The following is a 228,663-nucleotide window of genomic DNA, read 5'->3' as shown; positions in this document are numbered from 1 at the left end:
CTTACCCACCAGTAGCGAGTTGGCGAGACATGACTACTCAACAACCTTTCCGTGAAAGGCTGTTGACAAGTCTTGAATCTGTGCGCCGGGGTGCTCCGATGAGCGATTTTCGCGCCCCGGCGCCCCGTGTCTCAGAGTGCGGGCGGTCGCATCGTGAAGCGCGCCACGACCTCGGCGGTCACCGTCTGGCGCTGGGGTTCGAGGTCGAGCGGCGGGGCCTCCCCGGCGCTCTCCGCCGAGTACGCCACCTGCGCCGCGCCGAAGGCCGCGCGCCTCGGCATCAGGGGCTCCGCGACCCCCGCGTCCGACAGTTCGAGGAGTGAGGAGAGCGTGGTGCCGAGTGCCTCCGCGTAGGCCCGTGCCCGCTGCACCGCCTCGGTCACCGCGAGCCTGCGGGCCTCCGCGTACGCCGGGGAGGCCGGGCGCAGGAACCACCAGGGGCCGTCGACGCTGGTCAGTTCCAGGTCGGCGAGTCGGGTCACCAGCTCTCCGAGGACGGTGAAGTCGGTCAGTTCGGCCGTGACCCGTACCCTTCCGTGGAAGGCGTGCACCCGTTCTCCCCGGCCTTTGCGGGTGAGCTCGGGGGAGATGGAGAAGCTGCCCGTCTCCAGTTTCTCCACGGCGGAGCCCTGTGCCTTGACCAGGTCGAGTACCAGGGTGTTGCGTCGGGTGAGGTCCGCGAGGGTGGTCGACCGGTCGGGGCCTCGGGCGGAGACGGCCACCCAGATCCGGGCGAGTTCCGGGTCGACCTCCAGCCGTCCCTCCCCACGGACCGTCACCTGGGGCGTGTCCGGGGTCGCGTGTTCCTGCGTCACGTCCTGACTCCTCCGTGTTCGACGGCGATCGACGGCGATCGTTCTCCGAACACTTTCCCACTCCGTAACCCGAAAGCTCTGTTGCCGACGTGACTGTCCGGGCGAGAATCTACGCGCGTTGTGCGCCATGGTCGGCGCCGACGGCACGGAACCACTAGGGGAGAGATCACATGCCGCTGAACCGCAGGACGTTCCTGGAGCGCTCGGCCGCCGCCGGGGCCGGGGTGGCCGTCGCCGGAGCCGTCGCCGTTCCCGCCGAGGCCCACGGCGGCCCCGGCCGTCCGCGTCCGCGGAAGCGGTACTCGTTCACGGTGATGGGCACCACCGACCTGCACGGCAACGTCTTCAACTGGGACTACTTCACGGACAAGGAGTTCGACGACAAGGCGCACAACGACGTCGGCCTCGCAAAGATCTCCACCCTGGTGGACCAGGTCCGGAAGGAGAAGGGCCGCCGCAACACCCTTCTCATCGACGCGGGCGACACCATTCAGGGCACCCAGCTGTCGTACTACTACGCCAAGGTCGACCCGATCACCGCCCGCAGCGGCCCGGTCCACCCGATGGCCCAGGCCATGAACGCCATCGGCTACGACGCCGCCGCGCTCGGCAACCACGAGTTCAACTACGGCATCCCGGTGCTCCGCAAGTTCGAGGAGCAGTGCGACTTCCCGCTGCTCGGCGCCAATGCGCTGGACGCGAAGACGCTGCGGCCGGCCTTCGCCCCGTACAGCATGCACCGCCTGCGTACCCCGCACGGCAAGGACGTCAAGGTCGCGATACTCGGCCTGACCAACCCGGGTATCGCCATCTGGGACAAGGCGAACGTCAGCGGCAGGATGGTGTTCCCGGGGCTTGAGGAGCAGGCGGCGAAGTGGGTGCCGAAGCTGCGTTCGATGGGTGCGGACGTGGTGGTCGTCTCGGCGCACTCCGGCTCCAGCGGTACCTCCTCGTACGGTGACCAGCTTCCCCACATCGAGAACGCGGCCGGGCTCGTCGCCGAGCAGGTGCCGGGCATCGACGCGATCCTCGTGGGTCACGCGCACACCGAGATTCCGGAGTACCGGGTGAAGAACAAGGAGACCGGCAAGGACGTCGTCCTGTCCGAGCCCTTGAAGTGGGGCCAGCGCCTGACCCTCTTCGACTTCGACCTGGTGTGGGAGAAGGGCTGCTGGACCGTGGAGAAGGTGGCCGCGCAGGTCCTCAACTCCAACACGGTGGCGGAGGACCCGGAGATCACCGGGCTGCTGGGGGACGAGCACGAGAAGGTCGTCGCGTACGTCAACCAGATCATCGGCACGTCCACGGCGGCCATGACCACGGCCGACGCGCCGTGGAAGGACGAGCCGATCATCGACCTGATCAACGTGGTCCAGGCCGAGACCGTGAAGGCGGCGCTGGCGGGTGGCGCTCACGGGGCCCTGCCGGTGCTCTCGCAGGCCTCCTGTTTCTCCCGTACGGCCCGGATTCCGGCCGGGCAGGTGTCCATCAAGGACGCGGCCGGTCTGTATCCCTTCGAGAACACCCTGGAGGCCCGTCTGATGACGGGCGCCCAGCTGAAGGACTATCTGGAGTTCTCGGCGCGGTACTACGTCCAGACCCCGGCGGGTGCTCCGGTGGACACCGCGAAGCTGACGAACGCCGACGGCATCCCGGACTACAACTACGACGCCGTCTCCGGGCTCACGTACGACATCGACGTCGCCAGGCCGGCCGGTTCGCGGATCGTGAACCTGTCCTTCGAGGGCAGGCCCCTCGACCCGGCGGCGAAGTTCGTCCTCGCGGTGAACAACTACCGGGCGAGTGGTGGCGGCGCGTTCCCGCACGTCGCGGGCGCCCAGCAGCTGTGGGCCAACTCGGACGAGATCCGTAACACCATCATCCAGTGGGTGAAGGCGAAGGGGACGGTCGACCCGTCCCTGTTCGCCTCGGTGGGCTGGAAGCTGACGCGGGACGGCGTGCCGGTGTTCTAGGAGTCAGCTCTCCACGAGAGGCGTCAGCTTCTGGCCCTGGGCCGGGATGCTCGGCGCCTCTCGTGGTTCCAGGCCGAAGCTGGTGAAGGCGGTGCGGCGGGGCAGCGGGTACGGCTCCTTGCCGGTGATCGAGTTGAGGATGGTCGCGCTCCGCCAGGCCGCCAGGCCGAGGTCGGGGGCGCCGACGCCGTGGGTGTGTTTCTCGGCGTTCTGTACGTGGACGGCGCCGGTCACCGAGGGGTCGAGGACCAGTCGGTACCGCTCGTCGACGCGGGCGCGGCCGGCGGAGTCGTGGCGGAGGTAGGGGTCGAGGCCGGCGAGCATCCGGTCCACCGGGCGTTCCCGGTAGCCGGTCGCGAGGACGACGGCGTCGGTGGTGAGCCGGGAGCGGGTGCCTTGCTGGAGGTGTTCCAGGTGCAGTTCGACCTGGGTGGTGGCGACCCGGCCGGCGGTGCGGACGCGGACGCCGGGGGTGAGGACGGCGTCGGGCCAGCCGCCGTGCAGGGTGCGGCGGTAGAGCTCGTCGTGGATGGCGGTGATGGTGTCGGTGTCGATGCCCTTGTGCAGTTGCCATTGCCGGGGCACGAGGTCGCCGCGTACGGGTTCGGGCAGGGAGTGGAAGTAGCGGGTGTAGTCCGGGGTGAAGTGTTCGAGCCCGAGCTTGGAGTACTCCATGGGGGCGAAGGCCTCGGTGCGGGCCAGCCAGTGGATCTTCTCGGCGCCGGTGGGGCGGGCGCGGAGCAGGTCGAGGAAGACCTCGGCGCCGGACTGGCCGGAGCCGATGACGGTGACGTGCCCGGCGGCGAGGAGCGTCTCGCGGTGTGCGAGGTAGTCGGCGGCGTGGAGGACGGGGACTCCGGGGGCGTCGGCGAGCGGCTTGAGCGGCTCGGGGACGTACGGTTCGGTGCCGACGCCGAGGACGACGTTCCGGGTGTAGGCGCGGCCGAGGGCCTCGGCTTCGCCGTCCGGGTCGATCTGGGTGAAGTCGACTTCGAACAGGCGTCGTTCGGGGTTCCAGCGGACCGAGTCGACCTGGTGGCCGAAGTGCAGTCCGGGGAGTCGCTCGCTGACCCAGCGGCAGTAGGCGTCGTATTCGGCGCGCTGGATGTGGAACTTCTCGGCGAAGTAGAAGGGGAAGAGGCGTTCGCGGGTCTTCAGGTAGTTGAGGAAGGTCCAGGGGCTGGCGGGGTCGGCGAGGGTCACCAGGTCGGCGAGGAAGGGGACCTGGAGGGTGGCGCCCTCGATGAGGAGGCCGGGGTGCCAGTGGAAGGCCGGCTTCTGTTCGAAGAAGGCGGTGGCGAGGCCGCCGGGGACACCGTGCGCGAGGGCGGCGAGCGAGAGGTTGAAGGGGCCGATGCCGACGCCCACGAGATCGTGGGGGCGGTCGAGGTCGTCCTTGGGGGTGCTGCCGGTCATCGCTGCGTGCTGCCTTCCACGAGGGTGATGAGCTGAGCCAGGTCGCCGGGGGTGGCGTGGGGGTTGAGCAGGGTGGCCTTGAGCCAGAGGCGGCCGTCGGCCTCGGCGCGGCCGAGGACGGCGCGGCCCTCGGCGAGGAGGGTGCGGCGGATTGCGGCGACGGTCTCGTCGGTGACGCCGGGGTCGTTGGGGCGGAAGAGGACGGTGGTGAGGGTGGGGCGGGCTCGCAGGTCGAGTCCCGGTGTCTTCTCCACGAGGTCGGCCAGCTGCTGCGCCAGGTCCATGCAGGTGTCGACGAGTTCGCCGAGACCGGTGCGGCCGAGGGCGCGGAGGGTGACGGCGGTCTTGAGGACGTCGGGGCGGCGGGTGGTGCGCAGGGAGCGGCCGAGGAGGTCGGGGAGGCCGGCTTCGGTGTCGTCGTCGGCGTTGAGGTAGGCGGCGGTGTGCCCGAGGGCGGCGAGGTCGGCCGCGTCGTGTACGGCGAGGAGTCCGGCGGCGGCCGGCTGCCAGCCCAGTTTGTGCAGGTCGATGGTGACGGTACGGGCGCGGGTGAGGCCGTCGAGGAGGGGGCGGTGGGTGCGGCTGAGGAGGAGCGGGCCTCCGTAGGCGGCGTCGACGTGGAGTTCGGCGTGTCGTTCCTCGCAGAGGTCTGCCAGGGCCGGGAGCGGGTCGATGAGGCCTTCGTCGGTGGTTCCTGCGGTGGCCGCGACGAGGATCGGTCCGGTGAGGGAGGTCAGTGCCTCGTGCAGGGCGGCCGGGTCGATGGTCCCTCGGGGTGTGGGCACCACGACCGGCTCCGGGAGGCCGAGGAGCCAGGCGGCTCGGTGGAAGGAGTGGTGGGCGTTGGCGCCGACGACGGTGCGGACCGCCGGTCCGTGGCGTTCCCTCGCGAGCAGCAGGGCGAGCTGGTTGGACTCGGTGCCGCCGGTCGTGACCAGCGCGTCGGGGTGGGTGGCGTCCGGGTAGACCTCGGCGGCGAGGGCGGCCGTGACGAGGGCCTCGATCGTGGAGGCGGCGGGGGCCTGGTCCCAGGAGTCCATGGAGGGGTTGAGCGCGGAGGCCGCGAGGTCGGCGGCGGCGGCGAGGGCGAGGGGTGGGGTGTGGAGGTGGGCGGCGCAGAGGGGGTGGGCGGGGTCGGCCGCGCCTTCCGCGAGGACGCGGACGAGGGTGCGGAGTGCCTCGTGGGGGCCGTGGCCGGTTTCGGGGAGCGGGTCGCCGAGGGCTTCGCGTACCCGGTGCGCCACGGTGTCCGGGCCGCCGGCGGGGAGGGGGCCGCCTCGGATCTCCGCGCCTTCGCGCAGGGCGTCGAGGGTGGTGCCGAGGAGGCGGCTCAGGGTGGTGGGATCGGCGGCCAGGGGTGGGGGCGGGGCACACATGGACGACAGAGTGCCGGGGGTTGTCGGGGTATGTCCGGGGAGTCGGTGCTTGTGACCCGAACGAGGGACGGCGCCCTGGGTTCAGGGCGCCGTCCGGTGGGGCGGGGGGGGCGGGGGTGTCAGGCTTCGCGGGTCTTCAGGGCTCGGCGGAGGTCGTCGAGCTGGTCGACCAGTTTGCGGCGGAGGGCCGGGATCATGTCGTCCGTCGTGAGGTGGTGGTCGCCCAGGGTCAGAGATTCCTGGTCGATCGCGTACGACGGGAAGGCGTACCGGCCCGCCGCCTCGGCCATCGCGGCGCCCCGGCGGGCGCCCATGGCGATGGCCGCCGGGTAGAAGCGGGGGACGTACGCGCGGAGGAGTTCCGCCTGCTCCGGCTGCCAGAAGCCCTGGGCCGTGGCGGTGAACAGGTAGTTGGAGAGGTCGTCGGTGTCGAAGAGCGCCGACCAGGCCGCCTCCTTCGCCTCCGGGGTCGGGAGGGAGGCCCGGCAGCGGGCCGCGCCTTCCTGGCCGGTGGCGCTGGGGTCCCGCTCCAGTTCGGCGGCGATGGTGGGCTCGTCGGTGGCGCCGAGGACGGCGAGTCGGGCCAGGATGCGCCAGCGCAGCTCGGGGTCGAGCTCGGGGCCGCCGTGGACGGTGCCTTCGTCGAGCCAGGAGGTGATCTGGTCGGGGGTGGTGGCGCTGTCGATGAGGGCGCGGACGGCGGTGAGGCGCAGGCCGGGGGCTTCGCCGTCCTCGGTGCGGCGCAGCAGGGCGCGGGCGATCTGCCGGATGGTGGAGAGGGCTGCGGGGCGCGCTTCCTCGGTGAGGTACCGGTCGGCGATCTGGGTGCGGGCGAAGCCGAGGACGCCTTGCACGAGGGCGAGTTCGGTCTCCTCGGTGAGGTGGGCCAGGGCGAATTCCAGGTAGTCGGCGGGGAGGAGGTCGCCGTCGCGGACCATGTCGCGCATCGCGTTCCAGATCACGGCGCGGGTCAGTGCGTCGGGGATGCGTGAGATGCCGCTCAGGGCGGACTGCTCGGAGACCTCGTCGAAGCGGAGTTTGGCGTAGGTGAGGTCCTGGTCGTTGAGGACGACGAGGGCGGGGCGCGGGCCGGTGAGCTCGGCGGGCTCGGTCTGGGGTACGTCGAGTTCGCGGCGCTCGCGGAGGACGAGCTCGCCGGAGGGGTCGCGGTCGTAGAGGCCGACGGCGATGCGGTGGGGGCGGCTGCCGGCGCGGTCGACGGCGAGCTGCCAGCGGAGGCCTTCGCCGGTGAGGGCCGGGGTGAGGGTGTCGACGCCGGTGGTGCGGAGCCATTGGTCGGCCCAGGCGTGGACGTCGCGGTCGGTGGCGGCGGCGAGGTTGTCGATGAAGTCGGCGAGGGTGGCGTTGCCGAACTTGTGGCGCTTGAAGTGGATGTTGATGCCGGCGAGGAAGTCCTTCTCGCCGAGCCAGGCGACGAGCTGGCGGAGGGCGGAGGCGCCCTTGGCGTAGGAGATGCCGTCGAAGTTGAGGAGGGCGGAGGCGGTGTCGGGGACGGCCTCGGGGTCGGGGGCGACGGGGTGGGTGGAGGGCCGCTGGTCGGCCTCGTAGCCCCAGGCCTTGCGGGTGACGCCGAAGTCGACCCAGGTGTCGGGGAAGAGGTCGGAGCAGGCTTCGTTGACGGTCTGGTAGCCCATGTACTCGGCGAAGGACTCGTTCAGCCAGATGTCGTCCCACCAGCGCAGGGTGACGAGGTCGCCGAACCACATGTGGGCCATCTCGTGGGCGATGACCATGGCGCGGGTCTGCCGCTCGGTGACGGTGACGGCGGAGCGGAAGACGAATTCGTCGCGGAAGGTGACGAGGCCGGGGTTCTCCATGGCGCCGGCGTTGAACTCGGGGACGAAGGCCTGGTCGTACGAGTCGAAGGGGTACGGCTCGTCGAACTTCTCGTGGAAGCGGTCGTAGCAGGCCTTGGTGACGGCGAGGATCTCGTCGGCGTCGGCGTCGAGGTGGGCGGCGAGGGAGCGGCGGCAGTGGATGCCGAAGGGGAGTCCGGCGTGCTCGGTGCGGACCGAGTGCCAGGGGCCCGCCGCGACGCACACGAAGTAGGTGGAGAGCGGCGGGGTGGCGGCGGAGTGCCAGCGTCCGTCGGGTCGCTGCTCGGTGATGCCGTTGGCGAGGACGGTCCAGCCGTCGGGGGCGGTGACGGTCAGTTCGAAGACGGCCTTCAGGTCGGGCTGGTCGAAGGCGGCGAAGACGCGCTGGACGTCTTCCATGAAGAGCTGGGTGTAGACGTACGCTTCGCCGTCGCTGGGGTCGGCGAAGCGGTGCATGCCCTCGCCGGTGCGGGAGTACCGCATGGTCGTACTGATCCGCAGGGTGTGCTCGCCCTCGCTCAGGTGCAGCGGGAGGCGGTTGCCGTCCAGGGTGGTGACGTCGAGGGGCTCGTCGTCGAGGAGGGCGGAGTGCAGGGTTTCGGGCTTCAGCTCGACGAAGGTGTCCCCGGCGGTACGGGCGGTGAACCGGACGAGGCTGGTGGACTCGAAGGTCTCGTCGCCGGTGGTGAGGTCGAGGTCCACGCTGTAGTGCTGGACGTCGAGGAGCTGGGCACGGGTCTGCGCTTCGTCGCGCGTCAGTACGGACATGGCCCTATGCTGCCCGATGCCTTCGGCGTGGGGCAGGGGTGGTGGGGTGCGGGCCTTCTCCGGGCAGGTCCTCCGGGGCGTTTCCCGGTGTTCTCAGGCGAGTCCTGAGCCGTTCAGGTGGGCGAAGGCGGCGGTGATCCGGGGCCGGTCGTATCCGGCCGGGCCGGCCGCTCCGCTGGACAGCAGGGTGTGGAGCAGGATCCGGGCCTTGGCGGGGTCGAGGGGGCCGGCCGGGATCAGTCCGTGGTGCAGCAGGTCGTATTCGGATCCGGGGCTGCGGTAGGTGTCCGAGAGGGTCGCGCCGCTTCCTGTGCGGGAGGCGAGGACGACGGGGATGCGGCGGGCGAGCTCGGCGAGCGGCTCGACGAGCCAGGCGGGGGCGTGGCCGGCGCCGAAGGCGGCGACGACGAGGCCCTGGAAGCGGTCGTCGACGGCGTCGAGGAGTTCGCCGCGGTCGCCGAGGGAGAGGGTCACCAGGGCGACCCGTACCTCGGGGTCGAGCTCCAGCGGGCAGAACGCGGCCTGTACGGCGGGGCGGAGCAGGATGCGGGGCTCGCCCTCGACGACGGTGCCGAGGGGCCCGGCGCCGGCCGAGGTGAAGGTGGCGACGGAGGTGGTGTGGGTCTTGCGGGCGAGGCGGGCGGCGTGGATCTCGTCGGCGAGGACGACGAGGACGCCGAGGTTCCGGCAGGCCGGGTGGGCGGCGACGGCGAGCGCGGCGGCCAGGTTGGCGGGGCCGTCGGCGCCGGGCAGGTCGGGGCGGCGCATGGCGCCGGTGACGACGACGGGCTGCTCGGTGGTGCAGAGCAGGTCGAGGAGGAAGGCGGTCTCCTCCAGGGTGTCGGTGCCCTGGACGACGACCACGCCGGAGCCCGCGGCGACGGTGGCGCGGACCTCGGTGGCGAGGTCGGCGAGGTCGGCGTGGGTGAGGGTGGAGCTGGGGACGCGGCGGAAGTCGTTCAGGACGATGTCGTGGTCGCCGCCGAGTTCGGCGAGGACTTCCCGGCCGCTCATCCGGGCCGCGTCACCGCCTCGTGCGGAGATGGTCCCTCCGAGGGTGAAGACCGTGACGCGGGCCATCAGCGTGCTCCGTCCGCAATCGTCTCGTGGTGGCGGATGACCTCCGCGATGATGAAGTTCAGGAGTTTCTCCGCGAAGGCCGGGTCCAGTTTCGCGCTGCCGGCGAGTTCCCGCAGCCGGGCGATCTGCCGGGCCTCGCGGGCGGGGTCGGCGGGCGGCAGCCGGTGCTCGGCCTTGAGGACGCCGACCTGCTGGGTGCACTTGAAGCGCTCGGCGAGCATGTGGACGACCGCCGCGTCGATGTTGTCGATGCTTTCGCGCAGCCGGGTCAGCTCGGCCCGTACGGACTCGTCGGGCTGGGAGGGGGCCGGGGGCGGGGTGGGCTGGTGGGGTCGGGGGGACTCGCTCATGATCTGCGAGCTTAGACGGATCTCGGGAGGATCGTGGGCGGGTGTTCGGGATCCGGAACGGTGTTGCTCCAGCCGCCGTGCACGGACCGTCCCTGCTGGTCGCGGAAGCGGATGGGGGCGGTGCCGACCCGGCGGGTGAAGAGCCGGGAGAAGTAGGCCGGGTCGTCGTAGCCGACGCGGCGGGCGACGGCGGCGACGGGCAGTTCGGTGGCGGCGAGGAGTTCCTTGGCGCGGCCGAGGCGCACGGTGAGCAGGTAGTCCTTGGGGCTGCATCCGGCGGCCCGGCGGACGGTCGTGCGGAGTTCGGCGGCGGTCATGCCGTGCCGGGCGGCGTGTTCGGCGACGGAGAGCGGCTGGAAGGCGTCGCGGGCGAGGGCGGCGAGGACGGGGTCGCCGTCGGCGTTGGTGTCGGCGCGGGCCCGGCGGAGCGCGACGAGCAGTTCGTGGACGGCGGCGCCGGTCTCGACCTCCAGGAGGGGGTTGCCGGGGCGGGCGGCGCGGGCGATCCGGCCGATGGCGGCGCGGGCGGGCGCGGCGTCGGAGAGGGGGACGACGGGCCGGTCGGGTTCGATGTAGCCGAGTTCGGTGTAGGTGGTGGTGGCGGGTCCGGTGAAGTCGACGAAGGCCTCGTCCCAGCCGGTGCCGGGGTCGGCGCCGTAGTGGTGGGGGGTGCCCGGGGTCAGCCAGAGGAGGGCGGGCGCGGTGACGGTGGTGCGGCGTCCGTCGGGGCCGCGGTACCAGCCGCTGCCGGCGGAGACGACGACGGCCACGTGGTGGTCGAGGGTGCGGGGTCCGACGGTGGGCAGGGTGCCGTGCTGGAGTCCGACGCCGAGGCAGACGAGGCCGAGGCGGTGGTGGACGGGGCTGGGTGTGAAGTAGCGCATCCAGGTGTGGTACATGCGGTGGTGCCCCTCCCCAGCCGTCCGGCGGAGGGGGGCCGGGCGGGCTCTAACGTCCAAACTGCGACGATCTTTGTCCATGGACCGGTTCGCCGCCAGAGGGCGAGGGTGAGGCCATGAGCACGTTCGCTGTGGGTGACGAGGACTTTCTGCTCGACGGTCGGCCGGTGCGGCTGCTGTCGGGGGCTCTGCACTACTTCCGGGTGCACGAGGAGCAGTGGGAGCACCGGCTCGGGATGCTGCGGGCGATGGGCCTCAACTGCGTCGAGACGTACGTTCCGTGGAATCTGCACGAGCCGGAGCCGGGGCGGTACGTGGACGCGGACGCCCTCGGCCGGTTCCTGGACGCGGTGGAGCGGGCCGGCATGTGGGCGATCGTGCGCCCGGGGCCGTACATCTGCGCCGAGTGGGAGAACGGTGGTCTGCCGCACTGGCTGACGGGCCCGCTGGGGCGGCGGGTGCGGACCCTGGACCCGGGGTTCCTGGCGCCGGTGGAGGAGTGGTTCCGGCGGCTGCTTCCGCAGGTGGTGGAGCGGCAGGTCGACCGGGGCGGCCCGGTGGTGCTGGTGCAGGTGGAGAACGAGTACGGCAGTTACGGCAGCGACCGGGGCTATCTGGAATGGGTGGCGGAGTTGTTGCGCGGCTGCGGGGTGGGTGTTCCGCTGTTCACCTCGGACGGTCCGGAGGACCACATGCTGACGGGTGGTTCGGTGCCGGGGGTGCTCGCGACGGCGAACTTCGGCTCGGGCGCGCGGGAGGGTTTCGCGACGCTGCGGCGTCATCGGCCGACGGGGCCGCTGATGTGCATGGAGTTCTGGTGCGGCTGGTTCGACCACTGGGGCACGGAGCACGCGGTGCGGGAGGCGGGGGAGGCGGCGGAGGCGCTGCGGGAGATCCTGGAGTGCGGGGCCTCGGTCAACGTCTACATGGCGCACGGGGGCACGAACTTCGGGGGCTGGGCCGGGGCGAACCGGGCCGGTGATCTGCATGACGGGCCGCTGCGGGCGACGGTGACCTCGTACGACTACGACGCGCCGGTGGACGAGGCGGGGCGTCCGACGGAGAAGTTCTGGCGCTTCCGCGAGGTGCTCGCGGGGTACGCGGAGGGGCCGCTGCCGGAGGTTCCGGAGCCGCCGGTCCGGCTCGCGGGCCCGGTGCGGGGCGGTTTCGACGGCTGGGCTCCGCTGGGCGGGGTGCTGGAGGTGCTCGGTGGGGAGGAACGGGTGACACCGGTGCCGCCGACCTTCGAGGAGCTGGGGGTGGACCGGGGCCTGGTCCGCCACCGGGTGACCGTGCCGGGTCCCCGGCAGCCGTATCCGCTGGGGGTGACGGGGTTGCGGGACCGGGCGGTGGTGTACGTCGACGGGGTCCTGGCGGGGGTCCTGGACACGACGGACGGTGAGGACGTGGCACTGGCCGAACCGGTGGCGGGTCCCGCGCTGGTGGACCTGTGGGTGGAGTCGCTCGGGCGGGTCAACTACGGGCCGCGGCTCGCGGAGCCGAAGGGGATCACCGGGGGCGTACGGCACGAGCGGCAGTATCTGCACGGGTTCCGGTCGCGGGGGCTGCGCCTCGACGCCTTCGAGGCGGCGGCCGTGGACAAGGTGCGGTTCGAGCCGGCGGCGGGCCGGAGCGGGCCGGGTCTCTACCGGGGGACGCTGGAGGTCGTCGGCGCCGGAGACGCGGTGCTGCGGCTGCCGGGCGCGACGCGGGGGTTTGTGTGGGTGAACGGTTTCTGCCTGGGCCGGTACTGGTCGGCCGGACCGCAGGACGTGCTGTTCGTGCCGGGCCCGGTGCTGCGGGAGGGCGCGAACGAGGTGTGGGTGCTTGAGCTGGAGGGGGACGCGGGGGCGGGGCCGGCGCTGGATCCGCTCTGAGCCTTCACGACCGGCAAGGGCGTCGAGTGCGCGACGGTGCCCCGGAGCCGAGGCCGCTCCGGGGCACCTGTTCGTGCGGTCGGCTACAGCGTGGCCGCCGCGGACTTGATCGCGGAGGCGAAGGTCGAGACCTCCGTGTAGACGCCCGGGTAGCCGGCGCGGGCGCAGCCCTCGCCCCAGCTCACGATGCCGACCTGGATCCACGCTCCGGCGTTGTCCTTGCGGAACATGGGGCCGCCGGAGTCGCCCTGGCAGGTGTCGACGCCGCCCTGGGTGTAGCCGGCGCAGATCTCCTCGGCGGGGACGAGGTCGCTGCCGTACGAGTTCTGGCAGGAGGCGTCCGAGACGAACGGGACGTTCGCCTTGAGCATGTAGCGCTGCTGCGCCCCGCCCTCACGGGCGGCGCCCCAGCCGGCCACGGTGAAGGTGCCGCTGTTGTACGCCGTGGTCTCGGCGATCTTCAGGGTGGGCAGCGAGGTGATCGGGCTGGCGAGCTTGATCAGCGCCCAGTCCTTGCCCTTGCCGTTGTAGCCGGGGGCCTGGAGGACCTTGGTGGACCTGACCTTGATCGCGCTGCTGCTCTGCAGGTCCACGACACCGGCGGTGGCGGTGATGCTGGTGTTGTTGCCGGAGCCGCTCACGCAGTGGGCCGCGGTGAGGACGACCTGCGGGGTGATCAGCGAGCCGCCGCAGCCCATGGAGAGGCGGACCATCCAGGGGAACTCGCCCTGGACGGCGCGGGTGCCTCCGACGACGGGGGCGGGGGCGGCGGAGGCGGTGGTGGGCTGGAGGCTGACGGCCGCCAGGACGACGGCGCCGGCCGCGGCCAGCTTCTGGAGCGCACGGACCATTCGGTTCTGATTCACGTGTCTGCCTTCTCTCATGGGGGGTTGCCTCGACGGCCAGTGACATGTGCCCGTCAAGTCATGTCCGGATTATGGGCAACTCCCAACTGCCCCCACAAGGAAGCCTTTTCGGCCACGCGGCACCGGAACCGTAAAATGGACCGGAGGGGGTCCCGTATGCCGAACCGTCAGGAGGGCGACCGCGTCGCCCACGGATTTCCGCACCGCGCCGGCGTCGCGGCCTCGCTCACCGCGCTCTACCGGCGCCTCTCCCCCGACGGCGTGCACCGCTACCCGGCGAGCGTGCCGGCCTCCGACGTGGCCCTCGGCGACGACGAGGACCTGCATCTCGGCACCCAGCGGGTGGCCCACGCCCTGGTCCGGCACCTGCGGCTGCCCGAGGCGCGGATGGTGGTGAGCTTCCGTCCGATGGAGCACGCGGCGGCCGTCGAACTCGCCGCGGGACCCGAGTACTTCGTGGAGCTCAACGACCGCTTCCGGACCCGTCGCCGGGACATCGGCGCGGCCCTCGCCCACGAGACCACCCATGTCCTGCTGCACCGGCTCGGCCTCGGCTTCCCCGGCACCGCCGAGAACGAGATCCTCACCGATGTCGTCACCACGTACCTGGGTGCGGGCTGGCTGCTGCTCGACGCGTACCGCCGGGACGGCGTGGAGAGCCAGAAGCTCGGCTATCTGACCCCGGAGGAGTTCGGCTACGTCCTCGCCAAGCGGGCCGAGGTGTTCGGCGAGGACCCGTCACCGTGGTTCACCAGCGCGGTGGCGTACGAGGCCTGGGTACGCGGCCGGGCCGAGGCCGACCGGGAGCGGATCACGCCACCGCTCGCCGGGGCGGGCTGGGCCGAGCGGCGCCGGTACGGCTGGGAGCGACGCCGGGGCCGGGCCGGCGAGGGCGCTCCGTACGCCTTCCAGGGCGGCGCGCCCGCGACCGGCGTCTCGTTCCTCTGCCCGGTCTGCCGGCAGCGCCTGCGGATCCCGGCGGGCCGGGCGCTGAAGGCCCGGTGCGGGGTGTGCCGGACGGTGCTGGAGTGCGCGGGCTAGTCTCCAGAAGGGGCTTGGACCGCCAGACTCTTGTGGAAGTGGACGTCCTCGGCGCCGCCGGGGATGCCGAGCACCCGTCCGGTCTCGACGTAGCCGTGCCGCCGGTAGAAGTCCGGGGCCTGGAAGGTGAACGACGAGACGTTGGCGCGGTCGCAGCCGCGCCGCCGCGCCTCGTCCTCGGCGGCGCGCAGGAGCCTGCTCCCCCAGCCGTCCTTGCGGCTGTCCTCGCGGACCCACAGCATGTCGATGCCGAAGAGGCCGCTCCAGGTCCAGCCGGTGAGACCGCCGATGAGCTCGCCGTTCTCGTCGACGGCCTTCACGGACAGCTCGCCCTGGTCCTCGGGGGTGGTGTTCGTGGCCGCGAAGTTGAAGGCGTCGAGCCCCTGGTCCAGGAGCTTCGCGAGGGCGGCGTCACCTTCGCCGACATGGAGCGTCGCATGGTCGTGATCGTGCGTCATGCGGCCCGATTCTGGCACGGGCGTACGAACGGGCCACGACCCGGGCGGCGGGGGTGGGAATCGATTTGCGCCAGGGCCGGACGGCGGGTCAGGGTCGGTGCATGAGCACGCTGTTCGACGCCATCCGTGACGGGGACGAGGACGGGGCCGTACAGGCCCTGCGGGACGGGGCCGACCCCGAGGGCCGGGAGGACGGGGAGACCGCGCTGTACCGGGCGGCCGTCGGCAACGAGGCCGGAATCGTACGGGTGTTGCTGGCCGCCGGGGCGGATCCCGGCCGCGGCAGCGGTGAGGAGGGCGACGATCTGCCGCTGTGCGGGGCGGCCGTCGGCGGGCACACCGAGGTGGTACGCGCCCTGCTCGCGGCGGGCGCCGCGCCCGATCAGGAGGAGGCGTACGGCTTCACGGCCCTCGCCTGGGCCCTGCGGCTCGGGCACGCCGACACGGCCCGGCTGCTCCTTGAGCACGGGGCCGACCCCGACCGGCGCGGACCCGACGGGGTCCTGCCGCTGGTGGCCGCCGCCCGGCGCGGCTCCACCGGCTGCGTACGGGCGCTCCTCGACCACGGGGCGAACTCCCGGGAGGCCGCGCTGCGGGAGGCCCGGCGCTGGATCGGGGTCGACATGGCGGCCGAGCTGCGGCGCGGACTCGTCGCGGGGAACGAGGGCGGCCAGACGTTCGAGGCGGTGGTCCGCCGGGTCCGCGAGGACGGCGGGGTGACGGTGGTCGTCGAGCTGCTGCGGGAGGACGGCGCGCCCGGCCGCGGCGACGACCGCCAGACCGGGCACGCGGCGATCTCCACCCTCATCGAGGCGGCGATCGGGCTGCACACCCCGCACGAGGAGCTGGCGGCGCGGGCGCTGCGCTGCGGAGATCCGGAGCTCGACGACTGGACGACGGCGGTGGCCGAACTCGCCGGCCGGGCCGACGAGGAGACGTTCGTGGCGGCGGCCGCGTGGTGCGCGTACCGCGACCCGCTGCGCCGGGCGCTCGGCGCGCGGGTGCTCGGCGCGCTGCCGGGCTTCGCGCCGAGCGCGGTCCCGGTGCTGCGCCGGCTCGCGGCGGAGGTGACGGTTCCGGAGTGGGATCCGCTCTCACCGGCGCGTTCCGCGCGCCGGCAGGTCCCGTCCGCGCGGGAGCCGGGTTCCTCGACGGTGTCGGCGCGGGAGCCGGGGCTTTCGGCGGTGTCGGCGCGGGAGCCGGGTTTCTCGGTGGTGTCGGCTCGGGAGCCGGGTTTCTCGACAGTGCCGGCTCGGGAGCCGGTGCTTTCGGCGGTGTCGGCTCGGGAGCCGGTCCTGTCGGTGGTGTCGGCGCTCGGGGAGTGCGCCGACCAGGCCGCCGTACCCGAACTCCTGGCGGCGGCCGGGCATCCCGACCCGGCCGTCCGGCGGGCGGTCGCGGGAGCCCTGGCCGGGATCGTGCCCGCCGGGCATGTGGAGGCGCTCGGGGTGCTGCTCGCGCTGAGCCGGGACGGGGACGCGCGGGTACGGGACTGGGCGACGCTCGCGCTCGCCGAGCTGCCCGACGACACCCCCCTCGTACGGGAGGGGCTCGCCGAGCGGCTCGGCGACACCGATCCGGAGACGGCGGCGGAGGCCGCGCGCGGGCTGGCGATCCGTCAGGACCCGCGCGCCGTCGACGCGCTGGCCTCGGCCCTGGCGGACGGCGATCCGGAGGGCGCGGCGCGGGAGACGGCGCTCGCCGCCCTGGAGTACGTCCACGATCCCCGGGTCAGGACCCGCCTGGAGTGGACGTCCCCGCGCCGCGCCTGACCTGTGCGGTCGGGCTCAGCAGCCGTAGTCGATCAGGTCGAAGGACGCGTAGTGGTCGGCGGTGTAGTAGTCCTCCTGCGCCGAGTCGCCGGTCACGATCCGGCGGGCGCCGCGGGTGGAGGACCCCGGGGTCTTGACCGTGTACTCGTGGTAGTAGCCCAGCGAGTGGGACGGCAGGATCCCCTCCCGGTTCTGGAAGACGGAGCCGTCCTGGCGGTACGGGAAGGGGCCGCCCGCGTCGATCAGCCGCAGGGTCGTGTACGCCTGGTCGGGGAGGTCGGAGTAGCAGATGTCCCCGACGGCCGCGGTGGCCGCGACCGAGGTCACGACGGTGGCGGGCGCGGGGGCCGGGGAGGCGGCGGTGGCGGGGGCGCCGAGGAGGAGGGAGGTGACGAGGGCGGCGGTCACACCGCCGGCGAGGGTGAATCGAGGGGGGATTCGCATGGCTGAGATTTTGACGCGCGTAGATCTGGTCGGGAAGTCCAACTCCCTTCAATTCGCCGGACGTTAACTCCTTGCCCGCGAACGTGCGGATCCCGTGTACGCGGGAGTGACCCGGCGGGTCATGGGGAACGCGGGGTCCGAGCAAGACTCTGGTTCAGGCCCCGTACACCGGGTGCGGCGGCTCCGCGTCCGCCAGGAGGCGCCGGGCCGTCTCCCCCGCCTCCGCGGGGGTCCGGCGGGTGCCCTTGTCGGCCGTCGGGCCCGGCCGCCAGCCCTCCATGACGGTGAGGCGGCCGCCCTCGGCCTCGAAGACCCTGCCGGTCACGCCGTCCGACGCGGCCGAGCCCAGCCACACCACGAGCGGCGAGACGTCCTCGGGCAGCGCGTCGAGGCCGTCGAAGACCTGCTCGGTCATCCGGGTCCTGGCCGCCGGGGCGATCGCGTTGACCTGGACCCCGTACCGGGCGAGCTCCTCCGCCGCGACGAGGGTGAGGCCGACGATCGCGGCCTTGGCCGCCGCGTAGTTGCCCTGCCCGACGCTGCCGAGGAGCCCGGCGCCCGAGGTGGTGTGGACGACCCGGGCCACCGGAGTGCGCCCGGCCTTCGCCTCGGCCCGCCAGTACGCGCCCGCGTGCCGCAGCGGCAGGAAGTGGCCCTTGCCGTGGACCCGCATGACCGCGTCCCAGTCCTCCTCGTCGAGGTTCACGAGCATCCGGTCGCGCAGGAAGCCCGCGTTGCTGACGAGGGTGTCGAGCCGGCCGTACGCGTCGAGGGCGGTCGCGATCAGCGAGGCGGCGCCCTCGGTGGTCGCGATGTCGCCGCCGTGGGCGACGGCCTCGCCGCCGGCCGCGCGGATCTCCTCGACGACCGCGGCCGCCGGGCTGTCCGGCCCGGGGCGGCCGTCCAGGCCGACCCCGAGGTCGTTGACGACGACCCGGGCGCCCTCGGCGGCGAAGGCGAGCGCGTGCGCCCGGCCGAGTCCGCGGCCCGCTCCGGTCACGATCACCACTCGCTCGTCACACAGACCCATCTCGACTCTCCTTGTTGGCGGTTGTGGCGTCGGCGGTTGCGACGCCGGCGGTCGCGGCGTTGACCGTCGTGGCGTTGACCGTCGCGGCGTTGACCGTCGCGGCGTCCAGGAAAGCGGGGCGCTCCCCGCCGCCGTGCACGAGCAGCGAGGCCCCCGACACGTAGGCCGCCCGGTCGGAGGCGAGGAAGACGGCGGCCTCCCCGATCTCGTCCGGCGCGGCGAGCCGGCCCAGGGGTACGGTCCGGCCGACGGCGGCGATCCCGACCTCGTCGCCGTAGTGGAGGTGGGACAGTTCGGTCTCCACCATGCCGAGGACCAGGGTGTTGACCCGCACCTCGGGGGCCCATTCGACGGCCATCGAGCGGGCGAGGTTCTCCAGGCCCGCCTTGGCCGCGCCGTAGGCGGCCGTGCCTGGGGAGGGCCGGGTGCCACTGACGCTGCCGATCATGACGACGGCGCCGCGTGAGGCCCGGAGGAGCGGATGGGCGGCGAGGCTGACGGTGAGCGGGGCGGTGAGGTTCAGCTCGACCACGCGCGCGTGACGTTCGGCGGCGCCCTCCCCCAGGAGGCGGTACGGCGTGCCGCCCGCGTTGTTGACGAGGGCGTCGAGCCGTCCGTACCGCTCGGCGAACCCGGTGAGGAACTCCCGTATGGCGGCGGGTTCCCGCAGGTCGACGGGGTGGAACTCGGCAGCTCGACCCGCCGCCTCGACCGGTGCCTCCGGGGGTCTGCGGGCGCAGACGGCGACCCGGGCGCCGGCCCGCAGAAAGGCGCGTGCGATGCCCGCGCCGACACCGCGGGTTCCGCCGGTGACGAGCACGACCCTCCCGTCCAGCTCCATCGGCTGCTACCTTCCTCCCGAGAGGGTACCTAACAAACGTTTGGTGGAAAGGTAGCTGATCCACTCATGGGTGTCTGCACCTCGCGCCCCGCTCCGGGCGTGGCCCTGGTCACCGTCGACTTCCCGCCCGTCAACGCCCTGCCCGTCAAGGGCTGGTACGCGCTCGCCGACGCCGTCCGCACGGCGGGCCGCGACCCCGAGGTCCGCTGCGTCGTGCTCACCGCCGAGGGCCGCGGTTTCAACGCGGGCGTCGACATCAAGGAGTTGCAGCGCGACCCCGGGCACACCTCCCTGATCGGCGCCAACAGCGGCTGCGCCGAGGCCTTCGCCGCCGTGTACGAGTGCGAGGTGCCGGTCGTCGCAGCGGTCGCCGGGCACTGTCTCGGCGGTGGCATCGGGCTCGTCGGCAACGCCGACGCGATCGTCGCCGCCGAGGACGCCGTCTTCGGACTGCCCGAGCTGGACCGGGGCGCGCTCGGCGCCGCCACCCATCTGGCGCGGCTCGTGCCCCAGCATCTGATGCGGGCGCTCTACTACACCTCGCGGACCGCGACCGCCGCCGAACTGCACGCCCACGGCTCGGTGTGGCAGGTGGTCCCGCGCGCCGGACTGCTCGCCGCGGCCCTCGGTCTGGCCGGGGAGATCGCCGCGAAGGACGGCAGTCTCCTGCGGCTCGCCAAGGCCGCACTCAACGGCATCGACCCCGTGGACGTCCGGCGCAGCTACCGCTTCGAGCAGGGCTTCACCTTCGAGGCCAATCTCAGCGGGGTCGCCGACCGGGTCCGCGACAGCTTCGGGAAGGAGGGCTCCCGGTGACCGACAAGACGATGACCTGCGAGGACGTCGTGGGCCGGCTCCGCTCCGGCATGACGATCGGGATCGGTGGCTGGGGCTCGCGGCGCAAGCCGATGGCCCTGATCAGAGCGCTGCTCCGGTCCGAGATCAGCGATCTCACGGTGATCTCGTACGGGGGCCCGGACATCGGCCTGCTCGCGGCCGCCGGCCGGATCCGGCGGCTCGTCGCACCGTTCGTGACCCTGGACTCCATCCCCCTCGAACCGCACTTCAGGGCCGCCCGCGAGCGCGGCGCCTTCGAGCTCACCGAGCTCGACGAGGCGATGTTCATGTGGGGGCTGCACGCCGCCGCCAACCGGCTGCCCTTCCTGCCGGTGCGGGCCGGCCTCGGCTCCGACGTGATGCGGGTCAACCCGGGCCTGCGGACCGTCACCTCCCCCTACGAGGACGGCGAGGAGTTCGTCGCCGTGCCCGCGCTGCGCATGGACGCCGCCCTGGTCCACCTCAACCGCGCCGACCGGCTCGGCAACGCCCAGTACCTCGGGCCCGACCCCTACTTCGACGACCTGTTCTGCGAGGCCGCCGACACGGCGTACCTCTCCTGCGAGCGGGTGGTGGAGTCCTTCGGGCCGGACACCGTGCCCCAGACCCTCCTCGTCAGCCGCCACAGCGTCACCGGCGTCGTCGAGACCCCGAACGGGGCCCACTTCACCTCCTGCGTCCCCGACCACGACCGCGACGAGCCGTTCCAGAAGCTCTACGCGACCACCCCCTGGCCCGAGTTCGCCGAGCGCTTCCTCTCGGGCAAGGGCGAGGACGACTACCAGGCGGCCGTCCAGGCCTGGCACAAGGAGCAGCCGAAGTGACGACGGAAGCGACGACGGACGCGGCGACGGACGCGGCGACGGAAGCGACCAGCCGGGCCGAGTACTGCGTGATCGCCTGCGCCGAGGCCTGGCGCGACAACGGCGAGGTGCTCGCCAGCCCGATGGGTCTGATCCCCTCCTTCGGCGCCCGACTCGCCAAACGCACCTTCTCCCCCGACCTCCTCCTCACCGACGGCGAGGCCCTGCTCGTCGGACTCGACGGGGCGCCCGAGGGCTGGCTGCCCTACCGCAGGCACCTCACCATGGTCACCGGCGGCAAGCGGCACGTGATGATGGGCGCAAGCCAGATCGACCGGTACGGCAACCAGAACATCTCCTGCATCGGCGACTGGGAGCGGCCCACCCGGCAGCTCCTCGGCGTCCGCGGCGCGCCCGTCAACACCCTCAACAACCCGGTGAGTTACTGGATCCCCAAGCACTCGCCCCGGGTCTTCGTCGAGCGTGTCGACATGATCAGCGGCGTCGGTCACGACCACGCCGTCGGGCCGTACCACCGCCTCCCCCGGGTGGTGACGGACCTCGCCGTCCTCGACTTCGAGACGCCCGACCACGCGATGCGGCTCGTGTCCGTGCACCCGGGCGTCACCGTCGACGAGGTCCGGGCGGCCACCGGCTTCGAGCTGGTGACCGGCGAGGACGTGCCGTACACCCGCGAGCCGAGCGCCGAGGAGCTCCGGCTGATCCGCGAGGTCATCGACCCGCACGGGCTGCGGAACCGCGAGGTCAGGGCCTGATGGAGACCGCTCTGACCGAGCTGGTCGGCGTCCGCCACCCCCTCGTGCAGACCGGCATGGGCTGGGTCGCCGGGCCCCGGCTGGTCTCCGCCACCGCGAACGCGGGCGCGCTCGGTGTCCTCGCCTCCGCCACGATGACCGTGGCGGAGCTGCGCGCCGCCGTCCGCGAGGTGAAGTCCCGCACCGACCGTCCCTTCGGGGTGAACCTGCGGGCCGACGCCGGGGACGCCCGCGAACGGGTCCGGATCATCGTCGACGAGGGCGTACGGGTCGCCTCCTTCGCGCTCGCGCCGTCCCGGGACCTGATCGCCGAGCTCAAGGACGCGGGGGTCGTGGTGATCCCGTCCGTCGGCGCCCGGCGGCACGCCGAGAAGGTCGCGGGCTGGGGCGCGGACGCGGTGCTCGTCCAGGGCGGCGAGGGCGGCGGTCACACCGGCGAGGTCGCGACGACCGTCCTGCTGCCGCAGGTGGTGGACGCCGTCGACATCCCGGTGATCGCCGCGGGCGGCTTCCGCGACGGGCGGGGCCTGGTCGCCGCCCTCGCCCACGGGGCGGCGGGCATCGCCATGGGCACCCGTTTCCTGCTGACCTCCGACTCGACCGTGCCGGAGGCGGTGAAGGCCCGCTATCTGGCGGCCACGGTCAAGGACGTCACCGTGACGACGGCGGTCGACGGGCTGCCGCACCGGATGCTCCGTACGGACCTCGTCGCCTCCCTGGAGCACGCGGGGCGGGTACGGTCCCTGGCCCGGGCGCTGCGCCGGGCGGCCGGCTTCCGCCGGATCTCCGGGCTCTCCTGGCCCGCGATGATCCGCGACGGCCTGGCCATGCGCCACGGCAAGGACCTCTCCTGGAGCCAGGTCCTGCTCGCCGCGAACACCCCGATGCTGCTGCGGGCGTCCATGGTCGAGGGCCGCACCGACCTCGGCATCATGGCCGCCGGTCAGGTCGCGGGAGTCATCGACGACCTGCCCAGCTGCGAGGAACTGGTCACCCGGATCATGACGGAGGCCGCGGAGGTCCTGCGGGCGCTTCCGCGTCCCGAGGAGTGATCCGGAGAAGAGACCCACACTCCGCACCCCATGCCGCACCCCACTCCGCACCCCATGCCGCACACCCACCCTCAACCCCCTTGAGCCGCAAAGGAGTCCGGCCGTGCACCTGTCTCGACGCGCGCTGCTCACCGCCACCGGCGCCACCGCCCTGCTCGGCGCCCTGCCCACGGAGGCGCTCGCCCTCCCCCGGTTCCCCCAGCCGCCCCCGATCCGGCAGGTCCCCCTCCAGGGCGCCGTCAACGTCCGTGACCTCGGCGGCTACCCCACGTACGACGGGAGCCGGGTCCGGTACGGCCTCGCCTACCGGGGCGACCACCTCGCCAAGCTGACCGACGCCGACGTGGCCACGCTCGCCGGGCTCGGCCTCGGCACCGTCGTCGACCTGCGGATCCCCCTGGAGGTCGGGTACGACGGCGCCGACCGGCTCCCGGCCGGTGCCGTCCCGGTCCCCCGGCCCGTCACCGACAACGGCCTGTTCGGGCAGCTGCTCACCGCGATCGGCTCGCGCGACCCGGTGCGGCAGGAGGAGATGCTGGGCGGCGGACGGGCCGCCGCGTTCATGCGCGAGGTGTACCGCACGTTCGTCACCGACCCCGCGAACCGGGCCGCCTTCGCGGCGACCCTGCGGGACCTGGCCGACCCCCGCCGGGGGCCGCTGCTCCTGCACTGCACGTCGGGCAAGGACCGCACCGGCTGGACCGGATGGCTCCTGCTCACCCTCCTCGGCGTGCCCGACACCCTCGCCCGCGCGGACTACCTGGCCTCCAACACCTTCCGCGCCACGTACGACGCGCGGCTGCGGGAGGGATTGAAACAGGCCGGGCTCATGCAGAACCCGGCCCTGATCATTCCGCTCCAGGAGGTGCGGGCGGAGTACCTCGACACCGCCCTGGAGCAGCTGCGCTCCTCGTACGGGAGCGTGTTCCGTTACGTGTCGGACGGCCTCGGCCTGGAGTTCCGCGAGCTGCTGGCGCTGCGCGAACGGCTGGTGCCCGCGGCCTGACGACCGGCGCGACCGGCACCGGCGCCCGCGGCGGCAGCGCGTCCGCCGCCCGTGCCGGAGCCGGCGCCCCGGCCACCGCCGGACGTGCGGCCCGAGCCACCGGCGGAACCGGCGGTGCGGCCCGCGGAGCCCGACGTACGGCCCGAGGAGCCCGCGGCGCGGCCCGAGGCCGTGCCGGTGGCTCCGGAGCGGCCCGAGCCCGTGCCCGTACCGGCCGTGCCTCCGGCCGGGGCGGGACGGCGGCGCCGGCCCGCGGAACGGCCACCGCCGGCACCGGAGCCGGAGCCGGCCGGCTTGCGCGGCTGGGTCGGCTGCGGGGTCTCGACGACGACCGGGACGCCCGAGGGCTCCCGCGCGCCGGTCAGCTCGGCGAGCTGCTCGTCGCTGGACTTGATCTGCGCCGTGCGGGGGCTGATGCCCGCGTTCGACATCAGACGGCCCATGTCGCGCTTCTGCTCGGGGAGGACCAGGGTGAACACGCTGCCGGACTCACCGGCGCGGGCGGTGCGGCCGCCGCGGTGCAGGTAGTCCTTGTGGTCCATCGGCGGGTCGACGTTGACGACCATGTCGAGGTCGTCGACGTGGATGCCGCGCGCGGCCACGTTCGTGGCGACGAGCGTGGTGACCTGACCGCTCTTGAACTGGTCCAGGGTCCGGTTCCGCTGCGGCTGCGAGCGGCCGCCGTGCAGGCCGGAGGCCCGTACGCCGTTGGCGAGGAGCCGCTTGACCAGCCGGTCCACGGACCGCTTGGTGTCCAGGAAAAGGATCGTCCGGCCGTCGCGGGCCGCGATCTTCAGCGTGACGGCCTTCTTGTCGGTCTCGTCCATCACGTACAGGACATGGTGCTCCATGGTGGTGACCGCGCCGGCCGACGGGTCGACCGAGTGCACGACCGGGTCGTCGAGGAACATCTTGACCAGACGGTCGATGTTCCGGTCGAGGGTGGCCGAGAACAGCAGGCGCTGCCCGTCCGGCTCGACCTGCTTCAGCAGCTTCGTGACCTGGGGCAGGAAGCCCATGTCGGCCATCTGGTCGGCCTCGTCGAGGACGGTCACGGCGACCTGGTCGAGGCGGCAGTCGCCGCGGTCGATGAGGTCGTGGAGCCGGCCGGGCGTGGCGATGAGGATCTCGGCGCCGCGCCGCAGCGCGGACGACTGCCGGCTGATCGACATGCCGCCGACGACGGTGGTGATGCGGAGCCGCAGCGCGGAGGCGTACGGGGTGAGCGCGTCGGTCACCTGCTGCGCGAGCTCGCGGGTGGGCACCAGGACGAGCGCGAGCGGCGCGCCGGGCTCGGCGCGGCGGCCGGCCGAACGGGCCAGGATCGCGAGTCCGAACGCGAGGGTCTTGCCGGAGCCGGTCCGCCCGCGGCCGAGCACGTCACGGCCGGCCAGCGAGTTCGGGAGGGTCGCGGCCTGGATCGGGAACGGCTCCGTGACGCCCTGCTCGCCCAGGGTCCGCAGCAGGCCCTCGGGCATGTCGAGGTCGGCGAAGGCGGCCACCGCGGGCAGGGCGGGCGTCACCGTCTCCGGCGGCGTGAACTCGCTCGGCGGCGGGGGCGCGGTGGGACGGCGCCCTCCGCGGGAGGCCTTCGGCTGTGACGTGGACTTCGCCTGGGCGGTGCGGGGGCTGCGCTTGTGAGGGCGTTCGGAGCGGGTCATGCGTGCCTTTCTGGCCGGTGCTCGCGGCGCAGCCGGGGCCCGCACCTGCACGGTGCGGGCCCCGGCTGCTCTACCCGGAACACGCGATACGGGCCCCGGCTGTTTTCCCGGAACGCGCGGTACGAGCCCCGGATGTCTCTACCGGAACAATAGTGCGCCCCGGAACCTTCCCGCCCCTCCCGACCGATGCCCGGACGGATCAGACCTGCCCAGCGGGGTGTGACGTGGGCGACCTCACAGTGGAACGGCACTGATCACCGAGCCGGTCACAGCCTTTCGACGCTCGTGACGTTCGCCTGGCTCAGAGCCTTTCGATGATCGTCACGTTCGCCTGGCCGCCGCCCTCGCACATGGTCTGGAGGCCGTAGCGGCCTCCGGTGCGTTCCAGTTCGTGGAGGAGTGTCGTCATCAGTTTCGCGCCGGTCGCGCCGAGCGGGTGGCCCAGGGCGATCGCGCCGCCGTTGACGTTGACCCGGGCCGGGTCGGCGCCGGTCTCCTTGAGCCAGGCGAGGACGACCGGCGCGAAGGCCTCGTTGATCTCGACGAGGTCGATGTCGTCGATGGTCAGACCGGTCTTCTTGAGCGCGTGGGCGGTCGCCGGTATCGGCGCGGACAGCATCCGGATGGGGTCCTCGCCGCGCGCCGAGAGGTGGTGGATCCGGGCCCGGGGGGTGAGCCCGTGCTCCCGTACGGCCCGCTCGCTCGCCAGGAGCAGCGCCGCCGCCCCGTCGGAGACCTGGGAGGAGCAGGCGGCGGTGATGGTGCCGCCCTCGACGACCGGCCGGAGCCCGGCCATCTTCTCCGCGCTGGTGTCGCGGCGCGGCCCCTCGTCGACGGTGACGTCGCCGTACGCCACGGTCTCCCGTGCGAAGCGGCCCGCGTCGATCGCGCGGAGCGCCCGCTGGTGCGAGCGGAGGGCGAACTCCTCCTGGTCGCGGCGGGTGATCCGCCACTTCTCGGCGATCAGCTCGGCGCCGTGGAACTGGTTGACGGGCGCGTCGCCGTACCGGGCGCGCCAGCCCTCGCTGCCGTGGAAGGGGCCGCCGGTGAGGCCGAGGGGTTCGGCGGCCTGCCGGGAGGCGAAGGCGATGGGGATCATCGACATGTTCTGCACGCCGCCGGCGACGACGAGGTCCTGGGTGCCGGACATCACGGCCTGGGCGGCGAAGTGCACGGCCTGCTGGGACGAGCCGCACTGGCGGTCGACGGTCACCCCGGGGACCTCCTCGGGGAGGCCCGCGGCGAGCCATGCCGTGCGGGCGATGTCGCCGGCCTGCGGCCCGACGGTGTCGAGGCAGCCGAGGACGACGTCGTCGACGGCGGCCGGGTCGATCCCCGCCCGGATGACGAGGGCCTTCAGGGCGTGGGCGCCGAGGTCGGCCGGGTGGACGGGCGAGAGTCCGCCCCCTCGGCGCCCCACGGGCGTGCGGACCGCTTCGACGATGTAGGCCTCGGGCATGGCGACTCCTCGGGGTGTGTTCCTGGCGTCTACGTGCGTACGGCGATTCCGTCCAGGACCATGGACAGGTACTGGCGGGCGATCTCCTCGGGGCTGTGCAGGCCGCCCGGCCGGTACCAGGACGCGGCGACCCAGACGGTGTCGCGGACGAACCGGTAGGTCAGGCGGACGTCCAGGTCGGCGCGGAAGGCCCCGGCGGCGACCCCGCGCTCCAGGGTGCCGAGCCAGGCCTTCTCGAACCTGCGCTGCGAGTCGGTGAGGTAGTGGAAGCGGGGCTGGTCGGTGAGGTGCCGGGACTCCTTCTGGTAGATGGCGACGGCGGCGCGGTGCCGGTCGATCTCGCGGAAGGACTCGGTGACGAGGGCCTCGATGGTCTCGCGGGGCCCGAGTCCGGCGTCGAGGACGGCGTCGTACCCCTCCCACAGCTCGTTGAGGAAGGTGGAGAGGATCTCGTCGAGCATCGACTCCTTGGAGTCGAAGTGGTAGTACAGGCTGCCGGCGAGCATGCCGGCGGCGTCCGCGATCTTGCGGACGGTGGTGGCGTTGTACCCCTGGGCGGCGAACACCTCGGCCGCCGTGTCGAGGAGTTCACGGCGCCGCTCGGGCCCGCCGCTCACCGGGGTCTTCTTCTTGCTCGAGCTCTTGCTCGAGCTCTTGCTCGAGCTCTGGGGAGTGTTCGGCACACGTCCATTCTGGTCCTACGGATGCTGGCTGCTGACGGAGACCGTCTCGCCGGTCATGTAGGAGGAGTAGTCCCCGGCGAGGAACACGATGACGTTGGCGATCTCCCAGGGCTCGGCGTACCGGCCGAAGGCCTCGCGCGCGGTCAGCTCGTCGAGGAGTTCGGTGGTGGTGACCTTGGCCAGGTGGGGGTGCATGGCGAGGGACGGCGAGACGGCGTTGACGCGGACGCCGTACGCGGCGGCCTCCACGGCCGCGCAGCGGGTGAGGGCCATGACGCCGGCCTTGGCGGCGGCGTAGTGGGCCTGGCCGGCCTGGGCGCGCCAGCCGACGACGGAGGCGTTGTTGACGACGACGCCCCCGGTGCCGGTGCCGGTGACGTCGCCGGTGGCCGCGTCGCGGAAGTGGCGGAGGGCGGCGCGGGTGCAGCGGAAGGTGCCGCCGAGGGTGACGTCGAGGACCCGGTTCCACTGCTCGTCGGTCATGTCGGCGAGCTCCGCGGTGCCGCCTAGGCCGGCGTTGTTGACGGTGATGTCCAGGCGTCCGTGGAGCCGTACGGCCGTGTCGTAGAGGGCCTGGACCTGGGCCTCGTCGGTGACGTCGCAGGGCTGGGAGGCGACCGCGTCCGCGCCGAACTCGGCGGCGAGCGCGGTCTCGGTCTCCTTGAGGCGCCGGGTGTGGGCGTCGCTGACGAGGACGCGGGCGCCCTCCTCCAGGAAGCGGCGGGCGGTGGCGCCGCCGATGCCGGCTCCGGCGGCGGCGGTGATCACCGCGGTCCGGCCGGCGAGGAGCCCGTGGCCCCGCACGTAGGGGGGCGGAGGGGTACGGGTCATGGGCGCGGCTCCTTCGGGAGGCCGAGCACCCGCTCGGCGATGATGTTCCGCTGGATCTCGCTGGACCCGGCGTAGACGGTGTCGGCGCGGGAGAAGAGGAACAGCCGCTGCCAGTCGTCGAGTTCGTACGGGGCTCCGGCGGCCAGCGTGGCGGCGGGGCCGCGCACCTCCAGGGCGAGTTCGCCGAGGTCGCGGTGCCAGTGGGACCAGTACAGCTTGGCGGCGGAGGGGTCGGTGCCGCGCAACGCGCCGGCGCGCATGGCTTCGAGGCCGGTCCAGGCGCGGGTGAGGCGGTCGCGGATGTCGGGGTCGGCGGCGGCGCCGTTGCGGCGGGCGAGGGCGACGAGGGCGTCGAGTTCACGGCGGAAGCCGACCTGCTGGCCGAGGGTGGACACGCCGCGTTCGTAGCCGAGGGTGGCCATGGCGATCCGCCAGCCGTCGCCGGGTGCGCCGACGACGTGCGCGGCGTCGGTGACGGCCCCGTCGAAGAAGACCTCGTTGAACTCGCTGGTGCCGGTGAGCTGGACGATGGGCCGGATGTCCACTCCCGGCTGGTCCAACGGCACCAGCAGGTACGAGAGCCCGGCGTGGCGGCGGGATCCCGGCTCCGTCCTGGCCAGGACGAAGCACCACTGGGACTCGTGGGCGAGGGAGGTCCAGATCTTCTGCCCGTTCACCACCCACCGGCCGTCCTCCAGGGCGGCGCGGGTGCGGACGGCGGCGAGGTCGGAGCCGGCGCCGGGTTCGCTGTAGCCCTGGCACCAGAGTTCCCGGGCGGCGCGGATCGGGGGCAGGAAGCGGGCCTTCTGCTCCTCGGTGCCATGGTCGATGAGAGTGGGGCCGAGGAGCTGTTCGCCGATGTGGTTGACGCGGGCGGGGGCGTCGGCGAGGGCGTACTCCTCGTGGAAGGCGATCTGCTCCTCGACGCTCGCGCCGCGCCCGCCGTGCTCCTTCGGCCAGCCGACGCAGGTCCAGCCGTGGGCGGCCAGGTGCCGCTCCCAGGCGAGGCGTTCGGTGAAGGCCTCGTGCTCGCGGCCGGGTCCGCCGCGCCCCTTGAGGGCGGCGAAGGATCCGCTGAGGTGGGTCTTCAGCCAGCCCCGTATCTCCGCCCGGAACTCCTCGACGCTGCTCATGGCCGTACGTTAACCTACCAAACACTTGTTAGGGAACGGGTGAGGGCGGGGTGACCGATGGATCTCTCGTACACGCGGACCGAGGAGGCCTTCCGGGCGGAGGCCCGGGAGTGGCTGCGGGAGCACGTCCCCGCCGAGCCGCTGCCTTCCCTGGAGACGGCCGAGGGCTTCGCCGCCCACCGTGCCTGGGAGGCCGAACTGGCCGCCGCCCGCTGGTCGGTGGTCTCGTGGCCGGAGGCGTACGGGGGCCGGGGCGTCGGCCTCGCCCGGTGGCTGCTCTTCGAGGAGGAGTACTGGGCGGCGGGGGCGCCCGGCCGGGTCTCGCAGAACGGCGTCCAGCTCCTCGCGCCCACCCTCTTCGACCACGGGACGGCGGAGCAGCGGGCCCGGGTCCTGCCGTCGATGGCGACCGGGGAGACGATCTGGGCGCAGGCCTGGTCCGAGCCCGAGGCCGGCTCCGACCTGGCGTCCCTCACCTCCCGCGCGGTCCGCACGGACGGCGGCTGGCTGCTCTCCGGGCAGAAGACCTGGTCCTCCCGGGCCGCCTTCGCCGACCGGGCCTTCGGGATCTTCCGCAGCGATCCCGACGCGGACCGGCCCCACCGGGGCCTCACCTACCTCATGTTCGACCTGCGGGCGCCGGGGGTGACCGTCCGGCCCATCGGCCGGCTCGACGGGAAGCCGGCCTTCGCCGAGCTGTTCCTCGACGGGGTGTTCGTCCCGGACGAGGACGTGATCGGGGAGCCGGGCCAGGGCTGGCGCATCGCGATGTCCACGACGGGCAACGAGCGCGGCCTGATGCTCCGCTCCCCCGGCCGTTTCCTCGCCGCCGCCGACCGGCTCGTACGGCTCTGGGAGACGGAGGGCGAGCCGGCGGACTCGGCGCTGCGGGACCGGGTGGCGGACGCGGTCATCGGGGCGCGGGCGTACCAGCTGTTCACGGCGGGCGCGGCGGCCCGGCTCCCGACGGGCGCCGAGTCCAGCCTCAACAAGGTGTTCTGGTCGGAGTACGACCTGGCGCTGCACGAGACGGCGCTGGACCTCCTGGGCGCGGACGGCGAGCTGACGGACGGCGCGTGGGCGGAGGGGTACGTCTTCTCCCTCGCGGGCCCCCTCTACGCGGGCACCAACGAGATCCAGCGCGACATCATCGCCGAGCGACTGCTCGGCCTCCCGAAGGGGCGCCGCTGATGACCTTCCTGCCGACCGACGAACAGCGCGCCTTCGCCCGTTCCCTGGACGCGATGCTCACCGCCGCGGACACCCCGGCAGCCGTACGGGCCTGGGCGGGCGGGGACCCCGGCCCGGGGCGGGCGCTGTGGGGACGGCTGGCGGAGGCGGGGGTGAGCGCGCTCGCCATCCCGGAGGAGTACGAGGGACTGGGCCTGTTGCCGGTCGAACTCGCGCACGCCTTCGTGGAGTTGGGCCGTCACGCGGTGCCCGGCCCGGCGGTGGAGACGGTCGCGACGGCGGTCCTCCTGGGGGAGCTGGCGCGGCTGGGCGAGCCGGGCCCTGCGAAGCGGCTCCTGCCGGGGCTGGCGTCGGGCGAGCGGACGGCGACGCTGACGATCGCCGGGGTGGAGACCGTACGGCACACCGTCCCGTACGCCCTGGACGCCGACCGGGCGGACACGGTGCTCGTCGTCCGCGGGGAGGAACTGTGGCGGGCGCCCGGCCACGGCCCGGTCCGGGTCTCCGCCGACCCCGCGCGGCGGCTCGCCCGCCCCGCGCCCGGCGGGGAACTGCTCGCCGAGGGCCCCGCGGTGACCGTCGCGGCGGGGCAGGCCCGGCGCTGGGCGATGCTGGCGACGGCCGCGCAGTCACTGGGCGTGGGCCTGGCGCTGCTGGACCGGACGGTGGCGTACGCCCGGCAGCGCGCGCAGTTCGGCACCCCGATCGGCGCGTTCCAGGCGGTCAAGCACCGCCTGGCGGACACCCTGCTGGCCCTGGAGTTCGCGCGGCCGCTGCTGTTCGGGGCGGCGGTGACGATGACGCCCGGGGACCTGGCCGCGGCCAAGGTGGCCACGGGCGAGGCCGGGTACGCGGCAGCGCGGACCGCGCTCCAGATCCACGGCGCGGTCGGCTACACGGAGGAGCTGGACCTGTCGCTCTGGCTCCGCAAGGCCCGCCCCCTGAGGAACGCCTGGGGCGATCCGGCCACCTGCCGGGCGACGGTCATCGGCGCGTACTCCCGAACCGGGTCATGACGCCCGACGCCGGCCCGGAGTCGCTCATGACACCCGGCGGGGCGGACTGTCGTCGTTGCCGCGGCGGAAGGTGCGGGCCGGGCGGCCGGCGGACCAGGTGCGGACGACGAGTTCGTCGCCGTCCACCCAGGTCCGTACGACCTCGGTCGGGTCCACCCGGAAGAGGTGGAACGGCTGCGGCTCGCTCGCGTCGGCGACGTAGCGGGCGACGGTCTCCGGGTCGGTGATCTCGACCGCCCGCCCGGAGACACGGACGTCCCCGCCGCCCATGTCGGTGCCCGCGCCCAGATTGGCGAGGAGGGTGAGCCGGGGGTCGCGGCGCAGGTCCCGCGCCTTGCGGGAGCCGGGCATCATGCCGAGCCAGAGCTCGCCGAGGCGGAAGCCCACCTCGATGCCGCTGAGCCGGGGCGAGCCGTCCTCGCGCACGGTGGCGAGGGCGTGGTGGGTGTACCGCCCGAAGCGCTCGCGCACGGTCTGGGCGAATTCGGGTTCGGCGGCCTCGAAGGCCGACCAGGTGGTTGCGGTTCCGGTGTCTCCCATGAGTCCAGGAAACACCGGATACCCGACACCTACTGTCCGGATTACCCCGGATCACTCCGGAGTGATCCGGATGCCGTCAGGAGGAGACGGAGGCGGGGTCGGTGGTGGCGTCGGCGGCGGTGGTGGCGAGGCGCTCCGCCGCGCTGCGCTCGACGCAGAACTCGTTGCCCTCCGGGTCTCCCAACACACGGAACTAGTAGTTCTGGAGTGTTGCCGTGGGTACGTCGGTGCTGGTCAAGAGTGGTTCCGGGACATCTTTGGTCCCTACAGGGGGGATGAACACCCCAACCCGTGAACCCCGGAACCCTCTCGCGGGCACGGTCTACACCGAGACCCTTCGGGGCGTGCGGTGTGTCCGTCTGTCCGTGCTCACCGACGAGACCACCAGCCCCGACCGGCAGCGCGAGGCCGACGACATAGCGGCAGCCGCACACAACATCAGCTTCGGCGACGGTGACCAACTCCGCGAGGCCGTAGACCTTGACGTGTCGGCGTCCAAGATCAGCCCCTTTGACCGTGCCGCCCTCGGCGCGTGGCTCGCCCGACCCGATGAGTTTGACGCCCTGGTGTGGTGGCGCTTCGACCGTGCTATCCGGTCCATGGCGGACATGCACGAGCTGGCCAAGTGGGCCCGCGAGCACCGGAAGGTTCTCGTGTTCGCCGAGGGCATCGGCGGGGGTGGGCGCATTGTCTTTGACTTCCGCAACCCCATGGACCCCATGGCGGAACTGCAAATGACGATGTTCGCCTTTGCCGCGCAGGTGGAAGCGCAGTCCATTTCCGACCGTGTTACCGGGGCTATGGCTGCCATCCGGAACATGGTGCTGCGGTGGCGTGGTTCGCGTCCGCCGTACGGCTACATGCCCGCGCCCATGCCCAAGGAACACGGCGGTATCGGATGGACGCTCGTTCCCGACCCTGACGCCGTTGTGATCATTGAACGGATCGTCCGCGAACTGTTCGAGGGCAAGACCGTTTCGGCTATCGCCGTGGGACTCAATGCTGACAGCATTCCGAGCCCGCGTGATCACTGGGCGGTGAAGAAGGGACGGGAGACCGGCGGGCGGACCGGCGGTGTCAAGGGGCTTGTTAAGGACGCGTTCCTTTGGAGTCCTGCGGTCATTACGCGAATGCTGCGGAATGAAACGCTGCTCGGCTGGAAGATGCACAAGGGCAAGCCAGTGCGCGACGCCGAGGGCAACCCGATCATGCAGACCGAAACCCCGCTCATGACCCGCGAGGAGTTCGACCGCATCGGCGCGGTTCTGGACGAGCGCAGCATTGAAATCGGGGACCGGAAGGACACGGACGCGCTGCTGTTGCGGGTCATTCACTGCGACTCGTGCGGCGGACGCATGTACCTGAACAAGCAGGACACCAAGAAGAACCAGCACCCCACATACAAGTGCAACCCCTACGCGCGCGGGTTCAAGTGCGAGAAGCCCGCCAACATCAGGGGCGATTGGGCCGACGAGTACGTAACCGCCGAGTTCCTGCGGCTAATGGGGCCCGTGGAGACGACACACGTCGTGACGATCCCCGGGTACGACCCCGGGCCCGAGCTGCGCGCCACTATCGCGGAGTTCTCGGAGCACCAGGAACAGAAGGGACGCCAGAAGTCCCGGCACGCTGCCGCCGAGTGGCAGAAGCGCGCGGACGCGCTCGACAACCGGATAGCCGAGCTGGAGTCCCGGGAGAAGCGCGAGCCGCAGCGCATCGTCACGAACACGGGAAGAACGTTCGCCGACGAGTGGGCCGAGAAGGACACGGCGGGACGGCGAGCCATGCTCGTTGAAGCGGGCGTGCGGTTGAACGTGCGGCGTGGCACCCGTGGCGGGTGGCGGACGCTAGACACACGGCGCGTGGACTTCACCATGTCCGGGGAGCTCGACCCTGCCGTGGAAGCCCTCGCGGGTGAGGCGTCGGCGCTGGAGTCACTGGTGCGGGGGGACTCCCCGCTTGAGGGGGCGCAGGTGCGCCTGACCGAGCCCGCCCGTGAGCTGGCTGCCGCCTAGCGGCCCTGCAAGGCACGGCACAGCCCCGGTGGCCGCCACACGCTGCCGGGGCTCTCCGCTGTCCGCACACGGTCCTCGGGCCCACAGCGAGGCGAAAAGGTGTTGAGAGTGTCGATTTTCGACACTTTTTTGGAACACCAAGAAAAACCTAGAGAAAAGAGAAACCGGGTCTCCGTCGTCACCACGACACCGATGGACCCCCTTGGTCCCTACAAGTGGGGAACCGGGGCGGGATGCAGGACACCCTCGGTCCCTACACGGGGCACAGACAGACCACAACGCTGCCGAGGGCGCCAGACGCATCCCCGCCGGCACCGGCCAGTTATGTCCGAAACGAAAGTTGGAGTGATCAGGAATGAATAACAACCTCAACCGATCTGTGTTCATGGATGGGAAGCGAGACAAGGGGAAGATGCGCGCCAACGTCTGGCAGCGCGATGACCGCATGGAACGGCTCGCGGTGCTGCGGGACTCGCATCCCGAGATGTTCGAACGCCTGGGGGCGACTGCACGCATGAGCCTGGGCTACTACGAGAACGACAAGCAGATTGCCGCACAGTATGGGCGCGACGTGAACGAGGGCGGTAAGTGAAGATGACCACCGAGATCGAAAAGGCTGCCGAGAGGGTCGCAAGGCTGCGGGCACAGGCGGAGAAGGTGTCGGGTCCGCTGGCGGACGCCGAGGTGCAGTTGCGAGCAGCCGAGGAAGCCGAAGCCGCTCGCCGCGCTGATCGTGCGGAGGAGTACAACCGTGAATTCGCGGGGACGTGGCAGGCACGTGCCGAGGACGCGGCGAACTCCGGTGACGCGGCCCGGGAACGGTTCTTCGAGGCTCTTTCCGCTGAACCCTGGTTTGCCGCGTACGTCGAATACCGGGCCGCGCGCTACAAGCGAGGGCATGTACTGACCGAGGCGCAGCGCGCGCAGCGGGCGTTGGGCGAGGCCGTCACCGCGCCGGAACAGCGCTGGTACGGCGCTCAGATCCTCGATGAGATCGTAAGCGCGGTAGAAAGTCAGGCGGGGGAGATAGGCGCACAGTTCTCGGAAGATTTGGACGCGGCGCGAGAGCGCTACGTTTCGGCGACGGATTAGCGCGTCCGCTCACGCCGCTATCCGGTCCCGGCGGTGTGGTCAGCGATGGGCCACCCGCCGGGACACTGCCGCACGGCTCCGCCGGCGAGTGCAGGAACTGGGCTCGGCCTGGTGTGACTGGTGCCTGACCGACTTCCCCACGGCGGACGTGGACGTGGACCACGTGCGGCCCCTGTCCCTCGGTGGTGAAGACGTGGACGGCAACGTTCAGATCTTGTGCCACGGCTGCCATGCGCTCAAGACCCGTACCGAGTTCGGAAGCGCCCGTTAACCGTCTGCCCCTTCGGATTCGATTGCCTGAATGTAGGCAAGGACTGAGTCCTCTGCGATCCGCACGCTGCGGCCAACCCGAATTGCCTTGAGGACACCGTCACGTACCAGCCTATGAATCTCGTCTTGGCCGACATTCAATCGGGCGTCGGCTTCAGTGACGGTCAGGAATACCTCATCCATCAGCACTTCCCTGTCTCCGGACATAAGGGCTACCAGCTTTCCTTATCCGCAGCCGTTCCCGGTTCTCCGTGGGGTAATCGCAGTGGCACCCGAATGGGCTACCTACGCCCCGAGCGAGAGGTGATTTCCCATGCCCCGTAGACCACGCCCCCCGTGCTCGGTACCCGGGTGCCCCGAGCTGACCGCCCGTGGTGGCCGCTGCACCGAGCACCAGCGCGAGGCCGAGCGGCAGCGCGGTACGAGCGCAGAGCGGGGCTACACCACACGGTGGCAGCGCACCCGACGCGCGTTCCTGTACCGGCATCCGTGGTGTCTGCTGTGCGGTCTTACGGCCACGGTCGCGGACCACTTCCCCGAGTCACGCCGTTCCCTAGTCGCTCGGGGTGTCGCCGATCCGGACGCGTTCTCTCGTATGCGTCCGCTGTGCTCGACGTGCCACAACCGCGAGACCGCGAAGCACCAGCCCGGCGGATTCGCTGCGGAGCGCAGGTCTCACCGCGAGGCGACCGAGTATCCGCCGTTCTGACCAGGGGGGTACTCCCCTCCCTCCCGCCAAAAGATCGGCAGGGAGCGCGGAAACTCGCGCCGCAACTAGAGCCATTTGCGCGGGCTCGTAACGCTGCCCGCATATCGAAAGGAAGTGACCTTGGCCGACCCACGGCGCAAGAAACCCGCGCTGCAAGTGATCAGGGAAGGCAACCCCGGAAAGCGCCCCGTGCCGCAAAGCGCAGCCGTACCGCCCTCGGAACTGACCGAGCCCGATTGGCGCGAGACCTTCCGCAGCGTGAGCGATCCGAAACAGGAATCGGTGAACTCCCGCTGCCGTGCAGTCGCCTCGCGCGAATGGCGACGCGTCGTTCCTGTGCTGAAACTCGCGGTTGGACTCGGCGAGGTAGACACCACTGTCCTTATGGACTACTGCATTTCTGCTGCGCGGATCGACCAATGCGAGCGGGAGCTATCCGAAAACGGCTTGCTCGTTCGGGGCGAGCGAGGATGGCAGAAGAACGGCGCTACCACCATCGCAGGCCAGTACCGGGCCCAACTCGCACGGTACGTGCGGGAGTTGGGCCTTTCGCCGAGCGCCCGCACCGCCATCACAGTCCCCGAGCCCGACCATGACGACTCGGACGTCTGGGACTGACCCCGACGTGCCAGAAGAGCCCCTCGCTCGCCACACATACCAGGTGGCGGGTGCGGGGCCTTCGTGCGTTCAGGGCCCTGGGCTGCGTCCTGAACTCCGCGCCCGTACTTGTCTCGACGCGCCCTTGACGCTGATCACGCGTCAGGGTGAGGCTCGTGCACGTCTGTGCAACCGACTCGCTAGGAGAGTGCCCAATGGCCCTAAAGTTCCTGGGGATTTGGCCCAACACCCCCGATGACGGCTCGCCCACGATCTGGCTGGACGACACGACCGGTGACCTCATCATTCAGTCATGGAAGGCTGACGAGGAGACGATCCGGCAGGCGCAGGAAGTCGGCTCGGTGCCGGGTCACTCGACGGACGTTCCGGAGCACGAGACCGTGATCCGGCTCCCTGCGAACATGCTCCAGTTCATTCCCCGTCCGGACAGTGAGGACAACGGTGGCAACAGCGGTACGTGAATGTCTCGCCAAGGCGCAGCGCTCGGCGATGCATCTTGAGATGCGGGACAGTTACATGCGGGACGACCCGGAGTTCATCCGTTGGCAGGAAGGGCACCGGTACGACCCAGCCGACCGTGAGTCGTGGTGGCGGTCGTGGCTGGACGTGGTGGCCGAGACGACCGGGCGTGGTGTCGTCATGCGCCGTCTGCGGGTGGTATCGGAGCCGCTGAGCGACTACGTCCGGTACGAGTACGACGGCACCTTTACGAACGTTGCAGCCGGCGAGGAAGTCCGTTGGCTGCCTCGCTCGCGGGCGCGTGATCTGCTGCTCCCCGCGCTGGACGGGTGGGTCATGGATGAGGAAACCGTGATTCTCCACCACTTCAGCGGCGAGGGTCAGTGGACCGGTCCACGCATGGAAGTCGTGCACGATCGGGCGTTGGCGGCGCAGTACGTCAGCGCGTATGAGGCAGCGTGGGAGCGTGCGATTCCTCACGCGGAGTACCGGCCCGCCTGATCACGCACCCATGGCTGTCTCTGCATCTTCCAGCGCCCAGCAGGCCCGGCAGGCTCTTGCGAAACGTCTCGCGGATCTCTGCCGGGATGCTGGGCTGACCGGTCTTGACCTGGCTGAGCGCTGCGGGTGGAGCCGGTCCAAGTCGTCCCGGATCATGAACGCCAAGACGCCCCCGTCCGCTGACGACATTCGGGCCTGGTGTCAGGCGTGCGGTGCCGAGGACCAGACCGAGGACCTGATTGCCTCGCTGCGGAACGCAGAGGGCATGTGGGTCAACTGGCGCCGTATGGAGAGGGCCGGGCTCAAGCAGGCGCAGGAAGCGCGCTTGCCGCTCTATCAGCGGACCCGCCGTTTCCGGTCCTACTCGTCGTGGCTCGTACCCGGCATGATTCAGACGCAGCCGTACACCACGGCAGCGCTCCACGCGATTCAGCGGCGGCGCGGCCTGGTGGACGATGTGGCCGACGCCGTAGCCGCTCGCATGGAACGTCAGCGGGTGCTGTACGAAGGTGACCGGCGGTTTGCGTTCCTCGTTGAAGAGTCCGTGTTGCGGGCCGGAATCGGCGGCGCTGAGGTCATGTCCGGGCAGCTTGGTCACCTGATCTCGATTGCCTCACTTCCCAATGTCAGCTTGGGAGTTGTGCCCATGCGGCCCGATCGGGAGCGCTGGCCGGCTGAGGGGTTCTGGATCTACGACACGGCCCAAGTCAACGTCGAATTGATCTCCGGCTACCTCACGATCACGCAGCCCAGCGAGGTGGCCATGTATGCCGAGACGTTCGCGGAACTGGCGGCGCTGGCTGTCTACGGGGCCGCCGCTCGTGCGCTGATCACATCGGCGCTGGACGCTCTCGGATAACTCGCGTGCAACCTCGTGCAATCACATGGGAGTTGGGGTTTCTCTCTCCCTAGCGTGGTCGTCGTCGGACCACGTGAGGGGACACCAGCGATGGCGAGTACGACCAGAGACACGGACGCCCGCAGGGACGAGTACGCGACGTACGCGCCCGAGGGGGTGACCTGCCCCGAGTGCAGCGAGCCGATCGGGGTTCTTGAGCCCTGCCGCCGGGGATCGGTGGAACGACAGTCGGGACCTCCCGCCGTGGTCTACCGGCACAGCAAGTGCGCCAAGCAGTACCGGCGCGCCTGATGGCCCCTGCGCGGCTCCAGAGGCGTCCTGCGAGGCCACCCCCCGCCCCGGAACTGGTGAGCCTGCTCGACTCTCCTGACAGCCCGTACAGGGGCTCTCCCGAGGGCTGGTGGACGGCGTACGGCGGGGCTCAAGATCCCCGATCCGGAGTCGTGTACTTCCCGCCAGGCACCACGCCGCCGAGATTTTCCGTCGGGGCCGAATAGCCCCGAAGACTTCCCGAGCACACTTCGCGCGATGCAGACCGGTGCGCTCGGGTGCACCACACCCGTCCGGTGGGGCCCATGTGGGGACGTGAGACCACCGGGCGGGTTCCCAAGATTCGTACGTAACCAAGAGAGGGAACGCCATGGGATGGGGAACGGGTAAGGGCGGCAGCGGAGGCAACGGGCAGCACTCCGGGGGGAAGGACCCGGGTACGTCCAAGCCGTCGTCCGACACCGCCAAGCCGAAGGACCCGCCGAAGCACAAGAAGGAAGACTGACGCAGGTGACGACACCGAAACTCGTCGCGTCCGAGCGAATCGCCCTGCGCGATCTGCTCGGCGCGGTGAACGACGACATGGGCGCGCCGGTGACGCCCGAGTGGGAGCGTGCCGCATGGAATGTTCCCCGGTCCGCGTTCGTTCCCGAGCGCATCTTTCTGGGTGATGCACTGGAGCCGTGTAACCGGGCGGACGCCCCCGAAACGTGGCTCCGCGCGGTCTACGCCAATGATTCCGTCGTGACGCAAATCAACGACGGCCAGGACCCCGACGACGGCGAGCGGTGGGCGTCTTCGTCCGCGAGCGCCCCGAGCATCGTGTTCCGGATGCTGCACATGCTCGACGTGCACGAGGGACACAGGGTCCTGGAGATCGGCACCGGAACAGGGTGGCACGCGGGTCTTCTGGCCCATGTCGCCGGCCCGGGGAACGTGACGACCGTGGAAGTCGACCCCGCGTTGGCGAGGGAAGCCGGGGAACGTCTACGAAAAGAGGGCGTCACCGCTGCTGTGGTGACCAGGGACGGGGCCGAGGGGTACACGGACAACGCGCCGTATGACCGACTCGTGGCGACGTGCTCCGTGCGGTCTGTCCCGCGTCCGTGGGTCGACCAGGTGAAGCCCGGGGGCGTCATCCTCACCCCGTGGGAAAGTCCGTGGGTCTGCTACGGGCTGCTCCGCATGACCGTGGACGACAGCGGAAGCGCGTCGGGCCCGTTCTCGCCGCACTCCGCGTTCATGCTCATGAGGGGCCAGCGCACAGACCTGCGGATCTTCCGTGACGTGGTGCGTGACGACCACCAGCCCGACGAGTCGACTACCACCCTTCCACCGTGGCGGGTGGCTGGCGACGATCTCGATGCGCAGTTCGCCATGGGGCTACAGCTCCGTGACGTGTGGTGGACGTGGCACGACAATCCCGACGTGGAAGGGGTGGCGTCCCGACTGTGGGTCGCCACTACCGACGCCACGTCGTGGGCAGCCGTGGACTGGGACGGGAAGTCAGACGACCGGTTCACCGTGTGGCAGTACGGCCCGCGCAAACTGTGGAACGAAGTTGAAGCCGCGCACGCCTGGTGGCTGCGGCACGACCGCCCCGGCCCGGTGCGGTTCGGACTGACAGTGACCGCAACGGGCGAGTCCGCATGGCTGGACAGTCCCGATCAGCACGTCCTCTGACGGGACTGAACCGCAAGACTGCCCCGCTTGTGCGTCATCCCCCGAGGCGCATGGGCGGGGCTTCCCTGCCCCTCGACTACGCGTCGGCCTGGTCGTCGGTCCCGCTGCCCGAGCCGGCGGGCTCAGCAACGTACGTCCCTCGCTGCGGCACAACGAACACGAGTCCATCGTTCACCAAGGCGGCAATCGCCCGCCGAACCGTTGGACGGGACAGCTCGTACTCCTCACACAGACGGGTCTCTGACGGGATGGGGCGGCGCGGCTTCCAGTCACCCCGAGCAATACGCGCACGCAGGATGCCCGCTAGCTGGTGAAACGGGGGCTCGGGTGCGTCCCGCTCGATCTCGTCATCTGGGCCGTAATCCATGCCATGAACGGTAGCGGGGCTCACTCAACAGAGCACATCAGGCCATGTCCATTGACGTGCCTTTACAAGACTTTACGTGCCTTGACGTAAGGGCCTACTCTCGGAACTGAATCGCCCCGGCAGACCGCTTAGGACCGGTCTGCCGGGGCTCCGCCAATCAGCTTTTGGGAGCTGAAAGACATGCGCGAGTTTATCGCCCTCGCAGCCATCGGAATGGGGCTGCTGCTCATCCTGTGGTGCGCCCTCGGACTCACCCCGCGACGCCCCGGACGCCACTCCGCCGCGTACCGCACCCCCGAGACCCTGGCCACCCTGACCGGCCCCCACATGAAGCCGTGGCCCACCCCGACCCCCGCACACGTCCGGGCTCGACACACCCCGCTCCGGGGCGAGGACACCACCCTTATCCGCCCCTACGTCCTCGCCGACGACACCATGCGGCTCGGAGTGATTAGCGAACGGCGGACGGCAGCCGTCCTCGCCACGCTCGGCGTGGACTACCCCTACGGCTACGAGGGGGACCACTTCGAAACCCTCGCCGCGCTCGCCGTGGCGGTGACCGCATGACCCGCGAAGCCCTCACCGCCGAGTCCACGCCGGGTAAGTCCGGTGCGCGATGCTCCCGCTGCAAGCAATGGACATGGGCGCCCGTGGAAGTCGGCTACGTCGAGCGTCAGAGTGGCCCCGGAGTGGTCCTCTGGGGTTGCCCGAGCCACGCCGTGGCCATGATCCCCGGTCCGATGCCCGGAGAGGGTCAGCGGCGCGCGTAGCCCCTCGCAGACAGCAAAACGCCCCGTGCGGCTCAACTGCCGTGCGGGGCTTCTGTGTTCTCTGACGTGCGCGTAAGCTCAGAACTGGTAGTCAGAGGTGTTGGGGTCGCCCAGGGTCGCCCAGCCGGTGCCGTCCGGGTTCCGACGGTCGTCGAGGAGGGTCGCGCCGAGGCCGAGCAGCCGCTCGACCTCCTCGTCACGGGTGCGGTCCTGCGGCTGGAGGTCGAGGTGGACGCGGTTCTTGACCGCCTTCGCCTCGGGGACCTGGATGAAGAGGAGGGCGGCCCCGGGCGTCTCGACCAGCGCCTCCTCGTCTCCCGGCGCGTCGTCGGGGGAGACCTTGGAGTCCAGGGCCTGCGCCCAGAAGGTGGCGAGGGCGTAGGCGTCGGTGCAGTCGATGGTGACGTGTCGTACGAGAGAGGTCATGCCGGTCATGCTCCACCGGCGGCACGGGCGAGGGCCAACGGTTTCCGCAGGAGCGGCTGGACCGGGCCCGGCACCCGGCTTCACGGGCGGACGATTCCCTGCCGCCGCGCCGCCGCGAGCCACACCGGGAACTCGGCGACGAGCCTGTCGTACAGCTCCGCGTCCGCGATCCGGCTCGGGTCCTGACCCGCGTGGAAGAACCCGGAGTTGTCGACGGGTCGCTTCGTCGGCACGTCGAGCTCGTCGAGTCGGCGCAGGAAGTCGAACTGCCGGCTTCCGGGGTCGCCGAAGCCGATGAACTGCCAGAAGATCGGCAGCCGGGCCGCCTTGCACACGTACCGCTCGGCCGCGAGCTTGTTGATCGGCCCGCCGTCGGTCTGGAACACGACGAGCGCGGGCGCGGTGGAGCCGCTGTCGAGGTAGTGGTCGATGACGGCGTCCATGGCCAGGTGGTAGCTGGTCTTTCCCATGTGCCCGAGCCCGGCGACGATCCGGTCGATCCGGCCGGCGTGGTCGTCGAGCCGGATCTCGGTCTCGGCGTCGATGTCGGTGGAGAAGAAGACGACGGGCACCCGCCCGTCGTCGTCGAGCTGCGCGGAGAGCCCCAGCACCCGGTCGGCCAGGGCCTGGACGGCGCCGCCGGCGTAGTACGGCTTCATCGACCCCGAGTAGTCGACGACGAGGTAGACGGCGACGCGCTGCCCGTCGATCCCGTGCCGTCGCAGCGACTCCCCCGCCTGCTTGTAGAGACTCACCAGCGCGGGCGCGGTCTCCTCGACCTTCCGCAGGCTCAGTGCCATGGGTGTTCCCCCTCCAGCTCTTCGATGTCCGCGAGCATGGCGTCGGCCAGGTCGCGCTCGGCGGTGTAGTACCGCTCGGCCCATCTGAGGGTGAGCCGGGGGTACGTCCATGCCTCGTCCGCCGACGCGTCCGCCGCGTCGGCCTCGGCGCGCCGCCGCATGCCCTCGGCGTACGCGCGGTGCGCGGCCAGGATCTCCCGCATCCGCTCGGGTTCGAGGAGGTGGCCGAGCCAGAGCCGGAGCATCGGCCCGTGCTTGAGGACCGGCGGGTCGAGCGGGGCGGTGCGGGCCCAGAGCCGTACGGCGGCGAGGCCCTCGCCGGTGATCAGGTAGACGCGTTTGTCGCGCGAGCCGGCCTCCGGGGCGACCAGGCGCGAGTCGGCGAACCCGGCCTTCTCCAGACGCTTGAGCTCGCTGTAGATCTGGCTGAACGACGGGCTCCAGTAGAAGAGCCCCAGCGACCGGTCGGACCACTTCTTGATGTCGTAGCCGGACAACTCCCGCTCGTGGGAGAGCAGTCCGAGCACCGCCCAGCTGGTCGCCGGAAGCCCGGGCAGCTCCGGAGCCCCCTCCGTCTTCTCGTCCACGGCGGGAAGTCTACGGCCCTTCCCTCCTCCACCTGTGCCTGCTAGAAGTATTTCGATTAGGCATACCTGATGCCCCGTCACGAACAACTGCCAACGGGAGGAGCTCCCTCGTGAAGTTCTCCATGATCTTCGAAGCACAGCTCGTCGACCCAACCCCCGCACGCGAGCACCGCGTCATCCACGACTGCGTCGAACAGGCCGTCCTCGCCGAGGAGATGGGCTTCGACCGGATCTGGGCGGTCGAACACCATTCCCTCACCCAGTACGCCCACATGAGCGCGTCAGAGATCTTCCTGGCCTGGGTCGCCGCCCGCACCCACACCATCCGCGTCGGCCACGGCGTGGTCACCATGCCCTTCGGCTACCAGCACCCCGTCCGGGTCGCCGAACGCGCCGCCATGCTCGACGTGCTCTCCGGAGGCCGGGTCGACATCGGCGCCGGGCGGGGCGCCACCCGCCAGGAGATGCGGATGTTCGGGGTGCGCCCCGAGGACACCCGGCCGCAGACCGAGGAGGCCCTGCGGATCTTCGCCGCCGCGTGGCGCGAGCCGGAGTTCGAGTGGCACGGCTCGCTCGACATCGGGCCCGGAGCGGTCCTGCCCCACCCGGTCCAGCACCCGCACCCGCCGCTCTTCATGGCCTGTTCGCAGCACGCGTCGCTCCGGCAGGCGGCCGAACTCGGCATCGGCGCCCTGGTGATGGGGTTCGCGGGCGCCGACGACGTCCGCGCGATGCGCACGGTGTACGACGAGGCCCTCGCCACGCGGGACGGGTCGCGGTTCGTCTCCACCGAGGTCAACGACCACTTCTCCGCCCTCTGCCCGACCGTCGTCCTGGACGACGCCGACCGCGCGCTCCGGCTCGGCACCCGCGGCCAGCGCTTCTTCGCCGAGTCGATCGCCCACTGGTACGGGGGCGCGCCCGCGCCGACCGGCTACGCGGAGGACGAGGACCACGCCGGCGCCCTCGCCCGCGAACGGGACGAGCTGATCGCCCGGCTGCACGAGGCGAACGTCCCCGCCCGGCCGGTGGACACCGGCACCTACAACACCGACCACGCGTACGGGGACGCCGCCACGGCGATCGCGTACGTCGAACGGCTCCGGGAGATCGGCGTCGACGAGGTGATGTGCCTGATCCAGATGGGAACCGTGCCGCAGGAGGTCTGCCTGGAGACCATCCGCCAGTGGGGCACGAAGGTCATCCCGCACTTCCGCGCACCGGACGCCGCCGCGTGAGCGCCCTCTCCGGCAAGACCGTGATCGTGACGGGCGCGGCGCGCGGCCAGGGCGCCGCCGAGGCCCGGCTCCTGGTGGCGGCCGGGGCGCGGGTGGTCCTCACCGACGTCCGGGAGGAGGAGGGCCGGTCGGTGGCGGCGGACCTCGGCGGGGCGGCGGTCTTCGTCCGTCACGACGTGACGTCGGCGGACGACTGGCGGACCGTGACGGACACGGCGGTCGCCACGTACGGCGGGATCGACGGACTCGTCAACAACGCGGCCCTCTGGCGGACGGCGCCGGTGGAATCGGAGACGTACGAGAACTTCGAACTCCTGCTCCGGGTCAATCTGTTGGCGCCGTTCCTCGGCATCCAGGCCGTGCTGCCCGCGCTCCGCGCGGCGGGCGGCGGCTCGATCGTGAACGTGTCGTCCACGGCCGGCCGCGTCGGCGTCCCCGGCCACGCGGCGTACGGGGCGGGCAAGTTCGGCCTGCGCGGCCTCAGCCGTTCGGCGGCGCGCGACCTCGCCCCGTACGGCGTCCGGGTCAACTCGGTGCATCCGGGCGCCGTCGACACCCCCATGACGGCGGCGGTCGCGGACCGGGACTGGACCCACGTACCGCTCGGCCAAAGATGGGCCGCCCGGAGGAGGCCGGAGAGCTGGTCCTCTTCCTGCTGTCGGAGGCGTCGTCGTACGTGACGGGCGCGGAGTTCACGGTGGACGGAGGCCTGACGGCATGACGACGACCGACGCGCCGCGCCCCGACGCGCTGCCCCCCGACCCGCTCACCCCGGCGGCCCGCGCCCTCTGCGACGCGATGTCGGCGGGCTTCCCGCGCCCGGAGGCGGGCGCGGAGGCCCTGCGGGCGGCGGCCAGGGCGCACCTGGGCGAGCTCCCACCGGCACGGGAGACCTCGGCGAACGGCGTTCCCGTCCGCCTCTACGAAGGTCGCGAGGACCTGGTCGTCGTCTTCGCCCATGGCGGCGGCTGGGTCCTGTGCGATCTGGACACCCATGACCGTACGTGCCGCGCGCTGGCCTCCCGTACCGGCGCGACCGTCGTCTCCGTCGACTACCGGCGCGCACCCGAGCACCGCTTCCCGGCGGCCGAGGACGACGTGTGTACGGCCCTGGGGTGGGCGGCCGACCGATATCCGGGGCGCCCGCTGGTCCTGGCGGGCGACAGCAGCGGCGGGAACCTGGCCGCGGCGGCGGCCCTGCGCGCCCGTGATGGCGGTGGGCCGCCACTGACCGGCCAGCTCCTGGTCTACCCGGCGCTGGACCACAGACTGGAGGGACGGTCGGCCCACGACTTCGCGGAGGGCTACTTCCACACGACGGCCCACATGCGCTGGTACTGGCGGCAGTACGTGGGCCCGGACGGCGACCCGGCCGCGGCCTCCCCCGCCCTGGCCCCCGACCTCACCGGTCTGCCCCCGGCCCTCCTCGTCCTCGCCGACTGCGACCCCCTGCGCGACGAGGGCCTCGCCTACGCCCGCCGCCTCTCCGCCGCCGGCGTCCGGGCAGAGGTCCACCTGCACACGGGCGTGTTCCACGGCTTCCTCGGCGGCACGGGCCTCCTGCCGGAGGCGGACGCGGCGCTCGACGGGGCGGCGGCCTGGCTGAGAACCGTACCCCGGTGAGGACCGTCCCGCGGTGCGGGTCCCCAGCCGGTGACGTTCTGGAATCATGGGCGTACAGGGGTCCCGCACAAGGGAGTTGGGGGTACGGGTGAGCTCGACGACGGACGCGGCCGAAGAGGCGGGCACCGGCGGGCGGCGGGCGCTGCTCATCGGCGTGGGGAGGACCCCGCACCTGGAACGGGACGAGGTCCTCTCCCGGCGCTTCAAGCCGCTCGACTTCGTCGACCGCGACATCGAGATGGTCCGCACCGCCCTCATCGAGTCCGACTACGAGGTCGAAGCCCTGCACCCCGGTCACGCCGACCTGGAACGGCGGGATCCGAACCCCGGCGCGATCCTGGTGGCCGTGGAGGCCTTCCTCGACTCCTGCAAGGCGGGGGACACGGCCTTCCTCTACTTCTCCTGCCACGGCGTGACCGTCGGCGAGCGCGAGTACCTGCTCTCCTCCGAGGCCCGCGCCCGCGCCAACGGGTCCCTGATCTCGAACACGATCCTGGAAGTCAGTCCCGAGGCCCTCCTCGGGTCCGTGCCCGAAGGCGTCACGGTCGTGGTCTGCCTCGACACCTGCCGTACCGACGACTCGCGCTCGCCCTCCGACTTCCACGAGACGCCGTTGGCGAGTTCCGTCTACCGCGACGTCGCCTGGCTGCACGCGAGCGGACGCGGACAGCCGGCCTATGCCGACCCCCAGAAGGGCAGTTACTTCGGAATCGCCCTCGCCCAGGCACTGTCGCGCACCAGCCCCCCGAAAACCCTCAAGGAGGTCCACTCCTATATCGAGGGACAGGTGGAGCGACTCGCATCCCGCCAGGCGGACCCCTCACCGACTGTCGAGGTCGAGTGCGCGAAAGGCCTCGCAGACCGGCTGGTCCTCTGCGACGGCAGCCGGCAGACCGAGCGCTGGGCCGAAGCGATCACCAGATCCGTCCTCTGGAACCACACCTCGCACGGGGCCGAGACACACAAGCGGGTCCAGGACGAGCTCGCGGACCTGGCGCGCGAGGTCGCGAAGAGCCGCCTCGGCACGGACGCCACCCCCTGGAGCGATCCGGACTACCCGATCCGCGTCGTGAACCGCCTCGGCCGGCTCATCGACGACGCCCAACTCGGCGAGGACGACCTCCTCTCCCCCGCCGAGACCGCGGCGCTGCTCGCCGCTCCCCTGATGCACGAGGGCGTCGTCGCCATCGCGCTGAGCCAGCTGGCGGAACTGCGGCCGGACCGGCTGGACAAGCTGGAGAAGGACGGCCGGGGCAGGAAGCCCGTCGAAGGGCACGAACAGCACGTGTGCGACGAGGCGGCCGACCTCTGCCAGGCCCACTCAGGAGTGCACCGCGCGGCCGAGTCACTGCGGCAGCGGGAGATGATCGACGCCGCCACCGCCGCCGACCACTGGCTTCGCCACCGCTTCATCGCCGACTGGGACCTGCTGTGGGACCGCTCCGACGCCTACCCGTCGGTGAACGGCCTCCTCGACAGGGTGGTGCGGGCCGTCGCGGCGGGCGCCGACGTCATGTCCGACGCGCAGCGCTCCGAGGTGGACAAACACGTGCGCCGGGTTCTGCCCCACATGACGGTCCCTCCGGGCTCCAGCCCGCGCATCAACGCCTCAGCCAACCCCAAGTGGAGCCGCCGGGAACGCCCCGTCCCCGGCAACATGTGGCGTGACGGCGAGCTCGCCTACCTTCTGTGGCTGGCGGCGCTGCTCGCCGTTGATCCGCGCCGCATGTCCAGCGTGCTCGTGGACCACCTGGGCGCCCACAAGCCCCTCACCCCGGCCGCCGTGGTGTCCGCGCTCGCGGATTGCGACTGGGAGGCGGGCACGAAGAACGGGGCAACGAGCTACGCGCTCCGCCTGAACTGCCCGCATCCCGCACTGCACGCCGCGCTGGAGGAACTGGCGGCGACCGCCGACGCCTCCGTGCGGGCTCGTCACCAAGGTTGGCAATCCACCGGGCACACCGCGCCGGACCTGCTCCGGGGCGTTCCCCACAAGGTGACCACCGCGTCGCTGAACCCGGCCGATCAGAGTTACACCACGCCCCTGGAGCGCTTTCGCCTCGCCGAGGACGAGATCCGCCCCCTGCTCATGGGCACCCAGCTGTACGGCGACCGGACGCTCGCCGTGCGGGAGCTGTACCAGAACGCCCTGGACGCGTGCCGGCACCGGCAGCAGCGTGTCACGTACGGCACCAAGCGGAAGGGGTTCAACGGACCCGACCGGCAGCCCGAGATCCACTTCCTCCAGGCGTACGACGGGGACCGTCCGTACATCGAGTGCCGCGACGAGGGCTCCGGCATGAGCCGGGAGAAACTCACCTCCATGTTCGCCCGCGCGGGCAAGCGGTACGCGCAGGACCCCGACTACGTGCAGGAGCGGCGCAACTGGCGGCGGGTCGGTATGCCGCCGATCCCTCTCAACAGCCGTTTCGGCATCGGCGTGTTCAGCTACTTCATGCTCGCCGACGAGGTCACCGTCCACACCGAGGCGACCGACGAGTACGGCTACCCGTCCCGCCCGGCCTCGCCGCTCCGGGCCACCGTCCAGTCGGGCTCCGGTCTGCTCCAGATCGGCCCGACGGACGGCCCACCGGGGCAAGGGGGCACGGTGGTGCGGCTGTACCTGAACCAGGAAGAGGGCGAGGAGGGCCCGCCGTCGGTGGTGGCCACCCTGCGGCGCCTGCTGTGGGTGAGCGAATTCCGGGTGACGGCGCTGGAGCGAGGTCGGGACGGCAATCTGATCGACCAGGAGTTCTGGGAGCCGGGCGTACTGCACGCCCCCTCGGACCGCACCGCGAACTGGCACGGGAAGGCCGCCACGGCGGCGAGCGAGGACAGCTGGATCGTCCAGGGCCCCGGACAGCTGCTGCTCGACGGCATCGTCGTGGAGGACGCTCCCAAGGTCCACGGGTACGTGTTCAACCTCCGGGAGAGACACCGGCCGGAGCCGAGCGTCAACCGGAACTCACTGGTCTTCTACGACACGAAGAAGGTGATGGAGGAGCTGCTCGGCGCGGTCCCGGTCGCGGCGAGGGAACTCGACGAGGTCCTGCTGCCATGGCTGTGGGAGCTCGCGGACGACGAACCGCAGCTCGTCGTCGAGCTCTTCGACCATCTGTCGCCCCTGGTGACCGGCCTCGTGGACTCGGAAGTCGTCGATTTCCAGTTTCCCACCACCCGCCTGCCGCTGCGCCGCACGGGCGTTCTGGGGATGGACTTCAGCCAGCTGCGGCAGTGGACGGGCCACGAGGTGGTGCCACACGACGAGCGGGCCGAGGCCAAGGTCCTCAGAAGGTGGCGTATGACAGCGTTGGGGGCGTCGGCCCCCGGTGAGCCTCCGTTCGCACCCGACCGCTATCCCGTGCCGATCGGCCTGGACGCGCTCCTGACGTCCTCCCGCCTCTTCGACGGCGGGTGGTCGCTGCCCGTGAAGGTCGCTCTGCGCGCGGACATCCCACTGGCCAGGAGCGTCCAGGCCTTGCGGCGGTACGCGATCGCGGGCGCCCGGGTCCCGGCCGCGCGGAGCATCGCGGATCTGCGTGCGGCGGGCACGCCCACCGAAGAGATGGCGGATCTCTGTGAGGCCTACGAAGCCGCGGCGCGGGTGGCTGCACCCAACGAACGCCCAGCCGCTCACGTCCCTCTCCTGGCCGTGGCCGCCCACCATGGCGTGGCTCCGTCCCGCCTCCTGGACGATCTGAACGAGCTCCTGCGCCTCGGCTTCGAGATCCCGGATCCGGATGCCCTGGCCTCCGTCGATCTGACGGTCAAATTCGTGGAGGCCGAGGCCGAGTTCCTCCGCGCGTCCCCCGGTTCCTGGAACGAGGGCCGACGGCGCGACGTACATCCCATCGATCTGCTGATGTACGCGCAGCTGCCCGAACAGCGGCGACGGCTCGCCGAGCGGATCACCGCCCTGAGGCCGCTGGGCCTCCGCCACACCGAAGCCGTGCGCGAGGAGACTCTCAACCATCCCGCACTCACCGCCTTCGAGCAGAGGCTGATGTCGCGCGACATCGACGGCAGGTACCCATGGCTCCCTGCCGGACGTCTGACCATGGCGCAGCTCATGGAGCGCAGTCTCAGCCTGAGTCAGCCGCTCGGCGAGGTGGCCCGGAAGGTCGCCCACATCGCGTCGGCCACCGGTGTGTCCGCTCCGGAGGTGCCCGAGGAGTGCCAGGAATGGATCCCGGCAGGGTGGACAGTGCAGGCAGCCGACAACTCGCCTCGCACGGAGCCCGGAACCCGGGCCACGCACCCCAGTTGGCGCCTGCTCCTCCAGGCATACCAATCCCCCCGCCGCCCCTCCCTGGAGGAACTGCGCCGGGAGCTCGTCCTCCTGGACGCGTGCGGGTGCCTGGCAGATCCCGTCGACACACTGGTGGACCAGTTCAAGCAGCTGCCGCCCGCCCTCGTCAGCCTGCTGGAATTCGGGCTCAGCAGATGGTCGCAGGACGTGGACCAACGAGGGTTCGACGCCTGCGACCTCGGCGTCCCCCTCTTCCTGAAGTTCGCGGCCGCCGACCGCACCACCCTGGGTGACGCGGTTGCCGAAGTAGCGCTGGCCAGGCTGGACGGACCCCTGCTTCCGCTCCGGCTCCCGGACGTCCCGGAGGAGGCCCGCTCCCTGACACCCGTGTACGCCGAGGTGGTCCACCTGCTCCACACCACCGAGCACGTGCAGTCCTTCCGGGAGTGCCTGGAGGTCCAGGACCTCCTCTCACTCGCCATGACCCGCCGCGGCGGCACCCTGCGCCACGCCGCCGACATCCTCGGCACCTACCGCTGCCTCGGCGGTCCCCCGGTCCCCGGCACGATCACCGACGCCCTCGCGGGCTTGGAGCCGAACGACTTCGACCTCGCCGCGTTCGATGCCAGCCTGCTCGGCCCCGGAGTTCTCGGCGCACTCGAACTCGTCCTCGTGGCAGGCCGGTTCGGCTGGACGCTCGGGAAGACGTACGACCGGTACGCACCCTTCACGAGCCTCGGCCTCAAGGTCATCACGCCCGAACCGCAGGACGAAGAACGGGAGATCGTGCCCGGCTGGCGTGATGTCATCGTCCTCACCGAGCAGTTGACCGGCCGTGCACCCGCCGTGACGGGAACCGTCACCGACGAGCACGTCGTTCTCTGTGCCGAGGAGACGGAGCAGTCCGAGGACGACGTCCGTGACATCCTCCGCCGCTACGCCCGACTGTTCTCGCTCGTCGTTCCCGCCCCCGGAGGACCGCAGTCATGAGCTCCACCACCACCTGGAACCGCCGGCCCTTCCCGCTCACCCAGCCCCTCACCACCTTCCTCTGGGAGGTCCGGAGCGACGGCGACGGCGTTCAGGCCGTCGGCGAGTGCCCCCAGTGCCAGTGCGTGACCACGAGGGTCATCACGGGGGTCCAGTTCGTCGCCAAGGGCCCCTCCAAGCCCCTGAGGAACCTCGTGGCCTCCGGTGAGCCGAGGTACGCCATGTGCGAGTGCACGACCTGGCACCTGGACCGGCCCGACGGGGTCCCGGACGGCTGCGGAGCCTCGTTCTACATCGCCCTTCCCCCAGGGGGACTCTCCCTGTGAGTGACTTCACCGAGGACGAGCTGTGGAAGGCAGGCCTGCGGGTACGGGCGATGGCGGCCCCACCCGAGCAACTGCGGGCGGCGCTCCAGCAGGCCGAGGGCTACCGGAACTTCCTCACCACACTCACCGGGCTGCTCACCGTGATCTTCGTGCTCAAGGGGCAGGAGAACCTGAGCAAGATGACCACCGGCCCGAGGTGGTGGGTGATCGGCCTGCTCGCCGGAGGGTTCCTGCTCCTCCTCGCGGCCTCCTGGATGCTGGTCACGGCCGTGCACGAGCGGCCGGGCCAGAAAGTGCTCACCGACGCGAAGTACCTGCTGACGTACGAGAAGAAACGGGCCAAGTCCGTCGTCCGCACGACCGGCATCGCCCGCTGGATGGGCCTCGTCGGCGTCCTCGCCGTCTCGGCCGCCTCCCTGATCACCTGGATCTTCCCGGGCCCGGTCGGCTGAGGACCGGGGGAGCCGAGCTGACCAGCCCCGCCCACATCCGGACGCGCATCGGCGCCCTCCCAGTCGTCCGGTCGGGGACATTCGGGGGGCGCCGCGCTCAGTTCCGTACGTCGTTGTACGGGACGTTTGTGGGGTGATCCGGTCGGATCAGACCATCAGCGAACGGTCCGTCGGGCGGATCGGGGCTGGCAGGGAGCTGGCGCCGGTCAGGTAGCGGTCCACGCCACGGGCGGCCGAGCGGCCCTCGGCGATGGCCCACACGATGAGGGACTGGCCGCGACCCGCGTCGCCGGCGACGTACACGCCATCGACATTGGTGGCGAAGTCCGCGTCTCGGGCGATGTTACCCCGCTCGTCGAGGTCCAGACCAAACTGGGCGACCAGACCGTTCTCCACGTCCGTGCCGGTGAAGCCCATCGCGAGCGTGACCAGCTGGGCGGGGATCCTGCGCTCCGTGCCCGGCTTCTGGGTCAGCTTGCCCTCGACGAACTCGACCTCGACGAGGTGGAGGAACTGGACGTTGCCGTCCTCGTCGCCCTCGAAGTGGGTGGTGGAGACGGAGTAGACCCGCTCGCCGCCCTCCTCGTGCGCGGAGGTGACCTTGTACAGCATGGGGAAGGTCGGCCAGGGCTGACCCGGGTTCCGCTCCTCGCCCGGTCGGGGCATGATCTCCAGCTGCGTGACCGAGGCCGCGCCCTGGCGGTGGGCCGTACCGACGCAGTCGGCGCCGGTGTCGCCGCCGCCGATGACGACGACGTGCTTGCCCTCGGCGGTGATCGGCGGGGCGACGAAGTCACCCTCGACGACCTTGTTCGCCAGCGGCAGGTACTCCATCGCCTGGTGGATGCCTGCCAGCTCGCGGCCCGGGACGGGCAGGTCACGGGCGGTGGTGGCGCCGGCGGCGATGACGACCGCGTCGTACCGGTTGCGGAGCGCCGTCGCCGGCATGTCGCGGCCGATCTCGACGCCCGTGCGGAACTTGGTGCCTTCCGCGCGCATCTGCTCGATGCGGCGGTTGATGTGGCGCTTCTCCATCTTGAACTCGGGGATGCCGTACCGGAGGAGTCCACCGATGCGGTCCGCGCGCTCGTAGACGGCGACGGTGTGGCCGGCCCGGGTCAGCTGCTGGGCGGCGGCGAGACCCGCCGGGCCCGAGCCGATGACGGCGACGGTCTTGCCGGAGAGGCGGTCGGGCGCCTGCGGCTTGACGTCGTTGGCGTCCCACGCCTTGTCGATGATGGAGACTTCGACGTTCTTGATGGTGACGGCCGGCTGGTTGATGCCGAGCACGCACGCCGACTCGCACGGAGCCGGGCACAGGCGGCCGGTGAACTCCGGGAAGTTGTTGGTGGCGTGCAGGCGCTCCTGCGCCGCCGACCAGTCCTCGCGGTAGGCGTAGTCGTTCCACTCGGGGATCAGGTTCCCGAGGGGACAGCCGTTGTGGCAGAACGGGATGCCGCAGTCCATGCAGCGGCCGGCCTGCTTGCTGATGATCGGCAGCAGGGAGCCGGGGACGTAGACCTCGTTCCAGTCCCTGACGCGCTCGCCCACGGGGCGGGTCTTGGCGACCTCGCGACCGGTGGTCAGGAAGCCCTTGGGGTCAGCCATGGGTCGCCGCCTCCATCATCTTCTCGGTGGTCTCGGCCTCGGAGAGACCGGCGAGCTCAGCGGCGTCCTTGGCGGCGAGCACTGCCTTGTACGTGGTGGGGATGATCTTGCTGAACCGGTCCGCGTTCACGGCCCAGTCGGCAAGGAGCTTCTCGGCGACCGTGGAGCCGGTCTCCTCGTGGTGGCGGCGCACGACGTCGTGCAGCCATGCCTTGTCGGTGTCCGACAGGGCCTCGATCGCGCCCAGGTTGCCGGAGTTGACGTTGTCCCGGTCGAGGTCGACGACGTAGGCGACACCGCCCGACATGCCGGCCGCGAAGTTGCGTCCGGTCTCGCCGAGGACGACCGCCGTACCGCCGGTCATGTACTCGCAGCCGTGGTCGCCCACGCCCTCCGAGACGACCAGGGCGCCGGAGTTGCGGACGCAGAAGCGCTCGCCGGTGCAGCCGCGGAGGAACAGTTCGCCGCCGGTCGCGCCGTACCCGATCGTGTTGCCCGCGATCGTGGAGTACTCGGCGAGGTGGTCGGCGCCCCGGTCGGGGCGGACGATCACGCGGCCGCCGGAGAGGCCCTTGCCGACGTAGTCGTTGGCGTCGCCCTCCAGGCGGAGGGTGACACCGCTCGGCAGGAAGGCGCCGAACGACTGGCCGGCGGAGCCGGTGAAGGTGATGTCGATGGTGTCGGCCGGGAGGCCGGCGCCACCGAACCGCTTCGTCACCTGGTGGCCGAGCATGGTGCCGACCGTGCGGTTGATGTTGCGGATGGCGACCTGGGCGCGGACCGGCTGGGCCTCCTCGGCGGAGGCGGCGTTCAGGGCCTCGGCGGCGAGCTGGATCAGCTCGTTGTCGAGGGCCTTCTCCAGACCGTGGTCCTGCTCGATCAGGGCGTGGCGGACCGCGCCCTCGGGCAGCTCCGGCACGTAGAAGAGCGGCTCCAGGTCGAGACCCTGCGCCTTCCAGTGGGTGACGGCGCGGCTGGTGTCGAGCAGCTCGGCGTGGCCGACGGCCTCTTCGATGCTGCGGAAGCCCAGCTCGGCGAGGAGCTCGCGGACCTCCTCGGCGATGAACTCGAAGAAGTTGACGACGTACTCGGCCTTGCCGGAGAACCGGTCGCGGAGGGCCGGGTTCTGGGTGGCGATGCCGACCGGGCAGGTGTCCAGGTGGCAGACGCGCATCATGACGCAGCCGGAGACGACGAGCGGCGCGGTCGCGAAACCGAACTCCTCGGCGCCGAGCAGGGCGGCGATGACGACGTCGCGGCCGGTCTTGAGCTGGCCGTCGGTCTGGACGACGATGCGGTCGCGCAGGCCGTTGAGGAGGAGGGTCTGCTGGGTCTCGGCGAGGCCGAGCTCCCAGGGGCCGCCCGCGTGCTTCAGCGAGGTGAGCGGGGAGGCGCCCGTTCCGCCGTCGTGGCCGGAGATGAGGACGACGTCCGCGTGGGCCTTGGAGACACCGGCGGCGACCGTGCCGACGCCGACCTCGGAGACCAGCTTCACGTGGATGCGGGCGACCGGGTTGGCGTTCTTGAGGTCGTGGATCAGCTGAGCCAGGTCCTCGATGGAGTAGATGTCGTGGTGCGGCGGCGGCGAGATGAGGCCGACGCCGGGCGTCGAGTGACGCGTCTTGGCGACCCACGGGTAGACCTTGTGGCCGGGCAGCTGGCCGCCCTCGCCGGGCTTGGCGCCCTGGGCCATCTTGATCTGGATGTCGTCGGCGTTGACCAGGTACTCGCTGGTGACGCCGAAGCGGCCGGAGGCGACCTGCTTGATCGCGGAGCGGCGCGCCGGGTCGTAGAGGCGGTCCGGGTCCTCGCCGCCCTCACCGGTGTTGGACTTGGCGCCCAGCTGGTTCATGGCGATGGCGAGGGTCTCGTGCGCCTCGCGGGAGATGGAGCCGTACGACATGGCGCCGGTGGAGAAGCGCTTGACGATCTCGGAGACCGGCTCGACCTCGTCGATCGGGATCGCTTCCCGGCCCGAGGAGAAGCCGAAGAGGCCGCGGAGCGTCATGAGGCGCTCGGACTGCTCGTTCACCCGGTCCGTGTACTGCTTGAAGATGTCGTACCGCTTGTTGCGCGTGGCGTGCTGCAGGCGGAAGACGGTCTCCGGGTCGAACAGGTGCGGCTCGCCCTCGCGGCGCCACTGGTACTCGCCGCCGATGTCCAGGAGGCGGTGCGCCGAGGGGACGCCGGAGACGGGGTACGCCTTGGCGTGGCGGGCGGCGACCTCCTTGGCGACGACGTCGAGACCGGCGCCGCCGATCTTGGTGGCCGTGCCGTTGAAGTACGTGGCGACGAAGGTCTCGTCGAGGCCGACGGCCTCGAAGACCTGGGCGCCGCGGTAGGAGGCGACGGTGGAGATGCCCATCTTGGACATGACCTTGAGGACGCCCTTGCCGAGGGCGTAGATCAGGTTCCGGATGGCCTGCTCGGGCTCCAGGCCCTCGATGAAGGTGCCGGCGCGGACCAGGTCCTCGACGGACTCCATGGCGAGGTACGGGTTGACCGCCGCGGCGCCGTAGCCGATGAGCAGGGCGACGTGGTGGACCTCGCGGACGTCACCGGCCTCGACGAGCAGACCCACCTTGGTGCGCTGCTTGGTGCGGATGAGGTGGTGGTGGACGGCCGCGGTGAGCAGCAGCGAGGGGATCGGCGCGTGCTCGGCGTCGGAGTGCCGGTCGGAGAGCACGATGAGGCGGGCGCCGCCCTCGATGGCGGTGTCGGCCTCGGCACAGATGGCGTCGAGGCGCGCGGCGAGGGCCTCGCCGCCGCCGGAGACCCGGTAGAGGCCGGAGAGGGTCGCGGCCTTCATGCCGGGCATGTCGCCGTCGGCGTTGATGTGGATGAGCTTGGCCAGCTCATCGTTGTCGATCACCGGGAAGGGCAGAGTGACGCTGCGGCACGACGAGGAGGTGGGCTCCAGCAGGTTGCTGCCGGGGCCGAGCGAGGAGCGCAGCGAGGTCACGAGCTCTTCGCGGATGGCGTCCAGCGGCGGGTTGGTGACCTGCGCGAACAGCTGGGTGAAGTAGTCGAAGAGCAGCCGCGGGCGGGCGGACAGGGCCGCGATCGGCGAGTCGGTGCCCATGGAGCCGAGGGGCTCGCCGGCGGTGCGGGCCATCGGGGCGAGGATGACGCGGAGCTCTTCCTCGGTGTAGCCGAAGGTCTGCTGGCGGCGGGTGACCGAGGCGTGGGTGTGCACGATGTGCTCGCGCTCGGGGAGGTCGGAGAGCTCGATCTCGCCGGTCTCCAGCCACTCCGCGTACGGCTTCTCGGCGGCGAGGGCGGCCTTGATCTCGTCGTCCTCGACGATGCGGTGCTCGGCGGTGTCGACGAGGAACATCTTGCCGGGCTGGAGGCGGCCCTTGCGGACGACCTTGGCGGGGTCGATGTCGAGGACGCCGACCTCGGAGGAGAGGACGACGAGGCCCTCGTCGGTGACCCAGTAGCGGCCGGGGCGCAGTCCGTTGCGGTCGAGGACCGCGCCGACCTGGACGCCGTCGGTGAAGGTGACGCAGGCCGGGCCGTCCCAGGGCTCCATCATCGTGGAGTGGTACTGGTAGAAGGCGCGGCGGGCCGGGTCCATGGTCTCGTGGTTCTCCCACGCCTCCGGGACCATCATCAGGACGGCGTGCGGGAGCGAGCGGCCGCCGAGGTGGAGCAGCTCCAGGACCTCGTCGAAGGAGGCCGAGTCGGAGGCGTCCGGGGTGCAGATCGGGAAGATCCGGTCCAGCGAGCCCTCGCCGAAGACGGTGGAGTCGAGCTGGGCCTCGCGGGCGGTCATCCAGTTCCGGTTGCCCTTGACGGTGTTGATCTCACCGTTGTGGGCGACGAAGCGGTACGGGTGGGCCAGCGGCCAGCTCGGGAAGGTGTTGGTGGAGAACCGGGAGTGGACCAGGGCCACGGCGGTGGCGCAGCGGCGGTCCGACAGGTCCGGGAAGAAGGGCTCGAGCTGGCCGGTGGTCAGCATGCCCTTGTAGACGATGGTGCGGGCGGAGAGCGACGGGAAGTACGTCGCCGCCTCGCGCTCGGCGCGCTTGCGCAGGACGAAGGCCTTGCGGTCGAGTGCGATGCCGGTGGCGTCGCCGGCCACGTCCGCGACGAAGAGCTGGCGGAAGACCGGCATGGTGGAGCGGGCGGAGGCGCCGAGCAGTTCGGGGGCGACGGGGACCTCACGCCAGCCGAGGACGTTCAGGCCCTCGTCGGCGGCGATCGCCTCGATCTTCGCGGCGGTCTCGTCGGTGCCGTCCTCGGGGAGGAAGGCGATGCCGACGGCGTACGCGCCGGTCTCGGGGAGCTCGAATCCGGCGACCTCGCGGAGGAAGGCGTCCGGGACCTGGAGCAGGATGCCGGCGCCGTCACCGGAGTCGGGCTCGGAGCCGGTGGCGCCTCGGTGTTCGAGGTTGCGCAGTACGGTCAGCGCCTGCTCGACCAGCGCGTGGCTGGCTACACCGGTGAGGGTGGCCACGAACCCGACACCACAGGCGTCGTGTTCGTTACGGGGGTCGTACATCCCCTGCGGAGCAGGGCGACCGTCCATGGGCGACCAGGCGTCGGAACGCATCGGCTCTCCCGTCGTCGTCGTGGCTGGGGGCACCTCCCAGACCACGTCTGGGGGAGCTGCTGCCGAGGGACGACGTTGGCCCTCCGCGAAATTTCGTGCAGGTTACATGATGGCTGGCTTCTCGCGAAGTGGATAGCGCATTCCAGCATGCGGACACCACCGATACGGAGCGGTGGTGTGGGTTCACCTGTGGTTTGCGAGGTCAGAGGCCTGCCTCGCGGGGACGGATCGAGGTGATCCGGAGGATCTCCGGGTCGTCGGCGACCCGTCACTGTGTGGGCTTCATTGCCCAGCGACGCTCAGGCCTCATTCCCGTTGGTCACGGGTTCGAAACCGCCGAGTAACCGGCTACATATGTGGCGTCCTGCATAGTGTCTCATCGCTGTGGCGGATCGGGCCAGGGATATACGTCACAGCCGATACGGGGCTTACATCCCGAAATGCCACCCTGCCCTCACACAGATGACGGCAGTACCCGGACCAGGGCATCGCGCAGGCGGGTGTGTTCGGTGGTCATGAACAGGTGCAGGGACCGGGACCCGAGGGCGACCCGCTGCGCGGCGCGGCGGCGTTCCGCGTCGTAGACGCGCAGCGCGGAGGGCAGACCGGTGGCGGAGGGCAGACCGGCCGCGGCGTGCTCGGCCACGGCCCGGGTCAGGGCCTCCGCGTCGAGGATCGCCGTGCAGGCACCCTGGCCCAGATTGGGCGTCATCGCGTGCGCGGCGTCACCGACGAGCGCGACGTTCCCGCCGTGGACGAAGGCGGGGAGCGCGGGGAACAGATGCCGCATCTCGTAGCGGATCCAGGTGGCCGGGTCGGTCCGGTCGAGGATCCGCGGGACGGGATCGTGCCAGCCTTCGAAATGCGCGCGCAGCTCGTCGGCGGTGGTGGCCTCGGGCACCGTGGCGTACCAGTTGGTGCGGCCCGCTTCGACCGGGGTCATACCGAAGAACCGGCCCCTGCCCCAGGTCTCGCCGTAGAGACCGCTCTCGAAGTCGGCGATGCCGATCCAGGCCACCGTCCCGGCGCGGCGCGGGCCGCTGCGGTCGCCGAAGCACGCGGTACGGACGGCGCTGTGGATTCCGTCCGCGCCGACCACCAGGTCGCAGCCGCCCGTGAGGGCGCTCACGTCGGAGACGCGTTCCCCGAACGTGAGCGGTACGCCGAGGGCGGCCAGCTCGGCGAGCAGGGTGTCGATCAGAAAGGGCCGGGAGATCAGCAGTTCGGGCCGACCGGCCTTCCGCTCGATGCGTTCCAGTGGAAGGCTCGCCAGGACCTTTCCCCGCGGGGTGCGGATCCGGGCGTTCCGGTAGGGCACGGCCCGAGCGTGGAAGGCCTCGCCCACTCCGAGTCGTTCGAGGGCGCCCTGTGCGGTGGGGTGGATGCCGAAGGCCGTGCCGTACCGCTCCAGCTCGGTCCTGCGCTCCAGGACCGAGACCGCCCAACCGGCACGGCGCAGTCCGATCGCCGTGGCCAGCCCGGCCACCCCCGCCCCCACGACGACCGCCGTCCTGGTCGCGAACGGCGCGCTCATGACGCGGTCCGGCTCAGTAGCTCGCGGACCAGCGCCTGCCCCCACCACTCCTCGATGCGGGCGGGCGGCCAGCCGCGTTCGGTGGTGAGCGTGGTGTAGACGTCGATGTTGCAGATGGCCGCGTAGATGTCGACGGCGGACCGCAGATCCAGGCCGCTCCGGAGAGCGCCGGCCGGCCAGGACGAGAAGACCTGCACCCGGGTCTCGTCGCCCCGTTCCCGGCCGTCTCGGTAGGCCGCCGCGAGCTCGGGTTCGCTGCGGCCCGCCTCGCGGATCAGCAGGATGACGTCGCCCGCACGCTCGAACAACCGCCGGTCGTAGGCGGCCATGGCCATGAGCTGGCGCTCGGGGTCCGCCGCCGCGGCCTCCAGCTCCGCGAGCATCCGTGGCGCGTCGGCCGACAGGTCGGCCGAATCGGCCACGGCCCGGGTCAGCCCGGTCTTGTTCCCGTACGCCGCGTAGACCGTGGGCACGGAGACTCCCGCCTCGCGCGCCACCTCGCGCACGGTCGTGTCCGCCCAGCCCCGGGAGTCGAAGAGCCGACGGGCGGCGCGGGCGATCTCGGCCCGGGTCTCCAGCGCCTGAGTCGCCCGACGCAGCGAGTCGTACCGGCGTCGGCCCTGTTCTGCGCTCATCCCTTGCCCTCTCCAGGTTTACGGTGCCTATATTGAATATATGACACGTCAACTCACGTTGGCCAGCACCCACTTCACCCGGATCGGCGGTATCGCCGCCGTGGGCTTCGCCGTCGCGATCACCCTGAGCAACGTGATCATGGTGCCCGCGGGCCTGCCCACCACCGGCGCGGAGATCGGCGAGGTCACCGAGTTCTTCAGCACGCAAGGCGTCGCCGTGGGCATCGGATCCGCGCTCACTCCCGCCGCATGGATCCTCGCCACCCTGTTCGGCGCCGGTGCGCTCGTCGCGTCGCGGCGCGCCGAGCGTGACCTCGGCGAGGCGTGGTCACTGCTCGGACTCGTCGGCCTCGCCCTGCAGAACGTCACCTTCGCCGGGGTCGTCGCGACCCGCCTCGCTCTCACCTCCACAGCCCCGCACGACTCCTCCGCGACAGCGGGACTCTGGGCGTTGCACGACGCGGTGTTCACCCTGAACGGAACCTTTCTGGCCCTGGCCCTCGTCGGCCTGTCCGTCGGTGGCCTGCGCACCGGACTGATCCGGCCGTGGCACGGCACTTTGGGGCTGCTCGCAGCCGCCTTGCAGTTCGCTTCGGCCACCCTCGCGCACTGGGTCATCGACCACGGCGGAGCCCTCGGCCTCATCGGGCTCGCCGGCTGGCTGGTGTGGGTGGTCTGGATCGTCGCGTACGGCATCACCCTGATCCGGCAGAAGCCAGGCGCCCCGGCCCGAGGGCCCGCCCAAGGGCAAACGGCGTAGCCACCACCTCCCAAAAGGCCCCGGAAACGCCAGGAGGCCCCGTCGCGGGGGCCTCCTGATGCGCTTCCGGTGGGTACGGGGCTACAGCGCGGCCCCGAGGAGCATGCCGAGCCCGTACGTGACGGCCGCGGCGGCACCGCCGAGGACGAGCTGGCGCATCCCGCTGAAGAGCCAGCCACGGGCGGTCACCCGGGCCACGAGCGCGCCGCAGGCGAAGAGCCCGACGAGCGCGAGCAGCACGGCCGGCCAGAGCGCGGTCGCTCCGAGCAGGTACGGCAGTACGGGGAGGAGCGCGCCGAGCGCGAAGGAGCCGAAGGACGAGACCGCGGCGACCGTCGGCGACGGCAGGTCGTCCGGGTCGATGCCGAGCTCCTCGCGGGCATGGATCTCCAGGGCCTGCTCGGGGTCCTTCGACAGCTGCATCGCGACCTCACGGGCCAGCGGGGGCTCGACGCCCCGCGAGACGTAGAGGGCGGCGAGCTCCTCCATCTCGTCGATGGGGTGCTTGCGCAACTGGCGGCGCTCGACGTCCAGTTCCGCCTGGACGAGTTCGCGCTGCGAGGCGACGGAGGTGTATTCGCCGGCCGCCATGGAGAAGGCACCGGCCGCGAGTCCGGCGAGACCGGTGATGACGACGGTCTGGGTGGAGACCGCGCCGCCGGCGACACCGGTCATCAGGGCGAGGTTGGAGACGAGTCCGTCCATCGCGCCGAACACCGCCGGACGCAGCCAACCGCCGTTCACGTCACGGTGCGTGTGGTTGTCGCGGTGGGCCTCGTGCAGTGGTGCCTGAGCTTCGATGATGGACATGGCTCTCCCCTCGTTCCGGCGGGCCGGGTTGCTCCCGCCGCCCCCACACCCTCGAAAATACGCGCGATGTAAGGGGCGCGCCAGCAAGGCAGGCCGTACTTACTAAGGCGTGCCTTGCTGCGTGAACCGGGTTCTGGCGAGGTGTCAGGCGGGTGACAGAGACGTTTCTGCGGCGAGTTCGCGGCCCTTCGTGGCACAGATCCAGGCATCGGGGCGCCGTCGATGCGCCCCCACCGAGGAAGGGGCCACGGACATGGTGACCACCACGGCATGCGATACGCGCGAACGGGCGAGAGGGGCGCTTCTCGGCCTCGCCGTCGGCGACGCGCTCGGCGCGCCCGCCGAGAACATGCGCCCCTCCGAGATCCGCCGCCGCTGGGGACGGATCGAGGGCTTCGTGACGGACAGCCCGGCGGGCACGGACGACACCGAGTACGCCATCTTCTCGGCGCTGCTCCTCGCCCGGCACGGCTCGGCCCTCACCGTCCACCACGTCGAACGGGCCTGGCACCACTGGATCGCCGACCTCGACGAAGGCCCGTTCCGCGGCGCGGGCTTCTCGGAGCGCGGCACCCTGGAGAACCTCCGCCGGGGCCTCGCCGCCCCGATCTCCGCGCAGCACCGGCACGCCTGGAGCGACGGTCTCGCCATGCGGGCGGCGCCGTTCGGGGTGTTCGCGGCGGGCCGCCCGGCGGAGGCGGCCCGGCTGGTCGCGATCGACGGCAGCGTCAGCCACGACGGCGAGGGCATCTACGGAGGCCAGGCGGTCGCGGCGGGGGTCGCGGCGGCGATGACGGGAGCGGGGGTCACCTCGGTGATCGCGGCGGCCCTCTCGGCCGTCCCGATGGACTCGTGGACGGCGCGGTCGCTGCGCCGCGCGGTGGTCGCCGCCCAGCGCGTCCAGCCGGACCCGCTGACCCGCGAGCGCCAGGTCCGCTCGGCCGTCGTCATCGGCGGCTACCCATGGACGGACCTGGCGCCGGAGGCGGTGGGCCTGGCGTTCGGCGCGTTCGCGGCGGCCCGGGGGGACTTCCGTACGGCGGTCCTCACGGCCGTCAACATGGGCCGCGACGCCGACACCACGGCGGCGGTCGCGGGCGCGCTGGCGGGCGCGGCCGGCGGACTGCGGTCGATCCCCGAGGAGTGGGCCTCGGCCATCACCCCGGTCACGGGCAGCTGCCTCCCCTCGATGCGCGGCTACCACGTCCTGGACGTAGCGGACCTCCTGACCCCGGAGGAGGACTCCTGATGAGCGCAGACCTGACAGCCACGACAACTGCGTCCGACCGCCCCGCCGCTGTGGGCGACGCCCCCACCGCCGCTGTGGGCAATCGTTCCGCAGGGCGGTGGGGGCACCCCCAGACGGAGTCTGGGGGAGGGTGGGCACAGCACCCGTTGCCGGACACCGGCGCCCTGCTCGGTACCCACCTGGACCTGGCGCTGCCCCCACTGCCGGGCACCGCCACACTCGCCCCCGCCCCACCGCACGCCACAGGCTCATGGGGCGGCGCCCACCAGGCCCAACACCCCGAGGCCCCCCGCAGGCCCGACCGCGACGCAGTCGAAGGCCTCCTCCTCGGCCTCGCCGCAGGCGACGCCGCCGGATGGCCCGCCGCCCGGCACCGCGCCGCCCGCATGCCCGAGTGGACCCGCCGTCTCACCCGCGAGCTCGACACCTTCGCCGAGCAGAACGCCACGACCACCCTCCCCGTCCCCATCGCCCTCAACCAACCCCCCGAGCCCCTCCGCCTCGGCCCGTCCGACGACGCCGAATGGGCGGTCTTCACCGCGGAGGCGATCCTCACCGCCTCGGGCCCGCTCTTCACCGGCCTCTCCCAGGAGCGTCGGCTCCGCGCCGCCGTCGACCTCGCCTGGAACGCCCTCGCCGGACAGGTCGCCGCGGCAGCCGAACGCGCTCCCGAGGTCGAGTCCGCCGTACTCCCGCTCCGTGCCCGGATCTCCGTCCGCGCGGGCCTCGGCAACCTCGCGACCGGCCTCCGCCCGCCGGCCACCGGCCACGACAACCCGCACTTCTTCGACGACGCGGCCTGCGTCCGCGCCGTCGTGCTGGCTGTCGTCCACCCCGGCGACCCCCGCGCGGCCGCCGAACTCGCCGAGTTCGACGCCCGGTACACCCAGGACGGCGACGGCGTCCACGGCGCCCGTGCGATGGCGGCGGCCGTCGCGGCGGCCCTCGGCGGGGCGACGGTCGACGAGGCCGTCGAGGCGGCGCTCGCCGAACTGCCGCCCGTCACCGAGATCGGACGCAACGCCCGGTACGCGGTGAAGCTGGCCCAGACCGCCGGTTCGGCCTTCGAGCTGGTCCCGCTCCTGGAGCACCAGATCGTGGACCACGTCTACAGCTACGGCATCGCCGCCGCCGAGACCGTCCCGGTGGCGCTCGCCCTCGCCACCGCCGCACGGGGCGAGACGGCGGCCTCGGTCCCGGCCGCCGTCTGCCTCTCCCGGGTCGCCGACTCCGCGCCCGCGCTGGCCGGCGCGCTCACCGGGGCGCTGGGCGGGGGCCGTTCGGTGCCGGCGACCTGGCGCGAGGCGTGCCGGACACTGGCGGGCTGCGCGCTGCCCCGGCTCGCGGGAACGGATCTGGTCGAACTCGCCGGGCTGCTCGCAGCCACGGAACCGCCCGCCCCGGGTGGACAATCCAGACATGACACCCACAACACCCCCGGTCGTGACACCCCCACTGGATGACCGGATCACCGGCAGTCTCCTCGGGGCCGCCGTCGGCGACGCGCTCGGCGGCCCCGTCGAGGGCTACACCCCCGAGCAGATCGTGGAGCGCCACGGCGGCCGCGTCACCGGGATCGTCGGCCCGTGGAACGGCGACGCGTGGCGCACCGCCCGCCCCATCGCCCCGTACCACAAGGGCGACGGGCACGTCACCGACGACACCTTGATGACCCATGCGCTGATCCGGGTGTACGAGCAGGTCCGCGGCCACCTCGACGCGTACGCGGTCGCGGACCGTCTCGTCCCCGAGCTGATGGGCTCCCCCGTCTGGATCCCGGAGCTGGAGGCGGAGGCACTTCCGCTCCAGCGGATCTTCCTGGCGGAGAAGTGGCTGGTGACGCGTCTCCACTACGGGCATGTGGACCCGCGCGAGGCCGGCAACGGCAACATCGTCAACTGCGGCGCCGCGATGTACATGGCGCCGGTCGGACTCGTCAACGCGGCCCATCCGGAGGCCGCGTACGCCGAGGCCCTCGACATCGCGGGCGCGCACCAGTCCTCGTACGGCCGCGAGGCGGCGGGCGTGTTCGCGGCTGCGGTGGCGGCGGCGTGCGTGCCGGGCGCCACACCGGCATCGGTGGTCGACACGGCCCTGGCGCTGGCGAAGGACGGGACGCGGGCGGCGATCGAGTCGGTGGCGGAAGTGGCCGCACGGCACCGGGACTTCGAGTCGGCGCTGACCCCGCTCCGCAAGGCGGTGGCCCCCTTCGACTCGGTGGGCCCCGACTACCGCTCCCCCTCCCTCGGCGCCCGGCGCCCCTCCCGCCTCCACGCGATCGAGGAACTCCCGATCGCCCTCGGCATGCTCCTCGTCGGGGAGGGCGACTACCGCCGTACGGTCCTGGGCTCCGTCAACTACGGCCGTGACTGCGACTCGATCGCCACGATGGCGGGCGCGATCGTGGGCGCGCTGCACGGGGAGCGGGCGGTGCCGGCGGAGTGGGCGAAGCAGGTGGCGGAGGCGAGCCGCCTGGACCTCCACGCCCCGGCGAGGGCCCTCACGGAGGTGACCCACGCGATCTTCACCCAGGACAGGGACCGCCGCCGGGCCCATGAGCAGGCGTTCGCGACCCTGACGGGCGCGGCCGCCCGATGAACCTCCGCCTGACCTGGATCCAACCGGAGGACCTCCTGGGCCACGAACTCCGCCAGGCGGCGGAGGATGGCCGCGACGCGCGCGCCGTCGCGGCCCGCTGGGCGGCGGCGGGCGGCCCGCCCGCCCCGGAGACGGCCGGCGCTTCCGAGGTACCCCGCCCGGACCTCCGCCCCCTGGCGACGGAACTCCTGGACACCCTGACGACCCTCCCGACCCCCCTGTCCGCGCGGGAGCCGACCGGCCTCGCCGACATCCGAGCCCTGACGACGCCCCGCACCGTCCCTCCCCCAGACCCTGGAGGAGCAGGGGCATGCGACGCCCTCCGCGACCGCCTCCACGCCGCCTGGCTCGGCCGCGCCGCCGGCTGCCTCCTCGGCAAGCCCGTCGAGAAGCTCCCCCTGGCCGCCCTCCGCGACCTCGCCCGCGCCACCGGCAACTGGCCCCTCTCCTCCTGGTTCACCGCCCGCGGCGTCCCGCCCGAACTGCTCGCCGCCCACCCCTGGAACCGGCGCTCCGCTCCCACCTCCCTCGCCGAGAACATCGACGGGATGCCCGAGGACGACGACCTCAACTACCCCCTCCTCAACCTGCTGCTCCTCCAGCGCCACGGCCGCGGCTTCACCACCGCCGACGTCGCCCGTCTCTGGCTCGACGAACTGCCCGCCGGCCGCACCTTCACGGCCGAGCGCGTCGCCTACCGCAATCTCCTCGACGGCATCGAACCCCCGCTGACCGCCGTCCACCGCAACCCGTTCCGCGAGTGGATCGGCGCCCAGATCCGGGCCGACGTCCACGGCTGGACCCATCCGGGCGACCCGGCCGCCGCCGCCGAACAGGCGTACCGGGACGCCACCCTCACCCACACCGCGAACGGCGTCTACGGCGCCATGTTCGTCGCCGCCACCCTCGCCGCCGCCGCGACCGGCACCGCCGACGTCCACCGGTCGCTCGCCGAGGGCCTCGCCGTGATCCCTCCGCGTTCCCGCCTCGCGCAGGCGGTCCGCCGGGGTGTCGGACTCGCTCGTGACACCCCCGACTTCGACACCGTCGTCGACCGCCTGCACACCGAACTCGGCGGGTACCACTGGGTGCATGCCGTGCCCAATGCCGCCCTGCTCGCCGCCGCCCTCACCCACGCCGACGGCGACTTCACCCGTTCCATCTGCGCGGCGGTCTCCGGCGGCTGGGACACCGACTCCAACGGCGCCACCGCCGGTTCGGTCGCCGGACTGCTCGCCGGGCACCCCGACCGGCTGCCGGACCGCTGGACCTCCCCCCTCAAGAACCGTCTCGCGACCTCCGTCCCGTCCTTCGACGGCATCGGCTTCGACACCCTGGCCGAACTGACCCACCTGGAGGCAGTACGCCCATGACCAGCATCGTCGTACTCGGCAGCACCAACATGGACCTCGTCGCCTACGTCCCGAGGGCCCCGGCCCTCGGCGAAACCGTCACCGGCCGCTCCTTCCGTACGATCCCCGGCGGCAAGGGCGCCAACCAGGCCGTCGCCGCCGCCCGCGCCGGCGGCGAGGTGTCGATGATCGGCGCGGTCGGCGCCGACGACTTCGGCACCCGGCTCCGGGCCACCCTCGAACACTGCTCGGTGGACACCGATCTCCTGCGCACCGCCGAGGGCGCCTCCGGCACCGCGCACATCGTCGTCGACGACGAGGGCGGCAACGCGATCGTCGTCGTCCCCGGCGCGAACGGCACCGTCACCTCCCTCGACCATGGCGACGAGGCCCTCATCGGTACCGCCGACGCCTTGCTCCTCCAGCTCGAACTCCCCCTCTCCGTCGTCGTGGAGGGCGCCGCGACCGCCCGCCGTCTCGGCGTCCGTACCGTCCTCACGCCCGCTCCCGCCCAGCCGCTCCCTCCCGAACTGCTCGCCAGCATCGACCTGTTGGTGCCCAACGAGCACGAGGCCGCCGCGCTCACCGGCCTGACCGACCCCCGCGAGGCCGCCCTCGCCCTGCTCAAGGACGTCCCCGAGGTCGTCGTCACCCTGGGAGCGGCCGGGAGTCTGTACGCGGTCCGGGGCGCCGATCCGGTGACGGTGCCCGCGCCCCGCGTCCGGGCCGTGGACACCACCGCCGCCGGTGACACCTTCGTCGGCGCACTGGTCGTCGCCCTCGGCGAGGGCCGCCCCGCCCCCGAGGCGCTCGCCTGGGCGGGGACCGCCGCCGCGCTCTCCGTCCAGCGCGAGGGCGCGTCGACGTCGATGCCGTACCGCGCCGAGATCGAGGCCGCCTTCGGCTCCCCGGGCGAGGCCGAGGACACGGACGAGAAGGAGACCGACCCCGTATGACCCCCACGCCGCGCACTCCCACCGCACCCACCGCCGCCCCCGGACCCCGAGCGCCTCAAGCGCCCCTCCACGGCCTGCGCGTCCTGGATCTCGCGACCCTCTTCGCCGGCCCGCTCGCCGCGACGATGCTCGGCGACTTCGGCGCCGACGTCGTCAAGGTCGAGCACCCCCGCAAGCCCGACCCGTCCCGCGGCCACGGCCCCGCCAAGGACGGGATCGGTCTCTGGTGGAAGGTCCTCGGCCGCAACAAGCGGGCGATCACCCTCGATCTGTCGTCCCCCGGCGGCCGTGACACCCTGCTCGCGCTCGCCGCCGACGCCGACGTGATCGTGGAGAACTTCCGCCCCGGCACCCTGGAACGCTGGGGTCTGGGCTGGGAGGAGCTCTCCACCGTCAACCCGCGTCTGGTCCTCGCCCGGGTCACCGGCTTCGGCCAGTTCGGCCCGTACGCCCACCGTCCCGGCTTCGGCACTCTCGCCGAGGCGATGAGCGGCTTCGCCGCCATCACCGGCGAGCCCGACGGCCCGCCCACCCTGCCCCCCTTCGGCCTGGCCGACTCGATCGCCGCCCTCGCCACGGCGTACGCGGTGATGACCGCGCTCACCGCCAGGACCACGACCGGGCGCGGCCAGGTCGTCGACATGGCGATCATCGAACCGATGCTCTCCGTCATCGGGCCCCACCCCCTCTGGTACGACCAACTCGGCTACGTGCAGCCCCGCACGGGCAACCGCTCCCGCAACAACGCCCCCCGCAACACCTATCGGACCTCCGACGGTTCCTGGGTCGCCGTCTCCACCTCCGCCCAGTCGATCGCCGAACGCGTCATGGTCCTGGTCGGCCGACCCGAACTGATCGACGAGCCGTGGTTCGCCGACGGCACGGGACGGGCCGAGAACGCGGACGTCCTGGACGAGGCGGTCGGCTCGTGGATCGCCCGCCACACCCGGGACGAGGCGATGGCCGCGTTCGAGAAGGCGGAGGCGGCGATCGCCCCGGTCTACGACATCCGGGACGTCGTCACCGATCCCCAGTACCAGGCGCTCGGCACCGTCACCGAGGTGCAGGACCCCGAACTCGGCCCGATCAAGATGCAGAACGTCCTCTTCCGCCTCTCCGAGACGCCCGGAGGCATCCGCTGGTCCGGCCGCCCCCACGGCGCCGACACCACCGCCGTCCTCTCCGAGCTCGGCCTCACCCCCGCCGAGATCGACCGCCTTCGCGACCAGGGAGCGGTATGAGCAACATGAGCGAGACCCCGGCCCGCGCGAACGACACGGCGCGCCGCTCGCCCGCCGCCCCGGCTCTCACCTGGCTGTACGCCCCCGGCGACCGCCCCGAGGTGGTCCGCAAGGCGCTGACCTCGGGCGCCGACGTGGTCATCGTCGATCTGGAGGACGCGGTCGCCGCGCACCGCAAGGCGTACGCCCTCGAGGCCACGGCCGATCTGCTCGCGGACCCGCACCCCGTCCCGGTCCACGTCCGCGTCCACACCCCGCGCGACATCCCCACCCTGGCCCTCCTCCCCGGCCTTCACGGTCTTCGTGTTCCCAAGGTGACACACGCCACTGACATCCACCGGCTCGCCGAGCTCGCCCCGGGCCTCCCGCTCTACCCGCTCCTGGAGAACGCCGTCGCCGTGGAGCACGCGTACGCCATCGCCACCGCCCACCCCGCCGTCCGCGGCATCGCGCTCGGCGAGGCCGATCTCCGCGCGGACCTGGGGGTACGGGAGGACCGCGCCCTGGACTGGTCGCGCGGCCGGGTGGTGGTCGCGGCCCGCGCGGCCGCCCTCCCGCCCCCGGCCCAGTCGGTCCACCCCGACATCGGCGACCTGGACGCGCTGGCCGCCGGGTGCGCCCGGGGCCGGGCCATGGGCTTCTTCGGCCGGGCGGCCATCCACCCCCGCCAGCTCCCGGTCATCGAGCGCGCCTATCTCCCCACCCCGGAGGAGGTCGACGCGGCCCGGGAGGTGGTCGCGGCGGCCGGCCCCGAGCGGGGCGCCCTCGCCCTCCCGGACGGGCGGTTCGTGGACGCGGCGGTGGTGGCGGGCGCCCACCGGGTCCTCGCCCTCGCGGCCCGCACGGCCTGACTCCCCCTGCCCCCGGGCATGCGAAAAGGGCCGCCGGGACCTCTCGGTCCCGACGGCCCTTCGACCGGCTGGAGGGGGCTCAGCTCTTGGCGGCGGACCCGGCGCCGTTGTCGGCCCCGTGCTGGACGTCCCCGTCGGACACGTCGGAGGCATCGTCGGCCGGAGCGGCGTCCTCGGCCGCCGCGTCCTTCTCGTCCCCGGCGTCCTCGGCGTCCTCGGTCTTCTCCGCCTTCTCCCCGACGGCGTCCTTCGCGGCCTTCGGCTCCACGATCTCCTCGCGGCCCGGGCGGATCCGCGCCGAGATCACCATGTAGACCACGGCGAGCACGAAGACGATGATCGCCGTCCACACGTTCAGACGCAGACCGAGGATGTGGTGCGCCTCGTCGACGCGCATGTACTCGATCCAGGCCCGGCCCGCGCAGTACGCGGCGACGTACAGCGCGAAGGCGCGGCCGTGGCCGAGCTTGAAGCGGCGGTCGGCCCAGATCACCAGCACGGCGACGCCGATGCACCAGAGCGACTCGTACAGGAAGGTCGGGTGATAGAGCCCGGCCTCACGGTTCGCGCCCTCGGTGATCTTGACGGCCCAGGGCAGTTCGGTCTGCTTGCCGTAGAGCTCCTGGTTGAACCAGTTGCCCCAGCGGCCGATGGCCTGGGCGAAGGCGATTCCGGGGGCGATGGCGTCGGCGTACGCCGGGAGCGGGATGCCCCGTCGGCGGCAGCCGATCCAGGCACCCACCGCGCCGAGCGCGATGGCGCCCCAGATACCGAGGCCGCCCTCCCAGATCTTGAAGGCGTCGACCCAGTTCTCACCCTCGCTGAAGTACAGCTGATAGTCGGTGATCACGTGGTAGAGGCGTCCGCCGACGAGGCCGAAGGGCACCGCCCAGACGGCGATGTCGGCCACGGTGCCGGCGGTGCCGCCCCGGGCGACCCACCGCTTGTTGCCGTACCAGACGGCGACGAAGACACCGATGATGATGCAGAAGGCATAGCCGCGCAGCGGGATCGGTCCGAGGTTGATCACGCCGGTCGACGGGCTGGGAATGTAGGCAAGGTCCATGGCAGGACCGACGCTACCCTGCCGGGCGGGCGGGACGGCAGCCCACCCGGCAACGTATGGGTAACTAACCCGGGCCGGAGGCGGCGGTTCAGCCCGCCGAGGGAGAGCCGGGGGAGGCCGCCGGGGCGGTCGTCGGGGCCGCCGTGCCGGGCTTCTTGCCCTTGTTGGCCTCGGCGACCCACTTCTTCAGGTTGTCCGGGGAGATCTGCTCGTTCCCCTTCTGCGGGAAGATCGATTCTCCGTTGAGCAGGACGGACGGCGTGCCGCGGAAGCCGCCGTTCTGGAAGGCCTCGTTCGACTTGGCCACCCAGGTGTCGTGCGTGCCGTCGTTCACACAGCTGCGGAAGGCGGGCGTGTCGAGCCCCGGCACCTTCGCCGCAAGCTCGATCAGCTTGGCGTTGTTCCCGAAGGCGTCGTCCGTCTCCGGCGGCTGGTTGATGTAGAGCGTGTCGTGGTACGCGGTGAACTTCCCCGCGTCCTGGGCGCACGCGGCGGCGTTCGCCGCGCGCAGGGAGCCGCTGCCGCCCATGTTCCCGTCGATGAGGGTGGCGAGGTGGTACTCGGTCCTGATCGCGCCCGCGGCCTCCAGCTCGTGGATCGTGTCCCGGAACGCGTTCTCGAACTGGGCGCACGCCGGGCAGCGGAAGTCCTCCCAGATCGCCAGCGTCGAGGGGGCGTCCGACTTCCCGGTGGGAATGGCGGGCTTGCCGTCCTCCTCGGTCGCTCCCGTCGGCGCGACGACCGGGCCCGCCTTGTCGGATCCACTGTCCTTGTCGCCGCCCGCGGCGATCACACCGACGACCGCGGCCAGTCCGAGGACGCCGACCACCGCCGCCGACACGATCAGGATCCGCCGCTGCTTCTCGCGGGCCTTCTCGCGCTCGCGCTGCTGCTGGAGACGCTCCCGCGCACTCCGATTACCGTCACCACTGTTCTTCTGGCTCACGCCTCGGAAACGAACCGGGGAGGCACGTGCATGCCTCCCCGGTCGCAGATCCACCCAAATGGGTTACGAAACGCGCCTGACGCCCTCGGCGAGTTCGGCCGCCAGTTCCCTTACCGCGGCGAGTCCCGCGGTCTCGTCGCCGTCGGCGTCGAGGATCCGCTTGACGAACGCGGAGCCGACGATGACGCCGTCGGCGAAGGCGGCGACCTCCTTGGCCTGGGTGGCGTTGGAGACGCCGAGCCCGACGCAGACGGGGAGGTCCCGGCCGGGTTCGGCGGTGGCGCGGGTACGGCGGACGAGGTCGGCCGCCTGCTCGCCGACCGACTCTCGGGTGCCGGTGACGCCCATGAGGGAGGCCGCGTAGACGAAGCCGGAGCCGGCCGCCGTGATGGTGGCGAGGCGCTCGTCCTTGCTGCTGGGAGCGACGACGAAGACGGTCGCGAGACCGTGCTTGTCGGCGTTCTCGCGCCAGAGTGCGGACTCCTGGACGGGCAGGTCGGGCAGGATGCAGCCCGCGCCGCCGGCCGCGGCGAGCTCCTCGGTGAAGCGCTCGACGCCGTACCGGTCGATCGGGTTCCAGTACGTCATGACGAGGACCGGCTTGCCGGTGGCCTCGTGGGCCTCGCGGACCGTCCGCATGACGTCGGCGATCTTGACGCCGCCGCGCAGGGCGATGTCGTCGGCGGTCTGGATGACCGGCCCGTCGAGCACCGGGTCACTGTGCGGGAGGCCGACCTCGACCACGTCGGCGCCGCCGTCGAAGACGGCCTTGATCGCCGCGATGCCGCCGTCGACGGTCGGGAAGCCGGCCGGGAGGTACGCGATGAGCGCGGCCCGGTTCTCCGCCTTCGCCTTGGCGAGGGTGTCGCTGAGGAGCTGGATGTTGCCGGTCACTTGGCGTCCCCTTCGATCTCCGCGGTGGCGCCGGCGTCCGCCGCGACCTCGGCGTCGGTGTCGTACAGGCCGAAGTAGCGGGCGGCCGTGTCCATGTCCTTGTCGCCGCGCCCGGAGAGGTTCACGAGGAGCAGGGCGTCCTTGCCGAGCTCCTTGCCGACCTCCAGGGCCCCCGCGAGGGCGTGGGCCGACTCGATCGCCGGGATGATGCCCTCGGTACGGGAGAGCAGCCGCAGCGCCTGCATGGCGGCGTCGTCGGTGACGGCGCGGTACTCGCCGCGTCCGATGTCCTTCAGGTACGCGTGCTCCGGGCCGATGCCCGGGTAGTCGAGGCCCGCCGAGATCGAGTACGGCTCGGTGATCTGGCCCTCCTCGTCCTGGAGGACGTACGACCGCGAACCGTGCAGGATGCCGGGCTCGCCGGCGGTGAGGGTGGCCGCGTGCTCACCGGTCTCCACGCCGTGGCCGGCCGGCTCGCAGCCGATCAGCCGGACGCCCGCGTCGGGGACGAAGGCGTGGAAGAGACCGATGGCGTTGGAGCCGCCGCCGACGCAGGCGATCGCCGCGTCGGGGAGGCGGCCGGCGCGCTCCAGGATCTGACGGCGGGCCTCGACGCCGATGACCCGGTGGAAGTCGCGGACCATGGCGGGGAAGGGGTGCGGGCCCGCCACGGTGCCGAACAGGTAGTGCGTCCGGTCCACGTTGGCGACCCAGTCGCGGAACGCCTCGTTGATGGCGTCCTTGAGGGTACGGCTGCCGGACTTCACGGCCACGACCTCGGCGCCGAGCATCCGCATCCGGGCCACGTTGAGGGCCTGGCGCTGGGTGTCGACCTCACCCATGTAGATGGTGCAGTCGAGGCCGAAGAGGGCGCAGGCGGTGGCGGTGGCCACGCCGTGCTGACCGGCGCCGGTCTCGGCGATGACGCGGGTCTTGCCCATGCGCTTGGTGAGCAGGGCCTGACCGAGCACGTTGTTGATCTTGTGCGAGCCGGTGTGGTTCAGGTCCTCGCGCTTGAGGAAGATCCGGGCGCCGCCGGCGTGCTCGGCGAACCGGGGCACCTCGGTGAGGGCGCTCGGGCGGCCCGTGTAGTTGACCATCAGGTCGTTGAGCTCGCGGGCGAACTCCGGGTCGACCTTGGCCTTGTCGTACTCGACGGCGACCTCGTCGACGGCGGCGACGAGGGCCTCCGGGATGAACTTGCCGCCGTAGGCACCGAAGTAGCCCTCGGGGGTGGGGACCTGACCCTCCGGGTCGGGAATGAAGAACTCGCTGGACATGCGGATGCTCCTCGCGGGGCGGGTGCCCCGTGTGTTGTGCTGACGATGGTCACGTTATGCGCGCGACCTCCTCACGAACGGCAACGCCGTCACCCACCCGGGCTCCGCCCGAGCCGCCCCACAGCGAGCGGTCCCGCCCGTTGTGGGCCTGCGTCCCGCCCGTTGTGGGCCTGCGTCCCGCTGGCGCGGAACGGGTGGGCACAACGGACGGCGCCCCTGCCGGGCCTAGGCTCCCGCGCCCTGACCCGCACCCGGTGCACGGCGCACTGAGGGTGCGGGTCCAGGCACAAGGGGCGGGGGCGCCGCCAGAGGGCGCCGTCCCGTGTGCCCACCCGTCCCGCCCTGGGGGTCCCCCCGGACGAAGTCTGGGGGGAGGGACGAATGCCCACACGGGGGGGGTGGCGGCGGGGCGACGCCCACGCGGCGGTGGGGTGCAGTGCCGGGCAACGGCAGGGCCACGGTTCGGCGCCCGCGAGGGACGGCGGAGGCACGGGCCTCAGGCGCGAAGGCGTCTGAGGCGCAGGTCTCGGTGGCTGAGCGGCTGCGTCAGTTCGTGAGAGTGCGCGCGAGGCGCGGACGCCATCGCATGCCGTTGACCTGGCCCGGCTCGGACCCGATGACGTACCGCACCCGGCGGCCGTGGACACGGCGGGCGGGTGCGCGGCAGCCGCGCGGTCGGCAGCCCCGGGCCAGTGGGGCGTGCTTGGAGACGGGGGCAGCAGCGGTACGGAGCCGGCTGCGGCGCCCCACCGCGACGTCCGCGGGCACGACCGGGCCGCCCGGGGCGGAGCCCAGGGCGGTCGGCGTGGCGCGGCGCGCGGTCGTCAAGGTGTCAGCTCCGGCCGTGCCGGAGGGCCGGGTGGGCGCCGGCGGCGACCAGGTCGGCGACGGCGGCCTTCGGATCGCGGCCGGTGACCAGGGACTCGCCGACCAGGACCGCGTCGGCGCCGGCGTTGGCGTAGGCGATGAGGTCGTGCGGGCCGCGGACACCGGATTCGGCGATCTTGACGATGTGCGCGGGGATCTCGGGGGCGACGCGCTCGAAGGTGGAGCGGTCGACCTTGAGGGTCTTGAGGTTGCGCGCGTTGACGCCGATGATGCGGGCGCCCGCGTCGACGGCGCGCTCGACCTCGTCCTCGTCGTGCACCTCGACCAGCGGGGTCAGCCCGATGGACTCGGCACGCTCGATGAGGGAGACGAGCGCCTCCTGCTCCAGGGCGGCGACGATGAGGAGCGCGAGATCCGCTCCGTACGCGCGCGCTTCCCAGAGCTGGTACGCGGTGACGATGAAGTCCTTGCGCAGGACCGGGATGTCGACCCGCGCCCGGACGGCCTCCAGGTCCGCGAGCGAGCCGCCGAAGCGGCGCTGCTCGGTGAGGACGGAGATGACGGCCGCGCCGCCCGCCTCGTAGTCCGCGGCGAGTCCGGCCGGGTCGGCGATCGCGGCGAGCGCGCCCTTGGACGGGCTGGAGCGCTTGACCTCGCAGATCACCTTGACGCCGTCGCCGCGCAGTGCGGCGACGCCGTCCTTGGCCTGCGGCGCCTTGGCGGCGCGCTCCTTGAGCTCGTCGAGGGTGACCCGCGCCTGCCGCTCTGCGAGGTCGGCGCGTACGCCTTCGATGATCTCGTCGAGCACACTCACGCGAGGGGCCCCCTTCCGGGACGGTGATGGTGTTGATGAACCAGGTTCAGCCACATCGATCCTATCCGCAGGACGGCCCCGGACTCGCATCGACCGGAGTCGCGTCCCACCTGCTGGGACTCCCGTAGGAGTCTCCGCGACGCCGTGCGGGACCCTCAGGGGGCCAGCGCGGAGCCGAAGGGAAGGTTCCGGACCAGGGTGAAGAGGGCGAGGACGGCCCCGATCCCCCACCACAGGACCGGGGAGACCGCGAGGCGCATGGGCACCCCGCGGATGGCACGAATCAGCCAGAGGACCATGAGGACGCCGAAGAGCCCGTAGCCGATGACGGCGAGGGCGTTGGCACCGAGGGCGGCCGGGAGGTCGCCGTGGACGAAGGCGTGGGCGCTGCGGAGTCCGCCGCAGCCGGGGCAGTAGATGCCGGTGAAGCGGAGCAGGGGGCAGACGGGGTAGTGCCCGGGTTCGTTGGGGTCGACGGTCCCGACGTACGCGAAGGCGGCGGCGACCCCGGCGAGCGTGGCGACGGGCGGGAACAGTCGCCGGGCGAGCGACCGGCCCGGCGGCGGTGCCGCCACGGGCCCACCGGGCCACCCGGGCCCGGGTTCCGGTCCGGGTCCCCAGGCGTTCGGCGGCGCCCCGGGTCCCCCGCCCGGCCACGCGTGCGCGTGCGGCGGCGGCGCCACAGGACCGGCCCCCGGAGCCACAGGCGCCCCGCCCGGCGCCGCGCGAGCCTCCTGTCGGGTCTGTTCACCCGGTGGCACAGGTTCACCCGGTCGGGTGCTGGATGCGTCGGTCACGGCTCCGGCCGTCGGCTGCGGGTCCACCCGGTGATTCTCGCCCCGGACGCGCGAGAGCGCAGCCCGGCACGGCCGGGCTGCGCTCTCGGATGTGTCGTGGCGCGTCAGGAACGGGCCTGGAGCGTCGCGGCCTCGCGGGCGGCGGTGACGGCCGCCGACTCCTTCGGCATGCCGAGGCCCGCGACCTTCATCGCGCCGCCGACGATGCCGCCGAGGAAGATGACACCCACGCCGGCCCAGAAACCGGCCTGGTTGGCGGCCACCATGAAGACTCCGGCGATGCAGAAGCCGATGAAGGAGATGATGACACCGGTCCAGGCGGCCGGGGTGTGTCCGTGGGCGCTGCCCGCCATGAGTTGCTCCTCGTTGCAGTTGCTCGATGGTGAGGTCTCGCGTGCGCGGACTCTCGGCGCTCATTGTCCCGCACGCGGGCGCGCGAGGGTGAATCGGGGGTACCGGGACGATCACGCGTCGCGGCTGGCGGCGCTGTCGGGCACCGTGGTCCGGCGCCGTCGGGCCCCGTGGTCCGGCCCGTCACGCCCCGTGCGTGGGGTCCTCGCCGCGGTCCAGGGCCTTCCACAGGTCCTCGGGCCGGTCCGGGTCGGTCGTGGGTGCCTTGCGGGCGGCCCGCGGGGCCCCGGAGCGCTCGTAGCGGCCGCCCATCGCGGGCCAGCTCTTGCCGAAGCGCAGTGCGAAGAGGCCGGCGAGCAGGATGAGGACGGCGCCCGCGGCGGTCACGTACGGCCAGACGGTGTGGCTCAGGCCGGCCACGGCGGCGCCGGTGTCGCCGCTGATGCGGGCGGCCTCGGCGTCCAGGGCGGCGCTGTCGGAGGCGCCGAGGACCGCGGCGAGCGCGGCACCCGCGCCGCTGAGCGCGAGGAGCGCGGCGACGAGGGTGCGGCCGGTGCGGCGGACGGCGAAGACGGCGAAGAGCGCGGCGAGGCCGACGATCGCGAGGGCCGTCGGGACACCGGTGACGCTGCCGCCGTCGGCCTCGACGGTGACGCTGCCGCCGCCGACGGACGCCGTGCCCTCCGCCCAGATCTGACCGGCGGAGAGCAGGACGACGGTGGCACCGAGGGCACCGAGGAGGAGGGCCGCGGCCAGGCTGCGGCGGCCGCCGCCGGTGGGGACGGCCGCGCGGGCGGCCCGGGGCTGGGGTACGGGTACGGCACTCACGTACCCCACTATCCCCTACGCGGTCAGGCGCCGTTCATCCGGTTGGCGGTGTGGACGGCGCGGAGCACGGCCGCGGCCTTGTTCCGGCACTCGTTGTCCTCGGCGACGGGATCGGAGTCGGCGACGACACCCGCTCCGGCCTGCACATACGCGGTTCCGTCGCGGAGCAGGGCGGTACGGATGGCGATGGCCGTGTCCGCGTCGCCGGCGAAATCGAGATAACCGACACATCCGCCGTACAGGCCGCGCCGGGAGGGTTCGAGCTCCTCGATGATCTGCATCGCCCGGGGCTTGGGCGCGCCGGAGAGCGTGCCGGCCGGGAAGCAGGCGGTGAGGACGTCGAAGGCGGTCCTGCCCTCGGCGACCTCGCCGGTCACGGTGGAGACGATGTGCATGACGTGCGAGTAGCGCTCGACGGACATGAAGTCGACGACCTCGACGGAGCCGGGCGCGCAGACGCGGCCGAGGTCGTTGCGGCCGAGGTCGACGAGCATGAGGTGCTCGGCGCGCTCCTTGGGGTCGGCGAGCAGTTCCTCGGCGAGGTCGTGGTCCTCCTGCGGGGTGGCGCCGCGGTGCCGGGTGCCGGCGATGGGGTGGAGCAGCGCGTGCCCGTCCTCGACCTTGACGAGGGCCTCGGGGCTGGATCCGACGACGTCGAAGCCGTTCTCGAAGCGGAAGAGGTACATGTACGGGGACGGGTTGGTGGCCCGCAGGACCCGGTAGACGTCGAGCGCGGAGGCCGTGCAGGGGGTCTCGAAGCGCTGCGAGGGCACGACCTGGAAGGCCTCTCCGGCCCGGATGCGCTCCTTGATGTCCTCGACGGCGTCCTGGTAGGCGGCTCCGCCCCAGAGCGCGGAGAACTCCGGGAGTTCGGAGGCGGGGAGGGCGGTGGGGGCGGTGGCGACCGGGCGGGCCAGGTCGGCCTCCATGGCGTCGAGGCGGGCGACGGCGTGCGCGTACGCCTCCTCGATGCCGGTCTCCAGGTCGTTGTGGTTGATCGCGTTGGCGATCAGCAGGACCGAGCCGTCCCAGTGGTCGAGGACCGCGAGGTCGCTGGTGAGGAGCATGGTCAGCTCGGGGAGCTGGAGGTCGTCCCGGGTGGAGTCGCCGATCTTCTCCAGGCGGCGGACGATGTCGTAGCCCAGGTAGCCGACCATGCCGCCGGTGAACGGCGGCATGCCGGAAGCGAGGTCGCGCGGGGTGTGGAGGGTCTCGACGGTGGCGCGCAGGGCCTGGAGCGGGTCGCCGTCGGTGGGGACGCCGACGGGCGGGGTGCCCAGCCAGTGGGCCTCGCCGTCCTTCACCGTCAGGGTGGCGTCGCTGCGGACGCCGATGAAGGAGTATCGGGACCAGCTGCGGCCGTTCTCCGCGGATTCGAGGAGGAAGGTGCCGGGCCGTTCGGCGGCGAGCTTGCGGTAGAGCCCGACCGGGGTGTCGCCGTCCGCGAGCAGCCGGCGGCTGACGGGGATGACGCGGCGGTCGGCCGCCAGCTTGCGGAAGGTGTCGAGATCCATGGCGCCAGACCCTACTCGGATACGGGGTCCGCGTCGGACGCGGATACGGGCAGCACATCGGCGTCGAAGCAGGTCCGGGCGCCGGTGTGGCAGGCGGCGCCGACCTGGTCGACCTTGACGAGGACGGTGTCGGCGTCGCAGTCGAGGGCGACGGACTTGACGTGCTGGACGTGGCCGGAGGTGTCGCCCTTGACCCAGTACTCCTGGCGGCTGCGGGACCAGTAGGTGCAGCGGCCGGTGGTGAGGGTGCGGTGGAGGGCCTCGTCGTCCATCCAGCCCAGCATCAGCACCTCGCCGGTGTCGTACTGCTGGGCGATGGCGGGGACGAGCCCGTCGGGGCTGCGCTTGAGCCGGGCGGAGACGGCCGGGTCGAGATTGCTGCTCATGGCGCCATTGTGCCGCGACCCGGGGTGGTGTCCGGCGGACGTCCACTGGGCGGACCGGCACCACCCGCCGTACGCTGGCGAGCATGTCGACCCATGCCAAACGTGAACGGCTTCTGCTCGCCGACCTGTTGGAGGCGGCGGGCCCCGATGCCCCGACGCTCTGCGAGGGCTGGCGGACCCGGGATCTCGCGGCCCATGTGGTGGTGCGGGAGCGGCGCCCGGACGCGGCGGCCGGTTCGCTCGTACCGGTGCTGAAGGACCGGCAGGAGCGGGTGCAGGCGGAATTCGCCGACAAGCCGTACGAGGAGCTGATCCAGCTCATCCGGACGGGCCCGCCGAAGTTCTCGCCGTTCACCATCAAGCAGGTGGACGAGGGGGCGAACATCGTCGAGTTCTACGTCCACGCCGAGGACGTACGCCGTGCCCAGCCCGAGTGGTCGTCGCGCGAGCTCGACCCGGTCTTCGCCGACGCCCTCTGGTCCCGCCTGGAGCGCACGGCCCGCCTGCTGGGCCGGAAGGTGCCGGTGGGCCTGGTGCTGCGCCGTCCGAACGGCCAGACGGTGGTGGCGCACCGGGGCACTCCGGTGGTGACGGCCTCCGGGGAGCCGGGCGAGCTGACGATGTACCTGTTCGGCCGCCAGGCCTCGGCCAAGGTGGAGCTGGACGGGGAGCCGGAGGCGATCGAGCGGCTGCGGGAGACGAAGCAGCTGGGGCTCTGACCGGTCAGCGGGGCAGCTCGGCACGGCGGAGTGCCTTCACCGAGAGGCCGTAGATCCCGCCGAGGGCGCAGACGGCGGCGCTGGCGGTGAAGACCGGCGCGGGACCCCACAGCCCCACGGCCGCTCCGGTGAGCGGGAAGCTCAGCGGGGCGACGCCGAGGCTGAAGAACGTGGAGACCGAGGTGACCCGGCCCAGGTACACGGGGTCGCACTCGGTCTGGGTCAGTGCTCCGCACAGGGCGCCGCTGAGGCCTGCGAGCAGGCCGACCGAGACGGACACGGCGACGGCCACGGGCAGCTGCGGCACGTAGGCGAGGGCGGCGATCGACACCGCACCGAGGGCGATGGTCCAGGAGAGGACGAGCCCCGCGCGCGGGATGCGGCCCCGTACGGTCAGGAGCAGGGACGCGGCCCCCGCTCCCGCACCGAAGGCGGCGAGGATCCAGCCGATGCCGGCCGCGCCCCAGCCGCGTGCGTCGGAGAGGAGCGCGAGGCCGACGTTGAGGGGGCCGACGAAGCCGAGGTCGCTGAGGGCGATGACGATCATCAGCGGGCCGAGGACTCGGTGGCGGCGGAGGTAGCGCAGGCCGTCGGTCAGGTCGTGCAGGGCGGTGGTCTTCTCCCGTGCCGCGTCGTCCGTGGGCAGCGGGGAGAGCCGGAGTGCCAGGAGCAGCGGCAGGGAGAAGGCGAAGAGCAGTCCGGCGGCGCCGAACGCGGCGGCCGATCCGCCGAGGGAGACCGCGAGCCCACCGAGCGGGGCGCCGACCAGGACCGAGATCCGGTAGGCGAGGCCCCGCATCCCCTGGACCCTGGCGAGCTGCTCGGAAGCGGCGATCCGCGGCGGCAGGGCGCCGACGGCGGGCATGAACAGGGCGTCCACGGCTCCGAAGACGAGCGCGACGGCGGCGAGGACCCAGAGACCGGGCGAGGCGAGCGCCAGTGCCGCGGCGACGCCGAGGACGACGACGCACCGGACGGCGTCGGAGGATATGACGACCCTTCTGGGGCCGAAGCGGTCGGCGACCACTCCTCCGCCGAGCATGAGCAGGGCACGCATCACGGCGCTGAGGGCGAGGACGATCCCGGCCTGCGCGGGGGTGCCGTTCTGCACGGCGGCCCAGGAGAGGGCCAGGTGGTAGACCATGTCGCCGGTGGTGGACGCGGTGTACGCGCCGACCCAGCGCAGGATGTTGGGTTCGCGGTAGGCGGGACGCTCGGCGACGGCGAGCTCGGTGGCGGTCATGAGCGGTAGGGGAAGCCGTTGAGGTGGAGGGCGACGTTCTCGCGGCCCTCGGTGTCACCGGCGGCCTCGGCGGCGCGGGCCCGCTGGTCGTGCTTCCTGAGGACGGCGTCCAGCTCGGCCCCGAGCGCGGCGAGCTCGTCGGCGGTGAGGCGGGGCAGCCACTCGGCGCTGACGGAGGCGGAGCGCCATTCCTCGGGCCAGGTGTGCCGCTCGTCGAGGAAGCGGGCGTACATCTGTGTGCGCTGCTCGTCGACCGTACGGCCGAAGGCGGCGCTCGCGGCGGCGAGCTCGGGGGCGTCGCGGAGGTCCTCGTCGTGGATGCTGAAGCCGTACGAGCTCGGCTGCCACCAGCGCTCGCGGCCGTCCGCCGACTGGGTCTCGGCCTCCTCGATGAGGCCGTGCTCGGCGAGTTTGCGCAGGTGGTAGCTGACCAGCGAGACCGCCTCGTCGACCTGTTCGGCGAGCTGGGACGCGGTGGCGGTGCGGGCCACGAAGAGGGCGCGGTAGAGGCGCATGCGCAGCGGGTGCGAGATGGCTTTCAAGGTGCCGAGATCGGTGATCCGGCGGTGCTCCGGCGAGGTCATGACACCGACCCTAGATACAAAAGAAAACTTGCGCAATGAGAATTGCACAAATAATCCTGCACATCTGCGGAAGAAGAAGGGCCCCCGAGGGGACCCTTCTTCCTGTGCGCTCAGCGGACCGGGTGGCCCGCCTCCCGCAGCGCGTCCTTGACCTGCGAGATCCGCAGGTCGCCGAAGTGGAAGACGGAGGCCGCGAGCACCGCGTCCGCGCCCGCCGCCACCGCCGGCGGGAAGTCGGCGAGCTTGCCCGCTCCCCCGCTCGCGATCACCGGCACGGTCACGTGCTTGCGTACGGCCGCGATCATCTCCGTGTCGTAGCCGTCCTTGGTGCCGTCCGCGTCCATCGAGTTGAGCAGGATCTCGCCCGCCCCCAGCTCGGCGGCCCGGTGCGCCCACTCGACGGCGTCGATGCCGGTGCCCTTGCGGCCGCCGTGCGTCGTCACCTCGAAGGAGCCCGAGGCCGTCCGCCGGGCGTCGACCGACAGGACGAGCACCTGGCGGCCGAAGCGCTCCGCGATCTCCTGGATCAGCTCGGGGCGCGCGATCGCGGCGGTGTTGACGCCCACCTTGTCGGCGCCGGCCCGCAGCAGCTTGTCCACGTCCTCGGCCGCGCGGACGCCGCCGCCGACCGTGAGCGGGATGAAGACCTGCTCGGCGGTGCGGCGCACCACGTCGTAGGTGGTCTCGCGGTTGCCCGAGGAGGCGGTGATGTCGAGGAAGGTCAGCTCGTCGGCGCCCTCGGCGTCGTACAGCTTGGCCATCTCGACGGGGTCGCCGGCGTCCCGCAGGTTCTGGAAGTTGACGCCCTTGACGACCCGGCCGTTGTCCACGTCCAGGCAGGGGATCACGCGTACGGCGAGACTCATTCCGCACTCCCCCTCTGTCCCTCTGGGCGGAACGCCTCGACCTCGACCTCGACGACCAGGCTGGGGTCGACGAAACCGGAGACGATGATCATCGAAGCCGCCGGGCGGACGGCGTCGAACAGCTCCTTGTGGGCGCGGCCGACCTCGTCCACGTCCCGGGCGTGGGTGATGTACATCCGGGTGCGGACGACGTCCTCCGGGCCCAGGCCGAGCTGCTTCAGGGCGGCGAAGGCCACGTTGAAGGAGTTCACCGTCTGGTCGTACGGGCCTCCGCCGGCGATCTGGCCGCCGACCACCGACGTACAGCCGGCGACGAGGACCAGGCCGTTCGGCAGCTCCACCGCGCGGGAGTAGCCGAACTGCTCCTCCCAGGGGGCGCCGGTGACGACCTTCTTCACGCCGTCGGTCATACGGAAGCCACCGCCTCCAGCGCCTCTTCGAGGGTGAACGCCTTGGCGTACAGCGCCTTGCCGACGATCGCACCCTCGACGCCGAGCGGCACCAGGCCGGACAGGGCCCGCAGGTCGTCCAGGGACGACACGCCGCCGGAGGCGACGACGGGCTTGTCGGTGGCCGCGCAGACGTTCTTCAGGAGCTCCAGGTTGGGGCCCTGGAGGGTGCCGTCCTTGGCGATGTCGGTGACGACGTAGCGGGAGCAGCCCTCGGAGTCGAGACGGGCGAGCGTCTCGTAGAGGTCGCCGCCGTCGCGGGTCCAGCCGCGGCCGCGCAGGGTCGTGCCGCGGACGTCGAGGCCGACGGCGATCTTGTCGCCGTACTCGGCGATGACCTTGGCGACCCACTCGGGGGTCTCCAGGGCGGCGGTGCCGAGGTTGACGCGGGTGCAGCCGGTGGCGAGGGCCGCGGCGAGCGAGGCGTCGTCGCGGATGCCGCCGGAGAGCTCGACCTTGATGTCCATGGCCTGGGCGACCTCGGCGATCAGCTGCCGGTTGTCACCGGTGCCGAAGGCGGCGTCGAGGTCGACGAGGTGCAGCCACTCGGCGCCGGAGTCCTGCCAGGCGAGGGCCGCTTCGAGCGGGGAGCCGTAGGAGGTCTCGGTGCCGGACTCGCCGTGCACGAGACGGACGGCCTGGCCGTCGCGGACGTCGACGGCGGGGAGGAGTTCAAGCTTCTGAGCCATGATCAGAGGGTCTCGATCCAATTGGTGAGGAGCTGGGCTCCGGCGTCGCCGGACTTCTCGGGGTGGAACTGGGTGGCCCACAGGGCGCCGTTCTCGACGGCCGCGACGAAGGGCTCGCCGTGGGTGGCCCAGGTGACCTTGGGGGCGCGGATGTTCTTGTTGCCGACCTCGAGGGTCCACTCGCGCACCGCGTAGGAGTGCACGAAGTAGAACCGGGCGTCGGCGTCGAGGTCCGCGAACATCTCGGTGTCCTCGGGCGCGTCGACCGTGTTCCAGCCCATGTGGGGGACGACGGGGGCGTTCAACGGCTCGACCGTACCGGGCCACTCGTCGAGGCCCTCGCTCTCCACGCCGTGCTCGAAGCCGTGGGCGAAGAGGATCTGCATGCCGACGCAGATGCCCATGACCGGGCGGCCGCCGGAGAGCCGGCGGCCGATGATCCACTCGCCGCGCGCGTCCTTCAGCCCCTGCATGCAGGCGGAGAAGGCGCCGACGCCGGGGACGAGGAGCCCGTCGGCGTTCATCGCGGTGTCGTAGTCGCGGGTGATCTCGACGTCGGCGCCGACCCGGGCGAGGGCGCGCTCTGCGGAGCGCACGTTGCCGAAGCCGTAGTCGAAGACGACGACCTTCTTGGGGGTGCTCGCGGTCATGACCACACGTCCAGCCGCAGCACACCGGCACCGAGGGACATCGCGGCGCCGATGGCGACGAGCACGATGACACCCTTGGGCATCTGCTGCTTGACGAAGGAGTAGATGCCTCCGAGGAGGAAGAGGCCGACGACGATGAGAATGGTGGAGAGGCCGTTCACGTTTAGAGCGCGCCCTTCGTGGAGGGGAGGATTCCGGCGGCGCGCGGGTCGCGCTCGGAGGCGTAGCGGAGGGCGCGGGCGAAGGCCTTGAACTGGCACTCCACGATGTGGTGGGCGTTGCGCCCGTACGGCACGTGGATGTGCAGGGCGATCTGGGCCTGGGCGACGAAGGACTCGAAGATGTGCCGGGTCATCGTCGTGTCGTACGAGCCGATCATCGGCGCCATGTTCTCGGGCTCGGTGTGCACGAGGTACGGGCGGCCGGAGAGGTCGACGGTCACCTGGGCGAGCGACTCGTCCAGCGGGACGGTGCAGTTGCCGAAGCGGTAGATGCCGACCTTGTCGCCGAGGGCCTGCTTGAAGGCGGCGCCGAGGGCGAGGGCGGTGTCCTCGATGGTGTGGTGCGAGTCGATGTGCAGGTCGCCGTCGGTCTTCACGGTGAGGTCGAAGAGCCCGTGGCGGCCGAGCTGGTCGAGCATGTGGTCGTAGAACCCGACCCCGGTCGACACGTCGACCTTTCCGGTGCCGTCGAGGTCGATCTCGACGACGACGGAGGTCTCCTTGGTGGTGCGCTCTACGCGGCCTACGCGGCTCATCGCTGCTGCTCCTTCATCAATTCACGAACCGCGTCGAGGAACGCGTCGTTCTCTTCGGGGGTGCCGGCGGTGACCCGCAGCCATCCCGGTACGCCGTTGTCCCGGACCAGGACGCCCCGGTCGAGGATCCGCTGCCAGGCCGCGTGCGTGTCGGGGAACTTCCCGAACTGCACGAAGTTGGCGTCCGAATCGGTGACCTCGTAGCCGATCCCGCGCAGCTCGGTGACGAGCCGGTCGCGCTCGGCCTTGAGCTGCTCGACGTACCCGAGGAGGGTGTCGGTGTGCTCCAGGGCGGCGAGCGCGGTCGCCTGGGTGACGGCGGAGAGGTGGTACGGCAGCCGGACCAGCTGGACGGCGTCGACCACGGCCGGGTGGGCGGCGAGGTAGCCGAGCCGCAGCCCGGCGGCGCCGAAGGCCTTGGACATGGTCCGGGAGATCACCAGGTTCGGGCGGCCCTCGATGAGGGGCAGCAGCGAGTCCCGGTGGCTGAACTCCACGTACGCCTCGTCCACGACGACCATGGAGGGCTTGGCCGCCTGGGCCGCCTCGTACAGGGCGAGGACGGTGTCGGCCGCGACGGCGGTGCCGGTGGGGTTGTTGGGAGAGGTGATGAACACGACGTCGGGCCGGTTCTCGGCGATCGCGGCGACGGCCGCCGCCACGTCGATGGTGAAGTCCTCGTCGCGCGGGCCGGAGATCCAGCCGGTGCCGGTGCCGCGGGCGATCAGGGCGTGCATCGAGTACGAGGGCTCGAAGCCGATCGCGGTACGGCCCGGGCCGCCGAAGGTCTGCAGCAGCTGCTGGAGGACCTCGTTGGACCCGTTGGCCGCCCAGACGTTCTCGACGGCGACGGGGTGCCCGCCGGTCCGGGTGAGGTAGCGGGCGAGCTCGGTGCGGAGCTCGACCACGTCCCGGTCGGGGTAGCGGTTGAGGGTACGGGCGGCCTCGGCGACGCGCTCCGCGATGCGGGCGACGAGCGGTTCGGGCAGCGGGTACGGGTTCTCGTTGGTGTTCAGCTGGACGGGGACGTCGAGCTGGGGCGCGCCGTAGGGAGACTTGCCCCGCAGCTCGTCGCGGACGGGCAGGTCGTCGATGCGGACGGTGTCGTACGAGGTCACTTCTTCTCGGGAACCTTCCATCCGAACCTTGCCTTGATCGCCGCGCCGTGGGCGGGGAGGTCCTCCGCCTCGGCGAGGGTCACGACGTGGTGGGCGACGTCGGCGAGCGCGTCGCGCGTGTAGTCCACGATGTGCACGCCGCGCAGGAAGGACTGCACGGAGAGGCCCGAGGAGTGGCAGGCGCAGCCGCCGGTGGGCAGGACGTGGTTGGAGCCGGCGCAGTAGTCGCCGAGGGAGACGGGCGACCAGGCGCCGACGAAGATCGCGCCCGCGTTGCGGACACGGTCGGCGACGGCGGCGGCGTCGGCGGTCTGGATCTCCAGGTGCTCGGCGCCGTACGCGTCGACGACCTTGAGGCCGTCGGCCAGGTCGCGGACGAGGACGATCGCGGACTGGCGTCCGGCGAGGGCCGGGGCGATCCGGTCGTCGATGTGCTTGGAGGCGGCGACCTGGGTCTTCAGCTCGGCCTCGGTGGCGGCGGCCAGCTCGTCCGAGTCGGTGACGAGGACGGAGGCGGCCATCGGGTCGTGCTCGGCCTGGCTGATGAGGTCGGCGGCGACGTGCACGGGGTCGGCGGTGGAGTCCGCGAGGATCGCGATCTCCGTCGGGCCTGCTTCGGCGTCGATGCCGATACGGCCCTTGAGGAGACGCTTGGCGGCGGCCACGTAGATGTTGCCGGGGCCGGTCACCAGGTTGACGGGGGCGCAGCCGGGCTCGCCGTCGACGCCCGCGCTGTCGGCGGTCCCGTACGCGAACATGGCGATGGCCTGGGCGCCACCGGCCGCGTACACCTCGTCGACGCCGAGCAGGGCGCAGGCGGCGAGGATCGTCGGGTGCGGAAGCCCGCCGAACTCCTTCTGCGGGGGCGAGGCGACGGCCAGGCCCTCGACGCCGGCCTCCTGGGCCGGGACGACGTTCATCACGACGGAGGACGGGTAGACGGCGCGGCCGCCCGGCACGTACAGACCCACGCGCTCGACCGGGATCCACTTCTCGGTGACCGTGCCGCCGGGGACGACCTGGGTGGTGTGGGTGGTGCGGCGCTGCTCGCGGTGGACGAGGCGGGTGCGCCGGATGGACTCCTCGAGGGCGGCGCGGACGGCCGGGTCGAGCTCGTCGAGGGCGCGGTCGATCGCCTCGGCGGGGACGCGCAGGCTGGGGACGCGGACGCCGTCGAATTTCTCCCCGTAGTCGATCACCGCGGCCGCGCCATGATGCCTGACGTCCTCGCAGATCGGCCGCACCGTCTCCAGGGCGGCTTCCACGTCGAACTCGGCACGGGGCAGCAGGTCGCGCAGGGCGGAACCCTCGGGGAGGGCCTCGCCGCGCAGATCGATTCGAGAGATCACGGGTCAATTCTCGCAGACGGCCCACGGCGCCGGACGCCCGTATCAATGGCTGATACGGGCCACACTGGCGTCTTGTCGCCACTCCTGACCGTTAGCGTTCAGCCCGTCACTCAGCGGGAAGAACGGCTGTACGAATCCACGGGACCCCGGAAAGAGATCGAAACCGGAATCGCGGAAGCGTGCGAGCGGATCGTGGAAAGCGAGGGGGCGGCGGTGACCGAGCCGCACGAGGACGGGATGCCGGACGGTCTCACAGGCCCGGAGCGGGCCGTGTGGCGGGCGTTCGTCGTCGGCAGGACGTGTGACCTGACGGAGGGGATCGCGGAGCGGGACGACCCCTTCGGGGGATGGGAGTGGGGGGAGGAGCGGCGCGTCCGCGCCGATGTGGTGGCGCTGCTGCTGCTCGCCGGGCCGCCGGCCCGGTCGGGACGGGTGGCCGCGCTGAAGCTGCGCGGTGTGCGGATCACCGGCGTGCTGAACCTGGCGGGCGGGACGATAGGGCCGTACGTGGAGCTGCACGGCTGCCGGTTCGACGGCGAGGTGGTGCTGCCGGAGGCCCGGTTCGGCACGCTGCGGATGGTCGAGTGCGCGCTGCCGCGCCTGGAGGCGGCCCGGCTGCACACCGAGGGGGACCTGCATCTGCCGCGCTGCCGGGTGCGGTGGGGCATCCGGCTCACCGATGCGCAGATCGGCACGGACCTGCTCGTCAACCAGATCCAGGTGTGGCCGGACCGGCGCGGCCGGGCCATCGCCGCGGACGGGTTGGTGGTCGCCCAGGACCTCCAGGCCGAGCTGATCGAGACGCACGGGGAGCTGAGCCTGCGCGGGGCGAAGGTCGGCGTCTCCCTCAGCCTGCGGGGCAGCGTGCTGCGCGGCGCGCAGGGCCGCCGCGCGCTCAACGCACCGCAGCTGACGGTGGAGCGCTCGCTCTATCTGAACGCGGCCTGGGTGTACGAGGAGTCGGGCACCGCGGGACAGGCGGGGCAGAGCACGGCCACCCCGCCGTACGGGGTGACGCCCGCCCAGGGCGCCCGGCGCAAGCCGGTCGAGTTCCACGGCGGGGTGCGGCTCGACGACGGCCGCTTCGGCGACGCGGTGGACCTGCACCACGCCCGGTTCCTGCTGAGCGGGGCGCGCCGGGAGGAGGTCTCGTTCCGCCGGATCGTCACCCCGGAGCTCCGGTTCAACGGCGAGCGGCCGGAGGAGGGCCGCGTCGTGCTCAACGGCGCGAAGGTCGTCACCCTGATCGACCTGTCGACCAGCTGGCCGGGGCCCGGCGGGCTCGCGATGGGCGGCTTCGCCTACGAGAACCTCGTGCCGTACGGGCACTTCCCCCTGGCCCGGCGCCTGGAGTGGGTGGCGGCGGCGACACCGGAGTACGCGCCGGAGCCGTACGAACGCCTGGCGACGGTGCTGCGCAACAGCGGGGAGGACGCCGACGCCCGCGAGGTACTGCTGGCCAAGCAGCGGCGCAGACGGGAGACCCTGCCGGTGGCGGGGAAGCTGTGGGGCTACCTCCAGGACTGGACCGTGGCCTACGGCTACCGGCCGGGCCGGGCGGCACTGTGGATGGCGGTCCTGTGGGCGGCGGGCACTGTGGCCTTCTCCCACTACCGCCCGATACCGCTGAAGGCGGAGGAGGCGCCCGCGTGGAACGGGCCGCTGTACGCGCTCGATCTGCTGCTGCCGGTGATCAATCTCGGCCAGGACGGCTACTGGCGCCTGGAGGGGATCTGGCAGTGGACGGCGGCGGTCCTGATCCTGCTGGGCTGGATCCTGGCGACGACGGTGGCGGCGGGAGCGACCCGGCTGCTGAGCAGGGGGTGAGGCGGCTGCTCGGGGAGGGGTGAGGCGGCTGCTCGGCAGGGGGTGAGGCGGCGCGGCGGAGGATTGGTGTACGCGGCGGGCCGCGGCGAAGGTTTGGTGAGCGGGCCGTGAGACCGGCTGCCGAGGAGGCGGGTGTCGGGAGAGAATACGTCGCACCATGTCCTTGCTCCGTGCCCTGATCGGCGCCGTTCGTTCGGCCCGGCACGCCCCGCGGCTCGCCGCCGGGTTCGTGCCGGACGACGACGTGCTGCTCGACGCCCCGGACGAGCGGCTCGCCCCCGCCCTGGTCGCCGCCGCCCTGGCCGATCCGGAGCCCGCGGCGAAGCTGCTCGCCACCACCCGGGACGCCGGCGAGTGGGAGGACCGCGACCGGTACGTCACCCGGCTCGCCACCTTCGCGTACAGCAGGGGCGACTGGCTGACCCACTGGCTCTCCGCCGCGCCCCGCGATCCCGACGCCCTGCTCGTCACCGCGCAGCTCGCCGTCCGCCGGGCGTGGGAGTCGCCCGCGCGGGCCGAGCGGCTGCGCGAACTCGGGCCGCTGGTCCAGGCGCTGGCGGAAGAGGCGCCGCACGACCCGGTGCCGTGGCGTCTCGCCCTGGACCACGCGCGCGGGGCGCACGCCGGGCCCGCCGTCTTCGAGTCGCTCTGGGAGCAGGCGGTGCGCCGCTCCCCGCACCACTACGGCTGCCATGTCGCGGCGCTCAAGTACCTGTCCGCGCAGTGGTACGGCTCGCACCGGGCCGCCTTCGACTTCGCCGAGCAGGCGGCCGACGACGCCGCCCCGGACTCGCTCGTCCGGGCCCTGCCGGTCCGCGCCGCCTACGACCGGCTCCGGGTGCCGCCGGACCTGGACCCGACGGTGCCGGAGGCGCGGATCGACCGGGCGGCGGACCGGGCCCTGGCCCTTTCGGCGGTCTTCCCTACGGGCGACCCGTGGCCCGCCGAGGTCCGCAACCTGCTGGCGTACGTGCTGATGGAGCGGGAGCGGTGGGAGGAGGCCCGGGCGGAGTTCGGCCGGATCGGGGTCCACGCGACCTCGTTCCCGTGGGGCGCCGTGCGGAGTGCCGGGCGGGAAGCCGTACGGGAGGATCCTCCCCCGAGCTCTCGGCTTCGCTCCGGCAGGGGGGACCCCCTGCGCCGGTTCCTCGCCGCGCGGGACATGGTCAGGGCCGAGCTGGCCCGTCGTACGCCTCTCTGGGACACCGGAGGGGGACGGGCCGGACGGGGCGGGCCCGGCGGCCATTAGGCTGACCGCTGTGACCACCGCTCGCCTGCCTCTCTTCCCGCTCAACGCGGTGCTGTTCCCGGGCCTCGTGCTGCCGCTGAACGTCTTCGAGGAGCGTTATCGCGCCATGATGCGCGAGCTGCTCACGATCGACGACTCGGAGCCGCGCCGCTTCGCCGTCGTCGCCATCCGCGACGGCCGCGAGGTCGCCCCGACGGCCCCCGGCATGCCGGACCAGACGGCGCTGCCGGAGAAGGGCCCGGCCGCGGGCTTCGGCCCCGACCCCATCCAGTCCTTCCACCGGGTCGGCTGCATCGCCGACGCGGTGCAGATCCGGGAGCGTGCCGACGGCAGCTTCGAGGTGACGGCCACCGGCACGACCCGGGTGAAGCTGCTGTCCGTCGACGCGAGCGGGCCGTTCCTGGTCGCCGAGGTCGAGGAGATCCCGGAGGAGCAGGGCGACGAGGCCGAGAGCCTCTCCGAAGGGGTGCTGCGGGCCTTCCGCAGCTACCAGAAGCGGCTGGCCGGGGCGCGCGAGCGTTCGCTGACGACGAGCGAGCTGCCGGACGACCCGTCGGTGGTGTCGTACCTGGTCGCGGCGGCGGCGGTGCTCGACACGCCGTCGAAGCAGCGGCTGCTCCAGGCCCCGGACACGGCGACCCGGCTGCGCGAGGAGCTGACGCTGCTGCGTGCGGAGACGGCGGTCATCCGGCATCTGCCGTCGCTGCCGGTGGTGGACCTGACGCAGGCCCCGACGTATCCGAACTGAGGAAGAGCGCGCGTGGCGAAGAAGCAGAAGAAGAACAGTGGCGGCACCCCGGCGACGGTGGCCCTGACGGCGGCCGGCACTCCGTTCACCCTGCATGCCTACGAGCACGACCCGGCCTCCCCCTCGTACGGCGAGGAGGCGGCCGAGGCCCTCGGCGTCTCCCCCGACCGGGTCTTCAAGACCCTGGTGGCGGACGTCGACGGCGAACTGACGGTCGCGGTGGTCCCGGTCGCGGGCCAGCTCGACCTGAAGGCCCTGGCCTCGGCGGTCGGCGGCAAGCGCGCGGCGATGGCGGATCCTGCGGCGGCCGAGCGCACCACGGGCTATGTGCGGGGCGGCATCTCCCCGCTGGGCCAGCGCAAGCGGCTCCGCACGGTGCTCGACGCCTCGGCCTCGGGCCACGCGTCCATCTGCATCTCGGCGGGCCGGCGCGGCCTTGAGGTGGAGCTCTCCCCCGCCGACCTGGCCGCCCTCACGTCGGCGGTCGTGGCCCCGATCGGCCGCGCCTGACGGTCGGCGGCGCCCGACGAGCATCAGGCGCGGCCGTGGTGACCGGGAGGGGCCGTCAGCTCGTGCCGGGCCCCTGGCTGTACGCCTTCGGCTGGTCCCACGGCTCGGGCTCCGGGTCGCGCGGGCCGAAGAGGGCCGTGAGTGCCAGGTGCACGATCATCGCGGCGAGCGGCCAGGCCAGCATCGCGGCGGCCGCCAGGTTCAGTTCGAGCGGTGCCTCGAAGGCGACGTTGGGGCCGACCGCCTTCGCGTGGGCGACGACGTCGCTCGTCGGGCCGAAGTACGACCCGAGGCCCCAGGCGAGCAGCGAGCCCAGGACGCCGCCGAGCGCGAGGCCGAGCACGAGCGGGACACCGCCCTTGCGGCGTGCGAGGAAGACGACGAGCGCGGCGACCGCGCCGAAGGCCAGCGCCAGGAGGACAAACGTTCCGTCCGAGCCGATCGCCGCCTCCCCCTCCGAGTTGCGGAGGTAGACGCCCTTGCCGTCCGAGATGAGCAGGACCCGCGGGGCCAGGTTCAGCCACAGCACTCCGAGCACCGCCCCGGCGATCGCCGAGACGAGCGTCACCAGGACACCCTGCAGGACCTCGGCCCCCGTGATCGGATCCCCGGCCGGGCCGAGCATCGGCGGGGGCGGCGGGGGCCAGTCGGGGTCGTGCGGCGATGGCTGGTGAGGCGGAGTCAGGGGTGCGGTCACCCCGCCATCGTGCCAGGTGTGTCCGTGGCCCGCCTCAGCGGACGGCGGCCCGCCGGTACGCCCAGGTGGCGACGGCCAGGGAGACCACGCCGACCACCCCGCACACGGCGAGGTCGAGGGCGACGGCCGCCCAGTCGGGACGGCGGTCGAAGGTGCGGGCCAGGGCCTCCACGCCGTACGTCGACGGGAGCAGGTCCCGGGCCCAGCCGATGGGCTCCGGCAGCCGCTCCGCCGGGAGCACGCCGAGGAGCAGCGCCGCGGACATGCCGAGCTGGCCGAGGAGGGTGGCCAGTTCCTGCCGGGGCGCGAGGAGCCCGAGGGCCGCGCCGAGGCCGGCGAGCGCGGCTCCGGCGAGCGGGACGACGGCGGCGAGGATCCAGAGGTGGTCGAGCGGCAGTCCGAAGAGCACGGAGCCGGCGACGGCGGTGACGGCGGTGCCGGGCACGGTGAAGGAGGCGTACGCGCCCGCGGCGCCGAGCACGACGGCGGCGGGCGGCACGGGCAGGGTGGCGTAGTGGTCGAGGCCGCCGGTGGCCCGCAGCTGCCCGAAGTACTGGGCGAGCAGGTTGAGCGCGACGAAGGCGACGACGAGGACGGTGGAGCCGGCCACGACGGCGCGCGCCTCGGAGCCCCCGTCGACGACCCCGCGCATCAGGACCATGATCCCGATGGACTGGAAGGTGGCCACGAAGAGCAGCGGGATGCGGGCGACCCGGGCGCGGGAGAGCTGCGCGCGGTAGACGGCGGCCAGGGCCGGCAGCAGCCGGGCGCGCGGGGCGAGGGGTGCGGCGGCCTCGCCGTCGTCGGCTCGTGGCCGGACGGACGGCGCGCCGGTCCGCAGGACCTCGGTGGGCACGGTGCTCACTGCGTACAGCTCCTGGGGGTGATATGCGGTACGGGCGGTACGGGCACGGGCGGTACGGGGAGGGTCATGCCTTCACCAGTCCCTCGGTCGCGCCGCCCAGCGCCAGATACACGTCCTCCAGGCTGGGCGTGGCCAGGGTGAAGTCGTCGAGCGCGGCGAACGCGGCTCCGCCGGTGACGGTGGCGACGGCCGCGCGGGCCGCGTCGGGGGCGAGGCGGAGGATCCAGCGCCGGCCCGTCTCCTGGGCGAGCCCGCGCAGCTCGGCGACCTCGGGCAGGTGGAGCGGGGCGGAGTCGCGCCAGACCAGCTCGACGCGGACCTCGCCCGCGACGCGTTCCTTGAGTCCGGCGGGCGTGTCACAGGCGATGACCCGGCCGTGTTCGAGGACGGCGACCCGGTCGAGGACGGTCTCGGCCTCGATCACGTTGTGGGTGACGAGCAGCACGGTGGCGCCGTGTTCGGCACGCCGCCGGTCGACGGCCGCCCAGACGGCGCGGCGGGCGACGGGGTCCATGCCCGTGGTGGGCTCGTCGAGGACGAGGACGGGGCGCTCGCCGACGAGCGCGGCGGCGAAGCAGGCGAGCCGACGCTGGCCGCCGGAGAGCTTCCTGAGCGGCCGGGAGGCGAGCGTACCGAGGCCGAGCTCGTCCAGGACGGCGTCGCGCTCGGCGCGCGCGTCGCGGGCGGTGAGGCCGCGCAGCCGCCCGGTGGTCTCGGCGGCGAGGGCGACGGTCAGCTCGTCGAGGGCGGTGGACTCCTGGCCGAGGTACGCGAGGAGCCGGGACGCCCGCTCGGGGTGGCGCACGAGGTCGTGGCCGAGGAGTTGGACGCTGCCTGAGTCGGGGCGCATGAGCCCGGTGAGCTGGCGGACGAGGGTCGACTTGCCCGCGCCGTTGGGGCCGAGCAGCCCGAAGATCTCGCCGCCGCGCACGTCGAGGCTGATCCCGTCGGTGGCTCGCACCTCGGGTGTCGCGGGCGTCCCGCGCCTGCCGCGCGTGGCGGGGTACGTCTTGACCAGATCCCGCACCACGCACACCGTACTCACGGGGGGAGAGCCTACGGGGTCGCCGGGCCCGCTCCGGGCGCGGGGGCGTGTTCGGCGGCGGCCCGGACGTCGATCTCGCGCCAGAATCCCGCCCGGATCGCATAACGGTCGTGCTCGTCGATCTGGTCGTCCTTGTGGGCGAGCAGCCCGAATCGGGCGGCGTAGCGGAGGAGTTCGCCGTCGATGCGGTGCGGGATGCGGGGGTAGAGGGTGGACAGCTTCTGGACGTGGCTCTGCTCGGGGAGCCGTTCCATCCATCGCCGGGCGAACACCTGGCCGACCTCGAACGGGTCTCCGCCGACGGTGGTGATGTCCTCCTCGCGGTCCGCCCAGCGCTGCTCCGCGCTGGTGAGGGCGGCGAGGGTGGGCAGGGAGGCGGTCTCGGCCGGTTCGCCGAGGGGGGCGGCGGGGCGCTCGACCCAGCCCCGGTCGGAGGACCAGCGGAGCGCGCTGGTGCCCTGGGGCGCGGGCGCGCCCGGGGAGGCGGGGGTGGCGCCGGGGGCGCGCAGTCCCGCCAGGTCCTTGGGGGTGGGGACGCCCTTGCCGGGGGCCGGGGCGGGGACACCGGTCGTGTGGCCGCGGTCGTGGTCGTCCTCGCGGAGGTGACCGTTGGCGCCCGCGTGACCGTTGCCGTGGTGGACGTGACCGTCGGCGCCGTGGACGTGCCCGTTGCCGCCGTGGCCGTTGCCGTCGGCGGTGGGGATCTCCCCGGCCGCGGACGCCGCCGCCTCCGCGGCCCGTTCGGCGGAGGCGGCGAGGGCCGCCTCGGGCAGCGGCGCGGAGAGGATGGCGGCGATCTCGGGGCGCGGGGCGGGCGGTGGCGAGCAGATCCCGGTGAGGTCCTTGGCGCGGACGGCCCGGGTGATCCAGGCCCGGTCGAGGACCCGCCGTTCGTCGGCCTCGGCGACGAGGTCCTCGGACTGGTTGTAGTCGCCGTCGGCGGCCTGGACGGCCCAGAGGTGGACGGCGACGCCGTGTTCCTTGGCCGACATCAGTCCGGGCAGCAGGTCTCCGTCACCGGTGACGAGCACGATGTCCGAGCAGGCCCGGTTCCTGGCGAGCTCGGTCAGCTCGGTGTGCATCGCCGCGTCGACGCCCTTCTGGGCCCAGCGTCCGTCGCTCCGCGTCAAGGCGCCCAGCCGGACCGTGACGCGGGGCATCACCCGCAGTCTGCGGTGCTCCGGCTGGGGCACCCGGTCGGGCGCGCCGTCGAACCAGTAGATCCGCAGGAGGGGCAGCGCGGTCTCGGCCTCGGCGCGCTGGCGCAGCTGCTGGATGAGCCCGGCGTGATCGACGGTGATCCTGGAGCGGGCCGGTTCCCCGGCGAGAAGACTGGCGGCAGCTCCCAGCAGGTAGCCGGCATCCACCAGGACGACGCAGCGGTCCACGTGTTCCACCCTCTTTCGGGAACCTCGGGATCGGAAGTTGCTTCGGATTTCCTTCGAGTCTGCCCGAAGGGCGGGGGCTCGACGGTCGGAACTGGATCATCGGCGTGGCGGATGTCACGTTCCCGGGGGCCTAACGCTCCGTAATGATCCAACATGCGGCGGTTCATGCCGTATGTGAGTCTGACAGCGGCCCTGGCCCCTAGGTCCCTTTGAGGAGGCATCCCCATGGCCAAGAACCGCAACCAGAACCGCGGTCAGAAGCAGCAGTCCCCGGCCGAGCGCGGCGCCCAGCAGGCGCAGCAGTCGGCGATGGAGTCCGAGGCGTCGCAGCGCGCGTCTCAGGTGCTGCCGAGCGACGTCGCCCGCAAGGGCCGCCAGAAGCGCTTCGGCCACAACTGACGGCCTCCGCGTACGGCAAAGGGGCGCGCCCGTGACGACGGGCGCGCCCCTTGCGCGTGTTCGGGAGGTCCGCCCGGCCTGCCGGCCGGGCGGGACGAAGGATCAGCCGGCCAGGCAGGACGGGCCGAGCAGCACCTTCAGGTCGCCGAAGAGGGCCGGATCGGCCTGCACCCGGTGCCGGTCGAGCCGGAGCACGGTCGTGGTGCGGGGGCCCTGGAGCTTGATCCGTACCTCGGTGTTGCCCTTGTGGTGGCCCAGGATCTCGCCGAGGCGGGTGACCATCGGCGGGGTCACCTTGACGGTGGGGATGGTGAGGATCACCGGCGCGTTGGTCCCGGCGTTCGACACGTCGGGGACCATCAGCTCCATGGCGACGAGCCGGGGCACGTCCTCGCGCTTGTCGAGGCGTCCCTTGACGAACACGACCGTGTCCTCGACCAGCTGGGTGGAGACCAGCTGGTACGTGGCCGGGAAGAACATGCACTCGATGGAGCCGGCCAGGTCCTCGACGGTGGCGATGGCCCAGGCGTTGCCCTGCTTGGTCATCTTCCGCTGGAGGCCGGAGATGATGCCGCCGATGGTGACGACCGCGCCGTCGGAGTGCTCGCCGCCGGTGAGCTGGGAGATCGCTGCGTCCGTCTTGTCGGACAGGATGTGCTCGATACCGAAGAGCGGGTGGTCGGAGACGTACAGGCCGAGCATCTCGCGCTCCTGGGCGAGCAGGTAGGACTTCTCCCACTCGACGTCGGAGAACTCGACGTCCAGACCGAAGCCGGGTTCGTCGCTGGTCTCCTCGCCCATGCCGCCGAAGAGGTCGAACTGTCCCTCGGCCTCCTTGCGCTTGACCGCGACCACGTTGTCGATCATCGGTTCGTGGTGGGCGACCATGCCCTTGCGGGTGTGGCCCATCTCGTCGAAGGCGCCGGCCTTGATCAGCGACTCGATGGTCCGCTTGTTGCAGACGACGGCCTCGACCTTGTCGAGGAAGTCGGGGAAGGAGGAGTACTTCCCCTTGGCCTTGCGCGACCTGATGATCGACTCGACGACGTTGGTGCCGACGTTCCGCACGGCGGAGAGACCGAAGAGGATCACGTCGTCGCCCTGGGCGGCGAAGTTCGACTCGGACTCGTTCACGTTCGGCGGGAGCACCTTGATGCCCATGCGGCGGCACTCGTTGAGGTAGACGGCGGACTTGTCCTTGTCGTCCTTGACCGAGGTGAGCAGACCGGCCATGTACTCGGCGGGGTAGTTCGCCTTGAGGTAGGCGGTCCAGTAGGAGACCAGGCCGTACGCGGCGGAGTGCGCCTTGTTGAAGGCGTAGCCGGCGAAGGGGACCAGCACGTCCCAGAGGGCCTGGATCGCCTCGTCGCTGAAGCCGTTCTTGCGGGCGCCCGCCTGGAAGATCGTGAAGTTCTTCGCCAGCTCGTCGGGCTTCTTCTTGCCCATCACGCGGCGGAGGATGTCGGCCTCGCCGAGCGAGTAGCCGGCGATGATCTGGGCGGCCTTCTGCACCTGCTCCTGGTAGACGATCAGGCCGTAGGTGACCGCGAGCACCTCTTCGAGCGGCTTCTCCAGCTCGGGGTGGATCGGGGTGATCTCCTGCTGCTTGTTCTTGCGCAGGGCGTAGTTCGTGTGCGAGTTCATGCCCATCGGGCCCGGCCGGTACAGGGCGGACACGGCGGAGATGTCTTCGAAGTTGTCGGGCTTCATCAGCCGCAGCAGCGAGCGCATGGGGCCGCCGTCGAACTGGAAGACGCCGAGGGTGTCACCGCGCTGGAGCAGTTCGAAGGTCTTCGGGTCGTCCAGCGGCAGGGCGAGCAGGTCGAGGTCGACGCCCTTGTTGGCCTTCACCATCTTGACGGCGTCGTCCATGATCGTGAGGTTCCTGAGGCCCAGGAAGTCCATCTTGATCAGGCCGAGCGACTCGCACTGGGGGTAGTCCCACTGTGTGATGGTCACGCCGTCCGTGTGCCGCACCCAGATCGGGGCGTGGTCGACGATGGGCTCGCTGGACATGATCACGCCGGCCGCGTGCACGCCCATCTGCCGGACCAGGCCCTCGACGCCCCGGGCGGTGTCGATGACCTTCTTGACGTCCGGCTCGTTCTCGTACATCGCACGGATCTCGCCGGCCTCGCTGTAGCGCGGGTGCGAGGGGTCGGTGATGCCGTTGAGGTCGATGCCCTTGCCGAGGACGTCGGCGGGCATGGCCTTGGTGAGCCGGTCGCCCATGGCGTAGGGGTAGCCGAGGACGCGCGCGGAGTCCTTGATGGCGTTCTTCGCCTTGATCTTGCCGTAGGTGCCGATCATGGCGACCTTGTCGGAGCCGTACTTCTCCGTCACGTACCGGATCACCTCGACGCGCCGACGCTCGTCGAAGTCGATGTCGACGTCGGGCATGGAGATGCGCTCGGGGTTGAGGAAGCGCTCGAAGATCAGTCCGTGCGGGATGGGGTCGAGGTCGGTGATGCCCATGGCGTACGCGACGATCGAACCGGCCGCGGAGCCTCGGCCGGGGCCCACGGCGATGCCCTGCTTCTTCGCCCACATGATGAAGTCGGCGACGACGAGGAAGTAGCCGGGGAAGCCCATCGAGATGATCGTGTCCATCTCGTACTCGACCTGCTTCATGCGGTCGTCGGGGATGCCGCCCGGGAAGCGGCGGTGCATCCCGCGCATGGTCTCCTCGCGGAACCAGCTGACCTCGGTGAAGCCCTCCGGGATCTCGAACTTCGGCATGAGGTTCTTCTCGACGAACATGCCGTCGGTGTTGATCTGCTCCGCGACCAGGAGGGTGTTGCGGCAGCCCTCCTGCCAGGCGTCCGAGGAGTCGATGGCGTACATCTCGTCCGTGGACTTGAGGTAGTAGCCGGTGCCGTCGAAGCGGAAGCGGTCCGGGTCGGAGAGGTTCTTGCCGGTCTGGATGCAGAGCAGGGCGTCGTGCGCGGTCGACTCGTGCGCGTAGGTGTAGTGCGAGTCGTTGGTGACGAGCGGCGGGATGCCGAGCTTCTTGCCGATCTCCAGGAGTCCGTCGCGGACCCGGCGCTCGATCTCGATGCCGTGGTCCATGAGCTCCAGGAAGTACCGGTCCTTGCCGAAGATGTCCTGGTACTCGGAGGCGGACTTCAGCGCCTCGTCGAACTGGCCGAGGCGGAGCCGGGTCTGGAGCTCTCCGGAGGGGCAGCCGGTGGAGGCGATCAGCCCCTCGGACCACTGGGAGATGGTCTCCTTGTCCATCCGGGGCCACTTCTGCAGCCAGCCCTCGGCGTACGCGTCGGAGGAGAGCTTGAAGAGGTTGTGCAGTCCTGTCGCGTTCGCCGCCCAGATCGTCTTGTGGGTGTAACCACCCGAACCGGAGACGTCGTCCCGCTTCTGGTGCGGCTGTCCCCACTGGATCTTCCGCTTGTTCCGCCGGGACTCGGGGGCGACGTACGCCTCGATGCCGATGATCGGCGTCACCCCGGCCTTCTTCGCCGAGTGGAAGAAGTCGTACGCCCCGTGCAGGTTGCCGTGGTCGGACATCGCGATATGGGTCATGCCCATCTCGTTGCACGCGTTGAACATGTCCTTCAGCCGCGCGGCACCGTCCAGCAGCGAGTACTGGGTGTGGACGTGGAGGTGCGTGAAGGGCGGCTTGGTCACGGGGGAGGCCTCCGGCGGGATGAACTTCTGGGGGGACAGCGTCGAAGTCTACGTCGCCGGACCGACAGCGGCCGGGCACTCGCGGGTACCGTCGCGCGTTGGGAGACAGGAACACCTGTCCCATTTGTCTACGCATGGCTTCGTACCAGGAGGCACCTCGATGTCGGTCCCCCAGCACACCGCCACGGAGCGCGGTGAGCACATCCTCGCCGTCTTCGACACCGCCTTCGGTGAGCTCCTCGCCGCCGACCCCGCGGCCTTCCGCGTCAAGTTCCGGAAGATGGCCGGCTCGGCCTTCGCCTTCTACCGGGGCACGGCCTGCCTGTTCTACGCGGACCTGGAGCGCGAGGCGCACACCGGCCCCTACCTGGACGAGCGCACCGGCCGGGTCTGGATCCACGGCGATCTGCACGCCGAGAACTTCGGCACGTACATGGACGCCAACGGACGGCTGATCTTCAACGTCAACGACTTCGACGAGGCGTACGTCGGCCCCTTCACCTGGGACCTCAAGCGGCTCGCGGGCTCGCTCGCCCTCATCGGCTACGCGAAGGCGCTGAGCGACGAGCAGATCAGCCATCTGGTCCGGATCTACGCCGCGTCCTACCGGGAGCGGATCCACGCCCTCGCGACCGGCGCGAAGAACGACGAGCTGCCCCCGTTCACGCTGGACACGGCCGAGGGCGCGCTGCTCGACGCGCTGCGCGACGCCCGTTCCATGACCCGCTTCGGACTCCTCGAGTCGATGACGGAGATCCGGGACTTCGAGCGTCGCTTCGCCGCTGGCGGCGGCGCGATCGAGCTGGACGCGGCCGCCCGGTACAAGGTCCTGGCGGCCTTCGACGGCTACCTGGAGACCCTGCCGGAGTCCAGCCTGTCCCGCCCCGACTCGTACCGGGTCAAGGACGTGGTCGGGCGGCGCGGGATCGGCATCGGCTCGGCGGGCCTCCCCTCGTACAACATCCTCCTGGAGGGCAACAGCGACGCCCTGGAGAACGACGTCGTGATCTACCTCAAGCAGGCGCAGACCCCGGCGGTCTCCCGCCATGTGACGGACGCGGCGGTACGGGAGTACTTCCAGCACGAGGGCCACCGCACCGTGATCTCGCAGCGGGCGCTCCAGGCGCACGCCGACCCCTGGCTCGGCTGGACGGAGCTCGACGGAGCCGGGCAGCTCGTCGCGGAGGTCTCGCCGTACGCGGTGGACCTCGACTGGTCGGACATCGACGACCCCCAGGACATCGCGCTCACGGTCGCCGACCTGGGCCGGGCGACGGCGACCATGCACGCGGCGGCGGACGACTCCAGCGGGCACTCGCTGGTGCCGTTCTCGACGGAGCGGGCCATCGACGCGGCGATCGCCGCCGACGAGGAGGGCTTCGCGGAGCTCCTGGTGGACTTCGCGCACGCGTACGGGGCGCGCGCCCGTGCCGACCACCAGATCTTCGTGGACCTCTTCCGCAACGGCCGGATCCCGGGGCTGTAGAGGCTTCGCGGGGCCGTAGGGGTTTCCCCGGGTGGCTGTAGGGGTTTCCGGGGCCGCCGGGGCCGTTCACAGACTGCCTTTAGGGGCGTTTTACGGACCGGCATGGCACACTCCACGACGATGGACATGGCAGGGACGCAGCTGAGGGCGCTGCGGGCGGCGTTCTTCACGGCACTGGTCGTGACGCTGTCCGTGGCGTCCCACGTGCTGCTCTCACGCGTGCCGCTGCCGCTCGGGACGGTCGTCCCGGTCGCCGTCGGCGTCTTCGCCGTGGCGTACGCCCTGGCCGGCCGCGAGCGGGGCCTCGGCCCGATCGCCGGGCTCCTCGTCCCGCTGGAACTGGCGGCCGACACGCTCTTCACCAGCGGCCAGGCGGTCTGTTACGGCGCCGCCGGCGGCCCGGTCGCCGGATCGCTGCGCGCGGTGGGCGTGGAGGTGTTCTGCGGCGGCGCCGTCGGTGCCCCGCTGCCCGGCGTGGCGGCCCCCGAGAGCGGCACGGCCGCCGCGCTCCTCGACTCCCCCGATCCGGCGCTGCCCTGGCTGCTGCTCCTGGCCCATATGGGCGTCGGGCTCTTCGCGGCGGCCTGGCTGCGTGGCGGGGAGCGGGCGCTCGCCCGGCTGCTCGGCGCGGTGGCGGCCGTCGCGTTCCGGCCGCTGCTGCTGGTGGCGGCCCTCTTCCGCACCGGTGGTCCGGCGCCGCGGCGCGCCGGACGGCCCGCGGGACGGCCCCGGCTCTCCCGTACCCGGCTCCTCACCCACTCCGTGGGACGGCGGGGACCGCCGTGCCCGCGCGTCGCTCTCGTCTGAGCGAAGCGCACCCAGGCACGCCGTACCCCCTCTTTTCCTCACCTTCACGGAGATCACGATCATGAGTGCACGCAACAAGCAGGCCAACAAGGCTGCCGCCCGCGAGCGTCTGCGCGTCGAGCGCGAGCGCCAGGCGAAGAAGGACCGGGCCCGTCGGCAGGTCGTCGTCGGCGTCTCGGCGGTGGCCGTGCTGGCCGCCGCCGGCGGCATCGGCTACGCGGTGGTCCAGTCGAACCAGCCCTCCGCGTGGGAGTCGGCGGCGAAGGCGACCAGCGTGACCGCCCCGAAGAACACCTCGGGCACGAACGGCACGACCGTCGTCATCGGCAAGCCGTCCGCGAAGAAGACCCTGGAGCTGTACGAGGACTCGCGCTGCCCGGTCTGCGCGACCTTCGAGCAGTCCGTGGGCTCCACGGTCGAGAAGGACGTCGAGGCCGGCAAGTACAAGATCAAGTACGTCGGTGCGACGTTCATCGACGACGCCGCCACGGGCGAGGGCTCGAAGAACGCCCTCTCGGCGCTCGGCGCGGCCCTCGACGTGAGCCCCGAGGCCTTCCTGACGTACAAGTCGGCGCTCTACTCGGCGAAGTTCCACCCGGAGGAGAACGACGACAAGTTCGCCAAGGACTCCTACCTCCTGGAGGTGGCCGACTCGGTGCCGGCCCTCAAGGGCAACGCCGCGTTCAAGAAGAACGTCGAGGACGGCACGTTCGACGCCTGGGCGATGAAGATGTCGAAGGCCTTCGACGACAGCGGGGTGACGGGCACCCCGACGCTGAAGATGGACGGCAAGGTGGTGACCGTGGCGGGCTCCGACAACCCGCCGATGACCGTGCCCGAGTTCGACACGGCGATCGACGCGGCCCTCAAGGGCTGACCGGAAACCGACGCAACGGCTTCCTTCGCCCCCTGGTCCGCGCCCGCCCGGCGGATCAGGGGGCGAAGGAGAGCATGCGGGGCTCGCGCCGGGCGTCGTCGCCGCTCAGACCGGCGGGCGTGATCACGAGCCGGTCGCCCACGTAGGCGTTCTCCCCGACGACCCCCATCCCGAACTCGGCCTCCGCGGTGGAGGCGGGGAGCCGCAGCACCTCCTTGATCGTGTCCGCGCCGCCGGGACCGACCCGGAACACGCGGCCGGGGGACCGGAGCGTGCCCAGCTGGTAGACCGTCCCGGTCCTGCCCGGTCCGACGCGCAGGGGGTAGTAGCCGTACGAGGTCTCCTCGGCCTTCACGCCCCAGACCAGTCTCCCGGTGCCGAGGTCGTAGGCGCCGACGCGGTCGGTGCCGCCGAGCAGTACGAGGCCACCGCCGACGACGGCCTCGCGGCACGCCTGGGCGTCGTCGCTGGTGTTCACGGAGTCCCCGCAGTGGGTGAACCCCTTCCCCCGGGCGTCGATCGTCCTGCGGACCTTCCCGCCGGGACCGAGGGCGACGACCCGCCAGTCCTTCGCGATCGCCTCCTTCCGCACGCTGGTGATCACGACCGGGTCGACGGAGAGCACCTGGCCGACCTGCCACCCCGGCGCGGACCTGTAGCGCCAGCGGACCTTGCCCGTCGCCGGGTCGATCTCCCTCAGCCGGCTGTACGCCTTCTCCATCGAGGTGATCGCGCAGTCGTCGACCACCAGCAGCCGGCTGCCGCCGGCCACCCTGCCGGGGTAGCACTTCCCGGGGTCCTCCATGGGGATGTCGTACAGCTTCCTTCCGTCGGCGACCTTGTACGCGGCGGCCTTCAGGCTCTGGACGATCGCGACGGTGCCACCGCTGACGGCGCTGTCCACCATGATCGTGCCGTCCCCCGAGCCCGTCTCGGCCAGCTGCTTGTGCCAGCCCGCCCGGCCGGTGCGCAGGTCGATCATCTGGAGCTGGTTGCACCGGGTGCCGGTCCAGGCCTCGACGTTCTTGAGGACGATGACGACCTTCCCGTCGGGGGTCGCGTTGACCGGGGTCTCGCAGACGGGGGTCGGGAGGTCGACGCTCCACAGCTGGGCGCCGTCGCTGAGCCGGTGGGCGACGACCCGTTTGTAGACGGCCTGGACGGCGGTGTCGCCGATGATCCAGAGGTCCTCGGTCGGGATGTTCCGGTGGGGCAGGTCGGTGCGGTCGTCGACGATCCAGGCGGCAGCCTCTCCGGAGCGGCGCTGCCGCGCGATCTCCGCGCTGGTGGGGACGCGGGAGGGTGACGGGGTGGGGCGCGCGGTCGTCTTCGGCGGTGCCGTGGTCCCCGGCGGCGTGGCCGTCGGGGCGTCGCTCGCCGTTCGGTCGCGGTCCGCTCCGGAGCGCTCGACGAGAACGTAGGCGCCCGTGCCGACGAGCATGAGCAGCGCGAGGACCGCGGCGACCAGCGGCCAACGGCGGCAGCGCGGACGAGGCGGTGGCGGGCCGTACCCCTCGGGGGCGTACGGATTGTCCGGTACGGGCCAGGACGGCGGGCGGTGCCTGTACCAGGGCTCGTGCGACTGCGACATCCGGTTCCCCCCGTGACGTTGCGAGCGGCCTCCCGCCCGAACCACCTCGCGGAAAGCCGTTCTGATCCCGAGTCAGGTTAGCGAGCCGGAGGAGCGCCACCGCCGCGGGGGCGGATGCGGCCTGCGGACGACGATCCGGCGAATTTTCATACAAGTCCCTCCCCACCCACCGTACCCGCCAGTAATCTGACTGCCCGTGACCAGTCGTTTCATATCCTCCGCCCCCACGCGGCGCACGGTCGTCAAGGCCGCCGCCGTCACCGCCGTCACCGCGCCCGCCCTCCTCGGCGCGGCCACCACGGCCCACGCGGCCCCCGGGGCACCCGCGTTCCTCCACGGCGTCGCCTCCGGCGACCCGCTGCCCGACGGCGTCCTGCTCTGGACGCGCGTCACCCCCACCCCCGAAGCCGTGCCCGGCTCCGGCCTCGGACCCGACGTCCAGGTCGGCTGGGAGCTCGCCGAGGACCGCGGCTTCGCGCGGGTCGTGGCCTCCGGCACGACCACGGCGAGCGCCGGCTCCGACCACACGGTCAAGGCGGACGTCCGCGGCCTGCGTCCGGCCACCTCCTACTGGTTCCGCTTCACCGCGGGCTCCACCGTCTCTCCCGCCGCCCGCACCCGCACCACGCCGGCCGTCGACGCCGCCGCGCCCGGCGTCCGGTTCGGTGTGGTCTCCTGCTCCAACTGGGAGGCGGGCCACTTCTCCGCGTACCGCCATCTCGCCGCCCGCGCCGACCTGGACGCGGTCCTCCACCTCGGCGACTACCTGTACGAGTACGGCAGCGGCACCTACCCGGAAGCGAAGTACACCGTCCGGCAGCACGAGCCGCGCCACGAGATCGTCTCGCTGGCCGACTACCGCACCCGGCACGGCCACTACAAGACGGACACCGACCTCCAGGCGCTGCACGCGGCCCACCCGGTCGTCGCCATCTGGGACGACCACGAGTTCGCCAACGACGCCTGGACGGGCGGGGCCGAGAACCACACCCCCGGCGCCGAGGGCGACTGGGCGGCCCGGGTCGCCGCGGCCAAGCAGGCCTACTTCGAGTGGATGCCGGTCCGTACGTCCACCGAGGGCACGGTCTTCCGGCGGCTGCGTTTCGGCAAGCTGGCCGATCTGCACCTCCTCGACCTGCGTTCCTTCCGTTCCGCCCCGGCGAAGGCCGGCAGCGGTTCGGTCGACGACCCGGCGCGCAGCATCACCGGCCGCGCGCAGCTCGACTGGCTGAAGTCCGGGCTCGCGGGCTCGGACGCGACCTGGCAGCTGGTCGGCACCTCGGTGATGATCTCGCCGGTCGCCTTCGGCGCGCTGCCCGCCCACCTGCTGGAGCCGATCGCCGAGTTGATGGGCCTGCCGAAGGAGGGGCTCGCGGTCAACGTCGACCAGTGGGACGGGTACACGGACGACCGGAAGGAGCTCCTCGCGCATCTGACCTCGCGGGCCATCCGCAACACCGTCTTCCTGACCGGCGACATCCACATGGCCTGGGCCAACGACGTACCGGTGAAGGCGGCGACGTACCCCTTCTCGGCGTCCGCCGCGACCGAGTTCGTGGTCACCTCGGTGACCTCGGACAACCTGGACGACCTGCTGCACGTGGCCCCGGGGACGCTCTCGGCGGTGGCCGCCGGCGCCATCAAGGCCGCCAACCGGCACGTGAAGTGGGTGGACATGGACCACCACGGCTACGGCGTGCTCGACGTGACCGCCGAGCGCTCGCAGATGGACTACTACACGGTCTCCGACAAGACGGATCCGGCCGCGTCGACGGCCTGGGCGCGCTCGTACCGGACGCTCAGTGGAACGCAGCGCGTGGAGCGGGTGTACCAACCTGTCCGCTGACGTTTCCCTGTTGTTCCCCTGGCGGACCATCATGGGTGATTTTCAGCCATGATCGCTTCTGTTAACAGAAGCTCACATCGCTACGGCGGGTGGCCGGTTTTCGAGATCGAATCCGGACACACCACCCGCCTCCGCCACCTTGACTGTTACGTCGACGTCTCAAACTCCGGAAGCCGCCCAAGTTTTTCTTCCCGATGCCCCGAATTGCTCCATGAATGATTGGGCCTGATCGCTTCTCAACGACGCCTGACATGGACGCGTAATCTCCCCGCAGTGGCGAGGAAGTTCCTCACCACCACCCCCCGCGAGGAGTCACCGTGCGTGCTCTTGTCCGTATATCGCCGCGTATGTCACGTCGTATGCTCGGCACTGCCGTGATGGCCGGAACCCTGGCCCTGGCACCCCTGTCCGCCCCGGTGGCCACCGGCGCCGCCGCCACCACCCTGGCCGGCGCCTCGGCCGAGGAGTGCGTGGACGGCCACGACGACCACGAGGCCCTCTCCGGCGCCCGCAAGGCGCGCGGCGCCGAGAGCCACGCCCACGAGCCCAACGAGGTCACGGCCACCCAGGCCAAGGCCATGGACGCGGACTTCAAGAAGAAGCTGGACGCCGCCCGCACCGAGGGCCGCCTCAGCGCCTCCGCCGAAACCGGCGCCGCCGCGGTGGTGAACATCCCGGTCTACTTCCACGTCATCCACTCCGGTACGACGGGCAAGCTCACCGCCACCCAGATCAACAACCAGATGGCGGTCCTGAACTCGGCGTACGCCGGCCAGGGCACCGGCAACGTGAACTCCAACTTCCAGTTCACCCTTGCCGGAACCGACTACACGGACAACGCCTCCTGGTACAACCTGGCCTCCGGCTCCACCGCCGAGAAGCAGATGAAGCAGACCCTCCGCCAGGGCGGCGCCGGCGCGCTGAACTTCTACACGGCGAACCTGAGCGGCGGCCTCCTCGGCTGGGCGACCTTCCCGTCCTCGTACCAGTCCAACCCGTCCATGGACGGTGTCGTCGTCCTCGACACCTCGCTCCCGGGCGGCTCCGCGGCCAACTACAACGAGGGTGACACCGCCACCCACGAGGTCGGCCACTGGATGGGCCTCTACCACACCTTCCAGGGCGGCTGCACCGGAAACGGCGACTACGTCACCGACACCCCGGCCGAGAAGAGCCCGGCGTACCAGTGCCCGACCGGCCGTGACTCCTGCGCCTCCAAGACCGGCGTGGACCCGATCCACAACTTCATGGACTACACGTACGACGCGTGCATGTACCAGTTCACTTCCGGCCAGGTGACCCGGATGAACGAGTACTGGACCGCCTACCGCGCCTGATCCTGATCCGGCCGGACAGAGGTGTGGCCCCCGGGGAACTCCCCCGGGGGCCACGCCCGTTCGACAGGTCCTGCAGTCCTGCAGGTCCTACAGATCCTCGACGAAGGCCAGCGCCACCGACCAGGCCTGCGCGGCCGCCTCCTCGTCGTAGTCGGGCAGCTCCGGGTCCGTGAACACGTGCCCCGCGCCCGGGTAGCGGTAGATCTCCACGTCCGCCCCCGCCTTGCGCATCTGCAGGTACCAGGACGACAGCCAGTCGTGCGTCTCGAACGGGTCGGGATCGGCCACGTGCAGCTGGACGGGCAGCTCGTCCACCGCGGCCGACTCCGCGAGGTCCGAGGTGCCGTGGAACAGGAGCAGCCCGCGCGCCTTCTCGTCCCCGAGCGCCAGGGTCTGCGCGATCGAGGCCCCGAGGGAGAGGCCCATGTAGACCAGCCCTCGCTCGGAGTACGGGGCCGCGGCGAGGACCGCCCGCTTCAGCAGCTCGTCCTTGCCGATCTCGTCCCGGAGTTCCACACCCTCCTCCACGGTCCCGACCGTCCGGCCTCCGTAGAGGTCCGGGGTCCAGACCTGGTGCCCGGCGGCGCGGAGCCGCTCGGCAGCGGCCTCGACGGAGGGGGTCAGCCCGTAGGCCGAGTGGAAGAGCATGATGTCCATGCGTCCCATCCTGCCACCCGCCCCACGGGACACCGGCCGCACCACCTGCGGCGTCACCTGCCCGCCGCACGACCGCCTCACCGCATGCTGCGCACGTCCAGCTGGCGCAGCACCCGGTCCACCACCTCCGGGTCGGCGCCCGGCTCGCTGCGGGCCGAGAGCACCTCGTGCCGCGCGGCCGACATCAGCTCCCGCTGGATCCGCTGCACCGCCTTGAAGCGCTTCGTCCGCTCGACGAACGCGGCCCGCCGCTCCTCGTCGACCATGTCCGGACTGATCCGCGCCCCGATGTCGTACGCCCCGCGCAACAGCCGCTCCTGGAGGTCCTCGGGCAGCTCCTCGACCTCCTCGATCTCCTTGAGCCTGCGCTTGGCGGCCTTCGCGGCCCGGATGGCCAGATCCCGCTCAAGGGCCCGCTCGGCGTCCGCGTCGGCCCGCACCCCGAGCCGCCTGACCAGCCAGGGCAGGGTGAGCCCCTGGAAGACGAGCGTGGCGATGATCACACAGAAGGCGATGAAGACGATCTCGTCGCGGCCGGGGAAGGGCGAGCCGTCGTCGGTACGGAGCGGGATGGCGAGCGCGAGCGCCACCGAGGCCACCCCGCGCATCCCCGCCCACCACATGACGATGGTCTCCCGCCAGCTGGTCGGGATCTCCTCGTCGACGTCCCGGCGGGTGTGCAGCCGCTTCGCGAGCCAGGTGGCGGGCAGCAGCCAGAGGAGCCGGACCCCGACGACCACCGCGACGACGGCGGCGCCCCAGCCGAGCATCTCCAGGCCGTGCCCGTCCGCCACCCCGAAGACATGCACGAGCTCCAGTCCGATGAGGCCGAAGGCGATGCCGGTGACGAGGGTGTCGACGATCTGCCAGAAGGTCTGCCCGGCGAGCCGGCCCATCACGTCGTCGGCGTCGGCCGCGTGTTCGGCGAGGAAGAGGGCGGTGACCAGGACGGCGAGGACGCCGGAGCCGTGCAGTTCCTCGGCGAGCACGTAACTCACGAAGGGCACGAGAAGGGTGAGTCCGGTCTGGAGGGTGGCGTCGCCCAGGAGCCCGATGAGCTTGTTGGAGAGCCAGCCGAGCCCCAGACCGACGACCATGGCGACCACGGCGGAGAGCACCAGCGCGCCGACCGCCTCGGGCCAGGAGAAGGAGCCGCTGACGACGGCGGCGATGGCCACGTGGTAGAGCACGATCGCGGTGACGTCGTTGAAGAGGCCCTCGCCCTCCAGGATCGACACCAGACGGCGGGGCAGTCCGAGCGAGCCTGCCACGGCGGTCGCCGCGACCGGGTCGGGCGGCGCGACGAGGGCGCCGAGCGCGATGGCGGCGGCCAGCGGAAGGCCGGGCACGAGCGAGTGCGCGACCGCGCCGACGGCGGCCGTGGTGACGAAGACCAGGGCGACCGCGAGCAGGAAGATGGGCCGCTTGTTGGCAGCGAACTGGCGCCAGGAGGTGCGCTGCACGGAGGCGTACAGCAGAGGGGGCAGGACCAGCGGGAGGATGAGCTCCGGCGGGATCTCGACGTTCGGCACGAAGGGCAGGAAGGCCAGCACGATCCCGATGAGGGTCATCAGGACGGGTGCGGGCAGTCCGAGCCGCTCACCGAGGGGCACGGTGAGCAGGGCGCCGAGCAGCAGCAAGAACAACAGGGCCAGCTGGTCCACGGTCTCCCCTCCAGCGGTCCGGCGAGTCGGTCATGACTCTTCTCGCCCTGCCGCGCCACACGAAGAGGCATAGCATGAAATGGACATTTCGACCACTCGACGGGAGGGCGGCATGATCAAGCAGCGACTGGGACGTCGCGCGGCAGCCCTGATGCTGGCCATCGCCGGCGTGCTCGGAGCGGGGTCCGCCGCGCTGGCGACGCCGCATCCACCGACCAACGGCGGAAACGGTGCGGGCCAGAGCGGCCAGTGCACCGGACCCGCGGACGAACGTCCACGCGGTTGCCACACCAGCAAGTGACCACCGCAGCCCGGAACGAAACCAACCAAGGGCCTGTTCTTCGGACCAGGCCCGCCGTCGTGCCGCCGCTACAGCGTCCGGCGCATCGCCCGGTGCGGCATGCCCGCGTCGGGGAACTCCGGGCCGTACGCCTCGTAGCCGAGGCGCTCGTAGAAGCCCAGCGCGTGCGTCTGCGCGTGCAGGTCGACGGCGGTCAGACCACGCTCGCGCGCCACGTCCTCGACGGCCCGGACGAGCGCGGCGCCGACACCGAGGCCCCGGGCCGCCTTGGCGACCGCGAGCCGGCCGAGCGAGCCCACCGAGGCGTCGCCGCCGGTCTTCCCGACCGCGTCCGCCCCGAGGAGAAGGCGCCCGGTGCCCAGCGGCAGCCCGTCCTCGCGCACGGCCAGCACATGCGCCGCGGTGGCGTCGTACGCGTCGTACTCCAGCTCCTGCGGAACGCCCTGCTCCACCACGAAGACCTCACGGCGGACCGCGAAGCAGGCCTCCCGGTCACCGTCGCCGAGCGCCTCACGGACGCTGTACGCGCTGCTCACTGGCTCTCCGCCGCGATCCGGTCCAGGGCCTTCTGGAGGTCCTCGGGGTACGTGCTGGCGAACTCGACCCACGAGCCGTCGCCCGGGTGCTCGAAGCCCAGCCGGACGGCGTGCAGCCACTGCCGGGTCAGGCCGAGGCGCTTGGCGATCGTCGGGTCGGCGCCGTAGGTCAGGTCACCCACGCAGGGGTGGCGGTGGGCGGACATGTGCACCCGGATCTGGTGGGTGCGGCCCGTCTCCAGCTTGATGTCGAGGAGCGACGCCGAGCGGTACGCCTCGATGAGGTCGTAGTGCGTGACGGACGCCTTGCCGTCGGCGGTGACCGCCCACTTGTAGTCGTGGTTCGGGTGCCGGCCGATGGGGGCGTCGATGGTGCCGCTCATCGGGTCGGGGTGGCCCTGCACCAGCGCGTGGTAGCGCTTGTCGACCGTGCGCTCCTTGAACTGGCGCTTGAGCGAGGTGTACGCGTACTCCGACTTGGCGACCACCATCAGACCGGAGGTGCCGACGTCGAGGCGGTGCACGATGCCCTGGCGCTCGGCGGCGCCGGAGGTGGAGATGCGGTACCCGGCGGCGGCGAGGCCGCCGATGACCGTGGTGCCGGTCCAGCCGGGGCTGGGGTGCGCGGCCACACCGATCGGCTTCATGATCACGACGATGTCGTCGTCGTCGTGGACGATCTCCATGCCCTCGACGGGCTCGGCGACGATCTGCACGGGCGCGGCCGCGCCCGGCATCTCGACCTCGAGCCACGCGCCGCCGCTCACCCGCTCGGACTTGCCGACGACGGAGCCGTCGACCTGGACCTTCCCTGCGGCGGCCAGCTCGGCCGCCTTCGTACGGGAGAACCCGAACATACGGGCGATGGCGGCGTCGACGCGCTCGCCCTCCAGGCCATCGGGAACGGGCAGCGTGCGGATCTCGGGACTCGTACTCACTCGTCGAGTATGCCTTGCCCCGAGGTGCTCGGGTCTCGCGGCAAGGTTCGGCTCAGTCCTTGTGGATGGTGCCGTCGGGGTCCAGACCCCGGAACGACAGGATCACGATGAGGATGCCGCCGCAGACGATCGCCGAGTCGGCGAGGTTGAAGACGGCGAAGTGCGCGGGGGCGATGAAGTCGACGACCGCGCCCTCGAAGACGCCCGGGGAGCGGAAGATCCGGTCCGTGAGGTTGCCCAGCGCGCCGCCGAGCAGCAGACCGAGCGCGATCGCCCAGGGCAGGCTGTAGAGCTTCCGCGCCAGCCGGATGATCACGACGATCACGGCGGCCGCGATGCAGGTGAAGATGATCGTGAAGGCCTCGCCCATGCCGAACGCGGCACCCGGGTTCCGGATGGCGTCGAAGCGCAGCCAGTCGCCGATCACCGGGATCGGCTCACGGCCCTCCAGCTTGGCGACCACGAGCATCTTGCTGCCCAGGTCGAGCAGGTAGGCGAGAACGGCCACGACGAACAGGGCGAGGATCCTGCGCCTGCCCCTCGGCCGCTCCTGGGGAGCGGCCGACGCGTCGTCGGGCGTGGCCGTACCGTCGTCGGGCGTGGCCGCCGTCTCGTCGGAGGCGGCCGGCTCCTCGGCCCCTGATGAATCCGGCGTACCGATGATGCGCTCCGCCTCTGCCACGTGAGTGAGTCCCTCGACCTCGATGCCTGACCGTGCACCGAGGGTACGGCACAGGCGTACGAGACCGGCAGCCGAGATCACCGGCCGCGCCGCACCGCTTCGGCGCACGTACGGCACCGGTGGCCGGCCGCGGCCCTTGATCGTCCGATCGTCGGCCGCAGATCGTCCGATCGTCGGCCGCGCCCTCCGCGGCCGTCAGCCGCGCCGCTCCTGCCGCTGCTTGTCCTCGACGCAGAGCGTGGCCCGGGGGAAGGCCTGCATCCGCGCCTTGCCGATCGGCTTCCCGCACACCTCGCAGAGGCCGTACGTGCCCGCGTCGAGCCGTTCCAGGGCGTGCTCGCTCTGCTCCAGCATCTCCCGGGCGTTGGCGGCCAGGGCGAGCTCGTGCTCGCGCGTGATGTTCTTGGTGCCGGTGTCGGCCTGGTCGTCCCCCGCGCCGTCGCCCGAGTCCCGCATGAGGCCGGTGAGCTCCTCCTGGGAGTGCGCGAGCTCGCTGCGGAGCCGCAGCACCTCGGACTGGAGCTCGTTGCGGGCCTCGGCGACCTCGGCCGGGGTCCAGGGGTCCTCCCCCGGACGTACCGCGAGCTCGCCGGTCCGGGCGGGAGGCACGGCGGCCTCGTCCCCGGCGGTCGTGACGCCACCCGCCGTCTTCTTCGCTGCCACCGTCCTGGCTCCTGTCTGCTTCTTCGCGGCGGGCGCCTCGGCGGCCGCCTTCTTCGCCGCGGCCTTCTTGGCGGGCGTCTTCTTGGCGGCGGCCTTGGGGGCAACCGTTTCCTCGGCGACCGCCTCCCCCGCGCTGTCCGTCACGGCGGTCTTCTTCACGGCGGCCTTCTTCGCGGTGGTGGTCTTCTTCGCGGTGGTCTTCTTCGCGGTGATCTTCTTCGCGTCGGACTTCTTCGTGATGGTCCTCTTCGCGACCGTCGGCGGCTCCGCGACCGTCGTCCTCTTCCCGGCCACGTCCTTGGCGCCCTCCGCCGAACCGGTGGAACCGGCGGCCGAGGGCTTCTTCGCGGCGGTCTTCTTCGCCACCATGTCGCGGCCCCTTCACATTTTGTGATCTTGCTCGCGAATCGTGCTGGGACGATAAATCGGCCCAAGGCCCGCAGCAACGGGGCACGCCGCCGTTCCCACCCGCCCCCGCGCCCCACGGGGCGAGCCTGCCTCGGTTGTGCCCAGCTCCCCGCCGGGTAATCCGTCCAACCCCTCCCCCACATGGCCGTACACCAAGTCCGAACCACCCCGTATGGCCATTCGGGTCACGGGAAAACCGGTCTGCCACGCCACCCCGGGCCCCGTACACTGGTCCTGCGAAAGGCTTGGATGGGGACGAGTAGCGTCGTACGCAGCCATGAGCGACCCGGGGACGGTGAGAGCCCGGGGGCGAGCCCGATGTGAAGCATCACCCCGGAGCCGTCGGAAGAAAGCCGCAGGAGACCTGCGGTGACTAGACCCGGCGTCGCGACCCCAATGAGGGGGCTCAGGGCCGTGTGCCCCGGGCCAAGGAGGGTGGTACCGCGGGAGCAGCGCTCTCGTCCCTCCGACGGAATGACGACAGTCCGCCGGAGGAACTCGATGACACCGCCGCAGTACCGCCAGGTGCCCGCCCAGGTCGACCTGCCCGCGATGGAGCACGCCGTGCTCGATTTCTGGCACGAGAACAAGGTCTTCGCCAAGACCCTGGAACAGTCCGAGGGACGCCCCGAGTGGGTGTTCTACGAAGGCCCGCCGACCGCCAACGGCATGCCGGGCGCGCACCACATCGAGGCCCGCGTCTTCAAGGACGTCTTCCCCCGCTTCCGGACCATGCGCGGCTACCACGTGGCCCGCAAGGCCGGCTGGGACTGCCACGGCCTCCCGGTGGAGCTCGCCGTCGAGAAGGAGCTCGGCTTCTCCGGCAAGAAGGACATCGAGGACTACGGCATCGCCGCGTTCAACGACAAGTGCCGCGAGTCCGTGACCCGGCACACCGACGCGTTCGCCGAGCTCACGACCCGCATGGGCTACTGGGTCGACCTCGACGACGCGTACCGGACGATGGACCCCTCGTACATCGAGTCGGTCTGGTGGTCGCTGAAGCAGATCTTCGACAAGGACCTGCTCGTCCAGGACCACCGGGTCGCCCCCTGGTGCCCGCGCTGCGGCACCGGCCTCTCCGACCACGAGCTGGCCCAGGGCTACGAGACGGTCGTCGACCCCTCGGTCTACGTCCGCTTCCCGCTGACCTCCGGCCCGCTGGCCGGCAAGGCGGCGCTCCTCGTCTGGACGACGACCCCGTGGACCCTGGTGTCCAACACGGCGGTCGCCGCCCACCCCGAGGTCACCTATGTCGTCGCCACCGACGGCGACGAGCGGGTCGTCGTCGCCCAGCCGCTGGTCGAGAAGGCGCTCGGCGAGGGCTGGGTCACCACGGGCGAGTCCTTCACGGGCGCGGAGATGGAGCGCTGGACCTACCAGCGCCCCTTCGAGCTGGTCCCCTTCGACGCCCCGGCGCACTACGTCGTGAACGCCGAGTACGTGACGACCGAGGACGGTACGGGTCTGGTCCACCAGTCCCCCGCCTTCGGTGAGGACGACCTCAAGGTCTGCAAGGCGTACGGCCTGCCGGTCGTGAACCCGGTCCGCCCCGACGGCACCTTCGAGGAGGACGTGCCGCTGGTCGGTGGCGTCTTCTTCAAGAAGGCCGACGAGGCGCTCACCGCCGACCTGGACGCGCGCGGGCTGCTCTTCAGACACATCGCGTACGAGCACAGCTACCCGCACTGCTGGCGCTGCCACACGGCGCTGCTGTACTACGCGCAGCCGTCCTGGTACATCCGCACGACCGCGGTCAAGGACCGCATGCTCGCGGAGAACGAGCGGACGAACTGGTTCCCGGACTCGGTCAAGCACGGCCGCTTCGGCGACTGGCTGACCAACAACGTCGACTGGGCGCTCTCCCGGAACCGCTACTGGGGCACCCCGCTGCCGATCTGGCGCTGCGAGGACAACCACCTGACCTGTGTGGGTTCGCGCGCCGAGCTGACCGAGCTGACGGGCACCGACCAGTCCGAGCTCGACCCGCACCGCCCGTACATCGACGCGGTGACGTTCGGATGCCCGGCGGAGGGCTGCTCGCTGGAGGCCACCCGCGTGCCGGAGGTCATCGACGCCTGGTACGACTCGGGTTCGATGCCGTTCGCGCAGTACGGCTACCCGTACGAGAACAAGGAACTCTTCGAGTCCCGCTACCCGGCGCAGTTCATCTCCGAGGCCATCGACCAGACGCGGGGCTGGTTCTACACGCTGATGGCCGTCGGCACCCTCGTCTTCGACAAGTCGTCCTACGAGAACGTGGTCTGCCTGGGCCACATCCTCGCCGAGGACGGCCGCAAGATGTCCAAGCACCTGGGGAACATCCTCCAGCCCATCCCCCTCATGGACCAGCACGGCGCCGACGCGGTCCGCTGGTTCATGGCGGCCGGCGGCTCGCCGTGGGCGGCCCGCCGGGTGGGCCACGGCACGATCCAGGAGGTCGTCCGCAAGACCCTCCTGACGTACTGGAACACGGTGGCCTTCCAGGCGCTGTACGCCCGCACGTCGGGCTGGGCGCCGAGCGCGGCGGACCCGGCTCCGGCCGACCGCACGGTCCTCGACAAGTGGCTGCTCTCCGAGCTGAACACGCTGGTCGTCGAGACGACCGAGGCGATGGAGTCGTACGACACCCAGCGCACCGGCAAGCTGATCTCGGCCTTCGTCGACGACCTCTCCAACTGGTACGTGCGCCGCTCCCGCCGCCGCTTCTGGCAGGGCGACAAGGCGGCCCTCCGCACCCTCCACGACGTGATCGAGACGGTCACCCGCCTGATGGCCCCGCTGACCCCGTTCATCACGGAGCGGGTCTGGCAGGACCTGGTGGTGCCGGTGTCGCCGGACGCCCCCGAGTCGGTCCACCTGGCCACCTGGCCTGAGGCGGACACGACCCGGATCGACAAGACGCTCTCGGAGCAGATGCTCCTTGTCCGGCGTCTGGTGGAGCTGGGCCGGGCGACGCGTGCCGAGTCGGGCGTGAAGACCCGCCAGCCGCTCTCCCGGGCCCTGGTGGCGGCGACGGGCTTCGCGGCCCTCTCAGCGGACCTCCAGGCCCAGATCACGGAGGAACTGAACGTCTCCTCCCTGGCCTCCCTCTCGGAGGTCGGCGGCAGCCTGGTGGACACGACGGCCAAGGCGAACTTCCGCGCCCTCGGCAAGCGCTTCGGCAAGGGCGTCCAGGACGTGGCGAAGGCGGTGGCGGCGGCCGACGCGGCGGCGCTGTCGCTGGCGCTCCGCTCGGGCGAGGCGACCCTGTCGGTGAACGGCGAGGACATCACCGTCACTCCCGAGGAGGTCATCATCACGGAGACCCCCCGCGAGGGCTGGTCGGTGGCCTCCGACGCGGGCGCGACGGTCGCCCTGGACCTGGAGATCACCCCGGAGCTCCGCAAGGCGGGCCTGGCGCGTGACGCGATCCGCCTGATCCAGGAGGCCCGCAAGAACAGCGGCCTGGACGTGGCGGACCGGATCGCCCTGCGCTGGCAGGCGGAGTCCCCGGAGACGGCGGAGGCGCTGAAGACCCACGCGGCCCTGATCGCGGACGAGGTCCTGGCGACGGACCACGCCGAGGGCGAGGCGGACGCCACCTACGGCCCGGCGTTCACGGACGAGCCCCTGGGCCTGACGTTCCACCTCCGCAAGGCCTGACCCCCAAGAAAGAGGGCCCGGCACCCACATGGGCGCCGGGCCCTTCGCCATCCCCCGCCGCGTGCATGCGCTCGCTCCCCAGGGACAGCACCCACCGGCGCGTCGGCCGCGCCCGCGTTGCGGGCAACTGTTCCGCTGCGGCAAACCCCACCGCCGCCGCCCCACCCCGCTGCGGGCAACGGACCCGCCGGTGCTCCACCCCCACCCCCGTGGCGAGCACCGGCCCCGCCGGGGCAGTGCCCCCGCCCACCCCCATGGCGGGCACCGGCCCCGCCGGGGCTCCACCCCCGTTGTGGGCAACTGTTCCGCCGGGGCTCCACCCCCACCCACCCCCGTTGTGGGCAACTGTTCCGCCGGGGCTCCACCCCCACCCACCCCCGTTGTGGGCAACTGTTCCGCCGGGGCTCCACCCCCACCCACCCCCGTTGTGGGCAACTGTTCCGCTGGGGCGGAACGGGTGGGCACAACGGAACGGCGCCCCTTGCCGGGCCTAGGCTCCCGCGCCTGAACCCGAACCCGATGCACGGCGCACTGGTGGTGCGGGTCAAGGCACAAGGGGCGGAGGCGCCGCCAGAGCGCGCCGTCCCGTGTGCCCACCCGTCCCGCCCCAGCGGGACGAATGCCCACACGGCGGGGGGCGGCGGGCGCGGCGTGTGCCCACACGGCGGGTGGGGCGTGGGGCGCGGCGTGTGCCCACACGGCGGGGGGCGTGGGCCGCGGCGTGTGCCCACACGGCGGTGGGGTGCGCGGGCCCGGCCGGGAAAAGCCCCCGCGACGGGGGCGAGGCAAAGCGGGCGCGGCCCGGACGAGGGCGGGGCGGGCACAGCACGCACGAGGGCGAGGCGGGGCGGGCGCGGCCCGCACGGACGGGCGCAGGCCGCGGGGGCCCGGTGCGGACGGGCGCAGGCCGCGGGGGCCCGGTGCGGGCGGGCGCAGGCCGTGGGGGCGGCGGCCGGTCGATCGGGGTACGCCGCCACGGCAAAGGGCCGGGCCCCCGGAATTCCGGGGGCCCGGCCCTTCAGCCTGCCGACGGCTACGCGCTCATCGCGCGACCACGCGCCGTCAGTTGTCGTCCTCGTCGATCAGGAAGCCACGCATCGGCGCCGGCGCCTGCTGCATCGGCTGCGGAGCCTGCGGACGGACCGGAGCCATCGGCTGGGTCATCGCCGGGGACATCTGCTGCTGGCCGCCGTAGGACGGGGCGCCGCCCATGGACGGTCCCCCACCCATCGCGCCGTTGCCGCCGTAGGACGGCGCACCGGCGCCGGCCGAGGCCATCGACGGGGCCGGCGGCAGCGAGGCCGTGGCCGGGGTACGCGGCGGGGCCAGCGAGTCGTCGGCCTGGGTCTCCAGCTGACGCAGCTGCGACTCCAGGTACGACTTCAGACGCGTGCGGTACTCGCGCTCGAAGCCGCGCAGGTCCTCGACCTTGCGCTCCAGCGTGGCGCGGGCGGACTCCAGGGAGCCCATCGCGACGCGGTGCTTCTCCTGCGCGTCCCGCTCAAGAGCGTCCGCCTTGGCGCGGGCGTCCCGCTCCAGGCCCTCGGCGCGCGAGCGCGCCTCGCCGACGATCTTGTTCGCCTCGGAGCGGGCCTCGGCGATCGCCTGGTCGGCGGTCTGCTGGGCCAGCGAGAGGACACGCGCGGCACTGTCGCCACCGGGGCCCTGGGCGGGCTGCTGCTGCATCTGCGGCGGCATCTGCTGCTGCATCTGCTGCTGCGGGTGACCCATGGGGCCGCCCTGCATCGGGCCGGGACCCATCGGGCCGCCCTGCATCGGACCACCCTGCATGGGGCCGCCCTGCATGGGGCCACCCTGCATCGGGCCGGCGGGAAGCTGCGGGGCACCGGACGGAAGCTGCGGCGGGCCCATCTGCGGCGGCTGCTGCTGGACCGGCGGTCCGGATATGGCGGCGGGCACGGGCGCGCCGGGACCGACGGGACGATCCTGCTGCTCCGGGGGCTTGCGCATCCCCTGCTGCTGCTGGTTCTGCGCGGCGGCACGCGTCGCGGCGGCCAGCTTGGCGCGCAGGTCCTCGTTCTCGCGGAGCAGGCGGGTCAGCTCGGCCTCGACCTCGTCGAGGAAGGCATCGACCTCGTCCTCGTCATAGCCTTCTCGGAGGCGGACGGTCGTGAACTGCTTGTTCCGCACGTCCTCGGGGGTCAGCGGCATCTCTTCTTCACCTCTACGTAGTCGTCGGCAGTCGGCAAGACCGTATCGTCCACATTCACCTCGCGAAGTTGCTCACGATGGAGATCAGGATGTAGACGATGATCATCAGAACGAAGAAGGACAGGTCGAGTGCCACGCCCCCGAGACGCAGCGGCGGGATGAGTCGCCGCAGAAGCTTGAGCGGTGGATCGGTGACAGTGTAGGTGGCCTCAAGGACGACCACCATCGCCTTACCGGGTTGCCATGAACGGGCGAACTGGAAGACGTAGTCCATGACAAGTCGGACGATCAGGAGGACGAGGAAGCACATCAGCACGATGTAGATCACCTGTAGTGCGACGCCCATCCCGCGTTTCCCTCTCCCCTGACTTACGTGCTCTCACTTGTTCCGGCCGCTTCGCGACCGGTCCGTCCGGTTCTCGTGTTCTCAGCTCTGGTTGAAGAATCCGCCCTCTGCGATCCGGGCCTTGTCCTCCGCCGTGACATCGACGTTAGCAGGCGACAACAGGAACACCTTCTGCGTCACGCGCTCAATGCTGCCATGGAGCCCGAAGACGAGTCCGGCGGCAAAGTCGACAAGTCGCTTCGCGTCCGTATCGTCCATCTCCGTGAGATTCATGATCACCGGAGTGCCCTCACGGAAGTGTTCCCCGATGGTACGGGCCTCGTTGTAGGTCCGGGGGTGCAGCGTGGTGATGCGGTAGGGCTCCCGCTCGGACACGACCTTGGGCATGATCACGGGTGCGTTCTTCTCCATGCTGGGACGTTCGGGTGTGATGGATGCCACGGGGGCAATTCGGGCCGGACGTCCGCTTTCGGCGAGTACTGGAACAGAATGGGACATCGGCTCGCGGGGGGCCGGAGGCTGCACCACTCGTACCGGTTCCTCACGCTCCACCTGTCGCGGGGGGGCGATGTGGCGCCGGTCGCGCTCGGGCTCCGGCTCCAGCTCGGGTTCGAAGTCGTCGTCGGGGTCGAAGCCCCGGCCGTCGTACCCATCGTCCTCCACGAGGCCGAGGTAGACCGCCATCTTGCGCATCGCGCCGGCCATTCTCCGATTCCTCCGCTCTGTGGTGGATCGCCATACTGGCCAATTCGCAGCGTCACCAAGTGCCCGCGATCCACGGGTCGTCCCGCCGTTCTGCGGAATGACCATATTTTCTGCTGTGGTCCGACTTGCTTCGCGACGTTACCCGAGCTTCGGGCGGACTCCGAGTACCGCCGTACCGACGCGTACGTGTGTCGCCCCGGCAGCGACGGCCTCCTCGAGGTCCGCACTCATCCCTGCTGACACCATGTTCGCAGCCGGACGGGTCGCGCGCAGGGCAGTCGACAAATCCATCAGCCGGTCGAAGGCCGCGCGTTGCCGTCCCGCGTACGGACCGGAGAGCGGGGCGACGGTCATGAGTCCGTCGAGCCGCAGCCCCGGGGCGGCGTCCACCGCGGCCGCCAACTCCTCGATCCCGTCGGGTGCGACACCGCCCCGGTCACCCCGCTCGCCCGACTCGGCGTCGAGCGCGACCTGGAGGAGACAGCCGAGCTCGCGGCCCTCCTTCTCCGCGGCCGCGGAGAGCGAGGAAACGAGCTTCAAGCGGTCGACAGACTGCACCACATCGGCATAACCCACCACGGATCTGACCTTGTTGGTCTGCAACTGACCCACGAAGTGCCAGGTCAGATCAAGGTCGGCACAGGCCGCCGCCTTCGGGGCGGCGTCCTGGTCCCGGTTCTCGGCGACGTGCCGTACCCCGAGTCCGTGCAGGATTCTCACGTCGCTCGCGGGGTAGGTCTTGGTGACCACGATGAGCGTCACCTCTTCCCGCGGACGCCCGGCCGCGGCGCAGGCCGCTGCGATGCGCGCCTCCACCCGGGCCAGGTTCTCGGCGAGTTCCGACGTGCGGTCCGTCATCTGTTCTTTCCTTGCGGGGGTCCGGGGGTCGTCCCCCGGGTGGGCACAGCGTCCAACCAGACATATCCCGCGAGTCGCCCCGTGGTGCGATCGCGGCGGTACGAGTAGTGGTCACCGGATTCCCGCGTGCAGACCGTACTGGCCTGCCGGTCGGTGACGCCGAGCCGTTCGAGCTGGGCGAGGACTCCGGCGGTGACGTCGACGGCCGGGGTTCCCCAGCTCGTCTCGGCCCAGGCGGCGGGCTCGGTCTCGGCGACCTCGGCGCGCATGGCCTCCGGAACCTCGTAGCAACGCCCGCAGACGGCGGGGCCGGTGCGGGCGACGATACGGGCGGGGTCGGCGCCGAGTTCGATCATGGCCGCGACCGCGGCGGGAACGACACCCGCCACCATCCCGGGCCGCCCCGCGTGGGCGGCGGCCGCGACGCCGGCGACCGGATCGGCCAGCAGGACGGGGACGCAGTCCGCGGTGAGGACGGCGAGGGCGAGTCCGGACCGGGTGGTGACGAGGGCGTCCACCGACGGAATCCCGTCGGTGGCCCACGGCCCCTCGACCTCGGCGACGTCCGCGCCGTGCACCTGGTTCATCCAGACCACCGACGCCGGGTCGAGCCCGAGGGCGCCGGCCGCGAGCGCCCGGTTGGTCCGTACCGCCTCGGGGGTGTCCCCCACCGCGCCGCCGAGGTTGAGCTCCTCGTACGGAACGGCGCTCACCCCGCCCCACCTGTCGGTGAAGGCGAAGTGCGCGCCGTTCGCGTCGAAGCGCTGTCCTATCACTTCAGGAAGTCCGGGACGTCCAGCTCTTCGGCCTGGCTGTCCGCGTACGGACGGGCCGGCGGGACGACCGGAGGCGCGGGCGACAGCGGGGTCTCGTTGACCGCCGGCGCGGGCTCGGCCGGAACCTGGACCGGCTCCTCGCGCGGGGCGACCGTGCCGAGGCCGCCCAGCGGGCGGGAGGTCTCGACGTGGCGGGGCGCCGGGGCCGGCTCCTCGCGCTTGGCGGAGACCGAGCCGATGATGTTGTCCCGGCGGGCCGGCGGCTGGCCGCCGTCGAAGCCGGCCGCGATGACGGTGACCCGGACCTCGTCGCCGAGGGCGTCGTCGATGACGGCGCCGAAGATGATGTTGGCCTCGGGGTGGGCGGCCTCGCTGACCAGCTGCGCGGCCTCGTTGATCTCGAAGAGACCGAGGTCGCTGCCGCCGGAGATGGAGAGCAGCACGCCACGGGCGCCGTCGATGGAGGCCTCGAGGAGCGGCGAGGAGATCGCCATCTCCGCCGCGGCCACCGCGCGGTCGTCGCCGCGGGCGGAGCCGATGCCCATCAGGGCCGAACCGGCCTCGGACATGACCGACTTGACGTCGGCGAAGTCGAGGTTGATCAGACCCGGGGTGGTGATGAGGTCGGTGATGCCCTGCACACCGCTCAGCAGCACCTGGTCGGCCGACTTGAAGGCGTCGAGCACGGAGACCTGACGGTCCGAGATCGACAGGAGCCGGTCGTTGGGGATGACGATGAGGGTGTCGACCTCTTCGCGGAGCTCGGCGATGCCGTCCTCCGCCTGGTTGGCGCGACGGCGGCCCTCGAAGGTGAACGGCCTGGTGACCACACCGATCGTCAGGGCGCCGAGCGAGCGCGCGATGTTGGCGACGACGGGTGCGCCGCCGGTGCCGGTGCCGCCGCCTTCTCCGGCGGTGACGAAGACCATGTCGGCCCCCTTGAGGACCTCCTCGATCTCCTCACGGTGGTCCTCTGCCGCCTTGCGACCGACGGCCGGGTTCGCCCCGGCGCCGAGGCCACGGGTGAGTTCACGGCCGACGTCGAGCTTGACGTCGGCGTCGCTCATCAACAGCGCTTGCGCGTCGGTGTTGATCGCGATGAACTCGACGCCCTTGAGACCGACCTCGATCATTCGGTTGATGGCATTGACACCACCGCCGCCGACACCGATGACCTTGATGACTGCGAGGTAGTTCTGCGGTGCTGCCACGTCGAAGGCCTCTCGCCTCGAGTTACGTGTCGTCGCCGCGCGGTGGTTGGGCGCGCTGCTGACGACGGATGCCGATTGGGACGGTCCGAAACGCCGACCCGAACCCTAACGTTGAAGTTTAGGGTTACCAGTGTCTCTGTTCGCTGGACTCTTCCGAACAGGACACTAAGTCGACAAGTGGCGCACGTTCAACGAACACGCCGAACCTCCCGTTTTTCTTTTCACCCTATGTGATCACCCGTAGCGCTGGCCAACCAGGGTGCTGGCCAGGGGTGATACCCGTCAACTCCCGGACGAGGCGGGCGCCGTGGGGGCACTTACATCGAAGTGCCCCGCTTTGGGAGTGGCCTTCAGGAGCGCGGTGAGAACGCGGGCCTTGACGGGACCGTGTTCACCGCTGCCCCAGAAGACGGTGCGCCCCCTGGTCAGCTCCAGAGTGACGGAGTCGTACGAGGTGACGCGCACGACACGAGTGTTCCGGACGATTTCCGCCGGGAGTTCACCCCGGACGCGCACCGCCTCACGGAGCAGCCGGTCCGCGCCGAAGCGGCGCAGGCTCGGCGAGGAGGAGCTGTCGAGGACGAGCCGGGGGACGCCGCGGGGAGCGGTGTCGACGGTGGCGAACCGCATTCCGGTCGCGTCCAATTCGATGAACTTTCCGCCCTTTTCCATCAGAAGAACGGGCTTCCGTTCCGTCACTTTCAGCCCGATTCCGTGCGGCCAGGACCGTACGACGTCCACCGACTCGATCCGTGCGAATCCCTCCCGCAGCCGCGTCTCGATGACCTCGGTGTCGACGGTGACGAGCGGGGCGCCCATCGGGACGGCGGCGACGGCCTCGACCTCACGCGGGGTCAGGACCGAGGTGCCGGAAGTCTTCACACGTTCTACACGGAACCAGTTCGAGCCGTAGAGCGCCCAGATCCCGCCGGCCACGAGCAGGAGAGCGGCGAGGGCGATGAGGAGCGCCCGGGTGCCGGGCACCCGGAACCTGCGATTCCGGGTGCCCGTGCGGGACGGACCGTCCGACGAGCCCTTCGACGACCTCTTCGACTCGCTCGCGCCGCTCTTCTCCGCGGTCGTCGGTCCGGCTGCCACGTGGCGTCTCCTGCCCTCAGCCGCCGCGCTACGCCTGTCGGCGCGCGGCGATCGCCTCGTACACCATGCCGACGAGCAGGTCGTCGGCGTCCCGGCGGCCGAACTCGGCGGCGGCGCGGGACATCTCGTACAACCGGTGCGGATCGGCCAGTACGGGCAGGACGTTGCCCTGCACCCACTGCGGCGACAGCTCCGCGTCGTCGACGAGGAGTCCACCGCCGGCCTTGACCACCGGCTGGGCGTTGAGCCGCTGTTCGCCGTTGCCGATCGGCAGCGGTACGTACGCGGCGGGCAGCCCGACGGCGGAGAGCTCGGCGACGGTCATGGCGCCCGCGCGGCAGAGCATCATGTCGGCCGCGGCGTACGCGAGATCCATCCGGTCCACGTACGGTACCGGCACGTAGGGCGGCATTCCGGGCATGTTGTCGACGCGCGGCATTTCGTTCTTCGGGCCGACCGCGTGCAGGATCTGGATGCCGGAGCGCTGGAGCACCGGGGCGATCTGCTGGATCACCTCGTTGAGCCGCCGGGCGCCCTGGGAGCCGCCGGAGACGAGGAGCGTCGGCAGGTTCGGGTCGAGCCCGAACGCGGCGCGCGCCTCGGGGCGCACGCGCGCCCGGTCGAGGGTCGCGATGGTGTGTCGCAGCGGAATGCCGATGTAACGGGCGTTGCGGAGCTTGCTGTCCGGGGTCGCGACGGCGACCCCTGCCGCGTACCGCGAACCGATCTTGTTGGCCAGGCCGGGCCGGGCGTTGGCCTCGTGGACCACGATCGGCACCCCGAGGCGCTTGGCCGCCAGATAGCCGGGCAGTGCCACATAGCCGCCGAAGCCCACCACGCAGTCGGCCTTGGTGCGCTCCAGGATCTGCTCGGCCGCCTTGATGGTGCCGCGCAGCCGCCCGGGAACGGTGATCAGCTCGGGGGTGGGTTTGCGGGGCAGCGGCACGGCGGGGATGAGGGCCAACTCGTAGCCCCGCTCGGGCACGAGCCGGGTCTCCAGACCCTTCTCCGTGCCGAGCGCCGTGATCCCCACGCTGGGGTCCTGCCTGCGCAGGGCGTCCGCGAGGGCCAGCGCGGGCTCGATGTGGCCGGCGGTCCCCCCGCCGGCGAGTACGACATGCACCGAAATTCACCGCTCTCCGGACGGGCGCTTCTTGACGCGCCGTCGCATCGACTTCCATCTCACCCCGGCCCGCTTGCCCCAGCCGGGGCGGCGCATGGCCAGGGCCGCTTTCGCGGCGGGTTCCTGTCGCGCGAAGGCGATGAGGAGCCCGACGGCGAACATGGTCGGCAGCAGGGCCGACCCACCGTAGGAGAACAACGGGAGCGGGACACCGGCGATCGGCAGCAGACCGAGCACCGCACCGATGTTGATCACGGCCTGAGCCGTGATCCAGGTGGTCACACCTCCCGCGGCGAACCTCACGAAGGGGTCCTCCGTGCCTCCGGCCACGCGGATACCCGCATAGCCTAGAGCCGCGAACAGGGCGAGTACCGACAGCGTCCCCGCGAGACCCAGTTCCTCACCGGTCACCGCGAAGATGAAGTCGGTGTGCGCTTCGGGTAGTTGGCCCCATTTCTCGACGCTCGCACCGAGTCCGGAACCGAACCATCCGCCCGACGCCAGAGCATAGATTCCGTGCGCCGCCTGCAGACAGGGGGCCCCCTCGCCGCCGGGGTCGGAGGCCCCGATGCACTGGAACCGGTCCATCCGGTGCGGGCTCGTCCTGATGAGCAGCGCCCCGAGGGCGCCGGCCACCGTGAGCACCCCGACGAAGAGCCGGGTGGGCGCTCCGGCGGTCCACAGCAGGCCGAAGAGGATCGCGGTGAGGATGATCGCGGTGCCCATGTCGCCGCCGAGCATGATCAGTCCGAGCAGCATGAAGGCACCCGGGACCAGCGGCACCAGCATGTGCTTCCACTGCGTGAGCAGCCGCGTGTCGTTCTTGCGGGCGAGCAGGTCGGCGCCCCAGAGGATCAGCGCCAGCTTGCCGAACTCGCTGGGCTGGAGCATGAACGGGCCGCCCAGCGAGATCCAGTTCTGGTTGCCGCCGACGGAGTGCCCTATCCCCGGGATCTGCACCAGCACCATCAGGAAGACCGCGCCGACCAGGATGGGGTAGGCGAGGGCCCGGTGGAGCTTCACGGGCATCCGTGAGGCGACCAGGAGCAGTCCGGTGCCCAGGAGCGCGGCGAAGAACTGCTTCCGGAAGAAGTAGGAGGGCACCAGTTCGTAGCGGAGTGCCGTGATCATCGAGGCGGAGTAGACCATCACGAGGCCGAGCGCGGTGATGAGCATGCCCGCGCCGATGATCACGTAATACGCCGTGAGCGGCCGGTCCCAGGCCTTCCGCGCCCGCTCGTGGAGCCGTCGCAGGCCTCCGCCGCGGGGTCGCCGCGGGGTCGCGGGGGCCCGCCCTCCGCCGCGTACGGCGGAGGGCCCGCGTGTCCCTGCGATCTTGCTCGGCATGGTCGCTGCCCCCTCCGGTCGTGCCCGGTCCTGCCGGACCCTCCCACGGGTCGGGTCAGGCGTCCCCGGTGGCGGCGAGGGCGCGGACCGCGTCCGCGAAGGCCTCGCCGCGCTTGTTGTAGTTGGTGAACATGTCCATCGAGGCACAGGCCGGGGCGAGGAGCACCGTGTCCCCCGCATGGGCGAGCCGGGTCGCCTCGCGGACCGCCTCGGACATCGCCCCAGTGTCGGTCCGGTCGAGGTCCACCACCGGTACTTCCGGGGCGTGTCGCGCCAGGGCTTCGCGGATCAGGGCCCGGTCAGCGCCGATCAGGACCGCCCCGCGCAAGCGCTTCGCCGACTTCTGGACGAGCTCGTCGAAGGTCGCGCCCTTGGCGAGGCCGCCGGCGATCCAGACGATCGGGTCGTAGGCCGCCAACGAGGCTTCCGCGGCGTGGGTGTTGGTGGCCTTGGAGTCGTCGACGTACGCGATCCCCTGGACCTCCTCGACCAGTTCGATGCGGTGCGGGTCGGGCCGGAAGGCCTTCAGGCCGTCGCGTACGGCCTTGGCGTCGACGCCGAAGGCGCGGGCCAGGGCGGCCGCGGCCAGGGCGTTGGCGATGTTGTGCGGGGCCGGCGGCTGGACGTCGGAGACCTCGGCGAGCTCCTGGGCGTTCTTCTGCCGGTTCTCGACGAAGGCCCGGTCGACGAGGATGCCCTCGACGACGCCGAGTTCGGACGGGCCGGGGGTGCCGAGGGTGAAGCCGATCGCCCGGCAGCCCTCCTCGACGTCGGCCTCGCGGACCAGGTCCTCGGTCGCCTTGTCGGCGACGTTGTAGACGCAGGCGACCTGGTTGCCCTCGTAGATCCGGCCCTTGTCGGCGGCGTACGCCTCCATGGAGCCGTGCCAGTCGAGGTGGTCGGGCGCCAGGTTGAGCACGGCGCCCGAGTGGACGCGGACGGACGGCGCCCAGTGGAGCTGGTAGCTGGAGAGCTCGACGGCCAGCACGTCGTACTGCTGCTCGCCGAGGACGGCGTCGAGGAGCGAGACCCCGATGTTGCCGACGGCGGCGGTCCGCAGTCCGGCCGCCTCCAGGATCGAGGCGAGCATCCGTACGGTCGTGGTCTTGCCGTTGGTGCCGGTGACCGCGAGCCAGGGGGCCGCTCCGGGCCTCCTGAGCCGCCAGGCCAGTTCGACGTCGCCCCAGATCTCCACGCCCGCCTCCGCGGCGGCCGTGAAGAGCGGCTTGTCGGGCCGCCAGCCGGGGGTGGTGACGATCAGCTCGGTGCCGGACGGCAGGGTGGCCCCGTCGCCGAGGCGGACGGTGATGCCCTCCGCCTCCAACTCCGCGGCCTGGGCCCGGGAGCGCTCGTCGTCGCCGTCGTTGACGACGGTGACGAGCGCGCCGCGGCCGTGCAGGACGCGGGCGGCCGGGATGCCGGACACCCCGAGTCCCGCGACGGTGACCTTCTTGCCGTTCCAGTCGAGCTGTTCTGTCACTTTTCCGATGCCCATCCCGCGTAGAAGAGGCCCAGGCCCACGATCACGCACATGCCCTGGATGATCCAGAACCGGACGACGACCAGGACTTCGGACCACCCCTTGAGTTCGAAGTGGTGCTGGAGTGGCGCCATCCGGAAGACGCGCTTGCCGGTCATCTTGAACGAGCCGACCTGGATGACCACGGACATCGTGATCAGTACGAACAGGCCGCCGAGCAGGGCCAGCAGCAGCTCCGTGCGGGAGCAGATGGCGAGACCGGCGAGGGCGCCGCCGAGGGCGAGCGAGCCGGTGTCACCCATGAAGATCTTGGCGGGAGAGGTGTTCCACCAGAGGAAGCCGAAGCAGGAGCCCATCAGGGCGGAGGCGACGACCGCGAGGTCGAGCGGGTCGCGCACCTCGAAGCAGGCGTTGGGGTTGGTCAGGGTCATGGCGTTCGCACAGGACTCCTGGAACTGCCAGAGCCCGATGAAGGTGTACGCGCCGAAGACCATCACCGAGGCGCCGGTGGCGAGGCCGTCCAGACCGTCCGTCAGGTTCACGCCGTTGGACATGGCCAGGATCATGAAGAGCGCCCAGACCACGAACAGCACCGGTCCGATCGACCAGCCGAAGTCCGTGATGAAGGAGAGCTTCTCGGAGGCGGGGGTCAGCCCGCGCAGGTCCGCGAACTGCAGCGAGAGCACGGCGAAGGCGATGCCGACGATCAGCTGGCCGGCCATCTTCGCCTTGGCCCGCAGGCCCAGCGAACGCTGCTTGACGATCTTGATGTAGTCGTCGAGGAAGCCGACCAGGCCCATGCCGGCCATCAGGAACAGCACCAGGGCGCCCGAGTACGTCGGGTCCTCGCCGGTGATGACCTTGGCCAGGGCGTACGCGATGAGCGTGGCCAGGATGAAGGAGATACCGCCCATGGTGGGCGTGCCCTTCTTCCCCGCGTGGCCGCGCGGGCCGTCGTCGCGGATGAACTGCCCGTACCCCTTGCGGGCGAGGAGCTTGATCAGCAGCGGGGTGCCGATCAGGGTCAGGAAGAGCCCGATGGCCCCCGCGAAGAGGATCTGCCTCATCGGACGGCGACCTCGCCCTCGGTGTCGAGGAGCGCCAGGGCGACCTGTTCGAGGCCGACCGACCTGGAAGCCTTCACAAGGACGACATCCCCCGGGCGCAGCTCACTGCGCAACAGGTCGACAGCCGCCTGCGCGTCGGACACGTGCACCGACTCCTCACCCCACGAACCCTCGTTATATGCGCCCAGTTGCAGCCAGGACGCTTCCCTGTCCCCGACCGCCACGAGCTTGCTGACGTTGAGCCGGACGGCGAGCCGTCCGACCGCGTCGTGCTCGACGAGCGATGCGTCACCGAGCTCGGCCATCTTGCCGAGCACCGCCCACGTACGAGCCCCTCGGGCCTGTCCGGCCCTGCCCATGGCCGCGAGCGCGCGCAGAGCGGCTCGCATGGACTCGGGGTTCGCGTTGTAGGCGTCGTTGACGATCGTCACGCCGTCCGGACGCTCGGTGACCTCCATGCGCCAGCGCGACAGGGTGCCGGCCTCGGAGAGCGCGGTGGCGATCTCCTCGACAGGCATGCCCAGCTCGTGCGCGACGGCGGCCGCTGCGAGCGCGTTCGACACGTGGTGCTCACCGTACAGGCGCAAGGTCACGTCGCTGCACCCGGTGGGTGTGTGAAGCGTGAAGGCGGGCTGTCCGGTCTCTGTGAGGCGGACGTTCTCGGCCCGTACGGCCGCTTCGTCCGCTTCGCCGAAGAAGGTCACGCGGGCCTTGGTGCGGCTCGCCATCGCGCGGACCAGCGGATCGTCGATGTTGAGGACCGCGACACCGCCCTCCTCGGCCGAAGGAAGCGCTTCGACGAGCTCGCCCTTGGCCACGGCGATCTGCTCCCGGCCGCCGAACTCGCCGATGTGGGCGGTGCCCACGTTGAGGACGAGGCCGATACGGGGTGGGGTGAGGCCGGTGAGGTAACGGATGTGCCCGATGCCGCGGGCGCCCATCTCCAGGACCAGGTGCCGGGTCTCGTCGCTCGCGCGGAGCGCCGTGAGCGGCAGGCCGATCTCGTTGTTGAGCGAGCCGGGCGTCCACACGGTGGGCGCGTGCCGGTCCAGGACCTGGGCGATCAGGTCCTTGGTGGAGGTCTTGCCGGCCGAGCCGGTGAGGGCGACGACATCGGTGCCGAGCCGTTCGACGACGGCTCGGGCGAGGGCCCCGAGCGCCGCCTGGACGTCGTCGACGACGATGGCGGGGACGCCGACGGGGCGGGCGGCGAGGACCGCCGTCGCACCCGCCGCGACGGCGCGTTCCGCGTAGTCGTGGCCGTCGACGTGCTCACCGGCGAAGGCCACGAAGAGGCTGCCGGCCCGCACCTCGCGGGAGTCGATGACGACGGGCCCGGTGATCCGGGCGGCCGGATCCGGTATGTCGTGCGCCTGCCCGCCGACGATTTCGGCGATCTCGGCGAGGGAGAGGGCGATCACTGCTTCATCCCTGACTGTTCTGGTGGCCGGCTGTTCCGCTCGGTGCGGAAGCCCGGGTGTGCGAGCGGTCGGCGATGGCCTCGCGCAGGACCTGGCGGTCGTCGAAGGGGCGTACGACCCCGGCGATCTCCTGGCCCTGTTCGTGGCCCTTGCCCGCGACGAGGACGGTGTCGCCCGGCTGTGCGCGGGCGACGGCGGCCGCGACGGCCGCGGCCCGGTCGGCGAGGACGAGCACCTCGCCGCGTTCCTCCGCGGGCACGTCGGCGGCGCCCGCGAGCATGGCGGCGAGGATCTTGAGCGGGTCCTCGGAGCGGGGGTTGTCGGAGGTCAGGACGGCGGTGTCGGCGAGCCGGGCCGCGGCGGCGCCCATCGGGCCGCGCTTGGTGGTGTCCCGGTCGCCGCCGCAGCCGATGACCACGTGCAGCTTGCCCTCGGTGACCTCGCGCAGGGAGCGCAGGACCGATTCGACGGCGTCCGTCTTGTGCGCGTAGTCGACGACGGCGAGGTACGGCTGGCCCGCGTCGACCCGCTCCAGGCGGCCCGGTACGCCGGGGACGGCGGCGACGCCCTCGGCGGCGCTCTTCGGGTCGATGCCCGCGGCGGCGAGGGTGACGATCGCGGCCAGGGTGTTGGCGACGTTGAACGGGCCGGGCAGCGGGGCCGTGGCGGAGATCCGCTCCCCCGCGGGGCCGACGGCGGTGAACGTCGAGTCGTGGGAGCCGAGGACGAGGTCCTCGGCGCGCCAGTCGGCGTCGGCGCGGCCCTCCGCTGAGAAGGTGACGACCGGGACGGTCGCGTCGCCGACGAGCCTGCGGCCGTAGGCGTCGTCGAGGTTGACCACACCGAGGCGGCTGCGCTCGGGCGTGAAGAGCCCGGCCTTCGCCCGGTAGTAGTCGTCCATGTCGGAGTGGAACTCCATGTGCTCCGGGCTGAGGTTGTTGAAGACGGCGACGTCGAAGACGCAGCCGTCGACCCGGCCGAGCACGAGGGCGTGGCTGGAGACCTCCATGGCGACCGCGTCGACGCCCCGCTCGCGCATGACCGCGAAGAGCGCCTGGAGGTCGGTGGCCTCCGGGGTGGTGCGCTCCGACTTGATGCGCTCGTCGCCGATCCGCATCTCGACGGTGCCGACGAGCCCGGTGTGGTGTCCGGAGCCGCGCAGGCCGCCCTCGACGAGGTAGGCGGTGGTGGTCTTGCCGGAGGTGCCCGTGATCCCGATCTGGAGGAGGTCGGCGCCGGGCCGCCCGTAGATCTCGGCGGCGAGTTCGCCCATCCGGCCGCGCGGGTTCTCGACGACCAGGACCGGCAGGCCGGTGGCGGCGGCGCGCTCGGCGCCCGTCGGGTCGGTGAGGATCGCGGCGGCGCCGAGTCCGGCGGCCTGGGCGACGAAGTCGGCGCCGTGGGCGCGGGCGCCGGGCAGGGCCGCGTACACGTCGCCGGGTCGCACGGCCCGGGAGTCGTGGGTGATGCCCGAGATCTCGGCGGTTCCGGGGGCGTCGACCCCCAGCTGCGCGGCCAGGTCGCCCAGGGGTGTCGGGCGGGCCTGCTCCGGCCGGGGCGGGGCGGTTCGGTACTGATCAGCGTGTGGCACGGCGGTGAGCGTACCGGGCGCACCCTGTGGGGGGCCAAAAGAGCCCGGGGCCTCGCCGGAGTTCGATTTCCGGTTCCCGGAATGGGGGGTGATCGTTGTCACTGGTGCTCCCGGAGTGTCACGGGGTGGGTTCGAAGGTGACCGGCAGTCGGGCCGGCTCGCTGCCCGTGGGGGCGACGTGGAGGGTCTTGAGGGCGAACTCCATGACCTTCTTGTAGATGGGGCCGCAGATCTGGCCGCCGAAGTAGCTGCCCTTGGTGGGGTTCTGGATGGCGCAGTAGACGGTGATCTGCGGGTCGTCCGCCGGGGCGAAGCCGGCGAAGGAGGCGGTGTAGCCCTTGTAGCGGCCGAGTTCGGGGTCGACGCGGTTGGCGGTGCCGGTCTTGCCGGCGACGCGGTAGCCGGGGATGGCGGCCCTGGTGCCGGTGCCCTCCCGGTCGTCGACGACGGACTCCAGCATCTGGGCGAGGGTCTTGGCGGTCTGCTCGCTGACGACCCGGGACTCCTCGGGCTTGGGCGCCGGGGTGAAGCGCCCGTCGGGTCCCTTGGTGCCGCGGACCAGGGTCGGCTCGACGCGTACGCCTCCGTTGGCGATGGTCGAGTACACGGAGGCGGCCTGCATGGCGTTCACGGAGAGGCCCTGGCCGAAGGGGATCGTGTACTGCTGCGAGGTGGACCAGTCCTGCGGCTTGGCCAGGATGCCGGCGGTCTCGCCCGGGAAGTTCAGGCCGGTGGGGCTGCCGATGCCGAACTTCCGCAGATACGTGTGGAGCACCTTGTTCGACTCGGCCTGGGTGGCGCCGAGCTGGCCGGTGGCGAGGATGGTGCCGATGTTGCTGGACTTGGCGAGGACGCCGTTCAGGGTGAGGTACCAGGTCGGGTGGTCGATGTCGTCCTTGAAGAGCCGGTCGCCGCGGTGGAGCCGGTTGGGGACGGTGACATGGGTGTCGGGGGCCGCCTTGCCGTCCTCCAGGACGGCGGCCATGGACATGACCTTGCTGGTGGAGCCGGGCTCGTAGGCGTCCTGGAGGGCCGCGTTGCCCATCGAGGCGGCGTTGGCGGCGGAGAGGTCGTTGGGGTCGAAGCCGGGGGCGTTGGCCATGGCGAGGACCTCACCGGTCCTCGTGTTCTGCACGACGACATAGCCCCGGTCGGCCTTGGACTTCGTCACCTGCTCGGTGATGGCCTGCTGGGCGGCCCACTGGATGTCCCGGTCGATGGTCAGCTCGATGTCGGAGCCGGGGACGGCGGGGGTGCCCTGGGAGCCCGCGGTGGGCACCTGGCGGCCGCCGGACTGGGTGAAGCGGATCTTGCCGTCCTTGCCGGCGAGCTCCGGGTCGAGCATCGACTCCACGCCGCCGGCGCCCTTGCCTTCGGCGTTGACGTAGCCCAGTATCCCGGCGGCGAGTTCGCCGTTCGGGTACACGCGCTTGGTGCTGGGCTCGCTGAGGATGCCGCCGAGGAGGTTGACGCCGGTGCCGCCGGCGGACTGCTGGGCCTTCTGCCCGTAGACGCGCCGCAGGTCCTTGATCTGGTTCCAGACCTGCGGGGTCTGCTTGCGGGCGAGCAGCGTGTACCGGGACTTGGGGGTGCGGAGCTTCTTCGCGAGCTCCGCGGGCTCCTTGCCGAGGAGTGGGGCGAGGAGGGCGGCGGCCTGCTCGGGCGCGTCCGGGACCTTGGACACCTCGGGCGTGAAGAGCTGGGGGTCGGCGGTGATGTCGTACGCGTCGACGCTGGCGGCGAGCGCGATGCCGTTGCGGTCGGTGATCTCGCCCCGCTCGGCGGAGAGCGTGTACTCCTGGAAACGGTACTTGTCGGCCTTGGCCGCGTACGCGCTGGCGTCGACGGCCTGGACCTGGAGCAGCCGCACCACGAAGGCCGTCATGACCAGGGTCAGACCGAGGGAGACCAGCCGCAGCCGGGGCCGGGGGCTGCCGAGCCGGATGGTGCGCGGCCGGCGGGCCGGCGGCCGGGACGCGGTCCGCTTCGCGGCCGGGCGCGGGGCGGGACGGGACGTGCGGGCCCCGGCGGAGGCGGGCCGGGGACGCGCGGGCCGGGCGGGTCCGGGGACGCGGCGGCGCGGGGGCTCCTTGGGGGGCACTTGCGGGTCACCTGCCGGAGTTCGTCGGGTTGGGTGGCGGTGCGGGCGCTGTCTGCATGGGGGTGGTGCCGGCGGAAGCGGAGGCCGGCGCGGTCGGGGCGGGGTCGAGCCCGCTGGGGGCCGAGCCGGTGGGGGTGGTGCCGGTGGGGGCCGAGCCGGTGGGGGCCGAGCCGGCGGGGCCCGTGTTCGGCGTCGGCTTCGGGCTCGGCGTAGGGGAGGGCTTCGGGGCGACCGCCTCCGAGGGCTCGCCGAGCACCTTGCCGTCCGGGCCCAGGAAGGCCGGGCTGCCGCCCGGGACCATGCCGAGCTCGCGGGCCCGGCGCTCCAGCGCGTCGGGGGCCGCGTAGTCGTCGACGTCCCGCTGGAGCGCCTGCTCCTCGTCGGTGAGCTCGGTGGTCCTGTCCTTGAGCTCGTTGAGCTGGAAGGAGCCCTGGTTGAGGGCCGAGTTCAGCAGGAGCAGGCTGATCAGACCACCGCCGAGCAGCACGACGACCAGCAGGACGAAGGGGGTGCGGGCCGCCGAGCTCGGCCCCGACGGCATGAGCCGTCCGAGCCGCGCGGCCCGCCCTTTGAGCGGCCCCTTCGCCGTACTCACAGGACGTCTTCCCGGATCCGCTCGGCACCCCGCAGCCGGGCCGGGGCGGCGCGCCGGTTCTCGGCGACCTCTTCCTCGGTGGGCAGCTCGGCGCCGCGGGTGAGCAGCTTCAGCCGCGGCTGGTACTTCTCGGGGACGACCGGCAGGCCGGGCGGGGCGGTGGTGGCCGCGCCGGCCGCGAAGACCTGCTTGACGATCCGGTCCTCCAGGGACTGGTACGAGAGGACGACGACCCGCCCGCCGACTCCGATGGCCTTCACGGCCGCCGGGATGGCCTTCTCGACGCTGTCGAGCTCGCGGTTGACCTCGATGCGCAGGGCCTGGAAGGTGCGCTTGGCCGGGTTGCCGCCGGTGCGCTTGGCGGCCTGCGGCAGGGAGTCGCGGATGAGCTCGACGAGCCGGGCGCTGTTGCTGAACGGCTCCTTGTCGCGCTCGCGCACGATCGCCGAGACGATCCGCTTGGCCTGCTTCTCCTCGCCGTAGGCGCGGAGGATGCGGACCAGCTCACCGGGCGCGTAGGTGTTGAGGACCTCGGCCGCGCTGATGCCGGTCGTCTGGTCCATGCGCATGTCGAGCGGGGCGTCCTGCGCGTAGGCGAAGCCGCGGTCGGCCTCGTCCAGCTGCATGGAGGAGACGCCCAGGTCGAACAGGACGCCGTCGACGGTGGGGAGGCCGAGCCGGTCGAGGACCTCGGGCAGCTCGTCGTACACGGCGTGGACGAGGGTGGCGCGGTCCCCGTACGGGGCGAGCCGCTCGCCGGAGAGCCGCAGGGCCTCCTTGTCCCGGTCGAGGGCGACGAGCCGCACCTCGGGGAACTGCTGCAGGAGTGCCTCGCTGTGGCCGCCGAGGCCCAGGGTGCAGTCGACGACGACCGCGCCGGGGCGCCGCAGGGCGGGGGCCAACATGTCCAGGCACCGCTGGAGCATGACCGGGACGTGTCGGTCGTTGCTCAATGCGCCCTCTCAGATCCGGCGCGGAGGTACGGGCGAGCGGGTAAGAAGGCCGAGCCGTAGGTACCGCCGCACACACGGGGGGAGAAACCGCGGAAAGTCGCTCGTTGTCTCCGTGAACTTCGCGTCACTTTAGTCCACGGGACCCGCCGGTCAATCAACCGGCTGGCGCGTCGCACGGCGCCGGAGAGCCGGCGGGACATTCCGGACGGCTCACCCGTTCGGGGCCGGGCCGCCCAGTCCTGTGGACTACCTCACAACAAGACCCATTGCGGTTCTTTGTCCCCTCTCACAGCGGGCCCGAAAGGCCTGTGACCATTACCGTCGGAACCATGTCGACCTCCGCACACCCCTCCGCCGACGCCATGACCGCCGATTCCACCGTCACCGACCGACTCGTAGGGGCGAACGAGCGGTACGCCGCCGCGTTCAGTGACCCCGGGATGGACGCACGCCCCGTACTGGGCGTCGCCGTGGTCGCCTGCATGGACGCCCGTCTCGACCTGCACGCCGCCCTGGGCCTCGAACTCGGCGACTGCCACACCATCCGCAACGCGGGCGGCGTGGTCACGGACGACGTGATCCGCTCCCTCACCATCAGCCAGCGCGCCCTCGGCACCCGCAGCGTGGTGCTGATCCACCACACCGGCTGCGGCCTGGAGTCCCTCACCGAGGAGTTCCGGCACGAGCTGGAGATGGAGGTCGGCCAGCGCCCGGCCTGGGCGGTCGAGGCCTTCCGTGACGTCGACCAGGACGTACGGCAGTCGATGCAGCGAGTGCGGACCTCCCCCTTCCTGCTGCACACCGGCGACGTACGGGGCTTCGTCTTCGACGTGACCACGGGCCTCCTGCGGGAGATCGATCCGTCGACCGACCCCGCGACCGACCCGGCTTAAACACCCAAAGCCCGGCATTTCCCTCGCACTTGTCCACGGGCAAGTGACACGACCCGGCCATGCGAACAAGAATGCTGGAGTGCGACACCCTCCGACGATTCCACGGGGGCAGGTGTCCGTGTTCCGGAAGGCCGAGGAGGGCCGGGTGACGACCTATGACGATCGAGCGAGCCTCACTGATCTGACCACCACTGTGGAGCGGGTGCGCAGATCGGTGGAGAGTGTGATCGAGGGCAAGCCCGAGGTCGTACGGCTTTCGCTGACCGTGCTGCTCGCCGAGGGACACCTCCTCATCGAGGATGTCCCCGGCGTCGGCAAGACCATGCTGGCCAAGACCCTGGCGCGGTCCATCGACTGCTCGGTGCGCCGTATCCAGTTCACCCCCGACCTGCTGCCCTCGGACGTCACGGGCGTGTCGATCTTCGACCAGCAGCGCCGGGACTTCGAGTTCAAGCCGGGCGCGATCTTCGCGCAGATCGTGATCGGCGACGAGATCAACCGCGCCTCGCCGAAGACCCAGTCCGCGCTCCTGGAGTCCATGGAGGAGCGCCAGGTCACCGTCGACGGCCAGACCTACGAGCTGCCCAGCCCGTTCATGGTGGTCGCCACGCAGAACCCGGTCGAGATGGAGGGCACGTACCCGCTGCCCGAGGCCCAGCGCGACCGCTTCATGGCCCGGGTCTCCATCGGCTACCCGAGCGCCGAGGCCGAGCTCCAGATGCTCGACGTGCACGGCTCGGTCTCCCCGCTGGACGACCTCCAGCCGGTCGCCCACGCGCACGACATCCTCAAGCTGATCGAGGCGGTCCGCGCGGTCCACGTCGCCGACGCCGTACGCCGGTACGCGGTCGACATCGTCTCCGCCACCCGCACCCACACCGACCTGCGGCTCGGCGCCTCGCCGCGGGCCACGCTGCACCTGCTGCGGGCCGCGAAGGCCTCCGCCGCGCTCAGCGGCCGCGAGTACGTGCTGCCCGACGACCTCCAGGCCCTCGCCGCGCCCGTCCTCGCCCACCGGCTGCTGCCGACGGCGCAGGCACAGCTGAACCGCCGCACCGCCGAGCAGGTCGTCCAGGACATCCTGCAGCGCACCCCCGTCCCGGCCGCGGCTCCGCCCGCCGGACCGCTCTACGGCCAGCAGCCCGGCGCCCGGCGGCTGTGATGACCACCGCTGCCGTGCCGGACGGTCAGCGGGGCGACGAGGACGACCGGGGCGGTCTGCGGGCCGCCCTCGGCGGTCTCACCACCCGTGGCCGTTCCTTCCTCGCCGCCGGAGTGGCGGCCGCCGTCTGCGCGTACGTCCTCGGCCAGGCCGATCTGCTGCGCGTCGGGCTGCTGCTCGCCACGCTGCCGCTGATCTGCGTCCTCGTGCTGCACCGCACCCGCTACCGGGTCGCGGCCTCCCGCCGGCTCACCCCGCAGCGGGTGGAGGCGGGCTCCGAGGCCCGGGTCCAGCTGCGGATGGAGAACGTCTCCAAGCTCCCCACCGGGCTGCTGATGCTCCAGGACCACGTGCCGTACATGCTGGGCCCCCGCCCCCGCTTCGTCCTCGACCGGGTCGAGGCGGGCGGCCGGCGCGAGGTGTCCTACCGGGTCCGCTCCGACCTGCGCGGCCGCTTCCCGCTGGGCCCGCTCCAGCTGCGGCTCAACGACCCCTTCGGGATGTGCGAGCTGACCCGCTCCTTCAGCGCGTACGACACGCTCACCGTCGTCCCGCGGACCGAGGCGCTGCCGCCGGTGAAGCTCGTCGGCGAGGCCTCGGGGTACGGCGACGGACAGCAGCGCTCGCTCGCCCTCGCCGGCGACGACGACATCATTCCGCGCGCCTACCGTCACGGCGACGACCTGCGCCGGGTGCACTGGCGCTCCACCGCCCGGTACGGCGAGCTGATGGTCCGCCGCGAGGAGCAGCCGCAGCGGGCCCGCTGCACCGTCCTCCTCGACACCCGCCGGATCGCCTACCAGGGCTCCGGCCCCGACTCGGCGTTCGAGTGGGCGGTCTCCGGCGCAGCCTCCGCCCTGATCCACATGCTGGAGCGCGGCTACGCGGTCCGGCTCGTCACCGACACCGGCAGCCCGGTGTCCGGCGAGGGCAGCGACGGCTTCGCCGGTTCGGCCCAGGACTCGGCCGAGTCGGCCGGTCTGCTGATGGACACCCTCGCGGTCGTCGACCACTCCGAGGGCGGCGGTCTCTCCCGCGCCTCCGAGGTGCTGCGCGGCGGCGACGAAGGACTGCTCGTCGCCTTCGTCGGCGATCTCGACGAGGAACAGGCGGCCCTCACCGCCCGGATGCGGAACCGCGCGGGCGCGGCCGTCGCCTTCGTCCTGGACTCCGGGACCTGGCTGACCGGCGGCGCGGTCGCCGGGACCGTCGAGGACCGGGTGCGGCAGCTGCGCGAGGCGGGCTGGACGGCGCTGGCCGTACCGCCGGCGGCCAAGCTCGCCGACCTGTGGCAGCAGGCGGCCGGAGTCCGCGCGGAGTCCGGCGCCGCCGACACCTACGGAGGATGGTCATGAGCGGGCGCGCACGGCTGACCCTGGCCGCCTGGGGCGCCACCCTGATGGCGGCCGGAGCACTGCTTCCGCTGGTGAAGCCGGCGAACTGGATCTTCACGGCCGCCTTCGTCCTCGCCCTGGTGAGCGGGGTGGGCACGCTGGCCCGGCGGGCACCGCTGGCCCAGCCGCTGACCCTGCTCGCGCAGCTCGCGGTCACGCTCCTCGCGCTGACCGTGATCTTCGCCCGTGAGCAGGCGATCCTCGGGTTCCTGCCCGGCCCGCAGGTCTTCACGCACGCCGCCGACCTGTTCGCGGCGGGCGCCGAGGACGTCGGCCGGTACGCGATCCCCGCGCCGGACACCGAGGGCATCCGGCTCATGCTGGTCGGCGGCGTGGTCGCCATCGGTCTTCTGGTGGACACCCTCGCGGTCAGCTTCCGCAAGGCGGCCCCGGCCGGTCTTCCGCTGCTCGCCCTGTACTCGGTGGCGGCCGGTCTCTCCGGCGGCGGCGCCGGCTGGCTCTGGTTCCTCCTCGCCGCCTCCGGCTATCTGCTGCTCCTCCTCGCCGAGGGCCGCGACCGGCTCTCGCAGTGGGGCCGGGTCTTCGGCAGTGCCCAGCGCTCCGGCCGGCCCGGCTCGTCCGGCACGGCAGGCGGCACCACCTTCGCCCCGGCCCGCACCGGTCGCCGCATCGGCGCGGTGGCCATGGGCGTCGCCATGGTCGTCCCGTTGGCGCTGCCCGGCTTCACCGGCGGTCTGATCGGCAACGGCGACGGCGCGGGAACCGACGGCGAGGGTCTGGGCGGCACGATCTCGGCCGTGAACCCGCTGGTCTCCCTCCAGGACAATCTGCGCCAGCAGGAGGACCGGGAGGTGCTGCGCTACCGGACCAACGCCCGCGACACCTCCGGCATGTACCTGCGGCTCGTCGCGCTCGACCAGTTCGACGGCACCTCGTGGAAGTCCTCGGTCCGCCCCATCGAGGCCGTGCCCAAGCAGCTCCCCTGGCCGGACGGCCTCTCCCAGAGCGTCCGGATCACGGAGGTGACCAGCAACTTCGTCGCCTCCGAGGGGTACGAGCAGAAGTGGCTGCCGATGCCGTACCCGGCGGGCCGGGTCGACATCGACGGCCGCTGGCGGTACGAGCCGGCCGGCCGGATGCTCGTCGGCGACGACAAGCAGACCACCAAGGGCACCCGCTACACCGTCTCCAGCCTGGACGTACAGCCGACGCCGGGGCAGCTGGCCGCGGCCGGGGACGCCCCGGAGAAGCTCCGGCGCGAGTACACCCGGGTCCCGGCCTCGCTGCCGGCCGATGTGAAGGCGACGGCGCTCCAGGTCACCAAGGGCGCGCGCAACGACTACGAGCAGGCGGTGAAGCTCCAGGACTGGTTCGCCCGGGACGGCGGCTTCCGGTACGACGTGGAGGTCGAGTCCGGCACCGGTGTGCAGGCGATCTCCCGCTTCCTGAAGGACAAGGAGGGCTTCTGCGTCCACTTCTCCTTCTCGATGGCGGCGATGGCCCGTTCCCTGGGCATCCCGGCCCGGGTGGCCGTGGGCTTCATGCCGGGCACCACGCAGGCCGACGGCTCGGTCTCGGTGGGCATCAGGGACGCGCACGCGTGGCCCGAGCTGTACTTCGAGGGTGCGGGCTGGACGCGGTTCGAGCCGACCCCCTCGCGGGGCTCCACCCCCTCGTACACCCAGGACCGGACGCCCTCGGGTGCGGCCACCGGTCCCGCCCAGCCGGAGCAGAGCGCCTCGGCGCAGCCGTCCGCCGCGCCGAGCGCCTCGGAGAGCTGCACCCCGCAGCAGCGTCGGCTCGGCGACTGCGGCCCGGAGGAGGCGGTGGCCGGCGCGGAGTCGTCCGGCGGCGGCCCCAACCCCCTGATGGTGGTCCTGATCGTCGTCGGAGCCCTGGCGGTCCTCGCCGTCCCCCTCCTCCCGCTCCTGTGGCGGACGCGGGTACGGGCCCGACGGCTGGGTCCGGCCGGGGCGACCGGGGCGCGCGGCCCGGAGGAGACGGCGGCGCGGACGCTCGCGGTCTGGCAGGAGATCATCGACACGGCCTGGGACTACGGCGTCGAACCGGACGAGTCGCAGACGCCGAGGCGTACGGCGGCCCGGATCGTTCGCCTGGGTGAGCCGGGCGGCGAGGCGGCGGACGCGGTGCACCGGGTGGCACGGGCGGTGGAGGAGGCGCTGTACGCGCCGAACCCGCGGACGGCTTCGGGTCTGGCGGAGGAGGCGGCCCGGGTCCGGGCGGGCTTCCACGCGGCGGCGGACCGCCGAACGCGCCTTCGCGCACTGCTGGTTCCCCGCTCGACGGCGCGGCTGCGGTGGTCGGTGGCGGCGCGCTGGTCGGAGACGACGACGAAGTGGTCGATCGCGCGCGACGCGGCAACGTCCCGTGCCCTGGCAACCCTCCGCCGAACCCCCCGCGAATCCCCCTGACACCGGGGCCCCTGGGCAGGTGCCGGGGCCCGCACCCCCGGGGCCCCCGTGGCGGGGCCCCGGGCCCCCGCGCCCTGGGCCCCGCCCCGGAACCCGCACCCCCGGGGCCTCGCCACGGGCCCTGGGCCCAGGGGGCGGGACCCGCACCCCCTGGGCTTCGTCCCACCCCGTGTGGGCACACGCCGCGCCCGCGCACCCACCGCCATGTGGGCACACGCCGCGCCCGCGCACCCCACCGCCATGTGGGCACACGCCGCGCCCGCTCCCACCCCCCGTGTGGGCACACGCCGCGCCCGCTCCCACCCCCCGTGTGGGCAATCGTCCCGCTGGGGCGGGACGGGTGGGCACACGGGACGGCGCCCTCTGGCGGCGCCTCCGCCCCTTGTGCCTTGACCCGCACCCAGTTGTGCGGCGCGCTCCCGGTGCGGGTTCAGGCGCGGGAGCCTAGGCCCGGCACGGGGCGCCGTCCGTTGTGCCCACCCGTTCCGCCCCAGCGGAACGAATGCCCACAACGGGGGTGGCGGGCGGTAGCCCGCAACCGGGTGCGCGGGCCGCAGCCCGCAGCGGGGTGCGCGGGCCGTAGCCCGCGACGGGTGGGCGCGGGCTGCGGCCCGCGCCCACCCGTGGGGTCCTAGGTGTGCGACGGAGCCCTGTGGGGCCCGCGCCGACGCGCGGGTCCCACAGGGCTCCGTCTCAGAATGTCGCGGGGCCTCCGCTCAGCGGGCCCTCAGTGGCCGCCACCCTGCTGCTCATCGCGGCGGCGCTGCCACCGCTCTTCCATCCGGTTCATCATGGAGCGTCGCTGCCGGGTCTGACGGCCACCGGCCGTCGTCCCACCTCTGGTGGCCTGCTGCTGCTCGCCCGGCTTGGGCGCCTTGCGCCATCCGGTGACCGCCAGGACCGCGCAGCCCAGCATGACGAGGAACCCCACCACGCTGATCCAGATCTGCTGTGCGACCATTCCGGCCATGAGGAGCGCGATACCCACCAGGAAGCCGGCGACTGCCTGGTAGACCCGTCGCCGGGTGTACGTACGCAGTCCGCTTCCCTCGAGCGCTGTCGCGAACTTGGGATCTTCGGCGTACAGCGCTCGCTCCATCTGCTCGAGCATTCGCTGCTCGTGCTCCGAGAGCGGCACGGAGTCCTCCTAGTCGTCGGTCGCGGGGGCGACCGGTTTGCGGCCCTTTCAGGATAGGCAGGGAATCGCCCCCGTGAAACCCGCCCTCAATGCCGAATAGCCAATCCGGGCCGCCATGCGGATCGGTTGCTGAGGCGTTGATTCCCCAGGCCCTCCTCCGTCATGCCGGATGCTGTCCCCCGATCATACGGGGCAGAGCCCGTGATCGGGCGGGCTGTGGCGTACTCCATGGAGTGCCGCGGCCCGCACCGCCGAAAGGGTGGCCGGCCGGCTCAGGCCCGCTTCTCGCCCAGTACGTGCAGCTGGGTGGCGATGGCGTGGAAGGAGGGCAGCTCGGCGGCGGCGGCCTCCAGCTTGAGCAGGGCCTCGGCGGCACCGGGTTCGGTGTCGACGAGGACGCCGGGAACGAGGTCGGCGAAGACCCGGACACCGTGTACCGCGCCGACCGCCAGACCGGCCCCGTCGGCCAGTTCGGTGAGCTGCTCGGCGGTGAAGCGCCGGGGTACGGGGTCGCCGGTGCCCCAGCGGCCCGCCGGGTCGGAGAGCGCGTGGCGGGCCTCGGTGAAGTGGCCGGCGAGGGCGCGGGCCAGGACCGCGCCGCCGAGTCCGGCGGCGAGCAGGCTGAGGCTGCCGGCGGGACGGAGCGCGGCGACCGCGTTCCGTACGCCCTCGGCGGGGTCGTCGACGTACTCCAGGACGCCGTGGCAGAGCACCACGTCGTAGCTCTCGCGCCCGACCACGTCGAAGAGGCCGCTGATGTCGCCCTGGACGCCGGTGACGAGGTCGGCGACCCCGGCCTCGGCGGCCCGGCGCTCCAGCGCGAAGAGCGCGTTGGGGCTGGGGTCGACGACGGTGACCCGGTGACCGAGGCGGGCGACCGGCACGGCGAAGTTCCCGGAGCCGCCGCCGGTGTCGAGGACGTCGAGGCTGTCCTTCCCGGTGGCCTCGACCCGGCGGTCGAGGGCGTCCTTGAGGACGTCCCAGACGACGGCGGTACGCAGGGAGGCGCGCGACGGGCGCGAGGTCGCCTCTCGACCGAAGACAGGGGAAGGGTCCGGCACGGCTGTTGACTCCTCGGTGACGGGTACGGACGCCCCCACCCTATGGCCTGGGGGGTGCCTTGCCGATCGCGCCGCGAGCCCGGCCCGATCGGCGACGGCACCCCGGGCCGCGCCGCGGTCAGCCGCCGGCCTCGTCCGCGCCCGGCTGCCGGGGCAGCACCGGCTGGAGAACGAGCAGCCGCTCGACCAGGCGCAGGAAGTACGCGGCGTCCCTGAGCAGGTCGTCGGCCTCGCGCCGGGTCGCCGCGCCGGCGATCCCGGCCTCGGCACGGGCCCTGCGCTCGGCTCCGGAGGCGAAGAGGGCGCACCACTCGGTCAGCTCGGGCGCCAGCTCGGCCAGGAGCTCCCAGGCGCTCCGTATCCGCTGTCTGCGGCGGGGCCCGGTCTCGGGCCTGGCCCGGGCGGCCAGCACGGCGGCGGCGGCCCGCAGGGCGGCGAGGTGGGCCGCGGCGTACCGCTCGTGGGGGCGGTCGAGCGTGGCGGCCTCGGCGAGTCCGGCGCTCGCCTTGGCGAGGAGGTCGAGGGCGGCCGGCGGGGCGGCGGCGCGCGGGACGGGGTGAATGTCGGACGCAGGGCCCGTCTGCACGGGGGCGGGGCGTCGGCGGGGCGCGGCTGCTGCGGAAGGGCTTGCCATGACGAGTCCTCCTGTCGTCGCGTGACGGCTTCGTGGCCGTATGTGTCCATCGTGCCCGGCCCCACTGACAATCGCCCTGACCTGGGGTTTTGCCTGAAAACCCGACTCAGGGGTAACTTTTGCACTGACCAGTCAGTTCAAAAAGGGGAATCGGGGGGTGGGCCGGTGGGAGCGGAAGCCGAGGAGCGGCCGCACGGCGCCGCCGTCGTCACGGACGGATTCGGACTGAAGGGGCCGCGCGGCTGGGCCTTCCGGGAGGTCTCCTTCCGGGCCGAGCCGGGCACGCTGGTGGCGATCGAGGGGCCCTCGGGCTCGGGCCGCACCTGTCTGCTGCTCGCGCTCACCGGCCGGATGAGGACCAAGGAGGGCACCGCCGAGGTCGGCGGCCTGCCGCTGCCCAAGAGGATGGCCGCGGTGCGCCGGATCAGCGCCCTCGGGCACGTCCCCGGCGTCAGCGAGCTCGACCCCGCCTTCACGGTGGCCGAGCACCTGGGCGAGCGGGCCCTGCTCCAGCGCCGGTTCGACGGCTCCGTCCGGACGTTCCTGCGCCGCCCGTCCGAACGGCGCGCGGCGGCCCGCGCCCGGATCGACGAGGCCGTGGCGGCCGCGGGGCTGGACCTTGCCGCCCTGCCGAAGGGCGAGCGGACCTCCGTACGGGATCTGGAGCGCCTCGAAGCGCTGCGGCTCTCGGTCGCCCTGGCCCTGGTCGGCCGGCCCCGGCTGCTCGCCGTGGACGACACGGACCTGAAGCTCTCGGACACCGACCGCGCCGAGGCCTGGGCGCTGCTGCGCTCGGTGGCCGACTCCGGGACCACCGTCCTTGCGGTCTGCAGCGAGGCCCCCGAGGGCGCCCTGCGGATCACCACGCTCGACGCCACCACCGACGCCACCACCGACGAGGCCACCGGCGCCATCGACGCCACCGACGACGAGGCCACCGACGAGGCGTCCGAGGCCGACGGCGACCTCACCGAGGACTCCGCCGAAAGCTCCACCGAAGACACGACCGAGGAGGGGGCGGCCGATGCGCTCGCCGAAACTGGCCGCGCTTGAGCTGAAGCGCTTCGGCAGGGGAAAGCTGCCGCGCGCCGCGCTCGTCGCGATCCTGCTGCTGCCGCTGCTGTACGGCGCCCTGTACCTGTACTCGTTCTGGGATCCGTACAGCAGGCTCGACAAGATCCCCGTCGCCCTCGTCAACGAGGACCGGGGCGCCACCACCGACGGCAAGAAGATCAACGCCGGTGACGACATCACCAAGGGGCTCCTGGACAGCAACACCTTCGCCTGGCACCAGGTGAGCGACGCCGAGGCGCGCGAGGGCGTCGAGGACGGCACGTACTACCTGTCCCTGACCATGCCCGGCGACTTCAGCTCGCGCATCGCCTCCAGCTCGGGCGACTCCCCCGAGACCGGCGCCCTGCGGGTGCGGACGAACGACGCCAACAACTACATCGTCGGCCAGATCTCCCGGACGGTGTTCTCCGAGGTCCGCACCGCCGCGTCCACCAAGTCCTCCCGGACCTTCCTCGACAAGATCTTCATCTCCTTCTCCGACATCCACGACGCCACCGCGAAGGCCGCCAAGGGCGCGAGCGACCTCAAGCAGGGCGTGGACAAGGCGAAGAAGGGCTCGAAGGACCTGGCGAACGGCCTCAAGGACGCCAAGACCGGCAGCGGCGACCTGGCCGCCGGCATGAAGAAGCTCGACAAGGGCGCCAAGGACGTGGAGAGCGGCTCCCGCAAGGTCGCCGACGGCACGCAGTCCCTCGCCGACAAGGTGAACGGCACCGCCGACAAGGTCCGCCCCTATCTGGCGAACAACGGCAGGTCGATCCGCGACACCGCCCGGCTCGTCTCGGACTCCGCCACCGCCGTCCGCCACAACCTCGACGTCCTGGCGAAGCGCGCCCCGGTGATCCGTAGCGCGGCCCATGTGGCCGACGACGAGCTGGCCAAGATCCACCAGGAGGAGTGCGCGGCGAAGCCGGAGGCGGCCGCCGAGTTCCCCGAGATCTGCGCCAAGCTCAAGAAGGCCTCGGTCGCGGCCGACGACGTCGCCACCATCGCGGACGACGTCCACGAGCTGACCAAGGACAGCAAGGGCGACCTCAAGACCCTCGACGCGCGGCTCGTGAAGCTCACGAAGCAGGCCGACGAGCTGGCCCGCCGCGCCCCGCACCTCGACGAGGACGTCGAGGACGCCATCCGGAAGATCAACGAGCTCAACGCGGGCGCGCGGAAGGTCGCCGCCGGCGCGGAGAAGCTGCACACCGGCATCAGCGGCGCGAAGACCGGCTCCGTGAACCTCGACACCGGCGTCGGCAAGCTCAAGAAGGGCGCGGGCGACCTCGACGGCGGTCTGTTCAAGCTGGCCGACGGCTCGGGCACCCTCGCCTCCGGACTGAAGGACGGGGTCGACCGGATCCCCGACTACGACGAGCAGGACCGCGACCGGCGTACGGAGGTCATGGCCGATCCCGTGCAGCTGGCCTCCCAGTCGATGCACAAGGCGCCGAACTACGGCACCGGTTTCGCCCCGTACTTCATCCCGCTCTCCCTCTGGGTCGGCGCGATGGTCGCGTACATGATCATCCAGCCGCTGAACCGGCGCGCGCTGGCCGCCGGCGGCTCCGCCTGGCGGATCGCCCTCGCGGGCTGGCTCCCGGTGGCGGCGATCGGCATCCTCCAGGTCGCGGCCCTCATGTCGGTCCTGCACTGGGGCCTCGGCCTCCAGATGGACCGCGCCGCCGGCACCGTCGGCTTCCTCGCCCTGGTCACCTGCTGCTTCTCCGCGATCATCCAGTGGCTCAACGCCCGCTTCGGCGCGGCCGGCCGGATCCTGGTCCTCGCGGTCCTGATGCTCCAGCTGACCTCGGCGGGCGGCACGTACCCCGTTCAGACCAGTCCGGGCTTCTTCAACGCCGTCCACCCCTTCCTGCCGATGACCTACGTGGTCGAGGCCCTGCGCCGGCTGATCACGGGCGGCGGGATCGGGCCCGTCTGGCAGGCCTGCGCGGTGCTCGCCGCGTTCACCCTGGGCGCCCTGGCCCTGACCGCCGTGTCCGCCCGCCGGAAGCAGGTCTGGACGCTCGACCGGCTCCACCCCGAACTGACCCTGTGAGACGGGGCCGGTGACACCCGCGACACCTGTGAGAATCGACCCCATGGACAGCAGCAGCACCCGACGCCAGGCCACCCGCGCGAAGCTCTACGAGGCGGCCGTCACCCTCATCGCGGAGCAGGGCTTCTCCGCGACGACGGTGGACGAGATCGCCGAGCGGGCCGGCGTGGCCAAGGGCACGGTCTACTACAACTTCAAGAGCAAGACCGAGCTCTTCGAGGAGCTGCTGCGCCACGGCGTTTCGCTGCTCACGGCCTCACTGCGGACGGCGGCCGAGGAGACCGCCGGGCGCGGCGGCAGCCGGGTCGACGCGCTGGACGCGATGATCCGGGCGGGCCTCGTCTTCATCGACCGCTACCCGGCCTTCACCCAGCTGTACGTGGCCGAGCTCTGGCGCACCAACCGGGCCTGGAACTCCACGCTCCTGGTGGTCCGCCAGGAGGCCGTCGCCGTGGTCGAGGGGGTGCTGCGGGAGGCGGTCGCGGCCGGTGAGCTGAGCGACGAGATCGACGTCCAGCTGACGGCGGCGGCGCTGGTCGGGATGGTGCTCGTGGCGGCGCTCGACTGGCAGGCGTTCCAGAGCGAGCGCTCCCTCGACGACGTGCACGCGGCGCTCTCGCGCCTGCTGCACGGCCGGGTGGGCGGCCGCTAGGGCCGTCCGACACCGCCGACCGATCTGCCGGACAGGCTTCAGGGCCTGTCGTTCCATGCGGAAAAGGCCGGTCCGTCGAGGCTCGATCCCCCCGAGCCCCGCCGGACCGGCCTTCGCCGTATGTCCCCCGTGACACCCCCGTGCCCCGTTGCGGCAGGCACGCGGCCCCGGTTCCGCCGCCCCGTGTCGGCGGTTCCCGGGCCGCGCCCCTTCCGTGGACTCCACTCTTCCGTCTCGGCGTCCCGGACTCATCCGCGTACCTACTCATCTCGCCCCCTAGGTACGGGTACTCAGACTGGTTACGATCGCGGGCGTGTCCGTACTCCCCCTGGTGTTCACCAGCGGCTGGGCGAGCGGGATCAACGCGTACGCGGTGGTCCTGCTGTTCGGCGTCTTCGGCGCGACCGGGCTCACCGACGAGGTGCCCGAGTCCTTGCAGCGCACCGATGTCCTCGTCGCGGCCGGCGTGCTCTTCCTGTGCGAGGCGGTGGCGGACAAGATCCCGTACGTCGACTCGATATGGGATTCCGTCCACACGGTGATCCGGCCGATCGCGGGGGCCGTGGTCGGCGCGTTGCTCGCCGGACAGAACGGTTCGCTGCCCGAGCTGGCGGCCGGCGCGGTCGGCGGTCCCACGGCCCTGCTGAGCCACTTCGTCAAGGCCGGGACGAGGATGGCGGTCAACACCACGCCCGAGCCGTTCTCCAATGTCGCGCTGAGCCTGGCGGAGGACCTCGGGGTGGCGGCCGTCGTCACCTTCGCGCTCTTCCATCCGCTGGCGGCGGCGATCATCGCGGCCGTGCTGCTCGCCCTCGGCCTGGTGATACTGGTCTTCCTCGCCCAACGGATCCGCCGCTTCCTGCGCCGCAGGTCGCAGCGGCGCGAGGAGAGACAGCTCGCCGACGCGGAGGCCCGCGCCCGTGCCCGGCCGCAGTCCGGCGACGGTTCGGAACACTTCTGACCCTGTTCAGGACCGTCCGGGGCGCCGGATAAAGTCGCCGGCATGGCACGGATTGTGGTGATCGGCGCGGGACTCGGCGCCATGGCGACGGCGGCCCGGCTGGCCGTGGCGGGCCACCGGGTGACGGTGTACGAGCGGGGGACGACGTACGGCGGGGCGGTCGGCCGCTTCGAGCGCGACGGGTTCGCCTTCGACACGGGCCCGGGGCTGCTGCATCTGCCGGCCGTGTACCGGGACCTGTTCGTGAAGACCGGCAAGGAACCGCTGGAGGACTGCGTCACGCTGGCGCAGGTCGACCCGGCGAGCCGTCATGTCTTCGCCGACGGCACCCGCGTGGACCTGCCGAACGCCTCCCGGGCCGGTACGGTCGCCGCCCTGGACGCCGCGCTCGGCTCGGGCGCGGGCGAGCGCTGGGGCGACTTCCTGGTGCGGGCCCGCGAGGCCTGGGACCGCACCCGCCGCCCGCTCCTGGAGGAGCCGCAGCCGGCCGACCTGGCGCCGCTGGCCCGTGAGCCGTACCCGGCCCTGAAGGCGGGCCTGTTGCGCCGCCCGACGACGACGCTCGCGCAGGTCGGGGCGCGGGAGCTGCGCGATCCCCGGCTGGCGGCCCTGCTCGACGCGTACGCGTGGTCGTACGGTTTCGACCCGGCGACGGCCCCGGCCTCGGCCGCCGTCCTGCCGTACATGGAGCAGACCTTCGGCAGCTGGTACGTGGGCGGGGGCCTGCGGGCACTCGCCGACGCGGTGTACGAGCGCTGCCGGAAGCGGCGGGTCGAGTTCGTCTTCGACACGCCGGTGGAGGGCGTCCTGGAGAAGGACGGCCGGGCGGTCGGTGTCCGGCTGACGGGCGGCGAGACCGTGGAGGCCGACCATGTCGTCTCCGGCGCTCCGGTGCCCGCGCTCCACCGCGATCACGTCGTCGAGTGGGGTCACGGCGGCGACGGGCCGCGCCACCAGGTCACCGGGACCAGCCGGGTGACGGTCTGTCTGGCGCTGCGCGGCCCCCGGGAGGCGGAGGCGGTCCACCGCACCGTCGTCCACGCGGCGGGCGAGTGGCCGACGGTGACGGTGCTGCGCCCGGACGACCCGGCGCTGCGCCCGGACGCGGACCACGAGTCGGTGACGGTCACGGCGACCGTCCGTACGTCTCCTGAGCGGGACGCGGCCGGGTGGGAGTCCTTCGCCGGGCTGATGGTGGAGGCGGCCGGGCACGCGGTCCCGGGGCTGCGGGAGCGGCTGTTGTGGCAGCACGTGCGCACCCCGGAGGACGTTCGGCGGGACACCGGAGTCGCCGAGGTGCCGGGGCCCGCGCTCGCCGGGGCCGGCGGAGAGCTGCTCCCGGCCGGCAACCGCTCCCCGCTGCCGGGGCTCTGGTTCGCGGGCGGCTGGTCCCACCCGGGCGGCGGGCTCGCCCACGCGGGCATGTCGGGCGCGCTGGTGGCGGGATTCATCGTGGAGGGCGCGGACTTCCGCGGCTCCCGGTAGACGGACGTGGGGCCCGGCGGACGCGCCGGGCCCCACGGTCGGTCAGTACCGGTACTGCTGCTGGTCGTCCGGGTGCTGCTCGTAGCCGTACGGGCCCGGTCCCTGCGGCTGCTGCTGCGGCTGCGGCGCCTGCTCGGTGTCGCGCTGCTGCGGGACCCAGACCCCGCCGGGCGGGGTGTCGTAGGTGTACGAGGGGGCGTACGGGTCGCCGTAGTACGAGCCGTACTGCTGGCCGTCCGTGCCGGGGCCGATGTACGGGTCGGAGTAGGCGGCGTACTGCTGCTGCCCGGCGGCCTGGCCGTAGTCGTAGGCGGGCTGCTGCTGATCGTACGCGGGCGCGTAGGGGTCGTACCCGGTCTGGTAGCCCGTCTCGTAGCCGGTGCCGGGGGGCTGGGAAGCACCGTGGGCCTGGTCCTGGCCCATGCTGTAGACGCCGTACTGGCCGGTGTCCTCGGGCATCGGCAGCGGCTCGTAGACAGCGGAGGTCTCGGCGGCGGACGGAGCCTCCCCGCCCTCCGGCCCGGCGTACGGGGTGTCCTCGGCCTCGTAGGAGAGCTCGGTGACCTCAAGGGTGGGCCCGGCCTGCGCAGGACCGCCCGACCTGCGGCGACGGCTCGCGCCCGGACTGCCGCCGATCGCCCAGCCGGTGGAGAAGCCGCGGCGGAAGGAGAGCGTCACATAGGTCTGGCCGACGGCGAAGGCGATCGCCCCGGCGATGATCACCGGCACCGAGGGCATCAGGACACCGAGGACCACGCCGAGGAAGCCGCAGAAGGCGAGCACCCGCCAGCGCAGGCGTGCCTTGTACTGGAGGAGCACCTCCCCCAGAAGCCATAGCGCGACCACGCCGAACGCGATGTAGAGGACCGTCCACCCCATGCCCCGCCGCCCCTCTCCACGGTCACCGCCGCGGGTCGGGGCGGGTACGACCGGTCACGACTGCTGGTGCAGTCCGAGATTCTCGTAGATCTCGAGCGTCGCGGTGGAGCTGTTCAGCGTGATGAAGTGCAGTCCGGGGACACCCTCGGAGAGCAGCCGCGCGCAGAACTCCGTCGCGAACTCGATACCGATGGAGCGTACAGCGGCGGGATCGTCCTTGACGGCGAGGATGCGGTCTTTCACATCCGCGGGGAAGTGAGCGTTGCTCAGCTGGGGCAGTCGGCCGAGGGTCTTCACGTTCACGACGGGCATGACCTCGGGGATGATCGGGGTCTCGCAGCCCGCCTTCGCGACGCTGTCCCGCAGCCGCAGGTAGTTCTCCGGGTCGAAGAACATCTGGGTGATCGCGTAGTCGGCACCCGCGCGGCACTTGTCCACGAAGTGCCGGATGTCCGTGTCCCAGTCGCTGGAGCGGGGGTGCATCTCCGGGAAGGCGGCGACGCCGACGCAGAAGTCGCCGGACTCCTTGATCAGCCGGACGAGGTCGGCGGCGTACTTCACGCCCTCGGGGTGCTCGACCCACTCGCCCAGCGGGTCGCCCGCCGGGTCGCCGCGCAGCGCGAGCATGTTGCGGATGCCGGCGTCGGCGTACTGGCCGAGGACGTTGCGCAGCTCGGCGACCGAGTGGTCGACCGCCGTGAGGTGGGCGACCGGGGTGAGCGTGGTGTCGGAGGCGATCTTCTGCGTCGCCTTCACGGTGCCGCCGCGGGTGGAGCCGCCGGCGCCGTAGGTCACGGAGACGAAGCTCGGTCCGACCGCCTCGACGCGGCGCATCGCGTTCCAGAGGCCCTGCTCGCCCTTCTCGGTCCGGGGCGCGTAGAACTCGAAGGAGTACGACGTGCCGCCGGCGGCGAGGATCTCGCGGACCGTGCGGGCGCGGTCCGAGCGGACGGAAGCGGTACCAAGGGCCATACGGGCAGGTTAGACGGGCCTCGGCGAGGGACGTGAACGGTGTCCGAGTAATGGACACAGTTTTGGACAGCCGGCGGGACGGATCGCTGGACGAACCTCCGAGGGCCCCGCGAGCCGCGCCACGAGCCCCGGGGCCACCGAACGGGCCCCGGGACGCCGATCAGATCCCGGGCCGTCGGCCGGAAGTCCTATTCCGCGGCGCGCTCCCGGACCCGCTTGGCGAGGGCGGCCGTCGCGGCGGCCGGGTCGTCGGCCTCGGTGATCGCCCGGACGACGACGATCCGGCGCGCACCCGCGTCCAGGACCTCGTCCAGATTCGTCTCGTCGATGCCGCCGATGGCGAACCAGGGGCGGTCCTGGGCCAGGCCCGCCGTGTACCGCACGAGGCCGAGGCCCGGCGCGTACCGGCCGGGCTTGGTGGGGGTGGGCCAGCAGGGTCCGGTGCAGAAGTAGTCGACGCCGGGTTCGACGGCGGCCGCGGCCGCCTCGGTCTCGGCGTGGCAGGACCGGCCGATCAGCACGTCGTCACGGCCGCCGAGGATCGCCCGGGCGGCGGGTACGGGCAGGTCGCCCTGGCCCAGGTGCAGTACGTCGGAGCCGATGGCGTGGGCGACGTCGGCCCGGTCGTTCACGGCGAGGAGCTTGCCGTGCCGGCGGGCGGCGTCGGCGAAGACGGCGAGGTGCTCCAGCTCCTCACCCGCCTCCATGCCCTTGTCGCGGAGCTGCACGATGTCCACGCCGGAGGAGAGCACGGCGTCGAGGAAGGCGGGCAGGTCGCCCTGGCGCTTCCGGGCATCGGTGCACAGGTAGAGCCGGGCGTCGGCGAGCAGCTCACGAGGCGTGGGCATGGATGGTTCCCCCGTCGGTGTCACGGGGTGGTACCCCGTCGGTCTCACGAGGTGACTCCCCGTGGGTGTCGCGGGGTGGCTCCCCGGCGGTGTCACGGGGTGGTACCCCGTGGGTGTCGGGGTGGGACCCCGGCGGTGTGGCGCGGGTGTCGCGGCGACCGGCCGTGGGGCCGACCGCCGCGACATCCGCTCATGGTGTCCTTCGGTGCCGCGTCAGATGGCGAGCGCCTGCGCGCGGCGCTTCACCTCCGTGCCGCGGTTCTCGTTGAGCGCCTGCGCGGGCGTGCCCGGCAGGCTCTCGTCCGGAGTGAAGAGCCACTCCAGCATCTCCTCGTCGGTGAAGCCGTCGTCCCGCAGCACGGTCAGGAGCCCGACGAGGCCCTTGACGATCTTGTCGCCCTGGATGAAGGCGGCGGGAATCTGCAGGGCGTTGTTCTCTCCACGGCGCACGGCGATGAGCTGACCTTCCTTGATCAGCTGCCGCACGCGCGTCACCTCGACATCGAGCATCTCCGCGATGTCGGGCACATAGAGCCAGGCGGGGACGAGCGCATCGATCTTTACGTCAATCTCGGTCACAGGACAAGCCTGCCATCCCGGACTGACAGTCGGTAGTCGGGCCCTAGGCGACTGCCGCCTTCAGGGGGACGGACGGGTCCGCGGCGCGCGTGGGGTCGACGGCGGTGGCCGTCTCGATGAGCTTGCGGCCCTGGGCCAGGTCGCGGGGGCGGCCCACCGCGAGGAGGGCCACCGGGACCCCGGCGCGCAGCCACAGCACGGACCAGGTCTTCTCGGCCGGGTCGCCGCGCCAGAGCAGCTCGTCCGCATCCGCGTGGTGCCCGGCGTACTGGACGAAGCGGCCGAACTGCTCGGACCAGAAGTACGGCACGGGGTCGTACGGCGCGGAGTCCGCCCCCGCACCGGCCCCGATGATCGTCGCGGCGACCGTGCGGGGCCCCTGGAGCGCGTTGTCCCAGTGGTGGACGAGGAGGCGCCGCCCGTAGCGGGCGGAGGGGAAGGAGGCGCAGTCCCCGACGGCGTACACATCGGGCAGGTTGGTGCGCAGCCGCTCGTCGGCGGTGACGGCGCCGCTCGGGTCGAGGGCGATCCCGGAGCCGGTGAGCCAGCCGGTGGCGGGGAGGGCGCCGATGCCGACGACGACCGCGTCGGCGGGCAGCTCGCGGGCGTCGGCGAGGACGACCCTGCCCGGCTCACCGGGCTCGACGGTGCGGACGCGCGCGTGGGTGAGGAGTTCGGCGCCGTTCTCGCCGTACCACTCGGCCATGGGGGCGGTGACCTCGGCGGGCAGGGCTCCGGCGAGGGGGCGGTCGGCGGCCTCGACGACGGTGACGGCGCAGCCGGCCTCGCGCGCGGCGGTGGCGAATTCGGCGCCGATCCATCCGGCGCCGACGACCACGACGCTGTGCCGGCGCTCCAGGACGGGCCCGAGGCGTACGGCGTCGTCGAGGGTCCGCAGCAGATGGACGCCGGGGACGCCCTCGGTGCCGGGCAGGGTGACGGGCTGGGCGCCGGTGGCGACGACCAGGGCGTCGTACCCGACGGGCCCGGCCTCGGTGTCGATCTCGTGGTCGGCGGGGCGCAGCCCGGTGACGTCGAGGCCGAGGCGGAGCTCGATGCCGAGCTCCTCGAAGTCGATGTCGAAGGCGGAGCCCTCGGCCTTGCCGAGGAGGACGGCCTTGGAGAGCGGGGGCCGGTCGTAGGGCTGGTGGGGTTCGGCCCCGATGAGGGTCACGGGGCCGGTGAAACCCTGCTCGCGCAGGGCGACGGCGGTCTGGACGCCCGCCATCCCGGCGCCGACGATCACGACGTGCTGTTCTGCCTGCTTCTGCTCGCTCACCCGACCACCTTACGCATCTGACGGACCGTCAGGAAGGGAGGGGTCTGCGGCTCACCGGAAGCGGAAGCTAGTGTGTCGGGCGTAAAGCACTCGCGGGAGCCCGGACGCACCGGGCTGAGAGGGAGGCTGGGACGGCCTCCGACCGTACGAACCTGATCCGGGTCATGCCGGCGAAGGGAGGGGCTGGACGCCCATGCGTTCTTCCGAAGTCCACGCGTCCGAGGACCGTGCGTCCGGGACCGACGTCCTCGTCGTCGGGGGCGGCATCATCGGCCTGGTCACGGCCTGGCGGGCCGCGCGACGCGGCATGCGTACCGCGGTGGTCGACCCGGCCCCGGGCGGCGGCGCCGCACACGTCGCGGCCGGGATGCTCGCCGCCGTCACCGAACTGCACTACGGCGAGGAGACCCTCCTCGGGCTCAACCTCGCCTCTGCCGCGCGCTATCCCGCGTTCGTCGCCGAGCTGGAGGACGCCACCGGCCACGACGTCGGCTACCGCGCCTGCGGCACCCTCGCCGTCGCCCTCGACGCCGACGACCGGGCCCACCTGCGCGAACTGCACGCCCTGCAGATCCGTTGCGGGCTCACCTCGGAGTGGCTCAGCGGCCGCGAGTGCCGCCGCCTCGAACCGATGCTGGCCCCGGGGGTGCGCGGCGGGCTCCGGGTGGACGGCGACCACCAGGTCGATCCGCGCCGGCTCGCCGCCGCGCTCCTCGTCGCCTGCGAACGGGCCGGGGTGGTCTTCCACCGCGCCCTCGCACAGCGCCTGACGGTGGTACGGGACCGGGCGCGCGGTGTCGTGCTCGCCGGGGGCGGGGAGCTGTTGGCCGACCAGGTCGTCCTCGCCGCGGGCAGCCTGAGCGGCCGCCTCGCGGGCGTGCCGGACGAGGTCCTCCCGCCGGTCCGCCCAGTGAAGGGCCAGGTCCTGCGGCTCCGGATCCCGGCCCCGTACGCCCCCTTCCTCTCCCGGACGGTCCGGGCCGTCGTCCGCGGCAGCCACGTCTACCTGGTGCCCCGCGAGAACGGCGAACTCGTCGTCGGCGCCACCAGCGAGGAGCTCGGCTGGGACACCACGGTGACGGCGGGCGGGGTGTACGAGCTGCTGCGCGACGCCCATGAGCTCGTTCCCGGGCTCACGGAGCTGCCGCTGACCGAGACCCTGGCGGGCCTGCGCCCCGCGTCCCCCGACAACGCGCCGCTGCTCGGCCCCACCGCCCTGCCCGGCCTGCACCTGGCCACCGGCCACTACCGCAACGGGGTCCTGCTCACCCCCGTCACCGGCGACGTCATGGCCGAGGTGCTCACCACGGGTGCCCTCCCCGACGAGGCCCGCCCCTTCACCCCCCGCCGTTTCGCCCCCGCGCCCGCCCCCGTACGTCAGGAGCAGCCCGCATGAACGTGTCCGTGAACGGAGAGGCCCGCGTGCTCTCCGGCCCCGTCTCCCTCGACGCCCTCGTGGCGACCCTGACCCAGGCCCGCTCCGGGGTCGCCGCCGCCCTCAACGAGACGGTCGTACCGCGCGGCGAATGGGAGACGACGCTCCTCGGCGAAGGCGACCGGGTGGAAGTCCTCACCGCGGTCCAGGGAGGCTGAGCGCGATGTCCGACGACGTGTTCACCCTCGGCGGTACGGAGTTCTCCTCCCGCCTCATCATGGGCACCGGCGGGGCGCCCAGCCTCGACGTCCTGGAGCGCTCGCTGGTCGCCAGCGGTACGGAGCTGACGACGGTCGCGATGCGACGCCTGGACCCGACCGTCCAGGGCTCGGTCCTCTCCGTCCTGGAGCGGCTCGGCATCCGGGTCCTGCCGAACACGGCGGGCTGCTTCACGGCGGGCGAGGCGGTCCTGACCGCCCGTCTGGCCCGGGAGGCGCTCGGCACGGACTGGATCAAGCTGGAGGTCGTCGCCGACGAGCGGACGCTACTGCCGGACGGGGAGGAGCTCCTCGAAGCGGCCGAGACGCTGGTCGACGACGGCTTCACCGTCCTCCCCTACACCAACGACGACCCGGTCCTCGCGCGGAAGCTGGAGGACGTGGGCTGCGCGGCGATCATGCCGCTCGGCTCCCCCATCGGCTCGGGGCTCGGCATCCGCAACCCGCACAACTTCCAGCTGATCGTGGAACGGGCGGGGGTGCCGGTGATCCTCGACGCGGGCGCGGGCACGGCGTCCGACGCGGCGCTCGCGATGGAGCTGGGGTGCGCGGCGGTGATGCTGGCGTCCGCGGTGACCCGCGCGCAGGAGCCGGTCCTGATGGCTTCGGCGATGCGGCACGCGGTGGAGGCGGGGCGGCTGGCGTGGCGGGCGGGGCGGATTCCGCGCCGCCACTTCGCGGAGGCGTCGTCCCCCCCATCGGGCCGCGCAGCCCTGGACCCGGAACGCCCGGCCTTCTAGAACCCGCAGCCCCCGAACCCCCTCGCCGTCACGGACCCCCCGCCCGGCCGGGAACCCGACCCGTCGCCGCCCTGCGTCGTGCCCCCGGCCGTGGGCCACGCTCTGGCCGGGCCTCCACCCCCACCCACCCCCGTCGTGGGCCACGGCCCCGCCGGGCCTCCACCCCCACAACCCCCGTCGTGGACCACGGCCCCGCCGAGGCTCCACCCCCACCCACCCCCGTTGTGGGCATTCGTTCCGCCGAGGCTCCACCCCCACCCACCCCCGTTGTGGGCATTCGTTCCGCTGGGGCGGAACGGGTGGGCACAACGGACGGCGCCCCTTGCCGGGCCTAGGCTCCCTGCGCCCTGACCCGCACCCTGTGCACGGCGCACTTCTGGTGCGGGTCCAGGCACAAGGGGCGGAGGCGCCGCCAGAGGGCGCCGTCCCGTGTGCCCACCCGTCCCGCCCCGCGGGACGAATGCCCACACGGGCGGGGGGCGGCGGGCGCGGGCCCGACCCGGGCCCGGCCACGGCTACGGCCACGGCCACGGCGGCAGCGGCCCCCGACCGGCCCCGCCGTGCGGCTCGTCACAGGTGCGCTGCAGTCGTCGCCACCCGGCCGAGCCCCCACCCACCGGCTCGTAGACTCGTCGCCGTGGACACGACCCTTCAGGACCCCCTCGTCGGGCGGCTGCTCGACGGCCGCTACCGCGTCGACGCGCGCATCGCCGTCGGCGGGATGGCCACGGTCTACCGGGCCGTGGACACCCGCCTCGACCGCGTCCTCGCGCTCAAGGTGATGCACCCCGCCCTCGCCACGGACGCCGCGTTCGTCGAGCGTTTCATCCGCGAGGCGAAGTCCGTCGCCCGGCTGTCGCACCCGAACGTCGTCGGCGTCTTCGACCAGGGCGCCGAGGGCGCGTACGTCTATCTGGCGATGGAGTACGTCGCCGGCTGCACCCTCCGCGACGTCCTGCGCGAGCGCGGCGCCCTCCCGCCCCGGGCCGCCCTGGACATCCTGGAGCCGGTGCTCGCCGCGCTCGGCGCCGCGCACCGGGCCGGCTTCGTCCACCGGGACATGAAGCCGGAGAACGTCCTGATAGGGGACGACGGCCGGGTCAAGGTCGCCGACTTCGGCCTCGTACGGGCCGTGGGCTCGGCGACCGCCACCACCGGCTCGGTCCTCGGGACCGTCTCGTATCTCGCGCCGGAGCAGATCGAGCACGGCACCGCCGACACCCGCGCCGATGTGTACGCCTGCGGTGTCGTCCTGTACGAAATGCTGACCGGCGGCAAGCCGCACTCCGGCGACACCCCCGCCCAGGTGCTCTACCAGCACCTCAGCACGGACGTGCCCGCCCCCTCGGCGACCGTTCCCGGGCTCGCCGTGGAGCTGGACGAGCTGGTCGCTGCGGCGACCGCACGTAACCCCGAGGTCCGCCCGTACGACGCCGTCGCCCTGCTCGCCCAGCTGCGGGAGGCCCGCGCCGCGCTCCGTGACGAGCAGCTGGACGCCGTGCCCCCGCAGGCCCGGTCCGGGGCCCGGGACACCACGGACGACCGGACCAGTGTGATCGCCCGGGCCGTACCGGTCGAGCCCCACGCCCACACCGACACCGGCGCCGACGCCGACGCGCATCAGGTGCTGCACACGAACCGGCTGCCGGCCCCCGAGCCGCCCACGTCCGACCGGCGTCGACGGCCCCCGCGCGGCCCGCTGCTCCTCGTCCTGGGCGTGCTGCTCGCCCTCGGCCTGGGCTCCGGTGTCTGGTACATCAATTCCGGCCAGTTCACCCGGGTCCCCGCCGTGCTCGGCCAGACGGAGACCGAGGCGACGAAGCGGATCACCGACGCCGGGCTCGAGGTCGGCACGACGAAGCGCGCGTTCAGCGACGTGTACGAGCGCGGCACCGTCATGGCCGTCGACCCGGCGCCCGGCGAGCGCCTCCGCGGCAACGGCACGGTCACCCTGACCCTGTCCCGCGGCCCCGAGCTCGTGAAGGTGCCCAACCTCAAGAACAAGCCGCTCGCCGAGGCCAGGCGGGTCCTCGCGAAGGAGGGCCTGGTCGCCGGGGTGATCACCCAGAAGTTCAGCGACACCGTCGCCCAGGGGGCCGTGATCGCCTCCGACCCCGAGCCCGGGACCGAGCGGTCGCCCGACTCGGCCGTCGCCCTGGTGGTCAGCAAGGGATCCCCGATCGACGTCCCCGACGTCACGGGCGAGACCGTCGACGACGCCACGGCCCTGCTCCAGGACGAGGGGCTCAAGGTGGTCCTCGCCCCGGAGCGGGTCCACTCCCCCGAGACCGCCGGATCCGTCGCCGCCCAGTCACTCGCCGAGGGCAGCCGCGCCGCCGAGGGCGACACCATCACCCTCACCGTCTCCAAGGGCCCCCGGCTCGTCGAGGTCCCGGACGTCGTCGGCGAGACGGTCGACGACGCCCGTACGGCCCTGGAGGACGAGGGCTTCGAGGTCGAGGTCAAGAAGTCCTTCCCCTACCTGGGCAGCGAGGTCACGGGCCAGTCCGTGGAGGGCGGCTCCACCGCGCCCGAGGGCTCCACCGTCACGATCACGATCAAGGGACTGTAGACACTGATGCGCAACCCCGTCGGCGGCCACGTCCCGGTGGCCGGTGGCCTGGCCAAGGTCGGCCTCGGCTACGCCCGTGAGCTGGGCGCCGAGACCGTGCAGGTCTTCGTCGCCAACCCGCGCGGCTGGGCCACCCCGCCCGGGAACCCCGCCGAGGACGAACGGTTCCGCGCCGAGTGCGCCGCCGAGTCGATCTCGGCCTGGGTCCACGCCCCGTACCTGATCAACTTCGGATCCCACACCGAGGCCACCGCGGAGAAGTCGGTGGAGTCGATGCGGCACTCGCTGCGGCGGGGCCGGGAGATCGGCGCGAAGGGCGTGGTGGTGCACACCGGTTCGGCGACCGGGGGCCGCCCGCGCGCGGTGGCGCTCGCGCAGGTCCGGGAGCGGCTGCTGCCGCTGCTCGACGAGCTGACGCACGAGGACGACCCGGATCTGCTCCTGGAGTCGACGGCCGGCCAGGGCTTCTCGCTCTGCTCGCGCGCGGAGGACTTCGGGCCGTACTTCGACGCGCTCGACCGGCACCCGAAGCTGGGGATCTGCCTCGACACCTGCCACATCTTCGCGGCCGGCCACGACCTGACCGGTCCGCACGGCGCGGCGCAGACGCTCGACCAGCTGGTGGCGACCGTGGGCGAGGGACGGCTGAAGCTGATCCACGCCAATGACTCCCAGGACGTGGTCGGCGCCCGCAAGGACCGGCACGCGAACATCGGCGTGGGTCACATCGGCGAGGACGCGTTCCGGAACCTGCTCCGCCACCCGGCGACCGAGGGTGTGCCCCTGATCATCGAGACGCCCGGTGGCACGGCGGGGCACGTCGCGGACGTGGAGCTGCTCAAGAAGCTGAGGGACTGACGCACGATTTCCCGTTGAGGAATACCCCAGGGGGGTATACGGTTGCCATGAAGGCAGGAACCGCTACCCGACCCTGGGGGCACCCGATGCAGCACGACGCGCACGCCCATCACGACCACGGCACCCACACCGACCACGAAGCACACACCGGCCACGAAGGCCACGGCGCTCACCACACCCCCGGCAAGGCCTCCTGGTCCATGGCCGCCAAGGCCACGCTGCACTGCCTCACCGGCTGCGCCATCGGCGAGGTCCTCGGCATGGTCATCGGCACCGCGCTCGGCTGGGGCAACGTACAGACGATGACCCTCGCGATCATCCTGGCCTTCTTCTTCGGCTACGCGCTCACCCTGCGCGGCATCCTGTCCGCCGGCGTCGATTTCAAGACAGCCTTCAAGGTCGCGCTCGCCGCCGACACCCTGTCCATCGCGGTCATGGAGATCATCGACAACGGCGTCATCGCCCTCTGGCCGGGCGCAATGGACGCCCACCTGTCCGACCCGATCTTCTGGATCGTGCTCGCCATCGCGCTCGCCGCCGCCTTCGTGATCACCACACCCGTCAACAAGTGGATGATCGGCCGGGGCAAGGGGCACGCGGTGGTCCACCAGTACCACCACTGAGCGACGGAACGAACGACACACGCCACACCGACGGACGACGGTCCGGAGCGCTACAGCTCCGGGCCGTCTCCCGGTTCCTCCTGGTACGAGTACCGCTGCTCCGTCCAGGGGTCGCCGAGGTTGTGGTACCCCCGCTCCTCCCAGAAACCCCGCCGGTCGGCGGCCATGTACTCCACGCCGCGGACCCACTTGGGGCCCTTCCAGGCGTACAGGTGCGGGACGACCAGGCGCAGCGGGAATCCGTGCTCGGCGGTGAGCAGCTCCCCGTCCATGTGGGTGGCGAAGATCGAGCGCTCGTCGGCGAAGTCGGTGAGTCGCATGTTGGCGCTGTAGCCGTACTCGGCCCAGACCATCACATGGGTGACCTGCGGCGCGGGCGGGGCGAGCTCGAGGATCGTACGGGCGGGCACACCACCCCATTCGGCCCCGAGCATGCTGAATTTCGTGACGCAGTGCAGATCGGCCACGACCGAGGAGAACGGAAGGGCCGAGAACTCCTCGTGGTTCCAGCACCGCTTGTCACCGTCGGCCGTCGCGCCGAAGACGCGGAACTCCCAGCGGTCCGGCTTGAACTTGGGGACGGGCCCGTAATGGGTGACCGGCCAGCCGCGCTGGAGCCGCTGACCCGGCGGAAGGTCCGGCGAACGATCCGGCTGCCCCGCTTCCCGGTGTTCTCCGCTCTCCGTCCGACCCATGCCATCCATGGTGACAGACCGCGAGGGGTGGTTATGACCAGGAGACCTCCGGCCTGGCCCGATTCGGGCAACTCCCACTAAGCCTGCACTTACTGGACGCCCCCCATTCGGGGTGCGAGGATGCGGCCATCCTGCCCAGTGACGGCGTAGACACGTAACGTGGAAGGAGCCTCTGCGATGCAGGGCGACCCCGAGGTCCTCGAGTTCCTCAACGAGCAGCTGACCGGCGAGCTGACGGCCATCAACCAGTACTGGCTGCACTACCGCATCCAGGACAACAAGGGGTGGACGAAGCTCGCCAAGTACACCCGCGAAGAGTCCATCGATGAGATGAAGCACGCGGACAAGCTGACCGAGCGCATCCTGATGCTCGACGGCCTGCCCAATTACCAGCGGCTCTTCCACGTACGGGTCGGCCAGACCCTGACCGAGATGTTCCAGGCGGACCGCCAGGTCGAGGTCGAGGCGATCGACCGCCTGAAGCGCGGGATCGAGGTCATGCGGGCCAAGGGGGACATCACGTCCGCCAACCTCTTCGAGGAGATCCTGGCCGACGAGGAGCACCACATCGATTACCTGGACACACAGCTGGAGCTGATCGAGTCCCTGGGCGAGGCGCTCTACATCTCGACGCTCATCGAGCAGCCGAGCTGAGGTTCGCCCTAGGCGGCTTCCCCGAGTTCGGTGACGGTCTCCGCGGCCAGCGCGGGCATCCCCTGGTCCAGCAGGTCCCGTCGCGGGCAGTTGCCGCGGCCGAGAATGGCCTGAATACGACGGACACAGGAACCGCAGTCCGTGCCGGCCTTGCAGGCGGAGGCGATCTGGCGGGGCGTGCAGGCGCCCGCGTCGGCGTGCGCCTTGACCTGCTTCTCCGTCACACCGAAGCATGAGCAGACGTACATCGCGGTTCACCTCCCGCCGTGATCGATAAGGCTAACCTAACCTTACCCGGCACCGAGGGACCGCAAAAGCCCTGGCAACGACGATGGGGCGCGGATCACATGGATCCGCGCCCCACTGTCGTAGGTACCTACTTACTGATCGCGGTACATCTCCGCCACCAGGAAGGCCAGGTCCAGGGACTGGCTGCGGTTGAGACGCGGGTCGCAGGCCGTCTCGTAGCGCTGGTGCAGGTCGTCGACGAAGATCTCGTCGCCGCCGCCCACGCACTCGGTGACGTCGTCACCGGTGAGCTCGACGTGGATGCCGCCCGGGTGGGTGCCGAGGCCCTTGTGGACCTCGAAGAAGCCCTTGACCTCGTCGAGGACGTCGTCGAAGCGGCGCGTCTTGTGGCCCGAGGCGGCCTCGAAGGTGTTGCCGTGCATCGGGTCGGTGACCCAGGCGACGACCGCACCGGAGGCGGTGACCTTCTCGACCAGCTCGGGGAGCTTGTCGCGGACCTTGTCGGCGCCCATGCGGACGATGAAGGTCAGCCGGCCCGGCTCGCGGTCCGGGTCGAGGCGGTCGATGTACGTCAGCGCGTCGTCCACCGAGGTGGTCGGGCCCAGCTTGATGCCGATCGGGTTCGCGATCTGCGAGGCGAACTCGATGTGGGCGTGGTCGAGCTGGCGGGTGCGCTCACCGATCCAGACCATGTGGCCGGAGGTGTCGTACAGCTTGCCGGTGCGCGAGTCCGTACGGGTCAGCGCACCCTCGTAGTCGAGCAGCAGCGCCTCGTGGGAGGCGTAGAACTCGACGGCCTTGAACTCGGCCGGGTCGGTGCCACAGGCCTTCATGAAGTTCAGCGCGTTGTCGATCTCCCGCGCCAGCTGCTCGTAGCGCTGGCCCGAGGGGGACGACTTCACGAAGTCCTGGTTCCAGGCGTGCACCTGGCGCAGGTCGGCGTAGCCACCGGTGGTGAAGGCGCGCACCAGGTTGAGCGTGGAGGCGGAGGCGTTGTACATCCGCTTCAGGCGCTCGGGGTCCGGGACGCGGGACTTCTCGTCGAAGTCGAAGCCGTTGACCGAGTCACCGCGGTACGTCGGCAGGGTCACGCCGTCACGGGTCTCGGTGCCCTTGGAGCGGGGCTTCGAGTACTGGCCGGCGATACGGCCGACCTTCACGACGGGCACGGAGGCCGCGTAGGTGAGGACGGCGCTCATCTGGAGCAGCGTCTTGAGCTTGGCCCTGATGTGGTCGGCGGACACGGCGTCGAAGGCCTCGGCGCAGTCGCCGCCCTGGAGCAGGAACGCCTCGCCACGGGCGACGGCTCCCATCCGGGCGCGCAGCTGGTCGCACTCGCCGGCGAAGACGAGCGGAGGATACGACTCGAGGTCCGCGATCACATCGCGCAGAGCCTCGGCATCGGGGTACTCGGGCTGCTGCGCCGCGGGCAGGTCTCGCCAGGTCGCCTTGGCGACGGCGTGGGTATCAGCGTTCACGGTCACACGGACAACACTACGGGGTTCTTCGTCCGGTCCTGTCCCCCTGACCAGTGACTGAGACGCGCGCCCGAAATGTCTCTCGCTGACATTCACGCCATCGAGTGGTGTTACCCTCTGGCCCGTTTCACTTTGAACAGTCGAATCACAGGGGTGGGCGTGACCCAGAGGCACCGCAGAGACCGCAAGACGAAGAGACTCTTGTACGGCGCGGCGGCCGCCGTCGTGGCGACCGCCACGATCGGCACCATCGCCATCGCCTCTCCGAGCCTTCTCGGCGCGGCGGGCGACGACAAGGCTGCTGGGGACCCTTCCCTCCAGTCGCAGTTCGCAAACGCGGCGCGCGAGTTCGACGTGCCGCAGAGCGTGCTGATGGCGGTGTCGTACCAGCAGACCCGCTGGGAGTCGCACGACGGCGAGCCGAGCGTGACCGGCGCGTACAACGTCATGGGTCTGACGAAGGTCGACCCGGAGGACGTGCCGCAGGAGGTCACCGACGAGCAGATCGATCACTTCAACGGCTCCGGCCGGCCGGAGATCGAGAAGACCTTCGACCGCGCCAAGGTGCGGCAGATCCTGGAGCAGGCGCTCGTCGACACCGACGACCCCCGGCTCCACACCCTGGACAAGGCCGCCGAGCTGATCGACAGCTCCAGCGAGGCCGTCCAGAACGACACCACCGCCTCCATCCGGGCCGGCGCCGCGCTGCTCGCCGAATACCAGAAGCAGGCAGGCGCCGAGCTGTCCGACGACGCGGGCGACTGGTACCCGGCCGTGGCCCGCTACAGCCAGTCCCCTCAGAAGAAGGGCGCCGACCTCTTCGCGAAGCGCGTCTTCGAGTCGATCCAGGAGGGCGAGCGGGCGGTCACCCTCGACGGCGAGCAGGTCGCCCTGCCGGCCGACCCGTCGGTCGAGCCGGTCAAGCCGTCGAACGTGCCGCTGGCGGCGACGTTCGCGAGCACGACGGCGGACGCCACCGTCCCCGAGTGCCCCGCCGGTCTGAACTGCGACGTCAAGCTGACCGTCCCTTCCTCCACCGGGAAGAAGAACTACACCGCGGGCGACCGCCCCAACCAGGGTGTGGACATCCGTCAGATCGTCATCCACGACACCGAGGGCGGCTACGACGGCTCGCTCAAGGTGCTGACCGATCCGAACGGCGGCGGCAGTGCCCACTACCTGATCCGGGCCCAGGACGGCCAGGTCACCCAGATGCTCGAGAACAAGCATCTGGCGTGGCACGCGGGCAACTGGACCCACAACATGCACGCCATCGGCGTGGAGCACGAGGGCTACGCCATCAAGGAGGGGAGCTGGTACACCGAGCAGCAGTACCGTTCCTCCGCCGAACTGGTGAAGTTCCTGGCGAGCAAGTACGGCGTGCCGATCGACCGTGAGCACATCATCGGTCACGACGAGGTGGCGCTCCAGACGGACGCCGGTCTCGCCAACCTCCACTGGGACGCCGGCCCGTACTGGGACTGGAACTACTACATGTCCCTCTTGGGCGCGCCGCAGGGCGACAAGGGCGCTGGCGGCCTGCTCCGGGCCGGCCAGGTAGTCCGTGTGGTGCCGCCGTTCACCACGGCGAACCAGCCGAAGCTGACCACCGGCGGCACGGCCGTCCCGGCGCGTCCGTCCAACTTCGGCTACCTGTACACGACCCCGTCGACGAGCGGGACGACGCTGAAGGACCCGTACTTCACCTCGGGAGCGACCGAGGGCTCGAACTACGGCAACAAGGTCCGTGCCGGCGGCACGTACGTCGTGGCGGAGGCCCGGACCGACTGGACGGCGATCTGGTACGCGGGCCAGAAGGCCTGGTTCCACAACCCCGGCGGCCAGTACACCGCGCCCGTCAACGGCGCCACGACCGTAAAGGTCAAGTCGGGCCTGACCACGGCCAAGGTCTACGGCCGCTCCTTCCCGGAGACCGCCGCCTACACCGCGGCGGGGCTGTCCGCGCCGGGTGACGAGAACGCCTCTCTGACGAAGTTCACGTTCGCCTCGAACCAGGCCTACGTGAAGGCCGGCCCGGCGGTGAAGGGCGACGACTGGTTCGGCTCCGCCCAGAAGAACGTCATCGGCACCACGATGTTCGTGCCGATCCGCTTCCACCACAAGATCGTCTGGGTGAAGCAGAGCGACATCACGGAGGCGCCCGGCGCCACCCCCGTCGCCGCGAACGACCGCTACAACCTCCTCGCCCGTGACGCCTCCGGTGTCCTCTGGCAGTACCAGGGCACCGGCTCCGGCGCCGCGCCGTTCCTGACGCGCTACCGGGTCGGTCCCGGGTGGCAGGCGTACAACGCCATCACGCCGATGACCGCCCTCCGCGCCGACGGCACCGGTGACGCCGTGGCCCGGGACAAGGACGGCGTGCTCTGGTACTACCGGGGCACCGGCAACCCCTCCGCGCCGTTCGCGACCCGCCTCCGGGTCGGCGGCGGCTGGAACATCTACAACAAGCTCCTCGGCGCGCGCGACATGAACGCCGACGGCCGGCCGGACCTGATCGCCCGCGACGCCTCGGGCGTGCTGTGGCTGTACACGAACACCGGCGCCTCCCCGAACCCCTTCGCGACCCGCGTCCGGGTCGGCGGCGGCTGGAACATCTACAACGAGCTCATCAGCACCGGCGACATGACGGGTGACGGCAAGCCGGACCTGGTGGCCCGCGACACGTCCGGCGTCCTGTGGCTGTACAAGAACACGGGCGGCTCCCCGAACCCGTTCGCCACCCGTGGCCGGGTCGGCGCCGGCTGGAACGCCTACAACGTCATGGTCGGTCCGAGCGACCTCGACAAGGACGGCAAGCCCGACCTGATCGCCCGTGACGGCTCCGGCACCCTGTGGTTCTACAAGAACGTGAACACCTACCCGAACCCGTACGCCACCCGCGTCAACGTCGGACCCGGCTGGCAGACCTACAACCTGATCTTCTGATCTCGAACGGATAGCTCAGGGACCGGACAGCTCAGGAACCTCGGGGCCCGGCTCGCACCGTCCACGGTGCGGACCGGGCCCCGTTTCCGTCGCCCGGCGGCTTCCCGCTGGGTTACAGTGCTCGCATGTACGCCTCGCAGATCCAGAACTGGTGGTGGACCGCTCATCCGGCGGCCCACTGATTGCGCGTACACCGACAGACACGCGAAGGCCGCCCGAGGGGCGGCCTTTCTCGTACCCGGGGCCGTTCCTCTCCGTACTCCACTCGGAAGGAACGACCCGCCTCATGGACCTCTCCCGTCTCCTCGACCCCTCCAGCCCGCCCTTCGCCCTGGTGCGCCGCCGAACGCCGGGCCGTGACCACGACACCGTCGAGGTCCTGATCGGCCGGGTCCACGAGGCCGAGCGCCTCGCGGAGCTGCCCGTGGGCCCCCGGCCGGCCCTCGCCCTGGTGCCCTTCCGGCAGATCCGGGAGCGCGGCTTCGACGTACGGGACGACGGCACCCCGCTCTCCGTCCTGGTCGCCGACGAGTCCTACGAGCTGCCGCTCGCCGAGGCCCTGGAGCAGCTGCCCGCGCACGACGTACGCGTCGAGGACGGTGGCTTCGACGTCTCCGACGAGGAGTACGCCGGGATCGTGCGGCGGGTCATCGACGAGGAGATCGGCTCCGGCGAGGGCGCGAACTTCGTCATCCGGCGGACGTACACCGGGGAGATCCCGGGCTTCGGGCGGGCCGACGCGCTGGCCCTGTTCCGCCGGCTGCTCGCCGGTGAGCGGGGCGCGTACTGGACCTTCGTCGTGCACACCGGCGACCGGACCCTGGTCGGGGCGAGCCCCGAGGTGCATGTGCGGATGTCGGGCGGCACGGTCGTCATGAACCCGATCAGCGGCACGTACCGCTACCCGGCCGGGGCCGCCCCGACCACCGAGGGCCTGCTCGCCTTCCTCGCCGACCGCAAGGAGACCGAGGAGCTGTCGATGGTGGTCGACGAGGAGCTCAAGATGATGTGCACGGTCGGCGACATGGGCGGGGTGGTGATCGGTCCGCGGCTCAAGGAGATGGCCCATCTCGCGCACACCGAGTACGAGTTGCGGGGCCGTTCCAGCCTGGATGTGCGGGAGGTGCTGCGGGAGACGATGTTCGCGGCGACCGTGACCGGCTCGCCCGTGCAGAACGCCTGCCGGGTGATCGAGCGTCACGAGGTCGGTGGGCGCGGCTACTACGCCGGTGCCCTCGCCCTGCTCTCCACCGACGAGAGCGGCGCGCAGACCCTGGACTCCCCCATCCTGATCCGGACGGCCGACATCGCCTCCGACGGGCACCTCCGGGTGCCGGTCGGCGCCACGCTCGTACGCCACTCGGACCCGGCGGGCGAGGTCGCCGAGACCCACGCGAAGGCGGCCGGGGTGCTCACCGCGCTCGGCGTACGGGAGGGCCGGCCGCGCGACGGAGCCGCCGTACCTCCGCGGCTGGCCGACGACCCGCGGGTACGGGCCGCCCTGGACGCGCGCCGGGCCGATCTCGCGCCGTTCTGGCTGAAGATGCAGGCCCGCTCGGCCGAACTGTCGGGCCACGCCCTGGTGATCGACGCCGAGGACACCTTCACGGCGATGCTGGCGCACGTCCTGCGCTCCTCGGGCCTCGACGTGTCGGTGCTCCGCTACGACGAGCCGGGACTGCGCGAACTCGCGCTCGCCCACGAGGGTCCGGTGGTCCTCGGCCCCGGTCCCGGGAACCCCTCGGACGCCGGCGACCCGAAGATGCGCTTCCTGCGCGCGCTGACGGCCGAACTCGTACGGGACCACCGGCACGGTCTCCTCGGTGTCTGCCTCGGGCACGAGCTGATCGCCGCCGAGCTGGGCCTGGAGATCGTCCGCAAGCGGACCCCGTTCCAGGGTGCCCAGCTGCGGATCGACCTCTTCGGACAGCAGCGGACGGTCGGCTTCTACAACAGCTTCACCGCCCGCTGCGACGACCGGGCGGCGACCGAGCTGGCCCTGCACCGGATCGAGGTGAGCCGGGACGCGGAGACGGGTGAGGTGCACGCGCTGCGCGGGCCGGGCTTCGCGGGGGTGCAGTTCCACCCCGAGTCGGTGCTGACGACGGACGGCGCGGCGCTCACCGCCTCGCTGCTCGCGGGAGTGCTTGTCTGATCAGCTCCTCGGGACCAGGACGTTCTCGCCGCGCCGCCCCGCGGTGTGGTCGAGGACGTTCTGGACCGTGGTGTCGATGATCTGGCCGACGGCGTCCTCGGTGTAGTACGCCTGGTGCGAGGTGACCACCACGTTCGGGAAGGTGACCAGGCGGGCCAGGGTGTCGTCCTCGACGACCTCCAGGGACTTGTCGAGGAAGAAGAGCCCGGCCTCCGCCTCGTACACGTCGAGGCCCACGCCCGCGAAGCGGCCGGCCCGCAGTTCGGCGACGAGCGCGTCGGTGTCGACGAGTCCGCCCCGGCTGGAGTTCACCAGGATCGCGTCGTCCTTCATGGACCTGAGCGCGGCGGCATCGATGAGGTGCTGGGTGGACGGGAGCAGTGGCACGTGGAGGCTGATGAGGTCGGCCTCGGCGAGGAGCCGGTCCTTCTCGACGTACTTCATGCCGAGTTCGACGCAGGCGGGGTTCTCGGCGACGTCCCAGCCGAGCAGGTTCATGCCGAAGCCGTGGGCGATGCGGGTGAAGGCCTCGCCGATCTTTCCGGTGCCGAGGACCCCGACGGTACGGCCCCGCAGGTCACGGCCCATCAGCCCGTCCAGCCGGAAGTCGAAGTCGCGGGTCCGGTTGGAGGCGCGGACGATCCGGCGGTTGACGGCCATGGCGAGGGTCCAGGCGAACTCGGCGACGGAGTACGGCGAGTAGGACGCGACCCGGGCGACGGTGAGGCCGAGACGCTCGGCGACCTCCAGGTCGATGTTGTTGAAGCCCGTGGAGCGCTGGGCGATCATCTGCGTCCCGCCGGCGGCGAGGGTCTGCAGGACCCGGTGGTCCAGGCTGGCGTTGACGCTGGTGGAGATGATCTCGTAGCCGGCCGCGATGGGCGCGGTGTCCTCGCTGAGGAAGACGCTCAGACAGCGGACGTCGTGGTGCCCCGCGAAGGCCTTCTCGATGAGGGGCTTCTCGTCCGCCTGCACACCGAATGCCAGGATTTCCACGGGATTCCCCTCGTCGACGGCGATCGGGCCGGATATGCGCACTCCTCGCGAATATACGGCCCGTCCCGTCGCCCTGCCCGGCGCGCCGGGCTGCTGTCGCCTCAGGCGTCGTCGAGGCCGCGCTCGATGGCGTACCGGACGAGTTCCACCCGGTTGTGCAGCTGGAGCTTGCCGAGCGTGTTCTGGACGTGGTTCTGCACCGTGCGGTGCGAGATCACCAGACGCTCGGCGATCTGCTTGTAGCTGAGGCCCTTGGCGACGAGCCGCAGGACCTCCGTCTCGCGCTCGGTCAGCTGCGGGGCCTTCGGCTCGTCGGTGCCGACCGCGGGGGCGGGCTCGGTCGCGAGCCTGCGGTACTCGCCGAGGACCAGTCCGGCGAGGCCGGGGGTGAAGACGGGGTCGCCGGCCGCCGTCCGTCGTACGGCGTCGATCAGCTCCTCCGTACTCGCCGACTTGAGGAGGTAGCCGGTGGCGCCCGACTTGACCGCCTCCAGGACGTCCGCGTGCTCGCCGCTCGCCGAGAGGACCAGGACCCGCAGTCCCGGCCGGCCGCCGACGAGCTCCTTGCACACCTGGACGCCCGGCTTCACCGGCAGGTTCAGGTCCAGGACGAGGACGTCGGGCACGACCGCGAGGGCCCGGCGCACCGCCTGCTCGCCGTCGCCCGCCGTGGCGACCACGTCCAGGCCCGCCTCCGCCAGATCGCGGGCGACCGCGTCCCGCCACATCGGGTGGTCGTCCACGACCATCACTCTGATCTGCTGCTGCTCGCTCATCTTCCTTGTCCTGCCTTCCCCCGTGGAACCTTCAACTCGACTTCCGTGCCCTGCCCGGGGACCGAGATCAGCTCGGCCGAGCCGCCCAGATCCCGCAGTCTCCCCCGGATGGAGAGGGCGACGCCCATCCGGCCCTCGCCCCACGCCTCCGCGAGGCGGCCCTCCGGGATGCCGGGGCCGTCGTCCCGGACGGTGACGATCACCTCGTCCGACCAGTCCTCGACCAGGATCCACGCGTTCGCGTCCTCCCCCGCGTGCACCCGCACATTGTCCAGCGCGGCGCCGACGGCGGCGGCCAGCTCGCGGGCGGCGGGCGGCGCGAGGAGCACGGGCGCGCCCGGTTCGGAGAGGGTGACCTTCGCCCCGGCGCGCGGCGCGAGCAGCAGCCGCAGGTCGACCGGGGTGTCGTCGTCCGGCTCGTCGTCCACGTCGACGACCCGGACGACGGCTCCCTCCGACTCGTCCTCGGAGACCAGGCTGGGCCGGATGAGGCCGCCGGCCACGAGGGTGCGGAGGGCCACCTCCTGCTCCCCCGCCATCCTGCCGAGGTCCGCCGCCTCGCCGCCGAGGGCGGTGCCGCGCCGCTGCACCATCGCGAGGACCTGGAGGACGCTGTCGTGGATGTCGCGGGCAAGCCGCTCCCGCTCGCGGGTCGCGGCCTCGATCTCCAGGGCGCGGGCGAGGGTGCGCTCGGAGGCGCGGGCGACCTCGACGACGTATCCGATGGCGATGGAGGCCACCCAGACGAGGAGGACGTTGTGGAGGGTGTCCCGGCTGGGGTGGCCGCGTTCGATGATGTTGGCGACGGCGACGAGGGAGGAGGCGACGCCGGCCCAGCGCCAGCCGCCCTTGATCGCGTACGCGAGGACGGATCCGGCGGTCCATATCGAGGGCAGGGTGGGGCTCTCGATGGTCTGGGCGTGGGCGTCGGCGAGCGGGGTGAGGAGGATGCCGACGAGGGCGATGGTGAGGTCGACGCCGAGGAAGCGCTTGGTGCAGCTGGCCGCGTTCGCCACCTTGGGGAGGGTCGCGAGGGTCCAGACGCACATCACCACCAGAAAGGCGACGGCGATCCAGGGCCGTTCGTACCGGTCACGGCCGAAGGCGGCCAGCAGGACCGCGTAGACCATGGTCAGGACGCGGTAGCCGGTCAGTGCCCGCCACAACGGCTGCTCGACCGACATGCGCACGACCCGCTCGCGCTTGGCCATCTCCCCCACCCCCGGACGTCCCGGACGGGACGCCTGCCCGCCGGACGCCTATGCGCCGGACGTCCACCTGCCGGACGCTTACGCGCCGGACTCCTCCCGAGCGGCGATCTCGGCCTTCACGGCCTCCTTGGCCGCCTTCTCCGCGTCCGCGATCTGCCGCTTGGCGGCGGTCGCGTAGATGTCGACGTACTCCTGGCCGGACAGTTTCATGATCTCGTACATGACCTCGTCGGTCACCGATCGGAGGATGAAGCGGTCCCCCTCCATGCCCTGGTAGCGGGTGAAGTCCAGCGGCTTGCCGATCCTGATCCCCGGACGCATCAGCTTGGGGACGACCTTGCCGGGCGGCTGGATCTTCTCGGTGTCGATCATGGCGACCGGGATCACCGGCGCGCCGGTGGCCAGGGCCACCCGCGCGAGGCCGCCGGGCTTGCCGCGGTAGAGGCGGCCGTCGGGCGAACGGGTGCCCTCCGGGTAGATGCCGAAGAGCCCGCCCTTCTCGATGACCTCGATGCCGGCCTTGATGGCCGCCTCGCCCGCGCCGCGGGCACCCGACCGGTCCACCGGAAGCTGGCCGACACCCTTGAAGAAGGCGGCCGTGAGCTTGCCCTTCACACCCGGCGAGGTGAAGTACTCCGCCTTGGCGATGAAGGTGACCTTGCGGTCGAGCACGGCCGGCAGGAAGAAGGAGTCGGAGAACGACAGGTGGTTGCTCGCCAGGATCGCGGGCCCCTCGGCGGGAATGTTCTCCAGACCCTCCACCCAGGGCCGGAAGGCAAGCTTCAGGGACCCTCCGAGGGAGAACTTCATTGCGCCGTAGATCAACTCGCCATGCCTTCCGTGTGCCGTCGCGACGACTTTATCCCGTACCGGCGTACGGCCCCGGCTACGGCCCTGGTCGGTGTCGGTCCGGTCGCGTACCGTGAAGGTCCTTCCCTATTTTCCGTCGCTTCGGCGCACCCAAGGCGCACCCGAAGGCGAACGCGAAGTCGAGCGAACAGGAGACCCCGGTGCCGGTCCTTCCCGGAGCCGAGCCGTACCGCCATGAAGGCGGAGAGGTCGGCGTCCTTCTCTGTCACGGATTCACCGGTTCCCCGCAGTCGCTGCGCCCGTGGGCCGAGTATCTGGCCGTGCGCGGTCTGACGGTGTCACTGCCGCTGCTGCCCGGCCACGGCACCCGCTGGCAGGACATGCAGCTCACCACCTGGCAGGACTGGTACGCCGAGGTCGACCGGGCGCTGAGCGAGCTCCTGGAGCGGTGCGCGACCGTCTTCGTCTTCGGCCTCTCCATGGGCGGGGCGCTGACCCTGCGGCTCGCCGCCCGGCACGGCGACGCCGTGAAGGGCATCGTCCTGGTCAATCCGGCCAACAAGGTGCACGGCCTGGCCGCGCACGCGCTGCCGGTCGTCCGGCATCTGGTCCCGTCGAACAAGGGCATCGCCAGCGACATCGCCAAGGAGGGCGTGACCGAGATCGGCTACGACCGGGTGCCGCTGCACGCCGCGCACTCCCTGCGGCAGTTCTTCCGGACCGTGGACGCGGAGCTTCCGCAGGTCACGCAGCCGGTGGTGCTGCTCCACAGCCCCCAGGACCATGTCGTGCCGCCCGTCGACTCGGCCCGGATCCTCTCCCGGATCTCCTCGACGGACGTCAAGGAGATCCTGCTGGAACAGAGCTACCACGTGGCGACGTTGGACCATGACGCGGAGCGGATCTTCGACGAGAGCCTGGCCTTCGTCGAGCGTCTCGCGCCGGGTCTGGTCGACGAACAGGGGAGCAGGAGCGGTGGCTGAGGAGCAGGACGGCGGCGGGCGGGAGCCGCAGCCCATCGACGAGGAGGCGGCCTGGGCCGCGATCGTCGCGGGGTACGGCGAGGAGCCTGCGGACCCGCCGGGTGCGAAGCCGTACCGGACCGTCGAGAACCTGTCGCTCCCGGAGCCGGAGGCCGAGGGCGACGAGGGCGAGGACGGCGGAGAGGTCCGGCCGGTGAAGCCGGCGCCGGCCGCCGGGAAGGGCACGCCCTGGAAGCCGAGGCCGACGACCGGCGGGACACCGCCGGAAGCCGACGAGGAGCCCGGGGCGGAGGAGGAGCCTGAGGCGGGTCCCGAGCGGCCCTCACTCGGCAGCTCCGTCGTCTTCGCTCCCGGCGTTCGTCCCGCCGGTCCCCGCGACTACTCCCCCGCCGAACCGGACGACGGGCCCGGCGGCTCCGACGAGGGCCACTTCGTGCCGCCGGAGCCGCCTCCGCTGCCCGAGGCGGACGTGACGACCAAGTTCGCCTGGCTGGCCGTGGTCGGCGGCCCGGTGCTGATGCTGGTCGCCGTGCTGCTCGGCTGGGACATGACCTGGTGGCTGACCACGCTGTGCATCGGCGGCTTCCTCGGTGGCTTCGCGACCCTGGTGGCCCGTATGAAGCACGACGACGATGACGACGGCTTCGACGACCCGGGCCGCGGCGCGGTCGTCTGACCTCTTGACGCCGCCCTCGCACCGCTCGGCACCAGGGCGCCTCGCGGGCTTCGGGCGGCTGCGCCGGACTCCGTCCGCCGAGCCGGTGGCCGGGTGCCCCGGCCGACGGGCGGGCGGGCCTCAGTTCGCCGCGGGGACGCGGACCGCCGCGAGCACCGGAAGGTGATCGGTGGCGGCCCGCAGATCCGCCGGATCCAGGTCCGTGGGCACCCCGCAGCCGAGGAACTCGACTCCCGGGGTGGCGAGGATCGCGTCGATCCGCTGGTGCGGGTCGGCGGGGGTCGAGGTGTTCGCGCCTCCCCAGGGGCTGACCTCCCACCCGTCCCGGAGTTCCTTCGCGAGCCGCCGGAAGGCGGGCCCGTCGGGCCGTTCGTTGAGGTCCCCGGCGACCAGGGTGTACGGGGTCCCCAGGGCGGCGACCCGGTCGAGGACCATCCCGGCCTGGGCGTACCGCTCGTCCTTCCGCAGGCTCAGATGGCAGCTGATGAGGCCGACCCGGGCCTGGGCGAAGCGGACGACGGCGGTCGCGAGACCGCGCCGGTGCAGGCCGGGGGTGAGGGGCAGCAGGACGTCCTCGGTGCGTTCCACGGTGGCCCGCAGGGAACAGAGCAGCATCGGTCCGGCCGCGGTGGCGCCGCCGCTCAGCATGACGAGTTCGCTCTTGGCCGCGAGCCGGGCGGCGTGTTTGCGCCAGCGGAAGAAGCGCGGGGCCTCCTGGACGAAGACGAGGTCCGGGTCGCAGGCCCGGATGACCCGGGCGAGGGCGTCCTCGTCGTCGCGCATCGAGCGCACGTTGTAGCTGAGGACCCGGAGGACGGCCGAACCGTCCTCCTCGGTGCGGGAGTTGGGCAGCTCACTGATCGCCATGACAGGTAACGTACGACAACCGCCCGCCGCGTCCACAGGGACGCGACGGGCGGTTGTCGCAGGAGGGACCGCTCAGCCCTGGCGGGCCAGGTCCGCGGCGCCGACCAGTCCGGCCTTGTTGCCGAGCTGGGCCGCGAGGACCTGCGCGTGCGGGCGCCACTGGCCGCCGATCAGCCAGCGCCGGAAGGACTTGCGGATCGGGTCGAGGACGAGATCGCCCTCGTCCGAGACTCCGCCGCCGACGATGAACGCCGAGGGGTCGAACAGCGAGGCCAGGTCCGCGAGGCCGGCACCGGCCCAGCGGGCCAGCTCGCGGAAGGAGTCGACGGCGACCGGGTCGCCGGCGCGGGCGGCCTGGCTGACGTGCCGGCCCTCGATGCCCTCGGGGGTGCCGTCGCCGAGCCCGAGGAGGACCTCGGCCCGCTCGGGGGTGGCGTTGGCGCGCTGTTTGGCGTAGCGGACGAGCGCGCGCCCGGAGGCGTACTGCTCCCAGCAGCCCTGGCTGCCGCAGCCGCACAGCAGACCGTCCGGGACGACCCGGATGTGGCCGAACTCGGCGGCCACGCCGAAGCGTCCGCGGCGCAGCTTGTTGCCGATGATGATGCCGCCGCCGAGGCCGGTGCCGAGGGTGATGCAGATGACGTCCTCGTGGCCCTGGCCGGCGCCGAACTTGTACTCGCCCCAGGCCGCCGCGTTGGCGTCGTTCTCGACGACGACGGGCAGGCCGACCCGCTGCTCGACCTTGTCCTTGAGCGGCTCGTGCCGCCAGTCGATGTTCGGCGCGAAGAGGACGGTGGCACGCTTGTCGTCGACGTAGCCCGCGGCACCGATGCCGACGGCCTCGATCGTGTGGCCCTTGCCGGCCTCGGACACGGCGGCGCAGATCGCGTCGACGATGCCTTCGGGGGTCGGCGGGGTGGGCACCTTGTGCGTGTCGAGGATGTTGCCCTCCTCGTCGACCACGCCGGCCGCGATCTTCGTGCCGCCGATGTCGACGCCGATGGTGAGTCCCATGTGTCCCTCAGTTTTCGGTCGAGCCCCGCTAAGGCCCACCGTACCCGAGGGGGACGGGCGTACCGATCAGTCCAGGTCGATGTGCTGGCCGGTTCCGGGCCCCTCGTCGTCCTTGCGGTCGTGCTCCGCGGCGGGCTTCGCGTCGTCGCCGGCCGGTCCGTCGGCGTCCCGGCGCGGGTCGCGCGGGTCGTCGGGGGTCACCTTCCCGTCGCGCGTCCAGCGGCTCTCGTGGCCCTCGACGGCGGAGCGGTAGGCGGCGAGCAGCTCGTTCCCGGCGGCGGCGAGGTGGTCGAAGACCTGCGGGTTGCGCTCGATGACGGGCTCGACGACCGCCTTCGCCTGGTTGACGAGCTGCTGCACGGTCTGCGCGGCCTGGCCCGCGAGCAGCGGGTTTCCGATGCCGCCGGAGACCTTGTCGGCGACGGCCTCGAAGAGCTTGCGGAACTCGTCGGCTGCGGAGCCGGTCGGGGACCCGTGCTGCGCCCGGCGGCGGGCCTTCTCCGCCTCCAGGTCCTCGGCGCACGCCTTGGCCCAGGCGTCCGAATCGCTCATGGCGTACTCCTCACTGGCTGGTACTTCGACGGTACACGCCCCCTCAGGGGGTACGGGGCCAGAGTCCCGGGTCGGGGGTGAAGCGCACCCGGAGGTCCCCCTCGACGAGCCCCGCGCCGGTGACGGTGCAGCGGCGCAGGGCGGCCGGCAGGGGCACGTTGCGACGGAAGGCGCCGACGGTGAGCAGCAGTTCGTCACCCCTGCGGACGAGGGACAGATCCTCCTTGACGGCCCCGGGAAGGCCGATGTGCCAGACCAGGACGCCGTCCTCCTCGCGCCGGTCCTCGACGGACCATGCCGGTACGGGCTCGGGGGTGGCCGCCGGGCGCCGGGCGGGCGCGAGCAGCGCGAGGTCCTCGGGTCCGCGGGGGTCCCGGCCGAGGTGCGGCAGCTCGTCGACCACGCCGCCGGCGGCGCCGGTGGTACGGAGCTCCGCGAGGTGCCGGTGCTGCTGGGTGGTGAGTCCGGCGAGCCAGGGGTCCTCGGAGTCGGCGGGCAGCAGCCGGTTGGCGACGACGGAGTCGAGGGCGAGGCGCTGGAGGGCGAGGCCGAGCCGGGCGGTGCGCAGGGCGCGGACGGCGGCGGGGCCGGGTTCGAGGACCAGCCGGACGCTGGTGGTGGGGGCGTCGACGACGGACTGGACGGCGGCCAGCTCGGTCTCCCAGCGCCCGGTGGTCTCGTACAGCCACTGCGCGGGCATCGGGACCCCGGCGAGCTGGGCGAGCATCGGGCGCAGGGCGCGGGCGGCCTGCCGCTCCGGGGGCAGGAGGCGGCGCAGATAGCGGCGGAGCTGCTCGGGCAGGGCGAGGAGGGCGAGGGCCTCGGCGAGCGGGGGCAGATCGACGACGGCGAGCTCGTGGTCGCCTTCGGCGGCGTCGCGCAGGGCGCGCAGCAGGGCGAACTGGCGGCTGCCGGGAAGTTCGGTGAGCTCGGCGTCCTCGAAGGGCGCGGCGCCCAGCAGGTCGAGGGCGGCGGAGGAGCGGGCCTGGAGGGAGAGGAACTCACGGCGGAAGTCAGCGGCCGGCCGGGGGCGCAGGAGGCGGAGTCCGTCCTGGGCGGGAAGCGGTTCGACGTCCTCGGAGACGAGCAGGACGCGGCGGCCGGCGCGCGCCTCGGCGAGGGCGGTGGCGGCGGCGACGGTGGTGCGACCGGCGCCGCCGGAACCGGTGACAAGGATGATCCGCATGCGGAGGACGTTACCCGCGCCCTCCCGACGCTCGTACGGGAGGACGTGACCGGCCCCCTCCGGGGCTCACACGCCGGATTCGACGCGCTTCTTCAGCCCTGCCAGCGCCCGGTCGATGATGACCTTCTCGGCCTTGCGCTTGATCATGCCGAGCATCGGGATCTTCACGTCGACCGTCAGCTGGTAGGTGACCTCGGTGCGGTCACCGCCGCCCACCTCCGCCAGCCGGTACGAGCCGTCGAGTGACCGCAGCATCTGGGACTTGACCAGCGTCCAGCTGACCTCGTTGCCCCCGGTCCAGGTGTACGCGAGGGTGTGGTCGTCCTTGATCGCGCCGGCGTCGAGCAGCAGCCGCACCTTCTCGGCGCGGCCGGCCTCGTCGGTCTCCAGGACCTCGGCCTCCTTCACCTCGCCCGTCCACTCGGGGTAGCGGGCGAAGTCGGCGATCACGCCCATGACGTCGGCCGGTGCCGCCTCGATGGTGATGCTCGAGCTGGTGTGTTCGGCCATCGTGGTGGCTCCTCCACTGTGCGGTCCGGCGGAAGTCAAAGGGGCACAGACGTGCCGACGGAAGGCTATCGCGCTGCGGCGCGGGGCCCGTCACCACTCCAGGGCGAAGGGTCTGCCCGTCGAGGCGAAGTGGCCGACGTTCACGCACTCGGTCGACGCGATCCGCATCCGCCGGGCCAGCGGCTGGTGGACGTGGCCGAAGAGGGCGTAGCGGGGCCGGGTGCGCCGGATGGCGTCGAGCAGGGCCCGGCTGCCGCGCTCGAAGCGGCGGGCGACGGTGTCGTACGTCAGGTCCGGCACGTCGGGCGGGATGTGGGAGCAGAGGACGTCGACCTCGCCGAGGGCCTCGACCTTGGCCGCGTACTCCTCGTCGGAGATCTCGTACGGGGTGCGCATGGGGGTGCGCAGACCGCCGCCGACGAAGCCGAAGACGAGGCCGCCGACCTCGATCCGCTCGCCGTCGAGGACGGTCGTCCCGGGCCGGGCGAACTCGGGCCAGAAGCGGGGGATGTCGACGTTGCCGTAGGTGGCGTACGTGGGGGTGGGGAAGACGGCGAAGAGTTCGGCGTACTGGCGGCGGACCGCGGCCTCGATCGCGGTCTCGCGGTCGACGTCGAGTTCGGCCCAGAGGCGACGCCCCAGGTCACGGGCCTCGTCGAAGCGTCGGGCGGTGCGCAGCTCGACCAGCCGGTCGGCGTTCTCGACGCCGAAGAGGTCGGGGAAGATCCCCCGGCTGTGGTCGGCGTAGTCGAGGAAGAGGACCAGGTCCCCCAGGCATATCAGGGCGTCGGCGCCGTCCCCCGCCCTGGCGAGGTCTCCGGCGTTGCCGTGCACGTCACTGACCACATGGACTCGCATGGGCCCCACCTTAGGGGGTGTCACCTGCGGTTACTTCCGAGTCGGGAAAGCTGTGGATTACTGTGCGGAGAGCACCGCCACAGATGTGTGACGCACGGAACATCTGGCCGGAACCCCCTATCCGGAACCATGTACTGATGGGTAACGTCCGGGCAGTCCAGTCGTGCTCTCCCCCACGGAGCACCCGCCAGTTCTTGGACTTCACCGGTGCATCACACAGAGCCGTGGCGCCGGCGCCCGATGAGGAGCAGCAGTCTTGCGCGAGTTCAGCCTTCCGGCCCTGTACGAGGTCCCCGCGGACGGCAACCTGACGGATCTCATCCGCCGCAACGCCTCCCAGCACCCAGACGTCGCCGTCATGGGCCGCAAGGTCGACGGCGTGTGGACGGACGTGACCGCGACGCAGTTCCTCGCGGAGGTCCGCGGGGCCGCCAAGGGTCTGATCGCGGCCGGCGTCGAGCCGGGCGACCGGGTCGCACTGCTCTCCCGTACGCGGTACGAGTGGGTGCTCCTCGACTTCGCGATCTGGAGCGCGGGCGGTGTGACCGTGCCCGTGTACGAGACCAGCTCGCCGGAGCAGATCCAGTGGATCCTCGGCGACTCGGGCGCGACGCTGGTGCTCGTCGAGAGCGCGGCGCACCAGGCGTCGGTGGAGTCCGTAAGGGCGGACCTGCCGGAGCTGAAGGACGTCTGGCAGATCGAGGACGACGCGGTCGCGCAGCTCACCACGACCGGCATGGACGTGTCCGACGAGCTGCTCGACGAGCGCATGTCGGCGGCGAACGCGGACGACCCGGCGACGATCGTCTACACCTCGGGCACGACGGGCCGCCCCAAGGGCTGCGTCCTGACCCACCGGGCCTTCTTCGCCGAGTGCGGCAACGTGGTGGAGCGGCTGAAGCCCCTCTTCCGTACCGGCGAGTGCTCGGTGCTGCTCTTCCTGCCCGCCGCGCACGTCTTCGGTCGGCTCGTCGAGATCGCGTCCGTGATGGCGCCGATCCGTCTCGGCTGTGTCCCCGACATCAAGAACCTCACGGACGAGCTGGCCTCGTTCCGGCCGACGCTGATCCTGGGCGTGCCCCGGGTCTTCGAGAAGGTCTACAACTCGGCGCGGGCCAAGGCGCAGGCCGACGGCAAGGGCAAGATCTTCGACAAGGCCGCGCACACGGCGATCGCGTACAGCAGGGCGCTGAGCACGCCGCAGGGCCCGTCCTTCGGCCTCCGGCTGAAGCACAAGATCTTCGACAAGCTGGTCTTCAGCAAGCTGCGGGCGGTGCTCGGCGGCCGCGGCGAGTACGCGATCTCGGGCGGCGCGCCGCTGGGTGAGCGGCTGGGTCACTTCTTCCGGGGCATCGGCTTCACGGTCCTGGAGGGCTACGGCCTGACGGAGTCCTGTGCGGCGACGGCGTTCAACCCCTGGGACCGGCAGAAGATCGGCACGGTCGGTCAGCCGCTGCCGGGTTCGGTGGTGCGGATCGCCGACGACGGCGAGGTGCTGCTGCACGGCGAGCACATCTTCTCGCGGTACTGGAACAACGAGGCGGCGACGGCCGAGGCGCTGGCGGACGGCTGGTTCCACACGGGCGACATCGGCACCCTCGACGAGGACGGCTACCTCGCAATCACCGGCCGGAAGAAGGAGATCCTGGTGACGGCGGGCGGCAAGAACGTCGCCCCGGCGGTCATCGAGGACCGGATCCGGGCGCACGCGCTGGTCGCGGAGTGCATGGTGGTCGGCGACGGCCGCCCCTTCGTGGGCGCGCTGGTCACGATCGACGAGGAGTTCCTGGGCCGCTGGGCCTCGGAGCACGGCAAGCCGGCGGGCTCGACGGCGGCCACCCTCCGCGACGACGCGGACCTGGTGGCGGAGGTCCAGCGCGCGATCGACGACGGCAACGCGGCGGTCTCCAAGGCCGAGTCGGTCCGCAAGTTCCGTATTCTTCCGGCGCAGTTCACGGAGGAGGCGGGCCACATCACCCCGTCCCTGAAGCTGAAGCGGAACGTGGTGGCGAAGGACTTCGCGGACGAGATCGAGGCGATCTACCGGGCCTGATCCCGGAGGTCGGACACGTACGGCCGGAGGCCCGGGGCGACCACGCTCCGGGCCTCCGGCCGTGTCCGTACGCCCTCCCTGGCACCCCGACTTGAACGTGTTCAAGTCGGGGTGCCAGGACCTATGTCATGACGCGGAAGCCGCCCGCTACAGCAGCTCCCTGAGCCGCTCCGCCAGCAGGTCCCAGCGCCACTTCTCCTCGACCCAGGCGCGGCCCCGCTCGCCCATGCGGGCACGGAGCTCGGGGTCGAGGAGGAGGGTGGTGACGCGGTCGGCGGTGTCCTCGGCGGACTCGCCGCGGACGACCCAGCCGGTCTCGCCGTCGAGGACCGCGTCGGGGGCGCCGCCCGAGTCGCCCGCGACGACCGGCAGTCCGGTCGCGGAGGCCTCCAGATAGACGATGCCGAGGCCCTCGACGTCGAGGCCGCCGCGCCGGGTGCGGCAGGGCATGGCGAAGACGTCACCGGCCCCGTAGTGGGCGGGCAGCTCCGACCAGGGCACGGCACCGGTGAAGCGTACGGATCCGGCCACCCCGGTCTCGGCGGCGAGCCGGTGCAGATCCTTCTCGTACGGGCCGCCGCCGACGATCAGGAGGACCGCGTCCGGCACCCGGCGCAGGATCTGCGGCATGGCCCTGATCAGGGTGTCCTGGCCCTTGCGCGGAACGAGCCGGGAGACGCAGACGACCACGGGACGGTCGCTGAGCCCGAGCCGGGCGCGGACCTCGGCGCCGCCCGAGTCGGGATGGAAGGTCTTCTCGTCGACGCCCGGCGGCAACTGCGTCATCCGGCCCGCCGCGGCCGGCGTGAGGGCCGCGGCGATCCGGGAGCGGGTGTACTCGCCGAGGTAGGTGATGGTGTCCGTGCCCTCGCCGATCCGCCGGAGCAGCTGGCGGGAGGCGGGCAGCTGGGCCCAGCCGGCCTCGTGCCCGTGCGTGGTGGCGACAATTCGCCGTGCGCCGGCCCTGCGCAGCGCGGGGGCCATCAGGCCGAGCGGCGCGGCCGCGCCGAACCACACGGACTCGCAGCCGTGCTCGCGCAGGAGCGCGGTGGCCCGGGCCGTGACCCGAGGTGTGGGCAACAGCATGGTGGTGCGATCCCGGACGACCGTGAAAGGCTGTTCGGCGTCGAACGCGGCCGTCGCCTCGATCCCTTCGCGGCTGCGCTTCCAGGTGGAGGCGTACACCACGATCTGTTCGGGATCCAGGCGGAGGGCCATGTTGTGCAGGAAGGCCTGGATTCCGCCCGGACGCGGCGGGAAGTCGTTGGTTACGATCAGGGTCTTGTGCATCGTGGCCGACAGTACCGCGAGCGCACCCACCGCCCAGCACCACCACTCCCCCGCGGCAGCGGGCCGACAGGACAAGGAGCAGGACAGGTATGACGGGGGCAGTGGGCATCGGATCACGCACGCGTCTCCGTCTCCCGCTCGGCCTCTGGGGCCTGACCCGGGTCGTCCTCCTGCTGTGTGTGTTCAAGGTCGTGGTGGTTCCCGGCCCGGACGTGACGCTCGAGGTGGGGCAGATCTACCAGGGCTGGTTCGACGTCCTGCGGACCGGCGAGTATCCCCGGTCCGACGTCACCTGGCAGTACCCGCCGGCCGCCGCCCTCGCGATCCTCTCCCCCGCGCTGCTGCCCTTCCTCGGCTACGCGACGGCCTTCTTCGTGCTGGCGCTCCTCTGTGACGCGCTCGTCATGGGCCTCCTCCTGCACACCGGCCGCCGGGCCGGCCGGTCGATGCGGGGGGCGTGGCTCTGGCTGGCCGCGGTGCCCCTGCTCGGGCCGACCGCGTACGCCCGCTACGACGTCATGGTGACGGCCGTCGCCGTGGCCGCGCTGCTGACCGTCGGCCGCGACCCACGCGTTCTCGGTGTTCTCGCCGGTTTCGGCGCCATCCTCAAGGTGTGGCCGGCGCTGCTGCTCGTGGGCACCCCGAAGGGCGGGGCGACCTGGCGTTCCTGGCCGGTGGCGGCCGGAGCGGCGGGGGCGGTGCTGCTGCTGTGCGCGGCCTGGATGCCGGGATCGCTGGCCTTCCTCTCGTACCAGAGCGAGCGGGGCACGGAGGTCGAGTCGCTGGGGGCGATGGTCTTCCACGTGGCCCGGCACTTCGGCTGGGAGGGCGAGGCCCGGATGAACTACGGCTCGATGGAGTTCCTCGGCCCCTACGTCTCATGGGTGTCGTCCGGTGCGATGGCGCTGACGGTCGCCGCGTTCGGATGGCTGGCGCTGTGGCGGTTCAAGGCGCGCCGGTTCTCCTCGTCGACGACGGCGGACGCGGCCTTCGTCGCGGTGCTGCTCTTCACCGTGACGAGCCGGGTGATCTCACCCCAGTACATGATCTGGCTGTTCGGCCTCGCCGCGGTCTGTCTCGCCTACCGTTCGAGCAGAATGCGGCGCCCCGCCCATCTCGTGCTGTGGGCGACGGCCGTGACGCAGTTCGAGTACCCCGTCTGGTTCTCCCATGTGACGCAGAGCGACCCGCTGGGCATCGCGGTGCTGTTCCTGCGCAACGGCCTCCTGGTGGTCGCCACCCTCTCCGCCTGCCGCACCCTGTGGCGGCAGACGGTGACCGAGGCCGGAGTCGTACGGATCCCGGGGCAGACGCGACGGCCCGAGCGGGAAAAGGTCCTGGCCGGTTCGGCCTGAGCGGTAGTGGCCCGAACACCGATACGCACTGGTGCTACCCTGGGGCACCTTTGCCTTCCCGTTAGGTTCTTCTGCTGACATGAACAACCCGGTTCTCTCGGTCGACACGCTTCAGCGGCACGGGAAGGGCGGCGAAGGGGCCGCTGCGGAGGATGTACCGAAAGTCCCGGCAGGAATATCTGGGAAGTCTCTTCTCCTGGTTTCCGGCTCTTTCTTCCTGATCTATCTCCTGCTGTCGGCGCGGCGCCACGCGGCGAACCTCACGACCGGTTACGACCTGGGCATCTTCACCCAGATCGTGAGGTCGTACGCCGAGCTCTCCGCCCCGTACTCCGATCTCAAGGGGCCCGCGTACAACACGCTCGGGGACCACTTCCACCCGATCCTCGCCCTGCTGGCACCCTTTTACAAGGTATTCCCGTCCAGTTATACGCTGCTCGTCTGCCAGGCGGCACTCGTCGCGTTTTCCATAGTTCCCCTGATGAAATGGGCGCACAAAGCCAGGGGCCGGAATTTCGCCTATTGGGTCGGAGTGTCGTACGGCGCCTCCTGGGGAATTGCCGCACTCATCTATTTCGACTTCCACGAAGTCTCCTTCGCGGTGCCGCTGCTGTCCCTCTCGCTCTGTGCCGCCGGTCAGAAGAACTGGCGCGCCGCCGCCCTCTGGTCCCTGCCCCTGGTGCTGGTCAAGGAGGATCTCGGGCTCACGGTCGCCGCGATCGGGGCCTATGTGGCGTGGAAGGGGCCGAGGGTGACGGGGCTCGCCGTCGCCGCCTTCGGGGCCGGCGCGACGGCGCTGGAGATGCTGGTGATCCTTCCGTACTTCAATCCCCTCGGGCAGTTCGCCTATCTGCCGCCCGAGGCCGCCGAAGAGGTCGGCATGCTGGCGCAGGCCGCCGGAGCCCTCTGGCCTCCGGTCAAGTGGCTGACGCTCTTCATGATCGTCGCCCCGACCGGCTTCCTGGCCCTTCGGTCGCCGATCCTGCTGGTCGCGCTGCCGACGCTGGCCTGGCGCTTCACGGGATCGAACCCCTTCTACTGGGGGATGGAGTTCCACTACAGCGCGGTCCTCATGCCCATCGCCTTCGCCGCCGCCGTTCACGCGGTCGCCAACGGCGTGACCCCGCGAAGGGTCGTGCCCGCCTGCGTCGTCGGCGCGGTGGCCACGAGCGTCACTCTCTTCACCCATCCCCTGCACGAGGTCGTCCTGCCACGGACCTGGAGCGACTCCGCCTACGTCAGGACCTCGGACGAGCTGCTCCAGAAGATCCCCGACGGCGCGACCGTGGCCGCGTCGAACCGCCTGGCCGCGCAGCTCGCCGACCGGGCCGCCGTCAGCGAGGTATGCCTCTTCCCCCGCTCCTTCCCCCCGAGGGAGCGACCCCAGTGGCTGATATACGACGTCGCCGACAACTCCGACCCGGAGTGCCCGACCGGCAAGGCCCTGGAGACGACGAGCCCGGAGGTCCCCGGCTACCGGGTCGTCGAGACGCGAGACGGGATAACCCTGCTCAAGGCGGCCGACGACGAGAAGACCTCCCGGTAGAGCACCCCGAGCACACCGACCACCCCGGGCACGCCGGCCACACCGACCACCCCGGGCACTCCCTGGACGGCAGGTGCCGGACCCTCACGATCGGCCGTCGGCTTCCACCGGCGGCCGATCCGCGTGCGAGGCGGCCGCGCGGCCGGGCTGCCCCTGGGCGGCGCCGAGGGTACGGCGGTACAGCAGGCCCAGGGCAGCGCACTGAGCCGCTGTCGCGAGGGCCATGGCCAGGCAGATGCCGGGCAGCCCGAGCCCCGACAGGCCGTGGGCCAGCGGCAGCTGGACGAGGACGCCGGCGCTCGTGATCCGGGCGAGGTACGGGCTCCCGCCGGTGCCCTCGAAGACCCCGGCGAGCGCGATGAACCCGCCCATGAACAGCAGATGGGGGCCGAGGCAGCGCAGGAAGAGGGCGCCCGCCTCCGCCACCTCGGGCTCGGCGCCGAAGATCCGCATGACGGGTCCCGCGCCGAGGAACAGCAGCACGGCGGAGCCCGCGCCGAGGGAGCCCCCGAGCAGCAGGGCCTGACGTCCGACGGCGCGCCGCTCGCCGAGGCCGGCGTCGAGCCGCCGCGCGAGCCCGACCGCCTGAGCGGGCGCCTGTCCGGACCCGGGACTCCGATCGGACCCGGGCCCCGCTCCGGGCCCGGCCCCCTCCGCGCTCCCGAGCAGATGGGCGCTGTGGATGGCGGCGGCCTGCCGGACGGCGTAGAACGCCATCGTCGCGACGTACATGGCCTTGGTGGCGATGCCGTAGGCGGCCATCTCGGTGACGCCGAGCCGGGCCACGACGGAGACGAGTGCGAGCGCACCCGCCATCCGGACCGCGAAGTCGACGCCCATGGGGAGGCCGGTCCCCGCCGTACGGCGCAGGGCGGCGGCGGTTCGCTCGGTGGGGCGCACCGCGCGGGCGGCCCTGAGCAGCGGGTGGCGACGGAGGACGAGCAGCCCGACGGAGAGCGCGACGACCCGGCCGGTGACGGTGGCGAGGGCGGCGCCCCGCACCCCGTACGCCTGGATGAGCAGCGGGTCGAGGACCAGGATCAGCCCGTTGGCGAGGAAGGCGAGCCGCATGGGGGTGCGGGTGTCGCCCGCGCCCTTGAGGATCCCGTCGAGGACGGTGATGGCGAAGAAGACGGCGGTGCCGGGGAGCGAGACGGCGAAGTAGGCGGTGGCCAGGGCGTGGGCGGGATGGTCCTGGCCGCCGAGCAGCAGGGCGGCGAGCGGTTCGCGCAGCAGGTACCCGGCGACGGCGACGGGCGGCACGAGCAGGGCGCAGAGGGCGGCCCCGCCGCGCACGGCGGCGCGGACGGCGGCCGGGTCGTCGGCGCCCCGGGCGCGGGCGACGAGCACGGTGGTGCCGGAGCCCGCCACGAGGACGACGCCGAGGAGCAGGTTCTCGACGTTGGTGGCGACCGCGACGGCGGCGACGGCGTCCCCGCCGAGCCGGGCGACCCAGATGACGTTGATGACGCCGGCGGCGACTCCGGCGAGGAGTTCGAGGTAGACCGGGCGAGCGAGCCGGACGAGCGTACGGCGGTGGGCGGACATGGACGAGGATCCCCCTCTTTTCGATATACCTCGATTCGAGGCACATCGAAAAGAGGTAGCATGGCGACCGGTCCCACGACAAGCACGGACGACGCACACGAAGGAGGCGCCCGGTGCTGGAGCTGTCGATCCTGGGTTTCCTGTCCGAGAAGCCCCTGCACGGCTACGAGCTGAAGGAGCGCATCCACGGCCTCAGCGGCCATGTGCGCCCCGTCAGCGACGGCGCCCTCTACCCGGCGATCACCCGCCTGGTGAAGAACGGCCTGGTGGACAGCCGTACGGAACCGGGCGCGAGCGCGGCCCCCCGCCGGACCCTCTCCCTCACCGCCGACGGACGCCGGGAGCTGCAGGCCCGGCTGCGCACCCCCAAGGACGCGGAGATCACCGACGGCCAACGCTTCTTCACCCTGCTCGCCTTCCTCGGCCACCTGCCGGATCCCGCGGACCAGGCGGCCGTCCTCCGCCGCCGCCAGGAGTTCCTGAACGCCCCGGCCAGCTTCTTCTACGAGGACGGGACCCCGGTCGTCGCCGAGCGGGAGCCGGACCTCTTCCGCCGGGGCATGCTGCGGATCGCCCGTGCGACGGGCACGGCCGAGAAGGCCTGGCTGACGGAGGCCCTGGCCGAACTGGAGGGCCGGGAGCCCCCGGCCGGCCCCTGATCCGCCGGCCGGCCCCTGCCCCACCCGAGCCGACGGGCCGGCCCCTGACCACCCGAGCCGACCGGGACAGGCCCTGACCACCCGAGGCCGACGGGACAGGCGGCCCTACCCCAGCCGCTTCCCCAGGTACTCCCGCCAGTCGGCGGTGAACTCCTCCGGGGTGGTGCCGAGCACCTCCTGGAGGGCCTTCTCCACCGCGCCCTCCCGGCCCGGGTGCGCGCCCACCGCACGGTAGAAGTCGGTCAGCTTCGGCTCGCCCCAGCGGTCCGCGATCAGCGCGCAGGCCAGCCAGCCGCCCTCGTACGCCCTGGCCAGCGCCTCCGGGTCCGCGCCGAAGGCGAAGTCGGGGTCCTCCGGGAGCCGGGCGGGCAGCTCGCCCGCCCGGACCGCGCGGCGCAGTTCGGGGGCGGCCTGGGCGGGGGTGCGGTCGGCGTCCCGGTAGGCGACCCAGTCGGCGAAGCCCTCGGAGAGCCAGACCGGGGTCGACGGGGTGGTGGCGGCGCGGGTGGCGACATGGACGGTCTCGTGGGTGAGGACGAGCTGCCGGCCGAACTCCCCGAGGACCCCGTACGCCTCCGGATTCACGATCACCCGGTCCGCGGGGGCGTCCGCGCCGCCCCGGGTCTCCCCCGTGGTGACGGCGGCGATGCCCCGGTAGGAGCTCCCCTGCGCCCCGAGGAGCTCGCCCATCCCCTCCAGCGACCCGGGGACCAGGACCACCACGTCATGGGCCCAGCCGACGGGCCAGACGGCGGAGACGACGGGAACGGCCCGGTCCGCCGCCGCGGCGATCTCCCGGAGCCGCTCGGGCTTCTGGCCGACGCCGAGGACGAGCGAACGGGCGCCCCGGACGGTCGCCACGTCGCCCTGCTCCCAGAGGTGCCGGGGCGCGCCCTGCGCCGGGCGGTCACCGGTCACGTACCAGCGTCCGTCCCGCTCGGTCAGGTCGAGGACCCGGGCGCCGGTGACGGGCCGCTTGTCGTGGCCCTCCAGCCGGTAGCCGAGGTCGGCGCGGGCGGTGACGCGGTCGGTGTCCGTGCGGTCGACCCCGGTGAGCCGGTAGGTCCAGCCGTCGACGGGAACCGTCGCGAGCCGCCGGAAGACGGTGAGGGCGGTCGGTGCGTACGAGGGGTCGACGGCGGCGAGGTAGCCGGGCTGATCGCGGTCGAGGAGCGCCCTGGCGTGCCGGTCGAGGAGCCCTTGTATCTCCCGGGCGGCCGTGTCGGCGGGCCGGTCGGCGCGCGCCCCGCAGCCGACGAGTCCCACGAGCACGAGCAACAGGGCCGTCAGGCAGGCCGTCGCCGGCCTCCGCGCTCCACACCCCTGACCTGCCACGCCTTCGATCGTACGGTCGGACCGGCGGGACGTGCTCCCGGTACGGGATTCCGGTACGGCCCCAGGTACGGGCCGGACCCGGCCGCAACCTGGCTCGGGCCGTCCGGGCCCCGTCTCAGACCCGGGTCACCGTCACGTGCGACATCATGTTCACCGGGTCGTAGCGGACCCGCGCGCCCGGGTAGGGGGCGTGGATGACCTGGCCGTTGCCAGCGTAGATCCCCACATGGCTGGCGTCGCCGCGGTACGTGACGAGGTCACCGGGCTGCGCCTGCGAGAGCGGCACCTGCCGGCCCGCGTGCCGCTGCGCGGAGGAGGTCCGCGGCAGGCTGATCCCGGCCTTCCCGTACGACCAGACCATCAGGCCCGAGCAGTCGAAGGCGGAGGGTCCGGTCGCCCCCCACACGTACGGCTTGCCGACCGCGCTGCGGGCGGCGAGCACGGCGGCGGCGGCCCGCGAGGAGCCCGGGGCGGCCTCGGGCACCGGAGGCAGCTCCTCCGCGCGTCCGCCGGTGCGCGAGGCCCGGTCGAAGTCGGCGCGCTCCTCGACGGTGAGGCTCGCGAGGACCCGGCGGGCCTCGGCGAGCTTGCGCTCGACGACGCGCTTGTGACGGGCGACCTCGGCCCGGCTGCGCTCCAGCTCGACCAGGGCCGTACGGGCCTCGGACCGCTTCTGGTTCAGCCGGCGCTGCTCCCGCTGGAGTTCTCCGAGCGCGGCGCCCTGGCGGGCGGTGATCCGGTCGAGCGCGGAGGCCCGGTCGAGGTAGCTGTCCGGGTCGGAGGAGAGCAGCAGGGCGAGGGCGGGGTCGATGCCGCCGGAGCGGTACTGGGCGCCGGCGACCGAACCGAGCGCGCCCCGCATGTGGTTGATGCGCTCCTGGCCCCGGGCGAGGCTGTCCTGGGCCTGGGAGACCGTCCGGCGCAGCGCGTCCGCCTTCTCGTCCGCCCGGTTGTAGCCCTCGGTGGCCTTCTCGGCCTCCTCGAAGAGGCGGTCCACCGTGGCACGGGTGGCCGCAGGTCCGGCCCCGGGGTCGGCGCTCGCGGGGACGGCCCCGAGGGTCGCCGCCGCGGTGGCCGCGGCGGCGGTGAGGACGGTGACCCTGGCGGGTCGGCGGTGGGACGCCACGAATCGCGCTCCGTTCGGCTCGACGCAGACTGGCGCGGCAGACAGTAGCCGCTGATCACTCCGCGTCCAACGAAGGCGATGGGCACACAAAGTGACGCCCCGCCGGAGATCACAAGGTCACCGGCGGGGCGTCAGGTCAGCTCGCGTCGCGGCGAACCACCCGATTGGGCGGTACGGCTGCGCGGGTCGCGTCGCGGCGGATCAGCCGCCGATGCGGACACCGAACTGGAAGGAGCCCAGGGTGTTCATGGACTCGTAGCGGACGTTGACGCCCGAGTAGGGGGCGTGCAGGACCGTGTTGTTGCCCGCGTACAGGCCCACGTGCGACAGGCCGTTGAAGAAGACCAGGTCGCCCGGCTTGAGCTGGCTGCGGCCGATCTTCGTGCCGTCGTTCTGCTGGGTGTACGTGGTGCGCGTGAGGTTGACGCCGGCCTTGCCGTAGGCCCACATCGTCAGACCGGAGCAGTCGTACGCGTTGGGGCCCTCGGCGCCGGAGACGTACGGCTTGCCGATCTGGGTGGCGGCGGCGCTGAGCGCGGCGGCGCCGAATCCGGACGCGGGGGCCTCGTTGCCGAGGTCGATGCGCTCGCCGGCGGCGCGGCTGGCGCGCTGCTCCTTCTTCCGCTCCTCCTCGGCCAGCTTGGCCTTCTCGGCGGCGGTGAGGGTGTTGAGGAGCTTCTGGGCCTCGGCCAGCTTGCCCTGGAACTTCTTCTTCTTCTCGCCGAGCGTCTTGCGGACGTCCTCGAGGTCGCCGAGCTTCGTGGTGGCCTCGGCGCGCTGCTGCGCGAGGCTGCGCTGCTTGGACTGGATCGAGGTGAGGACGTCGGCCTGCTGGGCGCTCAGCTGGTCGATCGCGGACGCCTTGTCGAGGTACGTGTCCGGGTCGGCGGAGAGGAAGAGCTGGAGCGCCGGGTCGATGCCGCCGGAGCGGTACTGGGCGCTGGCGACCGAACCGATCTGGTCGCGCAGGGTGTTGAGCTCCTGCTGGCCCCGGGCCACCTTGTCCTGGAGGTTGCCGATCTCCTCCTGCAGCTTGCCGCGGCGCTCGTCGGCGAGGTTGTACTGCTCCGTGGCCTCCTCGGCCTCGTGGTGCAGCTTGTCGACCTTCGACTTGACCTCGTCGATCGTGGGCTTGGCGGGGGCCGCCTGGGCGCCCGTCTGGGCGGTGAGCGCTACGGCGGCGGCCGCGGTCGCGGTGAGTACGGTCACACGCATGCGGCTCGGCTGCTTGGGTCGACGGTGGGACGCCACGAAGGCGAGCTCCTTCTTCCTCAGAGCCGCCCAACCGGTAAGGGGCGGGCGGTTCCTCCGCCGCCACCCCGGATGGGTGATCAACCGCGCGAAGGTTCGAGCCCCGACCCTAGTGACCAACTTGTGATCAGTTCAAATCCCACTGGCAAAAATATCGCTCACGGACCACTTAATTTACACAGACCGCACAGGCAGTGATGGGCACTTGACGGTCCGCCCTCCAGAATTCGGGCATAAGACCCAGGAGTTGCGATGTGCTGTGATGTGCTCCGATGTGTCGCGATGCGTCAGGAGAGCCGCGAAAGCCGCTTCAGCAGCAAGGCGGACGCCACGGGGCGCGCCCCGGCCTTCGCCACCCCGTCGGCCACCTCGCGGTCGGTGGAGACCACCACGACCGGCCGGCCCGGCGGCTCCGCCCGTACCAGCTGACGGATCAACTCGTCGGCGGTCACACCGGGCTTGGAGAACAGCACCCGCACCCCGCGCGGCGGCGCGAGGAGCACCGGGGCCGCCAGCTCCGCCCCGTCGAAGACACAGGTGACCTCGGCGCCCGAGCGGGCCGCGAGGGCCGACAGGCTGCCGAGCAGCCGCAGCCGCTGCTTCTCCAACGGCATCGTGGGATAGCCGGTCTTGGTGACGTTGTAGCCGTCGACGACCAGATGGGCCTGCGGGAGCGCGAGGAGCTGGTCGAGCAGCGCCGGGTCGGTCTCGGAGAGCGCCCGCGCCGCGATGTCCTTCGGGGACATCCGGCCCGGCTCCACCGCGTCCACGGTGTCCGCCGGGTGCACCGACACGGGAGGCAGCGCGAGTTCGCGGCGCAGCCCCTGGGCGGCGTCGAGCACGGTGTCGAGCAGCAGCCGCAGTCGCATGTCCTCGACCGAGCGCCCCTCACGGGCGGTCCTGCGGCTCGCCTCCAGGGCCGCCTCGACCTCGCCGAGCCGGGCCTTGAGCCGCCGGCTCTCGCTCTCGGCGGACGACACCTGGGCCGCCGCCTCGGCCTTCGCCGCGTCGATCTCACCCTGGACGCGGCGCAGCGCCGCCTCGCCGCGCTTCACATCGCTCTGGGCACTGCGCAGCTTGCGGTGAAGCGATTCCGCTTCCTTCCGGGCCGTCTCCAGGTCGCGCCGCAGCTGCTCGGTCTCGTCCCGGGAGCGGTCCCTCGCGGCGGCGAGCTCCTCGCGCAGCCGCTCCAGCTCGCGCCGGCCCGCCTCGTCGGCCCGCTCGGCGTCGACGCGCAGCGCCTCCTCGCCCGCGGCGGCCACGAGCTTGACCCAGCCCGGCGGGCGCAGCACATAGGCGGCGGCCGCCACGTCGACGGGGTCGGCGGCGGCGGGCGGGGTGCCGGTCTCGACGGCTCCGGCCAGTTCGGGCTGGCCCTGCTTGAAGCGCTCGCCGATCCGCTGCCGGAACAGGGGGTCGCTCTCCAGGGCCGCCGCCATGGCGTTCCCGGCGAACTTGGCGCGCCGGGTCGCGGTGAACCGGGCGTACTGCCGCAGAGGTGCGGGCAGCTCCGCGACGGTCAGCCCGCCGAAGGCGTCGGCGACCAGCGCGACGACCCGCCGCCGTACGCCTTCCGGCAGTGGGTGGTCGAGCGTCTCGGCAGCGTCACCTGCCGCGCCGGCCGGCTCTCCACCGTGCGCGGGCTGCTCCACGATCCGTCACCCCTATGTCGTCCGCGCCGTCCCTCAGGAGGCGGCGCCCGGCCTGTCCACCAGCTCGATCTGGTCCACCGCGTTGCACCAGCGGCAGCGGACCGACTCGATGGTCTCACTGACCACCTGCCGCTCCTCGACCGTCGGGTCGCCCGCGAGGTCCAGATGGACGTACTCCACGACCTTGGAGGAGCGCGTCACGTCGAAGCGGGTCAGATTGCCGCAGAGCGTGCAGCGCCACCGGGTGTCGGCGGTCGGCAGGGGAACCGTCGTCATCGTGCCGTCCTTCTTCCTGTTGCGTGGTACCAGGTGCGGGAGCCGCGGTGCGCCGTCGAACTGCGGTCGTACTGCCCGTTACCCTACGGCCTCGCCGGTACGCGGGGGCACGGCGAGGCACTCTGTCCAGTTCGGCCCCGGTACGCCATGATCTGTCCATGATCGACTGGCGAGGTGCGGTCCGTGCTGTCCGCGCTGTTATGGGGGCCTGGCGCGGCGCCCTCGGTGGCCCCACGGTGACGTACGGACTGATCGCCGCCTGCTGTCTGCTCTTCGTGATCGGCCCGGTCTCCGGTCTCAACCCGGTGTACGGCACGGCGGACGAGCTCCTCGCCGCGCAGGGCGTGTACTTCCGGCGCTGGGGTGTCGTCCCCGCCGAGCTGATGAGCGGCGACTCCCGCGCCCTGCTCACCCCGCTCACCGCGCTCTTCGTCCACGGCAGCTGGCTCCACCTGCTGGGAAACATGCTGTTCCTGTACGTCTTCGGGGCGATGGCCGAGGAGCGCATGGGTCCCGTCGGGTTCGCCCTCTTCTACCTGGGCACGGGCTACCTCGCGCTGGTGGGGTACGCGGTGGCGCACGCGAACAGCGAGCAGACCCTGGTCGGGGCGTCCGGGGCGATCTCCGGGGTGCTCGGGGCCTTTCTCTTCCTCTTCCCGCGCTCCCGGGTCACCAGTCTCTTCCCGTTCCTCTTCTTCCTGCCGCTGCGCTTCCCGGCCTGGATCGTGCTGATCTTCTGGTTCGTGCTCCAGTGGCTGGCCGCCCGAGCCGCCGGCGCCGGTCCCGGCGTCGCCTATCTGGCCCATGTGGTGGGCTTCTCCCTCGGCTTCCTCTACGCCTGGGGGCGCTACCGGGGTGGGGATAGAGTGAAAGCCCAAACCGCGGCGACCGAGGGAGAAAGCCAGCCGTGATCACCGCGATCGTGCTCATCAAGACCAGCGTGGACCGCATCCCCGAGATCGCCGAGTCGATCGCCGCGCTCGACAGCGTCAGCGAGGTCTTCTCGGTGACCGGCACCTACGACCTCATCGCCATGGTCCGCGTGCCCCGTCACGACGACCTGGCGGACGTGATCCCCGGCAGCATCAGCAAGATCCCGGGCGTCGAGGCCACGGACACGCATGTCGCCTTCCGTACGTACTCCCAGCACGATCTGGAGGCGGCCTTCGCCATCGGTCTGGAGTCCTGAGACTCGTTCACGGCAAGGATGAAGGGGGCTTCCCGACCGGGAGGCCCCCTTCACCCGTACGAGTGAGTGCTCAGCCGCGGTCCGGGACGCAGCGGCCGTCCTCGGTACGGTAGTTCCACTGCGCGCCGTCGCGGACGAGTTCCTTCACGGCGCCGACGAACCGCTCCACGTGCTCGTCCGGCGTCCCCGCGCCGAAGCTCACCCGGATGGCGTTGAGCGACCTCTCGCCGGGGGCAGCCTCGGGGGCGCCGCACTCGCCCGGGTCCTGCGGGTCGCTGCCGAGCAGCGTGCGGACCAGCGGGTGGGCGCAGAAGAGACCGTCACGGACGCCGATGCCGTACTCGGCGGAGAGCGCGGCGGCGAAGTGGGAGCTGTTCCAGCCCTCCACGACGAAGGAGATGACGCCGACGCGGGGCGCCTCGTCGCCGAACAGCGAGAGCACCTTGACCTCGGGCACCTCGACGAGGCCCGCGCGGACCGTGTCGATCAGGTGCTGCTCGCGGGCGACCAGCTGGTCGAAGCCCGCCTCGGTGAGCGCCTTGCAGGCGGAGGCGATGGAGTAGACGCCGATGACGTTCGGGGAGCCGGCCTCGTGCCGGGCCGCGGTGGTGTGCCACTCCACGTCCACACCACCGTCGGCCCGACGGGCCACCTTGCGGGAGGCGCCGCCGCCCGCGAGGTAGGGCTCGGAGTCCTGCAGCCAGTCGGCGCGGCCGGCGAGGACGCCGGAGCCGAAGGGCGCGTACAGCTTGTGCCCGGAGAAGGCGATCCAGTCCACGTCGAGCTCCTGGACGGAGACCGGGTGGTGGGGCGCGAGCTGGGCGGCGTCGAGCACGATCCGGGCGCCGTGCGCGTGCGCGGCGGCGGCGAGCTCCTTCACGGGCCACAGCTCACCGGTGACGTTGGAGGCGCCGGTGACGCAGACCAGCGCGGGGCCGTAAGGGTCGCGGTCGGCGAGGGCGCGCTCCAGGGTCGCGACGGCCTGCTCGGGGGTGCGCGGGGCGTTGAGGTAGGTGACCCGGGCGTCCCGCCACGGGAGGAGCGAGGCGTGGTGCTCGGTCTCGAAGACGAAGACCTGGCAGTCGGCCGGGAGGGTGGCGGCGAGCAGGTTGAGGGAGTCGGTGGTGGAGCGGGTGAAGACGACCTGGTCGCCGGGGCGGCAGTCGAGGAACTCGGCGACGGTGGCGCGGCTGTTCTCGAAGAGGTCGGTGGAGAGCTGGGAGAGGTACCCGGCGCCGCGGTGGACGCTGCCGTAGTAGGGGGCGTAGGCGGCGACGTCGTCCCAGACCCGCTGGAGGGCCGGCGCGCTGGCCGCGTAGTCGAGCGCCGCGTAGGTCACCTCGCCGCCGGTGACGAGCGGGACGGTGACGTCCCGGCCGAGCACGGGGAGCGGGGCGGCGCAGCAGGGGTCGGCGGCCTCGGCGACGGCGGACTCGGCGACAGCGGTGGTGGGGGCGGCAGGGCGTGCGGACATGGCGGTATCTCCCGGCGGGCGGTGCGGAATGGCTTCGGTGATCCCGTACGCGGCCGGACACGGCGGGGTACGGGTGATGCCTCGGAAGACACGGGTGCACGGGTGACGGGTGCACGGGGGAAACTCAGAGGTACACGGGGTACGCGGAAGTGACCCTGATCCGATGATCCGAGGGTGAAGAAGGGGCGTACTCGCCCTATCGCATTCGCTTGCTCACGGAAAAAGCTCCTCGAGAGACCAGGACCCCTGGTGTTCGAGGGGTCCGCGCTTGCCGTAGACCTCGCTGCCTACGGCCTGGTCATCACCCGGGGCACCCCGCCACGGACGGAGGGTTGCCGGACAGCAAGCCGGGGCCAAAACGCTGTCACTCGTGACCTGTAGAGCATCCTGCCACATGATCGACGAAGTGCAAGACCCCGGTCCGCATGGTGGACCGGGGTCATGTGTCGGGACGACCGTCACGCGTTGCTGGCGGCGATCCAGCGTTCCAGGGCCCGGCGGGCCTCGCCGGAGTCGATCGCCTCGGCGGCCTTCTCCATGCCGGCCCGGATCTGCTCCGCCAGGGTGCCCTCGCCCGGCGTGAGCGCGGTCAGCGCCGCCGCCGAGTTGAGCAGCACCGCGTCCCGTACCGGACCGGTCTCCCCCGCGAGCAGTCGGCGGGCGACATCGGCGTTGTACGAGGCGTCCGCACCGCGCAGGGCCTCCACCGGTACGAGGTCGATGCCGACGTCCCGGGGGTCGAAGGCCTCCTCCCGCACCGCGCCGTCGCGGACCACCCAGACCCGCGAGGTGGCGGTGGTGGTCAACTCGTCCAGCCCGTCGTCGCCGCGGAAGACGAGGGCGGAGGAGCCGCGCTCGGCGAGCACCCCGGCCATGATCGGCGCCATCCGGGCATCGGCGACACCGGTGGCCTGGGCCTTGACCCGGGCCGGGTTGGTGAGCGGACCGAGGAAGTTGAAGGTGGTCCGGATGCCGAGTTCCTTGCGGGCGGCGGCGACATGACGCAGCGCGGGGTGGAACTTCACCGCGAAGCAGAAGGTGATCCCGGCCTCCTCGGCGACCTCGGCGACCCGCCGCGGGGTCAGCTGGAGGTTGACGCCGAGCTTCTCCAGGACGTCGGAGGCGCCGGAGGCGGAGGACGCGGCCCGGTTGCCGTGCTTGACGACCTTCGCGCCGGTGCCGGCGACGACGATCGCGGACATGGTGGAGATGTTGACGGTCTTGGCGCCGTCGCCGCCGGTGCCGACGATGTCGACGGACGGGCCGGGCACCTCGATCGTGTTCGCGTGCTCGTACATGGTGCGGACGAGGCCGGTGATCTCGTCGACCGTCTCGCCCTTGGCGCGCAGGGCGACCGCGAAGCCGGCGATCTGGGCGTCGGTGGCCTCGCCGCGCAGGATCCGGTCCATCGCCCAGGCGGTGTCCTCGGCGCTCTGGTCGCGGCCGGTCAGCAGACCTTCCAGGACGACGGGCCAGGAGCGGCCCGCCGACGTAGGTCCTCCAGCGGGGGTCGCAGCGCTCATGGCAGCTCCTGGTCAGTCCGTAACGGCTAGGGCTCCACCCTATCGACCCCCGGGGACGGCAAAGAGCCCCGTCCAACGAATGGACGGGGCTCTCACCGTGGCGACTTGTCGAAAGTCAGGAGTTCAGATGATCAGTGGTGGCCGTGGCCGCTCTGGATCTCCTTGTACTCCTCGACCGTGGGCTTGGCGATCTGGCTGTCGTCGCCGTAGTAGCCCTTGTTGAGCTTGACCCGGAGCTTCTCCATGCGCCCGATCTTGCGCTCCACGCCGTTCTCGTCGACGGCCGGCGGAAGCTCCGCCGCGTCGTACTGCTCGTGCGCGGTGAGGCGGTGCAGCTCGCCCTGGCTGAGCGGCTCGTGGATCTCGACGAACTCACCGTGCGGCAGGCGCTTGATGATGCCGGACTCGCGACCGTGCAGCACCTTGTCCTTGTCGCGGCGCTGGAGGCCGAGGCAGATCCGCTTGGTGACGATGAACGCGATGACCGGGCCGACGAAGAAGAAGATCCGCACGAACCAGGTGATCGAGTTGAGCGACAGGTGGAAGTGGGTCGCCCAGAGGTCGTTTCCACCACCCACGAGCATGATCATGTACGCGGTGATCCAGGCGACACCGAAGCCGGTGCGCGTCGGAGCGTTGCGCGGGCGCTGCGCGATGTGGTGCTCGCGCTTGTCGCCGGTGATCCACGACTCGATGAACGGGTAGACCGCGATCGCCGCGAGGACCGCCGGGAAGATCGCCAGCGGGATCATCACGCCCAGGACCAGCGTGTGGCCCCAGAGGTTGATCTCCCAGCCCGGCATGACACGGATCAGACCCTCGGCGAAGCCCATGTACCAGTCGGGCTGGGCGCCGGTGGACACCTGGTCCGGCCGGTACGGGCCGAGCGCCCAGATCGGGTTGATCGAGGCGATCGCCGAGATGACCGCGATGACACCGAAGACCAGGAAGAAGAAGCCTCCGGCCTTGGCCATGTAGACCGGCAGCAGCGGCATGCCCACGACGTTCTTGTTCGTACGGCCGGGGCCCTCGAACTGCGTGTGCTTGTGGAAGAACACCAGGATGAGGTGGGCCACCACGAGGCCGAGCATGATGCCGGGCAGCAGCAGGACGTGGGCCGAGTAGAACCGGGCCACGAAGTCGCCGCCGGGGAACTCCCCGCCGAACAGGAACATCGACAGGTACGTGCCGACGACCGGCACGGACAGGATCGCGCCCTGCATGAAGCGGACACCGGTGCCGGAGAGCAGGTCGTCCGGGAGCGAGTAACCGGTGAAGCCGGTGAACATGCCCAGGAAGAACAGCAGGAAGCCGAACAGCCAGTTGATCTCACGCGGCTTGCGGAACGCGCCCGTGAAGAACACGCGCATCATGTGCACGAACATGCCGGCGAGGAAGATCAGCGCCGCCCAGTGGTGGATCTGCCGGATGAGCAGACCACCGCGGACCTCGAACGAGATGTGCATCGTCGAGTTGAACGCCTCGGACATCAGCTGTCCCTGGAGCGGGACGTACGGTCCGACGTACTCCACCTCGTTCATCGACGGGTGGAAGAACATCGTCAGATAGACGCCCGTCAGGATGATGATGAGGAAGCTGTAGAGGCAGATCTCGCCGAGCATGAAGGACCAGTGGTCCGGGAAGATCTTCCGCATGTTGGCCTTGGCCAGCGTGTAGATCCCCAGGCGTCCGTCGGCCCAGTCGGCGACCCGCTCACCGGCGGGCGCTTTCTTCGTATCGGTCACGGTGCTCATCCGCGCTCCCAGAAGGAAGGACCGACGGGCTCGTCGAAGTCGCCGAGCGCCTCCAGGAAGCCCTTGTCGTTCACGCCGATCCGCAGCTGCGGGAGGGCGTGACCGGCCGGGCCGAAGATGACGCGGGCGCCGTCGGAGAGGTCGAAGGTGGACTGGTGGCACGGGCAGAGGACGTGGTGCGTCTGCTGCTCGTACAGGGAGATCGGGCAGCCCACGTGGGTGCAGATCTTCGAGAAGGCGACGATGCCCTCGTGCGACCACTCGAGCTCGCGCTTGTCCTTGATGTCCTCCGGCTGGATCCGGACGATCATCAGGGCGGCCTTGGCGATCTCCACCTGGAAGTGGTGGTCGTGCTCCGAGAGGCCCTCGGGCATCGCGAAGGTCAGCGAACCGACCGCGACGTCCTCGGGACGAAGCGGCTCGTGCGTGTTCATGTTGATGAGCTGAAGCCCCTTGGCCCACATGGTGGTCCGGAGCTTCTTCTCGGGCAGCGGGCCCATGTCACGCAGCAGCACGATTCCGGAGAGCGGAACGAGCGACAGCGCGCCGAACATCGTGTTGCGGATGAGCTTGCGGCGGCCCATGCCCGACTCGGCGGCACCGGCCGCGAAGTCCGACATGACCTTCGCCTTGGTCTCGGCGTCGGCCGCGATCGGGTGACGCTCGTCCGCGATCTCGACATCGGACATCAGGGTGCGGGCCCAGTGGACCGCGCCCGCGCCGATGAAGAAGAGCGCCAGACCCAGGGTCCAGCCCAGTGCGAAGTTGAGCGCGGACACCCGGCCGAAGGGCCAGATGTACACGATCTTGTCGACCGGGAAGATCACGTACGAGGCGATGAAGCCGACGGTGGCCAGCATCGACAGCGTGAACATGAACGCCACCGCGCGCTCGGACCGGCGTGCGGCCCGCTCGTCGATGTCCTGGATGCGGGGCTTGTGGGGCGGGAGGCCCGGGTCGGCGAACGGGTCGTCGGCGACCTTCACCGCGCCGTGCGCGGTGTCCTGCCCTGCCGGCAGGGTCTCTTCTGGAATCTCTTGGCTACTCATGACTTCTTGGCCTTAGCGGTGTGGGCCGCGACCCAGATGGCAACTGCGATCAGCGCACCCAGACCGAAGATCCAGGCGAACAGGCCCTCACTGACGGGGCCGAGGCCACCGAGCGAGAGACCGCCCGGGCTGTCGGCCTTCTCGCCGTTGACGGCCTGGACGTACGCGATGATGTCCTTCTTCTCCTTCTCGGGCATCGTCGTGTCCGGGAAGGAGGGCATGTTCTGCGGGCCGGTCTGCATGGCCTCGAAGAGGTGCTTCGGGCTCACGCCTTCGAGGTTCGGGGCGTACTTGCCGTAGGTCAGCGCGCCACCTTCACCGGTGAAGTTGTGGCACTGGGCACAGTTGGTGCGGAAGAGCTCGCCACCCTTGGCGATGTCGGCACCGTCAGGGCTGTACTGGCTCTCGGTCGGCGTGATCGGACCGGCACCGAGAGAGGCGACGTACGCCGCGAGCTGATCGATGTCAGCCTGCGTGTAGATGACCTTCTTCTTCGGGACCTGGGCGCCCGGCTGCTGGGCCGGCATGCGGCCCGTGCCGACCTGGAAGTCGACGGCGGCCGAACCGACGCCGACGAGGGAGGGGCCGTCAGTGGTGCCCTGACCGCCGGTTCCGTGGCAGCTGGCGCAGCCGACGGAGTAGAGCTTCTTCCCCTCCTCGATGGCGAGGGACTGGGCGGTTTCATCGGCCTTCGCCGTGCCCGCGGGCGCGAACGCGGCGTACAGCCCCCCAGTGGCCGCCAGCGCGAGAAGTAGGACGACGACCGCCGCCAGCGGATGGCGTCGTCGTGCGGAGAGCTTTTTCACGGATTACCCCGGTGTCAGGATCTTCTGCGTCGATGCTTGCTGGATGTCTCGGTCCGCCGTGTCGGCGGCGCCGACTACTTGATCATGTAGATCGTGGCGAAGAGGCCGATCCAGACGACATCGACGAAGTGCCAGTAGTAGGACACGACGATGGCGGCGGTTGCCTGCTCGTGAGTGAACCTCTTGGCGGCGTACGTCCGGCCGAGGACCAGCAGGAAGGCGATGAGACCGCCCGTCACGTGCAGGCCGTGGAAGCCGGTGGTCAGGTAGAACACGGAGCCGTACGGGTCCGACGAGAGCGAGAGGCCCTCGTGCTTCACCAGCTCGGTGTACTCGAAGACCTGTCCGCCGATGAAGATCGCACCCATCACGAACGTGATGATGAACCACGACCGGAGCTTCTTCACGTCGCCCCGCTCGGCGGCGAAGACGCCGAGCTGGCAGGTGAGTGAGGAGAGCACCAGGATCGTGGTGTTGGTGGCCGAGAACGGGAAGTTCAAGGCCTCGGCCTTTTCCGTCCAGAACTCGGCACCCATCACGGATCGCAGGGTGAAGTACATCGCGAAGAGGGCCGCGAAGAACATCAGCTCGGAGCTCAACCAGATGATGGTTCCGACGCTGGTGAGGTTCGGTCGATTGACCGACGGGTGCGCGTGCCCTGTTTCTACTGTCGTTACTGTCGCCACGACCGACATTATGTCGGTCGCTTATCCCGCCCTCACTCCGGGGGGTGCCGTTCGGAGTGTCAGAGGGGTGTGTCCAGCCCGAACGGCCCAGTGCGAGGCCCCCCTGGCGCCCTTCGAACAGGTGTTGAACGGGTGTTGACGGGGTGTGGACCGGAGTAGCATCCGCGCATCGGTCGACGACGACCCACCCGCCTTCCCAGCCGGAGGAACGATGCAGTCGAGTGCCACGGTCCTGGTCTACAGCGACGACGCGAACACCCGCGAGCAGGTACGGCTGGCGGCCGGGCGCAGGCCCGCGTCGGACGTCCCCCCGATCGAGTTCGTGGAGTGCGCGACGCTGCCGGCGGTGCTGAAGCACCTGGACGAGGGCGGCATCGACGTCTGCGTCCTGGACGGCGAGGCGGTCCCCGCGGGTGGCATGGGTGTCTGCCGGCAGATCAAGGACGAGGTCTTCCACTGCCCGCCGGTGCTGCTTCTCATCGGCCGCCCGCAGGACGCCTGGCTGGCCACCTGGAGCCGCGCGGACGCCGCGGTCACCCTTCCGGTGGAACCGGTCGAGTTCGCGGCGTCCCTGGCCTCCCTGCTGCGCTCGCGCCTGTCGATCGACGCCTAGTCACCGCACGAGGCGAACCGAGCCCTAGAGAGGGAGGGGCCTGAGGCGGGCTCTCTCCGTGGGGGTCACCGGGTTGCCGGTGGCCTCCACCAGGGCGCTGCCCTCGCGCCACTTGGCCCACGGCATGTTCCAGTCGCCGAAGCCGTTGCCGAAGGTGTCCATCGTGTCGCCGTAGCTGTTGACGGTCCTGACGATGTCGCCGGGGCGGACGGTCTCGTAGAACCAGGCCGCGTTCCCCGTCGACATGCCGACACAGCCGTGGCTGACGTTCGCCACGCCCTGTGAGCCGACCGACCAGGGCGCGGCGTGTACGTACTCGCCGCTCCAGGTGACCCGGGTGGCGTAGTAGACCGGCAGGTCGTACGACTCGGAGCTGCCCTCCGAGATGCCGATGCTGGTGCCCCGCATCCGGACGTAGTACTCCTTGCCGAGCACCACTTTGATGCCGTTTCGGGTGGAGAAGCCGGGTTTGCCGGTGGTCACCGGAATGGTATTGATCACTTCTCCGTTGCGCCGCACGGTCATGTAGTGCGACCCGGCGTCCGCGACGGCCTCGATCCGGTCGCCGATGGTGAGCTTCAGCGGCTTGGACGCGCCGCCGTAGAGCTTGTCGCCGACCTTGAGGCCGTCCAGGTTGCCGGTGACCGTGATCCGCGTGCCGGCCGGCCAGTACTCCTTCGGGCGGAAGTGCAGCTTCTTGTCCTCCACCCAGTACCAGGCGCCCTCGACGGACGGCGTGGAGCGGACCTTGAGCGCCCGTTCGACGACGGCGCGGGCCTTGCGGTCCTTGACGGGGAGGCTGAGGTCCGCCGTGATGGGCTGTCCGACGCCGTACGTGCCCGCCTCCGGGCCGAAGGTCGCGGTCAGGGCCCGTTTGGCCGGGGCCGTCTCGAAAGTGAACGTACGGGCGCCTGGAGCGCCGTCCTCGTCCTCGGTGGCGACGCGGACCGTGTAGCGCGCCCCGGCCGCCAGGGCCGCCGTGGAGCGCCACCGCCGCCCGTCCGCGGTGAGTTCGCCCGCGAGGTGGTGGCCCGAGGCGTCGATGGCGGTGACGTCGGTGATCCGGCCGTCCTCACCCTTGGCGGTGACCTCCAGGGGCTTCTCGGGGTCCGCCTTGGCGCCGTCCGCGGGGGCGCTGACCGCGAGCTGGTCCGCGGCGTCATACGCCCTCGCCGACAGCGGATGGCCGTCGGAGCCGGCACATGCCGTGGCGCCCGCGGTGACGGCGACGGCCAGAAGGGTGCAGCTCAGAACAGTCCGAATGCGCGGCGTGTCGTTCATGACTTCACGCTAAGGACAATCCTCGCTCCCAGCGCGCCCGAGTGCTGCAAAAGAGGGGCCCGGGCACTTCGGTGACGAAGTGTCCGGGCCCCTCGGGTGCTCCGGTGCGGAGCGGGGTACCGCTACTGGTTCTGGTTCTCGCCGCGGTAGAACTCGAAGACCCAGCCGAAGAGGCCGACCAGGATCAGCGGGAACGAGAAGTACAGCAGCCACCAGCCCATGGCGATGGCGAGGAAGGCGAGTCCGCCACCGATGGCCAGCGACAGCGGCTGCCAGCTGTGCGGGGCGAAGAAGCCCACTTCACCGGCCTCGTCCGCGACGTCGGCCTCCTTGTCGTCCTGCGCCATCGCGTCGACACGCTTGGCCGTGAAGGCCAGGTAGTAGCCGATCATGATGGACAGGCCGAACGCCAGGAACAGCGCCGTGGTGCCGACCGGCTCCTTCGACCAGACGCCGTACAGGACGGCCATGGCAAGGATGAAGACGCTCAGCCAGATGAACATCTTGCCCTGGATCTTCACTTGCCGGCCTCCTTGCCGCCCACGAGGGCCTCGGCCGCGTGCCCCTTGTTCTCGAGCTGGTCGAGAGCCGCGATCTCAGGGTGGTGCAGATCGAACGCCGGGGATTCCGAACGGATCCGCGGCAGGGTGAGGAAGTTGTGCCGCGGCGGCGGGCAGGACGTCGCCCATTCGAGCGAACGGCCGTAGCCCCACGGGTCGTCGACCTCGATCTTCTTGCCGTACTTGGCGGTCTTCCAGACGTTGTAGAAGAACGGCAGGATCGACAGACCGAGCAGGAAGGAGGAGATCGTCGAGATCGTGTTCAGCGCGGTGAAGCCGTCGGCGTCGAGGTAGTCCGCGTAACGACGCGGCATGCCCTCGGCACCGAGCCAGTGCTGCACGAGGAAGGTGCCGTGGAAGCCGATGAACAGCGTCCAGAAGGTCATCTTGCCGAGCCGCTCGTCCAGCATCTTGCCCGTGAACTTCGGCCACCAGAAGTGGAACCCGGCGAACATCGCGAAGACCACGGTGCCGAAGACGACGTAGTGGAAGTGCGCGACGACGAAGTACGAGTCGGAGACGTGGAAGTCCATCGGCGGCGAGGCCAGGATGACGCCGGTCAGACCACCGAAGGTGAAGGTGATCAGGAAGCCGATCGTCCAGAGCATCGGTGTCTCGAAGGACAGTGAGCCCTTCCACATCGTTCCGATCCAGTTGAAGAACTTCACGCCTGTTGGTACGGCGATGAGGAACGTCATGAAGGAGAAGAACGGTAGGAGCACGCCACCGGTGACATACATGTGGTGCGCCCACACGGTCACGGAGAGACCGGCGATCGCGATGGTCGCGGCCACCAGACCGATGTAGCCGAACATCGGCTTGCGGCTGAAGACCGGGATGACCTCGGAGATGATGCCGAAGAACGGCAGCGCGATGATGTACACCTCCGGGTGGCCGAAGAACCAGAAGAGGTGCTGCCAGAGCAGCGCTCCACCGTTGGCCGCGTCGAAGATGTGCGCACCGAACTTGCGGTCCGCCTCCAGGGCGAACAGCGCGGCCGCGAGGACCGGGAAGGCGAGCAGGACCAGAACACCGGTCAGCAGCACGTTCCAGGTGAAGATCGGCATGCGGAACATCGTCATGCCCGGAGCGCGCATACAGATGATCGTGGTGATGAAGTTGACCGAGCCGAGGATCGTGCCGAAGCCGGAGAAGGCCAGACCCATGATCCACATGTCGGCGCCGACACCCGGCGAGCGGACGGCGTCCGACAGCGGGGAGTAGGCGAACCAGCCGAAGTCCGCCGCACCCTGCGGGGTGAGGAAGCCGGCCACCGCGATGATCGAGCCGAAGAGGTACAGCCAGTACGCGAACATGTTCAGCCGCGGGAACGCCACGTCGGGCGCGCCGATCTGCAGCGGCATGATCCAGTTGGCGAATCCGGCGAACAGCGGCGTCGCGAACATCAGCAGCATGATCGTGCCGTGCATCGTGAACGCCTGGTTGAACTGCTCGTTCGACATGATCTGCGTACCCGGACGGGCCAGCTCGGCGCGCATGAAGAGCGCCATGAGTCCGCCGATGCAGAAGAAGACGAACGACGTGACCAGGTAGAGCGTGCCGATCGTCTTGTGGTCGGTGGTGGTCAGCCACTTGATCACGACATTGCCGGGCTGCTTTCGCCGTACGGGCAGCTCGTTCTCGTACGAGTCCTCAGCTGCGGCGGCACCCTGGGTTTCGTTGTGGATGCTCACAGTTGGTTCTTCTCCGCATTCCTGGCCGGGTCCGTCTGCTCGATGCCAGACGGGATGTAGCCGGTCTGCCCCTTCTCGGCCAGCTCCTTCAGGTGCTGCTGGTAGCGCTCCGGGGAGACCACCTTGACGTTGAAGAGCATCCGGGAGTGGTCGACACCGCACAGCTCGGCGCACTTGCCGAGGAAGGTGCCTTCCTGCGTCGGGGTGACCTCGAAGGAGTTGGTGTGACCCGGGATGACGTCCTGCTTCATGAGGAAGGGGACCACCCAGAAGGAGTGGATGACGTCACGGGAGGTCAGGACGAACCGGACCTTCTCGCCCTTCGGCAGCCACAGGGTCGGGCCCGGGTTGCCGGTCTGCGGGTTGCGGTCACCGGGGATACCGGCGTCGTAGACACCGCCGGCGTTGTCCGGGAACTGGTCCAGGAACTTGTCCGGAATGGCCGCGAGGTTCTTGTCCGTCTTGGCGTCGCCCTTCACACCGGGCACGTTCTCGACGTAGTTGAAGCCCCAGCTCCACTGGTAGCCGACCACGTTGACCGTGTGGGCCGGCTTCGGGGAGAGCTCGAGGAGCTTCGACTCGTCGCGCGCGGTGAAGTAGAAGAGCACCGAGACGATGATGAGCGGGGTGACCGTGTACAGCGCCTCGATGGGCATGTTGTAACGGGTCTGCGGAGGTACCTCGACCTTGGTCCGGCTGCGCCGGTGGAAGATGGTGGCCCAGAGGATCAGGCCCCACACCAGGATTCCGGTGATGAGCGCGGCCGCCCACGAGCCCTGCCACAGGGAGAGGATCCGGGGAGCCTCTTCCGTGACGGGGGTGGGCATACCAAGGCGGGGGAAGTCTTCCCAGTTGTACGAGCAGCCGGTGGCTGTCGCCAGGATCAGGCCCGCAGTCAGCACCTGCGGCAGCTTCCGCCGCATCGGGCGCCGCGACGAGCGGTCGGAGCCGTTGGGACTCACGTAGCGCCTTCCCGAGAGTCTCGGCCCGCGTTGGTCGGCCACGGCCGTCCGTCTCGCTGGTCGGTCGCCGCCCCGGCCGCGGGCAGGGGTTTGGATGTTTATGCGGACCAAACCCTACTGGACGCTATTTGGGGTCGCGCGGGGAGGGTGCCCAACGCGCCGTCCGAGTCCCCGAAGGGGTGGACTCCTGGGTTCCGGAGGGGGGTCGGACGCGTCCGTTCGGCGGTCTGCCGGGGTATGGCGAGGGGGTTCTGACGGGGGCTCACGACGGGCGGGGCGGGGTGGGCGGCGGGGGTGGTGGGACGTGCTGGGGAGGCGGCGGGGGTGGTGGGGAGGTGCCGGGGGCCGCCGGGGGTGTCGCAGGCGAGCTGCGGACTTCGCGGGGGTCGCGGTGCGGAACGGCGCCGGGGGCTCCCTGCGGCCATGCCGGGGTCAGGGTGTGAACGCGCCGAGGGCTCGCTGCGGGCGCGTCGAGGGCTTGGGACGGACTCCCCCGGGCGGGCCAAGGCGCGCCACGGACCGGCCACGGACCAGCCATGGAGCGGTCACGGGCCCCACGGACCGGCCGGGGACCGGCCATGGAGCGGCCGGGGACTGCCCCCAGACCGGCCACGGCCCCACGGGCCGGCGGCCACGGATCGGTCGGCCGCGGATCCGTCGGCCACGGGCGCGCCACCGTCTCGGCTGGGTGAGGCGGGGGCCGCTCGCGCTCAGGCCCTACCGTGGGCGGATGCCGTACTTCGACGCCGCGTCCGCCGCACCGTTGCATCCCGTCGCCCGCCAGGCGCTGCTCGCCTCCCTCGACGAGGGCTGGGCCGATCCGGCCCGGCTGTACCGGGAGGGGCGGCGCGCGAGGCTGCTGCTCGACGCCGCGCGGGAGGCCATGGCGGAGGCCGTGGGCTGCCGCCCCGACGAGCTCGTATTCACTCCTTCGGGGACACGCGCGGTTCACGCGGGAATCTCGGGATCCCTCGCGGGGCGTCGGCGTGTCGGAAACCGGCTCGTGGTCTCCGCGGTCGAACACTCCTCTGTACTCCACGCGGCCGAGACCCACGCGGCGGCGGGCTCCGTGGTGACGGAGGTGCCGGTGGGGCGGACGGGGGCGGTGGACGCGGGCGTCTTCGCGGCCGCGCTCGGCTCCGGGGACTCGGGCACGGCCGCCCTGGCGTGCCTCCAGTCGGCCAACCACGAGGTGGGGACCGAGCAGCCGGTGGCGGAGGTGGCCGAGGCCTGCCGGGCGGCGGGCGTGCCACTGCTCGTGGACGCGGCGCAGTCGCTGGGCTGGGGGCCGGTGGAGGGCGGCTGGTCGCTGCTCGCGGCGAGCGCGCACAAGTGGGGCGGGCCGGCGGGGGTGGGGCTGCTCGCCGTACGGAAGGGGGTGCGGTTCGCGCCGCAAGGCCCGTCGGACGAGCGGGAGTCGGGCCGGGCGCCCGGCTTCGAGAACCTGCCGGCGATCGTGGCGGCGGCGGCCTCGCTGCGTGCGGTACGGGCCGAGGCGGCGGCCGAGGGGGCGCGGCTGCGGGCCCTGGTGGACCGGATCCGGGCGCGGGTGCCGGAGCTCGTCCCGGATGTGGAGGTGGTGGGAGACCCGGTGCGCCGCCTCCCCCACCTGGTGACCTTCTCCTGCCTGTACGTCGACGGGGAGACGCTGCTGCACGAGCTGGACCGGGAGGGTTTCTCCGTTTCGTCCGGTTCGTCATGTACGAGTTCCACGCTGACGCCCAGCCATGTGCTGCGCGCGATGGGGGTGCTGAGCGAGGGGAACGTCCGGGTGTCGCTGCCGGCCGGCACGACGGCGGAGGACGTGGACCGCTTTCTCGAGGTGCTGCCGGGGGTGGTGGCGGGGGTACGGGAGCGGCTCGGCGCCCCGGCGGCGTCGCCGGTGGCCGCGCCGGGGGCGGACTCCCTGGTGGTGGACGCGCTGGGGCGGCGCTGCCCGATCCCGGTGATCGAACTGGCGAAGGTCATCGGCGACGTGCCGGTGGGCGGGACGGTGACGGTCCTGGCGGACGACGCGGCGGCGCGGCTGGACATTCCGGCGTGGTGCGAGATGCGGGGGCAGGAGTATGTGGGGGAGTCGCCTTCGGCGGGGGGTGGGGTGGCGTATGTGGTGCGACGGGTGAGGTGAGGGGGGCGGCGCGGGGGGCGGCGAGGGTTGCGGCTGCCGCCACCTCTTGCGGGCTGTCGCCGCCGATTGCGGGCGGCCGCCACCGCTTGCGGGCTCGCCCGCCGCACAGGCCGACGCGCCTGGGCGCGGGCCGCACGCCCACCCCGTTGTGGGCAACTGTTCCGCTGGGGCGGAACGGGTGGGCACAACGGACGGCGCCCCTTGCCGGGCCTAGGCTTCCGCGCCTGAACCCGCACCACAGGTGCGGCGCACATCGGGTGCGGGTCAAGGCACAAGGGGCGGAGGCGCCGCCAGAGCGCGCCGTCCCGTGTGCCCACCCGTTCCGCCCCAGCGGGACGAATGCCCACACGGGGGGGGTGGCGGGCGCAGCCCACACGGCAGGCGGGTGCGGGCGGCGCGGCCTACACGGCGGGCGGGTGCGGGTGCGGCCCACGCGGCCGGAGGGTGCGGGCGCGGCCCACGCGGCAAGCGGGTGCGGGCGCGGCCCACGCGGCCGGAGGGTGCGGCCCACGCAGCCGGCGGGTGCGGGCGCGGCCCACGCGGCAAGCGGGTGCGGGCGCGGCCCACGCGGCCGGCGGGTGCGGGCGCGGCCCACGCGGCCGGCGGGTGCGGTCCGCGCCTGGGGCGGGTGGCGGCCTGTGTGCCCGCGCGGGCTGGGCCCGGGTCAGGCCGCGCGGGGCTGGGCCCGGTGGCCTCGTGGGCGTAGGGGCGGCCGGGGCGTCAGGCCTGGGACGCAGGGCCGCCCGGGCCGGGGCGTCAGGCCACGTGGGACTGGGCCCCGGCGGCCGGGCCGGCGTCAGGACAGGTGGGACTGGACCTCCGTGGCCGCGTCCTCGCCGTACGCCTTCTTGAAGCGGTCCATGAAGTTCGCCCGGCGGAGGGTGTACTCCTGCGTGCCCAGCGTCTCGATGACCAGCGTCGCCAGCATGCAGCCGACCTGCGCCGCCCGCTCAAGGCCCACGCCCCACGACAGACCCGTCAGGAAGCCCGCGCGGAACGCGTCGCCGACGCCCGTCGGGTCGACCTTCGCCGTCTCCTCCGCGCAGGCGACCTCGATCGGCGTGTCGCCGACGCGCTCGATGCGCACACCGCGCGAGCCGAGCGTGGTGACGCGGTGGCCGACGCGGGAGAGGATCTCGGCGTCGGTCCAGCCCGTCTTGGACTCGATGAGGCCCTTCTCGTACTCGTTGGAGAAGAGGTACGTGGCGCCGTCCAGGAGCGTGCGGATCTCGTCGCCGTCCATCCGCGCGATCTGCTGCGAGAAGTCGGCGGCGAAGGGGATGCCCCGCGTCTTGCACTCCTCGGTGTGGCGGAGCATCGCCTCGGGGTCGTCGGCGCCGATGAGGACCAGGTCGAGCCCGCCCACCCGGTCGGCGACGGCCTTGAGCTCGATCAGCCGGGCCTCGCTCATCGCGCCCGTGTAGAAGGAGCCGATCTGGTTGTGGTCCTTGTCCGTGGTGCAGACGAAGCGGGCCGTGTGCAGGACCTCGGAGATGCGGACCGAGCCGGTGTCGACGCCGTGGCGGTCGAGCCAGCCGCGGTACTCGTCGAAGTCGTAGCCGGCCGCACCCACGAGGATCGGGGTGCCGCCGAGCTGACCCATGCCGAAGCAGATGTTGGGGCCGACGCCGCCGCGCCGGACGTCGAGGTTGTCGACGAGGAAGGAGAGGGACACCGTGTGCAGCTGGTCGGCCACCAGCTGGTCGGCGAACCGGCCGGGGAAGGTCATGAGGTGGTCGGTGGCGATGGAGCCGGTGACTGCGATACGCACGGCGGGGTGCTCCTGCGGGAAGGCGGCAATGACGGACATTCACGCTACCGGCTGGTGGCCTCACTGCCGAACAGTGGAAACTACCCCAGAGTAGGCCTTTTCCCCGGAGGCGTGCGGTGCATACGGTGCGCCCATGAGCATCTACCCCGCTTCACGTGAGCGACACGAGTCCGAGCTGAGCCTCGCCGACCTGCGGGGCGACGGGGCTCGGATGGCTCCGCACTGGGTGACTCCGGTCGCCCCCGCGCCCGCTCCGGTCTCCCCCGCACTGATCCACGGGGTCGTCGTCCCGGCGGCCTCGGCACGGCTGATCGACGCGACCGCGGAGTACGGGGGCTGACGGACGGAACCGTCCGCCCGCCCGCTCCGTCCCATCGGCGTCCGGTCGAGACGAGGGAGCGTTGTGGTGAGCGGTACGGAGAACGTACGGAGGCGGCGGAGCGTCATCGCCGCCTCGGTGGCGGCGGGTGTGCTGCTCGCCGGTGGCGGTGGCGTCTACCTCGCCACCACGGCATCCGGTGACGGCACCGGCGCGGGCGTCGGCGCGGCCGCCAAGGCCGCCGACGCGGCAGGCCCGCCGACCCCGCTGCGCCTGGAGGGCGACAGCGGCGATGCCACCGGCGGTGGCGACACACGGGGCGGGCCGGGCATCGCACCCGGCGAGCCGGACCCCGGGGGCGGCCCGAACGGGACCGTCTACACAGCCAAGGGCCCACTCCCCCAAGGGCCTTCCTCGGCCGCGGTCCACCGGCCCGAGGGCCTGGTCACCTCGGCGGAGGTGACCAGGCTGGCCGAAGCACTGGGCATCTCCGGAAGTCCCTCGCTCGTGGGTGAGGTCTGGACGATCCGGCCCGAGAAGGACGGTTCGGGAGCCCGCCTCGACGTGGCGCGGAAGGCGCCGGGGAACTGGACGTACTCCTGGTACGACGGCGGTCCGGCCGGCGACGCCTGCCTCAAGGGCAGGGCCTGCCCGCCGCCGGGCGAGTCGAAGCCCGCGCCCGGCGGTACGCCGCTGAGCGAGGCGGCGGCGAAGGCGGCGGCCGCGCCGATCCTGAAGGCGCTCGGCCAGGACGACGCCAAGGTCACCGCGACCGGCGTGGTGAACGGTTCGGTCCGGGTGGTCAACGCCGATCCGGTGGTGGGCGGGCTGCCGACGTACGGCTGGTCGACGGGGCTGCACATCGCGCGGGACGGCCGGGCGGTCGCGGGAAGCGGGATGCTCAAGGAACCGGCCGAGGGCGCCGTGTACCCGGTGGTCGGGGCGGCGAAGGCGCTCGCCGGACTGAACGAGGACTCGAAGGGCACCGGCCCGATCGGCATGGGGCACTGCCCCACGGCCCCGCCCGGCGTGGACGGGAACGGGAAGGCCGAGGACACCCGGACCGACGGAAAGCCGGCCCCGGGGCACGTCGAGCCGACCCCGCCCTGTCAGACGATCGTGGACATGGCCGGGCCCGAACGGGTGCCGGTGACCGCCGCCGTGTTCGGGCTGGCCGCGCGGGACGTGGACGGTGAGCGGCTGCTCGTACCGTCGTGGCTGTTCACCGCGGACCCGGCGGACGGCGCGCCGTACACGGTGGTGCGGACGGCGGTGGCCCCGGAGTACCTGGCGCCGTCGGCGAAGCCCTCGCCGGAGCCGACGCCCACGCCCCCTCCCGGGGACGGTACGGGGGCCGCGCGGGTCGTCGAGTCCGTCCGGGTCCAGGGGGACGGCAGGGAGCTGGCCGTCACCTTCTGGGGCGGGGTGTGCAGCACGTACACCGTGAAGGCCGACGAGCAGCCGGACCGGGTGACGGTGCGGATCATCGAGAAGTCCGACCCCGAGCGGGTCTGCATCATGATCGCCAAGGACTTCACGAAGACGGTGACGCTGAAGAGTCCGCTGGGCGACCGGCCGGTGGTCGACGCGGCGAGCGGGGAGGCCGTGCCGCGCCGCTGAGAACGGCGGGCGGGCACGACACGACTGAGGGCGGCGGCCCGGGATCTCTCCCGGGCCGCCGCCCTCAGGTGCGTACAGCCGTGTGCGGCTTAGCTGAACGAGTCGCCGCAGGCGCAGGAACCCGTGGCGTTCGGGTTGTCGATGGTGAAGCCCTGCTTCTCGATGGTGTCGACGAAGTCGATCGAGGCGCCGCCCAGGTACGGGGCGCTCATGCGGTCGGTGACGACCTTGACGCCGTCGAAGTCCTTCACGACGTCGCCGTCGAGCGAACGCTCGTCGAAGAACAGCTGGTAACGCAGGCCGGAGCAGCCGCCGGGCTGAACGGCGACGCGCAGGGCCAGGTCCTCGCGGCCTTCCTGGTCGAGGAGGGCCTTGACCTTGGCCGCGGCGGCGTCGGACAGGAGGATGCCGTCGCTGACAGTGGTCTTCTCGTCCGATACGGACATCTGCTTCTCTCCCGGTGTGTACGGAGACTGCTTGCCGACGGTTGCAACCGACGGTGCCCCGGATTCATTCCGGGCCGTGTGGGGTGTTTCTCTCTTCATGCTCGCACACCCTGTCCAGCTGCGGGGACGGCGAAGTCCAGGGGCGCCGCCCGCGAAGTCCAGGGGCGGCGACCGCGAATTCGTCACATCGACACTATGGACATCGTCAACGTGACGTGAAGCGGTTATGATAGATAGCGTCATTTAGACGAAAAGGTTCCCCGAAGAAAGGGTGCGTGACGTGACCACGGCCCAAGCCCGTCATGATCTCGACGTCCAGCCGTCGCCGCTCGCCCTGCTTCTGCTCGGTCGCGAGGCCGACCCGAAGAGCGAGCGCGGCGTGGAGTGCCCCGGCGATCTGCCGTCGCCCTCCGACCCGGACCTTGTGGAGCGCGCCCGCGCGGCCAAGGAGAAGCTCGGGGACAAGGTCTTCGTGCTCGGCCACCACTACCAGCGCGACGAGGTCATCCAGTTCGCCGACGTCACCGGCGACTCGTTCAAGCTCGCGCGCGACGCGGCGGCCAAGCCCGAGGCCGAGTACATCGTCTTCTGCGGTGTGCACTTCATGGCGGAGTCGGCCGACATCCTGACCGGCGACGAGCAGAAGGTCGTCCTGCCCGACCTCGCGGCCGGCTGCTCGATGGCCGACATGGCCACCGCCGAGCAGGTCGCCGAGTGCTGGGACGTGCTGACCGAGGCCGGTGTCGCCGAGCAGGTCGTGCCCGTCTCGTACATGAACTCCTCGGCCGACATCAAGGCCTTCACCGGCAAGCACGGGGGCACGATCTGCACCTCGTCCAACGCCGAGCGGGCCCTGAACTGGGCCTTCGAGCAGGGCGAGAAGGTGCTGTTCCTGCCGGACCAGCACCTCGGCCGCAACACCGCCGTCCGCGACATGGGCATGTCCCTCGACGACTGCGTCCTGTACAACCCGCACAAGCCGAACGGCGGGCTCACCGTCGAGGAGCTGCGCGCCGCCAAGATGATCCTGTGGCGGGGTCACTGCTCGGTGCACGGCCGCTTCTCGCTGGACTCGGTCAACGACGTCCGCGAGCGCATCCCGGGCGTGAACGTGCTCGTCCACCCCGAGTGCCGGCACGAGGTCGTCGCCGCCGCGGACTACGTGGGCTCGACCGAGTACATCATCAACACCCTGGAGGCGGCCCCGGCCGGTTCCAAGTGGGCCATCGGCACGGAGCTGAACCTGGTCCGCCGGCTGGCGAACCGATTCGCCGACCAGGGCAAGGAGATCGTCTTCCTCGACAAGACGGTCTGCTTCTGCTCGACGATGAACCGCATCGACCTGCCGCACCTGGTGTGGACCCTGGAGTCGCTTGCCGAGGGCAACCTCGTCAACCAGATCCAGGTCGACAAGGAGACGGAGAGCTTCGCGAAGCTCGCGCTTGAGCGGATGCTCGCTCTGCCGTAACGGTTCTCCGTGCAGCTGACGGGAAGGGGCGCCCCGCGTGATCGCGGGGCGCCCCTTCCTTCGTACCGTACGGATCAGACCGCGGCCGGCTCCTTCGCCTGCGGCGGGACCGGCGCGTCACCGGACTCCGCGCCCTTCTTCGCCGCCTTCTTCTTCGCCCGGCGCTCCTTGCGGAGTTCCACCATCGCGTAGAGCGTCGGGACGAGGAGCAGCGTCAGCAGCGTCGAGGTGATCAGACCGCCGATCACCACCACGGCCAGCGGCTGGGCGATGAAGCCGCCCTCACCGGTGATGCCGAGCGCCATCGGCAGCAGGGCGAAGATCGTCGCCAGGGCGGTCATCAGGATCGGGCGGAGCCGGTGCCGGCCGCCCTCGATCACCGCTTCGACGACGCCCAGGCCCTGCGCCCGGTACTGGTTGATCAGGTCGATCAGGACGATCGCGTTGGTGACGACGATGCCGATGAGCATCAGCATGCCGATCATCGCCGGGACGCCCATCGCGGTGTCGGTGACCACGAGGAGACCGATCGCGCCGGTCGCCGCGAACGGGATCGAGACCAGCAGGATCAGCGGCTGGATCAGCGACCGGAAGGTCGCGACCAGCAGCATGAAGACGATCGCGATCGCCGCGAGCATCGCCAGGAACAGGTTGAGGAAGGCCTCGGACTGGTCCTCGGAGACACCGCCGATGCTGGCGGTGGCGCCCTCGGGCAGGTCCAGCGCGTCGATCTTCTGCTGGAGGGTGGTGCTCACGGCGCCGGTGTTGTCGCCGACCGGCTTGGCCGTGATCGTCGCGGCGCGGGCGCCGTCGATCCGGGTCATGGAGACCGGGCCGGGGACGAGCTCGACGGCGGCGATGTCGCCCAGCTTCACCGGGCCGAGGGGCAGAGCCTTGAGCCCGGCCAGGGTGGTGACCGGCTTCGCCGAGGTGATGAGGACGTCCCGCTCGCTGTCGTCGAGGATCGCCTTGGCGGCCGGGGTGCCCCGGACGGCCTGGGCGACGATCATGCCGAGCGAGGCGGAGTCGAAGCCGGCGTCGGCGGCCGAGGGCTTCGCCTTGACCGAGATGCGCGGGACGGACTGCGAGAGGTCGCTCTGGACGTCGGTGACGTCCTTCATCCCGGCGATCGCCGTCCGGACCTGCTCGGAGGCCTTCTCCAGGACCTCGGCGTCGGCGGCCTTGACGACCACGCTCAGGTCCTGGCTGCCGAAGCCGTCGCCCGCGGCGAGCTTGGTGTCGCCGACGCCGTCGAGGGCGGCGAGGCCCTTCTCGATGGCGTCCCGGGTCTTCTCGAACGAGGCGGACTCCTCCAGGCTGACCTGGTAGGTGGCCTGGTTGGTGCCGGTGCCGCCGCCGAAGGCCGCCATGAAGCCGGACGAGCCGACGTTGACCTGGTAGTCCTTGACGCCGTCGGTGTCCGCGAGGAGCTTCTCGATCTTCTTCGCGGCCGCGTCGGAGGCGTCCAGGGCGGTGCCGGGCGCCAGCTCCTGCTGGATGCTGAGCACCTCCTGCTCGCCCTGGTCGAAGAAGTTCGTCTTCAGGAGCGGGGCCATGCCGAAGGTGACGATCAGGACGACGAACGCGATGGCGAGGCTGGTCAGCCGGCGCCGGGTCGCGAACTTCAGGACCGGCACGTACAGGCGCTGGAGACGGCTCCTCTCCTCCTTCTCCTCGGCCAGCCTGCGGGCCTCGGCCAGGTCCTCCGGGGTGCCCTTGGGGGCGCGCAGGAACCAGTACGAGAGGACCGGGACGACGGTCAGGGAGACGAGCAGCGAGGCCAGCAGGGCCGCGGTGACGGTCAGCGAGAACGAGCCGAACAGCTCGCCGATCATGCCGCCGGTCAGACCGATCGGCAGGAAGACGGCGACGGTGGTGAGGGTCGAGGAGGTGACGGCGCCCGCCACCTCGCGGACCGCGGTGAGGATGGCGGTCTGCCGCTCGTCGCCGTAGCCGAGGTGACGCTTGATGTTCTCCAGGACCACGATCGAGTCGTCGACGACCCGGCCGATGGCGATGGTGAGCGCGCCGAGCGTCAGCATGTTGAGCGAGAGGTCGCGGGTCCACAGCACGATGAGCGCGAGGACGACCGAGAGCGGGATGGAGACCGCGGTGACCAGGGTGGAGCGGATCGACGCGAGGAACACCAGGATCACCAGGACGGCCATGACGAGACCGAGGGCGCCCTCGGTGGTCAGGCCGGAGACGGCCTTGGCGACGGCCGGGCCCTGGTCGGAGACCACGGTCAGCTCGGCGCCCGCGCCGAGGTCGGCGCGCAGTTCGGGCAGCTTCTCCTTGACGGCGTCGGAGATCGCGACGGCGCTGCCGTCCTTGTCCATGGTGGCCATGACAGCGAGGCTGGGCTTGCCGTTGGTCCGGGTGAGGGAGACGCGCGGCGACTCCTCCTGGCGGACGGTGGCGACGTCGCCGAGGCGGACCGCCTTGCCCTTGCCGGGGGTGGCCGCCGGGATGCGGAGGTCCTCGATCTGCTTCAGCGAGGTGTAGCCGCCGCCGACCTGGATGGTGCGGCTCTTGCCCGTCTCGGAGAAGGAACCGGCCGGGAGGGTGCCGCCGCCGGAGCGGAGGGCCTCGCCGAGCTTCATGGCCGTGAGACCGGCCGCGGCGAGCTTGCGGTCGTCCGGGGTGACGGAGACCTGGAGGTCCTGGACGCCGGTGACGGAGACCTGGCCGACGCCCTCGATGCCCTCGATGGCGGGCACCACGGTGCGGTCCAGCAGGTCCGCGAGGGCCTGCGGGTCCTGGTCGGAGGCGGCGGCGAGGACGACGGTCGGGATGTCGTCCGTGGAGCCGGCCACGACCTGCGGGTCGACCGTGTCGGGCAGTTCGGCGCGGGCCCGGTTGACGGCCTGCTGGACGTCGGCGACGAGCTGCTTCGTCGATTCGTCGCCGTAGTCGAAGGAGGCCATGACGAGCGCCATGCCCTCGGAGGCCGTGGAGGTGACCGACTTCAGGCCGTCGACGGCCTTGAGGTTGTTCTCCAGGGGCTCGACGACCTGCTTCTCGACCACATCGGGAGAGGCACCCTGGTAGGGGGCGAGGACCGAGACCATGGGCAGCTCGATCGAGGGGAACAGCTGCTGCTTCAGCTGCGGTATCGCAATCGCCCCGAACACCAGGGCGACGATGGAGATCAGCCCGATCAGGGCCCTTTGCGCGAGGCTGAATCTGGACAGCCAGGACATGGGGTCTCTCTTCTGTGGCGTACTCGTCGACAGGCGGGAGCAGCCAAGGCTCCGGCCGGATCCAAGAGATCCACGGGATCCGCGAGATCCGCGAGATCCGCGAGATCCGCGAGATCCACGCGATCCGCCGGAGGTGCCCCCCGCCTATACGATCTGCCATCCAGGGCAGGAAATCCTCGCCCCCCGGGTCCACATCCTTATGCCGCGCATACCGCGTCTGGAGTACGCCGGAGCCCCCGGTCACTCCACCCTTGGACGTACCAGTCCGGATTCGTAGGCGGTGACGACCAGCTGGGCCCGGTCGCGGGCGCCGAGCTTGGCCATGGCCCGATTGACGTGGGTCTTCACGGTGAGCGGGCTGACGTCGAGCCGCTCGGCGATCTCGTCGTTGGAGAGACCTCCGGCGACGAGGACGAGGACTTCGCGCTCCCGGGCGGTGAGCGCGGCGAGCCGCTCGGTACGGCCCCGGTCGCCGTCGCCCACGACGTCCGCGCCGGGACCCTGGGCGAGGAACGTGGCGATCAGGCCCTTGGTGGCGGCCGGGGAGAGCAGCGCCTCACCGGCGTGGGCGATCCGGATCGCACCGAGCAGTTCCTCCGGTTCGGCGCCCTTGCCGAGGAAGCCGGAGGCCCCGGCGCGTAGCGACTGCACGACGTACTCGTCGACCTCGAAGGTGGTCAGCATGACGATCCGGACGTCGGAGAGCTCCGGGTCCGCGGTGATCATGCGGGTGGCCGCGAGGCCGTCCGTGCCCGGCATCCGGATGTCCATCAGGACCACGTCGGCCCGCTCGGAGCGGGCGAGGGCCACGGCCTGGGCGCCGTCGGCTGCCTCGCCGACGACCTCCATGTCCGGTTCGGAGTTCACCAGGACCTTGAAGGCGCTGCGGAGCAGGGCCTGGTCGTCGGCCAGCAGTACCCGGATCGTCATGTGTCCTCCCCCGTACGGAACGTCACCGGCAGTATCGCCTGGACCCGGAAGCCGCCGCCGTACCGGGGGGCCGCGGTCAGGGTGCCGCCGAGCGCGCCGACCCGCTCGCGCATGCCGAGCAGTCCGTGGCCACCGTTGGGTACGGGGTCCGGGTCGGGGTCGCGGTCGGGGTCGGGGACGGACGTGCCGTTGTCGAGGACGGTGATCTCGACCGTACGGCCCACCCGGACGACGCTCACCTCGGCCTTGGCGTCCGGCCCCGCGTGCTTCCGCACATTGGTCAGCGCCTCCTGCACGATCCGGTACGCGGCCAGGTCGACGGTCGCGGGGAGCGGCCGTTCCCCGTCGGTACGGGCCAGGGCGACCGGCAGCCCGGCCTTGCGGAAGCTGTCGAGCAGCCCGTCGAGGACGGCGAGGCCGGGGGCCGGTTCGGTGGGGGCCTCCGGGTCGCCGGACTGGCGCAGCAGGCCGACGGTGGCGCGCAGCTCGTCGAGCGCGGACCGGCTCGCGTCCCGGACGTGCGCGAGGGCCTCCTTGGCCTGGTCGGGGCGCTTGTCCATGACGTGTGCGGCGACGCCGGCCTGGACGTTCACCAGGGCGATGTGGTGGGCGACGACGTCGTGGAGGTCGCGGGCGATCCGCAGCCGCTCCTCCGCGACCCGGCGGCCCGCCTCCTCCTCGCGGGTGCGCTCGGCCCGCTCGGCGCGCTCCCTGATGGCGTCGACGAAGGCCCGGCGGCTGCGGACGGCGTCTCCCGCGGCCGCCGCCATGCCGGTCCAGGCGAAGAGGCCGAGGTTCTCCTGGGCGTACCAGGGGGTGGGGCCGAAGGCCATGGCGGCGGCCGTCAGCGCCGCCATGGTGACGAGGCCGACCCGCCAGGTGGTGGGCCGGTCGGTGCGGGAGGCGACCGTGTAGAGCGCGATGACGGCGCTCATGGAGACGGTGGCGGGCCGGGTGTCGTTGACCAGTTCGAGGAGGCTGACCGCCACCGTGAAGCAGAGCACGTGGAAGGGGTAGCGCCGGCGCAGCACCAGGGCGGCGGCCGCCAGCACCATGAGCAGCACGCTCGTGACACTGGGCACGCGCTCGCCGAAGGTCGGCCCGGTCGGGCTGCCGTGCGGGTCGGTGAAGGACCCGGCAATCATCGAGACGAGCACGCCGAACGCGAGCGTCGCGTCGAAGGCGAGCGGATGCGCGCGGAACCCGTCGCGGAGACGGGCGAAGAGGGTGCCGGTGGCGGGTCCGGTGGGGGTCACGGGGAACAACGGTACGGGGCGGGGCGGTCGGCCGTGTCCGTAGCGGGCGGACGGGCGCGGGCGCAGCAGGGTGGACGGGCGCGTCCGCAGCGGGGTGATCGGCCGTGTCGGCAGTGGGCGGACGGGGCCGTGGCCGCAGCCGGGCGGGACGGCCCTGTCCACAGCCGTCGGACGGCCGCGCGTCCACAGCGGGGCAGGTCGGCCCTGTCCGCAGCGGGCGGGACGGCCGTCGCCGCGGGTGGGGCCGCTTCGGAGTGGTGGGCGTGCGGGGGAAGCACACGGTCCCGCCACCCTTAGGGGTGGCGGGACCGTCGTTCAGGGGCGTCAGCCGGGGATGAGGCCGTCGTCGGAGAGCATCTCCTTGACCTCGTCCAGGCCCGCGTCCGGAGCGGGGAGGATCAGCTCCGAGGGTTCGAGCGCGTCGTCAGGCAGGGGCTCACCGAGCCGCCGGACCTCGTCCAGGAGAGCGTTCAGCGTGCGCCGAAAACCTTCCTCGTCCCCCGACTCCATCTCCTCGAGCAGCTCGTCGTCGAGTTTGTTCAGCTCGACGAAGTGGCTGTCGGCCAGCTTCCACTGGCCCTCCCCCATGATCCGTACGATCATGACGCGTCCTGTCTGTTCGCGGGCTGTCGCCTACGTGCCGTCGCCTACTTCTCGAAGCGCGGGTGGGACTGCTGCTGCGGCGGGGCGTCCTGCGGCGCCGCCGCGCCGCCGCCCTCGATGGCCTGCTGCTGCGCCGACGGGCCGCCGGCCAGCTCCGCCTTCATCCGCTGGAGCTCCAGCTCGACGTCCGTACCTCCGGAGAGCCGGTCGAGCTCGGCCTGGATGTCGTCCTTGGCCAGGCCCGACTGGTCGTCGAGCGCGCCCGAGGCGAGCAGCTCGTCGATCGCGCCCGCGCGCGCCTGGAGCTGGGCGGTCTTGTCCTCGGCCCGCTGGATCGCGAGACCGACGTCGCTCATCTCCTCCGAGATGCCGGAGAAGGACTCCGCGATCCGGGTCTGCGCCTGGGCCGCCGTGTAGGTCGCCTTGATGGTCTCCTTCTTGGTGCGGAAGGCGTCCACCTTGGCCTGGAGACGCTGGGCGGCGAGGGTGAGCTTCTCCTCCTCGCCCTGCAGCGTCTGGTGCTGCACCTCCAGGTCGCTGACCTGCTGCTGGAGCGCGGCGCGGCGGGACAGCGCCTCGCGCGCCAGGTCCTCGCGGCCGAGTGCCAGCGCCTTGCGGCCCTGGTCCTCCAGCTTGGCCGACTGGCCCTGCAGCTGGTTCAGCTGGAGTTCGAGCCGCTTGCGGGAGGTGGCGACGTCGGCGACGCCCCGTCGCACCTTCTGCAGCAGCTCCAGCTGCTTCTGGTAGGAGTAATCGAGCGTCTCGCGCGGATCCTCGGCCCGGTCAAGGGCCTTGTTCGCCTTCGCGCGGAAGATCATCCCCATACGCTTCATGACACCGCTCATGGGCTTCGCGCGCCCCCTTCTGACGGACTTCGGCTCCAGCTTTTCGACAGGATCCACAGTACGGGCCCTGTCTCCATTACCGCACTGTTCGGAGCCGGATGCGCTCCTCCCAAAGGACGACTACGGCCGGCCTCCCCTCCCGCGCAGGGAGTAGATGGATCTAGGGGAAACCTCGCCCGTCCTGCGTACGTACCGCCGTAGACGCACTCTGTTAGCGGATCGTTCCCGCCCGGCATGGGGTTCATGCCCGCCACCCCGTACCCTTGGGTTTTGTGTTCCGTAGCCGTTCGAAGGACGAGAAGGCCCCCACCGACAAGGTGACGGCGGACCTTTCCAAGCAGCCCCGCGACCCCGAGGCCCCCAAGGGCCGCCCGACCCCGAAGCGGAGTGACGCGCAGACCCAGCGCCGTCGCGCCGCGACGGTGCCGACCGACCGCAAGGAGGCCGCCAAGCGCCAGCGCGAGGCACGCCGCTCGGACCTGGCCCGTCAGCGCGAAGCGCTGGCCAGTGGCGACGAGCGTTACCTGCCCGCCCGCGACAAGGGTCCGGTCCGCCGCTTCGTGCGCGACTTCGTCGACTCGCGGTTCGCGATCGCCGAGTTCTTCCTGCCGATGGCCGTGGTGATCCTCGTGCTGTCGCTGTTCGGCAACGCCAACCGGTCGCTGCAGAACATCTCGCTGCTGCTCTGGCTCGGTGTGATCATCCTGATCGTCATCGACTCGGTCGGCATCTGGATCCGGCTCCGCAAGCAGCTCAACGAGCGCTTCCCGAACGAGCCGAAGCGTGGCGCCATCGCCTACGGCCTGATGCGTACGCTCCAGATGCGCCGACTGCGACTGCCGAAGCCGCAGGTCAAGCGCGGAGAGCGGCCCTGAGCGCCGACAGTTCTGAGCCCGTCGAGCGCGCTTTCGGCGCCGCGACGTCGGAGTCGGGCGGTCCTGTGCTGCCCGTCGTGCACTGGCCCGCCGGTTCCGGCGGGCTGCGCGACACCATCCGGCAGGAGATCGTCGCCCGCCAGCTCGACGAGCAGATATCCGGCCGCTATCCCGTGGGGCAGCGACTCCGGATCCTCGACGCCGGCATGGGCCAGGGCACGCAGGCGCTGCGTCTCGCCCGCGCGGGGCACACGGTGACCGGCCTCGAAGCCGATCCCGATCTTCTGAAGGCCGCCCGTGAGTCGCTGGCGACCGAGCCCGCCGGGATCCGTGAGCGGGTCCGGCTGATCGAGGGCGACGGACGCGAGACCGGGGTGCACTTCCTCCCCGGCAGCTTCGACGTCGTCCTCTGCCACGGCGTCCTCATGTACGCGGACGAGCCCGACGCGCTGCTCGCGGGCCTGGCCCGGATGCTCGCCCCCGGCGGACTGCTCTCGCTGGTCGTGCGGAACGCGGAGGCCCTCTCCATGCGGCCGGGGCTCGCCGGGGACTGGTCCGGTGCGCTCACCGGCTTCGACTCGGACGTCTACACCGACGACAACGGCGTGAAGGTGCGGGCCGACCGCCTCGACGCGCTGACGGCGACGCTCGCCGGGATCGCGGCGCCGCTGCACGCCTGGTACGGGGTACGGGTCTTCACCGACAGCATCCCGGCCGAGGCGGGCCTGCCGGCCGCCGAGGAGCTGGAGCGGCTGCTCGCCGCCGAGGACCGGGCGGGGCGGACGGAGCCGTACCGCCGCGTGGCGGCGCTGCTGCATCTGTGCGGGGTACGGGGCTGAGCGAGCGCACCCCTGATCGGGTGCGCTCGCCGGGCCCGCCACAGGGATGAAACGGATACTCCGGACATGGACGTATCCCGTGCCCGTACCCCCCGCCTCCTTCTGCCCCTGACCGCCGTCGCGTGCGCCGTCACGCTCGTCGGCGGCTGCTCCGGCGGCGGAAGCACGCCCGCGCCGGAGCGCTCCACACAGGCGGCGGCGCCGCTCGCCGCCAACGAACTCCAGGACGACTACCGGGCCGTCATCAAGAACGTCCTGCCGTCGGTCGTGCAGATCGACGCGGCCGAGAGCCTCGGCTCCGGGGTCGTCTACGACGACAAGGGCCACATCGTCACCAACGCGCACGTGGTGGGCCAGGAGAAGTCCTTCAGGGTCAGTGCCGCGACGGGTGGGCAGCCGGTCACCGCCCGGCTCGTCTCCTCGTACCCCGAGCAGGATCTCGCCGTGATCAAGCTGGAATCGGTGCCGCAGGGTCTGAAGCCGGCGAAGTTCGGCGACTCCACGGCCGTCGACATGGGGCAGATCGTGCTGGCGATGGGCTCGCCGCTGGGCCTGTCCGGCAGCGTGACCCAGGGCATCGTCTCGGCGACCGGACGCACGGTCAGCGAGGGACGGACCGGCGGCGGCACGGGCGCGACGATCGCGAACATGGTCCAGACCTCGGCCGCGATCAACCCCGGCAACAGCGGGGGCGCGCTGGTGAACCTGGACAGCGAGGTCATCGGCATCCCGACGCTCGCGGCGGTCGACCCGGAGCTGGGCGGCGGTTCGGCCGCCGGCATCGGGTTCGCGATCCCGGCGTCGATGGTGCGGACGATCGCGGACCAGATCGTCAAGGACGGCAAGGTCACGGACTCGGGCCGGGCGGCGCTGAACATCACCGGCCGTACGGTGCTGAACGACGACTACGAGCCGGCGGGCGTGGCGGTGGTCGAGGCGCCGGCGGACGGGGCGGCGGGTGAGGCGGGGCTGAGGCCGGGGGATGTGATCACCCGGCTGGGCGACACGGATGTCACGACGATCACGTCGCTGTCGGAGGCGTTGGCCTCGCGGCGGCCGGGCGACGAGGTGACGGTGACGTATGTCCGGGGGACGGCGACGGAGAAGGTCGAGGTCACGCTGGGCGAGATGTAGGGGGCGGGGCGCCGCCCGCCGCGGCGACCCACGCGCCCCGCTTCGGCGCGGCCACACACCGCGCCCCGCCTCGCGTGGGCGCGCGCCCACGTCGCCGCCGGGTGGGCACACGCCCGCGCCCCGCTTCATGCGAGCCCGCGCCCGCCCCACACCCGCCGCGCGAGCGCACGCCGCGCCCGCGCCGGCCCCCGCCGTGTGGGGCGCCGCCCGCGCCCCCGCCACGCCCCGTGTGGGCGGGGGCGGAGCCCCCGCGGGGCTGTTGCCCGGCACGGCTGCGGCGGGGTGGGCGGGGCGCCCCGGGGACCGTTGCCCACCGCGGGGCGCCCGCCCTGGGTGCCGGGTGCTCAGCCCTCCGCGTTCAGGGGCATCGGGCCGTAGATCTTCGTCCCGTCCTCCGACAGGGTCACCTGGTCCGCGCCCCCTCCCAGCAGGTCCCGCCAGTTTTCGCCGATCCAGCTTTCCGCGTCGCCCTGGGTGGTGAACTCCTCAGGCGTCACCACCGGCTCGACCTCCGTGCCGTCGGACTTCTCGAACCGCCACGTCCATGCCATGTCCGCCTCCTGGCGCTCACCGGATGATCGGTTTCCTGCCCGCAGAGTAGCCGGGCGCGCACGGCTCGCGGTGGCGCGGGAGGATCTGAGGGTGGAACTGACTCTGCTCGGCACCGGCGCCCCGCTCGGACTGCCCCGTCCCGACTGCCCCTGCGCGGTGTGCGCGCTCTCCCGTGGGCCACGGGTCCGCGCCGCGACGGCGCTGCTCGTGGACGGCGCCCTGCTGCTCGATCTGACCCCGGGCGCCGCCCTGGCCGCCGCGCGGTCCGGGCATTCACTGGTGGGCGTGCGGCAGGTGCTGCTGACCCATCCGCACGACGGGCCCGCGGTGGAGGTGCCCGCGGGGCTGCCCACCGCCGGGCGGGTGCCGGACGGACGGGAGTTGACGCTGATCTCCGGGCACCGGGTGCGGGCGGTGCCGATGGACTCCCCCGGTACCGGGTACGAGGTGACCTCGGCCGACGGCGAGACGCTGCTCTATCTGCCGCCGGGCGGGTCCCCTGCGGGGCTTCCGGAGGACCACCGGGTGCCGTACGACATGGTGGTCGCCGATGTGACGGGTCGGCCGGACGCGCTGGCCCGGCTGCGGGCGACCGGGGCCGTCGGGCCCGCGACCGATGTCGTCGCCGTCCATCTGGACCATGACGCGCCGACCGGCGCCGAGCTGGACCGGCGGCTCGCGGCGGCGGGCGCGCGGGCGGTGCCGGACGGGACGACGCTGTACGTCGGCGAGTACCACGAGGTGCCGGACGTGCCCCGGCGGACCCTGGTGACCGGCGGGGCCAGGTCGGGGAAGTCCGTCGAGGCCGAGCGACGTCTCGAGACCTTCCCCGAGGTGCTGTACGTGGCGACGGGCGGCAGTCGGGAGGGCGATCCGGAGTGGGCGGAGCGGGTCAGCCTGCACCGGGAGCGGCGCCCGGGGTCCTGGCGTACCGCCGAGACCTGTGACCTCGTACCGCTGCTCGAAGGGGACGGGCCGGCGCTCCTCGTGGACTGTCTGTCGTTGTGGCTGACCGATGCCATGGACCGGGTGGGTGCCTGGGACGACGAGACGTGGGCGGCCGGCGGGCAGAGCGCGCTGCGCGAGCGGACCGCCGAGCTGGTGGCGGCGGTGCGGGCGACCCGTCGTACGGTCGTCGCCGTCACGAACGAGGTCGGCTCGGGGGTGGTGCCGGCGACGGCGGCGGGGCGCCGCTTCCGTGACGAGCTGGGCCGGCTCAACGCGTCCTTCGGGGACGAGTGCGAGGAGGTCCTCCTCGTGGTCGCCGGTCAGGCGCTCGTGCTGCGCGGGTAGGGTGCGAGCACCGATGGCCCTCGCTGATTCACAAGGCGGAAATCCGTGAACCTGGACGACTTCTCCGATCTGATCGAGCGCCCCGACGGGGGGATCCGGCGGGACGCCGAGGAGCGCC

208 protein-coding genes and 2 riboswitches (1 of these 210 only partly in view) are annotated in these 228,663 nt (G+C 71.8%); of the genes, 86 read left to right on the top strand and 122 right to left on the bottom strand.

Going from position 1 to position 228,663, the window contains the following annotated elements; genetic code table 11:
- Positions 1-131: 131 nt before the first annotated feature.
- Positions 132-815 (bottom strand): SIMPL domain-containing protein, encoded by a 684-nt coding sequence (locus tag N5875_RS29060; protein WP_318207231.1) that lies wholly within the window; start codon positions 813-815, stop codon positions 132-134.
- Between the two features lie 170 nt (positions 816-985).
- Here N5875_RS29060 and N5875_RS29055 point away from each other — a divergent pair, with 170 nt between their 5' ends.
- Positions 986-2,788 (top strand): 5'-nucleotidase C-terminal domain-containing protein, encoded by a 1,803-nt coding sequence (locus N5875_RS29055; protein WP_338497124.1) that lies wholly within the window; start codon positions 986-988, stop codon positions 2,786-2,788.
- Positions 2,789-2,791: 3 nt separating this feature from the next.
- Here N5875_RS29055 and N5875_RS29050 read toward each other — a convergent pair whose 3' ends face one another.
- From N5875_RS29050 to N5875_RS29025, 6 genes are all read right to left on the bottom strand, one after another.
- Positions 2,792-4,204 carry a SidA/IucD/PvdA family monooxygenase gene (locus N5875_RS29050; RefSeq protein WP_338497123.1) on the bottom strand — a complete coding sequence of 471 codons (1,413 nt, stop codon included), beginning with the start codon at positions 4,202-4,204 and terminating at the stop codon, positions 2,792-2,794.
- Positions 4,201-5,580, bottom strand: a complete 1,380-nt coding sequence (locus tag N5875_RS29045; RefSeq protein ID WP_338497121.1) for an aminotransferase class V-fold PLP-dependent enzyme — start codon at positions 5,578-5,580, stop codon at positions 4,201-4,203. The genes N5875_RS29050 and N5875_RS29045 overlap by 4 nt, the downstream gene beginning before the upstream one ends.
- A 119-nt stretch (positions 5,581-5,699) precedes the next feature.
- Entirely contained in the window at positions 5,700-8,186 is a 2,487-nt protein-coding gene (gene pepN / locus N5875_RS29040; RefSeq protein ID WP_318207235.1) for an aminopeptidase N, read from the bottom strand.
- A gap of 93 nt (positions 8,187-8,279) precedes the next feature.
- Positions 8,280-9,266, bottom strand: a complete 987-nt coding sequence (locus N5875_RS29035) for an asparaginase (RefSeq protein ID WP_318207236.1) — start codon at positions 9,264-9,266, stop codon at positions 8,280-8,282.
- Positions 9,266-9,616 carry a chorismate mutase gene (locus tag N5875_RS29030; protein WP_318207237.1) on the bottom strand — a complete coding sequence of 117 codons (351 nt, stop codon included), beginning with the start codon at positions 9,614-9,616 and terminating at the stop codon, positions 9,266-9,268. Before N5875_RS29030 ends, N5875_RS29035 begins: the two co-directional genes overlap by 1 nt.
- Before the next feature lie 11 nt (positions 9,617-9,627).
- On the bottom strand, positions 9,628-10,515 hold the full coding sequence (locus tag N5875_RS29025; RefSeq protein ID WP_338497118.1) for an AraC family transcriptional regulator: 888 nt from the start codon (positions 10,513-10,515) through the stop codon (positions 9,628-9,630).
- A gap of 116 nt (positions 10,516-10,631) precedes the next feature.
- Between N5875_RS29025 and N5875_RS29020 the strand changes: the two genes are divergently transcribed.
- On the top strand, positions 10,632-12,392 hold the full coding sequence (locus N5875_RS29020) for a beta-galactosidase (protein ID WP_318207239.1): 1,761 nt from the start codon (positions 10,632-10,634) through the stop codon (positions 12,390-12,392).
- Between the two features lie 83 nt (positions 12,393-12,475).
- Here N5875_RS29020 and N5875_RS29015 read toward each other — a convergent pair whose 3' ends face one another.
- Positions 12,476-13,276, bottom strand: a complete 801-nt coding sequence (locus tag N5875_RS29015) for a serine protease (protein WP_338497116.1) — start codon at positions 13,274-13,276, stop codon at positions 12,476-12,478.
- A gap of 138 nt (positions 13,277-13,414) precedes the next feature.
- On the opposite strand from N5875_RS29015, the gene N5875_RS29010 reads away from it, so the two are divergent.
- Positions 13,415-14,299, top strand: coding sequence for a hypothetical protein (locus N5875_RS29010; RefSeq protein WP_318207240.1), 885 nt, complete (start codon positions 13,415-13,417; stop codon positions 14,297-14,299).
- Here the strand turns inward: N5875_RS29010 and N5875_RS29005 are convergent.
- A complete protein-coding gene (locus tag N5875_RS29005) occupies positions 14,296-14,757 on the bottom strand; it encodes a GNAT family N-acetyltransferase (protein WP_338497113.1) in 462 nt (153 codons plus the stop codon). The genes N5875_RS29010 and N5875_RS29005 overlap by 4 nt on opposite strands.
- A 101-nt stretch (positions 14,758-14,858) precedes the next feature.
- Here N5875_RS29005 and N5875_RS29000 point away from each other — a divergent pair, with 101 nt between their 5' ends.
- Complete coding sequence (locus N5875_RS29000; protein WP_338497111.1) at positions 14,859-16,529, top strand: ankyrin repeat domain-containing protein; 1,671 nt, start codon at positions 14,859-14,861, stop codon at positions 16,527-16,529.
- 15 nt (positions 16,530-16,544) lie between these two features.
- Here the strand turns inward: N5875_RS29000 and N5875_RS28995 are convergent, their stop codons facing one another.
- From N5875_RS28995 to N5875_RS28985, 3 genes are all read right to left on the bottom strand, one after another.
- A complete protein-coding gene (locus N5875_RS28995; RefSeq protein WP_318207243.1) occupies positions 16,545-16,973 on the bottom strand; it encodes a ribonuclease domain-containing protein in 429 nt (142 codons plus the stop codon).
- Positions 16,974-17,127: 154 nt separating this feature from the next.
- Positions 17,128-18,003: an SDR family oxidoreductase gene (locus N5875_RS28990; RefSeq protein WP_338497108.1), complete on the bottom strand. Its 876-nt coding sequence runs from the start codon at positions 18,001-18,003 to the stop codon at positions 17,128-17,130.
- Positions 17,990-18,844 (bottom strand): SDR family oxidoreductase, encoded by an 855-nt coding sequence (locus tag N5875_RS28985; protein ID WP_338497107.1) that lies wholly within the window; start codon positions 18,842-18,844, stop codon positions 17,990-17,992. Before N5875_RS28985 ends, N5875_RS28990 begins: the two co-directional genes overlap by 14 nt.
- A 66-nt stretch (positions 18,845-18,910) precedes the next feature.
- On the opposite strand from N5875_RS28985, the gene N5875_RS28980 reads away from it, so the two are divergent.
- From N5875_RS28980 to N5875_RS28960, 5 genes are all read left to right on the top strand, one after another.
- Positions 18,911-19,660: an enoyl-CoA hydratase family protein gene (locus N5875_RS28980; RefSeq protein ID WP_338497106.1), complete on the top strand. Its 750-nt coding sequence runs from the start codon at positions 18,911-18,913 to the stop codon at positions 19,658-19,660.
- Complete coding sequence (locus tag N5875_RS28975) at positions 19,657-20,505, top strand: CoA-transferase (protein ID WP_338497105.1); 849 nt, start codon at positions 19,657-19,659, stop codon at positions 20,503-20,505. The genes N5875_RS28980 and N5875_RS28975 overlap by 4 nt, the downstream gene beginning before the upstream one ends.
- Entirely contained in the window at positions 20,502-21,260 is a 759-nt protein-coding gene (locus N5875_RS28970) for a CoA-transferase (RefSeq protein ID WP_338497104.1), read from the top strand. The genes N5875_RS28975 and N5875_RS28970 overlap by 4 nt, the downstream gene beginning before the upstream one ends.
- Entirely contained in the window at positions 21,260-22,312 is a 1,053-nt protein-coding gene (locus tag N5875_RS28965) for a nitronate monooxygenase (protein ID WP_318207249.1), read from the top strand. Before N5875_RS28970 ends, N5875_RS28965 begins: the two co-directional genes overlap by 1 nt.
- A gap of 103 nt (positions 22,313-22,415) precedes the next feature.
- On the top strand, positions 22,416-23,318 hold the full coding sequence (locus N5875_RS28960) for a tyrosine-protein phosphatase (RefSeq protein WP_318207250.1): 903 nt from the start codon (positions 22,416-22,418) through the stop codon (positions 23,316-23,318).
- Here N5875_RS28960 and N5875_RS28955 read toward each other — a convergent pair.
- The 5 genes from N5875_RS28955 to N5875_RS28935 all read right to left on the bottom strand — a co-directional run bounded on the left by N5875_RS28955 (position 23,243) and on the right by N5875_RS28935 (position 29,085).
- Entirely contained in the window at positions 23,243-24,979 is a 1,737-nt protein-coding gene (locus tag N5875_RS28955; RefSeq protein ID WP_338497102.1) for a DEAD/DEAH box helicase, read from the bottom strand. The two genes, N5875_RS28960 and N5875_RS28955, sit on opposite strands and share 76 nt — an antisense overlap.
- Before the next feature lie 301 nt (positions 24,980-25,280).
- Entirely contained in the window at positions 25,281-26,438 is a 1,158-nt protein-coding gene (locus N5875_RS28950; RefSeq protein WP_318207252.1) for an acetyl-CoA C-acetyltransferase, read from the bottom strand.
- Between the two features lie 29 nt (positions 26,439-26,467).
- Complete coding sequence (locus tag N5875_RS28945; RefSeq protein WP_318207253.1) at positions 26,468-27,055, bottom strand: TetR/AcrR family transcriptional regulator; 588 nt, start codon at positions 27,053-27,055, stop codon at positions 26,468-26,470.
- Positions 27,056-27,136: 81 nt separating this feature from the next.
- Complete coding sequence (locus tag N5875_RS28940; RefSeq protein ID WP_318207254.1) at positions 27,137-27,952, bottom strand: SDR family oxidoreductase; 816 nt, start codon at positions 27,950-27,952, stop codon at positions 27,137-27,139.
- On the bottom strand, positions 27,949-29,085 hold the full coding sequence (locus tag N5875_RS28935) for an acyl-CoA dehydrogenase family protein (RefSeq protein ID WP_318207255.1): 1,137 nt from the start codon (positions 29,083-29,085) through the stop codon (positions 27,949-27,951). Before N5875_RS28935 ends, N5875_RS28940 begins: the two co-directional genes overlap by 4 nt.
- A 57-nt stretch (positions 29,086-29,142) precedes the next feature.
- Here N5875_RS28935 and N5875_RS28930 point away from each other — a divergent pair, with 57 nt between their 5' ends.
- Together N5875_RS28930 and N5875_RS28925 are read left to right on the top strand one after the other, a co-directional pair.
- Positions 29,143-30,276, top strand: a complete 1,134-nt coding sequence (locus N5875_RS28930; RefSeq protein WP_338497098.1) for an acyl-CoA dehydrogenase family protein — start codon at positions 29,143-29,145, stop codon at positions 30,274-30,276.
- Positions 30,276-31,292: an acyl-CoA dehydrogenase family protein gene (locus tag N5875_RS28925; RefSeq protein ID WP_338497096.1), complete on the top strand. Its 1,017-nt coding sequence runs from the start codon at positions 30,276-30,278 to the stop codon at positions 31,290-31,292. Before N5875_RS28930 ends, N5875_RS28925 begins: the two co-directional genes overlap by 1 nt.
- 24 nt (positions 31,293-31,316) lie before the next feature.
- Here the strand turns inward: N5875_RS28925 and N5875_RS28920 are convergent, their stop codons facing one another.
- Positions 31,317-31,832: a pyridoxamine 5'-phosphate oxidase family protein gene (locus N5875_RS28920; protein WP_338497094.1), complete on the bottom strand. Its 516-nt coding sequence runs from the start codon at positions 31,830-31,832 to the stop codon at positions 31,317-31,319.
- Between the two features lie 275 nt (positions 31,833-32,107).
- Between N5875_RS28920 and N5875_RS28915 the strand changes: the two genes are divergently transcribed.
- From N5875_RS28915 to N5875_RS28870, 10 genes are all read left to right on the top strand, one after another.
- Positions 32,108-33,847: a recombinase family protein gene (locus tag N5875_RS28915; protein WP_338497092.1), complete on the top strand. Its 1,740-nt coding sequence runs from the start codon at positions 32,108-32,110 to the stop codon at positions 33,845-33,847.
- 355 nt (positions 33,848-34,202) lie between these two features.
- A complete protein-coding gene (locus N5875_RS28910) occupies positions 34,203-34,439 on the top strand; it encodes a hypothetical protein (RefSeq protein ID WP_338497091.1) in 237 nt (78 codons plus the stop codon).
- Between the two features lie 2 nt (positions 34,440-34,441).
- The gene (locus tag N5875_RS28905) at positions 34,442-34,939 is read left to right on the top strand and encodes a hypothetical protein (protein ID WP_338499293.1); all 498 of its coding nucleotides are present in this window, start codon (positions 34,442-34,444) and stop codon (positions 34,937-34,939) included.
- Positions 34,940-35,027: 88 nt separating this feature from the next.
- A complete protein-coding gene (locus N5875_RS28900) occupies positions 35,028-35,210 on the top strand; it encodes an HNH endonuclease signature motif containing protein (RefSeq protein WP_338497090.1) in 183 nt (60 codons plus the stop codon).
- A gap of 828 nt (positions 35,211-36,038) precedes the next feature.
- Positions 36,039-36,536: a phage terminase small subunit P27 family gene (locus tag N5875_RS28895; RefSeq protein WP_338497089.1), complete on the top strand. Its 498-nt coding sequence runs from the start codon at positions 36,039-36,041 to the stop codon at positions 36,534-36,536.
- Positions 36,537-36,730: 194 nt separating this feature from the next.
- Positions 36,731-36,997, top strand: a complete 267-nt coding sequence (locus N5875_RS28890; protein ID WP_338497087.1) for a hypothetical protein — start codon at positions 36,731-36,733, stop codon at positions 36,995-36,997.
- Positions 36,978-37,496: a DUF6879 family protein gene (locus N5875_RS28885; RefSeq protein WP_338497085.1), complete on the top strand. Its 519-nt coding sequence runs from the start codon at positions 36,978-36,980 to the stop codon at positions 37,494-37,496. Before N5875_RS28890 ends, N5875_RS28885 begins: the two co-directional genes overlap by 20 nt.
- 10 nt (positions 37,497-37,506) lie before the next feature.
- Positions 37,507-38,355 carry a helix-turn-helix transcriptional regulator gene (locus tag N5875_RS28880; RefSeq protein ID WP_338497083.1) on the top strand — a complete coding sequence of 283 codons (849 nt, stop codon included), beginning with the start codon at positions 37,507-37,509 and terminating at the stop codon, positions 38,353-38,355.
- A 90-nt stretch (positions 38,356-38,445) separates the two neighbouring features.
- Entirely contained in the window at positions 38,446-38,646 is a 201-nt protein-coding gene (locus N5875_RS28875) for a hypothetical protein (RefSeq protein WP_338497081.1), read from the top strand.
- A gap of 489 nt (positions 38,647-39,135) precedes the next feature.
- Positions 39,136-40,308, top strand: a complete 1,173-nt coding sequence (locus N5875_RS28870) for a methyltransferase domain-containing protein (protein ID WP_338497079.1) — start codon at positions 39,136-39,138, stop codon at positions 40,306-40,308.
- A 76-nt stretch (positions 40,309-40,384) separates the two neighbouring features.
- Here N5875_RS28870 and N5875_RS28865 read toward each other — a convergent pair whose 3' ends face one another.
- Complete coding sequence (locus N5875_RS28865) at positions 40,385-40,675, bottom strand: winged helix-turn-helix domain-containing protein (protein WP_338497078.1); 291 nt, start codon at positions 40,673-40,675, stop codon at positions 40,385-40,387.
- Between the two features lie 180 nt (positions 40,676-40,855).
- Here N5875_RS28865 and N5875_RS28860 point away from each other — a divergent pair, with 180 nt between their 5' ends.
- Complete coding sequence (locus N5875_RS28860) at positions 40,856-41,242, top strand: hypothetical protein (RefSeq protein ID WP_338497077.1); 387 nt, start codon at positions 40,856-40,858, stop codon at positions 41,240-41,242.
- 281 nt (positions 41,243-41,523) lie between these two features.
- Here the strand turns inward: N5875_RS28860 and N5875_RS28855 are convergent, their stop codons facing one another.
- The 3 genes from N5875_RS28855 to N5875_RS28845 all read right to left on the bottom strand — a co-directional run bounded on the left by N5875_RS28855 (position 41,524) and on the right by N5875_RS28845 (position 43,258).
- On the bottom strand, positions 41,524-41,871 hold the full coding sequence (locus N5875_RS28855) for a VOC family protein (protein ID WP_338497075.1): 348 nt from the start codon (positions 41,869-41,871) through the stop codon (positions 41,524-41,526).
- 80 nt (positions 41,872-41,951) lie between these two features.
- Complete coding sequence (locus N5875_RS28850) at positions 41,952-42,671, bottom strand: VWA domain-containing protein (RefSeq protein ID WP_318207259.1); 720 nt, start codon at positions 42,669-42,671, stop codon at positions 41,952-41,954.
- The gene (locus tag N5875_RS28845) at positions 42,662-43,258 is read right to left on the bottom strand and encodes a helix-turn-helix transcriptional regulator (RefSeq protein ID WP_318207260.1); all 597 of its coding nucleotides are present in this window, start codon (positions 43,256-43,258) and stop codon (positions 42,662-42,664) included. The genes N5875_RS28850 and N5875_RS28845 overlap by 10 nt, the downstream gene beginning before the upstream one ends.
- 110 nt (positions 43,259-43,368) lie before the next feature.
- On the opposite strand from N5875_RS28845, the gene N5875_RS28840 reads away from it, so the two are divergent.
- From N5875_RS28840 to N5875_RS28810, 7 genes are all read left to right on the top strand, one after another.
- Entirely contained in the window at positions 43,369-44,496 is a 1,128-nt protein-coding gene (locus N5875_RS28840) for an LLM class flavin-dependent oxidoreductase (RefSeq protein WP_338497074.1), read from the top strand.
- Positions 44,493-45,176 carry an SDR family NAD(P)-dependent oxidoreductase gene (locus N5875_RS28835; protein ID WP_338497073.1) on the top strand — a complete coding sequence of 228 codons (684 nt, stop codon included), beginning with the start codon at positions 44,493-44,495 and terminating at the stop codon, positions 45,174-45,176. The genes N5875_RS28840 and N5875_RS28835 overlap by 4 nt, the downstream gene beginning before the upstream one ends.
- Entirely contained in the window at positions 45,149-45,217 is a 69-nt protein-coding gene (locus tag N5875_RS28830; RefSeq protein WP_338499291.1) for a hypothetical protein, read from the top strand. Before N5875_RS28835 ends, N5875_RS28830 begins: the two co-directional genes overlap by 28 nt.
- On the top strand, positions 45,214-46,119 hold the full coding sequence (locus N5875_RS28825; protein ID WP_338497072.1) for an alpha/beta hydrolase: 906 nt from the start codon (positions 45,214-45,216) through the stop codon (positions 46,117-46,119). The genes N5875_RS28830 and N5875_RS28825 overlap by 4 nt, the downstream gene beginning before the upstream one ends.
- Before the next feature lie 88 nt (positions 46,120-46,207).
- Complete coding sequence (locus N5875_RS28820) at positions 46,208-51,358, top strand: caspase family protein (protein ID WP_338497071.1); 5,151 nt, start codon at positions 46,208-46,210, stop codon at positions 51,356-51,358.
- Positions 51,355-51,684, top strand: a complete 330-nt coding sequence (locus N5875_RS28815; RefSeq protein WP_338497068.1) for a hypothetical protein — start codon at positions 51,355-51,357, stop codon at positions 51,682-51,684. The genes N5875_RS28820 and N5875_RS28815 overlap by 4 nt, the downstream gene beginning before the upstream one ends.
- Complete coding sequence (locus N5875_RS28810) at positions 51,681-52,136, top strand: hypothetical protein (protein ID WP_318207266.1); 456 nt, start codon at positions 51,681-51,683, stop codon at positions 52,134-52,136. Before N5875_RS28815 ends, N5875_RS28810 begins: the two co-directional genes overlap by 4 nt.
- A gap of 147 nt (positions 52,137-52,283) precedes the next feature.
- Here the strand turns inward: N5875_RS28810 and N5875_RS28805 are convergent, their stop codons facing one another.
- The 4 genes from N5875_RS28805 to N5875_RS28790 all read right to left on the bottom strand — a co-directional run bounded on the left by N5875_RS28805 (position 52,284) and on the right by N5875_RS28790 (position 60,471).
- Positions 52,284-53,744, bottom strand: coding sequence for a glutamate synthase subunit beta (locus tag N5875_RS28805; protein WP_318207267.1), 1,461 nt, complete (start codon positions 53,742-53,744; stop codon positions 52,284-52,286).
- Positions 53,737-58,302, bottom strand: a complete 4,566-nt coding sequence (gene gltB / locus N5875_RS28800; protein WP_338497065.1) for a glutamate synthase large subunit — start codon at positions 58,300-58,302, stop codon at positions 53,737-53,739. Before gltB ends, N5875_RS28805 begins: the two co-directional genes overlap by 8 nt.
- Before the next feature lie 454 nt (positions 58,303-58,756).
- Complete coding sequence (locus N5875_RS28795) at positions 58,757-59,836, bottom strand: NAD(P)/FAD-dependent oxidoreductase (RefSeq protein WP_338497063.1); 1,080 nt, start codon at positions 59,834-59,836, stop codon at positions 58,757-58,759.
- Positions 59,833-60,471 carry a helix-turn-helix domain-containing protein gene (locus N5875_RS28790; RefSeq protein WP_338497061.1) on the bottom strand — a complete coding sequence of 213 codons (639 nt, stop codon included), beginning with the start codon at positions 60,469-60,471 and terminating at the stop codon, positions 59,833-59,835. Before N5875_RS28790 ends, N5875_RS28795 begins: the two co-directional genes overlap by 4 nt.
- A gap of 40 nt (positions 60,472-60,511) precedes the next feature.
- Between N5875_RS28790 and N5875_RS28785 the strand changes: the two genes are divergently transcribed.
- Entirely contained in the window at positions 60,512-61,231 is a 720-nt protein-coding gene (locus N5875_RS28785) for a 2-oxoglutarate/malate transporter (protein WP_338497059.1), read from the top strand.
- A gap of 81 nt (positions 61,232-61,312) precedes the next feature.
- Here the strand turns inward: N5875_RS28785 and N5875_RS28780 are convergent, their stop codons facing one another.
- Positions 61,313-62,041 (bottom strand): VIT1/CCC1 transporter family protein, encoded by a 729-nt coding sequence (locus N5875_RS28780; protein WP_318207272.1) that lies wholly within the window; start codon positions 62,039-62,041, stop codon positions 61,313-61,315.
- Between the two features lie 253 nt (positions 62,042-62,294).
- Here N5875_RS28780 and N5875_RS28775 point away from each other — a divergent pair, with 253 nt between their 5' ends.
- The 7 genes from N5875_RS28775 to N5875_RS28745 are packed head-to-tail and all read left to right on the top strand — an operon-like array spanning position 62,295 to position 70,288.
- Positions 62,295-63,290: an ADP-ribosylglycohydrolase family protein gene (locus N5875_RS28775; RefSeq protein ID WP_318207273.1), complete on the top strand. Its 996-nt coding sequence runs from the start codon at positions 62,295-62,297 to the stop codon at positions 63,288-63,290.
- Positions 63,290-64,753: an ADP-ribosylglycohydrolase family protein gene (locus tag N5875_RS28770; RefSeq protein WP_338497055.1), complete on the top strand. Its 1,464-nt coding sequence runs from the start codon at positions 63,290-63,292 to the stop codon at positions 64,751-64,753. Before N5875_RS28775 ends, N5875_RS28770 begins: the two co-directional genes overlap by 1 nt.
- Positions 64,710-65,888 carry an ADP-ribosylglycohydrolase family protein gene (locus N5875_RS28765; RefSeq protein ID WP_318207275.1) on the top strand — a complete coding sequence of 393 codons (1,179 nt, stop codon included), beginning with the start codon at positions 64,710-64,712 and terminating at the stop codon, positions 65,886-65,888. The genes N5875_RS28770 and N5875_RS28765 overlap by 44 nt, the downstream gene beginning before the upstream one ends.
- Entirely contained in the window at positions 65,885-67,261 is a 1,377-nt protein-coding gene (locus tag N5875_RS28760) for an ADP-ribosylglycohydrolase family protein (protein ID WP_318207276.1), read from the top strand. The genes N5875_RS28765 and N5875_RS28760 overlap by 4 nt, the downstream gene beginning before the upstream one ends.
- Positions 67,258-68,196, top strand: a complete 939-nt coding sequence (rbsK, locus tag N5875_RS28755; RefSeq protein ID WP_338497052.1) for a ribokinase — start codon at positions 67,258-67,260, stop codon at positions 68,194-68,196. The genes N5875_RS28760 and rbsK overlap by 4 nt, the downstream gene beginning before the upstream one ends.
- Positions 68,193-69,437: a CoA transferase gene (locus N5875_RS28750; protein WP_338497050.1), complete on the top strand. Its 1,245-nt coding sequence runs from the start codon at positions 68,193-68,195 to the stop codon at positions 69,435-69,437. The genes rbsK and N5875_RS28750 overlap by 4 nt, the downstream gene beginning before the upstream one ends.
- Before the next feature lie 5 nt (positions 69,438-69,442).
- Positions 69,443-70,288, top strand: coding sequence for an aldolase/citrate lyase family protein (locus N5875_RS28745; RefSeq protein WP_338499289.1), 846 nt, complete (start codon positions 69,443-69,445; stop codon positions 70,286-70,288).
- Between the two features lie 79 nt (positions 70,289-70,367).
- Here the strand turns inward: N5875_RS28745 and lgt are convergent, their stop codons facing one another.
- The 11 genes from lgt to hisI form a co-directional block, all read right to left on the bottom strand.
- On the bottom strand, positions 70,368-71,354 hold the full coding sequence (lgt, locus tag N5875_RS28740; RefSeq protein ID WP_338497048.1) for a prolipoprotein diacylglyceryl transferase: 987 nt from the start codon (positions 71,352-71,354) through the stop codon (positions 70,368-70,370).
- A gap of 88 nt (positions 71,355-71,442) precedes the next feature.
- Positions 71,443-72,300 (bottom strand): thioredoxin domain-containing protein, encoded by an 858-nt coding sequence (locus N5875_RS28735; protein ID WP_338497047.1) that lies wholly within the window; start codon positions 72,298-72,300, stop codon positions 71,443-71,445.
- A gap of 63 nt (positions 72,301-72,363) precedes the next feature.
- The gene (gene trpA / locus N5875_RS28730; RefSeq protein WP_318207281.1) at positions 72,364-73,194 is read right to left on the bottom strand and encodes a tryptophan synthase subunit alpha; all 831 of its coding nucleotides are present in this window, start codon (positions 73,192-73,194) and stop codon (positions 72,364-72,366) included.
- Entirely contained in the window at positions 73,191-74,474 is a 1,284-nt protein-coding gene (gene trpB / locus N5875_RS28725) for a tryptophan synthase subunit beta (protein WP_318207282.1), read from the bottom strand. The genes trpA and trpB overlap by 4 nt, the downstream gene beginning before the upstream one ends.
- Positions 74,475-75,020: 546 nt before the next feature.
- Positions 75,021-75,224 (bottom strand): tryptophan synthase subunit(beta), encoded by a 204-nt coding sequence (locus N5875_RS28720; protein ID WP_318207397.1) that lies wholly within the window; start codon positions 75,222-75,224, stop codon positions 75,021-75,023.
- Positions 75,225-75,306: 82 nt separating this feature from the next.
- On the bottom strand, positions 75,307-76,116 hold the full coding sequence (gene trpC, locus N5875_RS28715; protein WP_318207283.1) for an indole-3-glycerol phosphate synthase TrpC: 810 nt from the start codon (positions 76,114-76,116) through the stop codon (positions 75,307-75,309).
- Positions 76,117-76,271: 155 nt separating this feature from the next.
- A complete protein-coding gene (locus tag N5875_RS28710; protein WP_318207284.1) occupies positions 76,272-76,691 on the bottom strand; it encodes a DUF2752 domain-containing protein in 420 nt (139 codons plus the stop codon).
- Between the two features lie 326 nt (positions 76,692-77,017).
- Positions 77,018-77,266, bottom strand: coding sequence for an HGxxPAAW family protein (locus N5875_RS28705; protein ID WP_318207285.1), 249 nt, complete (start codon positions 77,264-77,266; stop codon positions 77,018-77,020).
- A 181-nt stretch (positions 77,267-77,447) separates the two neighbouring features.
- The gene (locus tag N5875_RS28700; RefSeq protein ID WP_318207286.1) at positions 77,448-78,101 is read right to left on the bottom strand and encodes a TIGR02234 family membrane protein; all 654 of its coding nucleotides are present in this window, start codon (positions 78,099-78,101) and stop codon (positions 77,448-77,450) included.
- A gap of 14 nt (positions 78,102-78,115) precedes the next feature.
- A complete protein-coding gene (locus N5875_RS28695; RefSeq protein ID WP_318207287.1) occupies positions 78,116-79,606 on the bottom strand; it encodes an anthranilate synthase component I in 1,491 nt (496 codons plus the stop codon).
- Positions 79,607-79,617: 11 nt separating this feature from the next.
- Positions 79,618-79,992 carry a phosphoribosyl-AMP cyclohydrolase gene (gene hisI / locus N5875_RS28690; protein WP_318207288.1) on the bottom strand — a complete coding sequence of 125 codons (375 nt, stop codon included), beginning with the start codon at positions 79,990-79,992 and terminating at the stop codon, positions 79,618-79,620.
- Between the two features lie 83 nt (positions 79,993-80,075).
- Here hisI and N5875_RS28685 point away from each other — a divergent pair, with 83 nt between their 5' ends.
- The gene (locus N5875_RS28685; RefSeq protein WP_318207289.1) at positions 80,076-80,711 is read left to right on the top strand and encodes a TIGR03085 family metal-binding protein; all 636 of its coding nucleotides are present in this window, start codon (positions 80,076-80,078) and stop codon (positions 80,709-80,711) included.
- Between the two features lie 4 nt (positions 80,712-80,715).
- On the opposite strand, the gene N5875_RS28680 is transcribed toward N5875_RS28685, so the two are convergent.
- The 10 genes from N5875_RS28680 to hisD all read right to left on the bottom strand — a co-directional run bounded on the left by N5875_RS28680 (position 80,716) and on the right by hisD (position 88,416).
- A complete protein-coding gene (locus N5875_RS28680; RefSeq protein ID WP_318207290.1) occupies positions 80,716-81,954 on the bottom strand; it encodes an MFS transporter in 1,239 nt (412 codons plus the stop codon).
- A complete protein-coding gene (locus N5875_RS28675; protein ID WP_338497044.1) occupies positions 81,951-82,538 on the bottom strand; it encodes a helix-turn-helix domain-containing protein in 588 nt (195 codons plus the stop codon). The genes N5875_RS28680 and N5875_RS28675 overlap by 4 nt, the downstream gene beginning before the upstream one ends.
- 110 nt (positions 82,539-82,648) lie before the next feature.
- Positions 82,649-83,404 carry an imidazole glycerol phosphate synthase subunit HisF gene (hisF, locus tag N5875_RS28670; RefSeq protein WP_073806717.1) on the bottom strand — a complete coding sequence of 252 codons (756 nt, stop codon included), beginning with the start codon at positions 83,402-83,404 and terminating at the stop codon, positions 82,649-82,651.
- A complete protein-coding gene (locus N5875_RS28665) occupies positions 83,401-83,814 on the bottom strand; it encodes a RidA family protein (protein ID WP_318207292.1) in 414 nt (137 codons plus the stop codon). Before N5875_RS28665 ends, hisF begins: the two co-directional genes overlap by 4 nt.
- A complete protein-coding gene (gene priA, locus N5875_RS28660; protein WP_338497038.1) occupies positions 83,811-84,542 on the bottom strand; it encodes a bifunctional 1-(5-phosphoribosyl)-5-((5-phosphoribosylamino)methylideneamino)imidazole-4-carboxamide isomerase/phosphoribosylanthranilate isomerase PriA in 732 nt (243 codons plus the stop codon). The genes N5875_RS28665 and priA overlap by 4 nt, the downstream gene beginning before the upstream one ends.
- 2 nt (positions 84,543-84,544) lie before the next feature.
- Positions 84,545-85,192 (bottom strand): imidazole glycerol phosphate synthase subunit HisH, encoded by a 648-nt coding sequence (gene hisH / locus N5875_RS28655; protein WP_318207294.1) that lies wholly within the window; start codon positions 85,190-85,192, stop codon positions 84,545-84,547.
- Positions 85,189-85,353, bottom strand: coding sequence for a hypothetical protein (locus tag N5875_RS28650; RefSeq protein ID WP_189505976.1), 165 nt, complete (start codon positions 85,351-85,353; stop codon positions 85,189-85,191). Before N5875_RS28650 ends, hisH begins: the two co-directional genes overlap by 4 nt.
- A gap of 2 nt (positions 85,354-85,355) precedes the next feature.
- Positions 85,356-85,949: an imidazoleglycerol-phosphate dehydratase HisB gene (gene hisB / locus N5875_RS28645; protein WP_015032911.1), complete on the bottom strand. Its 594-nt coding sequence runs from the start codon at positions 85,947-85,949 to the stop codon at positions 85,356-85,358.
- Complete coding sequence (locus tag N5875_RS28640; RefSeq protein WP_338497033.1) at positions 85,946-87,067, bottom strand: histidinol-phosphate transaminase; 1,122 nt, start codon at positions 87,065-87,067, stop codon at positions 85,946-85,948. Before N5875_RS28640 ends, hisB begins: the two co-directional genes overlap by 4 nt.
- Positions 87,064-88,416, bottom strand: a complete 1,353-nt coding sequence (hisD, locus tag N5875_RS28635; protein ID WP_338497032.1) for a histidinol dehydrogenase — start codon at positions 88,414-88,416, stop codon at positions 87,064-87,066. The genes N5875_RS28640 and hisD overlap by 4 nt, the downstream gene beginning before the upstream one ends.
- 213 nt (positions 88,417-88,629) lie before the next feature.
- Here hisD and N5875_RS28630 point away from each other — a divergent pair, with 213 nt between their 5' ends.
- The 4 genes from N5875_RS28630 (at position 88,630) to ybaK (ending at position 92,750) form a co-directional block, all read left to right on the top strand.
- Entirely contained in the window at positions 88,630-90,243 is a 1,614-nt protein-coding gene (locus N5875_RS28630; protein WP_318207297.1) for an oxidoreductase, read from the top strand.
- 157 nt (positions 90,244-90,400) lie between these two features.
- Complete coding sequence (locus N5875_RS28625) at positions 90,401-91,492, top strand: hypothetical protein (RefSeq protein ID WP_338497030.1); 1,092 nt, start codon at positions 90,401-90,403, stop codon at positions 91,490-91,492.
- 10 nt (positions 91,493-91,502) lie between these two features.
- Positions 91,503-92,240, top strand: coding sequence for an LON peptidase substrate-binding domain-containing protein (locus N5875_RS28620; protein WP_338497028.1), 738 nt, complete (start codon positions 91,503-91,505; stop codon positions 92,238-92,240).
- A 12-nt stretch (positions 92,241-92,252) separates the two neighbouring features.
- Positions 92,253-92,750 carry a Cys-tRNA(Pro) deacylase gene (gene ybaK / locus N5875_RS28615; RefSeq protein WP_318207300.1) on the top strand — a complete coding sequence of 166 codons (498 nt, stop codon included), beginning with the start codon at positions 92,253-92,255 and terminating at the stop codon, positions 92,748-92,750.
- A 55-nt stretch (positions 92,751-92,805) separates the two neighbouring features.
- On the opposite strand, the gene N5875_RS28610 is transcribed toward ybaK, so the two are convergent.
- From N5875_RS28610 to N5875_RS28595, 4 genes are all read right to left on the bottom strand, one after another.
- Positions 92,806-93,447, bottom strand: coding sequence for a DUF2567 domain-containing protein (locus N5875_RS28610; protein ID WP_318207301.1), 642 nt, complete (start codon positions 93,445-93,447; stop codon positions 92,806-92,808).
- A gap of 34 nt (positions 93,448-93,481) precedes the next feature.
- Positions 93,482-94,288 carry an ABC transporter permease gene (locus tag N5875_RS28605; protein WP_338499287.1) on the bottom strand — a complete coding sequence of 269 codons (807 nt, stop codon included), beginning with the start codon at positions 94,286-94,288 and terminating at the stop codon, positions 93,482-93,484.
- Positions 94,289-94,376: 88 nt separating this feature from the next.
- Positions 94,377-95,348, bottom strand: a complete 972-nt coding sequence (locus N5875_RS28600; protein ID WP_338499285.1) for an ABC transporter ATP-binding protein — start codon at positions 95,346-95,348, stop codon at positions 94,377-94,379.
- A gap of 20 nt (positions 95,349-95,368) precedes the next feature.
- Positions 95,369-96,754, bottom strand: coding sequence for an NYN domain-containing protein (locus N5875_RS28595; protein WP_318207302.1), 1,386 nt, complete (start codon positions 96,752-96,754; stop codon positions 95,369-95,371).
- Positions 96,755-96,970: 216 nt separating this feature from the next.
- On the opposite strand from N5875_RS28595, the gene N5875_RS28590 reads away from it, so the two are divergent.
- Positions 96,971-97,144 carry a hypothetical protein gene (locus tag N5875_RS28590; protein ID WP_173861668.1) on the top strand — a complete coding sequence of 58 codons (174 nt, stop codon included), beginning with the start codon at positions 96,971-96,973 and terminating at the stop codon, positions 97,142-97,144.
- A gap of 102 nt (positions 97,145-97,246) precedes the next feature.
- On the opposite strand, the gene dnaE is transcribed toward N5875_RS28590, so the two are convergent.
- Complete coding sequence (dnaE, locus tag N5875_RS28585; RefSeq protein ID WP_318207303.1) at positions 97,247-100,786, bottom strand: DNA polymerase III subunit alpha; 3,540 nt, start codon at positions 100,784-100,786, stop codon at positions 97,247-97,249.
- 160 nt (positions 100,787-100,946) lie between these two features.
- Here dnaE and N5875_RS28580 point away from each other — a divergent pair, with 160 nt between their 5' ends.
- The 3 genes from N5875_RS28580 (at position 100,947) to N5875_RS28570 (ending at position 103,956) form a co-directional block, all read left to right on the top strand.
- Positions 100,947-102,272, top strand: coding sequence for a DUF2252 domain-containing protein (locus tag N5875_RS28580; RefSeq protein WP_318207304.1), 1,326 nt, complete (start codon positions 100,947-100,949; stop codon positions 102,270-102,272).
- Positions 102,273-102,392: 120 nt separating this feature from the next.
- Positions 102,393-103,079 (top strand): hypothetical protein, encoded by a 687-nt coding sequence (locus N5875_RS28575; RefSeq protein ID WP_318207400.1) that lies wholly within the window; start codon positions 102,393-102,395, stop codon positions 103,077-103,079.
- 61 nt (positions 103,080-103,140) lie between these two features.
- Positions 103,141-103,956: a DsbA family protein gene (locus tag N5875_RS28570; protein WP_318207305.1), complete on the top strand. Its 816-nt coding sequence runs from the start codon at positions 103,141-103,143 to the stop codon at positions 103,954-103,956.
- 55 nt (positions 103,957-104,011) lie between these two features.
- Here the strand turns inward: N5875_RS28570 and N5875_RS28565 are convergent, their stop codons facing one another.
- The gene (locus tag N5875_RS28565; RefSeq protein ID WP_338497026.1) at positions 104,012-105,547 is read right to left on the bottom strand and encodes a PQQ-binding-like beta-propeller repeat protein; all 1,536 of its coding nucleotides are present in this window, start codon (positions 105,545-105,547) and stop codon (positions 104,012-104,014) included.
- A gap of 196 nt (positions 105,548-105,743) precedes the next feature.
- Between N5875_RS28565 and N5875_RS28560 the strand changes: the two genes are divergently transcribed.
- A complete protein-coding gene (locus tag N5875_RS28560) occupies positions 105,744-107,393 on the top strand; it encodes an alkaline phosphatase D family protein (RefSeq protein ID WP_338497024.1) in 1,650 nt (549 codons plus the stop codon).
- 359 nt (positions 107,394-107,752) lie between these two features.
- Positions 107,753-108,730, top strand: coding sequence for a zinc metalloprotease (locus tag N5875_RS28555; RefSeq protein WP_338497023.1), 978 nt, complete (start codon positions 107,753-107,755; stop codon positions 108,728-108,730).
- 87 nt (positions 108,731-108,817) lie between these two features.
- Here N5875_RS28555 and N5875_RS28550 read toward each other — a convergent pair whose 3' ends face one another.
- Both N5875_RS28550 and N5875_RS28545 read right to left on the bottom strand, forming a co-directional pair.
- Positions 108,818-109,396 (bottom strand): dienelactone hydrolase family protein, encoded by a 579-nt coding sequence (locus tag N5875_RS28550; RefSeq protein ID WP_338497022.1) that lies wholly within the window; start codon positions 109,394-109,396, stop codon positions 108,818-108,820.
- 68 nt (positions 109,397-109,464) lie between these two features.
- Positions 109,465-111,051, bottom strand: a complete 1,587-nt coding sequence (locus N5875_RS28545; RefSeq protein WP_318207310.1) for a Na+/H+ antiporter — start codon at positions 111,049-111,051, stop codon at positions 109,465-109,467.
- Positions 111,052-111,163: 112 nt separating this feature from the next.
- Here N5875_RS28545 and N5875_RS28540 point away from each other — a divergent pair, with 112 nt between their 5' ends.
- Positions 111,164-111,352 (top strand): hypothetical protein, encoded by a 189-nt coding sequence (locus N5875_RS28540; RefSeq protein ID WP_318207311.1) that lies wholly within the window; start codon positions 111,164-111,166, stop codon positions 111,350-111,352.
- 68 nt (positions 111,353-111,420) lie between these two features.
- Here N5875_RS28540 and N5875_RS28535 read toward each other — a convergent pair whose 3' ends face one another.
- The 4 genes from N5875_RS28535 to N5875_RS28520 form a co-directional block, all read right to left on the bottom strand.
- On the bottom strand, positions 111,421-111,888 hold the full coding sequence (locus N5875_RS28535; protein ID WP_318207312.1) for a GNAT family N-acetyltransferase: 468 nt from the start codon (positions 111,886-111,888) through the stop codon (positions 111,421-111,423).
- Positions 111,885-112,826 (bottom strand): RluA family pseudouridine synthase, encoded by a 942-nt coding sequence (locus N5875_RS28530; protein WP_073916813.1) that lies wholly within the window; start codon positions 112,824-112,826, stop codon positions 111,885-111,887. Before N5875_RS28530 ends, N5875_RS28535 begins: the two co-directional genes overlap by 4 nt.
- 52 nt (positions 112,827-112,878) lie before the next feature.
- Positions 112,879-113,508: a signal peptidase II gene (lspA, locus tag N5875_RS28525; protein WP_318207313.1), complete on the bottom strand. Its 630-nt coding sequence runs from the start codon at positions 113,506-113,508 to the stop codon at positions 112,879-112,881.
- A 195-nt stretch (positions 113,509-113,703) separates the two neighbouring features.
- Positions 113,704-114,540 carry a histone H1-like repetitive region-containing protein gene (locus N5875_RS28520; RefSeq protein ID WP_318207314.1) on the bottom strand — a complete coding sequence of 279 codons (837 nt, stop codon included), beginning with the start codon at positions 114,538-114,540 and terminating at the stop codon, positions 113,704-113,706.
- 540 nt (positions 114,541-115,080) lie between these two features.
- Here N5875_RS28520 and ileS point away from each other — a divergent pair.
- Positions 115,081-118,224 carry an isoleucine--tRNA ligase gene (ileS, locus tag N5875_RS28515; RefSeq protein WP_338497014.1) on the top strand — a complete coding sequence of 1,048 codons (3,144 nt, stop codon included), beginning with the start codon at positions 115,081-115,083 and terminating at the stop codon, positions 118,222-118,224.
- Between the two features lie 1,062 nt (positions 118,225-119,286).
- On the opposite strand, the gene N5875_RS28510 is transcribed toward ileS, so the two are convergent.
- From N5875_RS28510 to rsmH, 16 genes are all read right to left on the bottom strand, one after another.
- Positions 119,287-120,396, bottom strand: a complete 1,110-nt coding sequence (locus N5875_RS28510) for a DivIVA domain-containing protein (protein WP_318211227.1) — start codon at positions 120,394-120,396, stop codon at positions 119,287-119,289.
- A gap of 55 nt (positions 120,397-120,451) precedes the next feature.
- The gene (locus tag N5875_RS28505; RefSeq protein WP_318211228.1) at positions 120,452-120,742 is read right to left on the bottom strand and encodes a YggT family protein; all 291 of its coding nucleotides are present in this window, start codon (positions 120,740-120,742) and stop codon (positions 120,452-120,454) included.
- Positions 120,743-120,823: 81 nt separating this feature from the next.
- The gene (sepF, locus tag N5875_RS28500) at positions 120,824-121,447 is read right to left on the bottom strand and encodes a cell division protein SepF (protein ID WP_030314526.1); all 624 of its coding nucleotides are present in this window, start codon (positions 121,445-121,447) and stop codon (positions 120,824-120,826) included.
- Positions 121,448-121,585: 138 nt separating this feature from the next.
- Positions 121,586-122,305, bottom strand: coding sequence for a YggS family pyridoxal phosphate-dependent enzyme (locus N5875_RS28495; protein WP_318211229.1), 720 nt, complete (start codon positions 122,303-122,305; stop codon positions 121,586-121,588).
- Positions 122,302-123,081, bottom strand: coding sequence for a peptidoglycan editing factor PgeF (gene pgeF / locus N5875_RS28490; RefSeq protein WP_338497009.1), 780 nt, complete (start codon positions 123,079-123,081; stop codon positions 122,302-122,304). The genes N5875_RS28495 and pgeF overlap by 4 nt, the downstream gene beginning before the upstream one ends.
- Positions 123,078-124,292: a cell division protein FtsZ gene (ftsZ, locus tag N5875_RS28485; protein WP_229314045.1), complete on the bottom strand. Its 1,215-nt coding sequence runs from the start codon at positions 124,290-124,292 to the stop codon at positions 123,078-123,080. The genes pgeF and ftsZ overlap by 4 nt, the downstream gene beginning before the upstream one ends.
- Before the next feature lie 282 nt (positions 124,293-124,574).
- On the bottom strand, positions 124,575-125,390 hold the full coding sequence (locus N5875_RS28480) for an FtsQ-type POTRA domain-containing protein (RefSeq protein WP_338497006.1): 816 nt from the start codon (positions 125,388-125,390) through the stop codon (positions 124,575-124,577).
- 28 nt (positions 125,391-125,418) lie between these two features.
- Positions 125,419-126,513, bottom strand: coding sequence for an undecaprenyldiphospho-muramoylpentapeptide beta-N-acetylglucosaminyltransferase (gene murG / locus N5875_RS28475; RefSeq protein ID WP_030314515.1), 1,095 nt, complete (start codon positions 126,511-126,513; stop codon positions 125,419-125,421).
- A 6-nt stretch (positions 126,514-126,519) separates the two neighbouring features.
- On the bottom strand, positions 126,520-127,860 hold the full coding sequence (gene ftsW, locus N5875_RS28470) for a putative lipid II flippase FtsW (RefSeq protein WP_318211232.1): 1,341 nt from the start codon (positions 127,858-127,860) through the stop codon (positions 126,520-126,522).
- Positions 127,861-127,915: 55 nt separating this feature from the next.
- Positions 127,916-129,355 carry a UDP-N-acetylmuramoyl-L-alanine--D-glutamate ligase gene (gene murD, locus N5875_RS28465; RefSeq protein ID WP_338497003.1) on the bottom strand — a complete coding sequence of 480 codons (1,440 nt, stop codon included), beginning with the start codon at positions 129,353-129,355 and terminating at the stop codon, positions 127,916-127,918.
- Positions 129,337-130,407: a phospho-N-acetylmuramoyl-pentapeptide-transferase gene (gene mraY, locus N5875_RS28460; RefSeq protein WP_318211234.1), complete on the bottom strand. Its 1,071-nt coding sequence runs from the start codon at positions 130,405-130,407 to the stop codon at positions 129,337-129,339. Before mraY ends, murD begins: the two co-directional genes overlap by 19 nt.
- Complete coding sequence (gene murF / locus N5875_RS28455; RefSeq protein ID WP_318211235.1) at positions 130,404-131,828, bottom strand: UDP-N-acetylmuramoyl-tripeptide--D-alanyl-D-alanine ligase; 1,425 nt, start codon at positions 131,826-131,828, stop codon at positions 130,404-130,406. Before murF ends, mraY begins: the two co-directional genes overlap by 4 nt.
- 4 nt (positions 131,829-131,832) lie before the next feature.
- Positions 131,833-133,419 carry a UDP-N-acetylmuramoyl-L-alanyl-D-glutamate--2,6-diaminopimelate ligase gene (locus N5875_RS28450; protein ID WP_318211236.1) on the bottom strand — a complete coding sequence of 529 codons (1,587 nt, stop codon included), beginning with the start codon at positions 133,417-133,419 and terminating at the stop codon, positions 131,833-131,835.
- Between the two features lie 118 nt (positions 133,420-133,537).
- Positions 133,538-135,520, bottom strand: coding sequence for a penicillin-binding protein 2 (locus tag N5875_RS28445; RefSeq protein ID WP_338497002.1), 1,983 nt, complete (start codon positions 135,518-135,520; stop codon positions 133,538-133,540).
- Between the two features lie 7 nt (positions 135,521-135,527).
- A complete protein-coding gene (locus N5875_RS28440; RefSeq protein WP_338497000.1) occupies positions 135,528-136,115 on the bottom strand; it encodes a hypothetical protein in 588 nt (195 codons plus the stop codon).
- Entirely contained in the window at positions 136,112-137,068 is a 957-nt protein-coding gene (gene rsmH / locus N5875_RS28435) for a 16S rRNA (cytosine(1402)-N(4))-methyltransferase RsmH (protein ID WP_078944541.1), read from the bottom strand. Before rsmH ends, N5875_RS28440 begins: the two co-directional genes overlap by 4 nt.
- Positions 137,069-137,397: 329 nt before the next feature.
- Here rsmH and N5875_RS28430 point away from each other — a divergent pair, with 329 nt between their 5' ends.
- From N5875_RS28430 to N5875_RS28415, 4 genes are all read left to right on the top strand, one after another.
- Entirely contained in the window at positions 137,398-137,961 is a 564-nt protein-coding gene (locus N5875_RS28430) for a carbonic anhydrase (protein WP_338496997.1), read from the top strand.
- Positions 137,962-138,106: 145 nt separating this feature from the next.
- A complete protein-coding gene (locus N5875_RS28425; RefSeq protein WP_030314495.1) occupies positions 138,107-139,123 on the top strand; it encodes a MoxR family ATPase in 1,017 nt (338 codons plus the stop codon).
- On the top strand, positions 139,123-140,478 hold the full coding sequence (locus N5875_RS28420) for a DUF58 domain-containing protein (protein ID WP_318211240.1): 1,356 nt from the start codon (positions 139,123-139,125) through the stop codon (positions 140,476-140,478). Before N5875_RS28425 ends, N5875_RS28420 begins: the two co-directional genes overlap by 1 nt.
- Positions 140,475-142,910, top strand: a complete 2,436-nt coding sequence (locus N5875_RS28415) for a DUF3488 and transglutaminase-like domain-containing protein (RefSeq protein WP_338496995.1) — start codon at positions 140,475-140,477, stop codon at positions 142,908-142,910. Before N5875_RS28420 ends, N5875_RS28415 begins: the two co-directional genes overlap by 4 nt.
- A gap of 727 nt (positions 142,911-143,637) precedes the next feature.
- On the opposite strand, the gene N5875_RS28410 is transcribed toward N5875_RS28415, so the two are convergent.
- The 3 genes from N5875_RS28410 to N5875_RS28400 all read right to left on the bottom strand — a co-directional run bounded on the left by N5875_RS28410 (position 143,638) and on the right by N5875_RS28400 (position 145,743).
- Positions 143,638-144,048, bottom strand: a complete 411-nt coding sequence (locus N5875_RS28410; RefSeq protein ID WP_030314489.1) for a DUF3040 domain-containing protein — start codon at positions 144,046-144,048, stop codon at positions 143,638-143,640.
- A gap of 272 nt (positions 144,049-144,320) precedes the next feature.
- Positions 144,321-145,109 (bottom strand): methyltransferase, encoded by a 789-nt coding sequence (locus tag N5875_RS28405; RefSeq protein WP_318211242.1) that lies wholly within the window; start codon positions 145,107-145,109, stop codon positions 144,321-144,323.
- Positions 145,110-145,227: 118 nt separating this feature from the next.
- Positions 145,228-145,743: an SAV_6107 family HEPN domain-containing protein gene (locus N5875_RS28400; protein ID WP_338496992.1), complete on the bottom strand. Its 516-nt coding sequence runs from the start codon at positions 145,741-145,743 to the stop codon at positions 145,228-145,230.
- Between the two features lie 165 nt (positions 145,744-145,908).
- On the opposite strand from N5875_RS28400, the gene N5875_RS28395 reads away from it, so the two are divergent.
- The 5 genes from N5875_RS28395 to N5875_RS28375 all read left to right on the top strand — a co-directional run bounded on the left by N5875_RS28395 (position 145,909) and on the right by N5875_RS28375 (position 151,962).
- Positions 145,909-146,796 (top strand): ATP-binding cassette domain-containing protein, encoded by an 888-nt coding sequence (locus N5875_RS28395; RefSeq protein ID WP_338496991.1) that lies wholly within the window; start codon positions 145,909-145,911, stop codon positions 146,794-146,796.
- Entirely contained in the window at positions 146,768-148,864 is a 2,097-nt protein-coding gene (locus N5875_RS28390; protein ID WP_338496990.1) for a YhgE/Pip domain-containing protein, read from the top strand. The genes N5875_RS28395 and N5875_RS28390 overlap by 29 nt, the downstream gene beginning before the upstream one ends.
- Positions 148,865-148,907: 43 nt before the next feature.
- On the top strand, positions 148,908-149,516 hold the full coding sequence (locus tag N5875_RS28385) for a TetR/AcrR family transcriptional regulator (RefSeq protein ID WP_055604150.1): 609 nt from the start codon (positions 148,908-148,910) through the stop codon (positions 149,514-149,516).
- A gap of 313 nt (positions 149,517-149,829) precedes the next feature.
- Complete coding sequence (locus N5875_RS28380) at positions 149,830-150,477, top strand: DUF4126 domain-containing protein (protein WP_338496988.1); 648 nt, start codon at positions 149,830-149,832, stop codon at positions 150,475-150,477.
- 42 nt (positions 150,478-150,519) lie between these two features.
- On the top strand, positions 150,520-151,962 hold the full coding sequence (locus N5875_RS28375; RefSeq protein ID WP_318211248.1) for an NAD(P)/FAD-dependent oxidoreductase: 1,443 nt from the start codon (positions 150,520-150,522) through the stop codon (positions 151,960-151,962).
- Between the two features lie 42 nt (positions 151,963-152,004).
- On the opposite strand, the gene N5875_RS28370 is transcribed toward N5875_RS28375, so the two are convergent.
- The 5 genes from N5875_RS28370 to N5875_RS28350 all read right to left on the bottom strand — a co-directional run bounded on the left by N5875_RS28370 (position 152,005) and on the right by N5875_RS28350 (position 156,519).
- Complete coding sequence (locus tag N5875_RS28370) at positions 152,005-152,841, bottom strand: hypothetical protein (protein ID WP_338496986.1); 837 nt, start codon at positions 152,839-152,841, stop codon at positions 152,005-152,007.
- Positions 152,842-152,895: 54 nt separating this feature from the next.
- Positions 152,896-153,813, bottom strand: coding sequence for a methylenetetrahydrofolate reductase [NAD(P)H] (gene metF, locus N5875_RS28365; RefSeq protein WP_318211250.1), 918 nt, complete (start codon positions 153,811-153,813; stop codon positions 152,896-152,898).
- A gap of 188 nt (positions 153,814-154,001) precedes the next feature.
- Positions 154,002-154,661 (bottom strand): thiamine phosphate synthase, encoded by a 660-nt coding sequence (gene thiE, locus N5875_RS28360; protein ID WP_318211251.1) that lies wholly within the window; start codon positions 154,659-154,661, stop codon positions 154,002-154,004.
- A gap of 213 nt (positions 154,662-154,874) precedes the next feature.
- Positions 154,875-155,240, bottom strand: a complete 366-nt coding sequence (locus N5875_RS28355) for an Rv2175c family DNA-binding protein (RefSeq protein ID WP_318211252.1) — start codon at positions 155,238-155,240, stop codon at positions 154,875-154,877.
- A gap of 43 nt (positions 155,241-155,283) precedes the next feature.
- Entirely contained in the window at positions 155,284-156,519 is a 1,236-nt protein-coding gene (locus tag N5875_RS28350; protein WP_338496984.1) for an FAD-dependent oxidoreductase, read from the bottom strand.
- A gap of 82 nt (positions 156,520-156,601) precedes the next feature.
- A riboswitch (TPP riboswitch) is annotated at positions 156,602-156,715 on the top strand.
- Between N5875_RS28350 and thiO the strand changes: the two genes are divergently transcribed.
- The 6 genes from thiO to N5875_RS28320 all read left to right on the top strand — a co-directional run bounded on the left by thiO (position 156,713) and on the right by N5875_RS28320 (position 162,965).
- Positions 156,713-157,915, top strand: a complete 1,203-nt coding sequence (gene thiO, locus N5875_RS28345) for a glycine oxidase ThiO (RefSeq protein WP_318211254.1) — start codon at positions 156,713-156,715, stop codon at positions 157,913-157,915. Its footprint overlaps the riboswitch before it by 3 nt.
- Positions 157,912-158,112: a sulfur carrier protein ThiS gene (gene thiS / locus N5875_RS28340; protein ID WP_318211255.1), complete on the top strand. Its 201-nt coding sequence runs from the start codon at positions 157,912-157,914 to the stop codon at positions 158,110-158,112. The genes thiO and thiS overlap by 4 nt, the downstream gene beginning before the upstream one ends.
- 5 nt (positions 158,113-158,117) lie before the next feature.
- Positions 158,118-158,912: a thiazole synthase gene (locus tag N5875_RS28335; protein WP_318211256.1), complete on the top strand. Its 795-nt coding sequence runs from the start codon at positions 158,118-158,120 to the stop codon at positions 158,910-158,912.
- Positions 158,913-159,549: 637 nt separating this feature from the next.
- Positions 159,550-161,484 (top strand): Stk1 family PASTA domain-containing Ser/Thr kinase, encoded by a 1,935-nt coding sequence (gene pknB, locus N5875_RS28330; RefSeq protein WP_338496982.1) that lies wholly within the window; start codon positions 159,550-159,552, stop codon positions 161,482-161,484.
- A 6-nt stretch (positions 161,485-161,490) separates the two neighbouring features.
- Positions 161,491-162,342 carry a deoxyribonuclease IV gene (locus N5875_RS28325; RefSeq protein ID WP_318211258.1) on the top strand — a complete coding sequence of 284 codons (852 nt, stop codon included), beginning with the start codon at positions 161,491-161,493 and terminating at the stop codon, positions 162,340-162,342.
- A gap of 86 nt (positions 162,343-162,428) precedes the next feature.
- Positions 162,429-162,965 (top strand): DUF4396 domain-containing protein, encoded by a 537-nt coding sequence (locus tag N5875_RS28320; RefSeq protein ID WP_318211259.1) that lies wholly within the window; start codon positions 162,429-162,431, stop codon positions 162,963-162,965.
- A 50-nt stretch (positions 162,966-163,015) separates the two neighbouring features.
- On the opposite strand, the gene N5875_RS28315 is transcribed toward N5875_RS28320, so the two are convergent.
- A complete protein-coding gene (locus N5875_RS28315; RefSeq protein WP_318211260.1) occupies positions 163,016-163,660 on the bottom strand; it encodes a sulfite oxidase-like oxidoreductase in 645 nt (214 codons plus the stop codon).
- 177 nt (positions 163,661-163,837) lie between these two features.
- On the opposite strand from N5875_RS28315, the gene bfr reads away from it, so the two are divergent.
- Positions 163,838-164,314, top strand: coding sequence for a bacterioferritin (gene bfr, locus N5875_RS28310; RefSeq protein WP_030314454.1), 477 nt, complete (start codon positions 163,838-163,840; stop codon positions 164,312-164,314).
- An 8-nt stretch (positions 164,315-164,322) separates the two neighbouring features.
- On the opposite strand, the gene N5875_RS28305 is transcribed toward bfr, so the two are convergent.
- Complete coding sequence (locus tag N5875_RS28305; protein WP_055598849.1) at positions 164,323-164,562, bottom strand: (2Fe-2S)-binding protein; 240 nt, start codon at positions 164,560-164,562, stop codon at positions 164,323-164,325.
- A gap of 132 nt (positions 164,563-164,694) precedes the next feature.
- Complete coding sequence (locus tag N5875_RS28300) at positions 164,695-166,041, bottom strand: 3-deoxy-7-phosphoheptulonate synthase class II (RefSeq protein WP_318211262.1); 1,347 nt, start codon at positions 166,039-166,041, stop codon at positions 164,695-164,697.
- A 159-nt stretch (positions 166,042-166,200) separates the two neighbouring features.
- Here N5875_RS28300 and N5875_RS28295 point away from each other — a divergent pair, with 159 nt between their 5' ends.
- Together N5875_RS28295 and N5875_RS28290 are read left to right on the top strand one after the other, a co-directional pair.
- Complete coding sequence (locus tag N5875_RS28295) at positions 166,201-168,987, top strand: N-acetylmuramoyl-L-alanine amidase (RefSeq protein WP_338496980.1); 2,787 nt, start codon at positions 166,201-166,203, stop codon at positions 168,985-168,987.
- A 286-nt stretch (positions 168,988-169,273) separates the two neighbouring features.
- The gene (locus tag N5875_RS28290) at positions 169,274-171,142 is read left to right on the top strand and encodes an anthranilate synthase family protein (RefSeq protein ID WP_338496978.1); all 1,869 of its coding nucleotides are present in this window, start codon (positions 169,274-169,276) and stop codon (positions 171,140-171,142) included.
- Here the strand turns inward: N5875_RS28290 and N5875_RS28285 are convergent, their stop codons facing one another.
- The 4 genes from N5875_RS28285 to N5875_RS28270 form a co-directional block, all read right to left on the bottom strand.
- Positions 171,143-172,138 carry a 2-hydroxyacid dehydrogenase gene (locus N5875_RS28285; protein WP_318211265.1) on the bottom strand — a complete coding sequence of 332 codons (996 nt, stop codon included), beginning with the start codon at positions 172,136-172,138 and terminating at the stop codon, positions 171,143-171,145.
- Between the two features lie 101 nt (positions 172,139-172,239).
- Positions 172,240-172,914 carry a response regulator transcription factor gene (locus tag N5875_RS28280; RefSeq protein ID WP_318211266.1) on the bottom strand — a complete coding sequence of 225 codons (675 nt, stop codon included), beginning with the start codon at positions 172,912-172,914 and terminating at the stop codon, positions 172,240-172,242.
- Positions 172,911-174,125 (bottom strand): DUF5931 domain-containing protein, encoded by a 1,215-nt coding sequence (locus tag N5875_RS28275; protein ID WP_338496975.1) that lies wholly within the window; start codon positions 174,123-174,125, stop codon positions 172,911-172,913. Before N5875_RS28275 ends, N5875_RS28280 begins: the two co-directional genes overlap by 4 nt.
- 78 nt (positions 174,126-174,203) lie before the next feature.
- Entirely contained in the window at positions 174,204-174,950 is a 747-nt protein-coding gene (locus tag N5875_RS28270; RefSeq protein ID WP_338496973.1) for a lysophospholipid acyltransferase family protein, read from the bottom strand.
- A 185-nt stretch (positions 174,951-175,135) separates the two neighbouring features.
- Here N5875_RS28270 and N5875_RS28265 point away from each other — a divergent pair, with 185 nt between their 5' ends.
- Positions 175,136-175,918: an alpha/beta fold hydrolase gene (locus tag N5875_RS28265; protein WP_318211268.1), complete on the top strand. Its 783-nt coding sequence runs from the start codon at positions 175,136-175,138 to the stop codon at positions 175,916-175,918.
- A complete protein-coding gene (locus N5875_RS28260; RefSeq protein WP_318211269.1) occupies positions 175,911-176,594 on the top strand; it encodes a hypothetical protein in 684 nt (227 codons plus the stop codon). Before N5875_RS28265 ends, N5875_RS28260 begins: the two co-directional genes overlap by 8 nt.
- 120 nt (positions 176,595-176,714) lie before the next feature.
- On the opposite strand, the gene N5875_RS28255 is transcribed toward N5875_RS28260, so the two are convergent.
- The 6 genes from N5875_RS28255 to N5875_RS28230 all read right to left on the bottom strand — a co-directional run bounded on the left by N5875_RS28255 (position 176,715) and on the right by N5875_RS28230 (position 181,581).
- A complete protein-coding gene (locus tag N5875_RS28255) occupies positions 176,715-177,461 on the bottom strand; it encodes an endonuclease/exonuclease/phosphatase family protein (RefSeq protein WP_318211270.1) in 747 nt (248 codons plus the stop codon).
- Between the two features lie 72 nt (positions 177,462-177,533).
- Positions 177,534-178,475 carry an ROK family glucokinase gene (locus N5875_RS28250; protein WP_318211271.1) on the bottom strand — a complete coding sequence of 314 codons (942 nt, stop codon included), beginning with the start codon at positions 178,473-178,475 and terminating at the stop codon, positions 177,534-177,536.
- 66 nt (positions 178,476-178,541) lie between these two features.
- On the bottom strand, positions 178,542-179,027 hold the full coding sequence (locus tag N5875_RS28245; RefSeq protein ID WP_318211272.1) for a DUF5304 domain-containing protein: 486 nt from the start codon (positions 179,025-179,027) through the stop codon (positions 178,542-178,544).
- A 43-nt stretch (positions 179,028-179,070) separates the two neighbouring features.
- Positions 179,071-180,213, bottom strand: a complete 1,143-nt coding sequence (locus N5875_RS28240; RefSeq protein WP_318211273.1) for an ArsA-related P-loop ATPase — start codon at positions 180,211-180,213, stop codon at positions 179,071-179,073.
- Positions 180,214-180,279: 66 nt separating this feature from the next.
- On the bottom strand, positions 180,280-180,723 hold the full coding sequence (locus tag N5875_RS28235) for an SRPBCC family protein (RefSeq protein WP_318211274.1): 444 nt from the start codon (positions 180,721-180,723) through the stop codon (positions 180,280-180,282).
- A 90-nt stretch (positions 180,724-180,813) separates the two neighbouring features.
- The gene (locus N5875_RS28230; RefSeq protein ID WP_318211275.1) at positions 180,814-181,581 is read right to left on the bottom strand and encodes a metallophosphoesterase; all 768 of its coding nucleotides are present in this window, start codon (positions 181,579-181,581) and stop codon (positions 180,814-180,816) included.
- A 256-nt stretch (positions 181,582-181,837) separates the two neighbouring features.
- Here N5875_RS28230 and N5875_RS28225 point away from each other — a divergent pair, with 256 nt between their 5' ends.
- On the top strand, positions 181,838-183,634 hold the full coding sequence (locus N5875_RS28225) for an AMP-dependent synthetase/ligase (RefSeq protein ID WP_318211276.1): 1,797 nt from the start codon (positions 181,838-181,840) through the stop codon (positions 183,632-183,634).
- Positions 183,635-183,781: 147 nt separating this feature from the next.
- Here the strand turns inward: N5875_RS28225 and N5875_RS28220 are convergent, their stop codons facing one another.
- Positions 183,782-184,924 carry a glycosyltransferase family 4 protein gene (locus N5875_RS28220; protein ID WP_338496970.1) on the bottom strand — a complete coding sequence of 381 codons (1,143 nt, stop codon included), beginning with the start codon at positions 184,922-184,924 and terminating at the stop codon, positions 183,782-183,784.
- Positions 184,925-185,013: 89 nt separating this feature from the next.
- Here N5875_RS28220 and N5875_RS28215 point away from each other — a divergent pair, with 89 nt between their 5' ends.
- Both N5875_RS28215 and N5875_RS28210 read left to right on the top strand, forming a co-directional pair.
- Complete coding sequence (locus N5875_RS28215) at positions 185,014-186,279, top strand: glycosyltransferase family 87 protein (protein ID WP_338496967.1); 1,266 nt, start codon at positions 185,014-185,016, stop codon at positions 186,277-186,279.
- A 79-nt stretch (positions 186,280-186,358) separates the two neighbouring features.
- A complete protein-coding gene (locus N5875_RS28210; protein WP_338496964.1) occupies positions 186,359-187,825 on the top strand; it encodes a DUF2079 domain-containing protein in 1,467 nt (488 codons plus the stop codon).
- Between the two features lie 84 nt (positions 187,826-187,909).
- Here the strand turns inward: N5875_RS28210 and N5875_RS28205 are convergent, their stop codons facing one another.
- Positions 187,910-189,373, bottom strand: a complete 1,464-nt coding sequence (locus N5875_RS28205; protein ID WP_318211280.1) for an MATE family efflux transporter — start codon at positions 189,371-189,373, stop codon at positions 187,910-187,912.
- Positions 189,374-189,486: 113 nt separating this feature from the next.
- Between N5875_RS28205 and N5875_RS28200 the strand changes: the two genes are divergently transcribed.
- Positions 189,487-190,032, top strand: coding sequence for a PadR family transcriptional regulator (locus N5875_RS28200; protein WP_318211281.1), 546 nt, complete (start codon positions 189,487-189,489; stop codon positions 190,030-190,032).
- A 105-nt stretch (positions 190,033-190,137) separates the two neighbouring features.
- Here the strand turns inward: N5875_RS28200 and N5875_RS28195 are convergent, their stop codons facing one another.
- The 5 genes from N5875_RS28195 to N5875_RS28175 all read right to left on the bottom strand — a co-directional run bounded on the left by N5875_RS28195 (position 190,138) and on the right by N5875_RS28175 (position 195,672).
- Entirely contained in the window at positions 190,138-191,367 is a 1,230-nt protein-coding gene (locus N5875_RS28195; protein WP_338496963.1) for a hypothetical protein, read from the bottom strand.
- Positions 191,368-191,482: 115 nt separating this feature from the next.
- Positions 191,483-192,493, bottom strand: coding sequence for an NlpC/P60 family protein (locus N5875_RS28190; protein WP_338496961.1), 1,011 nt, complete (start codon positions 192,491-192,493; stop codon positions 191,483-191,485).
- A 201-nt stretch (positions 192,494-192,694) separates the two neighbouring features.
- Complete coding sequence (locus N5875_RS28185) at positions 192,695-193,744, bottom strand: NlpC/P60 family protein (RefSeq protein WP_318211284.1); 1,050 nt, start codon at positions 193,742-193,744, stop codon at positions 192,695-192,697.
- Positions 193,745-194,031: 287 nt separating this feature from the next.
- Positions 194,032-195,396 (bottom strand): NYN domain-containing protein, encoded by a 1,365-nt coding sequence (locus N5875_RS28180; protein ID WP_318211285.1) that lies wholly within the window; start codon positions 195,394-195,396, stop codon positions 194,032-194,034.
- A gap of 33 nt (positions 195,397-195,429) precedes the next feature.
- Positions 195,430-195,672 (bottom strand): hypothetical protein, encoded by a 243-nt coding sequence (locus N5875_RS28175; RefSeq protein ID WP_030314394.1) that lies wholly within the window; start codon positions 195,670-195,672, stop codon positions 195,430-195,432.
- 158 nt (positions 195,673-195,830) lie between these two features.
- Here N5875_RS28175 and N5875_RS28170 point away from each other — a divergent pair, with 158 nt between their 5' ends.
- Positions 195,831-196,583: a rhomboid family intramembrane serine protease gene (locus N5875_RS28170; protein WP_338496960.1), complete on the top strand. Its 753-nt coding sequence runs from the start codon at positions 195,831-195,833 to the stop codon at positions 196,581-196,583.
- Positions 196,580-196,861, top strand: a complete 282-nt coding sequence (locus tag N5875_RS28165) for an Lrp/AsnC ligand binding domain-containing protein (RefSeq protein ID WP_030205672.1) — start codon at positions 196,580-196,582, stop codon at positions 196,859-196,861. Before N5875_RS28170 ends, N5875_RS28165 begins: the two co-directional genes overlap by 4 nt.
- A 70-nt stretch (positions 196,862-196,931) precedes the next feature.
- Here N5875_RS28165 and N5875_RS28160 read toward each other — a convergent pair whose 3' ends face one another.
- From N5875_RS28160 to N5875_RS28135, 6 genes are all read right to left on the bottom strand, one after another.
- Complete coding sequence (locus N5875_RS28160) at positions 196,932-198,335, bottom strand: aminotransferase class V-fold PLP-dependent enzyme (RefSeq protein WP_338496957.1); 1,404 nt, start codon at positions 198,333-198,335, stop codon at positions 196,932-196,934.
- Positions 198,336-198,594: 259 nt separating this feature from the next.
- Positions 198,595-198,711: riboswitch (SAM riboswitch) on the bottom strand.
- A gap of 82 nt (positions 198,712-198,793) precedes the next feature.
- Positions 198,794-199,858 carry an anthranilate phosphoribosyltransferase gene (gene trpD / locus N5875_RS28155; RefSeq protein WP_338496955.1) on the bottom strand — a complete coding sequence of 355 codons (1,065 nt, stop codon included), beginning with the start codon at positions 199,856-199,858 and terminating at the stop codon, positions 198,794-198,796.
- Positions 199,859-199,989: 131 nt separating this feature from the next.
- Positions 199,990-201,612, bottom strand: a complete 1,623-nt coding sequence (locus tag N5875_RS28150) for a cytochrome bc complex cytochrome b subunit (RefSeq protein ID WP_318211289.1) — start codon at positions 201,610-201,612, stop codon at positions 199,990-199,992.
- Positions 201,609-202,661: a Rieske 2Fe-2S domain-containing protein gene (locus tag N5875_RS28145; RefSeq protein WP_318211290.1), complete on the bottom strand. Its 1,053-nt coding sequence runs from the start codon at positions 202,659-202,661 to the stop codon at positions 201,609-201,611. The genes N5875_RS28150 and N5875_RS28145 overlap by 4 nt, the downstream gene beginning before the upstream one ends.
- On the bottom strand, positions 202,658-203,467 hold the full coding sequence (locus N5875_RS28140; RefSeq protein ID WP_318211291.1) for a c-type cytochrome: 810 nt from the start codon (positions 203,465-203,467) through the stop codon (positions 202,658-202,660). The genes N5875_RS28145 and N5875_RS28140 overlap by 4 nt, the downstream gene beginning before the upstream one ends.
- A gap of 74 nt (positions 203,468-203,541) precedes the next feature.
- The gene (locus N5875_RS28135; protein WP_318211292.1) at positions 203,542-204,162 is read right to left on the bottom strand and encodes a heme-copper oxidase subunit III; all 621 of its coding nucleotides are present in this window, start codon (positions 204,160-204,162) and stop codon (positions 203,542-203,544) included.
- 202 nt (positions 204,163-204,364) lie between these two features.
- On the opposite strand from N5875_RS28135, the gene N5875_RS28130 reads away from it, so the two are divergent.
- Entirely contained in the window at positions 204,365-204,766 is a 402-nt protein-coding gene (locus tag N5875_RS28130) for a hypothetical protein (protein ID WP_318211293.1), read from the top strand.
- A gap of 24 nt (positions 204,767-204,790) precedes the next feature.
- Here N5875_RS28130 and N5875_RS28125 read toward each other — a convergent pair whose 3' ends face one another.
- From N5875_RS28125 to coxB, 4 genes are all read right to left on the bottom strand, one after another.
- The gene (locus tag N5875_RS28125; protein ID WP_318211294.1) at positions 204,791-206,047 is read right to left on the bottom strand and encodes an Ig-like domain-containing protein; all 1,257 of its coding nucleotides are present in this window, start codon (positions 206,045-206,047) and stop codon (positions 204,791-204,793) included.
- 122 nt (positions 206,048-206,169) lie between these two features.
- The gene (locus tag N5875_RS28120) at positions 206,170-206,568 is read right to left on the bottom strand and encodes a cytochrome c oxidase subunit 4 (protein WP_318211295.1); all 399 of its coding nucleotides are present in this window, start codon (positions 206,566-206,568) and stop codon (positions 206,170-206,172) included.
- The gene (gene ctaD / locus N5875_RS28115; protein WP_318211296.1) at positions 206,565-208,301 is read right to left on the bottom strand and encodes a cytochrome c oxidase subunit I; all 1,737 of its coding nucleotides are present in this window, start codon (positions 208,299-208,301) and stop codon (positions 206,565-206,567) included. Before ctaD ends, N5875_RS28120 begins: the two co-directional genes overlap by 4 nt.
- Positions 208,298-209,263: a cytochrome c oxidase subunit II gene (gene coxB / locus N5875_RS28110; RefSeq protein WP_318211297.1), complete on the bottom strand. Its 966-nt coding sequence runs from the start codon at positions 209,261-209,263 to the stop codon at positions 208,298-208,300. The genes ctaD and coxB overlap by 4 nt, the downstream gene beginning before the upstream one ends.
- A gap of 730 nt (positions 209,264-209,993) precedes the next feature.
- Here coxB and N5875_RS28105 point away from each other — a divergent pair.
- Positions 209,994-211,391 (top strand): aminotransferase class V-fold PLP-dependent enzyme, encoded by a 1,398-nt coding sequence (locus tag N5875_RS28105; RefSeq protein ID WP_338496951.1) that lies wholly within the window; start codon positions 209,994-209,996, stop codon positions 211,389-211,391.
- A gap of 796 nt (positions 211,392-212,187) precedes the next feature.
- Here the strand turns inward: N5875_RS28105 and N5875_RS28100 are convergent.
- A complete protein-coding gene (locus N5875_RS28100) occupies positions 212,188-213,162 on the bottom strand; it encodes a carbohydrate kinase family protein (RefSeq protein ID WP_318211299.1) in 975 nt (324 codons plus the stop codon).
- Positions 213,163-213,295: 133 nt separating this feature from the next.
- Between N5875_RS28100 and N5875_RS28095 the strand changes: the two genes are divergently transcribed.
- Together N5875_RS28095 and N5875_RS28090 are read left to right on the top strand one after the other, a co-directional pair.
- Complete coding sequence (locus N5875_RS28095; protein WP_338496949.1) at positions 213,296-213,502, top strand: hypothetical protein; 207 nt, start codon at positions 213,296-213,298, stop codon at positions 213,500-213,502.
- Between the two features lie 66 nt (positions 213,503-213,568).
- On the top strand, positions 213,569-215,101 hold the full coding sequence (locus tag N5875_RS28090; protein ID WP_338496947.1) for a hypothetical protein: 1,533 nt from the start codon (positions 213,569-213,571) through the stop codon (positions 215,099-215,101).
- Positions 215,102-215,190: 89 nt separating this feature from the next.
- Here N5875_RS28090 and N5875_RS28085 read toward each other — a convergent pair whose 3' ends face one another.
- The gene (locus N5875_RS28085) at positions 215,191-215,547 is read right to left on the bottom strand and encodes an iron-sulfur cluster assembly accessory protein (protein ID WP_015033024.1); all 357 of its coding nucleotides are present in this window, start codon (positions 215,545-215,547) and stop codon (positions 215,191-215,193) included.
- A gap of 271 nt (positions 215,548-215,818) precedes the next feature.
- Between N5875_RS28085 and nadA the strand changes: the two genes are divergently transcribed.
- Complete coding sequence (gene nadA / locus N5875_RS28080; protein ID WP_318211302.1) at positions 215,819-217,015, top strand: quinolinate synthase NadA; 1,197 nt, start codon at positions 215,819-215,821, stop codon at positions 217,013-217,015.
- A gap of 74 nt (positions 217,016-217,089) precedes the next feature.
- Here the strand turns inward: nadA and N5875_RS28075 are convergent, their stop codons facing one another.
- The 5 genes from N5875_RS28075 to N5875_RS28055 all read right to left on the bottom strand — a co-directional run bounded on the left by N5875_RS28075 (position 217,090) and on the right by N5875_RS28055 (position 223,852).
- A complete protein-coding gene (locus tag N5875_RS28075; protein WP_338496927.1) occupies positions 217,090-220,218 on the bottom strand; it encodes an efflux RND transporter permease subunit in 3,129 nt (1,042 codons plus the stop codon).
- Positions 220,219-220,458: 240 nt separating this feature from the next.
- The gene (locus N5875_RS28070) at positions 220,459-221,148 is read right to left on the bottom strand and encodes a response regulator transcription factor (protein WP_318211304.1); all 690 of its coding nucleotides are present in this window, start codon (positions 221,146-221,148) and stop codon (positions 220,459-220,461) included.
- On the bottom strand, positions 221,145-222,404 hold the full coding sequence (locus tag N5875_RS28065; RefSeq protein WP_338496924.1) for a sensor histidine kinase: 1,260 nt from the start codon (positions 222,402-222,404) through the stop codon (positions 221,145-221,147). The genes N5875_RS28070 and N5875_RS28065 overlap by 4 nt, the downstream gene beginning before the upstream one ends.
- 324 nt (positions 222,405-222,728) lie before the next feature.
- The gene (locus N5875_RS28060) at positions 222,729-223,007 is read right to left on the bottom strand and encodes a hypothetical protein (protein ID WP_318211306.1); all 279 of its coding nucleotides are present in this window, start codon (positions 223,005-223,007) and stop codon (positions 222,729-222,731) included.
- A 44-nt stretch (positions 223,008-223,051) separates the two neighbouring features.
- A complete protein-coding gene (locus tag N5875_RS28055; protein ID WP_318211307.1) occupies positions 223,052-223,852 on the bottom strand; it encodes a PspA/IM30 family protein in 801 nt (266 codons plus the stop codon).
- 272 nt (positions 223,853-224,124) lie between these two features.
- Here N5875_RS28055 and N5875_RS28050 point away from each other — a divergent pair, with 272 nt between their 5' ends.
- The 3 genes from N5875_RS28050 to N5875_RS28040 all read left to right on the top strand — a co-directional run bounded on the left by N5875_RS28050 (position 224,125) and on the right by N5875_RS28040 (position 226,700).
- Positions 224,125-224,727, top strand: a complete 603-nt coding sequence (locus N5875_RS28050) for a DUF3043 domain-containing protein (RefSeq protein WP_318211308.1) — start codon at positions 224,125-224,127, stop codon at positions 224,725-224,727.
- Between the two features lie 65 nt (positions 224,728-224,792).
- The gene (locus N5875_RS28045; protein ID WP_338496921.1) at positions 224,793-225,566 is read left to right on the top strand and encodes a methyltransferase domain-containing protein; all 774 of its coding nucleotides are present in this window, start codon (positions 224,793-224,795) and stop codon (positions 225,564-225,566) included.
- 66 nt (positions 225,567-225,632) lie between these two features.
- The gene (locus tag N5875_RS28040) at positions 225,633-226,700 is read left to right on the top strand and encodes a trypsin-like peptidase domain-containing protein (protein ID WP_318211310.1); all 1,068 of its coding nucleotides are present in this window, start codon (positions 225,633-225,635) and stop codon (positions 226,698-226,700) included.
- A 344-nt stretch (positions 226,701-227,044) separates the two neighbouring features.
- On the opposite strand, the gene N5875_RS28035 is transcribed toward N5875_RS28040, so the two are convergent.
- On the bottom strand, positions 227,045-227,251 hold the full coding sequence (locus N5875_RS28035; protein WP_030314349.1) for a hypothetical protein: 207 nt from the start codon (positions 227,249-227,251) through the stop codon (positions 227,045-227,047).
- A gap of 91 nt (positions 227,252-227,342) precedes the next feature.
- Between N5875_RS28035 and N5875_RS28030 the strand changes: the two genes are divergently transcribed.
- The gene (locus N5875_RS28030) at positions 227,343-228,545 is read left to right on the top strand and encodes a bifunctional adenosylcobinamide kinase/adenosylcobinamide-phosphate guanylyltransferase (RefSeq protein ID WP_338496920.1); all 1,203 of its coding nucleotides are present in this window, start codon (positions 227,343-227,345) and stop codon (positions 228,543-228,545) included.
- Positions 228,546-228,590: 45 nt separating this feature from the next.
- On the top strand, positions 228,591-228,663 hold the beginning of the coding sequence (gene cobT / locus N5875_RS28025) for a nicotinate-nucleotide--dimethylbenzimidazole phosphoribosyltransferase (RefSeq protein WP_318211312.1). It continues 1,004 nt past the right edge of the window; the window shows 73 of its 1,077 coding nt (coding positions 1-73); it begins with the start codon at positions 228,591-228,593; the stop codon falls past the right edge of the window.

Source organism: Streptomyces sp. SJL17-4, from assembly GCF_036826855.1.
Classification (GTDB): domain Bacteria; phylum Actinomycetota; class Actinomycetes; order Streptomycetales; family Streptomycetaceae; genus Streptomyces.
This window is presented reverse-complemented; position numbering and strand designations above follow the sequence as displayed.

What these genes read in the sequence shown, in the direction of transcription:
- gltB (WP_338497065.1), bottom strand. Translation starts at nt 58,302, where the DNA reads ATGCGTTCCGACGCCTGGTCGCCCATGGACGGTCGCCCTGCTCCGCAG.
- N5875_RS28320 (WP_318211259.1), top strand. Translation starts at nt 162,429, where the DNA reads ATGCAGCACGACGCGCACGCCCATCACGACCACGGCACCCACACCGAC.
- N5875_RS28865 (WP_338497078.1), bottom strand. Translation starts at nt 40,675, where the DNA reads ATGGATTACGGCCCAGATGACGAGATCGAGCGGGACGCACCCGAGCCC.
- N5875_RS28880 (WP_338497083.1), top strand. Translation starts at nt 37,507, where the DNA reads ATGGCTGTCTCTGCATCTTCCAGCGCCCAGCAGGCCCGGCAGGCTCTT.
- N5875_RS28915 (WP_338497092.1), top strand. Translation starts at nt 32,108, where the DNA reads ATGAACACCCCAACCCGTGAACCCCGGAACCCTCTCGCGGGCACGGTC.
- N5875_RS28580 (WP_318207304.1), top strand. Translation starts at nt 100,947, where the DNA reads ATGTCGGTCCCCCAGCACACCGCCACGGAGCGCGGTGAGCACATCCTC.
- N5875_RS28910 (WP_338497091.1), top strand. Translation starts at nt 34,203, where the DNA reads ATGAATAACAACCTCAACCGATCTGTGTTCATGGATGGGAAGCGAGAC.
- lgt (WP_338497048.1), bottom strand. Translation starts at nt 71,354, where the DNA reads ATGGACCTTGCCTACATTCCCAGCCCGTCGACCGGCGTGATCAACCTC.
- N5875_RS28255 (WP_318211270.1), bottom strand. Translation starts at nt 177,461, where the DNA reads ATGGCGATCAGTGAGCTGCCCAACTCCCGCACCGAGGAGGACGGTTCG.
- N5875_RS28420 (WP_318211240.1), top strand. Translation starts at nt 139,123, where the DNA reads ATGACCACCGCTGCCGTGCCGGACGGTCAGCGGGGCGACGAGGACGAC.
- N5875_RS29045 (WP_338497121.1), bottom strand. Translation starts at nt 5,580, where the DNA reads ATGTGTGCCCCGCCCCCACCCCTGGCCGCCGATCCCACCACCCTGAGC.
- N5875_RS29055 (WP_338497124.1), top strand. Translation starts at nt 986, where the DNA reads ATGCCGCTGAACCGCAGGACGTTCCTGGAGCGCTCGGCCGCCGCCGGG.
- N5875_RS28625 (WP_338497030.1), top strand. Translation starts at nt 90,401, where the DNA reads ATGTCCTTGCTCCGTGCCCTGATCGGCGCCGTTCGTTCGGCCCGGCAC.
- N5875_RS28075 (WP_338496927.1), bottom strand. Translation starts at nt 220,218, where the DNA reads ATGTCCTGGCTGTCCAGATTCAGCCTCGCGCAAAGGGCCCTGATCGGG.
- N5875_RS28815 (WP_338497068.1), top strand. Translation starts at nt 51,355, where the DNA reads ATGAGCTCCACCACCACCTGGAACCGCCGGCCCTTCCCGCTCACCCAG.
- N5875_RS28505 (WP_318211228.1), bottom strand. Translation starts at nt 120,742, where the DNA reads ATGGGCGTCGCACTACAGGTGATCTACATCGTGCTGATGTGCTTCCTC.
- N5875_RS28805 (WP_318207267.1), bottom strand. Translation starts at nt 53,744, where the DNA reads ATGGCTGACCCCAAGGGCTTCCTGACCACCGGTCGCGAGGTCGCCAAG.
- trpB (WP_318207282.1), bottom strand. Translation starts at nt 74,474, where the DNA reads ATGTCCAGCGAGTTCTTCATTCCCGACCCGGAGGGTCAGGTCCCCACC.
- N5875_RS28415 (WP_338496995.1), top strand. Translation starts at nt 140,475, where the DNA reads ATGAGCGGGCGCGCACGGCTGACCCTGGCCGCCTGGGGCGCCACCCTG.
- N5875_RS28135 (WP_318211292.1), bottom strand. Translation starts at nt 204,162, where the DNA reads ATGTCGGTCGTGGCGACAGTAACGACAGTAGAAACAGGGCACGCGCAC.
- N5875_RS28555 (WP_338497023.1), top strand. Translation starts at nt 107,753, where the DNA reads ATGCTCGGCACTGCCGTGATGGCCGGAACCCTGGCCCTGGCACCCCTG.
- N5875_RS28040 (WP_318211310.1), top strand. Translation starts at nt 225,633, where the DNA reads ATGGACGTATCCCGTGCCCGTACCCCCCGCCTCCTTCTGCCCCTGACC.
- N5875_RS28170 (WP_338496960.1), top strand. Translation starts at nt 195,831, where the DNA reads ATGATCGACTGGCGAGGTGCGGTCCGTGCTGTCCGCGCTGTTATGGGG.
- N5875_RS28385 (WP_055604150.1), top strand. Translation starts at nt 148,908, where the DNA reads ATGGACAGCAGCAGCACCCGACGCCAGGCCACCCGCGCGAAGCTCTAC.
- N5875_RS29005 (WP_338497113.1), bottom strand. Translation starts at nt 14,757, where the DNA reads ATGACGCACGATCACGACCATGCGACGCTCCATGTCGGCGAAGGTGAC.
- N5875_RS28790 (WP_338497061.1), bottom strand. Translation starts at nt 60,471, where the DNA reads ATGAGCGCAGAACAGGGCCGACGCCGGTACGACTCGCTGCGTCGGGCG.
- N5875_RS28055 (WP_318211307.1), bottom strand. Translation starts at nt 223,852, where the DNA reads ATGAGCGGTGTCATGAAGCGTATGGGGATGATCTTCCGCGCGAAGGCG.
- N5875_RS28990 (WP_338497108.1), bottom strand. Translation starts at nt 18,003, where the DNA reads ATGGGTCTGTGTGACGAGCGAGTGGTGATCGTGACCGGAGCGGGCCGC.
- N5875_RS28275 (WP_338496975.1), bottom strand. Translation starts at nt 174,125, where the DNA reads ATGGCCAAGCGCGAGCGGGTCGTGCGCATGTCGGTCGAGCAGCCGTTG.
- N5875_RS28370 (WP_338496986.1), bottom strand. Translation starts at nt 152,841, where the DNA reads ATGGGGTGGACGGTCCTCTACATCGCGTTCGGCGTGGTCGCGCTATGG.
- N5875_RS28105 (WP_338496951.1), top strand. Translation starts at nt 209,994, where the DNA reads ATGCCGTACTTCGACGCCGCGTCCGCCGCACCGTTGCATCCCGTCGCC.
- N5875_RS28280 (WP_318211266.1), bottom strand. Translation starts at nt 172,914, where the DNA reads ATGAGCGAGCAGCAGCAGATCAGAGTGATGGTCGTGGACGACCACCCG.
- N5875_RS28750 (WP_338497050.1), top strand. Translation starts at nt 68,193, where the DNA reads ATGACCCCCACGCCGCGCACTCCCACCGCACCCACCGCCGCCCCCGGA.
- priA (WP_338497038.1), bottom strand. Translation starts at nt 84,542, where the DNA reads ATGGCTCAGAAGCTTGAACTCCTCCCCGCCGTCGACGTCCGCGACGGC.
- N5875_RS28765 (WP_318207275.1), top strand. Translation starts at nt 64,710, where the DNA reads ATGACACCCACAACACCCCCGGTCGTGACACCCCCACTGGATGACCGG.
- N5875_RS28160 (WP_338496957.1), bottom strand. Translation starts at nt 198,335, where the DNA reads ATGTCCGCACGCCCTGCCGCCCCCACCACCGCTGTCGCCGAGTCCGCC.
- N5875_RS28495 (WP_318211229.1), bottom strand. Translation starts at nt 122,305, where the DNA reads ATGACGGACCGCACGTCGGAACTCGCCGAGAACCTGGCCCGGGTGGAG.
- N5875_RS28925 (WP_338497096.1), top strand. Translation starts at nt 30,276, where the DNA reads ATGACCTTCCTGCCGACCGACGAACAGCGCGCCTTCGCCCGTTCCCTG.
- N5875_RS28920 (WP_338497094.1), bottom strand. Translation starts at nt 31,832, where the DNA reads ATGGGAGACACCGGAACCGCAACCACCTGGTCGGCCTTCGAGGCCGCC.
- N5875_RS28825 (WP_338497072.1), top strand. Translation starts at nt 45,214, where the DNA reads ATGACGACGACCGACGCGCCGCGCCCCGACGCGCTGCCCCCCGACCCG.
- N5875_RS29020 (WP_318207239.1), top strand. Translation starts at nt 10,632, where the DNA reads ATGAGCACGTTCGCTGTGGGTGACGAGGACTTTCTGCTCGACGGTCGG.
- N5875_RS28540 (WP_318207311.1), top strand. Translation starts at nt 111,164, where the DNA reads ATGATCAAGCAGCGACTGGGACGTCGCGCGGCAGCCCTGATGCTGGCC.
- N5875_RS28860 (WP_338497077.1), top strand. Translation starts at nt 40,856, where the DNA reads ATGCGCGAGTTTATCGCCCTCGCAGCCATCGGAATGGGGCTGCTGCTC.
- N5875_RS28430 (WP_338496997.1), top strand. Translation starts at nt 137,398, where the DNA reads ATGTCGACCTCCGCACACCCCTCCGCCGACGCCATGACCGCCGATTCC.
- metF (WP_318211250.1), bottom strand. Translation starts at nt 153,813, where the DNA reads ATGGCCCTTGGTACCGCTTCCGTCCGCTCGGACCGCGCCCGCACGGTC.
- N5875_RS28665 (WP_318207292.1), bottom strand. Translation starts at nt 83,814, where the DNA reads ATGACCGACGGCGTGAAGAAGGTCGTCACCGGCGCCCCCTGGGAGGAG.
- N5875_RS28305 (WP_055598849.1), bottom strand. Translation starts at nt 164,562, where the DNA reads ATGTACGTCTGCTCATGCTTCGGTGTGACGGAGAAGCAGGTCAAGGCG.
- N5875_RS28325 (WP_318211258.1), top strand. Translation starts at nt 161,491, where the DNA reads ATGCGCAACCCCGTCGGCGGCCACGTCCCGGTGGCCGGTGGCCTGGCC.
- N5875_RS28565 (WP_338497026.1), bottom strand. Translation starts at nt 105,547, where the DNA reads ATGTCGCAGTCGCACGAGCCCTGGTACAGGCACCGCCCGCCGTCCTGG.
- N5875_RS28935 (WP_318207255.1), bottom strand. Translation starts at nt 29,085, where the DNA reads ATGAGCAGCGTCGAGGAGTTCCGGGCGGAGATACGGGGCTGGCTGAAG.
- ftsW (WP_318211232.1), bottom strand. Translation starts at nt 127,860, where the DNA reads ATGCCGAGCAAGATCGCAGGGACACGCGGGCCCTCCGCCGTACGCGGC.
- N5875_RS28745 (WP_338499289.1), top strand. Translation starts at nt 69,443, where the DNA reads ATGAGCGAGACCCCGGCCCGCGCGAACGACACGGCGCGCCGCTCGCCC.
- murD (WP_338497003.1), bottom strand. Translation starts at nt 129,355, where the DNA reads ATGGGCATCGGAAAAGTGACAGAACAGCTCGACTGGAACGGCAAGAAG.
- N5875_RS28955 (WP_338497102.1), bottom strand. Translation starts at nt 24,979, where the DNA reads ATGACCCGCTCCGAACGCCCTCACAAGCGCAGCCCCCGCACCGCCCAG.
- N5875_RS28995 (WP_318207243.1), bottom strand. Translation starts at nt 16,973, where the DNA reads ATGCGAATCCCCCCTCGATTCACCCTCGCCGGCGGTGTGACCGCCGCC.
- N5875_RS28130 (WP_318211293.1), top strand. Translation starts at nt 204,365, where the DNA reads ATGCAGTCGAGTGCCACGGTCCTGGTCTACAGCGACGACGCGAACACC.
- N5875_RS28250 (WP_318211271.1), bottom strand. Translation starts at nt 178,475, where the DNA reads ATGGGACTCACCATCGGCGTCGACATCGGCGGCACGAAGATCGCGGCC.
- N5875_RS28375 (WP_318211248.1), top strand. Translation starts at nt 150,520, where the DNA reads ATGGCACGGATTGTGGTGATCGGCGCGGGACTCGGCGCCATGGCGACG.
- N5875_RS28315 (WP_318211260.1), bottom strand. Translation starts at nt 163,660, where the DNA reads ATGGGTCGGACGGAGAGCGGAGAACACCGGGAAGCGGGGCAGCCGGAT.
- N5875_RS28950 (WP_318207252.1), bottom strand. Translation starts at nt 26,438, where the DNA reads ATGCCCGAGGCCTACATCGTCGAAGCGGTCCGCACGCCCGTGGGGCGC.
- N5875_RS28680 (WP_318207290.1), bottom strand. Translation starts at nt 81,954, where the DNA reads ATGACCGCCACCGAGCTCGCCGTCGCCGAGCGTCCCGCCTACCGCGAA.
- N5875_RS28775 (WP_318207273.1), top strand. Translation starts at nt 62,295, where the DNA reads ATGGTGACCACCACGGCATGCGATACGCGCGAACGGGCGAGAGGGGCG.
- N5875_RS29035 (WP_318207236.1), bottom strand. Translation starts at nt 9,266, where the DNA reads ATGGCCCGCGTCACGGTCTTCACCCTCGGAGGGACCATCTCCGCACGA.
- N5875_RS28215 (WP_338496967.1), top strand. Translation starts at nt 185,014, where the DNA reads ATGACGGGGGCAGTGGGCATCGGATCACGCACGCGTCTCCGTCTCCCG.
- N5875_RS28695 (WP_318207287.1), bottom strand. Translation starts at nt 79,606, where the DNA reads ATGGATCTCGACACCTTCCGCAAGCTGGCGGCCGACCGCCGCGTCATC.
- N5875_RS28070 (WP_318211304.1), bottom strand. Translation starts at nt 221,148, where the DNA reads ATGACGATCCGGGTACTGCTGGCCGACGACCAGGCCCTGCTCCGCAGC.
- N5875_RS28930 (WP_338497098.1), top strand. Translation starts at nt 29,143, where the DNA reads ATGGATCTCTCGTACACGCGGACCGAGGAGGCCTTCCGGGCGGAGGCC.
- N5875_RS28570 (WP_318207305.1), top strand. Translation starts at nt 103,141, where the DNA reads ATGAGTGCACGCAACAAGCAGGCCAACAAGGCTGCCGCCCGCGAGCGT.
- N5875_RS28220 (WP_338496970.1), bottom strand. Translation starts at nt 184,924, where the DNA reads ATGCACAAGACCCTGATCGTAACCAACGACTTCCCGCCGCGTCCGGGC.
- bfr (WP_030314454.1), top strand. Translation starts at nt 163,838, where the DNA reads ATGCAGGGCGACCCCGAGGTCCTCGAGTTCCTCAACGAGCAGCTGACC.
- N5875_RS28550 (WP_338497022.1), bottom strand. Translation starts at nt 109,396, where the DNA reads ATGGGACGCATGGACATCATGCTCTTCCACTCGGCCTACGGGCTGACC.
- N5875_RS28760 (WP_318207276.1), top strand. Translation starts at nt 65,885, where the DNA reads ATGAACCTCCGCCTGACCTGGATCCAACCGGAGGACCTCCTGGGCCAC.
- N5875_RS28085 (WP_015033024.1), bottom strand. Translation starts at nt 215,547, where the DNA reads ATGTCCGTATCGGACGAGAAGACCACTGTCAGCGACGGCATCCTCCTG.
- N5875_RS28035 (WP_030314349.1), bottom strand. Translation starts at nt 227,251, where the DNA reads ATGGCATGGACGTGGCGGTTCGAGAAGTCCGACGGCACGGAGGTCGAG.
- N5875_RS28685 (WP_318207289.1), top strand. Translation starts at nt 80,076, where the DNA reads ATGTCGACCCATGCCAAACGTGAACGGCTTCTGCTCGCCGACCTGTTG.
- N5875_RS28235 (WP_318211274.1), bottom strand. Translation starts at nt 180,723, where the DNA reads ATGGCCGAACACACCAGCTCGAGCATCACCATCGAGGCGGCACCGGCC.
- N5875_RS28705 (WP_318207285.1), bottom strand. Translation starts at nt 77,266, where the DNA reads ATGGCGGGCAGCGCCCACGGACACACCCCGGCCGCCTGGACCGGTGTC.
- N5875_RS28060 (WP_318211306.1), bottom strand. Translation starts at nt 223,007, where the DNA reads ATGATCGTACGGATCATGGGGGAGGGCCAGTGGAAGCTGGCCGACAGC.
- N5875_RS28780 (WP_318207272.1), bottom strand. Translation starts at nt 62,041, where the DNA reads ATGTCCATCATCGAAGCTCAGGCACCACTGCACGAGGCCCACCGCGAC.
- N5875_RS28965 (WP_318207249.1), top strand. Translation starts at nt 21,260, where the DNA reads ATGGAGACCGCTCTGACCGAGCTGGTCGGCGTCCGCCACCCCCTCGTG.
- N5875_RS28850 (WP_318207259.1), bottom strand. Translation starts at nt 42,671, where the DNA reads ATGGCACTGAGCCTGCGGAAGGTCGAGGAGACCGCGCCCGCGCTGGTG.
- N5875_RS29015 (WP_338497116.1), bottom strand. Translation starts at nt 13,276, where the DNA reads ATGAGAGAAGGCAGACACGTGAATCAGAACCGAATGGTCCGTGCGCTC.
- N5875_RS28390 (WP_338496990.1), top strand. Translation starts at nt 146,768, where the DNA reads ATGCGCTCGCCGAAACTGGCCGCGCTTGAGCTGAAGCGCTTCGGCAGG.
- N5875_RS29025 (WP_338497118.1), bottom strand. Translation starts at nt 10,515, where the DNA reads ATGTACCACACCTGGATGCGCTACTTCACACCCAGCCCCGTCCACCAC.
- N5875_RS28245 (WP_318211272.1), bottom strand. Translation starts at nt 179,027, where the DNA reads ATGAGCGATTCGGACGCCTGGGCCAAGGCGTGCGCCGAGGACCTGGAG.
- N5875_RS28400 (WP_338496992.1), bottom strand. Translation starts at nt 145,743, where the DNA reads ATGGCAAGCCCTTCCGCAGCAGCCGCGCCCCGCCGACGCCCCGCCCCC.
- N5875_RS29030 (WP_318207237.1), bottom strand. Translation starts at nt 9,616, where the DNA reads ATGAGCGAGTCCCCCCGACCCCACCAGCCCACCCCGCCCCCGGCCCCC.
- N5875_RS29010 (WP_318207240.1), top strand. Translation starts at nt 13,415, where the DNA reads ATGCCGAACCGTCAGGAGGGCGACCGCGTCGCCCACGGATTTCCGCAC.
- N5875_RS28335 (WP_318211256.1), top strand. Translation starts at nt 158,118, where the DNA reads ATGTCCGACGACGTGTTCACCCTCGGCGGTACGGAGTTCTCCTCCCGC.
- N5875_RS28520 (WP_318207314.1), bottom strand. Translation starts at nt 114,540, where the DNA reads ATGGTGGCGAAGAAGACCGCCGCGAAGAAGCCCTCGGCCGCCGGTTCC.
- N5875_RS29000 (WP_338497111.1), top strand. Translation starts at nt 14,859, where the DNA reads ATGAGCACGCTGTTCGACGCCATCCGTGACGGGGACGAGGACGGGGCC.
- N5875_RS28855 (WP_338497075.1), bottom strand. Translation starts at nt 41,871, where the DNA reads ATGACCTCTCTCGTACGACACGTCACCATCGACTGCACCGACGCCTAC.
- N5875_RS28590 (WP_173861668.1), top strand. Translation starts at nt 96,971, where the DNA reads ATGGCCAAGAACCGCAACCAGAACCGCGGTCAGAAGCAGCAGTCCCCG.
- thiO (WP_318211254.1), top strand. Translation starts at nt 156,713, where the DNA reads ATGCGTTCTTCCGAAGTCCACGCGTCCGAGGACCGTGCGTCCGGGACC.
- N5875_RS28890 (WP_338497087.1), top strand. Translation starts at nt 36,731, where the DNA reads ATGGCCCTAAAGTTCCTGGGGATTTGGCCCAACACCCCCGATGACGGC.
- rbsK (WP_338497052.1), top strand. Translation starts at nt 67,258, where the DNA reads ATGACCAGCATCGTCGTACTCGGCAGCACCAACATGGACCTCGTCGCC.
- N5875_RS28150 (WP_318211289.1), bottom strand. Translation starts at nt 201,612, where the DNA reads ATGAGCACCGTGACCGATACGAAGAAAGCGCCCGCCGGTGAGCGGGTC.
- N5875_RS28785 (WP_338497059.1), top strand. Translation starts at nt 60,512, where the DNA reads ATGACACGTCAACTCACGTTGGCCAGCACCCACTTCACCCGGATCGGC.
- N5875_RS28210 (WP_338496964.1), top strand. Translation starts at nt 186,359, where the DNA reads ATGAACAACCCGGTTCTCTCGGTCGACACGCTTCAGCGGCACGGGAAG.
- ileS (WP_338497014.1), top strand. Translation starts at nt 115,081, where the DNA reads ATGACACCGCCGCAGTACCGCCAGGTGCCCGCCCAGGTCGACCTGCCC.
- N5875_RS28125 (WP_318211294.1), bottom strand. Translation starts at nt 206,047, where the DNA reads ATGAACGACACGCCGCGCATTCGGACTGTTCTGAGCTGCACCCTTCTG.
- N5875_RS28175 (WP_030314394.1), bottom strand. Translation starts at nt 195,672, where the DNA reads ATGACGACGGTTCCCCTGCCGACCGCCGACACCCGGTGGCGCTGCACG.
- N5875_RS28230 (WP_318211275.1), bottom strand. Translation starts at nt 181,581, where the DNA reads ATGCGAGTCCATGTGGTCAGTGACGTGCACGGCAACGCCGGAGACCTC.
- N5875_RS28095 (WP_338496949.1), top strand. Translation starts at nt 213,296, where the DNA reads ATGAGCATCTACCCCGCTTCACGTGAGCGACACGAGTCCGAGCTGAGC.
- thiS (WP_318211255.1), top strand. Translation starts at nt 157,912, where the DNA reads ATGAACGTGTCCGTGAACGGAGAGGCCCGCGTGCTCTCCGGCCCCGTC.
- N5875_RS28875 (WP_338497081.1), top strand. Translation starts at nt 38,446, where the DNA reads ATGGCGAGTACGACCAGAGACACGGACGCCCGCAGGGACGAGTACGCG.
- N5875_RS28940 (WP_318207254.1), bottom strand. Translation starts at nt 27,952, where the DNA reads ATGACCCGTACCCCTCCGCCCCCCTACGTGCGGGGCCACGGGCTCCTC.
- hisF (WP_073806717.1), bottom strand. Translation starts at nt 83,404, where the DNA reads ATGAGTCTCGCCGTACGCGTGATCCCCTGCCTGGACGTGGACAACGGC.
- N5875_RS28240 (WP_318211273.1), bottom strand. Translation starts at nt 180,213, where the DNA reads ATGCGGATCATCCTTGTCACCGGTTCCGGCGGCGCCGGTCGCACCACC.
- sepF (WP_030314526.1), bottom strand. Translation starts at nt 121,447, where the DNA reads ATGGCCGGCGCGATGCGCAAGATGGCGGTCTACCTCGGCCTCGTGGAG.
- hisI (WP_318207288.1), bottom strand. Translation starts at nt 79,992, where the DNA reads ATGAGCAGCAATCTCGACCCGGCCGTCTCCGCCCGGCTCAAGCGCAGC.
- N5875_RS28795 (WP_338497063.1), bottom strand. Translation starts at nt 59,836, where the DNA reads ATGAGCGCGCCGTTCGCGACCAGGACGGCGGTCGTCGTGGGGGCGGGG.
- N5875_RS28575 (WP_318207400.1), top strand. Translation starts at nt 102,393, where the DNA reads ATGGACATGGCAGGGACGCAGCTGAGGGCGCTGCGGGCGGCGTTCTTC.
- N5875_RS28905 (WP_338499293.1), top strand. Translation starts at nt 34,442, where the DNA reads ATGACCACCGAGATCGAAAAGGCTGCCGAGAGGGTCGCAAGGCTGCGG.
- pepN (WP_318207235.1), bottom strand. Translation starts at nt 8,186, where the DNA reads ATGTCCGTACTGACGCGCGACGAAGCGCAGACCCGTGCCCAGCTCCTC.
- N5875_RS28290 (WP_338496978.1), top strand. Translation starts at nt 169,274, where the DNA reads ATGGACCTCTCCCGTCTCCTCGACCCCTCCAGCCCGCCCTTCGCCCTG.
- N5875_RS28985 (WP_338497107.1), bottom strand. Translation starts at nt 18,844, where the DNA reads ATGGAGCTGGACGGGAGGGTCGTGCTCGTCACCGGCGGAACCCGCGGT.
- hisH (WP_318207294.1), bottom strand. Translation starts at nt 85,192, where the DNA reads ATGACCGCGAGCACCCCCAAGAAGGTCGTCGTCTTCGACTACGGCTTC.
- hisB (WP_015032911.1), bottom strand. Translation starts at nt 85,949, where the DNA reads ATGAGCCGCGTAGGCCGCGTAGAGCGCACCACCAAGGAGACCTCCGTC.
- N5875_RS28205 (WP_318211280.1), bottom strand. Translation starts at nt 189,373, where the DNA reads ATGTCCGCCCACCGCCGTACGCTCGTCCGGCTCGCTCGCCCGGTCTAC.
- N5875_RS28770 (WP_338497055.1), top strand. Translation starts at nt 63,290, where the DNA reads ATGAGCGCAGACCTGACAGCCACGACAACTGCGTCCGACCGCCCCGCC.
- N5875_RS28980 (WP_338497106.1), top strand. Translation starts at nt 18,911, where the DNA reads ATGGGTGTCTGCACCTCGCGCCCCGCTCCGGGCGTGGCCCTGGTCACC.
- mraY (WP_318211234.1), bottom strand. Translation starts at nt 130,407, where the DNA reads ATGAGGCAGATCCTCTTCGCGGGGGCCATCGGGCTCTTCCTGACCCTG.
- N5875_RS28675 (WP_338497044.1), bottom strand. Translation starts at nt 82,538, where the DNA reads ATGACCTCGCCGGAGCACCGCCGGATCACCGATCTCGGCACCTTGAAA.
- N5875_RS28145 (WP_318211290.1), bottom strand. Translation starts at nt 202,661, where the DNA reads ATGAGTAGCCAAGAGATTCCAGAAGAGACCCTGCCGGCAGGGCAGGAC.
- N5875_RS29050 (WP_338497123.1), bottom strand. Translation starts at nt 4,204, where the DNA reads ATGACCGGCAGCACCCCCAAGGACGACCTCGACCGCCCCCACGATCTC.
- thiE (WP_318211251.1), bottom strand. Translation starts at nt 154,661, where the DNA reads ATGCCCACGCCTCGTGAGCTGCTCGCCGACGCCCGGCTCTACCTGTGC.
- N5875_RS28510 (WP_318211227.1), bottom strand. Translation starts at nt 120,396, where the DNA reads ATGCCGCTGACCCCCGAGGACGTGCGGAACAAGCAGTTCACGACCGTC.
- trpD (WP_338496955.1), bottom strand. Translation starts at nt 199,858, where the DNA reads ATGAGCGCTGCGACCCCCGCTGGAGGACCTACGTCGGCGGGCCGCTCC.